Genomic DNA, 228842 nt, shown 5'->3' on the forward strand with positions numbered 1-228842 from the left:
TGGTGGCCAAGCTGACCGCGACGCCTTCGGTCACCGAAGGTGGCGAGATCACCTACACCATCACCCTGACCAACAAAGACGGTCTGCCGATCAACAACCACTCGGCCCTGACCTTCACGCTGAGCGATGGCAAGACCGTCATCACCGTACCGGCCAACGGCACGACTGGTGCGGTCACTGTGACTGCCCCGGACAACGTCTACACCGGCACCAACGACCCTGTGGTCAAATCGATCGCCTCGGTCACTGGCGCTGATGTCGGCAAGTTCGAGCAGCTGACCCTGGACAAGACCCCGGTCAGCACCACCGTCACTGACGAGCCTGGCTCGGGCGTTCCGGGTACAGGCAACCAGGGCGATGTCGCCACGGTCGGCATCACCGGCACCACGTCACTGACCGAAGGCGAAACCGGCCACTACACGCTGACCTTGAGCAATGCGTCCAAGGCCGAGGTCACCATCACCCTCAGCTACAGCGGCACCGCCAAGAATGGCGAGGACTTCACCGGTATCACCACTGTGAAGATCCCGGCCAACAGCAACGGCACCACGTTCGATATCGCGACCATCGACGACAAGCTGGTCGAGGGTATCGAGAACTTCACTGTGAAGATCGAAACCGCCGCCGGTGGCAGCTTCGAGAACCTGAAGGTCGACAGCAACAATGCCAGCGTGACCACAGCCATCCTCGACAACGACCATCTGCCGGTTTCGCCTGGCGGTGCGGTGTTTGGGGTGGAAGACACCGACTACGTGTTTGCCTGGAGTGATTTCAAAGTCACCGATGCCGACGGTAACAGCGGCCTGTTCGTGACCATTACCTCGCTCCCGGCCACCGGCAGTCTGCAGTTCTTCAACGGTACTGCATGGGTGAATGTGGTCGCTGGCCAGGTGGTCAGCCAGGCTGACATCACGGCCCAGAACCTGAAGTTCGTCCCGGCCCTCAACCAGTCGGGTGGGGACAGCTACGGTGGCAACGGCGTGGGTAACCAGCAGGCCGACTACGCGCAGTTCAAGTTCAAGCCGAACGATGGCTCCAACCTGGGCAATGAAGTGACCATGAAGGTCGATATCAGTCCGGTTGCCGACAAGCCGACCCTGAGCTTCGGCAGCACTGAAATCGAGTCCAAAGGTCTGACCAAGGAAGTCTGGAACAGCCTCAAAGGCCTGGGTACTGACGGTGCTGGTATTACCGGTGAAAACCTGAAGACGGTCTTTGCCAACTCCGGCAATGCCAACACCAGTAGCACCACCACCAACGTGCAGTCCGATGGCAGCGTCACCGCTGGCACCGGCTCGAAAACGTCGGGCCTGATCTACCTGGAAGCCGGCAAGACCTACACCTTCAGCGGGATTGCCGACGACAGCTTCGTGGTCACCATTGGTGGCAAGACCGTGGTCACGGCCACCTGGGGTGCTGGTGGTGAGGTTTCGGGTACCTTTATCCCGAACACCAGTGGCTACTACCCGATCGAGGTCTACCACGCCAACCAGTCCGGCCCAGGCAGCTATGACCTGAACATCCAGGTAGGCTCGGGTGCTGTCACCGACCTGAGCAGTTCGAACATCAAGATGTATCAGAACGTGACCGCAATGGCCAACGCCGGCCTGGGCGTGTCCGACTTGCACAATGTAAATGGCCAGAGCTATTACGACGGCTACAAACTCAATGAAGGGCCAGAAGGTGGTACGGTCAAACTGGTCGGTATTTCCACCGCCCTGACCGACACCGACGGTTCCGAAAGCCTGGGCGTGACCCTCAGCGGCATTCCGAAAGGTTCTGTTCTGAGCGATGGTGCAGGCCACACGGTGACGGTCGGCAGCACACCGGTGGATGTGACAGGCTGGAAACTCAGCGGCCTGACGCTGACCCCCCCTGCCTACTACAAAGGCTCGTTCGACATCACTGTCACCTCGACCGCTACCGAAAGCCTGGGTGGTTCCGCCAGCACCGTCGGTAACATCCCGGTGACCGTATACCCCGCGACCTACAAGGCCAGCGTTGGTACCTCGGGCAACGACACGATGACCGGCGGCGAAGGCAACGACATCATCGTCGCCGACGTATCCGGGCTGAACGTGGTTCAGGGCAAGAACTACAACATTGCCTTTATTGTCGATAGCTCGGGCAGTATGAGCGACAAGTCGATTTCGGACGCGAAGACGCAGCTGGCCTCGGTGTTCAATACGCTCAAAGCCAGCCTGGGCTCGGATACCTCGGGCACGGTCAACATCTTCCTGGTCGATTTCGATACCCAGGTCAAGCAGAACGTGGCGGTGAACCTTGCCGACCCGAATGCCTTGAGCAAGCTGCAGTCCGTGTTGAACTCCATGGCGAGTGGTGGCGGGACCAACTACGAAGACGTGTTCAAGGCAGCGGCCAACTTCTTCAAGAGCACCATGGCCACCAGTAACACCAATGCGGAGAACCTGACCTACTTCATCACCGACGGCAAGCCGACCTATTACCAGAGCGGGGAGAATACCAACCCGCGGCTGTGGACCAATGGCAAGTACCTGGATGACGTGGTCAACGTCAACAACTACAAGCTTGGCGACACCTTCAGTACGTGGGCCGACTCGACTCACAAAGTCGAGATCAGCAGCAGTGGCACGGTCAAGGTTCTGACTTACAGCGAGAATAAGAAAGGTGAGTTGGTGCTTCAGTCCACCAGCACCGTCGGCACCCTGCATGCCCAGGGCGATGGCACCTACGAGTTCTCCAGCCTGGACGGTTCGGGCTATGGTGAGTATTGGAACTATCAGGAGTCGGCAGCAGGCACCACTGCAAGCTTCAGCTTGCTCGGTGGCACCAACGGCGTGAGTAAAGTGCAGGCCATTGGCTTGAATAGCGATGTCACGCTGAACGATCTGAAACCGTACGACTCCGCTGGCAAACCACAAGCAGGCATTGATCCGTCGGATCTGGCCAAGGCGATTCTCGGTCATTCCGAGGCGACCTTGCCGGGCGCTGACAGCATCGATGGTGGTAACGGCAACGACATCATCTTCGGTGACCTGATTACCCTCAACGGTGTCGTGAGTGAGGGCTACCAGGCGCTGCAGACGTACGTGGCGCAAAAGAGCGGTGTCGAAGCCAGTTCCATCACCACCAGCAATGTCCACCAGTACATTACCGAGCACTACACCGAGTTCGATATCTCCGGTGCCAACGACGGTAAAGACTTGCTGTCGGGCGGCAATGGCAACGACATCCTCTTCGGTCAAGGTGGCGATGACGTGCTTGATGGTGGCAAGGGTAACGACATCCTGCTGGGCGGTAGCGGCAAGGACACCCTGATCGGTGGCCAGGGCCACGATACCCTGATTGGCGGCAGCGGTTCTGATACCTTCGTGTGGAAGGCTGGCGATACCGGCAATGACGTCATCAAGGACTTCAACGTAGGCGAAAAAGACAAGATCGACTTGAGCGACCTGCTGCAGAACGAGAAGGGCAGCACCATCGATAACTACCTGAAACTCACCACGGTGGACGGTACGACGACGCTGCAGGTCAGCAGCGAAGGCAAGCTCAATGCCGAAGGTGGCCTGGCCAACGCCGACGTGACCATCAAGCTGGAAGGGGTGAACTGGTCCAACACCACGATCAACTCGTTGATCAGCGGTGCTGACCCGACCATCATCATCCACAACAAGGACAGCTGATTGCTGATGCGCTAGCGGGCTGCTCTGCAGCCCGATCGCCGGCAAGCCGGCTCCCACAGGTACTGTGCAGCTCCTGAGCGTTGTGCGGTACCTGTGGGAGCTTGCTTTCCGGCAATTGGCCTCTGAGCGGCCACGGCTCTTTCCTGACATCCTGCGACAGCGCATACTCTGGCGCCGGCCCTGCGTGCCGGGCGATCTTTGCCTATGCTGCTGTCTACTATCAAAGGACTAACGTGACGAGGGACACCGCCATGTTCTACGTGCAACGCGATGCCGCCGGCCAGTTGCGGCGGGTAGAAGCGGCCGCTTTCGACCAGTTCACCGAAATGCTTCCCGCCGACCATGCCGATATCCAGGAATGGTTTGCCGATGACGTCGTGGAAAACAGCCTCAACCAGCTCAAGCAAAGCGACCTGGACATGATCCGCGTGCTCGAGGACCTGATCGACGTGCTGACCGCCAAGGGTGTTTTCAATATCACTGATCTGCCCGCTGGCGCGCAGGCCAAGCTGCTTAACCGCTCCAAGGCGCGCAAGGCGCTCAGCAGCCTGAACAACCTCATCGATGAAGAAGAGCAGGGCGGGCTGATCTGATTGCGCAACGTGCCCTGACAGTAGTGCTATGGTTATTCGTTAACGGTATTTAAAATATAGCTCTTATGACTTTATAGTCACTTCCACTGCGTACCCGTCGACCAATCGATGCGCCGCACGACTTGAACCCACACGGGAAATCCCCGTGCGTTTCTGATCGTTGCGCGCCATTGAAGTCGCGCACTGCGTGGGAGTGAAAAATGTCAGCCGCCTCGAACGCCTTGTCGATCATCGACAGCGCCCAGCCGCAATGCTTCGAAATCCGCCCATTCTCCGGTGCCGTAGGCGCCGAGATCATCGGCCTGGACCTGGCCAGACCAGTCAACGCCGAGGATTTCGCCCGTATCCATCGCGCCCACCTCGACTACCATGTGCTGGTGTTCCGCGCCCAGCGCATCAGCCCCGACCAGCAGATCGCCTTCAGCCGCCGCTTCGGCCCGCTGCAGATCCATGTGCTCAAGCAGTTCCTGCTCGCCGGCCACCCCGAGATCCTGATCGTTTCCAATATCATCGAAAACGGCCAGAACATCGGCCTGGGTGATGCCGGCAAGTTCTGGCACTCGGACCTGTCCTACAAGGAACTGCCCAGCCTTGGCTCGATGCTGCATGCCCAGGAACTGCCCAGCGAGGGCGGCGATACCCTGTTTGCCGACATGCACAAAGCCTGGGACGCCGTACCCGCGGCCCTGCGCAACGTGGTCGAGGGCCGCAGCGCTGCTCACTCCTACACCGCCCGTTACGCCGAGACCAAGTTCGCAGGCAACTGGCGCCCCACCCTGACTGCCGAACAGCTGGCTCAGGTACAGGAAGTCATTCACCCGGTGGTCCGTACCCACCCGGAAAACGGCCGCAAGGCGCTGTTCGTCAGCGAAGGCTTCACCACTCGCATCGTCGGCCTGCCGGACGACGAAAGCCGCGACGTGCTGCAACAGCTGTATGCCCTGAGCGTGCTGGAACAGAACATCTACCGCCACCAGTGGCAGCCCCACGATCTGGTGTTCTGGGACAACCGCTCATTGATACACCTGGCCACCGGCTGCCCAGTGCACCTGCGGCGCAAGCTGTACCGCACCACCATCCAGGGCGATGCCCCGTTCTGACGACTGAGGAAACCCATCATGCGTAAATCCATCAGCCGCCTGGCGGCAAGCATCGGCCTGGGTGCAAGCCTGGTCGTCGGCAGCCTGTCAGCCCCCGCCACGGCGCAAGCAGAAGGCAAGATCCGCATCGCCGAGCAGTTCGGCATCGTCTACCTGCTGCTGAACGTAGTGCGTGACCAGCATCTGATCGAAAAACATGGCAAGGAGCAGGGCATCGACATCGAAGTCGATTGGGCCCAGCTGTCAGGTGGTTCAGCCATCAATGACGCGCTGTTGTCCGGTTCGGTGGACATCGCCGGTGCCGGTGTCGGCCCGTTGCTCACGGTGTGGGACCGCACCAAGGGCCGACAGAACGTCAAGGCCGTGGCTTCGCTGGGCAACTTCCCGTATTACCTGGTCAGTAGCAATCCCAATGTGAAGACCATTGCCGACATCTCCGACAAGGACCGCATCGCCGTACCGGCGGTAGGCGTTTCGGTGCAGTCGCGCTTCCTGCAGTACGCCGCCGCCCAGCAGTGGGGCGACAAGGAATACAACCGCCTCGACAAATACACCCTGGCCGTGCCACATCCGGATGCCACAGCCGCGCTGCTGGCCGGCGGCACCGAACTCAACGGGCACTTCTCCAACCCGCCGTTCCAGGACCAGGTGCTGGCCAACAAGAACGTGCACGTGGTGCTGAACAGCTACGACCTGCTCGGCCCCAACTCGCCGACCTTGCTGTTCGCCACCGAGAAATTCCGCAAGGACAACCCCAAGACTTACAAGGCCTTCGTCGATGCGCTGGCCGAAGCTGCGGACTTCGCCCAGAAGGACAAGGCGGCCGCCGCCGATACATACATCCGCGTGACCAAGGCCAAGATCGACCTCGACACGCTGATCAAGCTGATCGACAACCCGCAGTACGAGTTCACCGTCACGCCCAAGAACACCTACAAGCTGGCCGACTTCCTCTATCGGGTAGGCGCCATCAAGCACAAGCCGGAATCGTGGAAGGACTACTTCTTCCAGGATGAACGCCCGCTGCAGGGGAGCTGACCGATCATGACCGCCCCATTGCCAGGCCACACGGCCAGCAACCTGAGCCGTGTCGCCACGCCGCCCTTGCTCAAGGTGGATAACCTCAGCCTCGAATACCGCACCGCGCAACGCGTGGTGCGGGCCACCCACCAGGTCAGCTTCGAAGTCGACCGTGCCGACCGTTTCGTGCTGCTCGGCCCCTCTGGCTGCGGCAAGTCCACCTTGCTCAAGGCCGTGGCCGGGTTCATCTCGCCCCAGGCAGGGCAGATTCTGCTGCAGGGCCAGCTGGTAAGCGGCCCTGGCCCCGATCGCATCGTGGTGTTCCAGGAGTTCGACCAGCTGCCGCCGTGGAAGACGGTGAAGCAGAACGTCATGTTCCCGCTGCTGGTTTCGGGCCAGCTGAAACGCGCTGAGGCCGAGGAACGGGCGCTGCACTACCTGGAAAAAGTCGGCCTGGCCGCTTTCGCCGATGCCTACCCGCACACCCTCTCGGGCGGTATGAAGGCGCGCGTGGCGATTGCCCGGGCCTTGGCCACGCAGCCGAAGATCCTACTGATGGATGAACCGTTCGCGGCACTCGACGCCCTGACCCGGCGCAAGATGCAGGAAGAATTGCTGCTGCTGTGGGATGAGGTGCGTTTTACCCTGCTGTTCGTTACTCACTCCATCGAAGAAGCACTGGTTGTCGGCAACCGCATCCTGCTGCTGTCGCCCCACCCGGGGCGGGTGCGTGCCGAAGTGCACAGCCACCAGTATGACCTGGGCAGCCTGGGTGGCAGCGACTTCCAGGCCAGTGCCCGACGCATCCATCGTTTGCTGTTCGATGAGGCGGATGCCCCCGAACAGCCCGACGATATTGGTTTCAACGATATCCGCATCGCCTACTGACAGGAGCTTCAGCCATGACCACTACACCTGTACGCCAGGAATACGAGGTGCAACTGGAGCCGCTGTTCAGTGTGCCTGTGGAACGCAACCTGCCGTTGGCTCAGCGCCTGTGGCAGCACGGCTGGCTGCGCAAGGCGGTCATCCTGCTGGTGATCGCCGTGCTGTGGGAGTCCATCGCCCTCTACCAGGGCAACGACCTGCTGCTGCCGACTTTCCTGCAGACGGCCACGGCGCTGTGGGACGGCCTGGTCAGCGGTGAGTTGCCGGCCAAGGTTGGCGTGTCGCTGGTGATCCTGCTCAAGGGTTACATGCTGGGGATCATCCTGGCGTTCGGTCTCACCAGCTTGGCGGTGTCGACCCAGCTTGGGCGCGATCTGCTGGGCACGCTGACCTCGATGTTGAACCCATTGCCGGCGATTGCCCTGTTGCCACTGGCCTTGCTGTGGTTCGGGCTGGGCGACAACAGCCTGATCTTCGTGCTGGTGCACTCGGTGCTGTGGGCGCTGGCGCTGAATACCTATGCCGGCTTCCTCGGGGTGTCCGAGACCCTGCGCATGGCTGGTCGCAACTATGGCCTGAAAGGGCTGCGGCTGGTGTTGCACATCCTGGTACCGGCGGCCCTGCCGTCGATCCTGTCGGGGTTGAAGATTGGCTGGGCGTTCGCCTGGCGCACCCTGATCGCTGCCGAGCTGGTGTTCGGTGCCAGCAGCGGCAAGGGAGGGCTGGGGTGGTACATCTTCCAGAACCGCAACGAGCTGTATACCGACAAGGTGTTTGCCGGGTTGGCGGTGGTGATCCTGATCGGCTTGCTGGTGGAAGGGTTGGTGTTCAATACCCTGGAGCGGCTGACGGTGCGGCGCTGGGGGATGCAGCGCTAGCAGGTAAACCTGTACCGGCCTCTTCGCGGGTAAACCCGCACACAGGATTTTCATCGGCCTTCAGGGTGGTGCAGCACCTTGTGGGAGCGGGTTTACCCGCGAAGAGGCCGGTAAAGGCTATAAATTCAGATACTGCGCCGCCGCATTGCTCAGGATCCTGCCAATCTCTTCCCGTAAGCCGGCAGGCTGCTCCACCACCACCCCATCCCCATGGCTCAACAGCCACCAGCGCAATGGCCAGCCATCACTTACCGTGGCCCGCAACCGATGCCCGTGCTCCAGCGCCGTCAGTTGCATGTCACTGCTCAGCGGCGCAAGCCGCAACTGCCGCGCCAGCGCATCGCTGATCCGCGCCACCAACTCCACCCCCTCACCCCGAGCCGGTTGCAACGCATCGCCGCGCAGGTGCGTCAGCAAGTCGAAATTTCCGCGCAACTCACCCACGGCGCTCGCCGACCAGTGCCAGCCAAACGGGATGCTTTTGTCATTGCGCTCCAGCGGAAATATCAGCGACAGCTCATTGAGGTCGCGCTCGACAGTGCGTTTGCTGACAGTGAAGCCTACGTCACGCAGGCGCCAGACCAGCTCGGCGCTGGTAATGCCTGGGGAACGGCTGGGCAGCTGGCGCAGCAGCGCCCACTGACGGCTGAGGGTGGCGCGAGTGGTGGCGAACGGCAAAAGATAACGTCCTTGTCTAGGCTTGCCGCAATAGGATGGCGGCAGGCGGGGTGGCATGGCAATTGGCCACAGCCTGCTCAGATCAAGGAAGTCGCATTTGGTTGCCTGGTGCCGAATCGTTCGCGACAGGTTTTGACGTGACGTCACGCAGAATCACGCCTCATCACAGCCGAAGGTTGGGGCTGTGCGTCGTTCAATGAGGATGAACATGTTTGCTGCCAGCAATATCCATTCGCTGCTTGCCCGTCTTTTGCCCGAACGGGTCATTGCCCCACCGGCTGCTGTCGGGAGGCGACAGCGACTGTTTGTAGGGATAGGGATGCCCAGCCAGCGTTCGCTACTGGTCAGCCGCCTGGACGAGGCCAGTGACTTGCAGGCGGTGTATGTCGACCTGCGCCAGCAGGCCTTGCAAGGCAACGTGGCGGCGCTCAACGACCTTGGCTGGATCTGGCTCAACGGCAAGTACTGGCGTGCTGACACCGTGTTGGCCGGCCACCTGTTGCGCATGGCGGCCCTGCAGGGCAATGGCGCGGCGTGGTTCAACCTTGGGCAGCAACATTACTTCGGCAAAGGCGTCGAGCCCTCTTACGTGCAGGCGGCGGAGTGCTACCGGCAGGCTTTCGAGCGGGGCATGCTGCATGCCGCTGCCGCGCTGGGTGACCTGTACGAGGAAGAGGTGTGCGATGGCGGCGTGCAGTGGCAGGTCGACCTGGTGCAAGCCTACCAGTGGTTCCTGCGCGGGGCCGAGCGGGGCGAGGCACGCTGCCGTTTCGAGGTGGGTTACCGGTTGATGCACGGGCTGTACGTGGAGGCTGATCTCAAGGCCGCGCTGTACTGGCTGGAGCTGGCAGCAGCGGCGGGGGTGGTGCAGGCGGCCGAAGAGCTGGCTGTGCACTTCAGCAGCGGCGACGAGGTACGGTACCAGGAGTGGCGGGACCGGGCAGTGCAGATGGGCAGCACACTGGCCTTGACCATGAAGCTGGAAGACCAGATTCAGCGCTGAATGCTCTGTTGCCTGTCCGGGCCTCTTCGCGGGTAAACCCGCTCCCACAGGTACCGAGCATGGCTTGAATCCTATGCCGCACCTGTGGGAGCGGGTTTACCCGCGAAGAGGCCGGCACAGGCAGGCCAAAAGCCCCGGCATGAACAACAATTCATCCATCCCCCCGGTTGACGACAGGGGGAGGCACAGGCGTATATTGATAGTTAGCAAACTATGAATATCCTTGGTTCCTGTCATGTCCCTTGATCTCCTGCGCCTGCAAGTCAGCAGTGGCATGGTGGTTGCCGCCCGCCATTGGCGGCGCATCTGCCATAGCGCCCTGACTGGTTACGGCATTTCCGAGGCCTGCGCTACGCCGTTGCTGATGATCGTGCGCCTGGGAGACGGTGTGCATCAGGTGGCAGTGGCTCAGGCCTCCGGCCTGGAAAGCCCGTCGCTGGTGCGCCTGCTTGACCAACTGTGCAAGGCTGGCCTGGTATGCCGCAGCGAGGACCCGCTGGACCGCCGCGCCAAGGCCCTGAGCCTGACCGCCGAAGGCCGCACCCTGGCCGAATCCATCGAAGCCGAACTGGTGCGCCTGCGCCGCGAAGTGCTGCACGGTATTGCTCAGGCCGACCTGGAAGCCGCCTTGCGCGTGCTGCGTGCCTTCGAGGCTGCCGGCCTGGGCAACACAGGCGGGGCGGCATGAACGGTTTCTTCAGCTCTGTACCCCCGGCCCGCGACTGGTTCTATGGCGTGCGTACCTTTGCTGCCTCCATGATTGCCCTGTACATCGCCCTGCTCATGCAGTTGCCGCGCCCCTATTGGGCCATGGCTACGGTGTACATTGTCTCCAGCCCGTTCCTCGGCCCCACCAGCTCCAAGGCCCTGTACCGTGCCGTGGGCACACTGCTCGGCACTGGCGGGGCGGTTTTCCTGGTACCACCGCTGGTGCAGTCGCCGCTGCTGCTGAGCATCGCCATCGCCCTGTGGACCGGCACCCTGCTGTTCCTTTCGCTGAACCTGCGCACCGCCAACAACTACGTGCTGATGCTGGCCGGCTACACCCTGCCGATGATTGCCCTGGCTGTGGTCGACAACCCGCTGACAGTGTTTGACGTGGCGTCTTCCCGCGCCCAGGAAATCTGTCTGGGGATCGTCTGCGCGGCGGTGGTCGGGGCGGTCTTCTGGCCACGCCGGCTGGCGCCGGTTGTAGTCGGGGCCACCGGTAGCTGGTTCACCGAGGCGATCCGCTACAGCGACACCTACCTGACCCGTGATGTCAGCGCCGACAAAGTCGGCGGCATGCGCGGGGCGATGGTTGCCACCTTCAACTCGCTGGAGTTGATGATCGGCCAGCTCAGCCATGAAGGTGCTGGTCCGCACACCCTGAAGAATGCCCGCGAGTTGCGCGGGCGCATGATCCACCTGCTGCCGGTGATCGATGCGCTCGATGACGCACTGGTGGCGTTGGAAGGCCGCGCCCCGGCCCAGTTCGCCCAGCTTCAACCCGTGCTTGAAGCCGCTCGCGAATGGCTCAAGGGCACTGCTGACAGCGCATCGGTAGCACGCTGGACCACGCTGCACGAGCAGATAGAGCGCCTGCAGCCTGGCGCCGCCGCGCTTGATCAGCGCGCCGAACTGCTGCTGTCCAACGCTCTGTATCGCCTGACCGAATGGGCCGACCTGTGGCAGGACTGCTGCAGCCTGCAACACGCCCTGCGCAGCGACGACGCCAAACCCTGGCGCGCGGTGTACCGCCACTGGCGGCTGGGCCGCCTGACGGCGTTCTTCGACCGTGGCCTGATGCTGTATTCGGTGGCCTCCACAGTGCTGGCGATCGTTGTCGCCTGCGGCCTGTGGATCGGCCTTGGCTGGAACGACGGCGCCAGCGCAGTGATCCTCGCCGCCGTGTCCTGCAGCTTCTTCGCCGCCATGGACGACCCGGCGCCGCAGATTTACAGGTTCTTCTTCTGGACGCTGATGTCGGTCATTTTCTCCAGCCTGTACCTGTTCCTGGTGCTGCCCAACCTGCACGACTTCCCGATGCTGGTGCTGGCCTTCGCCGTGCCGTTCATCTGTGTCGGCACCCTGACCGTGCAACCACGCTTCTACCTGGGCACCTTGCTGACCATCGTTAACACTTCGACCTTCATCAGCATCCAGGGCGCCTACGACGCCGACTTCTTCACCTTCCTCAACTCCAATCTGGCCGGGCCCGTGGGGTTGCTGTTCGCGTTCATCTGGACCCTGGTGATGCGCCCGTTTGGCGTGGAGCTAGCGGCCAAGCGCATGACCCGCTTCGCCTGGCGCGACATCGTCGAAATGACCGAGCCGGCCACCCTGGCCGAGCACCGCCAGGTTGGCGTGCAGATGCTCGACCGCCTGATGCAGCACCTGCCGCGCCTGTCACAAACCGGCCAGGATAGCGGCGTGGCACTGCGTGACCTGCGCGTGGGGCTGAACCTGCTCGACCTGCTGGCCTATATGCCGCGTGCCGGCCAGCAGGCGCGCGAGCGCCTGAGCACGGTGATCGCGGAAGTCGGCGCGCACTACGCCGCTTGCCTGCGCGCCGGCGAGCGCCTGCACGCACCGGCCGCGCTGCTGCGTAACATGGAGCGCGCGCGGCTGGCGCTGAACCTGGATGAACTGTACGAGCGCGGCGATGCCCGCACCCACCTGCTGCATGCCCTGAGCGGTCTGCGCCTGGCCCTGCTGCCGGGCGTGGAGGTGATGCTCGAGCCAGCCGAACAACCGCAACTGCCCCCCGGCCTCGACGGAGCGCCTCTGTGATTGGTGAACTGGATATCAGCGGGGTATTCCTGCCCACGCTGCTGGTGATGATGTTTGGCACCTACCTGCTGTTCCTCGGGGTACATGCGGTGCTTGTGCGCCTGCATTTCTACCGCCTGGTCTGGCACCGGTCGTTGTTCAACGTTGCCCTGTATGCCGTGCTGCTTGGCGCGGTGGACCACTTTTGCCGAAACCTGATGCTGCCATGAAAAAACCTTTGCTGACCTTGGGCCGTGTGGTCCTGACCTTGCTGGTAGTGACCTTCGCCGCCGTGCTCGTGTGGCAAATGGTGGTGTACTACATGTTCGCCCCCTGGACCCGCGACGGTCACATCCGCGCCGACGTGATCCAGATTGCCCCGGACGTGTCCGGGCTGATCCAGAAGGTCGAGGTGCATGACAACCAGACCGTCAAGCGCGGCGATGTGCTGTTCACCATCGACCAGGACCGCTTCACCCTGGCCCTGCGCCAGGCCAAGGCGACCCTTGGTGAGCGCCAGGAAACCCTGGCCCAGGCCTCCCGCGAAGCGCAGCGCAACCGCAAGCTGGGCAACCTGGTGGCTGCCGAACAGCTGGAAGAAAGCCAGTCCCGCGAGGCTCGTGCCCGTTCCGCCGTCAGCGAAGCGCAGGTGGCCGTCGATACCGCCCAGCTCAACCTCGACCGCTCGGTGGTGCGCAGCCCGGTGGACGGTTACCTGAACGACCGTGCACCGCGTAATCACGAATTCGTCACCGCAGGCCGCCCGGTGCTGTCGGTGGTCGACAGCGCCTCGTACCACGTTGATGGCTATTTCGAGGAAACCAAGCTGGGCGGTATTCACATTGGCGATGCCGTGGACATTCGCGTCATGGGCGACAACACCCGCCTACGTGGCCATGTGCAAAGCTTTGCCGCCGGCATCGAAGACCGTGACCGCAGCAGCGGCGCCAACTTGCTGCCCAACGTCAACCCTGCGTTCAGCTGGGTGCGCCTGGCCCAGCGTATTCCGGTGCGCATCGCCTTTGACGAAGTGCCGCAAGACTTCCGCATGATCGCCGGGCGAACCGCCACGGTGTCGATCATCGAGGGCCAGCGCCCATGAAGCAGCTGATCCTGGCCGGGCTGTGCCTGTCGTTGGGGGCCTGCATGATGGTTGGCCCCGACTATGAAGTGCCGAAGGACGCGGCGGTGCAACGCGGCGACCTCAACGGCCCGCTGCGCCAGGATGCCGACAGCGTGGTATCGGCACCGGTGCCCGAGGACTGGTGGCAGTTGTACCAGGATCAACGGCTGAACGAGCTGGTGCGCCAGGCCTTGAGTGCCAACACCGAACTGCGCGTGGCTGCCGCCAATATTGCCAAGGCACGCGCCCAGGTCGAAGTGGCTGAGTCGCAGGGTGGCTTCAATGGCGGCGTCAAACTTGGCGCCCAGCGCCTGCAGGAGTCGGGTGAGGCCTTCCTGCTGCCGGAGAAAGTGCCGGTGGCCAATATCGGCGAGGCCATCATCAGTGCCTCGTACCAGTTTGACCTGTGGGGCACCTTCAAGCGTGGCACCGAGGCGGCAAAGGCCAATGCCGATGCAGTGCAGGCTGCCGCCGACACCGCCCGCATCACTTTGGTGGCGGATGTGGTCAAGGCCTACACCCAGGTGTGCTCGGCCAACGAGGAGTACCACATTGCCCGCGAGTCGCTCGACCTGCAGGAGCAGAGCGTGAAGCTTAACCAGCGCCTGCGCGATGCCGGACGCGGTGATGAAACCCAGGTTACCCGCTCGCAGACCCAGTTCAAATCCTTGCGCGCCGAACTGCCGCGCTTCAAGGCCGAGCGCGAGACCGGCATGTATACCCTGGCGGCGCTGTTGGCCAAGCCGGTTGACCAGCTACCTGCAGGCACCGCCGATTGTGCCGAGCTGCCGCACCTGAATCAGCTGGTCCCGGTGGGCGATGGCGCCGCGCTGCTCAAGCGCCGGCCCGACGTGCGCCAGGCCGAACGCCAGCTGGCCGCAGCGACTGCCTCCATTGGCGTAGCTACTGGAGCGCTGTACCCAGACATCAGCATCGGCGCCCAGGTTGGCACCATTGGTATCCTGGAAAACCTGGGTGAGCCGTCGACCAACCGTTGGGGGTTCGGCCCGCAGATAAGCTGGACCATCCCCACCAACGGCACCCGCGCCCGCATTCGCATGGCCGAAGCCTCGGCCCAGGCAGCCCTGGCAAATTTCGACGGTGTGGTGCTGAACGCCATTCGCGAGACCCAGACCCGACTGGCGCAATACAGCGCTCTGCTGGACCGCCGCGATGCGCTGGCCGAGGCGGAGAAGTCGGCCAAGGAAGCGGCAGACCAGACGCACCGGTATTACCAGGCTGGGCGTGAATCGTTCCTGGCGGATTTGCAGGCGACGCGGACCTATACCGACATGCGTGCGCAGTTGGCGGCGGCCAATAGCCAGGTGGCGTTGGGGCAGATTGGGGTATTCCTGGCGTTAGGTGGTGGCTGGAAGACCACGGCTAGGCCCTGATTCCGAGACTCTGGAGAAACTTTCGCTATTGCGCGACCAAAACGATGACTTTGCATACGGAGCGCTCAGCAATAGTGCCGGTAGTTGATGAACCTATCAAAAATGACAGTAGTTCAGCCGGGCGTTATTCTATACGCTGAGGTTGACAGCTCGTTGGGTAAGGACGGTGGACTTGTAATTTTATTAAAGTAATTAATAGCATTTCCCATGAATGTGAAGGGTATGGCAACTATTTCCGCTCGTCCAAACACATTTGCTTACCTTGCGTATGGTTACGGCTCGCCAAGGCTAGACTCACCCATTCTGCTTGGCTTTACTGGCGAACATCCGGATGTTCTCTCTGGGCTCTATCTGCTAGGAAACGGTTACCGGCCATACAGCCCGGTGTTGATGCGGTTCACCTGTCCGGATAGTTGGAGCCCATTTGGATTGGGTGGTTTGCATGCTTATGCCTATTGTGGTTGTGACCCCGTCAATCGGAAGGACCCCAGCGGACATACGTGGGCCGGTGTCAGCTTTCTTTTCAGGTTGTCGAAAGTGCGTAGGTCAAGCGGAGCGCGGACGCCAAGAGAATCGGTTCAACTGGATCAAGCCGATAGAATGTCTCCGGTCGGCTCTCTGGACGGCGCGTTGAACTATATAGGGCGTCACGGCTCAACTAATATCAACGCTGTGGGCTTGCTGCAAGGTTTGAATGCTAAATATCAGAACTCCGCCGGAGGTCTTAGTTCCGGCAAGGGTTTCTATGTTGCACTCACTGATTCTACAGCGAAAGATTTTGCTGGCATGGCTGCGGACTATGCACGCCAAGCCGAACCTGGAGGAAACGTGCAGCCAGAGGTTTACTCTGTGTTCGCTTACAATTTCAACGCGAAGGTACCCGGTAAAGACTACCGTTTCGGCACGATGGGCGAGGGTGGGTTAGTGCCCAGGAAACTCGAAGAAATGGAATTGTTATTGTATGAACCAATGTATGAACAAGTGGTGATACGACGAGGGCAGCCAAATCAGCGGCAAATGCTACCAAGAGCATCGGAAGCGCCGTTCTGAGTGCGCCATGGGTGGGAAGTGCTTAAAACTTGTGGTTCCAGAGCTAGAAGCCGCTGGCCTTAGTCCTTGTTTGAAAGCAAGGTTTTGCAAATAGCCTGTGAGAACCTGAGGCCGCTGTGCAGCCCATCGTCGGCAAGCCAACTCTCACAGGTACTGCGCCACGCTCAGGCCCGGTTGTCATCCCGCTTCCTCTAAATTTGTACCAAGATTTTTCATGAAATCCGCCCAGCGCCCTTGAAGGAAGAAAAGTGGAAGTGAACAATGTTCTCTTTCGCATTTACCTCGAGACTGGCCATGAATACCCGTTCCCGTCTGCTTGCCTGGCTACCGGCTATATTGCTCGGCCCGGTGCTGGCGCTGTGCAGCACCCCGGTGCTGGCCGAAGCCCCTGCCGAGGCGACCAAGGCCCTGCACCTGCTGGACTACATTGGCGCCGACTACCCGCCGACCGTGCAAGACGGCAAGGTGATCGACGATGGTGAATATCGCGAGCAGCAGGAGTTCAGCGCGGTATTGGCCGACCTGGTCAAAGGCCTGCCTGCAAACGCCGAACAAGCCGCTCTGGAGCAAGGTATTCAGGCGCTGCGCCAGGCCATCGACCAGCGTCAGGATGGGGCGAGCTTAGCCAAACAGGCCCGCCAGCTGGGCGCGCGCCTGGCGGTGGCCTACGAGGTCAGTCAGGCTCCGGTGATTACTCCGGACCCGGCCCGTGGTGCTTCGCTGTATGCGCAAAACTGCTCGATCTGCCACGGCGACACCGGTGCCGGAGACGGCCCGGCTGGCGTGGGCCTGGAGCCTGCGCCGGCCAACCTGCGCGATGTTTCGCGTCTCGACCAGTTGAGCCTGTTCGACCTCTACAACACTCTTGCCCTGGGCATTGATGGCACCGAAATGCCGTCCTTCGCCGACCAGCTGGACGACCGTCAGCGTTGGGACGTGGCCGCATACATCGCCAGTTTCACAGCCAACCCGGAAGCCGGCAAAGGTGACAAGACCTGGAATATCGCCGACCTGGCCCGGCAGACCCCGGCCGAAGTTGCCGCTAGCGAAGGTGTCACGGCCGTAGAGGCGTTCCGCGCCCAGCGTGCTCAGCCGCCGCAGGTCAAACGTGGCCCGGCACAATTGCTCGAATACACCGCCAGCACCCTGGACAAGAGCCTGGCGGCCTACCGCGCAGGTGATCACGACCAGGCCTACGACCTGTCGGTGGCGGCCTACCTGGAAGGCTTCGAGCTGGTGGAAAGCTCGCTGGACAACATCGACACCCAGGCGCGCAAGGACACCGAAAAATCGCTGATGGCCTACCGCCAGTCGCTGCAGGACGGCATGCCAGTGGCCCAGGCCGAGCAACGCCTGAGCGAAGCCAAGGCCAAGCTCGAGCAGGCTTCCAAACTGCTCGGCAGCGATGGCCTGAGCTGGTCGCTGAGCTTTGTATCCGGCTTGCTGATCCTGCTGCGTGAAGGCCTGGAGGCGATTCTGGTGCTGGCGGCGATCCTGGCCTTCCTGCGCAATACCGGCCAGCAGTCGGCGGTGCGCAGCGTAAACATCGGCTGGGGTTTGGCGCTGGTGGCCGGTTTTGCAACCTGGGCCTTGGCAGCCTATGTGATCGACGTCGGTGGCGCCCAGCGCGAACTGCTGGAAGGCTGCACGGCGCTTTTCGCCGCGGTGATGGTGCTATGGCTTGGCGTGTGGATGCACGACCGCCGCCATGCCGCTGCTTGGCAGGACTACATCAAGAGCAGCCTGGTCAGTGGCGGCGGACGCTTCGGTTTTGCCGTGCTGGCGTTCTTCTCGGTGTACCGTGAACTGTTCGAAGTGATTCTGTTCTACGAAACCCTGTGGCTGCAGGCAGGCCCAGCCGGGCACCAGGCGGTGCTGGCGGGTGGTGCCACCGCACTGGTGCTGCTGGTGGCGTTGGCCTGGGTGATCCTGCGTGGTTCGGCCAAGCTGCCGCTGTCGCTGTTCTTCAGCATCAACGCCGCGCTGCTATGTGCCTTGTCGGTGGTGTTCGCCGGGCATGGTGTGAAGGCGCTGCAAGAGGCCGGGGTGTTGGGCACACGGCCGGTGGCGTTCTTCGAGTTCGACTGGCTGGGGATTCATGCCGATGCCTACTCGCTGTCGGCGCAGGTAGTGGCCTTGCTGGCCATCGTGTTCCTGTACGGGCGCTCGCGCCTGGTGGAAAAGCGCAGGGCAACGGCTAACTGATCGCCTGACAGGCTGGCGCGGCCCCCTGTGGGAGCGGGTTTACCCGCGAAGCAAGCGGCGCGGTGTATGGCACCGGCTTCGCCGGTGTTCGCGGCTAAAGCCGCTCCCACAGGGACCGCGCGAGTTTCAAAGTTTGAGCAAGACCGCCATTCAGGCCGGTTGTGGTGCCTTGAGAATGTTCTGCAGCAGTTGGACACTTTCGACGGCGTCGTGACCCAGGCTGGTCAGGTAGCCGCCATCAGGCTGATCGGTCAGCCCCTTCTCATACAAGCGCTGCGCGGCGGCAACCAGGGAGGGGGAGGCGTTCTTGTGAATTTTGATGCCTTCCTGGCTGCTGTCGTGCTTGAACAGTGCGAGTACTTCCAGCTCGGCGATCAGATCGGGGGTAAAGGGCATGGCGACTCCTGACTTCCAGACAAGGATGGTGGCACCGATTGCGGTGCCTGATCCTGGAGTGTAGACGGGTTATTCGTCGTCGCCTTGATCCATCTCAGGCGGCAGCTCGGGCAGCGCACGCAGGGCGTTCTCGTACCACTCGCGGTCGAACTCGCGGTCTTCCACCAGCATGTTGTCAATTTCGAAGGCCAGTACATGGGCCATCAGGTTGAGAATGTCTTCGCGCTCGTAACCGACCAGGGTCAGTTTGTTGAACGTGGCTTTCGCCGCCGCCGGGTCGCCGCTTTCGATCTGGTTCTCGATGGCCTGGGTCAGCGTTGCCTCGGCGAAGGCTTCGTCGTCGTTGTCGATGTCGGTGGGCTCGCTCATGGCGTTACTCCTGTGGTGGGATGCACAGTGTGCCACGCCTGTGGCGGCAATGCCCGGGCATTGACGGGGCGCATGACGCTGGTCAGGGGCGCGCGGACGGTCTATAAAAGCCGGGCCAACCCCTTACGGCCTGGAGGCTGTTAACTCATGCTCAAGCTTCATGGATTCTCGGTCAGCAACTACTACAACATGGTCAAGCTGGCCCTGCTGGAAAAAGGCCTGCCCTTCGAGGAAGTCACCTTCTATGGCGGCCAGGCGCCACAGGCGCTGGAAGTGAGCCCGCGAGGCAAGGTGCCGGTGCTGCAGACCGAACACGGCTTCCTCAGCGAAACCAGCGTAATCCTCGACTATATCGAGCAGACCCAGGGCGGCAAGGCACTGCTGCCGGCCGACCCGTTCGGGCAGGCCAAGGTGCGTGAGCTGCTCAAGGAAATCGAGCTATACATCGAGCTGCCGGCGCGCACCTGCTACCCCGAGGCGTTCTTCGGCATGTCGGTGGAGCCACTGATAAAGGAAAAAGCCCGTGCCGACCTGCTGGCCGGTTTTGCAACGCTCAAGCGCAACGGTCGCTTCGCACCTTATGTGGCGGGTGAGCAACTGACCCTGGCAGACCTGATGTTCTGCTTCTCGGTCGATTTGGCCTGTGCCGTGGGCAAGAAGGTGCTGAACATAGACTTCCTGGCGGACTTCCCGCAGGCCAAGGCGTTGTTGCAGCTGATGGGCGACAACCCGCACATGGCGCGGATCGTGGCGGACAAGGAGGCGGCGATGCCGGCCTTCATGGAGATGATTCGTAGCGGAAAACGCTGAGAATAGTGTTGGGGCATTCGTGGGTAAACCCGCCCCCACAGGTACAGCACTGCTTTTGAAGCCTGTGCAATACCTGTGGGAGCGGGCGTGCCCGCGAACGAGGGCGAAGCCCTCGCAATGGGCCTTAACGCGAAGCCAGCAGCGCCTTGCCGCGGGCAACCGCCGCATGCACCTGCGCCGGCGCGGTGCCGCCAATGTGGTTACGGGCATTCACCGAACCTTCCAGGGTCAGCACGGCAAACACGTCCTGCTCGATCTGGTCGCTGAACTGGCGCAGTTCATCCAGGCTCATCTCGGCCAGGTCCTTGCCGGTGTCCACGCCATACTTCACCGCATGGCCCACGATCTCGTGGCAGTCACGGAACGGCAGGCCACGGCGTACCAGGTAGTCGGCCAGGTCGGTGGCGGTGGAGAAACCGCGCAGAGCCGCTTCACGCATGATGGCGTGTTTGGGCTTGATTGCCGGGATCATGTCGGCAAAGGCTCGCAGCGAGTCGCGCAGGGTGTCGGCGGCGTCGAACAGCGGCTCCTTGTCTTCCTGGTTGTCCTTGTTGTAGGCCAGCGGCTGGCCTTTCATCAGGGTCAGCAGGCCGGTCAGGGCGCCGAACACGCGACCGCTCTTGCCACGTACCAGTTCTGGCACGTCCGGGTTCTTTTTCTGCGGCATGATCGAGCTGCCGGTGCAGAATCGGTCTGGCAGGTCAATGAACTGGAATTGCGCGCTGGTCCACAGCACCAGCTCTTCGGAGAAGCGCGACAGGTGCATCATCGCCACGCTGGCGGCAGCGCAGAATTCGATGGCGAAGTCGCGGTCCGATACGCCGTCCAGCGAGTTGCCGGCCACGGCTTCAAAGCCCAGCAGCTTGCAGGTGAGTTCGCGGTCGATCGGGTAGGTGGTGCCGGCCAGCGCGGCACTGCCCAGGGGCATGCGGTTGGCACGCTTGCGGCAGTCGACCAGGCGCTCGTAGTCACGGCTGAGCATTTCGAACCAGGCCAGCAGGTGGTGGCCGAAAGTGACCGGCTGGGCCGTCTGCAGGTGGGTGAAGCCGGGCATGATGGTTTCAGCTTCACGCTCGGCCTGCTCCAGCAAGCCCTGCTGCAGGCGGGTGATTTCGGCCAGGATCAGGTCGATTTCGTCGCGTAGCCACAGGCGGATGTCAGTGGCTACCTGGTCGTTGCGGCTACGGCCGGTGTGCAGCTTCTTGCCGGTGATACCGATACGGTCGGTCAGGCGCGCCTCGATGTTCATGTGCACGTCTTCGAGGTCGACGCGCCAGTCGAAGGTGCCGGCCTCGATTTCGCCCTGGATGGTCTTCAGGCCATCGATGATGGTGTCGCGCTCGGCATCGCTGAGCACGCCGACCTGCGCCAGCATGGTGGCATGGGCGATCGAACCCATGATGTCGTGGCGGTACAGGCGCTTGTCGAAATCGACCGAGGCGGTGAAACGGGCGACGAAGGCGTCGACGGGCTCACTGAAGCGGCCGCCCCAGGACTGATTGGTCTTGTCGGTGCTCATGGATTCACTCATTGCAGGCGTGAACGAAAAAGTGGCGTCGATGATAGCAGGGTTGGGCTGGCCGCCGCAGGGCGCTGGTCGAGAGAAATGCGCGGAAAACGGTAGAGAAGGATTTGCAGGAATGAACGGCAGTGTTCCACGGACCGTCTACAGTTGGACAGAGGACTGGCAGTGAATCTGCCGACCCAGTGAATCTTTGGCCATCGCACCGGTCTAGAGCGTGACCTTAGTGTCGCTTGAACCACACCTGTCTACGCTATACCTGTGCGAGACTCATTCAGGAATCCAGCGCAATTATGAATGTCCTGATCGTTGATGACGAACCCCAAGGCCGTGAACGCCTCAGCCGGCTGCTCGGCGAACTGGAGGGTTACACCGTGCTGGAGCCTAGCGCCACCAACGGCGAGGAGGCCCTGGCGCTGATCGAAAGCCTCAAGCCCGATGTGGTCCTGCTGGATATCGGCATGCCAGGCCTGGACGGCCTGCAGGTTGCTGCTCGCCTGTGCGAGCGCGAGGCGCCGCCGGCGGTAGTGTTTTGCACCGGGGACGATGAATACGGTGCCGAGGCTTTCAAGGACAGTACCCTCAGCCATGTGACCAAGCCTTTCCAGGCCCAGGCCTTGCGCGATGCCTTGCGCAAGGCCGAAAAGCCCAACCGCGCCCAGTTGGCGGCGCTTACCCGACCGGCCAATGAAGGTGGCGGCCCGCGTAGCCATATCAGTGCCCGGACGCGCAAAGGCATCGAGCTGATCCCTTTGCCTCAGGTGATCTACTTCATTGCCGACCACAAGTACGTGACCTTGCGCCATGAGGCCGGGGAGGTGCTGCTCGACGAGCCGCTCAAGGCCCTGGAAGACGAGTTTGGCGAACGCTTCGTGCGTATCCACCGCAACGCGCTGGTCGCCCGTGAGCGAATCGAACGCCTGCAGCGTACTCCGCTGGGGCATTTCCAGCTGTACCTGAAGGGCCTGGATGGTGACGCCCTGACTGTCAGCCGGCGCCATGTGGCCGGTGTGCGCAAGATGATGCAGTCCCTTTGATACGGCGCCCGCATGGCAAGGGCAGCGCCCTTGTTCGCGGGTTTGCCCGCGAAGAGGCCCTCTGCTGATCCACATCTGCTAGCGATACCGGTGATGCTGTTATCATCGACAGCATTTCTCTGGATCGGGGCGTTCCATGTCCACTCGCGAAATCCGCATTGCCACCCGTAAAAGTGCCTTGGCCCTGTGGCAGGCCGAATACGTCAAAGCCCGCCTCGAGCAGGCCCACCCCGGTCTGCTGGTAACCTTGGTGCCCATGGTCAGCCGTGGCGACAAGCTGCTCGATGCGCCACTGGCGAAGATCGGCGGCAAGGGCCTGTTCGTAAAGGAACTGGAAACCGCCCTGCTGGATAATGAAGCCGACATCGCCGTGCATTCGATGAAGGACGTGCCCATGGATTTCCCCGAAGGCCTGGGCCTGTACTGCATCTGCGAGCGTGAAGACCCGCGCGATGCTTTCGTCTCCAATCGCTTCGCCAGCCTCGAAGCGCTGCCGGCCGGCAGCATTGTCGGTACCTCCAGCCTGCGTCGCCAGGCCCAGTTGCTGGCGCGCCGCCCGGATCTGCAAATCCGCTTCCTGCGCGGTAACGTCAACACCCGTCTGGCCAAGCTGGATGCCGGTGAGTACGACGCCATCATCCTCGCCGCTGCCGGCCTGATCCGCCTGGGCTTCAAAGACCGCATCGCTTCCACCATCAGCGTCGATGACAGCCTGCCGGCAGGCGGCCAGGGCGCGGTAGGTATCGAGTGCCGCAGCGCCGACCACGAAATCCATGCACTGCTGGCGCCGCTGCACCACGCCGACACTGCCGACCGGGTGGTGGCCGAACGCGCCTTGAACAAACGCCTGAATGGCGGCTGCCAGGTGCCGATCGCCTGCTATGCGGTGCTTGAAGGTGACCAGTTGTGGCTTCGTGGTTTGGTCGGCCAGCCAAGCGGCGGTACCCTGCTGGTGGCCGACGCCCGCGCACCCCGCACTGCCGCCGAAACCCTTGGCGTACAGGTGGCCGAAAGCCTGCTGGCCCAGGGCGCCGAGGCCATCCTCAAAGAAGTTTACGGCGAGGCCGGCCACCCGTGAGCCAATGGCGTCTGTTGCTGACCCGGCCCGCCGAGGACTGCGCGGCGCTGGCGCAAAGCCTGGCGGCAGCAGGGGTAGGCAGCAGTTGCCTGCCGTTGCTGGAGATCGAACCCGTTACCGGGGAGGCCCGGCATCGACCGTTGCTGGAAGGCCTGCACGGTTTCCAGGCGATCATCGTTGTCAGCAAGCCAGCTGCCCGCTTGCTGCTTGAGCAGCTGGCCGAAGCCAGCCTGCAGCCGCCACGGCAAGGCTGGTTCACCGTAGGCGAGGCAACTGCCGCCGTGCTGCAGGGTGCAGGTCTGCAAGTCAGCTACCCGTCGCGTGGCGACGACAGCGAAGCCTTGCTGGCGCTGCCGGCCTTGCGCGAGGCAGTTGCCGTGCCGACAGCGCATGTGTTGATCGTTCGTGGCGTTGGAGGTCGCGAACTGCTGGCAGAGCGTCTTGCAGAGCAAGGTGCTAGTGTCGATTATCTGGAACTGTACCGTCGCTGCCTGCCGGTTTACCCGGCGGGCACCCTGATGCGCCGCATCGAGGCGGAACGCCTCAATGGCCTGGTGGTCAGCAGTGGGCAGGGTTTTGAACACTTGCAGCAGATGGCAGGCGCCGATTGGCCTCAGCTGGCACGTCTGCCGCTGTTCGTGCCCAGCCCGCGGGTCGCCGAACAGGCCAGGGTCGCCGGGGCCCAACAGGTTGTGGATTGCCGTGGCGCCAGTGCCGCGGCCTTGCTGGCAGCCGTGCAGCGCAGCGCTGCACCTGCCTCTTAAGGCGCTAAGCTGAACGCGATGCGCCCCCATGCAAAGGATGGATACGTGAGCGAGACTGTCTTGTCCAATAACGATCAACCGTCGGCACAGGCGCCGGCGGAACCCGTCACCGCCCCAGCTGCCAAGCGCTCCGGCAGTGGCCTGGCAACGCTGGCCCTGCTGCTGGGCGCGGCAGGGGTGGCGGTAGGTGGCTGGGGTGCCTGGCAGGTGCGTCAACTGCAAGGCAGCGAATTCAACCAGGGCCAGCACATCGAGGCGCTGAACCAGCGCGCCGAGGCCCTGCAGCAGCGTGAACAGCAGATCAGCGCGCAACTGGCCAGCCTGCCGGCCGCCAGCGAGCTGGAAGACCGCCGCCGCCTGGTGGCGCAGCTGCAAGGCGACCAGCAACGCCTCAGCCAGCGTCTGGAAACCGTGCTAGGCGAAAGTCGCAAGGAATGGCGCCTGGCCGAGGCTGAGCACCTGCTGCGTCTGGCCACCCTGCGCCTGTCGGCGTTGCAGGACATCACCAGTGCCAAGGCCCTGGTCGAGGGGGCCGACGAGATCCTGCGCGAGCAGAGCGATCCGGGTGCTTTCGCCGCCCGTGAGCAACTGGCGCGCAGCCTGGCCACGCTCAACAGCACCCAGCAACCGGATCGCACCGGCCTGTTCCTGAAGCTGGCCGCGCAGCGCGAGCTGGTGCAGCAACTCAGTGCCCAGTCGCCGGAGTTCGACAGCAATGCCGATGCCCTCGGTGCCCTGACCGCCGATGGTGATGGCGCCAGTCGCCTGTCGCAGTGGTGGGCCGAGATCTCCAAATACTTCCAGATCGACTTCAACGCCGATGACAACGTGCGACCGCTGCTGGCCGGGCAGCAGCTGAACCAGCTGCGCCTGGCCCTGAGCCTGACCATCGAGCAGGCTCAGTGGGCAGCGCTCAATGGCGATACCAAGGTCTACACCCAGGCGCTGGACGACGCCCGCAGCGTGCTGCTGGCTAACTTCAACGCCGATAACCCGCAAAGCAAAGCCATGCTCGACAGCCTCAATACCCTGGCCGAGCAGCCGGTGTCGGTGGTTACCCCCGACCTCAGCGAAAGCCTGGCCGCAGTGCAGGCCTATATCCAGCGCCGACACCTGCCGGCCGAGGCTGAAGGGGGCAAGCCATGAAGCGTGTCTACCTGCTGGCCGTGTTGGCGATCGTGGTCGCCGCAGCGCTGGGTATTGCGGTCGCCAAGCACAGCGGCTACGTGCTGATCTCCTATGGCAGCTTCCGCTACCAGTCGGGGCTGTGGGCGGCCCTGGCCGGCTTGCTGGCTGTGATTGTGCTGTTGTGGCTGGTGCGCTACCTGGTCGGCCTGGTGCTGACTTCCAGCGGCGTGGTCAACCCGTGGTCGCGGCGTAATCGCAGCCGGCGCGTTCGTCTGGCCATCGAGCAAGGCCAACTGGATCTCGCCGAGGGCCGTTGGGCCAGTGCCCAGCGCCACCTGCATCGTGCCGCCGAGGCCGAGCGCCAGCCGTTGCTGTTCTACCTCGGTGCCGCGCGTGCCGCCAACGAGCAAGGCCGAACCGAGGACAGCGACAACCTGCTGGAACGGGCCCTGGAACGCCAGCCGCAAGCGGAACTGGCTATCGCCCTGACCCATGCGCAGTTGCAGATGGACCGTGGCGAAAGCGATGGCGCCCTGGAAACCCTGTTGGCCATGCAGGAGCGCCACCCGCACAACACCCAGGTACTGCGCCTGCTGCAGCGCCTGTATCTGGAACGTGGTGACTGGTCGGCACTGATCCGTCTGCTGCCTGACCTGCGCAAGGGCAAGGTGCTGCCGGCCGCCGAGCTGGCAGCCCTGGAGCAACGTGCCTGGGGCCAGAACCTGAGCCTGGCCACCACCCGTGGCCAGGACTCGCAAAGTGCCCGCCAGGCCTTGGAACGCGCCTGGCAGCAACTGACCTCGGCCCAGCGCCAGGAGCCACAACTGGTGCTGGCCTACGCGGAGCAATTGCGCCAGGTGGGTGCCCAGAGCGAAGCCGAACAAGTGCTGCGCACCGCACTCAAGCGTGAATACGAAAGCCACCTGGCCCGCCTGTACGGCCTGGTGCGCGGCGATGACCCGGCGCGCCAGCTACAAACTGCCGAAGGTTGGCTCAAGGCCCACCCGCAAGACGCCAGCCTGCTGCTGACATTGGGCCGCCTGAGCCTGCAGAACCGCCTGTGGGGCAAGGCGCGCGACTACCTGGAAAGCAGCCTGCGCATGGAGCGCAACCCCGAAGCCTGCGCCGAACTGGCGCGCCTGCTCGCCGGCCTTGGCGAGACCGAGCGCAGCAACCAGCTGTTCCAGGAAGGCCTCGGCCTGCTAGACGAGCGCCTGCTCGCTTTGCCTTTGCCAGACGGCGTTCGTGCCTGACCTACCCCAGGGCCCGCGCCAAGGTGCGGGCTCCGGGGGCGGGTAATTTGTCTACCGATGCAAGTTAGATCTGCAGTCCATTTCTTCAGATGTTTCCTACCGCGTGCCTGGAAATTTCCTTCGCGATTCAGCGACTTGTCATTGCTGTCGCGCCTTGAAACAAAGCGCGTCTTTCCTCTACCGTTTCAAGCCACTTCATCATCTCGGGACCTCCACTGCCCATGCTGCCGGCCCGTTTGCGCACCTTTTTCCTACCTGCCTGCCTCGCTGCAATGGCGGTACTGGCCGCGTCCTTCCACCTGGAAAGCGCCTTGCGACTGGTGCCGTGCCCGCTGTGTTTCAGCCAGCGGCTGCTGCTTGGCGTCTACGCGCTGCTGTGCCTGGTGGCAGTGCTGCAGGCACCGGGTACGGCGGGTATTCGCTGTTACGCGCGGGCAACGCTGGGCTGTTCGCTGGCCGGGGCGTTGCTGGCAGCACGACATGTCTGGTTACAGGGGGCTGATGGCGCAATCCCTGTCTGTCCGGTACCGATCGGGCGGCTGTTCGAGCAGTCCTGGAGCGAGGCGGCTAGGCAACTGTTGTTCGGCGGCCCGGATTGCAACTCGCTGACCTGGAGCTTTCTAGACCTGACCCTGCCGGAGTGGAGCCTGCTGGCCTTCCTGCTGCTGGCGGTGCTGCCCTTGAGCTGCCTGTTGGCGTATCGTTTCCGCACCCTGGCGAGAACATGACCTGGCGCAAGGTTGGGTCATTGGCACGACCAATGGCCGTGTAACAGGGTATTAAACACTTGTATGAACTTTGTCCGATGCGTACCTTGAAGGGCAGCACGCGCGGGAATACTCTCCCAGCACGCATACCGAAAACACAACTGCTCGATGCCGCCTGCTGATGTCACCTTTGTGCTGCACGGTCGTGGTGCGAGGTGCAGCGGCATCCACCCAGAAGGGAAGAGATCGCCATGCTCGATAGTTGTCAGAACGCTCAGGAACGCTGGGGTGGGGTTCACGATCTGATCGACCGCTGGCTGCAGGAGCGCCAGGAATTGGTGCAGGCTTTCCGCGCCCTGCGCGATGCCAGGCCGGCCTTCGCCGACAAGGACACGAACGGGGACTTCTGCGCACTCCTTGTCGACTACGTTTCGGCGTGGCATTTCGAGGTCTGCGAGCAGTTGGTCAGTGAGGCCAAGGCTTTCGGAGACGAGAAGGCGCTGAAGCTTGCCGAAGAGATCAACCCACGGATCAACGACATTACCCAGATTGCACTGGCCTTCAATGACCATTGCGCAAAGGGCGAGTGCAAGGACACCGAACGCTTCGCCGAGAAGTTGAAGAAGCTGGGCGCCCTGCTGCATGAGCGCTTCGAGCTGGAAGACTGCCTGATCGAAGTGCTGCACAACGCGCACAAGGAAGAGGGCGCAGTCCAGGCGTGAAGGTTGGCGTCAGTCGTCAACCGCCAGCAGTTCGATTTCGAACACCAGGGGGGTGTAGGGTGCGATCAGGTCACCTGCGCCCTCGGCACCATAGGCTTGCGCTGAGGGAATCACCAGGCGCCATTTGGCGCCAGCGTGCATCTTTGGCAAGGCCACCTGCCACCCTTCGATCACCGAATCCAGGCTGAACCACTGGGCAGTCTGGTTCTGGTCGAACACCGAGCCGTCTGGCAGCCTGCCCACATAGCGCACCTGCACCTTGCCACCGGCTTTGGGCTGCGCGCCTGTACCTGCTTGCAGTTCGCTGTAGAGCACGCCCTCCGGTAGTTCGTGCATGCCATAACGACCGCGCTCGTTGGCCATGAAGCGTGTTTCGGCAGCTTGCAGCTTCTGCATTGCGGCATCGCCCTCCTGCGCCTCCTGCTGCTGGAGCAAGGCCTGCATGCGTGCCTTGTCGAGTTTCAGCGGTTGCCCCTGGTAGGACTGACGCAGGCCTTCTACCAGCGCATCCAGCTGCAGGCCCGGCATATCCTGACGCAGCCGCTCACCCAGGCTGGCGCCGAGGCTGTAGGCGAGGTCATGTTCTTTGCTGTCGGCCAGGGCGGTGGGTGCCAGCAGGCATAAACCTAAAACTAGATATCGAGGCATGGTCAGTTCCTGCGCCAATGAGCGTGGAAGTATGCCAGTGTTCAGTTTTGTATTGTGTGCTCGCGGTCCTTGTAGGAGCGGCCTTGTGTCGCGACAGGGCTGCAAAGCAGCCCCGGCAATATCTGCGGTGACGCTGAAATCCTGGGGCTGCTCCGCAGCCCATCGCGACACAAGGCCGCTCCTACAGGGGGCTGTGCAATACAGATAACTGCCAAATATCAGCAATGATTTATTCAGCAACTACACTTGCTCGGAGCTGCAAGATAACAACTTTGCCCAGGCATGCAACGCGGCGTGAATATTACTGTCAACATGCCCTAGCGGCGGTAGCAGCAGAAGCATAGTATGAGCCGCAATCTCGTCAGCCAGGAGGTAAACCATGTCGGCCAAAAAGAAGCCAGTAAGTACGCCGTTACACCTGCTCCAGCAACTTTCGGGCAGCTTGCTCGAACACTTGGAAAATGCCTGCTCGCAAGCGCTGGCTGATGCGGAAAAACTGCTGGCCAAGTTGGAAAAGCAGCGTGGCAAGGCCCAGGAAAAACTGCACAACGGTCGCCTGAAACTGCAAGACGCGGCCAAGGCAGGTAAAGCCAAGGCGCAGAGCAAAGCGCAAAAAGCCATTGGCGAACTTGAAGAACTGCTCGATTCCCTCAAGGAACGTCAAACCCAGACCCGTTCTTATATTCAGCAACTCAAACGCGATGCCCAGGACAGCCTCAAGTTGGCCCAAGGTGTAGGCAAGGTTCGCGAAGCTGCAGCCAAGGCGCTTGATCAGCGTGCCGCCAAGACCACCAAACCGGCAGCCGCCAAACCTGCAACCAGGGCCACTGCTGCAGCCAAGCCAGCTGCCAAAGCCACTGCTGCCGCCAAGCCTGCCGCCAAGCCAACTGCCAAAGCCACTGCTGCTGCCAAGCCTGCAGCCAAGCCAACTGCCAAAGCCACTGCTGCAGCCAAGCCAGCTGCCAAAGCCACTGCTGCAGCCAAGCCAGCTGCCAAAGCCACTGCTGCTGCCAAGCCTGCCGCCAAGCCAGTTGCCAAAGCCACTGCTGCTGCCAAGCCTGCAGCCAAGCCAGCTGCCAAAGCCACTGCTGCCGCCAAGCCTGCAGCCAAGCCAGCTGCCAAAGCCACTGCTGCTGCCAAGCCTGCAGCCAAGCCAGCTGCCAAAGCCACTGCTGCTGCCAAGCCTGCGGCCAAGCCCGCTGCCGCAGCCAAGCCAGTGGCGACCAAAGCGCCGGCCAAAGCCGCTGTTGCCAAACCTGTTGCCAGCAAGCCAGCCGAAGTCAAACCGGCTACGCCTGCCGCCAGCACCCCGGCCGCCCCGGCCGCTTCGGTAGCGCCATCGGCACCAGCCAGCACCTTGGTTCAGGCACCGTCCTCGGCGTCCTGAAACGCTGCCGCCGCGACGCGCAACCGAACCAGCGCGTCGTGGCGGCGGGCCTGGTCCGGCGCCAGCCGGGCCAGCCAGTCGTCCATGGGATCGTGGGTGCCCGCCGGCCACTGTCGAGAACGCTCCTGCAAGCGCTCCAGCAAGGCTTTCTCGGCCTGTAACTCCAACCCCTTCACTTGCTCACGCAACGCCGCCAGTTGCGCATCATTTTGCGCTGCTGCTCGCCACTGTTGGCGCAAGCTACGCAATGGGTTGACCACTTCGCGCTGCCAAGGCTCGGTAACCTCGCGCAATGCCTGTACGCGTTCGTCCTGCACGGGTACGCCACGCGCCTGCAGCCATGTTGCGCACAGCAGCAGACAGACATCGCCACCCTGAGACTGCAGGGCGAGGCAGGCCGCTTCCACGCCGGGCCTGGCATACAGGGCCAGGGCGTGATTCCACAGGTCGGTGTGCATGGTTCCACTCGCGCTATGGGTCGAGGAAGCTGGTAGACTCCGCGACCATCATGATCAGACTATCCAACCTCACTTTACAGCGTGGTCCGCAGCGCTTGCTAGAAGGCGCCGAGATGACCCTGCACACCGGTCACAAGGCCGGCCTGATCGGCGCCAACGGCGCCGGAAAATCCAGCCTGTTCGCCTTGTTGCGCGGTGAGCTGTCGCCCGATGCCGGCGATTGCCAGCTGCCCGGTGACTGGCGCATCGCCCACATGCGCCAGGAGGTCGACACCCTCGACCGCCTGGCCGTGGACTATGTGCTCGACGGCGACGCGCGCCTGCGCAAGGTCCAGGCCGATCTGGCCGCAGCCGAGCAGGCCCACGACGGTACCGCCCTGGCGCGCCTGCACAGTGAACTGGATAGCGCCGACGGCTATACCGCCGACGCCCGCGCACGGAAGTTGCTGGCCGGCCTGGGCTTCACCAACGAGCAGATGGACCGCCGCGTCGGCGACTTCTCCGGTGGCTGGCGTATGCGCCTGAACCTGGCACAGGCTCTGATGTGCCCGTCCGACCTGTTGCTGCTCGACGAGCCCACCAACCACCTGGACCTGGACGCTATCCTGTGGCTGGAGGACTGGCTCAAGGGCTACCCCGGCACGCTGTTGTTGATCTCCCACGACCGTGATTTCCTCGACGCCGTGGTCGACCATGTGCTGCACGTCGAGCAGCGCAAGCTGAACCTGTACAAGGGCGGCTACACTGCCTTCGAGCGCACCCGTGCCGAGCGCCTGGCGCAACAGCAGCAGGCCTACGAGAAGCAGCAGGCGCAGCGTGCGCACATGGAAAAGTACATTGCCCGCTTCAAGGCCCAGGCCACCAAGGCCCGCCAGGCACAGAGCCGGATCAAGGCACTGGAGCGCATGGAGGAGCTGTCGGCGGCGCATGTCGATTCGCCGTTCGACTTCGTCTTCCGCGAGTCGCAGAAAATCTCCAGCCCGTTGCTCAGCCTGTCCGAAGGCCGCCTGGGTTATGCTGACAAGGTCATCCTCGACAAGGTCAAGCTACAGCTCACCCCTGGCGCGCGCATTGGCCTGCTTGGCCCCAACGGCGCCGGCAAGTCGACCCTGATCAAGAACCTTGCGGGCGAGCTCCAGCCGCTGTCGGGCCGCCTGGTGCGTGGCGAGAACCTGGCGGTGGGCTACTTTGCCCAGCACCAGCTGGACTCGCTGGACGACAAGGCCAGCCCATTGCTACACCTGCAGCGCATCGCTCCCACCGAACGTGAGCAGACCCTGCGCGATTTCCTGGGGGGCTTCGACTTCCATGGCGACCGCGTCGACGAGCCGGTGGTGAACTTCTCCGGTGGTGAAAAAGCCCGCCTGGCGCTTGCACTGATCGCCTGGGAGCGGCCGAACCTGCTGTTGCTCGACGAACCGACCAACCACCTCGACCTGGAAATGCGCCTGGCGCTGACCATGGCTTTGCAGGAGTTCGCCGGTGCAGTGGTGGTGGTGTCCCACGACCGTCACCTGCTCAAGAGCACCACCGACGACTTCCTGCTGGTGGCCGACGGCAAGGTCGACACCTTCGATGGTGACCTGGACGACTACAGCCGCTGGCTGGTCGAGTACCGCCAGCGCAGCGCGCCGGCCAGTGCCGCCCCAGTCAACCCGGACAAGACCGACAAGAAAGCCCAACGCCAGGCTGCTGCAGCCTTGCGCCAGCAATTGGCCCCGCACAAGAAGGCCGCCGACAAGCTGGAGACCGAGCTAAACCAGGTGCACGCGCAACTGGCCGAAATCGAGACCGCATTGGGTGATGGCGGCCTCTACGACGCGGCGCGCAAGGACGAGTTGCGTGATCTGCTGGCGCGCCAGACCAAGCTCAAGCAGCGCGAAGGCGAACTGGAAGAGGCCTGGATGGAAGCGTTGGAAACCCTCGAAAGCATGCAGGCCGAGCTCGAGGCACTGTCCTGAAAGGACTGTGCTGCCTGATCTGGCCTCTTCGCGGGTAAACCCGCTCCCACAAGACCTCCACAGCCCTTGGGGGTAGCGCGATACCTGTGGGAGCGGGTTTACCCGCGAAGAGGCCAGCGCAGGCAGTACAAATCCTGCAGAAATTGCTGGTTATTTTTTCACCAACACCTTAGCTTAACGTTTTGCAACATTTGTTCGAGCGAGGTGTGTGATGTCGATGGAAGTGTGGTTGGGCTTCTTTGCCGCCTGTTGGGTGATCAGCCTTTCACCCGGCGCCGGGGCGATTGCCTCGATGTCAAGCGGCCTGCAATACGGCTTCTGGCGTGGTTACTGGAATGCTCTGGGCCTGCAACTGGGCCTGATCGTGCAGATCGCCATCATCGCCGCCGGCGTCGGCGCCGTCCTGGCCGCCTCGGCCACGGCCTTCCAGGTCATCAAATGGTTCGGTGTCGCCTACCTCATCTACCTGGCCTACAAGCAGTGGCGTGCTCTACCCATGGACATGAGCGACGAATCCGCCGTGCGCCCGCTCGGTAAACCGCTGAGCCTGGTGTTCCGTGGCTTCCTGGTCAACGTCAGCAACCCCAAGGCGCTGGTGTTCATGCTGGCGGTGCTGCCGCAGTTCATCAATCCGCATGAACCGCTGTTGCCCCAGTATGTGGCGATCACGGTGACCATGGTCACCGTGGATATGCTGGTGATGGCGGGGTACACCGGGTTGGCTGCGCGGGTGTTGCGCTTGCTGCGTACGCCCAAACAGCAGAAGCGTTTGAACCGGACGTTCGCCGGGTTGTTCATTGGCGCGGCTACCTTCCTGGCGACCCTGCGCCGCGCGCCAGTCTGATCGACCCAGGGGGCTGCTTTGCAGCCCTATCGCGACACAAGGCCGCTCCTACAGGGATCGCGTAGCGGCCTTTGCTATTTCTGCTTGTCCACCAACCCCTTGAGCAAATCCACCGGCAGCGGAAAGACGATGGTCGAACTCTTGTCCCCGGCTATCGTCCCCAGCGTCTGCATGTAGCGCAACTGCATCGCCCCCGGCTCCTTGCTCAGCATCTGCGCGGCCTGCATCAGCTTCTCCGACGCCTGCAACTCACCCTCGGCATGGATCACCTTGGCCCGCCGTTCACGCTCGGCCTCGGCCTGGCGGGCAATGGCGCGCACCATCGATTCGTTGAGGTCGACATGCTTGATCTCCACGTTGGCCACCTTGATGCCCCAGGCATCGGTCTGTGCATCCAGCACCTGGCGAATGTCCGAGTTCAGTTGCTCGCGTTCGGCAAGCAGTTCATCCAGTTCGTGCTTGCCGAGCACCGCACGCAGCGTGGTCTGGGCCAGCTGGCTGGTCGCCACGAGGAAATCCTCGACCTGGATGATCGCCTTCTGCGGGTCGAGTACGCGGAAGTAGAGCACGGCGTTGACCTTGACCGAGACGTTGTCGCGGGTGATCACATCCTGCGGCGGCACATCCAGTACCACGGTGCGCAGGTCGACCCGCACCATTTGCTGGATTACCGGGATCAACAGGATCAGCCCCGGCCCCTTCACCTGCCAGAAGCGCCCCAGCTGGAACACCACGCCGCGCTCGTATTCGCGCAGGATGCGGAACGCCGACAGCAACAGCATCGTCAGCACGATCAGCACCGCGCCGAAGCCCAATTGCATGAACATGGTCATTCTCCTTGCGCCGCGGGCGCGGCGGCGCTCACTTCCAGCATGACGCCATGGCGCGCGGTCACCCGCACGTTCTGGCCCGCTTGCAGTGGCGTTGCACACTGCGCCTGCCATTGCTCGCCCTGGGCCAGCACAAAGCCACAGAACGGGTTGCCCGCCATCACCTGGGTAACGGTGACCAGGCTTCCGACCAGGCCGGCGTCACCGCTGACCAGCGCCCGTCGGCGGGCCTTGAGGGCCATGCCCAGCACACCGCCGATCAGCAGCGCCGAGAGCACTGCCAGCGTGCCGATCAGGGCCAGCGGAATGCCGAAACCGGGTGCATCGGTGTCGATCAGGATCAGCGCGCCTACCACAAAGGCGACGATGCCGCCAAAGCCGACCACGCCGAAACTGGGCAGGAAGGCTTCGGCAATCATGAAGGCGATGCCGAGCAATATCAGCGCCACCCCGGCAAAGCTCACCGGCAACAGCTGGAGGGCATACAGCGCCAGCAGCAGGCAGATGCCGCCGACCACGCCACCTACCGTAGAGCCGGGGTTCATGAACTCGAACAGCAGGCCGTACACGCCGATCATGATCAGAATCAGCGCCACGCTGGGGTTGGTGATTACCGCCAGCACCCGTGTGCGCCAGTCCGGCAGGTGCTCGACCAGGCTGGCACCGGCGGTCTGCAACTGCAGGGGCTGGCCAGCGACAGTTAGTGTTTTGCCATCGAGCTTGCGCAGCAGGTCGGGCAGGTCATCGGCCACCTGGTCGATCACGTTCAGCCGCAAGGCCTCGCTTGCGGACAGGCTGACCGCCTCGCGCACGGCCTTCTCCGCCCAGTCGGCATTGCGCCCGCGTAGCTGCGCCAGGCCACGAATGTAGGCCGCCGCATCGTTGACCTGCTTGCGCGCGAGGGTTTCGTCATCACTGCCTTTGGCTTTATCGTCCTTGGGCGTGCCTGGCGGGGCGCCGATCTGCACGGGTGTGGCGGCGCCCAGATTGGTACCGGGCGCCATGGCCGCGACATGGCTGGCGTAGAGGATATAAGTGCCAGCGCTGGCGGCGCGGGCACCGCTGGGGGCGACGAAGGTGGCGACCGGTACGGGGCTGGCGAGAATCGCCTTGATCATCTGGCGCATGGCGCTGTCCAGCCCCCCCGGGGTGTCCATGCGGATAACCACCAGATGCGCGCCCTGCGCCTGGGCCTGGTCGAGACTGCGCACCAGGTAGTCGGCGCTGGCCGGGCCGATGGCGTCATCGATACGCAACACCCAGACTGCACCGGGCGCTGCCTGACCGCCTGGCGTGATGCCAAGCAGCAACAGCAGCAACAGCCAGCGCCAGCAGCGGGCGATCACCTGTCGTCACCTCGTTTGCCTGTATTGCACAAGTTTAGCCCTGCCCGCCGCTGTCAGGCCTAAAATTGGACATTGGGGGGCGAAACCGGAGGTGCATCATGCGTATGGCAAAGACCCTGCAGGACCGCCTGGACAAGGCCAACTGCGACTACGACATCATTCCCCATCCACATTCGGCCACCAGCCTGGAGTCGGCCCGCACGGCCGGCGTACCCGCCGAGCGGGTCGCCAAGTCGGTGATGCTCGATGACCGTCATGGCAACTACATCATGGCCGTGCTACCGGCCAACCGGCATCTGGACATGACCAAGGTACGCATGTCCGGGGCCTGGCAACTGACCCGTGAAAGCGGCCTGCCGAGCCTGTTCGGTGACTGCGAGCGGGGGGCCGTGCCAGCCCTTGGCGATGCCTACCAGATAAAAATGCTGCTCGACCCGAGCCTGACCCGCCAGGGCGATGTCTACCTGGAAGCGGGTGACCACGATCACCTGATCCACATGAGCATGGAGCAGTACATGAAACTGGTGCCGCACGCCGAAGTGCGCGAGCTGTGCTGATGTTTTCACAACCATGCCAGGCGGGCGTCGTGGACGGCTTGCCTGGCACTCAGGAGGAACCATGGAAGCGCCGATCCATCCCTTTGCCGAGCTGTTCAAACAACTGGGCCTGCCTGATGATGCGGTGAGCATCGATCAGTTCATCGCCAGCCACTCGCCACTGAAGAACGACATCAAACTGGTGGATGCGCCGTTCTGGAATGCTTCCCAGCGCGAGTTTCTCAAGGACAGCATCAACGAAGACGCCGACTGGGCGGAGCCGTTCGATCAACTCAACGAAGCATTGCGCCGCCCTCGAAAATAAAGCGCCGAGTGGCACCTGACGAGTGATTGGCCGTTGCTATGCTCAGGAAAACAATAAGGGGATAGCGCGATGAAAGATCCCTACGCACCAGGTTTCTGGTGTTCCGTGACGATCCTGGGCACCCTGACGGCCAGTTACTTCTATGGCATCAGGCAGACGCAACAGATGAACCAGGCGGTGCATTTCCTGTACGCCGCTGCCGCTGTCACTGCGGCGGTTGCACTGGTGGCGCTGGCCTGGATCGCCTGGCAGCAGTTGCACCTGAACAAACGCGAGGTGGTGCAGGGGCGAACGTTGCTGACCATCTGGAACACCAAGGTCGCGCTGCGCCGCGTCGAAACGGTGTTCGACCGCTATTTCTGGGGTAGCTACTGGCATTCGGGGCGCACCTTCGAAGAGGTCATGGGCGAGCTCAAGGGCACGCCGCTGGAACAGAGCCTGGATGCCCTGAAACGCCAGTGCCGCTTGCTCGACCGCGAAATTCATGACCATCATCACCATTGGCTGGCCAATGCCCGCGACTTGTCCAGCGTGGCCCAGGCCATGGCCCGTGAACGCTACCAGCTGGATCTGGGCGAGCCAACCCGAAGTGGCCATGGCAATACCGCCGTGCTCAACAGGGACCTGGAAGTGCTGGTGTACACCTGGTCGGCGCGCCTGCGCAGCTTCGACCATCAGTTGGACGAGCTGGAGCGCGCCTACCACTGAGGCGCTTCATTCACCGCGGATGTATTGCTCCAGTTGCAGGATCAGGCGGGCCTGTTCGGCGATGGTTTCCTTGACCAGGTCACCGATCGACAGCAGGCCCAGCAGCTCGCCATTATTGACCACCGGCAGGTGGCGCAGGTGGCGGTTGGTCATCAGGTTCATGCAGTACTCGAGGTTCTGTTTCGGTTCCACGGTGACCACCGGAGCACTCATGATCTCGCGTACTGGGGTAGCGGCGGACGAGCGGCCCTTGAGTACCAGTTTGCGCGCGTAGTCCCGTTCACTGACGATACCCACCACCTGGTTGTCCTCGACCACGGGCAGCGCGCCGACGTTTTTCTCCGCCAGCAGCTTCAGGGCGTCGAGTACCGAGTCATCCGGGCCGATGGTGTACACGGTCTGGTGTTGGGACTTGGTCTTGAGGATTTGTTCGACGGTCTTCATACAGGCCTCTGCGGGTGGAAAAAGCGATGTCTCGGAGTAAATAAAGCATCCGGCACGGCGCTCTGCACGGCAATGCAGGAAACGGCATCGAGTCGATTGAAAAACGTCATGAGTGGTGGCCTGTGCCGGCCTCTTCGCGGCTAAAGCCGCTCCCACAGAAATCGCACAGCTTTCAAAGGCGGCGCAGTCCCTGTGGGAGCGGCTTTAGCCGCGAAGAGGCCGGTAGAGTTGGCTCAGAGCTTCGGCATCTGCCCGATCCGCGCCACCATCTCGCTCACAACCTGCAAGTCCAGCATGAACTGTTCCACGGTCTTGAACTCGTTGTCGTTGTGCCCGGTGTACTTCACATCCGGCATGGCCAGGCCGAACTGCACGCCGTTGGGCAGGTCGTGTACCGAGGTCGCACCCGCGGAGGTACCGAACTCGTGCTTCATGCCCAGGTTCTCGGTGGCCACGGCAAGCAGGGCCTTGACCCATTCGCCCTCGGGGTTGCGGTACATCGGCTCGTCCAGGCTATAGTCGAAGGCCACCGATGTGTGGCTTTTCCGGGTCCATTTGCCCAGTTTGTCGGCCAGTTCGTCCTTGATCGTGGCAATTGGCTTGCCTTTCGGAATGCGCAGGTTCACCGCCAGTTTCAGGCCTTTCTCATCCACCCCGACAAAGGTCAGCGAAGCGGTCAGCGGGCCCATGAACGGGTCCTTGAAGGCCACGCCGAGCTTGTTGCCCAGGTAGTCCAGGCCCCAGTTGTCGGCGGCGTAGCGGGCGGCGTCGGTGAAGTGGTTGTGCTTGAGCGGCACCTGCTGGCCAAGGCCGTTGATGAAACCAAGCATGCGCGCCACCGGGTTGACCCCGGACTCCGGCTCTGAAGAGTGGGCGGAAACGCCGGTCACGGTGAGCAATACCTGCTTGTCCTCGGCCTTGGCAGCGATGCTGAAGTCACCGCCATTGCGCTTCACGTAATCGGCGCCGGCTTTTTCCAACTGCTTGGCCAGCTTCGCCGGGTTGTCGGCGAGCAGGGTTGCGACCGAGGTAGTCGGGATCTGGTTGGTGGCCAGGCCGCCGGTCAGGTTGACGATCTCGGCACCCTTGCCACTGGCCGGGCGTTTGCTGAAGCTGGCCATGACCGTGCCGTAGCCTTTCTCGGCGATGATCACCGGGTAGCCGCCATCGAGCGCCAGGTTGTAGTCGGGCGTGGGGTTGCGCTCGAAGTAGTAGGGGATGGCATCGCCGCTGGTTTCTTCAGTGGTGTCGATCAGCAGCTTGAACTGGCGGGCCAGCGGCAGGTTCTCGTCCTTGGCCACTTTCAGCGCGTACATCGCCACGACAATGCCGTTCTTGTCGTCTTCGGTGCCGCGGCCGTACATGCGGTCGCCGACCAGGGTGACTTTGAACGGGTCCAGGCGTGTGCCATCGGCCAGCTTCCAGTTGTCCGGGTTGACCGGTACCACGTCGGCGTGGGCATGGATGCCGACCACTTCCTTGCCGCTGCCCAGCGAAATCTCGTACACCCGGTTGTCGATATTGCGGAAAGCCAGGCCGAAGCTGTCGGCCAGGGCCTTGATCTTGTCGGCGATCCTAAGGAATTCGGGGTTCTCGTGCTGCGGTGTGCCTTCGACGTTGAAGGTGGGGATGGCCACCAGTTCACGCAGGGTTTCGCTGGCAGCCTTGCCGTACTTGATGCGGGTATACAGGCCGAGCAGGCGGTTGATCTCGTTCTGCTGTTCGGCAGGCAATGGCTTGCCAGCCAGGTAGGCATCGAGGGTTGCCGCGAGGTTGTCAGCCGTGGCCAGGTCGCTGCCTTTGAGCTTGCCGAGGAACTGTTTGAAGTCGCTTGGGTCGCTGCCGTCGAAGGCTTTGACGATGGCTGCGGACTGCTGTTGGGTAAGGTTGGCCTGGGCCGGCTGGATGAACAGGCCCATGCTGGCCAGCAGCAGGGTGGTGGCGGTGAGTTTTTTCAGGTACATGGTTGTGCGCATTCCTTCGCCAATCATTGTTGTGGTTTACCCGCCGGGAAACGGGAAGACGCCCACGCTAACACCAATGGTCTGTGGTACGGGAGTACCAGAAACGCGACATGTCGCACAAATGAAAAAGCCCCGGGCGGGTTGCCGGGGCCTTTCCAGTACTTCGAACGGTGATTACAGTCCGTTGGGCAGGAACCTTGTAGCACCGCTGACATCGTCGATTTTCTTGATGCGGAAGGCCTTGATGCAGGTTTCGTTGCGGGTGTTGCTGTCCGGGCAGTATTGCTGGACGAAGTCATTGAAGGCCATGTCCTGGCCGTTCACGCTCAGGACGCGCTTGAAGTACTCGCCCTGGATGCCCTGCGCCTGGCGCGAGGCGGTCATTTCCTGGTCGACGACCAAGCGGCCGTGCAGGTCGACGGTGGGGAACTGTGCTTCTTCCTGCAGGCAGCCGCTCAGCAGCAGGCCAGCTGTGGCCAGCATGATCAGACGTAGCATGATGTTGTCTCTGCAACGGGCGGCCCCGGCCGGCAGGCCGGGACTGCACCAGGATGGTTACTCGCCGAACAGACTGCCGGCGCGTTTCACTTCTGCCTTGCCGGAATCCTCAAGCAGCGACTTGGCGCCTGAGGTGACGTTGCGTGCGGAGTCGGCATTGGACTGGATCACATCGGTGCGTGCGGCACTGTCGCGCAGCTCGGCATCGATGTAGTCGTTGGCGCGGGCGACCTTTGCCTTTTTCGCCTGCAGGGCCAGGCGGCGCTCTTCCAGTTCCAGCGCACGCATCTCGTCCTCGTAGGCTTCTTCGCGGGTCTGCACGCGCTTGCGCTCGGCTGCTTGCGCCTGCTGTTTCTCGGCGGCACGCTGCGCGGAGGCACGCTGGGCCGCTGCGCGCTGCTGGCGGGCAGCGGCTTCGCGAGCTTCGGCGCGCTGCTCGGCGGCGGCGGCCTGGCGCAGGCGCTCGGTTTCCAGTGCGGCTTCGGATTGCCTGGTCTGCTGTTCGATCTGGTAGAGCTGATCGAACTGGCCCGCCGCGGCAGTGGCGGCAGACAGTGCGAGGGCGGTGCCCAGAACAAAGTGCTTCATGTGTTCAGGCCTCAGCTCTTTTTCGGATCTGGGCAGGTCGCATTTGGCTGGATGCGTGTTTCGTTCGAGATGGTCATGACCATCAGGGAAATGCCACCCACTTCGAAATCGCATGGGCGGCCAACCTGGGCGGAGGTGTAGATCTTGCCGTTTTCCGAGTAGCCGATCAGCACGCCAGGCACCAGTGAGGTATCGCTGACCAGGGAGCCGGCCAGGGCACCGGCGCCACCGCCTGCCACGCCGCCGATGATCGCGGTGTCCTTGTTGTGGCCCGCACCCAACGCTGCACCACCCAGCGCGCCCAGCACACCACCAACCACCATTGCGGCCTTCTGGTTCTTCTCGTTGCTGACCTTGATCTTGGTCGGCGAGACCGTGATGATTTTCACGGTCTTGGCTTCCTGCTGGGTGTTTACCTGGCTGGCATCGAACACATCGGATTGGTATTGCTCACCGGTCGCCTGGCAACCCACGAGCGTAGCGGCGATGGTCAAGGCCAGACAGTGTTTCAGCATTTTCATTCCTGATTCCCTGGAGGGTGTAGTTAACCTTGCGACAACTCATCTGAAGGATGAGGCATAATGCCACTATTCTAAGCAGGTGGATCCAACCAGGTAAAGCCATCAGGATTAAAGCTGGCTTTGGTAAGTGCCAAACGAAATAACGCGAGTAGCCCGGCGCTGTCTTGCAGAAACGACAAAGCCCGCGCAAGGCGGGCTTTGTAAGGGATATGGCGCACTCGGCGGGATTCGAACCCACGACCCCTGCCTTCGGAGGGCAGTACTCTATCCAGCTGAGCTACGAGTGCAACGCGCACGCATGATACCCATCTGATCCGGTGGCGTCCATCGCCTTGATCTGTGGCTGTTTTTTCCCTGTTGCCTGTGCCGGCCTCTTCGGCATCCTGGGTTGGACGGCCGTCGGTCCTCCCATCACATGTCCTTCAGCGCGTTCGTCTAACCTGTACTGGCCTCTTCGCGGGTAAACCCGCTCTCACAGGTACTGCGCAGATTCTGGATTCTGTGGAGACCCTGTGGGAGCGGGTTTACCCGCGAAGAGGCCGGTTGCCATTACGCAAATGATGAAATTTCCGCCAGGGTGTTCAACCATTCGTTCTTTTTTTCGAACAGCCTATTGTCCAACACCCCAGCAGCCGCTTAGCATTCGTTTGAGATTTCAAACGCTCAATGCCCTGCCTTGGGCGCTTTTCAACAATCAACAATTCGGGAAGCCGACATGCAGCTCAAAGACGCTCAGTTGTTCCGCCAGCAAGCCTACATCAACGGTGAGTGGCTGGATGCGGACAACGGCCAGACCATCAAGGTCACCAACCCGGCCACTGGTGAAGTCATCGGTACCGTGCCGAAGATGGGCACCGCGGAAACCCGCCGCGCCATCGAAGCCGCCGACAAGGCCCTGCCGGCCTGGCGTGCCCTGACCGCCAAAGAGCGTTCGGCCAAGCTGCGTCGCTGGTTCGAACTGATGATCGAGAACCAGGACGACCTGGCTCGCCTGATGACCACCGAACAAGGCAAGCCGCTGGCCGAAGCCAAGGGCGAAATCGCCTACGCTGCCTCCTTCATCGAATGGTTCGCCGAAGAAGCCAAGCGCGTCTACGGTGACACCATCCCGGGCCACCAGCCAGACAAGCGCCTGATCGTCATCAAGCAGCCAATCGGCGTTACCGCGGCCATCACCCCGTGGAACTTCCCGGCCGCCATGATCACCCGTAAAGCCGGCCCGGCCCTGGCCGCTGGCTGCACCATGGTGCTCAAGCCTGCCTCGCAGACCCCGTACTCCGCCCTGGCCCTGGTCGAACTGGCCCACCGTGCCGGTATCCCGGCTGGCGTGCTGAGCGTGGTTACCGGTAGCGCTGGCGAAGTTGGCGGCGAACTGACCGGCAACTCCCTGGTCCGCAAACTGTCCTTCACCGGCTCGACCGAAATCGGTCGCCAGCTGATGGAAGAATGCGCCAAGGACATCAAGAAGGTTTCCCTGGAGCTGGGTGGCAACGCCCCATTCATCGTGTTCGACGACGCCGACCTGGACAAGGCGGTCGAGGGCGCGATCATCTCCAAGTACCGCAACAACGGCCAGACCTGCGTCTGCGCCAACCGTATCTACGTGCAGGACGGCGTCTACGACGCGTTCGCCCAGAAGCTGGCTGCCGCTGTTGCCAAGCTGAAGATCGGTAACGGCCTGGAAGAAGGCACCACCACTGGCCCGCTGATCGACGGCAAGGCTGTCGCCAAGGTCCAGGAACACATCGAAGACGCCGTTGGCAAAGGCGCCAAGGTACTGTCCGGTGGCAAGATCATCGAAGGCAACTTCTTCGAGCCGACCATTCTGGTGGACGTACCGAAGAACGCTGCCGTCGCCAAAGAAGAAACCTTCGGCCCGCTGGCGCCGCTGTTCCGCTTCAAGGACGAGGCCGAAGTGATCGCGATGTCCAACGACACCGAGTTCGGCCTGGCCTCGTACTTCTACGCTCGCGACATGAGCCGTGTGTTCCGTGTTGCCGAAGCCCTGGAGTACGGCATGGTGGGTATCAATACCGGCCTGATCTCCAACGAAGTGGCACCATTCGGTGGCATCAAGGCTTCGGGCCTGGGCCGCGAAGGTTCCAAGTACGGTATCGAGGACTACCTCGAAATCAAATACCTGTGCATCAGCGTCTGATCGCAAGGTAACTGCTTTACCTCTGCCAGCGGGGCGCGAGAGCGACGTCTCGCTGGCCTTTTTTACATCGCAGTACCTGGTGGCCAGGGCGTTCACGGCAGTCGATCAACGAATACTGTTCGCGGACACTCCCAGCCACCCCCGAATAAAAGCGCCACTCCAAACCGGCGCAATGAGGGCATTATGAGCAAGACCAACGAATCCTTGATGCAACGTCGTGTCGCCGCCGTCCCACGTGGCGTTGGCCAGATCCACCCGATCTTCGTCGATACCGCGAAGAACTCGACCGTGATCGACGTTGAAGGCCGCGAACTGATCGACTTCGCCGGCGGCATCGCAGTACTGAACACCGGCCACCTGCACCCGAAAGTGGTTGCGGCCGTACAAGAGCAGCTGACCAAGGTCAGCCACACCTGCTTCCAGGTGCTGGCCTACGAGCCCTATGTAGAGCTTTGCGAAAAGATCAACAAGCTGGTTCCAGGCAACTTCGACAAGAAGACCCTGCTGGTCACCACCGGCTCCGAAGCCGTTGAAAACGCCGTCAAGATCGCCCGTGCAGCCACTGGCCGCGCTGGTGTCATCGCCTTCACTGGCGGCTACCACGGCCGTACCATGATGACCCTGGGCCTGACCGGCAAGGTCGTGCCGTACTCCGCTGGCATGGGCCTGATGCCTGGTGGCATCTTCCGCGCCCTGTTCCCGAGCGAACTGCACGGCATCAGCGTTGACGACGCCATCGCCTCGGTCGAACGCATCTTCAAGAACGACGCCGAGCCGCGCGACATCGCCGCGATCATCCTCGAGCCGGTGCAAGGCGAAGGCGGCTTCCTGCCAGCGCCGAAAGAGCTCATGCAGCGCCTGCGCGCCCTGTGCGACCAGCACGGCATCCTGCTGATCGCCGACGAAGTACAGACCGGCGCCGGCCGTACTGGCACCTTCTTCGCCATGGAGCAGATGGGTGTTGCGCCTGACCTGACCACCTTCGCCAAATCCATCGCTGGCGGCTTCCCGCTGGCCGGTGTGTGCGGCAAGGCCGAGTACATGGACGCCATCGCTCCGGGCGGCCTGGGCGGCACCTACGCCGGTTCGCCGATCGCTTGCGCTGCGGCCCTGGCCGTGATTGAAGTGTTCGAAGAAGAGAAACTGCTGGACCGCAGCAAAGCTGTGGGTGAGCGCCTGACCACTGGCCTGCGCGAAATCCAGAAAAAGTACCCAATCATCGGCGACGTTCGTGGTCTGGGCTCGATGGTTGCTGTCGAAGTCTTCGAGAAAGGCACTCATACCCCGAACGCTGCTGCTGTTGGCCAGGTTGTTGCCAAGGCTCGCGACAAGGGTCTGATCCTGCTGTCCTGCGGCACCTACGGCAACGTCCTGCGTATCCTGGTTCCGCTGACCGCCGAAGACGCTCTGCTGGACAAAGGCCTGGCTATCATCGAAGAGTGCTTCGCTGAAATCGCCTGATGTGACCCGCTTCAGAAAAAACCCGCTTCGGCGGGTTTTTTTTGTGCCCAGGAAAGCCATGGGGCGCTATCGTTGTCGGAGGATTTGCTCAGGAAGCTGCGACGGACTGTGTGTCAGGGCTATTCAGGAGTTGGCGATGAGCGCTGCAGACCCCACCCCACCAAGCGTACTGATTGTCGAGGGCGACCCTTGGGTACGTGACCTGCTTAGCGAAATGCTGCTCAGCGTGCGCTGTGATGCCCGGCTGCAGGTCTGCGCCGACGGCTCGCAGGCGCTGAGCGCGCTGTCCAGCAAGCCCGACCTGATCATCGCCGCGCGCGAACTGGCAGGTGTCGATGGCCTCGACCTGTTGCGCAAGGTGCGCGCCAAAGGCTCGGGGTTACCGTTCATCCTCATGAGCAATCGCAGTGACAGCGCCAGTGTGCGCGAGGCACTACCCCTGCACCCCACGGCTTACCTGAGCAAGCCACTGAACCTGGACAACCTGCGCAAGCGCCTTGAAGAGCTGCTGCTGGCGGTTGGCGAGGAGATCGCCTGCCCGGCGCCGGCTTTGCAGGCAGGTGCCAGCCTGCCGGCCTACCTTGAGCAGCGTCGCGCTACCGCCGATGGCGGGCCGCTGCTGGCCGATGTGCAGGTGGCGATCAAGCGCGCGCTCAACCCCCAGGGCCTGAACCTGCGAGTGCTCGAAGAGGAAGTGCAGGGCGACCCGCAGATCACTGCCGTCCTGATCGCTGCGGCCAACAGCGCGGCGCTACACCGCGAAGCACCGGTGCAGACGTTGCTGCAGGCCTTGAACAAGCTTGGCAGTACCCAGAGCATGAACCTGATCCTGGGCATGACCCTCAAACGCAGTGCGCGCCTCAGTGACCCGCTGCTGGCGGAGCATGCGGCCCGTTACTGGGAGCTTTCGCTGCACGCTGCCGAGTATGGCCGGACCTTGGCGCGCATGCTCGAGCTGGACGAAGGGCGTTGTTATTGCGCGGGGTTGCTGCATTGCCTGGGTGACCTGGCGGTGTTGCGCTGCCTGCAGGAATGGCGGCTGGCCGGGGGCCAGCTGGATGAGGACCAGGTGCAGTTGTCGCTCAACGAGTTCGGTGCGGCGTTCGGCTCGGCTCTGCGTACGCGTTGGCGGTTGCCGCTGGCATTGCGCGAGTTGATTGCGGCGATCTACCAGCTGGGCGGTGGGGTGTACTCGCGGGAGATCCTGGCCATGAACCTGGCCGGGCAGTTGTCGCGGCTGCCGGCTTGGCAGGGGCTGGAGAAGGTGGCCAGCAGCAAGACGGCGCGCCTGCTCAAGCTTGGCCTGCCGGAACTGAGCCGGTTGCGCAAGGTGGAGGACCCGGAGGTAAAGCCGCAGGAAGAGCCGCCGGTAGCCGAGGCCGAGATTTCCAGCTGAGATTTTGGGGCTAGGTTCGTTGAACCCGACGCAGATCCTGTGGGAGCGGCCTTGTGTCGCGAAAGGGCTGCGAAGCAGCCCCAGCCATTTGTGCATCTGCGCTGAGATCCAGGGGCTGCTTTGCAGCCCTTTCGCGACACAAGGCCGCTCCCACAGGGACCGTACAGGCCAGCAAGTACTGTGTAAGGCAGTCAGCCGCGGACGATCTGGTTCTTGCCCTGCCGTTTGGCCTGGTACATCGCCGCATCGGCCCGGGCATACAGGCTGTCCAGGGTCACATCTTCATCGGTCAGGCCGGTCACTCCCTGGCTCACCGTCACCCCGTAAGTCTGCCCCCCATGGCTGAAGCTCAGCCGCTGGATTTGCCGCTGCAAGCGCTCGGCAATCTGCTCTGCCATCTGAGCGTTGCAGCCCGGAAACACCGCCGCGAACTCCTCGCCACCAATGCGCCCGAAAAGGTCGCCTCTGCGTAGCACGGCCTTGCCGCTATCGGCGATTTGCTGCAATACCTGATCACCTTCCTGGTGGCCATAGCTGTCGTTGATGCACTTGAAGTCGTCGATGTCCAGCAGCAGGAAGGCCATTGGCGTACCGTCTTCGCAGGCACTGTCGAAGGCTTGCTGGGCGCATTCGAAGAAGTGCCTGCGGTTGCTGCTCTGGGTCAGCACGTCGGTGGTGGCCAGGCGCTGCAGCTCACCTTCGAGCTGCTTCTTCTCGGTGATGTCTTCGGCGATACCGACGATGATCACCCGGTCACCATTGCGTTGCTGGTTGATGTAGCACTTGTCGCTCAGCCAGCGGAGCTGGCCTTCGGCATTGAGGATGCGGTACTCGCGGTCTTCCACCGAGCCCTTTAGCAGTACCTGGGCCAGGCTGCGCTCGGCGAACTCCAGATCGTCGGGGTAGATGCTGTCGCGCCACTCGTTGTAGTCGGCCAGCACCAGGCTGGCCGGGCGACCGAAGATGCGCTCGTAGGCGGGGCTGACGTACAGCACCTGGCGGGTTTCCCAGTCGAAAGCCCAAAGCACTGCGTTGACGCTGTCGAGCAGCGAGCTGAACAACTGCTCGCGCTCGCTCAGGCGGGCCACCTCACCCTGGGCGTGGAGCAGCGCAAGCAAGGTCTGGGCGGCCTCGGGAGGGGGTGTGCCGGGCAGTGTCGTTGGAATGTTCTTGGCCATGTGCACGGAGCAGATCTCGGCGTGAAAGCGTGCGGCCAGCATCCGGCCCGCCACGCGGGCGATGTGCCAGATATGAGTGTAAACGAGATAGCGAAGTTCCGGGCAGCACGCCCCGCCAAGGGGCGTGCCGATCAACGGCGCTCAGGCGCCGGTCGGGCGCAGGGAGTAGGTTTTGAGCTGTGCTGCGAAGTCGCGCAGGGCGTGAATACCGCTGGTTTCGGCCTCGTGCACCCAATCTTTCATGGCGGCCAGCATATCGTGGCCGTTGGCGCTGGTGCGCGCCCAGATCTGTTGCAGGGCCAGGCGTTTTTCGTAGATGGTCTTCAGCGCCTGGCTGTGGGCCAGCATCGACTCGATGCGCACATGGTGGCGGTCTTCCAGCAGGCTGGTCTCGCGCGACAACAGGCGCTTGGCGCGGCGGAAATGGTGGCGCAGCGAGGCATCGACGCGGGCCAGTTCCTGCTTGACCAGCGGGCCGATCACCAGCTTGCGGTACTGGGCCATGATCTGAAAGCGGTTGTTGAGGATGGCCATGGCAGTGTCCATGTCCAGGCTGGCCTTGCCGGCCACTCGGTGGGCGATGGGCGCCACGCGCTGCACCTTGGCCAGGCGCAGCAGGCAGAACAGGCGGATCCACGCCCAGCCCATGTCGAACTCCCAGCGCTTGACCGACAGCTTGGCCGAGTTGGGGTAGGTGTGGTGGTTGTTGTGCAGCTCTTCGCCACCGATGATGATGCCCCACGGCACCAGGTTGGTGGCGGCGTCGCGGCACTCGAAGTTGCGGTAGCCGAGGGCGTGGCCGAGACCGTTGACCACACCGGCTGCCCAGAATGGAATCCACATCATCTGCACTGCCCAGATGGTGATGCCGATGGTACCGAACAGCAGCAGGTCGATCACCGCCATCAGCGCGATGCCGCCCAGCCTGTAGCGCGAGTAGAGGTTGCGCTCGATCCAGTCGTCCGGGCAGTTCTTGCCGTAGATGCGCAGGGTTTCGGGGTTACGCGCCTCTTCCCGGTAAAGCTCGGCGCCTTTGCGCAGCACTGTGCCAAGGCCCTTGTACAGCGGGCTGTGCGGGTCGTCGGGGGTTTCACACTTGGCGTGGTGCTTGCGGTGCACGGCGGTCCATTCGCGGGTGTTCTGCGCCGTGGTCAGCCACAGCCAGAAACGGAAGAAGTGCTTGAGCACGCCATTGAGCTCCAGGGCCCGGTGCGCGGAGTAGCGGTGCAGGTAGACCGTGACGCTGACGATGGTCACATGGGTCATCAACAGGGTGATGCCGACCAGTTGCCAGGCCGACCAGTCGAGCAGGCCGTTGTACCACATAGGTGCAAATACCCTCGGAATGCAGGGGGAAGGGGGATTATCCCTTGGTGGGGAAATAAAACCAGTCAACCGTTCAGATAGGAGGTCACGACATGTTTCAGCCTTTATAATGCCCCTCCCTTTCTGATGGGCTATCGCACCCGACATGTCTGTTTCCGTTCGCGACGCCTTGCGCATGGCTGCGCTGTATGTGGTGCTTTCGGTCCTCTGGCTGACGCTGGCCGAGGTGGTGCTGCAGGCTATGACCGATGATCCCCTGGCTCTGACCGTGGGGCGGCAGATCAACGTGGTGGTCTGGGTGTTGTTCAGTGCCTTGCTGATCTATGTGTCGCGGGTGCGCCTGCTTAATTTCATTGGCCGTGGCGCGCGTTTGCGTTGCGAAGACCGCGAACGGCTGCGCATGGCTGCCGCCGTGTTCGACAGCACTCTCGAAGGCGTGCTGGTGACCGACCGCCAGGGCCTGATCGTGCACGTCAACCGTGCCTTCATGCGTATTACCGGTTACCAGCAGGACGAGGTCATCGGCCAACGCCCGAACAAGTTCAAATCGGGCCGCCATGGCCTGGCGTTCTATCAGCAAATCTTCGCCACCCTGGCGGAAAAGGGCGAGTGGAGCGGCGAAATCTGGAACCGGCGCAAGAGCGGTGAAATCTATCCGCAGTGGCAGACCATTTGCGCCATTCGTGACGATGAAGGCGAGCTCAGCCATTACGTGGCAGTGTTCAGCGACATCAGCGCAATCAAGCATTCTGAGCAAGAACTGGCCTACCTGGCCCACCACGACCCGCTGACTGGTCTGCCCAACCGCCTGCTGTTCACCGACCGGGTCGAGCAGGCCCTGGCCGCAGCCCAGGCCAACAAACGCGGCTGTGCCCTGCTGCTGCTGGACCTGGACCATTTCCAGAGCATCAACGACGGCCTTGGCCACACCATCGGCGACCAGTTGCTGAAGCTGGTGGGCGAGCGCCTGTGTGAGGTGCTGGGCAGCGGTGTAACCTTGGCGCGCCTTGGGGGCGACGAATTTGGCGTGCTGGCGGAGAACTGCCAGGAAGTTGGCCAGGCCGGCAAGCTGGCGCAGGGCATCATCGAGCGCATACGCGAGCCGTTCCTGTTCGACGGTCACCGCCTGTTCATCAGTGTCAGCGCAGGCATCAGCCTGTTCCCCAGCGATGCGTTGAGTGCCGAGCAGTTGCTACGCAATGCCGACTCGGCGTTGTACAAGGCCAAGAGCAACGGGCGGACTTGCTATGCCCTGTACACCGAAGAGCTGACTGCCCACGCCCAGCACCGGGTCGAAACCGCCGGCGAGCTGCGTCGGGCCCTGGAGCAGGACGAGCTGCGGGTGTTCTACCAGCCGGTGCACGACCTGGCGACCGGCCGCCAGGTCGGCGTCGAGGCCCTGGTACGCTGGCAGCACCCCCAGCGCGGCCTGGTGCCGCCGGGCGAGTTCATCCCGATTGCCGAGCGCACCGGGCTGATTGCCGAGATCGATGCCTGGGTGCTGCGCCAGGCATGTCGGCAGATGGTGCAATGGCAGGGGCAAGGCCGGCAGTTGGCATTCGTGGCGGTGAACATCTCCAGCCGCCTGTTTGGCCAGCACGAGTTGTACCAGCAGGTGGCCGAGGTGTTGTACGACACCGGCCTGGACCCGGCCATGCTGGAGCTGGAGGTGACCGAGAGCGCGGTGATGGAAGATCCGGACGTGGCGCTGGAGCAGTTGCATCGCCTGCGTGAGCTGGGGGTGACCCTGGCTATCGACGACTTCGGTACCGGATATTCATCGTTGCTGCGGCTCAAGCGCTTGCCGGTGCAGAAGCTGAAGATCGACCAGGGTTTCGTTGCCGGGTTGCCGCTGGATGAGGACGACATCGCGATCGTCCGGGTGATCATCGCCCTGGCCCGCAGCATGGGCATGCAGGTGCATGCCGAGGGCATCGAGCAGGCGGAGCAGGCCAGCTTCCTGTTGCAGGAGCTGTGTCAACTGGGGCAGGGCTACTGGTTCGGGCGGCCGGTGCCTGCTGAGGACCTTCGCTGGGCTTGAAGGCCCCTTCGCGGGCGTGCCCGCGAAGAATTCAACGCTTGTTCAAGCCTTTCGCCAAGCGGTCCCCAGCCAGTTGGATCAATGCCACCAACGCCACCAGCATGGCGATCACGGTCAGCATGATCTGGCTGTCGAAGCGCTGGTAGCCATAGCGGTAGGCGATATCCCCCAGGCCCCCGGCACCGATCGCTCCGGCCATGGCCGAGGAGTTGATCAGGGTCACCAGAGTTATGGTGAAGCCCCCCACGATTCCCGGCAGCGCCTCGGGCAGCAGCACGTGCCAGACGATGTGCCAGCGTCGGCAGCCCATGGCCTGCGCAGCCTCCACCAGACCATGGTCGACTTCGCGCAGGCTGACTTCGGCAATCCGTGCGAAGAATGGGGTGGCGGCGATGGTCAGCGGAACCACTGCCGCCCACACGCCGTAGGTGGTGCCCACCACCAGGCGAGTGAAGGGGATCAGCGCAACCATCAGGATCAGGAACGGGATCGAGCGGAACAGGTTGACGAAGGCGCCCAGTACCCGGTTCAGCAGCGGCGCCTCGAATATCCCGTCCTTGTCGCTGGTGACCAGCAGCACCGCCATCGGCACCCCCACCAGCAGGGCGATCAGCGACGACACGCTGACCATCAGCAGGGTATCGAGCAAACCTTCCAGCAAGCGATCAAGCCACATGCCCCAGTACCTCCACGTCCTCAGCCCAGCGGCGGGCGCGTTCCAGCAATTGATGGGTGTCGTGTGGCGAGTGCTGTACCGACAGGATCAGTTGCCCCAAGGCATGCTCGCCAATGGTTTCCACACCGCCCTGCAGCAGGCGCACGCGGCCGCCGAGGTCGTTGAACAGGGCAGACAGTTCGGGTTCGCCGAGCAGGGTCAGCCTCAGCACGACGGCACTGTCGCGGCTCGCCGGGCTGGCCCGCAGGCTGGCTTGCAGCGCGGCTGGTAACCTGGCCTGCAACGGCGCGAGCAGGGTGCGGGTGACCTCGTGGCGTGGTGAGCCAAACACCCGCCAGACCTCGCCCTGCTCGACCACTTCTCCGCATTCCAGCACCACTACCCGGTGGCAGATATCACGGATTACGGCCATCTCGTGGGTGATCAGCACGATGGTCAGGCCCAGGCGCTGGTTGATGTCGCGGAGCAGTTCGAGAATAGAAGCGGTGGTTTCCGGGTCCAGCGCCGAGGTGGCTTCGTCGCACAGCAGGATCTCGGGGTCATGCACCAGCGCCCGGGCAATGCCCACGCGCTGCTTCTGTCCGCCGGACAGCTGCGCCGGGTAAACGTGGTGCTTTTCCTGCAGGCCGACCAGTTCCAGCAGTTGGCGTACCTTGCGCTGGCGTTCGGCCTTGGCCACGCCGGCCACCTTCAGGGGCAGCTCGACGTTCTGCCATACGGTCTTGGCCGACATCAGGTTGAAGTGCTGGAAGATCATGCCGATGCGCCGGCGCAGGGCCACCAGGTGGTCCTCGTCGAAGGGTGCGATGTCCACCTGGTCGATCAACACCCGGCCCTGGCTGGGTTGTTCCAGGCGGTTGATGGTGCGCAGCAATGATGACTTGCCGGCGCCGCTGCGGCCGATGATGCCGAAGATCTCGCCACGGCGGATGTTCAGGTCGATGCCTTGCAAGGCCGGTTGCGCCTGGCCCGGGTAGGTCTTGCCCAGGCCGATGAAGCGCACGTGGGCTTCATTGACCTCCGGGCGCAGGGCCTGCTCCCTGGCCGTTGACGGCAGTGGTTGTAAGGTGGGCGCCCGGAGCGCGCTGGCCTGGCTCATGTCAGCCCTCCCAACCGGCCTGGTAAAGCTTGCCGTGGGCTTTGTCCAGGGCTGCGCGCACCGCTGGCGAGTGCTGGTAGATGTCGACGAACCTGGTCAGGCGCGGGTCGTCCTTGCTTTGCGGGCGAATGACGAACTGGATCACGTACTCCTTGTTCTCCAGGCCGTCGAACAGTAGTGCCGAGCCTGCGTCGAAGCTGTTGGCCAGGCGGATGTAGGCCGGGTAGCCCTGCACCAGGTCGGCGTCGTCATAGGCGCGTACCAGTTGCACCGCCTCGACCTGAAGGATTTTCAGCTTTTTCGGGTTGGCGACGATATCGTCCTCGGTGGCCTTGTAGCCGACCCCAGGCTTGAGGGTGATCAGCCCGGCCTTGGCCAGCAACTGCAGGCCCCGGCCGCTGTTGATCGGGTCGTTGGCGATGGCCACACTGGCGCCTTCGGGCAGGTCGGCGAAGCTTTTGTACTTTTTCGAGTACAGGCCGACGTTGTTGATGATGCCTGGGGCGTAAGGCACCAGGTTGAAGCCTGCTGCAGCCTTGGCGTTCTCCAGGAACGGGATGTGCTGGAAGTAGTTCACGTCGATGTCGCCGCTGTTGAGGCTGACATTGGGCGCGATCCAGTCGCTGAACTCGATCAGTTTCACTTCCAGGCCTTGCTTGTGCGCTTCTTCCACTGCGGCTTCCAGCGGGATGGCAAATGCGGCGGTGGTGCCGATCTTCAGCGGTTCGGCAGCCAGGGCGCTGGCGGACAGGCCGAGGGTGAGGGCAATGGCCGCGACGGGCCGGAACAGTTTATCAAGCATGGTGCAGGGCTCCAGTCGGGGTAGAGGTATAGCGGTAAGCCGAGCCAGGGTGGTCGGCAGGCAGGTGCGGGTGGTCGGCCTGGAACAGTTTTTCGCGCAGGGTGCCTTCGGCGTAGGCGGTCTTGTAGCGGCCACGCTGTTGCAACTGCGGGATGACCAGGTCGATGAAGTCCTCGAAGCTTTCCGGGGTAACGGTGCGGGTCAGGTTGAAACCGTCCAGGCCGGTTTCATCGATCCAGGCGATCAGCTGCTCGGCCACCTGTTCGGGCGCGCCGACCAGGGTCACGTAGCGGCCACCCAGGGCGTGCTGCTGCAGCAGGCGCCGGCGGGTCCAGGCATTGTCCTGCAACTGGCGCGTGGCGGACTGGATGGCGTTGCCCTGGCTGAAGGCAATCGGCTCGTCCAGCGCGTAGGCGGCGAAGTCGATGCCGGTGGACGCGGCGAAGTGCGCGACCCCGGCTTCGGCGCTGGCATGGCGCAGGTACTCGGCATGCCTGGCCTGGGCCTGCTGCTTGGTGGCGGCGACGATCACAGTGATACCCATGAATACCTTGACCGCCTGCGGGTCGCGGCCAGCGGCCTGGGCGGCGGTGCGCACCTTGTCGACCTGGGCGCGGGTGGCGGCCTTGTCCTGGCCACTGATGAACACACATTCGGCATGGTTGCCGGCGAAGGCGAGGCCACGTTGCGAGCTGCCGGCCTGGAACAGCACCGGGGTACGTTGCGGTGAAGGTTCGCACAGGTGGTAGCCTTCGACCTTGTAGAACTCGCCCTGGTGGCGGACCTTGCGCACCCTGTCGGGCCTGGCGTAGACACGCTGCTGGCGGTCGGCGACCACTGCATCGTCGGCCCAGCTGCCTTCCAGCAGCTTGTACAGCACCTGCAGGTACTCGTCGGCCTGGTCGTAGCGGCGGTCATGCTCCGGTTGCTCCGCCAGGCCCATGGCCCGGGCGGCGCTGTCGAGGTAGCCGGTGACGATGTTCCAGCCCACCCGGCCATTGCTCAGGTGGTCCAGGGTGGAAAGGCGCCGGGCGAACAGGTACGGCGCCTCGTAGGTGAGGTTGGCGGTAAGGCCGAAGCCCAGGTGGCGGGTGACGGCGGCCATGGCCGAGACCAGCAGCAACGGGTCGTTGACCGGCAGCTGGATCGACTCCTTGAGGGTGACGTCCAGCGACTGGCCGTAGATGTCGTAGGTGCCGACGATGTCGGCGATGAACAGCCCGTCGAACAGGCCCCGCTCCAGCAGGCGCGCCAGGTTGGTCCAGTAGTCCAGGGTCTTGTACTGGGTCGAGGTGTCCCGTGGGTGAGTCCACAGGCCGTGGTTGATGTGCCCGATGCAGTTCATGTTGAAGGCATTGAGCAGGATCTGCTTGGCCATCAGATGGTCCCCCGACGTGGTGGGTTGGCATCGTTGAGGTAGTAGTTGCCGATGGCGTGGTACTTCCAGCGTACCGGGTCGTGCAGGGTGTGCACGCGGGCGTTGCGCCAGTGGCGGTCGAGGTTGTGTTCGGCCAAGGTGGCCTGGCTACCGCCCAGTTCGAACAAGGTGGTGCCGGCCGCGAGGGAAATCTCGGTGCTGATGGCGCGGGCCTCGGCCACTGCGATGGAGGCGGCGGCTACGTTGTCGGCAGTGCTTTCGTCGCGGGCCTGGTCCAGGTATTCGCCGGCGCGTTCCAGCAAGGCCTCGGCGGCGTGCAGGCGGATCGCCAGGTGGCCGAAGCTCTTCAGCGTCAGCGGGTCATCGCTGGCCTTGTCCAGGCCGGAGTCGACCCAGGGGCGGCTCCGGGTGCGCACGAAGTGCAGGGCATCGTCAAAGGCGGCGCGGGCGATGCCGGTGTCGATGGCAGCATGAAGGATCTGCGCCAGCGGGCCGACCGGGGTGGGGTGTTCGAAGGCGCTCTGGAACGGCACCACGTCGGCGGCGCTGACGTATACGTTATCGAACACCACCGAGCCGCTGCCGGTGGTGCGCTGGCCGAAGCCGCTCCAGTCGTCGATTACCTGCAGGCCCTGGCTGTCGGCCGGGACGAAGGCCAGGTGCTGTACGCCGTCCTCATCGACCACGGAGGTGGGAATGCGCTGGGCATAGATGGCGCCAGTGGCGTAGAACTTGCGGCCATTGATGCGAAAGCCATCGCCGTCGCGGGTCAGGCGGGTGGTGCGCTCGTTGGCGGTCTTGGTGCCCAGTTCGGCCAGGGCGTTGCCGAAGCGCTTGCCCGCCAGTACTTCGGCGTACAGGCGCTGTTGCTGTTCGGGCGTGCCGTTTACTCGCAGTACTTCCAGGGCGTAGAAATGGTTTTGCGGAATCTGCCCGAGCGAGCCGTCGGCCTGGGCGATGCGTGCGATGACCTTGGCCAGGGTGACGTTGGACACGCCGGCGCCGCCGAAGGCCTTGGGCACGCTGATGGCCCACAGGCCGGAGCGGGTGAACAGCTCCAGTTCGGCATGCGGCAGGCGGCGCTCGCGGTCGCGCAGGGCGCTGTCGCGGCGCAGGTTTTGGGCGACTTCTTCGGCGACGTTCAGGGCTTCGGTGTCGCTGGTGATGATGTTTGTAGTCATGGTGTTCTCCGGGGCCTTGGGGCCGCTTTGCGGCCCATCGCGACACAAGGCCGCTCCTACAGGAGGTACGCAATCCCTTGTAGGAGCGGCCTTGTGTCGCGATGGGCTGCAAAGCAGCCCCAAGGCCCACAAATCAGATCCAGGAATGCCGTGCAGGCAAGGTGCCGTTGAGGTGGTATGCGCCAACCGCGTGGTACTTCCAGCGCACCGGGTCATGCAGGGTGTGCACCCGGGCATTGCGCCAGTGGCGGTCGAGGTTGAACTCGGCGAGGGTGGCGCGGCTGCCGGCCAGCTCGAACAGCTTTTCGCTGGCCTGCAGGGCAATCTCGGTAGTCAGCACCTTGGCCTCGGCCACCGCGATCGAAGCCCGCGCCGCGCTTGCAGCATCGATCGGCGCGGCATTGACCTCGTCGAGGACTCGCGCGGCCTTGCGCAGCAGCGCTTCGGCGGCGTGCAGCTCGAGCTTCAGGCGGCCGATGTCGGCGATTACATAGGGGTCGTCGCTGGCGCGGTCGACCTTGGCCTCGATCCATGGCCGGGATTTTTCCCGCACGAAAGTGATCGCATCTTCAATCGCGGCCTCCGCGATGCCGGCATCGATCGCTGCCTGGATCAACTGCGAGGCAGCGCCCTGGATGTTGGGAATGTCGCGCTGGCGCCAGTTGTCGATCACCAGGTCGGCATCCACCGGTACCTGGTCGAGCAGCACGGTGCCGCTGGCTGTGGTGCGCTGGCCGAACCCGGACCAGTCATCGACGATGCGCAGCCCCGGGCTGCCCCGGCGTACGAACGCCAGGCGCTGGCGGCCTTCGTCGTCCAGTGCCTTGACCGCCACCCAGTGGGCGAACAGGGCGCCGGTGGAATAGAACTTCTGACCGCTTATGCGATAGCTATCACCGACGTGGGTGATCCTGGCCTTGAGAGTCAGGGTGTCCTTGGTGCCGCGCTCGGGGCCGGCATTGCCTATGCGCCAGCCGTCGAGCACGCTGCGGAAGATTACCGCCTGCTGTGCCTCGGTGGCGGTCAAGCGCAGCAGTTGCAGTATGCCGAACTGGTTCTGCGGGATTTGCCCCAGGGCCGGGTCGGCGGCGCTGATCAGGCGGAACACTTCGGCCACGGTCTCGAACGACACATCGGGGCCACCGTAGGCCTTCGGTACGCTGATGCTGCCCAGGCCGCTGCGGGTGAACAGTTCGATTTCGGCCCATGGCAGCTTGCGTTGTTGGTCGCGGCGGGCTGCCTGCTCGCGGGCGACCTCGGCCAGTTCGCGGGCTGCTTGCAGGGCTTCGGCGTCGTTGCGCAGTACCTTGGCCGGCAGCAGCAGGGGCGAGCTGTCGAGATCGCTGTGGAACTGGGTATTGGGTTGGCTGGACATCAGTACCGCTCCTTGGCTGCACTCAATGCCCTGGCGTTACGCACTGGGGTGATTGTGATCCTGACCATTCCTGACCTCACAAATAAGTTACGTCGCTACAGCTGATCGCGACAGATGTGTGCTGGTCCGGTGGTCCGGTTTATATACCCTAATGCTTTATAAAAAGTTTATGAACTAACGCTTTGGAATATGCATAGAAGGAGGGATTTGCTCTGGATGTGCCGGCCTCTTCGCGGGCGTGCCCGCGAAGAGGCCGCAACAGGTTTACTCGGAGGCAGCAGTCCCCAGGAACTTGCGCAAGAACTGCCGGGTACGCTCTTCCTTCGGCGCCGCAAACAGTGCCTTGGCTTCGCCCTGTTCCACGATCACGCCCTTGTCGAAGAAGATCACCCGGTTCGCTACATCCCGGGCAAAGCTCATCTCGTGGGTGACGATGATCATGGTGCGCTTCTCTTCGGCCAAACCGCGGATGGTTGCAAGCACTTCACCCACCAGCTCGGGGTCCAGCGCCGAGGTCGGCTCGTCGAACAGGATCACCTCCGGCTCCATGGCCAGGGCGCGGGCGATGGCCACCCGTTGCTGCTGGCCACCGGACAGGCGCCGCGGGTAGGCGTCTTCCTTGCCTGCCAGGCCGACCTTGGCCAGCAGGCGCCGGCCCAGTTCGACGGCCTGCTCGCGGGGTGTCTTCTTTACGATGACTGGCCCCTCGATCACGTTTTCCAAGGCGGTGCGATGAGGGAACAGGTTGAAGTTCTGGAACACGAACCCGGCCTGCTGGCGCAAGCGGCGAATCGCATTTTGCTGCCCGCCCAACGAGCGGTTGGCGTCGATGCTGATGTCGCCAATCTGGATCTGCCCTGCATCGGGTGTTTCCAGCAGGTTGAGGCAACGCAGGAAGGTGGTCTTGCCCGAGCCGCTGGGGCCGATGATGGCCACCACTTCGCCGGGCTGCACGGTCAGGTCGATACCGTCGAGCACGGTCTGGCCCTTGAACCGCTTGGTCAGGCCTTTGACTTCAATCATGCTCAATGCTCCTGGTCATGCTGGTTGACTCGCGCTTCCATGCGGTTCTGGAAGTGCGCGAGGATGCTGCACAGCACCCAGTAGATGACCGCCACCGCCACGTACATGGTGAACACTTCGAAGGTGCGCGCGGTAATCAGCTGGGCCTGGCGGAACAGCTCGGGCACCTGGATGGTCGCCGCCAGGGCGGTGTCCTTGACCAGCGAGATGAAGCTGTTGCCCAACGGCGGCAGGGCGGTGCGCAAGGCCTGGGGCAGGATCGCCCGGCGCATGGCCTGGACGCGGGTCATGCCGATACTGGCGGCGGCTTCCCACTGGCCACGGTCGATCGAGGAAATCGCCGCGCGCAGGATTTCGCAGATGTAGGCTGCCATGTTCAGCGACAGGCCGATCAGCGAGGCCGGAATCGGGTCGAGCTCTATGCCGATCTGCGGCATGCCGAAGTAGATGACGAACAGTTGCACCAGCAGCGGCGTGCCGCGGAAGAACGACACATAGACCCGCGCCAGCCAGTTCAACGGCAGAATCTTCGACAATCGCATCAGTGCCAGGGCAAAGCCCAGCAGCAGGCCGAAGAACATGCCGCCAACACTGAGCAGCACGGTATAACCCGCGCCCTTCAGTAGGAAGGGCGTGGAGTCGACAACGAGTTGCAGGCTTTCAGCGATCATTTGGTGACATCGGCACCGAAGTATTTCTCGGACAGCTTGGCCAGCGTGCCGTCAGCCTTGAGCTTGTCCAGCGCCTTGTTGATCGCTGCCAGCAGTTCCGGCTCGCCCTTGCGCAGGGCTACGCCGCTTTCCAGGCGCGAGAAGGCGTCGCCGGCCAGTTCGGTGTCCTTGGCTTTTTGTGCGTATTCCAGCGCGGCCAGGCGGTCGATCAGGATGGCGTCGATGCGGCCGTTGCGCAGGTCGGCGAACTTGCTCGGGTCGTCTTCATAGGTGCGCACATCGGCTTGCGGTACGTCCTTCTTGACCCATTGCTCGTAGTTGGTGCCCAGGCCCACGCCGACCTTCTTGCCGGCCAGGTCGGCGGCCTTGTGGATATTCAGCTGCTCGGCCTTCTTCTTCAGGATCAGCGCCTGAATGCCGGAGATGGTGTAAGGCTCGGAGAAGTCGTACTTCTTCTTGCGCTCTTCGGAAATGGTCACCTGGTTGATCACCACGTCCAGGCGCTTGGACTCCAGTGCGGCGAGAATGCCGTCCCACTTGGTCGGCTGAACCTTGGCCTTTACCCCCAGCTCTTTGGCCAGCAGTTCGGACAGCTCCACTTCGAAGCCGGTCAGCTTGCCGTTTTCGTCCTGGAAGCTGAACGGTGGGTAGGTGCCTTCGAGGCCGACGTTGATCACGCCTTTTTCCTGGATGGTCTTCAATTGCTCGCCGGCGAAGGCCTGGCTGAGCAGGCCGGCACCCAGCAGGAGTGCCAGGCTGGCGTTGAGTAGCGGTTTGGCGAATTTCGACATGACAGAGCCCCGCGCTTGTTGTGGAAGTAGTGGGTGGCGAATATAGAGTTGGCTGCTTAGGCCAGGAAATACTAAAAAATTATTTTGTTATTTCCTTTTTGGTTTTTGCCAGTTGCTGGCTGCTTTGAGGGTAGGCGAGGTTGCCTGCTCCGTCATCGCGGCTTATGCCTGACTTAGCGCAGGATGGAATAAAGCGTTGTTTTTTCCAAGAGACGGATTTGCCGTAGAGTGGATTACATGTAAGCAGGTCCGGCCCTTTCGCGGGTGAACCCGCTCCCACAGGGACCCCACAGATCTTGAGCCTTGTGGTGTACCTGTGGGAGCGGGTTTACCCGCGAAAGGGCCTGACCTGCCGATAAAAACAGTTGGCCTCTTCAGGCAGGAGAAAACCGTGAGCGAACAACCTTCATCCGGGCACTGGCAGTTGCAGAGCATCGTCACCGGCCTGCGTGGCGCCCGTGAACAATGGCGCACCCGCAACGGCCGCAGCATTGGCGAGCAGGGCGGGCGTGAGCTGCCTTCGCGCGAGGCGATGCGGCAGATTCTGGAGCAACTGTGCGGCGCGCTGTTCCCCATGCGCCTTGGCCCGGTCGACCTGCGTGAAGAAAGCGAAGACTTCTACGTCGGCCATACCCTGGATGCTGCGCTGACCGCCTTGCTGGCCCAGGCCCGCCTGGAGCTGCGCTACGCCGCGCGGCATAGCAAGGGCGAGCTGGCCGGCGTCGATGCCCATGCGCTCAGCCTGGTGCAGGGCTTCGCCGCCGCACTGCCGGGCTTGCGCGTGCTGCTCGATACCGACGTGCTGGCCGCCTACCACGGCGACCCGGCGGCGCGTAGCGTCGATGAAGTGCTGCTGTGCTACCCGGGTATCCTGGCGATCATCCACCACCGCCTGGCGCACCACCTGTACCAGGCCGGCCTGCCGTTGCTGGCGCGGATCAGCTCGGAGCTGGCGCATTCGGCTACGGGGATCGACATTCACCCCGGGGCGCAGATCGGCCCGAGCTTCTTCATCGACCACGGTACCGGCGTGGTGATTGGCGAAACCGCGATCATCGGCGAGCGCGTGCGTATCTACCAGGCAGTGACTCTGGGCGCCAAGCGCTTCCCCAGCGATGAATCGGGAACCCTGCACAAGGGCCTGCCACGCCACCCGATCGTCGAGGACGATGTGGTGATCTATGCCGGGGCCACGGTGCTGGGGCGGATTACCATCGGCAAAGGCTCGACCATTGGCGGCAATGTGTGGCTGACCCGCAGTGTGCCGCCCGAGAGCAACATCACCCAGGCCAACCTGCAGCTCGATTGCCAGGACAAGAACTGATCTGACATTTCCTTGGCCTGTACCGGCCTCTTCGCGGGTAAACCCGCTCCCACAGGAACCCCACAGATTTTGAATCTTGTGCAGTACCTGTGGGAGCGGGTTTACCCGCGAAAGGGCCGGAACAGGAGGGCACCAATCAGCGCCCCAATTCGCATTGAAATCCGATCCATGTTTAACTTGAACGCTTGTTCAATGAAAAACGCTGGTCCGCTGCCGGTGTTCAACAGGAGGATTCCTTTGCTGAACCCGTTCATTCCGAACCTTACGTCATTCGACGAGGTGCACCCCCAATGAGTGCATCGGCCCCTTCACTTGCCAACGGCAAGATCCGCATGAACCCCCCCGTGTTCTATTTCGCGGCAAGTTTCATCCTCATCTTCGGCCTGGTGGTCATTTCCTATCCACAAGCAGCAGGCGACTGGCTGCTGGCGGCGCAGAACTGGGCGGCCAACACGGTCGGCTGGTACTACATGCTGGCGATGACGCTATACCTGGTCTTCGTGGTGGTCACCGCCTTGTCCGGCTACGGCAAGATCAAGCTCGGTGCCGACCACGACGAGCCCGAGTTCAGTTACCTGTCGTGGGCCGGCATGCTGTTCGCCGCCGGCATCAGCATCACCTTGTTCTTCTTCTGCGTTTCCGAACCCTTGACCCACATGCTGCAGCCGCCCCAGGGCGAAGCGGGCACGGCCGAGGCCGGGCGCCAGGCGATGCAGATCCTGTTCCTGCACTGGGGCCTGCATGGCTGGGGCGTGTTCGCCTTCGTCGGCATGGCGCTGGCCTACTTCGCCTACCGGCACAACCTGCCGCTGGCCTTGCGTTCGGCGTTGTACCCGCTGATCGGCAAGCGCATCAACGGGCCGATCGGTTATGCGGTGGACGGCTTCGGCATCATCGCCACGGTGTTCGGCCTGGGTGCCGACATGGGCTTTGGCGTGCTGCACCTGAACGCCGGCCTCGACTACCTGTTCGGCATCGACCACAGCCAGTGGGTGCAGGTACTGCTCATCACCCTGATGATGGGCGCGGCGGTGGCCGTGGCCGTCGCCGGGGTGGAGAAGGGCGTGCGGGTGATGAGCGACATCAACCTGTTCCTGGCCTGCGCGCTGTTGCTGTTCGTGTTGTTCGCCGGGCCTACCCAGCACCTGTTCAACACGCTGATCCAGAACCTCGGCGACTACCTGGGGGCCTTGCCGCGCAAGAGCTTCGACGTCTATGCCTACGGCGAGAACCGCGACTGGCTGGGCGGCTGGACGGTGTTCTACTGGGCCTGGTGGATTGCCTGGGCGCCGTTCGTGGGCCTGTTCATCGCCCGCATTTCCCGTGGCCGCACCATCCGTGAGTTCGTCTTTGGCGTGCTGTTGATTCCGCTGGGCTTCACCCTGGCGTGGATGTCGATCTTCGGCAACAGCGCCCTGGACCAGGTCATCAACCACGGCATGACCGCGCTGGGCCAGTCGGCGCTGGATAACCCGTCGATGAGCCTGTACCTGCTGCTGGAGACCTACCCCTGGAGCAAGACGGTGATCGCCGTGACGGTGTTCATCAGCTTCGTGTTCTTCGTCACCTCGGCCGACTCGGGCACCGTGGTGCTGTCGACCTTGTCGGCCAAGGGCGGTGATGCCGACGAGGACGGGCCGAACTGGCTGCGCATCTTCTGGGGCGCGATGACGGCGCTGATCACCAGCGCGCTGTTGTTCGCCGGTAGCATCGATTCGCTGAAGTCGGCGGTGGTGCTGACTTCGTTGCCGTTCTCGCTGATCTTGCTGTGCATGATGTGGGGGCTGCACAAGGCGTTCTACCTGGAATCGCAACGGCAGATTGCGCAGATGCATTCGCTGGCCCCATTCGCCCAGTCACGCCGTGGCCGTGGTGGCTGGCGCCAACGCCTGAGCCAGGCGGTGCACTTCCCGTCGCGTGATGAGGTGTACCGCTTCATGGACGACGTGGTGCGCCCGGCGATTGCCGACGTGCGCGAGGTGTTCGAGCAGAAGGGCCTGGTGCTGATTACCCAGGACGACCCGAGCCACGATAACGTCAGCCTGAAAATTGGCCATGGCGAGGAACAGCCGTTCATCTACCAGGTGCAAATGCGTGGTTACTTCACGCCATCGTTCGCCCTGGGTGGGCTGGGTACGCAGGAGTTGAAGAACCGTCGTTATTACCGGGCGGAGGTGCACCTGAGCGAAGGCAGCCAGAACTATGACCTGGTGGGCTACAGCAAGGAGCAGATCATCAACGACATCCTCGACCAGTACGAACGGCACATGCAGTTCCTGCATCTGGTCAGATAGTAACCTGTACCGGCCTCTTCGCGGGTAAACCCGCTCCCACAGGTATAACACTGGCTTCAATACTGGTGCGGTACCTGTGGGAGCGGGTTTACCCGCGAAGAGGCCGGCACTGCTGATGCATCTCTATCAGAAGGGCGCATCCCCGAGGATGGTCGCCCGGTGCATCACCCGTCGGTTCGGCCGGTAGTCATCCACTGCAAAATGCTGGGTCACGCGGTTGTCCCAGAAGGCCACGTCATTCTCCTGCCACCGCCAGCGAATGCTGAACTCCGGCCGCGTTGCATGGGCGAACAGCAGTTTCAGCAGCGCCTCGCTTTCCAGCTCGCTCAGCTCATTGATGCGCGTGGTGAACCCCTCATTGACGAACAACGCCTTGCGCCCGCTCACCGGATGCGTGCGCACCACCGGGTGCGAAAGCGGCGGGTTGTTGCGCCGGGTGGCTTCCCAGCGCGCCAGGTCTTCCGGCGTGGTGCCAAAGCGCTCCAGCGGGAACGACTTGGTGAAGTCATGGGTGGCGGTCAGCCCGTCGAGCATCTCGCGCAGCGGCGCCGACAAGGCTTCGAAGGCAGCGATGCCGCTGGCCCACAGGGTGTCGCCACCATAGGCCGGCAACTGCTTGGCGCTGAGCACCGCGCCCAGGGCCGGGGTCGGCAGGAAGGTCACGTCGGTGTGCCATACGGCGTTGTCGCGCACATCGGTCACTGCCGTGTCGAGGATCAGTACCTGCGGGGTTTCCGGAACGTTGGGGTAGATCGGGTGGATGTGCAGGTCGCCGAAGCGGGCGGCAAAACGCGCCTGCTGCTGCGGGTTTATCGGCTGGTTGCGGAAGAACAGTACCTGGTGCTGCAGCAGCGCCTGTTCGATGGCGTCTCGTTCTTCGGCGCTGATATCGCGGCTGATGTCCACGCCACTGATCTGGGCGCCTAGCGCCGGGCTGAGGGGGGTGATGGTCAGGCTCATGTCGGTCTCTTCAATCAGGCGCCAGGCTGCTGGCGTGGTCAACAGGATTCAGTGGCTCTGCCCGTGCCAAGGCACCAGCTTGCGCTGCAGGGCACGCAGGCTCATTTCCAGGGCGAAGGCGATCAGGGCGATCAGCAGGATGCCCAGCACCACCACATCGGTAACCAGGAACTGCGCCGCCGACTGCACCATGAAGCCCAGGCCGCTGGTGGCGGCAATCAGCTCGGCGGCCACCAGGGTCGACCAGCCGACCCCCAGGCCAATGCGGATGCCGGTGAGGATGTCGGGCAGGGCGCTGGGCAGGATCACGTGGCGGATCAGTTGGGCCTTGGTCGCACCCAGCGACTGCGCGGCACGCAGCCTGGCCGGGTCGACCGTACGCACGCCAGTGGCGGTGGCGATGACGATGGGGGCGAAGATCGCCAGGTAGATCAGCAGTACCTTCGACAGCTCGCCGATGCCACACCAGATGACGATCAGCGGCAGGTAGGCCAGCGGCGGGATCGGCCGGTAGAACTCGATCAGCGGGTCGAGAATGCCGCGGGCCACGCGGTTGTAGCCGATGGCGATACCCACCGGGATGGCGGTGAAGGTGGCGGCCAGCAGGGCTACGCCGATGCGCCCCAGGCTGGCACCCAGGTGCTGCCAGAGGCTGGCATCCATGTAGCCCTGGGTCAGCAGGGTTCCGGCCTTGGCCAGGATGTCGGCGGGCGAGGGCAGGAACAGCGGCTCGATCCAGCCGGCCGCCGTCACCAGCCACCAGGCCAACAGCAGGCTGGCCAGGCTCAAGATACTGATCCAGCGGGTGGGCAGGGGGCGGCGCAGCCTGGCGGTTGGCCGTGGTTGGGCGTTGCGTTTGCCGGCGACCGGCAGGTCCAGGCTGCTCATGCGCGCTCCTGCAGGCTTTGACGTTGAGAGAACACCCGCGACAGTACGTGCTCGCGGGTTTCGATGAAGGCCGGATCGGACTTGATCGCCCGCGCCGATTCACCCGCTGCGTAGCGCTGGCCGAAGTCCAGTTGCAGGCGCTCCACCACGCGCCCCGGGTTTGGCGCCAGCAGCACCAGCTCGCTGGCGAGGAACACTGCTTCTTCGATGTCGTGGGTAATCAGGAACACCGGTTTGGCGGTGCGTTGCCACACCTGTAGCAACAACTCTTGCATCTGCTCGCGGGTGAAGGCATCAAGTGCGCCGAACGGCTCGTCCATCAGCAGCACCCGTGGGTCGGCCGCCAACGCCCGGGCCAGGCCCACACGCTGTTTCTGGCCACCGGACAATTGCCAGATACGCCGCTCGCCAAAGCCGTCGAGGTCGACCAGGGCCAGCATTTCGCGGGCCTTGGCTTCACGCTCGGTGCGTGGTACGCCGGCCAGTTCCAGCCCGAAGGCGACGTTGCCCAGCACGTTCTGCCAGGGCAGCAGCGCATCGTCCTGGAACACGACGCCACGCTCGGCGCCGGGGCCCTGGACGGGCACGCCGTCCAGGGTGATGCGTCCGCCGCTGGGGGCGACGAAGCCGGCGATCAGGTTGAGCAGCGAGGTCTTGCCGCTGCCGGAGGGCCCCAGGGCCACCAGCAGTTGGCGCGGCCCCAGGCTCAGGTTGATGTCGGCCAGTACCGGGGTTTCGGCACCGGGGTACTGTGCGCTGATACGCTCCAGTTCGAGCAAGGCCATGGCAGGCTCCGGTCGGTTTCTACAGGCTTAGTTGGGGAGGTACTGGGCGCTGACGTATGGCGAGTAGTCCGGCAGCACCGAGTCGACCTTGCCTTGTTGCTTGAGGAAGGTGGCCGTGTCGGTCAGCGCCTGGGTGGTCGGCGCGCCCAGTGCATTGGCCTGGTCGGCGGCCAGCGGGTAGACGTTGCCCTGCAGCAGTACCGGGATGTCGGCAGGCTTGGCGCCCGACAGTTTGGCCAGCTTGCTCACGTTGTCGGGGTTGGCCAGCCAGGCTTGCGGGTTCTTGCGGTAGTCGGCGTAGGCATCGAGGGTGACCTTGGCAAAGGCCTTCACCACGTCCGGGTGCTTGGCGGCGAAGTCCTTGCGTACGATCCAGGCGTCGAAGGTCGGTGCGCCTTTCTCGGCCAGCTCGCCGGAGGTGATCAGCACCTTGCCGTTTTCCTTGGCCACGCCCAGGGCGGGGTCCCAGACATAGGTAGCGTCGATGTCGCCGCGCTTCCACGCGGCAATGATCGCCGGTGGCGCCAGGTTGAGGATCTGCACCTTGGACGGGTCGATGTTCCAGCTTTTCAGTGCGGCCAGCAGGCTGTAGTGACCGGTGGAGACGAACGGCACGGCGACTTTCTTGCCGACCAGGTCTTGCGGATTCTTGATGCTGTCGCGGGCGACAAGTGCTTCACCGGCGCCAATCTGCGTGGCGATCAGGAACGTCTCGACCGGCAGCTTGCGGGTTGCGGCAGCGGCCAGCGGGCTGGAGCCTAGATAGCCGATCTGCACATCGCCGCTGGCTACGGCGGTGATCACGTCGGCGCCGTTGTCGAATTTGCGCCAGTCGATACTGGCCTTGCTGGCTTTTTCGTAGTCGCCATCGGCCTGAGCCACCTTGGCTGGGTCGACAGTGGTCTGGTAGGCCACGGTCAGGTCGGCAGCCTGGGCCAACCAGCTGGCGCTGGCGAGGGTCAGGGCGGCGAACAGGCGCAGCGGAGCGTGCGGGATCATGGTGAACCTCTCGTCAGGCAATCGATGTGATGGATGACGAGAAGGCTAAGTGATCTAAGAAAGCTAAAATAAATAACTTTTTGGCATTAGCTTAGGAGCCAATTGCTTTAACCGCTACGCGGTCCCTGTAGGAGCGGCCTTAGCCGGGGAGGGTGGTGATTTGGCTCAATGGCGAAACCCGAGAAGGCTGCTAGGATTTTTCGTCCCGATAGAACAATACGGAATTAGGTTATGAGCAAACGTTTGCAAATAACCTTATGTTATTAAAAGTTTGGCGATGCTAACGAATGGCAGTAACAGTTCCTAACATATTCCTTAAAAATCTTACCAATTCATAAAACAGTCATTTTGGATTTATAGGATTGTCATTATCCTGTAGCGCAGGTGGCGTCTTAGACCAAAGTCGCGAAACGTTTAGAAACGATTGACTTTCCGGTCACGCTTTGGGACTAAATCGCCAATCCACGGTGAGCGGGGCAGCAGATCCCGCCGCCAGAGATACACAAGAATTAGAACGTAGAGGAGCAAAACATGTACAAGTCCAGCCTGGCCCTGGCCGTGGCACTGGGGGTTCTCGCCCAACAAGCAGGCGCTGCCGGTTTCGTCGAAGACAGCAAGCTGTCGCTCAGCTCGCGCACCATGTACTTCAACGATGACAACCGCGAAGGCGGTATCGACCAGAAAGAAAGCGGTCAGGGCTTCAAGCTCGACTACCTGTCTGGCTTCACCGAAGGCACCGTAGGTTTTGGTGTTGACGTTCAAGCGCTTTGGGGCATTCACCTGGATGGTGGCCGTGGTAGCCGTCCAGATGCCAACAACACCTTCTTCCCAAGCGACTCCGATGGTTCGGCAGTCCACGACTGGGCACGCATTGGAGGCAACGCCAAGGCTCGCTTCTCTAAGACCGAGGTTCACTACGGCAGTGCCCTGGCGCCTATGCTGCCGATTCTGGTCTCCAACGATGGTCGTCTGCTGCCGCAGACGTTCGAGGGCGGCACCCTTCAGTCGAAGGAAATCGACAACCTGACCATTAACGCAGGTCAACTGACCCACGCCATGGGTCGTGCTTCGAGCAACCGTACTGGTCTTTCGGTTTCTGGCGCCTTCCGCGACAGCAACAAGTTCCAGTTCGCCGGTGGTGACTACAAGCTCACCCCAGACCTGACCCTGCAGTACTACTACTCGAATCTGGAAGACTTCTACAAGCAGCACTTCCTGGGTGCCACTCACGTCTTCAAGATTGCTGACAACCAGTCGTTCAAGACTGACCTGCGCTACTTCGATAGCCGCAGCGACGGGAAGAATGGCGAGACCGGTTACGCCTTCGACAACAACGGTGGCTATGCGAAGAACGCAGGCGAGGTCGACAACAAGACCTGGAGCGCCATGTTCACCTACACCTTGGGTGGCCACGCGCTGATGGTCGGTCACCAGCAAGTGGGTGACGATGGTGGTTTCGTCTGGCTGAACCAAGGTAGTGTCCGCAAGGACGGCGCCACTTCTTCGCTGGAAGGCAATGGCGGCTCGAGCTTCTACCTGTTCACCGACAGCATGATCAACCAGTTCGCCCGCGCCGGTGAGAACACCACCTTCGGTCAATATTCCTATGACTTCGCGGCACTGGGCGTTCCGGGCCTGAAGGCTTCGGTGGCCTACTTGCGTGGTGACGATATCCGCAACAAGTCGGGCGACGGCAGCTACAACGAATGGGAACGTGACGCACGTGTCGACTACACCCTTCAGCAAGGCGCCCTCAAAGGCCTGGGCTTCAGCCTGCGTCAAGGCGTCTACCGTGGTAGCGGTGAAAGCTCCGCGGACAAAGACCAGACTCGCTTTATCGTGAACTACACTTACAACTTCCTGTAAGCCGTAGCTGAACAAGAAGCCTCGCCTAGAGCGAGGCTTTTTTGTGTCTGCAATTTCGTATGCTTAATAGTTATAAATAAATCAGTATTTATTCTTTTTATTTTTAATCGAAAGCAGGCACATTGAACCCACACGGTACAGAACCCAGCACAGGAGCCGCAGCCCATGAGCCTAAAACTCGGCGATATCGCCCCCGATTTCGAACAGGATTCCAGCGAAGGCAAGATCCGCTTCCACGAGTGGCTGGGTGACAGTTGGGGGGTGTTGTTCTCCCATCCGGCCGACTTTACTCCGGTGTGCACCACCGAACTGGGCCTGACCGCCAAGCTCAAGGACGACTTCGCCAAGCGCGGGGTCAAGGCCATTGCCCTGTCGGTCGACCCGGTCGACTCGCATCACCGCTGGATCGATGACATCAACGAAACCCAGAACACCGTGGTCAACTTCCCGATAATTGCCGACGCCGACCGCAAGGTGTCCGACCTGTACGACCTGATTCACCCGAATGCCAGCGACACTCTGACCGTGCGCTCGCTGTTCGTCATCGACCCGAACAAGAAGGTGCGCCTGACCATCACCTACCCGGCCAGTACCGGACGTAACTTCAACGAAATCTTGCGGGTGATCGACTCGCTGCAACTGACCGACAACCACAAAGTCGCCACACCAGGTAACTGGCAGGACGGTGACGACGTGGTGATCGTGCCTTCGCTGAAGGACGAGGAAGAGATCAGGCAGCGCTTCCCCAAAGGTTACCGGGCGGTCAAACCCTATCTGCGGCTGACCCCGCAACCCAACCGTTAAAGGATTCCTCGTTGCATTGCTCTTAGCCATAGCAGGGATTTTCGGGCCGTTTCGACGGCCCTTTTTTATGCCTGCTGAAACCGTGTTGGCTTCTTCGCGGGTAAACCCGCTCCCACAGGGATAGCGCAAGTCTCAGGCCTTGTGCGGTCCCTGTGGGAGCGGGTTTACCCGCGAAAGGGCCAAAGCAGGATATTGATAAAATGGAATAAATAAATGAAAAAATATGATTTCTAGATATATGCGGCGACTGTTAATGTCACCTCCAGTATCTGAGCGGCCCAACCCGCTTCGCCACCTTACTCGCCCGACAACGAGGCAAGCAGGTGCAACCCGAACCCACTCGCACAGGAGAGCGCCATGCGCACAGTCTTCTTGCGTCGCGGTCTGGTCGCCCTGTTTGCGGCGGCTGTGTCCTTCGGCGCCATCACCCAAGCCCAGGCCGAGAGCCTGCGTATCGGTTACCAGAAATACGGCACCCTGGTGCTGCTCAAGGCCAAGGGGACGCTGGAAAAGCGCCTGGCCGAGCAGGGCGTGCAGGTGCAATGGACCGAGTTCCCTGGCGGCCCGCAGCTGCTTGAAGGGCTGAACGTCGGCTCCATCGATTTTGGCGTCACCGGCGAAACCCCACCGGTATTCGCCCAGGCCGCCGGTGCCGACCTGCTGTACGTCGCCTATGAGCCGCCAGCGCCGCACAGCGAGGCGATCCTGGTGCCGAAGGGCTCGCCGATCCAGTCGGTCAAAGACCTCAAGGGCAAGAAAGTCGCCCTCAACAAAGGCTCCAACGTTCACTACCTGCTGGTTCGCGCCCTGGAAGACGCAGGCCTGAAATACAGCGACATCCAGCCGGTGTACCTGCCCCCGGCCGATGCCCGCGCGGCCTTCGAGCGTGGCAGCGTGGATGCCTGGGTGATCTGGGACCCGTACCAGGCTGCCGCCGAGAAACAGCTGCAGGCTCATACCCTGCGCGACGGCAAGGGCCTGGTCGACAACCATCAGTTCTACCTGGCCACCCGCAACTACGCGACCCAGCACCCGGCGGTGATCAACACCCTGATCGAAGAAGTGCGCGCCGTGGGTGAATGGTCCCGGGCCAACCCGCAGGAAGTAACCGACCAGGTCGCGCCGCTGCTCGGCCTGCCCACCGACATCACCCTGACCTCGGTCAAGCGCCAGGGCTACGGTGCCGCGCCGCTCACCGCCGACGTGGTGGCCGCGCAGCAGAAGATTGCCGACACGTTCCAGGCGCTGAAGCTGATTCCCAAGCCGCTGAGCATCAAGGACGTGATCTGGACACCCCCGGCCAAGGTCGCCAGTGCGCCTTGATTGATTCGCCTGCGCCGGGGCGCCGCCCTGGCTGAGCCCCCCTTGAGGAGACAACTCCAATGAGCCTTAACATTTTCTGGTTCCTCCCTACCCATGGTGACGGCAAGTACCTGGGCACTTCCGAGGGCGCCCGCGCCGTCGACCACGGCTACCTGCAGCAGATCGCCCAGGCAGCCGACCGGCTCGGCTTTGGTGGTGTGCTGATCCCTACCGGGCGTTCCTGCGAGGACTCCTGGCTGGTCGCGGCATCGCTGATCCCGGTGACCCAGCGCCTGAAATTCCTGGTCGCCCTGCGCCCCGGGATCATTTCGCCGACCGTGGCGGCACGCCAGGCAGCAACCCTTGATCGCCTGTCCAACGGCCGCGCGCTGTTCAACCTGGTGACCGGTGGCGACCCGGACGAGCTGGCTGGTGACGGCCTGCACCTGAACCATCGGGAACGTTATGAAGCCTCTGTCGAGTTCACCCGCATCTGGCGCAAGGTGCTGGAAGGCGAGGTGGTCGACTATGACGGCAAGCACATCCAGGTGAAGGGCGCCAAACTGCTTTACCCGCCGATCCAGCAACCACGCCCGCCACTGTATTTCGGTGGTTCCTCCGAAGCCGCGCAGGACCTGGCCGCCGAGCAGGTCGAGCTGTACCTGACCTGGGGCGAGCCACCGGCAGCCGTTGCCGAGAAAATCGCCCAGGTGCGTGAAAAGGCTGCCGCCCAAGGCCGCGAAGTTCGCTTCGGCATCCGCCTGCACGTGATCGTGCGGGAAACCAACGAAGAAGCCTGGGCCGCTGCCGACAAGCTGATCTCGCACCTGGACGACGACACCATCGCTCGCGCCCAGGCCTCGCTGGCACGCTTCGACTCAGTCGGCCAGCAACGCATGGCCGCCTTGCACAACGGCAACCGTGACAATCTGGAAGTCAGCCCCAACCTGTGGGCCGGTGTTGGCCTGGTGCGTGGTGGTGCAGGTACCGCACTGGTGGGGGATGGCCCGACCGTCGCGGCAAGGGTCAAGGAATACGCCGAGCTGGGCATCGATACCTTCATCTTCTCCGGCTACCCGCACTTGGAAGAGTCGTACCGGGTGGCCGAGCTGCTGTTCCCGCACCTGGATGTGCAGCGCCCGGAGCAAGCCAGGACCGGCGGTTATGTGAGCCCGTTTGGCGAAATGGTAGCCAACGACATCCTGCCCAAGTCTGTCGCACAAAGCTGAGGGCCAGGCCATGAGTCGTGCAACTTCCAACAACCTTGGCCAGCGCCTGGCGCCATGGGCGCTGCCGGTACTGCTGCTGGCTGCCTGGCAACTGGCGGTCAGCGCCGGCTGGCTGTCGACGCGCATCCTGCCCGCACCCAGCGCCGTGGTCAGCGCCGGCGTCGAGCTGCTGCGCAGTGGCGAGATCTGGACCCACCTGGCCATCAGTGGCTGGCGTGCCGGGCTGGGCTTCGTGATTGGTGGCAGCATCGGCCTGGTGCTGGGTTTCATCACCGGCCTGTCGAACTGGGGCGAGCGCCTGCTCGACAGCTCGGTACAGATGATTCGCAACGTGCCACACCTGGCGCTGATCCCGCTGGTGATCCTGTGGTTCGGTATCGACGAATCGGCAAAGATCTTCCTGGTCGCGTTGGGTACGTTGTTCCCGATCTACCTGAACACCTACCACGGCATCCGCAATGTCGACCCGGCGCTGGTGGAAATGGCGCGTAGCTATGGCCTGTCCGGCTTCAGCCTGTTCCGCCAGGTGATCCTGCCGGGCGCGTTGCCTTCGATCCTGGTAGGCGTGCGCTTTGCCCTGGGCTTCATGTGGCTGACCCTGATCGTTGCCGAAACCATTTCGGCCAATGCCGGCATCGGTTACCTGGCGATGAATGCCCGTGAGTTCCTGCAGACCGACGTGGTGGTGCTGGCCATTGTCCTGTATGCCGTGCTCGGCAAGCTCGCCGACCTCGCCGCCCGCGGCCTGGAACGTGTGTGGCTGCGCTGGCACCCGGCCTATCAAGTGGCGAAGAAGGAGGGGGCATGACTGTACTCAAGGAACAGCCGCCGCGCCTGCTGCGTGGCATCCCGCTGGCTTCCAGCGGCCTGCGCAAGACCTTTGGCCAGCGCGAAGTGCTGAAGGGCATCGAGCTGCACATTCCGGCCGGCCAGTTCGTCGCCATCGTCGGCCGCAGCGGCTGCGGCAAGAGCACCTTGCTGCGCCTGCTGGCTGGCCTCGACCAGCCCACTGCAGGCCAGTTGCTGGCCGGTGCCGCACCGCTGGAACAAGCCCGCGAAGAGACCCGCCTGATGTTCCAGGACGCGCGCCTGCTGCCCTGGAAGAAGGTGATCGACAACGTTGGCCTGGGCCTGTCTGGCGACTGGCGCCCGCGTGCGCTGGAAGCTTTGGAGTCAGTTGGCCTGGCCGACCGTGCCAATGAATGGCCGGCTGCGCTCTCGGGTGGCCAGAAGCAGCGCGTCGCCCTGGCCCGGGCGCTGATCCACCAGCCGCGCCTGCTGCTGCTGGACGAGCCGCTCGGTGCGCTGGACGCCTTGACCCGTATCGAGATGCAGCAACTGATCGAACGCCTGTGGCGTCAGCACGGCTTCACCGTGTTGCTGGTTACCCACGATGTCAGCGAGGCAGTCGCCGTGGCTGACCGGGTGATCCTGATCGAGGACGGCGAGGTTGGGCTCGACCTTACTGTCGACCTGGCACGGCCTCGGGCGCGTGGTTCGCACCGCCTGGCCGCGCTGGAAAGCGAAGTGCTCAACCGTGTTCTGTCGGCCCCGGGCGCTGCGCCCGAGCCGGATCCTGTAGCCCCTTTGCCCACGCAGTTGCGTTGGGCGCACTGAATGACTCACTCACCAGACTGAAGCCATAGAGAAGGAATCAAATCATGACCATCAAAGCCATCAACGTTCGCAACCAGTTCAAAGGCACCGTGAAGGAAATCCTCGAAGGCCCGGTACTGTCGGAAATCGACGTGCAGACTGTCTCGGGCATCGTCACTTCGGTCATCACCACCCGCTCCGTGCGTGAGCTGGAATTGCAGGTGGGGAGTGAAGTGATTGCTTTCGTGAAATCGACTGAAGTGTCCATTGCCAAGCTGTAAGCATTCACCACCCGGGCTGCTTGGCAGCCCAGGTGGTGATGCAGCATCAACTGGTCGGACGCAGGTTGCCGAATAGCTTGTTGGCTTGCGTCTCGCTCATGCTGCCTCGCCACGCGCCGTCGCCCAGGTCGCGTTCACTTGCCAGTTTCAAGTGGCCGGCTTCCAGGCGTGTGAAGCCTTGCGTCGGTTTCTGCCGAAAATGGAAGTGGGCATACCACAGTGCTTGCTGGGTTCCTGCTTCATTGATGCGATATTCCTCCAGGTATTCGACAGGGTTGCCCTTGCGGTCCACCTTCGGTTTCAAGGTACGCGACCAGACAATCTCCACTGCTTTCTCTTCAAGTAGGTATTCCAGGTAGCCGACGGTAGGCTTGCTGGTCGCTTTGCTCTGGGCGATGCGCAGTTGGCGGCCAAATGTCTGCATTTGCTCTGCGGCGGTTTCCAGCCTCTGCGTCAGTGCGCTTTGCTCAGCGGTCATCGCGCTGCCTGCTTTCTGGCGAATCCTGTCGGCTATGAAGCGCAGTTGCTGTGCGTGCGCTTGGGCGATGTCTTCCAGATCAACGGGCACTGCTTGCGGTGTCTGGTACTGGCGCAGCCTGGCCTGCTGCCTTGGGATATCGTCCAGGCGGGCAGACGCGGTTTCCATCAGGTTCGACATTGTCTGTGTGGGTGCCGCGCGTTCTGGCGCGGCCAATTGCCATTGGCCTTCCTCGTTCCTGATATAGACGGTATGGGAGGTATCGGAGTTGGGCTGGTTGATACGCATGCGTGTCCGCCCTTGCTCGACGAACTCATTGCCGATCAGTGGCCCCTCCACCGTCTCGAACAAACGCGGTCGGCTTGCGCCACGGCCGGGTTGGGGAGCAGGGCGTTGCCGGGCTGCATTGGCCTTGCCCAGGATTTTCTCGATCTCATCGACAAGCTGGCGCAGGAGCTGGCGGAACGCTTGGGTTTCATTGGGCGACAGCAAGTCCTGGAAGTTGTCCTCCCACGCGGTGACATGGCTCAGGAAGCGAGCGTAGTGGCTTTGCGCACTGGTCAGAAAACTGCGCTCCTGGGCCCGGGTAAGGCTGGCATTGGGCATCTGCAGGTGGCTGTAGAGGGTGCTACGCAATGCAACACCTTGTTCATGGAAGTGCACCATGAATGCACCCATCTGTGGATGTTCGACGGCGCTTGCATTGAACAGCGTCGTCGAGAGGACGGATGCCCGAACGAGTTGTGCATTGGCCACGTCAAGCGTCAAACCCGTGCCTTCTACTTTCCTCAGGTAATCGGTCAGTGCCTTGCCCTGCAAGACATTGCGCCTGGCGTGATGACGAATGGCCAAGCGTTCTACCTCGAGCAAGGTAGCGATCATTTCCCTGTTTGCCATCAGCGAGTCTTGTGTCAGGCGCCTTACCAATGCGGTGGGGGCCGTGGTCCCGGGCAGGGCCTGGATTGCATTGACTGCGAGCCTTACCTGATCTGTGGCCATGGCAAAACGGTCGGCCACCAGGTGCATATCGAGAACGCTCATTTCGCTGATGTTCTCCTCACACAGTGAAGTGAACCTGGTGTAATCCGCCCTGCTCAGCGTTGCTCGGTGCTCCCTGAGACGCGCAATGCTGCGCGCGTTGAACTCGATATTCTGGTTGAGTTCATCGCTCAGTTGGTTGCGTGCGTTGACGATTGTTGCCTTTTGCGAATTGGTCAGTTCTACCCCTTCGGCGGCCTGTCGTTTGGCTGTTTGGTAGGCCGCCTGTTTGGTACGCATGCGTGTGACGATGCGTTTCAGTTCGTCGTTTATGTCATGTGCGAGCTCCATGCCGGTCAGCCGTGGGGGCTGTCGACGAAGCACCATGCGCCAGTAGGCAACGCCATGGTTGTAGAGGGTCGTGAGTGCACCACCGCCACCCGCAAGGCCGTTGTCGACCAGAAGACCGCTCAGCCTGCCAGGGGTTTCCCATATCCCCTGATCACTCAGCCGCACTGCTTGACGGTAGGAACGGGTGCCCTGGGGTTCGAGCCTCCAGGTAGCGTGTGTCGGATCCCACTCGACGGCGTGCCATACGTTATTTCGCGCAATGTACTGTTGCCGGGTTTCCACATGTTGGAATACCCCCATGCCTTGCGGGTGCGTTGAGCGCACCATTGGGCCTGCGGGCAACTCCACCTCATAACCGGCGAATGGGTTGGGCGGCATCTTGCGAATCCCGGCCACAGGTCGAAGGGGGTCATGACGTTGGCGTTGCAGGGTCAGCTGGCGTGCTGCCGTCGCAGGCCCAGCGGGGGTGGCGGCCAGCGGCGCTAGCGTGAGGACGGCATCGGTCAATGACTGTAGCAGGCTGGTCAGGTGTTGAAGGCCCTCTTCCACATTGCCTGCCGCAAAGGCTCTGACGGCGGCGTTCGCCACCTGCCAGCCATCGTATAGCGCGATGGCCGTGCCCACGCCAGGCAAGAAGCAAAGTGCCAGTTTCAGCCCCATGAAGAAATGATGATCGAAGGTGTCGGCTGCCGTTAGCGCCAGGTCGGCCTGGCTGCGTGAGGTGGTGCGGTGTTTGCGGATTCGCTCGCCCATGTCCAGGTGAGACTCATGCGCCGACAAGGATTCGGAGCGCGCCGAACCGATACCGATGAAGCCGCTGAAGTTCTTTTGCAGTGCAGTCTTGATGTAGCTCTCATGGTGGTCCGGGTCGCCAGACTGGGCCTGGGCAGCCAGAAAGCGGGCCATCTTGTCGTCCAGCGCCATGTTTTGCAGGGCCTGGCAGGCATCGGCGGGGCTTGTGTACTGGCTGATGACGTTGCCATTGGGCGCATCCGGTATATACAGCAGTACAGGGCCTGTCGAACCCTTTATGACATAGATGGCTGAAAGCCCAACACTGTCGCTTGAGCCGTCTGCTGCCTCGCCAGGCCTGAGCAGTATCGAATGATAGGCGATCGTTCTGGCTGCCGCGGTATCGGCCTGTTCCTGGCAAAATTGCTCCAGCAGTTGTTGGCCATTGGCGTCAAGGCTGGTCGGCCTGGACAGCACCAGCAGTCGCAGACGATCCTGGTAAGGGGTACGGAGGGTTTCCTGGCGCCACTGCACCTGCCAGGGCGACTCCTGCGTAAACCCCTGGTACGCATTGATGATGCGTTTTTCATAGCTGCCCGCGATGTCCAGTTGCTCGATCAGTTTGACAATGTAGGCCGGGGTAACGGTTTTTTGCAGCAAGGGGCTGGCTGCCGGCTCGAATTTGATCGTGGCATTGCCCAACCGCAGGCGCAGTTCGCCATCCAGTGCCCAAAGCATGAATGCCTCCAGGGCAACGTCACTACGCGTTTCGCTGAATACTGCTACCTCTCTTGCTCCGGCCCCGCCCGTTGCCGATTGGCCGGTCACAATTTTTTTCATGGTGACGCTGTCGGCGATGTCGAGGGTAATTTGCGGTATTTTCTGCAGGTTGAATTCGCTGTGCAGGTGTTGATGCAACTTGAACCGCGCGAATTCCTGGCGCGGTGGCAGGCTCAGTTTGAGCAACTCGCCCGAGGCCTGTAGGGAACGTTCCAGGGTGCCTATCTGGATGGCAAGTTCGGTCAGCTGTTCTGTGCCAAGGTGTCGCATTGGTGTCAGTTGCGTCTGGATATGGCTGCTGCGGTTCTGTTCCGCGAAACGTGCCAGAGCACGCGCCCTGGCGCGGTTTTCACTTATGCACAGGCGCTGCCTGGTTTGTTCCCGAGTAGCACTGGCAGGGAGCGCGCTGATGATGGACTGTACGCAGTGCTGCATGAAATGCGTGAGAATTGGCGGGTGCTTGAGCGTTACCACTGGCGAGTTGGCCAGCACCTCGAAAAGCTGTGAGGTGTCGGTTGGCAGGGCACATTCCAGCAGTGCGTCGGGCCATGCGCCATGGAGGGTCGCCAGCAGGCGTCTGGTGAGCTCGGCCTCGTTCCTGAAGGCCATGAGACCGCCACGTTGGCCCGGCCTGTACAGCAGTACCGTGTCATCCTGGGTTACGTCGTCTTCCTTGAGGGTGGCACGGAATGTCATGTAGCCGCACAGCTGCCACGTGTGGTCGGCGGCGACCAGTTCCAGGGTGCAGGCCTGTACATGGCGTTGCAGGCCAGGTACAGGCCTGTCGATGAGCTGTTCGACCCAGTCCAGATGGGTGGCTGACAGGTCGCCTAGCGTATTCTGCAAGCGTGCTTCCTTAAGCAATGCCTGGCACAACCCCTGACTGATCTGTTCTGCCCGGGTTCGTTCACCGCTGTTTGCCTGCAGGTCGGTGTTCCTCACCTGGTCGGGAAGCTTCAGCAGAAAGGTGTCCATTTTATCCTGCAGCAGTTCCAGCGCTGCCTGGCGGTCTCGCAACAGCGTCACCTTGGCCGAAGAGGGTTCTACTTCCCCATCCAGATACTGTTCCAGCAGTGCAGCCTGGTGCTCGATACGCTGATTGCGCCAGCCTATCGGCGTGTGCTGCTCCAGGCAGGCAAAGTGAACCTCTTCGTCCGCCAGTGCGGTGTCGGCTGCTACCACTTCGTCGATGCTGGCTTCGACTGTGGGAGGCAAGGATTCCCGGATGATCGCGTTTCGTGTGGACTCCCAGTTCTCCAAGTCAGTCCAGTCTAGTGGGCCGGTTTCGCTTTGCTTGCTGGCCTGCAGCAGATGGTGGTCGGAAATCTCCTGGAATTGCAGCAGATTTTCCGCGATTAACGCTTTGAAGCCATCCTCATGAATCCTCGTGACGATGACGTTGTCGCGCGTGCCTGTGGTAATCGGCGACCGTGGGTCCGACCAGAACCAGAAGCGATTCAGGAAGATCCATTCGCGCATGCTTTCAAGGCTAGTGAACGCCAGGACAGTGTTCTGGGCGCTCGGCATGTAGACCAACCAGCTTGTATCGTTGGTTTGGGGGCCGATCAATAGTGCTGACGTGCTGGTAAGCCGGTTTCCGGTTGGAAGGCGCCATTCCACCTGGGCATGACGCAGTTCGGTCTGTTTACCTTGCAGCCAGTTTTTGCTGCCCAGCTTGCCGATACCAAATGCAATATCCAGGCTGCTGGAGAAGTGTTGGTATAACAGGTCGCTTGCGTGATTTTGCCGCGAGACCGCAGTCCCCGGCATTCGCCCCTTCCAGTAGTCGCTATAAGCGCGCAGTTTTGCAGCGTTCACAATCGGCGTGAGGTCGGTTGTCCAATCTGCGACTGTCCATTCGGCGTGTGCCGGCGATTGGTCGAAACCCCATGTGGACCAATCGGAAAAGGAGTTGGCGAACACCGGGCTAGCCAGCAGGCGAGCGGCGAAGGTCAGCATGGTTACTTGACTATCGCCATCGAGCAGGCCGCAAGTGTCGGGGTTTACCTGTAGGTGGGTTTGCAACGTGCTGCGCACAGTCTGGCGCAAGGTGGGGGCTTGGCTTAACAGGCTTCGCAGTTGCTCGGTGCTATGCTTTTGCGTTTGCCGAGCGGCCACGAGTAGATTGCTTTTGCCGGCCAATTGGTGGCCGATGATGGCCGAATCGGCGAGAGGCAGTGCCTTGACGATGTCGGAATGGCTGCTTTCTGATGAGGGCATGAACAATGATCTCTTTGAGGATGCGCGTGCGCTGAAGCCTCATTGGAAAGATCGTAGGGTTCTGCCGGGCGGTAGATATTTATCGGCTCAGCTGGAACTGCGCTTAGGCAGGAAAGGCGGCAGGTAGAGCGACATATATGCCTCGAACACGCGCATTCCTTCTTCTGCCATGCGGGGCGTAATCTGTTCGAACAGCTGCATCGAGCGGGCATAGACACGGTCGCTCAGTTCCATGGCCAGGGCAAAGACATCCACATCGCTCGGCATTGTCGGTAGCTGGAAATGCCGATCGAACAGGCTATGCATCAGCCCGCCCAGTTCCATATCGTGCTGGCGGTCGGCCTGCACCACCTCGCTCAACCCATGCTGGGCGAGGATCAACTGACGCGCCGCGGCATCCTCGTTGTAGATATCGAGCATGCGCTGTTCAATCAGCCGCGACAGTTGATGCCAGGTGGTGAATGCACGGCTGTCGATCGGCGCACTCAGGGCCTCGCGAAACGCCCGGTGCACATCGGCCGTCAACGCCTCCAGCAACGCCGGCACGCTGGCGAAGAAGTGGTATACCGAGGACGGTGGAATCTGTGCGCGCTCGGCCACGCTGTAGATCGACAGTGCGGCCACCCCTTGGTCGGTCAGCAGCTCGCGGGCAGCTGCCAGGATCGCCTCGATCCTGGCCTGGCTGCTGGCGCGCGGCTTGCGCGGGGTGGCAGTGCGGTTCATCAGTTGCTGATCGCCAGGATGCTGGCCTGGTAGGCGCCGACGAACAGGTCGAAGTCACCGACTTCCTGCTGTTCCAGGCGCGACTGTTCGGCCAGCGACTCGCGAGCCAGGGTTTCGAAGGCTTGCTGACGTTCGGCGGGCAGTGGTTGCTCGCGGAAGGTTTCGGCGTGTATGCGGCTCTGGCGCAGGGCGAACTTGACGAAGCTTTCATCATGCTCGGTCATGCGCGCCAGCACCTGGGCCGATGGGGTCAGCGAGGCGTCGTCGACTTTGGCCTGCTGAGCATCCAGGGCCTTGTCGTGTTCTGCGCCGCCTTGCGCCTGGTCGAGCAGCTTGGCCAGTGGCCGGATACGCTCGATCAGCTCGCTGGCCCAGTCCTTCAGGCCGATCGGCTGGCCATTGCGGCGCAGTTCCAGGCCCGGGCGACGGCCCTCCTTGACCACGGTCAGGAAGTTGCTGGTGCACTGGCCGCATTCGCCGTTGTCCAGTTGCGGGCTGTCTTCCAGCGCGCAGAACAGCAGGAATGCGTCGAGGAAGCGCGCCTCGGTCAGGTCGATGCCCACCGGCAGGAACGGGTTGATGTCCAGGCAGCGCACTTCCACATACTGCACGCCACGCGAGGTCAGGGCCTGGATCGGCCGCTCGCCGGTGTAGGTGACGCGCTTGGGGCGAATGTTCGAGTAGTACTCGTTCTCGATCTGCAGGATGTTGGTGTTCAGCTGTACCCACTCACCATCCACGTGCGTGCCGACTTCAACGTAGGGCGGGTAGGGCGTGCCCACCGCCTTGCGCAGGCTGTCGGTGTAGCTGGCCAGGTTGTTGTAGCACGGCGTGAGGCCAGCCTGGGCATTGCTCTGGTAGCCCAGGTCGCTCATGCGCAGGCTGGTGGCGTAGGGCAGGTACAGGGTTTCGGCGTCCAGCTCCTCAAGCTGGTGCGGGCGGCCACGGAGGAAGCCTTTGTCCAGGGCCGGCGAAGCGCCGAACAGGTACATCAGCAACCAGCTGTAGCGGCGGAAATTGCGGATCAGCGCGATATAGGCTGACGACTGGTAGTCGCGGTCGCTCTCGCTGCCGCCTTCGGCGGCGCGCAGCAGCGGCCACAGCGCTTCGGGCAGCGAGAAATTGTAATGGATACCGGCGATGCACTGCATGGTGCGGCCGTAGCGCAGGGCCAGGCCCTTGCGGTAGACGTGCTTGAGCTTGCCGATGTTCGAGCTGCCGTACTCGGCGATCGGGATGTCCTCCTCGGCTGGCAGCGTGCAGGGCATCGATGGGCTCCACAGGTATTCGTTGCCCAGCTTGCTGTAGACGAAACGGTGGGTCTCTTCGAGGCTCTCCAGCACCTTGGCCGGGTCGGGCAGGGCTGGGGTGATGAACTCCAGCAGCGACTCGGAATAATCGGTGGTGATCTGCTCGTTGGTCAGCGCCGATCCCAGGGCTTGCGGATGCGGGGTCTGGGCCAGGCGACCTTCGTCGGTCACGCGCAGGCATTCGCGCTCAATACCGTGCAGGCACTGCTTGAGCAGAGGGAGATTGGCGCCGAGCAGGCTCAGGCGGCGGTTGAGGAGGTCGCTCAAGTTGTATTCCTTCACGCGTCAGTCGCCCCAATATGGGGGTAGAGATAACGGTCTACAAGGGTAGGAAGAAAGGAACTGGCGTTGTCGCCTGGTTAACGCGGATCCAGCAGTGCCAGCGCACTGCTGAAAATACCGCAGATACTGCTTGGTGAGCTAGAGAACCGCGAAGGTTCCTTGCGCTTTCGCCACCAGCTTGTCGCCCTGGACTACGTCGGCGTCGACTACCAGGGTGCGCCGCCCTGCGTGAAGCACACGGGCGGTGCACAGCACCTCGCCGTCACTGACGGCGCGCATGTAGTTGATCTTGCATTCGATGGTGACGCTTTGCTGGTCAAAGCCATGGCTGGCCGAGCAGGCCAGGCCCATGGCGATGTCCACCAGGCTGAAGATCGCCCCGCCATGCAGCTTCTGGCCACGGTTGCGCAAGTGTGGCTCGAGCGCCAGGGCTACCTCGGCAACACCTGTTTCCAGGCGTTGCAGGCGGCAGCCGAGGAGCTGGCTGAAGGCGCTTTCGACGTATTCGCGTGGAACCTCCATCACTTCTTTTTCAGTTGCTTGGCGTTGGCGAACAGCGCAGCCATGGCGTTGTTGGCCGGGGCCGCAGTGGCGGTTTCGCGCTGGCGCGGCGCCTGCTGCTGGCGGTTGCCGCTATTGCCACGGTTACCACCGCGGTTGCCATCGACTTTCTCGCCAGGGGTGTCGCTCATGCGCATGGACAGACCGACGCGTTTGCGCGGGATGTCCACTTCCATGACCTTGACCTTGACCACGTCGCCGGCCTTGACCGCTTCACGCGGGTCCTTGACGAATTTCTCCGACAGCGCCGAGATGTGCACCAGGCCATCCTGGTGCACGCCGATGTCGACGAAGGCGCCGAAGTTGGTGACGTTGGTTACCACGCCTTCGAGGATCATGCCCGGTTCCAGGTCCTTGAGGTCTTCGACGCCGTCCTGGAAGGTAGCGGTCTTGAACTCGGGGCGCGGGTCGCGGCCAGGTTTGTCCAGCTCTTGCAGGATGTCGGTGACGGTCGGCAGGCCGAAGGTTTCGTCGGTGAACTTCTTCGGGTCCAGGCGCTTGAGGAAGCTGCTGTCCCCGATCAGCGAGCGAATGTCGCGGTCGGTATCGGCGGCAATACGCTGCACCAGCGGGTAGGCCTCGGGGTGCACTGCGGAGGCGTCCAGCGGGTTGTCACCGTTCATCACGCGCAGGAAGCCGGCGGCCTGTTCGAAGGTTTTCTCACCCAGGCGGCTGACCTTTTTCAGCGCCGCGCGGGTGGCAAACGGGCCGTTGGCATCGCGGTGGGCGACGATGTTCTGCGCCAGAGTGGCGTTGAGCCCGGAGATGCGCGTCAGCAGCGCCACAGAGGCAGTGTTGACGTCCACACCCACGGCGTTCACGCAGTCCTCGACCACGGCGTCCAGGCCTCGCGCCAGTTTCAGCTGGGACACATCGTGTTGGTACTGGCCGACACCGATGGATTTCGGGTCGATCTTCACCAACTCGGCCAGCGGGTCCTGCAGGCGGCGGGCAATCGACACGGCACCACGGATCGACACGTCCAGGTCCGGGAATTCGCGGGCGGCCAGCTCCGATGCGGAATACACCGAAGCGCCGGCCTCGGAGACCATGACTTTGGTGATCTTTAGCGCCGGGTACTTTTTAACCAGTTCTGCCACCAGTTTGTCGCTTTCGCGGCTGGCGGTGCCGTTGCCGATGGCGATCAGCTCCACCGAGTGCTTGGCGCACAGTGCGGCCATGATGGAAATGGTGCGGTCCCAGTCGTTCTTCGGCGCGTGCGGGTAGACTGTGGTGTGGTCCAGCAGCTTGCCGGTGGCGTCGACCACGGCGATCTTGCAGCCGGTGCGCAGGCCCGGGTCGAAGCCCAGTGTGGCGCGTGGGCCGGCCGGGGCGGCCAGCAGCAGGTCGTGCAGGTTGTGGGCGAACACGTTGATCGCCTCGCTTTCAGCGTTATCGCGCAGTTCGCCGAACAGGTCGGTTTCCAGGTGGGTGTACAGCTTGACCTTCCAGGTCCAGCGCACCACCTCGCCCAGCCACTTGTCGGCCGGGCGGCCGCGGTTCTCGATACCGACGTGGTTGCCGATCATCAGCTCGCACGGGTGCAGGGTGCCGGGCAGTTCTTCGCCGACTTTCAGTGAAGCGCTCAGCACGCCTTCGTTACGCCCGCGGAAAATGGCCAGGGCGCGGTGCGACGGGGCGTTGCGCAGCAGTTCGTCGTGGGCGAAGTAGTCGCGGAACTTGGCGCCTTCTTCTTCCTTGCCAGGTACGACGCGGGCGCTCAGCACCGATTCTTGCTTGAGGAAGCTGCGCAGCTTGTCGAGCAGGGCCGCGTCTTCGGCGAAGCGCTCCATGAGGATGTACTTGGCGCCTTCCAGAGCAGCCTTGACGTCGGCCACGCCTTTGTCGGCGTTGACGAAGCGCGCGGCTTCGCTTTCCGGGGCCAGGTCCGGGTCGTTGAACAGGCCGTCGGCCAGCTCGCCGAGGCCGGCTTCCAGGGCGATCTGGCCCTTGGTGCGGCGCTTCTGCTTGTACGGCAGGTACAGGTCTTCGAGGCGGGTCTTGGTGTCGGCCAGCTTGATTTCGCGGGCCAGTTCCGGGGTCAGCTTGCCCTGCTCCTCGATGCTGGCCAGGATGCTGGCACGGCGCTCGTCGAGTTCGCGCAGGTAGCGCAGGCGCTCTTCCAGATGGCGCAGCTGGGTATCGTCCAGGCTACCGGTCACTTCCTTGCGGTAGCGGGCGATGAAGGGCACGGTCGAGCCTTCGTCCAACAGGCCCACGGCCGCCTCGACCTGCTGGGGGCGTACGCCCAGTTCCTCGGCGATACGGCTGTTGATGCTGTCCATGTAAACCACCTGACATTTGTGAATACGGGGGTCGCCTGTGGGCCTGTCGCCCGGCGGCGCTGGATGAAAGCCGCGCATTATACCCATCGCAAACGGCTTGCGGTGATGGCGCCCGGCCAGCCGGAACTGGCGCCGGGGGAAAAATCTGCTAACAATGCTCACGCAACGTGCAGCAATGGCTACGCCATAATGCGCGGCGATATCAGAGGAGTTATTCATGACCGGCACGCCAAACACCGCTGAAGGTGAAAAGATTCTCATCGTCGACGACGACCCGGGGCTGAGCAGCCTGCTGGAACGTTTCTTCACCAGCAAGGGCTACCGTGCCCGCGCGGTGCCCAACACCGAGCAGATGGACCGCCTGCTGCAGCGTGAGGTGTTCAATCTGGTGGTGCTCGACCTGATGCTGCCAGGCGAGGATGGCCTGTCGGCGTGCAAGCGCCTGCGCCAGCAGAACAACCAGATCCCGATCATCATGCTCACTGCCAAGGGCGACGAGCTCAGCCGTATCAAGGGCCTGGAACTGGGCGCCGACGACTACCTGGGCAAGCCGTTCAACCCGGACGAGTTGATGGCTCGGGTAAAGGCCGTGCTGCGCCGCCAGGCACCCAGTGTGCCGGGTGCACCGGGCAGCGAAGACGAGTCGGTCACCTTCGGCGACTACGAGTTGTCGCTGGCCACCCGCGAACTCAAGCGTGGCGACGAAGTGCACATGCTCACTACCGGTGAGTTCGCCGTACTCAAGGCGCTGGTGATGCACGCACGCGAGCCGCTGACTCGCGACAAGCTGATGAACCTGGCCCGTGGCCGCGAATGGGATGCGCTGGAGCGCTCTATCGACGTACAGATCTCGCGCCTGCGCCGCATGATCGAGCCGGACCCGTCCAAGCCGCGTTATATCCAGACCGTCTGGGGCGTGGGTTACGTGTTCGTGCCGGACGGAAACGCCGGTAAATGATGCCGCGCCATCGATGAAAACACCGCTCTGGTTTCCGCAAAGTTTCTTCGCCCGCACCCTGTGGCTGGTGTTGATCGTCGTTCTGTTCTCCAAGGCCTTGACCCTGGTCTATCTGTTGATGAACGAGGACGTGCTGGTCGACCGTCAGTACAGCCACGGTGTGGCGCTGACTCTGCGCGCCTATTGGGCGGCCGACGAAGAAAACCGCGACAAGATCGCCGAAGCGGCAGGCCTTATCCGGGTCACCGGCTCGGGTGTCCCCGAGGGTGAGCGCCACTGGCCCTACAGCGAGATCTACCAACGGCAGATGCAGGCCGAGTTGGGCGAAGACACCGAGGTACGGCTGCGCATTCATGCGCCGCCGGCGTTGTGGGTCAATGCGCCAAGCCTGGGCCCGGGCTGGTTGAAGGTACCGCTGTACCCGCACCCGCTGCGTGGGCAGAAGATCTGGAACGTGCTGGGTTGGTTCCTGGCCATCGGTCTGTTGTCCACCGCCTCGGCCTGGATCTTCGTGCGCCAGCTGAACCAGCCGCTCAAGCGCCTGGTGTTCGCCGCCCGCCAGCTGGGCCAGGGGCGCAGCGTGCGCCTGCCGATCAGTGACACCCCCAGCGAGATGACCGAGGTGTACAAGGCCTTCAACCAGATGGCCGAAGATGTCGAGCAGGCCGGGCGCGAGCGCGAGCTTATGCTGGCCGGGGTTTCCCACGATCTGCGTACACCGCTGACGCGCCTGCGCCTGTCGCTTTCGTTGCTGAACAGCGACAGCGAACTGAGTGAAGACATGGTCCGCGATATCGAGGACATGGACGCGATCCTCGACCAGTTCCTGGCCTTTATCCGCGATGGCCGTGACGAGCCGGTGGAGGAGGTCGACCTGGCCGACCTGGTGCGCGAGGTGGTGGCGCCCTACAACCAGCCGGAAGAACGGGTGCGGCTGTGCCTGGAGCCGATTCCACCGTTCCCGCTGCGCCGGGTTTCGCTCAAGCGCATGCTGGGCAACCTGATCGGTAACGCCCTGCACCACGCTGGCAAGGGGGTCGAGGTGGCCGCCTATGTGTCGGGTGACGAGAGTGCGCCGTATGTGGTGCTGAGCGTGCTGGACCGCGGGACGGGGATCGACGAGTCGGAGCTGGAAACCATCTTCAATCCGTTCATTCGTGGCGATCGCGCACGTGGCGGCAAGGGCACCGGGCTGGGGCTGGCGATCGTCAAGCGGATCGCTGCGCAGCACGGCGGGAATGTGGAGTTGCGCAACCGCTCTGGTGGCGGGATCGAGGCGCGGGTGCGGTTGCCTTTGGGGCTGTTACTGCCGCGTAATGCCGTGTGATTGCCGGGGCCGCTTTGCGGCCCTTTCGCGACACAAGGCCGCTCCTACAAGGAATCGCGTAATCCTGTAGGAGCGGCCTTGTGCCGCGATGGGCTGCGCAGCAGCCCCAAAATCTCAGCCCTTGCCCTTGGTCCGGGTCTGGTTAGGCCCGCCGTTCTTCTCCAGGTGCTCGATGATCATGCCGGCCACGTTCTTGCCGGTAGTCACTTCGATGCCTTCCAGCCCCGGCGACGAGTTCACCTCCATCACCAGTGGCCCATGGTTGGAACGCAGGATATCCACACCCGCCACACTCAAACCCATCACCTTGGCCGCGCGAATGGCGGTCATGCGTTCTTCCGGGGTGATCTTGATCAGGCTGGCCACCCCGCCGCGGTGCAAATTGGAGCGGAATTCTCCTGGCTTGGCCTGGCGCTTCATCGATGCGATGACCTTGTCGCCGACCACGAAGCAGCGTATGTCCGCGCCGCCCGCTTCCTTGATGTACTCCTGCACCATGATGTTCTGCTTCAGCCCCATGAATGCCTCGATCACCGATTCGGCGGCCTTGGTGGTTTCGCACAGCACCACGCCGATGCCCTGTGTACCTTCCAGCACCTTGATCACCAGCGGGGCGCCGTTGACCATCTGGATCAGGTCGGGGATGTCGTCCGGCGAGTGGGCGAAGCCGGTAATCGGCAAGCCGATGCCGCGCCGCGACAGCAGTTGCAGCGAACGTAGCTTGTCGCGGGAGCGGGCAATCGCTACCGACTCGTTGAGTGGATACACACCCATCATCTCGAACTGGCGCAGCACCGCGCATCCGTAGAAGGTCACCGAGGCGCCAATGCGCGGGATCACCGCGTCGAAGCCTTCCAGCGGCTTGCCACGATAGTGGATCTGCGGTTTGTGGCTGGCAATGTTCATGTAGGCCCGCAGGGTATCGATCACCACCATTTCGTGGCCCCGCTGGGTACCGGCTTCGACCAGGCGACGGGTGGAATACAGACGCGGATTGCGCGACAGCACAGCGATCTTCATGCAGCACCTGTGACAGGGGAAAGGGTGGCCGGGAAGGCCGGTTTGTCTTGGACGTATTTCAGGCCAGGGTTAACCACCAGCTGGCCATGGATCAGGGCCTTGGAGCCGAGCAACAGGCGGTAACGCATGTTCTTGCGGCAGGCCAGTGTGAATTCCACCTCCCACACACCATCGCCCAGGGCCAGTGACGTACGGATGACATAGCGGGTCTGGGCCTGGCCGTTGGAGCTCTTGATGGTTTTCATGGTCACCAGCGGTGCCTCGCAGCGGCGGTGGCGCAATTGCACCACCGAGCCCAGGTGTGCGGTGAAGCGGACCCAGGGCTGGCCGTCGCGCTCGAACGGTTCCACCTCGGTGGCGTGCAGGCTGGAGGTGCTGGCGCCGGTGTCGATCTTGGCGCGCAGCCCGGCCACGCCGAGGTCGGGCAGGGCGACCCACTCGCGCAGGCCGATCACAGTCAAATGGTCAAATGTCTTCACGAAACGGACCCTGCGGATGAGGTGGTGAACTGTAAGCACGGCGGGGATTTTTTGCATCCGATCGTTACGGTAGTACAGTTCGATGAAACACAGCGTTCGAGGTAACGGGATGGCACACAAAGCCGAAGACGACGACAAGGTCCGCCTGGACAAATGGCTGTGGGCGGCACGCTTCTACAAGACCCGTGCGCTGGCCAAGGCGGCAATCGAGAGCGGCAAGGTGCATTGCCGGGGCGAGCGTTGCAAGCCGGGCAAGGAGCCGCGGCTGGGTGACGAGTTCGTGCTGCGCACCGGGTTCGACGAGCGCACCGTGGTGGTGAAGGCGCTGTCGGTGGTGCGCCGTGGGGCGCCAGAGGCGCAGATGTTGTACGAAGAGACCGAGGACAGCGTGCGTCGGCGTGAGCAGGCGGCTGAACTGCGCAAGGCCGGGGCGATGGGTGTGACCACCGATGGGCGGCCGACCAAGAAGCAGCGGCGGCAGATTCACCAGTTGCATGGCAGCTTCGAATAGCCGGGGCCGCTTTGCGGCCCTTTCGCGACACAAGGCCGCTCCCACAAGCAGGGCGTTGCCTGAATGCCTTGTGCGGTGCCTGTAGGAGCGGCCTTGTGTCGCGATGGGCTGCGCAGCAGCCCCGTGGTCCTAACGGGTGACGGCCATCCGTCCGACCAGTGGTAATTTGCCCAGCAGGTTGAACAACGGCGCTGTCCAGTGCATCAGCACCGCACTACCCTTGGCCGCCAGCGGTGTGTAGCAGCTCCAGCCCAATGCCAGCACCGCCATCAGCAGCCCGCCGATGTAGTCATCCTGCCCCCAGTGGGCACCGGCCACCAGGCGCGGCAACATGAACAACACCGCTAGCCCCCAGACCACCAGGAACTGCATCAGGCGGCGGCTGAACACGCTCATGAACAGCGCCCAGATCAGCAACACCGAGGCATGGTCCCCCGGGAAACTCTTGCTGGAACGGTCCTTGAGTTCCCAGGCCGCCTCCAGGTTCGGGTAGTAGTCGCTGAGGTGCACCACCTCGTCGAACATCATCGACGGGCTCTTGTGCTGCCAGCCGGCTGCGTCCACCCACTTGGAAAACAGCGCGCGAATCACCACTAAGAGGATTAGCGTGACCAGGAAGCCGAAAAAGGCCTGGCGAACCTGGGTTGCCTTGAACACCCAGTCGCCACGGATAAGCACTGCCAGAAGGATCAGGCCGACGACGATGTCGAACGGGCGCAGGCTGCCGACGGTCCAGATGTAGCGCCAGGTGGTGTTGTCGGCTAGCGGCGCATTCAGGCTGTGGAACAGCCACTCGTCGAAAGTCAGGCACAAGACCTGGCCAATGGGCCATAACCAGAAACACAGTAGAGCGATGGGAAGCAGCGTACAGGCTGCCAATGGCCTCCAGGACCACCTTGCTTGGAACAGTGGTCGATTGTCCATAAAATACCTCTATTGCAAACAGGAATCGGAGCGCGTTGTGAGCGCTCTGTCACGGGGTTCTCGCGCATTTCGACAACCCTTGTAATCATTTTGTCATCATTTCCAGATAGCCAAAACCTATGAGCGACTTGCCTGATACCGATTTCACCCAACGTTTCATCTTCGACGAGCGCGATGTGCGCGGCGAGTGGGTGTCTCTCGATGACAGCTACGCCGCGGTGCTGGCGCGTCATCAGTACCCGCAGCCGGTGCAGGTGCTGCTCGGCGAGCTGATGGCTGCCACCGCCTTGCTGGTGGGGGCGCTGAAGTTCGACGGCCTGCTGATTCTGCAGGCGCGTTCGGAAGGGCCGATCCCGCTGCTGATGGTGGAGTGTTCCGGTGACCGCGACATTCGCGGCATGGCCCGCTACGAAGCGGACCAGATCCCGGCTGATGCCACATTGTCGCAGTTGATGCCTGACGGCCACCTGACCTTGACCATCGACCCGGTCAAGGGCCAGCGTTACCAGGGTACCGTCGACCTCGACGGCGCCGACCTGGCCGAATGCTTCACCAACTACTTTGTCCAGTCGCAGCAGCTGAACACGCGCTTCTGGCTCAACGCCGAAGGCGGCAAGGCCCGTGGCCTGCTGCTGCAGCAACTGCCGCGCGATCGCCAGCCGGACGACGAAGAGCGTGAGGACAGCTGGCAGCACGTGGTGGCCCTGGCCAAGACCCTCAAGCCTGAGGAGTGGGCCGAAGGCAACGAAACCCTGCTGCACCGCCTGTACCATGAAGATGCCGTGCGCCTGTTCGACATCCAGCCGTTGCGCTTCAACTGCAGCTGCTCGCGCGAACGTTCCGGCAATGCGCTGGTCAGTTTGGGCGAGCACGACGCCAAGGCGCTGGTGGAAGAATGCGGCGGGCAGGTGGAGATCGATTGCCAGTTCTGCAACGAGCGCTATTTCTTCGACGCCAGCGATGTGGCGCAACTGTTTGCCGGTGGCGGCACTGACGTAGCCTCAGAAACTCGTCACTGAAACGTTTAACTACAGGACAATCTCCTGTCTAATTGCGCAAAAGCGCAGTTCTGACAGGAGGGGCCTACTTTTTTTGGGCGTTTCTGGCATAATCCGGCCACTTTTTTCGCTGTAGTAGTTTTTTCAAGACAACTACAAAACGTTTGGAGCACTCGGCCTCGGGCCGGATGGGGTATCTCATGACGCAAGCCAACAACACCGTGTACACCGACCTGAGCGTCGATGAGCTGGTAAAAGAAGCGCTGCAACGCGGTGAAGGCGTACTAGCCGATACTGGTGCACTGGTCGTGGAGACTGGTCACCGTACTGGCCGTTCGCCGGCTGACCGTTTCATCGTCGAAGAACCTTCCACTCAGGACGCCATTGCCTGGGGCCCGATCAACCGCAAGTTCCCGGCCGACAAGTTCGATGCCCTGTGGGACCGCGTCGAGGCGTTCAACAACGCCCAGGATCACTTCGTCTCCTACGTCCACGTAGGGGCGGCCGCCGAGCACTACCTGCCGGTGAAGATGACCACCCAGACTGCCTGGCAGAACCTGTTCGGCCGTTGCCTGTTCATCAACCCGGAGCAGTACAACCCGGCTGGCCGTGGCGAGTGGCAGGTCCTCAACGTTGCCAACTTCGTGTGCGAGCCTGAGCGTGACGGCACCAACTCCGATGGTTGCGTGATCATCAACTTCGCCCAGAAGAAAGTGCTGATCGCTGGCATGCGCTACGCCGGCGAAATGAAGAAAGCCATGTTCTCGGTGCAGAACTTCCTGCTGCCGGCTGCCGACGTACTGCCGATGCACTGCGCCGCCAACATCGGCGAAGCAGGCGATGTGACCCTGTTCTTCGGCCTGTCCGGCACCGGCAAGACCACCCTGTCGGCCGACGAAAGCCGTTACCTGATCGGTGACGACGAGCACGGCTGGGGCGAGGGTGTGGTCTTCAACATCGAAGGCGGTTGCTACGCCAAGTGCATCGACTTGTCCGAGAAGAACGAGCCGGTCATCTGGAAAGCCATCAAGCATGGCGCCGTGCTGGAAAACGTCGTTCTCGACGCCAACAAGCACGCCGACTACAGCGATGTCAGCCTGACCCAGAACAGCCGTGCGGCCTACCCGCTGGAGCATGTTGCCAAGCGTTCCGCAGCGAACCTGGGCGGCGAGCCGAACGCAGTCATCTTCCTGACCTGCGACCTGACTGGTGTTCTGCCTCCGGTTTCGATCCTGAACAACGAGCAGGCGGCCTACCACTTCCTGTCTGGCTACACCGCGCTGGTCGGTTCCACCGAAATGGGTTCGGGCAGCGGCATCAAGTCGACCTTCTCCACCTGCTTCGGCGCCCCGTTCTTCCCGCGCCCGGCTGGCGAATACGCCGAGCTGCTGATCAAGCGTATCAAGGGCTTCAACTCGAAGGTCTATCTGGTCAACACCGGCTGGACCGGCGGTGGCTACGGCGTTGGCAAGCGCTTCAGCATCCCGACCACCCGTGCCGTGATCGCGGCGATCCAGAGCGGCGCGCTGGTCGGTGCCGAAACCGAGCACCTGGACATCATCAACCTGGACGTGCCGAAGGCCGTTCCAGGCGTTGAAACCGAGCTGCTCAACCCACGCACCAACTGGGCTGACAAGGCTGCCTACGACGAGGCCGCCAAAGGCCTGGCCAAGCTGTTCATCGAAAACTTCAAGAAGTTCGAAGTTTCCGACGCCATCAAGGCCGCTGGTCCGCAGCTGTAAGCTGAGCCCGCCTGCAACGAGAAAGCCGCCCCTTTGGGCGGCTTTTTTGTTCCTGTGAATTAGCGCGGTCATTGTGGGAGCGGGCAGCGGAAATCCGGTTTTTCTGTTTCACTGTCAGCATCCATTGCGAAGACAAGAGCCAGCCAGATGACCGAATCCCCTCAGCGCACTGCCTTCTCCCACTTCCACCCCATCCTCACCCGCCCTCAGGACAACGACCTGAACGGCCATATCGCCGGGGCCACCGTGCACGGTTTCTTCGAAACCGCCATCCAGGCGTTTCTCGTCGAACAGGCCGAACTGGACCTGCGTGACGGTGAGCTGGCAGCCTTCGTGGTCAGTTCGGCGGCGGATTTCTACGCGCTGCCGGGCTTCCCGGACGTGCTGGAAGTGGGGCTGGGGGTGGCGCGCCTGGCGGGCAGCACGGTGGAATATCGACTGGCCCTGTTCCGCCCGGGGGAGCCGGAGGCGTGTGCGGCAGGCAGGGTGGTGCAGGTGTTCATCGAACGCGCCAGTGGCCGGCCTGTGGCGTTGCCGGCGGCGTTGCAGGTGATCCTGTCTGGCATCCTGCTGGAACAGCAGGCATAAAAAAGCCCCGCGGGCAGGGGCGGGGCTTTTGTTGCCGGGGCAGGGCCCTCAGGCGTTAGTGGCGCCAGTGGCGCTTGTGCTTGCGATGGCCATAATGGTGGCCACGGTCCCAGTGGCGACGGTCGTCGTCATAGCCACGACGGTAGCGGCGGCCATCGTGGTAATCGTCTCTGTCGGCTTCTTTACCCATGTAGTTACCCAGTGCGCCACCGGCGCCACCGCCGGCTGCCGCGCCAATGTAGCTACCGGTAGTGCCGCCCATGGAGCGGCCGACCACGTTGCCGCCCGCGGCGCCCAATGCGCCACCGATGGCTGCCTCACCACGCTGGTGCTTGTTGGCACCGACTGCACTGCCAGCTGCGCCGCCCAGGCCAGCGCCGATCGCGCCGCCTGTGCTACCACCAATGGACTGGCCCACGACAGAGCCCAGTACCCCACCCAATGCGCCGCCAATGCCGGCCTCGGTGGTGCCGCCCGCCATGGCAACGCCGCTGAGCAAGCTGAAAGACAACAACAGTATCGAGGAGTACTTCTTCATCAAGAGAGCCTCATAGGGATGACGAGGCGAATTTGAGCCTAACAAACGCCTCTGGCAACGGAAATCCGACGAGTAACACGACTTGTACACAATTCTCTAACTTACTGTATTTACTATGAAACTTTATCTTTTTTCCGCTGTCTGAGCTTTTTATGACGAAGCCCTGAACCGCTATGGAACAGGGCTTTTTTGATTTTTGCGGGGGGCTTCTGGCCTCTTCGCGGCTAAAGCCGCTCCCACAGGGAGACCACTGCTCTCAGGCCTTGTGGTATCCCTGTGGGAGCGGCTTTAGCCGCGAAGAGGCCGGCGCATTTCTAGAGGATACGCCCGTCGTCCTGCGCACGCTCCAGCTTGATGGCAATGAACTTCGACGTCGGCGTATGGCTGCCATCGCCAATGCTTTCCAGCGGCACCAGCGGATTCACCTCCGGGTAGTAAGCCGCCGCCTGCCCGGCCGGGATATCGAAGGCCAGCAGGGTAAAGCCGTGCACACGGCGCACATGCTCATCTCCCCACAACGACACGATGTCGACCTGCTGCCCCGGCTGGAAGCCCAGGCGGATGATGTCGGCTTCGTTGGCGAACAGCACCTCGCGCTGGCCGCGCACGCCGCGGTAGCGGTCGTCCAGGCCGTAGATGGTAGTGTTGTACTGATCGTGCGAGCGCATCGACTGCATGATCAGGTCCGGCAGCTGGCCGCTGGCACGTACGCGCTCGTCTAGCAGCGTATCGGGCAGCAGGTTGGCCTTGAAGTTGGCGCGGCCAGTGCTGGTCTTCCATTCGCGGCTGGCGGCGCTGTTGCCCAGGTAGAAACCGCCCGGCTCGCGCAGGCGCTGGTTGAAGCCGCTGAAGCCGGCGATGGTGTCGCCGATCAGCTCGCGAATACGATCGTAGTCAGCAACCAGCCAGTGCCAGTCCACGGGCTTCTTGCCCAAGGTGGCGGCGGCGATACCGGCGATGACCGCCGGCTCCGAGCGCATCTGCGTCGACAGTGGCTTCAGCTGGCCATTGGAGGCGTGGACCATGCTGAACGAGTCCTCAACCGTTACCGCCTGTGGCCCGTTGGCCTGCAGGTCGATGTCGGTACGGCCCAGGCACGGCAGGATCAGTGCCTGCCTGCCGTGCACCAGGTGGCTGCGGTTGAGCTTGGTGCTGATGTGCACGGTCAGCTCGCAGTTGCGCAGTGCCTGGGCAGTACGCTCGGTGTCCGGCGTGGCCTGGGCGAAGTTGCCGCCCAGGCCGATGAACACCTTGGCTCGGCCGTCGAGCATGGCGTGGATCGCCTCGACGGTGTTGTGGCCGTTGTGCCGGGGCACGGGGAAACCGAAACGCTGCTCGATGGCGTCCAGCAGGGCCGTCGGCGGGCGCTCGTTGATGCCCATGGTGCGGTCACCCTGCACGTTGCTGTGGCCGCGCACCGGGCACAGGCCGGCGCCTGGCACGCCGATGTTGCCGCGCAGCATCTGCAGGTTGACGATTTCCTGGATGGTCGGCACCGAATGGCGGTGCTGGGTAATGCCCATCGCCCAGCACATGATCACCCGCTTGCCGCGGCAGTACATGCGCGCGGCCAGTTCGATGTCGGCCAGCGCCAGGCCGGACTGGGCCTGGATGTGTTCCCATGAGGTGGCATCCACTACCGTCAGGTAGTCGTCGATGCCATGGCCATGTTCGGCGATGAAGGCGTGATCGAAGATGGCCGGTTCGCCCTTGGCCTGGGCTTCGCGTTCCCATTGCAGGACGAACTTGGCCATGCCGCGCAGCATCGCCATGTCACCGCCCAGGGCCGGGCGGAAGAATGCGGTGTTGGTCGGCCGGTCGCTGTTGGTCAGCATTTCCAGCGGGTTCTGCGGGTGCTGGAAGCGCTCCAGGCCACGCTCTTTGAGCGGGTTGATGCACACTACCTGGGCACCGCGTTTTACCGCATCGCGCAGTGGGTCGAGCATGCGCGGGTGGTTGGTGCCGGGGTTCTGGCCCCAGACGAAAATGGCGTCGGCATGCTCGAAGTCGTCGAAGGTGACGGTGCCCTTGCCGACCCCGACACTTTGCCCCAGGGCCACGCCACTGGCCTCATGGCACATGTTCGAACAGTCGGGGAAGTTGTTGGTGCCGTAGGCTCGCACGAACAACTGGTACAGGTATGCCGCTTCGTTGCTGGCGCGCCCGGAAGTGTAGAACTCGGCCTGGTCAGGGTCGGCCAGCTTGTTCAGCTCGCGGGCGATCAGGGCGAAGGCTGCGTCCCAGCTGATCGGCTGGTAGCGATCGGTGGGTGGGTCGTAGACCATCGGCTCGGTCAGGCGGCCCTGGTACTCCAGCCAGTAGTCGCTCTGCTGCAGTAGCGAAGTGACGCTGTAGCGGGCGAAAAACGCAGCATCGACACGACGCTTGGTCGCCTCCCAGTTCACCGCCTTGGCACCGTTCTCACAAAACTTGACCATGCCGTTTTCCGGCGAGTCGCCCCAGGCGCAGCCGGGGCAATCGAAACCGCCGTTCTGGTTGGTCTTGAGCAAGGCGCGAATGTTTTTCAGCGCGTTGTCGCTGCCAACCCAGGCCTTGGCCACGCTGCGCAGCGCGCCCCAGCCACCGGCGGGACCGTGGTAGGGCTTGTAGCGAGGGGAGGAGGCTGGGGGGGTGTCCGGGAGGTGCTGGTACGAGGTCACGACTGTTACGACTCCGCCGCTGGGCTGTAGACCCGCGGTGCGCTGTGCTTGGGCAGATGGATAAGGTTGAGGTTGTGCTTGCGCGCCCATTGCAGGGCAAGGCCGGTGGGTGCTGACAGGCTGACAAGGGTCTGGATGCCGGCCCGCAACACTTTCTGGATCAGCTCCAGACTGCAGCGGCTGGTGACGATGGCCAGGCCGCCCTGGCTGTCGATGCCTTGGCGCAGCAGGGCGCCGATCAGCTTGTCGAGGGCGTTGTGCCGGCCGATATCTTCGCGGCCGAGCAGCAGTTCGCCGTGGCGGTCCATGAACAGCGCTGCATGCACCGCGCCGCAGTGCTGGCCAAGGGGCTGAAAGGCATCGATGCGTTCACGCAGGCCGACCAGCCATTGTGCCGGTGGCAAGGGTGCGCCAGGCAGTTCGGCCAGCTCTGGCAGTGCCTGCTCCAGCGCTTCGACCCCGCACAGGCCGCAACCACTGGTGCCGGCCAATTGGCGGCGCTGGTTTTTCAGGTTCCAGAACGCACGGCTGGAAATCTCCAGGTCGGCATACATCGCCGAGCCGCTGCCGGAGAGCTTCAGGTCGTAGATTTCCGTGGTGCCTTCGACGATGCCGCTGCCGACACTGAAGCCGACGGCGAAGTCTTCCAGGTCGGTGGGGCTGACCAGCATCACCGCCTGGTTGAGGCCGTTGTAGGCAATGGCCAGGGCCACTTCTTCGGCCAAGGGCGTGCTGTCGCGTCTGGCGTCGCTGAGCTGGATGTAATCGTAGGTGTTGCTGGCGGCGGGCATGGACAAGGGCGATGAGGCCGCGCAGACCGGAGGTTTGCTGTTCATCGGGGGCTATCGGCAGCTTTCTGATAGCACAAGCCTAGGCGGGCGGGCCGGCGGCGTCTAATCGCTAAGGTCTATGCCTTGATAGACCGCGTCGATTGGTCGCATGGGGCGGTAGGAGAAAAGCTGGCCTAGACTGCTGTGTCCGAGGTTTCGTCAACAAGGAGAGCGCTATGAGCTTGTTCAGTTTCGTCAAGGAAGCGGGCGAGAAGTTGATCGACCTGCTGACCCCCGGCAACGCCAATGCCGAAGAGCAGTTGAAGAAACACGTGGAGAGTGTCGGTCTGGGCAATCCGAATATCACGGCCACTGTAGAGGGAGACACGATCACCCTCAAGGGCGAGGTGGCCAGCCAGGAGGAGAAAGAGAAGATCATCCTGGCGGCGGGCAACATCGCTGGCGTGGCCACTGTCGATGACCAGATTACCGTGACCGGGCCGGTGGCCCAGGCGGCGCGGTTCGTGACGGTAGCGAAGGGTGATACGTTGAGTGCCATTTCGAAGCAGGTGTATGGCGACCCCAACAAGTACCAGAAGATCTTCGAGGCCAACAAACCGATGCTCAAGCACCCGGACAAGATCTATCCGGGGCAGGTGTTGCGTATTCCTGAATGATATCTGCAGCCTGTACCGGCCTCTTCGCGGGTAAACCCGCTCCCACAGGGATCGCACACAGTTCAGGCCTGTGGTGATCCTGTGGGAGCGGGTTTACCCGCGAAGAGGCCCGTGCAGGCCTACCAATAATTCCCGGTAGTCCTCGACCGCCGCAAACTCCTCGGTATCCCGCGGCCCTGCCTGGCTATCCGGCTGGCGCACCGCCAGCAGATGCCCCACGCCAAACCGTCGCGCACTGCGCAGAATCGCCAAGGTGTCATCGATGAACAGGCTGCGCCCCGGTTCAAAGCCTATGTCTGCCTGCAAGGCATCCCAGAACTGCGGGCTTTCCTTCGGGTAGCCATAGTCATGCGAGCTGATCAGCCGCTCGAAATACGGCGCCAGCTCCACCCGCTCCAGTTTCAGCGACAGCGAATCCCGGTGCGCATTGGTGATCATCACCACGCGCTTGCCCGCGTCGCGGATCGCTGCCAGGAAGGTGTCGGCATCCGGGCGCAGGGCGATCAGGTCGGCGATTTCCTGTTTCAGTTCGCGGATCGGCAGCCGCAGCTCGCGGCTCCAGAAGTCCAGGCAATACCAGTTCAGCGTACCGGCATTACGCTCGAACAGCGGCTGCAGCTCCATTTCCGCCATGGCCCGGCTTACCCCGTGCAGCTCGGCATAGCGCTGGGGCAGGTGGTCCAGCCAGAAGCGGTTGTCGTAATGCAGGTCGAGCAGGGTGCCGTCCATGTCCAGCAGGACGGTATCGATGGCAGACCAGGGAAGAACAGGCATGGGAAACTCTCGATCAGTCGGCAAGCCACGGTATAGTAACCCGTTCACGCCAAGGAGCCGCCCCATGCGCCAGAAACCCACCGTCCTCAGCCGCGAAATAGTCGCCAGCAGCCGCCTGTTCCGCGTCGAAGCCGTGCAATTGCGCTTTAGCAATGGCAACGAGCGCACCTACGAGCGTCTGGTGGGCCGGGGTAATGGCTATGGCGCGGTGATGATCGTGGCCATGCTCGATGCCGAGCACGCGGTACTGGTGGAGGAATACTGCGGCGGCACCGACGAATACGAGCTGTCGTTGCCCAAGGGCCTGATCGAGCCGGGTGAGGACGTGCTGGCGGCAGCCGACCGGGAGCTCAAGGAAGAAGCCGGTTTTGGCGCGCGCCAGCTGGAGCACCTGACCGAGCTTTCGTTGTCGCCGGGCTACATGAGCCAGAAGATCCAGGTGGTGCTGGCCAGCGACCTGTACGAGGAGCGCCTGGAAGGCGACGAGCCGGAGCCGATGCGGGTCGACAAGGTCAACCTGCGCGAACTCTCGGCCCTGGCCATGCACCCGCAGTTTACCGAGGGGCGTGCCCTGGCGGCGCTGTACCTGGCGCGTGACCTGCTGATTCAGCGGGGGCTGCTGGAAGCATGAACGACCTGCAATTGATGCACGAAGTGGTCAAGCTGGCCCTGTTGGCGGGCCAGGCGATCCTGCCGTTCTGGCGCGCCGATGTGGCCGTGACCAACAAGGCCGACGATTCGCCGGTCACCGCCGCCGACCTGGCGGCGCACCGGGTGATTGCCGATGGCCTGCTGGCGCTGGCGCCGCAAATCCCGGTGCTGTCCGAAGAGGACTGCAACATTCCGTTGGCCGAGCGCCAGGGCTGGAGCCGCTGGTGGCTGGTGGACCCGCTGGACGGCACCAAGGAATTCATCGCCGGCAGCGAGGAGTTCACGGTCAACATCGCCCTGGTCGAAAACGGCGAGGTGGTGTTTGGCGTGGTGTCCATGCCGAGCAACGGGCGCTGCTACTTCGGTGGTCGCGGCTTGGGCGCCTGGCGTGCGGAGGCGGGTGAGGCCGCCCAGGCGATCCAGGTACGCAACGCGCCGCCGGTGGGTGAGCGTTTCACCGTGGTCGCCAGCCGTCGCCATACCAGCCCGGAACAGGAAGCGCTGCTGGCTGGGCTGGGGGCAGCGGTGGGTGAGCTGGAGCTGGCCAATATCGGCAGTTCGTTGAAGTTCTGCCTGTTGGCTGAGGGAAGCGCCGATTGCTATCCGCGCCTGGCACCGACCTCGCAGTGGGATACCGCGGCGGCGCAGGGTGTAGTGGAAGGGGCCGGGGGCGAGGTGATCGGGCTGGATGGCTTGCCGTTCCGGTACCCGCCGCGGGAGTCGTTGCTTAACCCGTATTTCCTGGCGTTGCCGGCCAATGCTGTGTGGCGTCAAGCCTTCCTGAGCCTGATCTGACGATCCCACAAGGATCGCGACAGCCTTCCAGTTTCAGCGGTGCAGGACGTACTGGCCGCTGAATTTCACCGCAGGCTCGTCGCTTCCGGCATTGCTCACCGTGGTCTCCAGCGTCAACCGCGCCCGGCCGCGGCGCTGGTACAGGGTCACGAAACGCTCCCAGGTCTTCTCATCCGGCGCCGCACACCGCGCCACCGCCGCCCCGGTAACCGGCAGCGGATAGCTGATCTGCCCTTCCTGGATGACGATATGCCCGTCATCGATCCCCGACTCGCGCAGGCGCAGGTGCAGCCAGCCCCAACCCACCAGCACCGCGGCGCAGTACAGGCTGCCGCCGAACATGGTGCTCTTGTGGTTGACGTTGGCCGCCAGCGGCAATTGCAGGCGCAGGGTGTGCTGCTGCCAATCGAGCACTTCCAGCCCCATTTCGCGGGTCAGGGGGATGTCGCCATGCAGGACGGACTGCAGGTACTGGCTATCGCTGTTCATTAACGGTTGTCCTCTTGATCGTCATGCCCGCCGCTACCGCCGTCGAAGCTCAAGCCGTGCTTGCGCAGCTTGTCGTGCAGGGTCTTGCGGGGGATGCCCAGCGCCTCGGCCAGGCTGCGCATGGAGCTGTGTGGCTGGGCCAGTTCGGCAGCGATCAGTGAGCGTTCGAACTGCTCGACCTGTTCGCTGAGGTTGCCGCTCGGTATCGGTGCCGAAGGCATTGCCGCAGGTGGCGCCTGGCCGTCCAGGGCCAGTTCCAGGCCAAGGGCGAAACGCTCGGCGGCGTTCTGCAGCTCGCGCACGTTACCGGGCCAGTCGTGACGCAGCAGCATGGCGCGCTGGGCCGGCTGCAGGGCATGCGGCGGCAGGCCATGGCGCTGGCTGGCGGCGTCGGCGAAGTACTGGAACAGCACCAGGATGTCATCGCCGCGTTCGCGCAGCGGTGGGATACGTAGCGGCGCCACGTTCAGGCGGTAATACAGGTCGGCGCGGAAGCGCCCCTGGTCGGCAGACTGGCGCAGGTCTTCCTTGGTCGCGGCGATGATGCGGATGTCCAGCGGGATCAGCTGGTTGCCGCCCAGGCGCTCGACCACCCGTTCCTGCAGCATGCGCAGCAGTTTTACTTGTACATCCAGGCTCATGCTCTCGATTTCGTCGAGAAACAGCGTGCCACCGTTGGCAAACTCGAATTTGCCGATGCGGCGTTTCTGCGCGCCAGTGAACGCACCGGGCTCATGGCCGAACAGCTCGCTTTCGACCACCGACTCGGCCAGTGCGCCGGCGTTGATCGCCACGAACGGTCCGTCGCGGCGGCTGGACAGGTCATGCAGGGCACGGGCCACCACCTCTTTGCCTGCCCCGGTTTCACCCAGGATCAGCACATCGGCGCGGGTGCCGGCCAGGGCGCCGATCTGCTCACGCAAGCGCTGCATGGACGGCGACTGGCCTACCAGGCGGGTGGCCAGTTGCTGGCGGTCGCTCAGGGCCAGGCGCAAGCTACGGTTGTCCAGCACCAGGCGGCGCAGGGCCAGGGCGCGGCGCACGCTGTCGAGCAGGGCGTCGCTGGCAAAGGGTTTTTCCAAGAAGTCATAGGCGCCGGCGCGCATCGCCTGCACCGCCAGCGGCACATCGCCGTGGCCGGTGATCAGCAGCACCGGCAGCTCGTTGTCACGGCCGTGCAGTTGTTCCAGCAGCTGCAGGCCATCGATGCCCGGCATGCGGATGTCGCTGACCACCACGCCGGGCCAGTCGGCCTCGATGCGTTCGGCCAGGCCTTGGGCATCGGCCAGGGCGACGACCTTGAGCCCGGCCAGGTCCAGGGTCTGGCTCAGGGCCTGGCGCAGGTGCGGATCATCATCGACCAGGATGACCTGGGCTCGGCTGTCGATCAGTGTCTCGGTGGTCATGCCGAGGGGTCCTCCGAATTGGGCAAAGTAGCGCCAGGCGCGGCCACACGCAGCTGCAGTGTCAGCAGTGCGCCACCTTCCGGGTGGTTGGCCAGCAGCAGTTCACCGCCCAGGGCGCGCATCAGGCTTTCGCAGATGGCCAGGCCCAGGCCCAGGCCCTGGGTGCGGGTCTTGGTGGTGAAGAATGGCTCCTTGGCGTGCTCCAGGGCCTGGCGGCTGAAGCCGGGGCCGTTGTCGCGAATGTACAGGTAGACGCAGTCATCGCGCTGCTCGGCACTTAGCCACAGGCGGCGCGGATTGGCCTTTTCGGTCAGGGCGTCGAGGGCGTTGGCCAGCAGGTTGCCGAGCACCTGCCGCAGGCGGGTCTCGCCGGCCTGTACCCATAAGGTGGCTTCCGGCAGGTCGCGGATAAGCTCGACGGCCATTGCCCGGCGGCGCTTGGCCAATAGCGCCAGGGCATCGTCCAGGGCCGGCTGCAGGGCCACGCTCTCCGGGGCATGGCGGTCACGGCGGGCGAAGGCGCGCAGGTGGGCGATGATCGACGCCATGCGCCCGGTCAGCTCGCCAATCAGCTTGAGGTTGCCGCGGGCGTCCTCGATACGCTGGTGGTCGAGCAGGATCTCGGCGTTTTCGGCGTAGCTGCGGATGGCGGCCAGTGGCTGGTTGAGCTCGTGGCTGATACTGGCCGACATGGTGCCGAGTACCGACAGCTTGCCGGCCTGCACCAGTTCGTCCTGGGCGCGCACGGCCTCCTGTTGGGCGTTCTCGCGTTCCAGTACGGCGCTCTTGAGCCGGGTGTTCAGGCCTTCGAGGTCGGCGGTGCGCTCGGCCACGCGTTTTTCCAGTTCCTGGCGGCCACGGGCCTCGAAGTCGATGCGGTCGATGTAGTGGCGGCGTCGCTGCATCACCAGGCCGGCGAGCAACATCAGCACCAGCAGGGTACCAGCACCGATGGCCATCACTGTTTGTACCGAACGGTCGACCAGCATGCGCGGGGCAAGGATGCTGACCTGCCAGCCGGTTTCCTTGATATCGCGGGTCTGGCTGATCCAGGCGTCCGGGTTGAGCACCAGCGGTTGTGGGGCTTGGGTCGGGTAGGGCTGGATGGCGATGATGGCCTGGCGCTCGGCCTCGGTCAGCGCGCGGGTCGCGCGGAAGCGCCAGTCGGGCCGCGAGGTCAGGATGACCACGCCATTGTGGTCGGTCAGCAACAGCTGCTCGGGGGTGCGCCCCCACAGGGTTTCGGTGTGGTCGAGGTCGACTTTGACCACCAGTACGCCAACGATGCGTTCACGGTCACGCACGGCAGCGGCAAAGAAGTAGCCGCGCTTGGCCGACGTGGTGCCTTGGCCGAAGAAGCGCCCCAGGCGGCCGGCCATGGCTTCGTTGAAGTAGGGGCGGAAGGCGAAGTTGCGGCCGACGAAGCTGTCGCGCTTGTCCCAGTTGGAGGCGGCCAGAGTGTTGCCGCTGACGTCCATCAGGTACATCACCTCGGCGCCGGTCTGCTGGACGATGTCCTTGAGCAGGCGGTTGGCGTTGGTCACCGCTTCCAGGCGCAACGGGTCGGCCAGTACCCCGCGCAGCGCCGGCAGGTCGCCGAGTATCTGCGGCAAGGTTTCGTAGCGATGCAGGGTACCGAGCAGGTTGGCGACATACAGGTCGAGGGTCTGGCGGTTCTGCGAGGCCAGTTCTTCCTGGTAGTAACGTTCGGCCAGGTGATGCAGGGGCCACAGTAATGGGGCCAGGCACAGGGCCAACAGGGCCAGGCTGCGCCAACGGGGACGGCGTGGGGGCGTGGGTTTTGCAATCATCACGTAAAGGCGTCAGAAAAGTCTGACGCAATTATGCGCTAGTTAAGGCAGCAGTTCCGCCTTTGCCAGCGGCAGGCCGAGCTTGTCCTTGTCTGACAGCACCGGTGGCTGCTGCAGCCGCCAGTCGATGGCCAGCGTCGGGTCATCCCAGCGGATGCAACGATCGGCGCCCGGGTTGTAGTAGTCGGTGGTCTTGTAGAGGAATTCGGCCGACTCGCTCATCACCGCAAAACCATGGGCGAAACCGGGTGGAATCCACAACTGGCGATGGTTGTCGGCCGACAGTTGCACCGCGACCCATTGGCCGAAGGTCGGCGAGCTTTTGCGCACGTCCACGGCAACATCACGGATTTCCCCCTGCACCACCCGCACCAGCTTGCCTTGGGTATTTTCTACCTGGTAGTGCAGCCCGCGCAGTACACCTTTGATGGAGCGTGAGTGGTTATCCTGGACGAACTCGACATTCACGCCGGTTTGCCGGGCGAACTCACGGGCATTGAATGCCTCGAAGAAAAAGCCACGGCTGTCACCGAAAACCTTCGGCTCGATGATCAGTACTTCAGGGATTGCGGTAGGGATTATGTTCATAGCGGTTCGCTGGCCCGTTTTACCCACGTATTGACCCTAGCCGGTCTCGCCGGTTTTTTCCGCATTGCGCTGTAACGGGCTTCACAAGGTCTGGCTATGGTAGATGTCATGCCGTCTCGCTCCTTGGGCACGGTTGTAATTGTGTCGATTGTTATCGGTTTATTGATGCTACCTGTTCGCGTATTTCGCGATTTTCGGGCTTCAAATATCGATATATATCGGTTATAAATTAGCAAACGCCCCAGCACAGTCCGGCTCAGGGCCATCACAGAGGTCAACCATGAAAACCCTCAACTCCACTCCCCGTGCCGATGGTTTCCACATGCCCGCCGAGTGGGCCCCGCAAACCCAGGTGTGGATGGTCTGGCCGGAGCGCCCGGACAACTGGCGCCTGGGCGGCAAGCCGGCGCAGGCTGCCCATGTGACTCTGGCCAAGGCCATTGCCCGCTTCGAGCCGGTAACCGTCGCGGTTTCCGCTGGCCAGTACGAAAATGCCCGTCGCCAGCTCGACCAGCCGAACATCCGCGTGGTCGAGATCAGCAACGACGACGCCTGGGTGCGCGATACTGGCCCGACCTTCGTCATCAACGACCAGGGTGAAGTGCGCGGGGTGGACTGGGGCTTCAATGCATGGGGCGGCTTCGACGGTGGCCTGTACGCACCGTGGAACCGCGACGAGGAACTGGCGGCCAAGGTGCTGGAAATGGAACGCTGCCAGCGTTACCACACCGAAGGCTTCGTGCTCGAGGGCGGCTCGATCCACGTGGACGGCGAAGGCACCGTGATTACCACCGAAGAATGCCTGCTTAACCGCAACCGCAACCCACACCTGAACCGCGAGCAGATCGAAGCGGTGCTGCGCGACCATCTGGCGGTGGACACCGTGGTCTGGCTGCCGGATGGCCTGTACAACGACGAGACTGATGGCCACGTCGACAATTTCTGCTGTTACGTGCGCCCGGGCGAAGTGTTACTGGCCTGGACCGATGATTCCAACGACCCCAACTATGCACGCTGTCACGCCGCCATGGAGGTGTTGAAGAACACCCGCGACGCCAAGGGCCGTGAGTTCATCGTGCACAAGATGCCGATCCCGGGCCCGCTGTTCGCCACTGCCGAAGAGTGTGCCGGTGTCGATCAGGTGGCCGGCAGCCAGGAGCGTGACCCATCAGTGCGCCTGGCCGGCTCGTACGTGAATTTCCTGATCGTCAACGGCGGCATCATCGCGCCAAGCTTCGACGACCCGGCGGATGCTGAGGCCAAAGCGATCCTGGCGAAGATTTTCCCCGACCACGAGGTGGTGATGATTCCTGGTCGCGAACTGTTGTTGGGCGGTGGCAACATCCACTGCCTGACCCAGCAGCAACCGGCGCCGGTCAAGCGTTGAGCGCACTGTGAATGAAGAGGCCCGTCATATGACGGGCCTTTTTTTTCGAAGGAGGCACCCGGAGGCCAGTGGTGGCATATTTTTTGTATTGTTTTCAGTTAGATAGCTCGGCCATGCCGCGCTCTCGGATCTGTAACAATACTTACCTAAATTAGCTGCTCACGGGCTAGGGAGTACGTGTAGAAATGAACGCAGCAAGTGAGTCGGCTTTGCGCCCATCGGCAGTGAATCACCAATCGCTCAAGCTTGTGGCGAAGTGGTTGAAACACCATGGAAGCATCAGGGTCAGGACGACCGACACACGACGTCTGCTTGCCGGACGATATCCTCAAGGGCTGATCAGCGAAGCAGAAATGCAGGCGCTGATGGCGGTGTGGCACTGATCGAATCGGTATCACCTGTAAAGGCCTCTTCGCGGGCGTGCCCGCGAAGAGGCCGGTACAGGCAACAAAGATCAGAAGCTGTAACTGCCGGTCACCACCAGGCTGCGCGGGTCACCTACCTGGATCTGCGCTGCACTGGTCGCCGAACTGTAGTAGGTCTTGTCGGCAATGTTGCTCAGCGCCGCCCGCACATCCCAGTCATGGGTGCGGTACCCCGCCAATGCATCCCAACGGCCATACCCCGGCAACACCGTGGTGTTCTGGTTGTCCGCATAACGCTCACCCACTAGCGTCAGGCCGGTTTCGGCGTACCAGCCCAGCTCCGGTTTCCAGGTCACGAACAGGCTGCCGTTGCGCTTGGCCACGTCATTGATGCGGTTGCCTTCCTGCCCGTTGTTGTCCTTGACGATGGTCGCATCCTGCAGGCCGATACCACCGCGTACATACCAGTTGCCAACGATATTGCCGGTGGCGGTCAACTCGATACCGCGCGAACGCTGCAAGCCGCTGAGCAGGATGTTTGCCGGGTTATGCGGGTCGCGGGTGCGGCGGTTGTACAGTTCCAGCTCGTAGATGGCCAGGGTGGTGGTCAGCCGCTGGTCGAGCCAGTCGCTCTTCACCCCGATTTCCTTCTGCCGGGTTTCTTCCGGCTTGGCGTCGTTACCGTTGCCCTTTGCGCCTGGGGTGATGCCGATCAGACCACCACCTACCGGCGAGAAGGTCTTGCTCCACGAAGCGTAGAGCGAATGGTCGCGCCACGGTGTGTAGACCACGCCCAGGCGTGGGCTGGTGCTATTGCTGTCCTGTGGTTCGCGGCGGCCATCCTTGTCGGTGGTCTGCACTTCGAACTGGTCAAAGCGTACGCCGGCAAGAACCTGCCACTGATCGTTCAGGCGGATCTGGTCCTGTAGGTAAAGGCCGCGGCTATCGACCACGGTGTGGTTGTCACTCCACAGTGCCAGGTTGCCATTGAGTTGCTGGTTGCGGCCGGGTTTGCCCAGGCCCTGCAGTTCTTGGTCAACCGCCTTATACAGCACCGGATCACGCTTCTGGTTGCCGAACTCCAGGCCCAGCAACAGCTTGTGCTCCAGGCCCAGGGTGTCGAAGTCGCCCTCGGCCTCCAGGTTGTTGAACAGGTTGCGGGTGTTAAGGTCCTGCTGCCAGCGCTGGCGGGTCAAGACATCGGTGCTGGCGTTGTAGCCCGTGACGTAAGTGTTGTCGAACTCGCTGTCGAGCTTGAACAAGCCCAGGGTATGGCGCAACTGCCAGGTTTCGTTCAGCTGGTAGTTCAGGCGCGAGCGCAGCGACTGGGCGCGGTCGTCGATGTAGTCGCGCTGGGTATCGCCATAGGTGGTGCTGCGGCTGACATCGGCCGGGCGGCCGTTGACCCCGGGGATGCCACGGTCCGGGGTGCGGTTGTAGCGGCTGTATTCATATTGCACCAGCCAGTTCAGGTCGGGGGTGACCTGCCAGCTGATCGACGGGGCGAACAGCTGGCGGCTGCCGTCGATGCCGTCGCGGAAGCTGTTGTTGTCCTGGTTGCCCATGTTCAGGCGCAGGCTGACGGTGTCGCTGGGGTCGGCGCTGAGGTCGGCGTACAGGCTGCGCAGGTCTTCGCTGCCGGCCTGTGCCTCGATGGTCGAGCGGCGGCCATGCTCCGGTGCCTTGCTGACCCGGTTGACGATACCGCCCTGGCTGCCACGGCCATACAGCACCGCTGCCGGCCCCTTGAGCACTTCGACCCGCTCGATGTTATGCAGGTCGCGAATGTACTGGCTGTCGTCGCGAATGCCGTCCAGGTAGAAGTCGTTGCTGGCCTCGAAGCCGCGGATGCGCACGCTGTCGAAGCGGGTGTCGGCACCGCTGCTGACGTTGGGAATGCCTTCCAGCGCCTTGCCCAGGGTATTGCTGCCGTAATCCAGCACATTGGCGGTCTTCACCGTGTCGATGGCCTGCGGCACATAACGTACCGGCGTCGAGGTGCGGGTCGCGGTGCTTACCTCCTTGACCCGGGGGGTGTCTTTCTCGCGTTCGCTGTCGGCGGTGACCGACAGTTCCGGCAGGGTGGTGGTGGTGGCACTGGCCAGGCCAGCGTTGAACAGCAGCGACAGGCCAAGCGTCAGGGGGGAAAGGCGGCAAGGTACAAGCATGGGCGCATCCGGAGCTAGCAGGTGAAAATAAGCGCGAATGGTAATGCTTGCTATTTACTATTGCATGTGGATTTGTAAAGGCTTGTATTTACATATGTGTCCCTTTGTAACAACCTCTGCCGCCCCGCGCGCCCCGGTAGGAGCAACCTTGCGCTGCGAAAGCGTCTGAACAGGAAAACTGTCCGTTCGATCAAAAGGACTTTTCGCACGAGAGATAAATTGCCCACTGATAGCGCCACCCGGTATGGAAATGCGCTGGGACCGTCGGTGATTTTGGTTATATCAACCTGCATTTCACGACTTTTTGACATTTGTAATCGCACGCGGCTAGGATTCGGCCAACGCCTGCTGGCCATGATCTTGGCCATGCTGCTGCCAGAGGCCGCCGTGTGATTACCGGCAGGCCTTCCAGTCTGGATCCGCATAGCGTCGAACCTACGAAGGGGCGTTGGTTCCTGGCGTCATATTGCAGAGCGTTTTTGATTAAGAAATAAGGAAAACAACATGTTGAAAACCAGGATCAGCCTGGTCGCCCTGGCGATGATCGCCGCGACCCAGGCACAGGCCAATGATCAGGCCGACAGCAAAGGCTTCATCGAGGACAGCCACGCCAACGTCCTGCTGCGCAACGCCTACATCAACCGCGACAAGAAACACGGCACCGACGACCAGATCGAATGGGGCCAGGGCGTCATCGCGAACTTCTCTTCCGGCTTCACCCAGGGCACCGTCGGTGTCGGCGTAGATGCATTCGGCCTGTATGCCGTGCGTCTGGACGGCGGCAAGGGCCACAACGGTGGCGCCGGTGTCGACTTCTTCAAGCCTTCGGACTTCAAGGACGAGAATGGCAACGCCAACTCGCCGCACAACCTGGCCCGTGGTGGCGCTGCAGTGAAGTTCCGCATCTCCAACACCGTGCTCAAGTACGGTGACCAGATGCCGGCACTGCCAGTGCTGCAGTACGACGACGCCCGTCTGTTGCCAGAAAGCTTCACCGGTACCCTGATTACCTCCAAAGAGATCCAGGGCCTGGAACTGAACGCCGGCCGCTTCACCCAGGAAGCGCGCAAGAGCGCCGAGCGCCGTGACGGTGGTGGCCTGAAGTCGATCAACGTCCTCGGTGGTAGCTACAAGTTCACCGACAACTTCACCGCTTCGCTGTACACCGCCGACAACGAAGACGTGATGAAGAAGCACTACCTCGGCCTGAACTATGTCTTCCCGATTGCCAACGACCAGTCCCTGACCCTGGACTTCAATGGCTACAAGTCGGACATCGACGACAAGTTCGTGAAATCCGCTGGCCTGAACGGCGACTCCAACACCATCTGGAGCCTGGCAGCCACCTACGCGTACGGTGCGCACTCGTTCACCATCGCCCACCAGCGCAGCACTGGCAGCACCGGCTACAACTACGGCTGGTACCAGAACGAGGGTGGCGTGGGTGACGGTGGTTCGACCATCTACCTGGCCAACTCGTACTGGTCCGACTTCAACGCCGAAGACGAGCGTTCCTGGCAGCTGGGCTACGGCCTGGACTTCGGTGCCTACGGCATCCCGGGCCTGACCTACAAGCTGGCCTACGTGGTGGGTGACAACATCAACACCCGCAACGTCGCCAACCCGCAGGGCTTCGGTGAAGGTAAAGAACGCGAGATCTTCAACCAGATCCGTTACGTGGTGCAGGACGGCCCGGCCAAGGACCTGTCGATCAAGCTGCGTAGCTCGTTCGTGCGTACCAACAACGCCGTGCAGCAGAACGGTTACAACGACGACGGCAACGAAGTCCGCGTATTCGTCGAGTACCCGATCAGCATCTTCTGATCCTGATCTGATGGCCTAGCGGCTGCTTTGCAGCCCATCGCGACACAAGGCCGCTCCTACATGAGATTACGTACTCCTGTAGGAGCGGCCTTGTGTCGCGAAAGGGCCGCAAAGCGGCCCCCGGCTTTCACGCCGGCTCCACTTCCCTGCGCCGTACCCCGGCAACCTTCACCTCTCCCTCCCCAGTCTCCGGCGCAAAGCTGTCACTACGCGCCATCCGCCACATCCGCGCATAAAACTCGCTTTCAATCGAGCTACTGAGCAATTCGCCCGGCTTGAGGAATGTGTGCAGATCCGAGAACAGCCCGATTTCGCTGGGGCTGATACGCCGCGCCAGGTGTTTTGGCTTGAGCTCCGAAGGGTGTTCCAGGCCCGCGGCAGCCAACATTTCGGCCAGCGCATGCAGTGTGTTGCGGTGGAAACTGGCCACCCGCTCGGCCTTGTCCGGCACCACCAGGGCGCGCTGGCGCAGCGGGTCTTGAGTGGCCACGCCGGTCGGGCATTTGTTGGTATGGCAGCTCTGCGACTGGATGCAGCCGATGGCGAACATGAAGCCGCGCGCGGAGTTGACCCAGTCCGCCCCGATGGCCAGCACGCTGGCGATGTCGAAGGCGCTGACGATCTTGCCCGCCGCGCCAATGCGGATACTGGCGCGCAGGTTCAGGCCGACCAGGGTGTTGTGCACGAACATCAGGCCTTCGCGCATCGGCACGCCCATGTTGTCGCTGAACTCGCGTGGCGCCGCACCGGTACCGCCTTCCTTGCCATCGACGACGATGAAGTCCGGGGTGATACCAGTGGCCAGCATGGCCTTGGCAATGCCCATGAATTCCCAAGGGTGGCCCAGGCAGAATTTGAACCCCACCGGCTTGCCGCCCGACAGCTCGCGCAGGCTGGCAACGAAGTGCAGCAACTCGACGGGTGTGCGGAAGGCACTGTGCGCCGCCGGCGAGATGCAATCCTCACCCACGCGCACGCCACGGGTTGCGGCAATTTCGGGGCTGACCTTGTGCCCCGGCAGGATGCCGCCGTGGCCCGGCTTGGCGCCCTGGCTGAGCTTGATCTCGATCATCTTCACCTGCGGCGAGCGCGCCTGCTCGGCAAAGCGCTGCGGGTCGAAGCGGCCGTCCTCGGTGCGGCAGCCGAAGTAGCCACTGCCAATTTCCCAGATCAGGTCACCGCCGTGTTCGCGGTGGTACGGGCTGATGCTGCCTTCGCCGGTGTCATGGGCAAAACGGCCCATGCGCGCACCGCGGTTGAGGGCAGCGATAGCGTTGGCACTGAGGGCGCCGAAGCTCATGGCCGAGATATTGAAGATCGACGCCGAATAGGGAAGGCGGCATTGCGGCCCGCCAATGGCGATGCGGAACGATGCCGGGTCTGGCGTGGCCACTGGCAGCATGGAATGGCTGATGAACTCGAAGCCGGGCTTGTAGGCATCGTTGAGGGTGCCGAAGGCCTTCTCGGCGCTTTCGTTCTTGGCCCGGGCGTAGACCAGCGAACGCTGCGAGCGGGAGAACGGCAGCTTGTCGTCGTCGCCTTCGATCAGGTACTGGCGGATTTCCGGGCGGATGGTTTCGATCAGGTAACGGATGTTGCCCAGGATCGGGTAGTTGCGGCGCACGGCGTGGTGGCTTTGGCGCAGGTCGTTCAGGCCGACCAGGCTGAGCAGCGCGGTGATCAGTGTCAACGGCCACAGCCAGGCATGCTGGGGTAGCAGCGGCAGGCTGGCGAAGGTGAATAGCAGGCAGAGGGCGAGGCAGGCGTAGCGGCTGGGTAGAGAGTGTTTCATGGGTCCATCGCAGGCAGGATGACCGGGCATAGGATAGGCAAAGGCGGGGAGGGGAAAACCTGGGTAATCGGTAAAAGACTGTTACCTGAATGTAGGGCTCTGTACATGGTTCAAGGCAGATGCGGTCCATGTGGGCTTTAGCCGCGAAGAATCCAACGCGGTGCATGGCACCGGCTGCGCCGGTGTTCGCGGCTAAAGCCGCTCCCACAGGGCCCTGCTAATTCAATGAGCTATGTGCAGTTCTATGAGAGCTCGGCTTGCCGGCTATGGGCCGCACAGCGGCTCCATTTCACCTGGGCCCAGTCCCTTGCTCGCGATCAATCGGCTTCTCCAGCCGGTCCTCGAAACTGTCCCAGTCCTCGCCAAACAGTTCCACCGGGTGCATGGTCCGACTCGCCCCATTGCCACAGGCTAATGACTTGGCCGGGCAATACAGGTCGCAGCCCCAGCAGATACGCTCCGGGTGGCTGGGGTTTGTGGGGAATTTCTTGGCCATGGTTTCCGTCCCTCAAGGGCTGACTGATCTCAGGCTATGCTGCGTGCTGGCGTCAGGCTTGATTGAGATCAATCTTGGGGAGGAGTACAGCCACTACAAGCAACTGACCCAACATTATCGGATCAGTGTTGAGGTGGACGCGTTGCCAACTGGGCATAGCCATTCGGCAGATGATGGGCATCTACGAAGTGCCGGGTTTGCAGGTCTAGTACCAGGCTCATCAGGCTGGATACGGGCTCAGCCACGCCCCAGGTAGCAGCAACCTTGTCGTAACGGTTTACCGCTTGCGCCTTTTCTACCTGTTTGCCATTCAGATCTTGAGCCAGGTCCTTCCAGCGGGTGACCAGCTTCTTCATCTGCTCGGCTTGTTCCGGCTTCATGCATGGGAAACGGCGAAGCCGGTCAACCAGATACATCAGGCGCCGCTTCCTTACGGGGGCGAGCCTTGGCATGTTCAAGCGATTTTCCAGTGCTTCGCGCATATCCTCGTTTCTGTACCAGAAGAGGAGAGCGAAAGTCTCGGCAACGGCCTTGTCGAGCTTGTCCAGCGAGGTTTTTGTAGCTTGAACGACCAGGTGCTCAAGTGCCTGACGGGCATGTTGATCAGAGGGGGGCATGTCAGAGGACACAAGCGCCCAGAGTTTTTCTAGCGAGTAATCGAGCGAGGAGGTGTCGCAATGCCGGGCCCCATGCGCCGTATTCGAGGGCACAGTCATCGCCTCGCTGGTATTACGCCTCAGCAGGAAAATCTAAAATTTACGATAAATCGTGGCGGGGTCGGGTGGGCGAGTCAAAGCGTTTATGTTGGAAGACGTGTCTGGTCTCAGCCTGCGCTCTTCTTTGGGATCGTTGGGGGCCGCTGCGCAGCCCATCGCAGGCAAGCCAGCTCCTACACCGACCGCATCGACCTCAAGGCCAAGGCTGATGTGGTTGGGCGACTCTGAAAACAAAAAAGGCCCACCTTTCGGTGAGCCTTTTTTGATACTTCGTATGGTGCCGGCACCAGGAATCGAACCCGGGACCTACTGATTACAAGTCAGTTGCTCTACCATCTGAGCTATACCGGCAATGGGGCGTCATTATAACGATCGGTTGGCGCCTGTAAACCACTTCGTTGCGAATGTTCGCAAATGACCTAAGTCACCGACCTGAAAGAAGAATTTTCCTACCAGCCGCGATGGATGGTGGTGACGCTTGGCTCGGTTTTGCCCGGGTTGAAGAACAGCTTGTCGTTGTCGCAGCCGCGCTTGCGGCAGGGGCTTTCGGTGCGCAGGGGCAGGCCGTTGTCGCCGCCCAGCTGCATGCCAGGGTGGTTCCAGCCCAGGCTGCTGGTGGGGTGGGGAGCGGTGCCGCTGGCGCAGCCGGTCAGGGCCAGGGTGAGGGTCAGCAGGGCGAGGGGCTTGGTCTGGGTCACGATGGTCGGGTCCGTTAGTCCATGTCGGTTCTGGCGCAACGCCAGAAGGTCGCGGGGCTGGCGGGCAGCGCGCGACGTCACTTTTTAATGATTTGGGGGGCGGATGATACACCGTTGGGCGGGATCAGCGGTGGGGCTTTAGCTTTTTGTTGCCTGTACTGGCCTCTTCGCGGGTGAACCCGCTCCCACAGGGATATCACTGTTCTCAAGCCTTGTGTGATTCCCAGTGGGAGCGGGTTTACCCGCGAAAGGGCCATCAGCTGTACGAAAATTCTGAACTAGGGGGCTAATGCCTTCAGGGTTTGGATGCTTCGGAACTATCCTACGCGCGCCGCCGAAGTATCGCTGTTGTCGGGGAAATGGCTCACGGATACCGTTTTCGGGTCGCTCTGGCGACCGGGTGTGAGAACCCTGATCGAATAAGCGTTACCCATTTATGGTGGCCGTACGCGGGCAGACTTCGGTCTGGCCGGGCTTCCTTATTCGACCGGTTTCTCACCCCGCGTACGGCTGCCACCCAAATCCGTGAGAAAGATTTCTGGCAGTCCCCTCCCCGAGTAAGGATTTATGCCATGAAGAAAACCATCATCAAACCCATCACCACCGCAGGCGTGGAAACCTTCCTCGCAGCCGGCAACCCATCCCTCAATCTGCTACGCGTCGAGCCCGGTGTCCCAGTCGATGCTGCCTACGAACATGTCTCGATCCTGATGGGCTACATCAAGCACCTGGTGCGCGAGGGGGATATGGAGGATGACCATAAATTCCTGGGTGCCGCCGATTATCTGTGCGACATGGCCAAGGCGCTGATGAACGATATCGAGATTGCCAAGAACAAGGCGCATTGAAAGGCTCCCACAAGGCACCGCGCAAATCAGGCCATTCTGAGTAAGGCTTTAGACGCAGTCGCCAACCACAAGAAATGTTTATGCACAAGTGGCATCGGCGACTTGCGCGAAAGGCATGCCGGAGCGCTACACCGCCTGTCTTTGCGCAAACGCCTGTTTTTACTGGCCTTGACGGGCAAGCCGGAATAAGCCAAACGCTTGAAATAGCGCTTGGATCCAACAGGTAATCACAAGCTTGTTCACAGAGTTATCCACAGGTTGTGCTGCGGCTAACGGTCGCGTTCGGCGAGGATAAGCAGGTTGCGCGGGGTGAGTGGGTAGTCGCAGAACAGGCCAAGGCGCACGTTGTAGCCTTGTTCTTCGAGGAACAGGGCGCGATCGAGTACCAACCACAGCTCCAGCGGCCGGCGGAACAGGTTGCGCACACGCTCCAGGTTGCGGACCTCGGCCAGGCGCTGCCAGCCGGCGGCTTCCAGGGCTGCCCAGTCCGGGTTGCCAGTCAGCTGCAATTGCTTGAGTTCGGCCAGGTCGCGGCAGTATTGCTCGAAAGGCTTCTCCAGCCAGGCCACAGGTAGTGAAGGTGTCGGCAGGTACTCGTCAGTCTGGCGCTGCTGGCGTTGCAGCAGGTCGAAGCCCAGGCGCCGGGCCATCGAGGTGTCGCGCTGGCGACGCACGCGGGCGCCGGCGGTAACGGTTTCGCTCAAGGGTAGGCCCAGGTCGTCCAGTGACAGCCGCAGGCTGGAGGCTTGGGCGGCTGTGGATAACGCCTGGTATTGCTGCGCCGCTATGCGGTTGTAGCAGCAGGGCGCCACGGCCAGTTGCCGGCAACCTTGCTGGCTGGCCAGTTGCATCAGGCGTACATGCAGGTCGCCACAGGCATGCAGGGCGACCACGCTTTTGTCGCCAGCCAGGTGGCGGGCGCTGTCGTCGGCCATCACATCCTGGTGCACATGCTGCGCCGGCAAATGGTGGTGCGCGCTCAGGGCCTGGCCGGCGGCGACCAGCTCGGTGTCGTACTCCAGGCAGGTCAGCTGCTGGCCGGGTTGCAGCAGGCGGCGGCCCAGGTGGCCTTTGCCGGAGCACCAGTCCAGCCAGTGGCGGGGCTGTTCACGGAAGGCCAGGTGGCTGGCGAAGGCTTCGATCTGCTGCCATTTGCGGCCGGGGACGGCGACGTCGAGGCGGTGCGCGGCGGTAGGCAGATCGGTTTTCGGGAGGTTACCGAGGGCCGAAAGCTGTCGGGCTTGCTGGGCCAGTTGCGGGAACGGGGCGGGCAACGTGGCCGCGGTGGTGTCGGTTTCGGCGTCTGCCAGGGAGCATTGGCGCAGGTGGGCGGCAAGCTCGGGGTGGGCGGTTTCCCAGGCCAGGTGCAGGGTGGTGAAGGGGCGGGGTTTCCACAGCTGCTGGTGCTCGATCAGGAACTGGTCGAGGGCCTGGAAGCGGGTGCTCAGGTGGGGGCTGTGGAGGTGGTTGGGCATGGGGAGGAAGTGTGTTGGGTTTTAGGGCCTCTTCGCGGGTGAACCCGCTCCCACAGGTATAGTGCACAGCTTGAAGGCCGTGGGGTCTCTGTGGGAGCGGGTTTACCCGCGAAGAAGGCTAGGTGGTCTAGCGGCCTTGGCACGCATCCACGCGCAACCAGCGCTCCAGCAGCTTGAAGCCTTGCACCAGTACGAACGAGATCACCAGGTAGAACACCCCGGCGGCAAAGAAGATCTCTACCGGCAGGTAAGTGCGGGCGATGATGGTACGGGCCATGCCGGTCAGTTCCAGCAGGGTCACGGTACTGGCCAGGGCACTGGCCTTGAGCATCAGGATCACTTCGTTGCTGTACGCCGGCAGGCCGATGCGCGCGGCGCGTGGCAGCATGATGTAGAACAGTGTCTTGCCCCGCGACATGCCCAGCGCCCGCGCCGCCTCGATCTCGCCCTTGGGGATCGACTGCAGCGCGCCGCGCAGGATCTCGGCGATGTAGGCAGCAGTGTGCAGGGTCATGGTCAGCACGGTGCACCAGAACGGGTCGCGCAGGTACGGCCACAGCGAACTCGAACGTACCGCGTCGAACTGCGCCAGGCCGTAGTAGACCAGGAACAGCTGCACCAGCAGCGGCGTGCCACGGAAGAAGAAGATGTAGCTGAACGGTACCGCGCGCACGTACCAGTGGCGCGAGGAGCGGGCGATGCCCAGCGGGATGGCCAGGATCAACCCGGCAACTACCGCGATGGCCACCAGCTCCAGGGTCAGGGTCGCGCCCTGGGCCAGGCGTGGCAGCCATTTGATGATGACTTCCCAATTCATTGTTCGGCCCTCGCAAAGCCGCGAGCGGCGCGTTTTTCCATGAAGTGCATGCCGATCATGGCAATGATGGTCAGGCTCAGGTAGATGCAGGCCGCGACCATGTAGAAGGTGAACGGCTCTTTGGTCACCGTCACGCCGATTTGTGCATGGCGCATGATTTCTTCCAGGCCGATCACCGACACCAGGGCGGTGTCTTTCATCAGGATCATGAACAGGTTGCCAAGGCCGGGCAGGGCAATGCGCCACATCTGCGGCAGGATGATCCGCGACAGGATGCGGCCCTTGGACAGGCCCAGCGCCAGGCCGGCCTCACGGTGGCCCTTGGGGATCGCCAGGATGGCGCCACGGAACACTTCGGTGGCATAGGCGCCGAAGCACAGGCCCAGGGCTATCACGCCCGCAGCGAAGGCGCTGAGCTCCAGGCCCGGCAGGTTCAGGGCTTCACCGAGGGTATTCATCAACCCGACGGTGCCGAAATAGATAAGCAGTACCCAGAGCAGTTCGGGCACGCCGCGAACCAGGGTCGAGTAGAAGCCGCCAAGCCATTGCAGCGGCTTGATCGAGGAAGTCTTGGCCAGGGCGCCGAGCAGGCCCAGCACCAGGCCCAGCAACAAGGCGCAAAGCGCCAGTTTTACGGTCATCAGGGTGCCGGCCATCATGGCCGGACCGAATCCGTGCAGGTCGATATTCATGGGCAGGTCATTCTAGGGACTGGCGCGCCGCAAGGGCGCGCCGGTCGGGGCGGATCATTCGATGCTGAACGGGAAGTACTTGTCGTTGATCTTCTTGTACGTGCCGTCGGCCTTGATTTCTGCCAGGGCCTTGTTCAGGTCGTCGCGCAGCTTGGTGTCACCCTTGCGCACGGCAATGCCGATCTTGTCGCTGTCCATCACCGGCTCGCCCTTGAACTCGAAGTTCGAGCCGTCTTTGCTCTTCAGCCACTCGTACTGCACGTACTTGTCGGCCAGGATGCCGTCGATACGGCCGGAAACCAGGTCGAGGTAGGCGTTTTCCTGGGTGTCGTACAGCTTGATCTCTACGTCGTCACCGTAGTTGTCTTCCAGCCAGGTGCCAGCCAGGGTGGCGCGCTGGGTGCCGATCACCTTGCCCTTGAGCGAGGCCTTGTCGGTCTTGAAGTCGGCGTTTTTCGGCGCGATGAACTGCAGCTTGTTGGAGTAGTACGGCTCGGTGAAGTCCACCGCCTGCTTGCGCTCGTCGGTGATCGACAGCGACGACACCAGGAAGTCGAACTTCTTGGCGTTCAGGGCCGGGATGATACCGTCCCAGTCGGAGGTGACGACCGAGCACTCGACTTTCATCTTGGCGCACAGGGCGTCGCCGATGTCTTTGTCGAAGCCGACCACGTTACCGCTGGCATCCTTGTTGTTGAACGGTGGGTAGGCGGCTTCGATACCCATGCGCAGTTTTTCTGCGGCCAGGGCGTTGGCCGACATTACCAGCGTGGCAGCAGCTGCCAGGAGGAACTTCTTGTAAGTGTGCATGTATTGCTCCGTTAGCGGTGGCTGGACATGAATTGCTTGCAACGCGCCGAGGTCGGGTTTTCGAAGACCTGCTGCGGCGATCCCTGCTCTTCGACCAGGCCCTGGTGCAGGAAGACGACTTCACTGGACACATGGCGGGCAAAGCTCATCTCGTGCGTCACCAGCAGCATGGTACGGCCTTCTTCGGCCAATGCGCGGATAACGTTTAGCACTTCCTGGACCATTTCCGGGTCGAGCGCCGAAGTTGGCTCGTCGAACAGGATGACCTTGGGCTTCATGGCCAGGGTACGGGCAATGGCGGCGCGCTGTTGCTGGCCACCGGAAAGCTGGGCGGGGTAGCTGTGGCGCTTGTCGTAGATGCCGACCTTGTTCAGCAGCGCTTCGGCGGCCTCGATAGCCTCGGCCTTGCTCTGGCCGAGCACGCGGCGTGGCGCCTCGATGATGTTGTCGAGGATCGACATGTGCGGCCACAGGTTGAAGTTCTGGAAGACGAAGCCGATCTCGCTGCGCAGGCGGTTGATCTGGCGGTTGTCGGCGGCGACCAGGTCGCCGTTCTTGGCGGCCTTGAGCTTGAGGGCTTCACCGGCGACCAGGATTTCGCCCTGGTGTGGGTTCTCGAGCAGGTTGATGCAGCGCAGCAGGGTGGACTTGCCGGAGCCGGACGACCCCAGGATGGAGATCACGTCACCGTCGCGTGCGGTCAGCGAAATGCCCTTGAGAATTTCCTGCTCGCCGTAGCGTTTGTGCAGATTGCGGATTTCCAGCGCGGGCGTGGCCTGAGCCATGTGCGGTCCTCATGTGTACGGGTGCGTTCCCAGCTGTTGGCGGCCTTCCTGGCGTGCGCCACGCTAGCATAGCGGCATTATCACGGCCAACAGGGTCGCTGGGGACTCGGGGCGCTGGTGGGGCAGTTTGTCGCATCGTTGCAGTGCAACGTCGCGCGGATGTCCGCGAAAGCGTCGCCCAGCACCAGAGCCTTGATGAAAAAAGGCGCGATGGTGCCAGCTTTGGCCCGCTCATGGAAGCGGTTTTGACCCATTCGCGGGTAAACCTGTTCCTACAGACTAGACGATCTCCGTAAGAGCGGGTTAACCCCTGAAGGCCTCAAGGAGGTTTTAGGTTGTACCTGCGGGTTGCACTTTTTTGCATTGCAGCGGTGCACGGGTGTTACCGGGGAGCACCTTTGGTGCGTTTGTAAGTGGGTATTTCAGTAATCCGATGATTTGGCGGCCTTTCGGTCAGCCGCTGGCCGAAAGCCCTCCAAACCGCGTTATAAAAGGCTCGCCGACTTTTCTGACGAATGTATTCAGCACATGGCGCGCTTATTGCCAGCAGGAAACCGCCGATTGCAGCGACGCCTAGGTCAACCCGGGCGCGCTCTGTACCCGCAGTCGGAGTGGTCCACTCCTTACAAAGGTAGTTTTAATGAGCGGTAACAATTCCAATGACCTCGCTCAGGGGCTCAAACAACGGCATGTAACCATGCTGTCCATCGCTGGCGTCATCGGTGCCGGCCTGTTCGTTGGCTCCGGCCACGCCATCGCTGCTGCCGGCCCTGCCGTGCTGCTGGCTTACGCTGCCGCCGGTACGCTGGTTGTGCTGGTCATGCGCATGTTGGGTGAAATGGCAGTCGCCTCGCCTGACACCGGTTCGTTCTCTACATATGCCGACCGCGCCATCGGGCGCTGGGCCGGTTTCACCATTGGCTGGTTGTACTGGTGGTTCTGGGTGCTGGTAATTCCGCTGGAGGCCAACGCCGCCGCGGCCATCCTGCATGCCTGGTTCCCTGCGGTCGACCTGTGGGCGTTCTCCCTGGTCATCACCCTGGTGCTGACCCTGACCAACCTGTGCAGCGTGAAGAACTACGGTGAATTCGAGTTCTGGTTCGCCCTGCTCAAGGTGCTGGCAATCATCGGCTTCATCGCTGTGGGTTGTGCTGCCTTGTTCGGCTTTGTGCCGAGCAGCCAGGTGAGCGGTGCCAGCCACCTGTTCGACACCCAGGGCTTCATGCCCAACGGCCTGGGCGCGGTACTGGCAGCCATGCTGACCACCATGTTCTCGTTCATGGGTACCGAAATCGTTACCATCGCCGCTGCCGAGTCGAAGGACCCGGGCAAGCAGATCAGCCGTGCCACCAACTCGGTCATCTGGCGTATCTGCCTGTTCTATCTGGTATCGATCTTCCTGGTGGTGGCCCTGGTACCGTGGAACGACCCGGCCCTGGCCGAGACCGGTTCCTACCAGACCGTACTGAGCCGCATCGGCGTTCCGAATGCCAAACTGATCGTCGACATCGTCGTGCTGATCGCCGTGACCAGCTGCCTGAACTCGGCGCTGTACACCTCGTCGCGCATGCTGTTCTCGCTGAGCAAGCGTGGTGACGCCCCGGCCATTGCCCAGCGCACCACCAAGTCGGCTACCCCGCACGTGGCGGTTCTGCTGTCCACCGCAGCGGCGTTCCTCTGCGTGTTCGCCAACTTCGTGGCCCCAGCCCAGGTATTCGAGTTCCTGCTGGCCAGCTCTGGTGCCATTGCGCTGCTGGTGTACCTGGTTATTGCCATATCGCAGCTGCGCATGCGCGCCCAGCGTGAGGCCCGTGGCGAGAAGATCACCTTCAAGATGTGGCTGTTCCCGGGCCTGACCTGGGCGACCATTGCCTTCATCATTGCCATTCTGGTGGTAATGGCGCTGCGTGAGGACCACCGCGCCGAAATCATCGCGACCGCACTGCTGAGCATTGGTGTGGTGGCGGCTGGCTTGCTGGTGCACCGCAAGCGTGAAGCTGCCGGGCGGGTGGCGCTGGATAACTGATCCGCGCTGGCTGCAATGAAAAGGCCGCGCCCTGTGTAGGGCGCGGCCTTTTTTGTTGCCTGTACCGGCCTCTTCGCGTGTAAACCCGCTCCCACAGGTACACCACATATCTCAATTTCTGTGATATCCCTGTGGGAGCGGGTTTACCCGCGAATGGGCCGGGGCAGGTCACATGGCACTGTCAACCAAACTGCTTCTGCTGCTGTTGCTGCTTGGCAACCAGCTCAGAAGCCGCCACATAAGCTGCCTGGAACTCATCGCTCTCCAGCCAGGCCATGGTGGCCTCTTCATCGGCCCCGTCCAGCCATTTGCGGTAGGCATTGAACACCAGCACGATGTAGTCGGTGGCGTGTTCTTCCTTGTGCCCCTTGAGCACCAGGGCCAGCAGCGGGTCTACCAGGAACACCGAAATCATCGGCACCAGGCCGCCTTCCTGGGCTTCCTTCATTTTCTTGAACAGTGGGTCGTAGCTGCCCGATTCCATGGCCTTGTTATACACCTGCTCGATGCTGGCGCTGTCGCCGGCGCTGGCCTTGACTGCCTGGCCGCTGCGTACCATGCGGTTCTGCTTGGCCTTGCTGGCGGCGCGCTTGGCGCGTTTCTGTTGCTTGGTAGGGGTGGCCATGGGGCAATCCTTGGGTGTGTCTGAAAGTGCGCGTATTGAAGCGCAATTGCCCGAGAAACCCAAGCCGTGTGCCCAGGTCACGTAGGCTGGGGCCTTCTGCCATGGACATGCCTCCTGATTATGCCTGCCATCCGGCCTGCGTAACGTCTCTCCCGCTGTAACTCATGTTCGGGTGACAGCTCGACATTGCGCCAAATCGGCGTTTTCAAATGCGCACAGCTGCGCTGAAGGAGAGAGCGATGAAGCACTACTACCTTGTGACCCTGTACGGCTATGACGAGGAGGGTGACCTTTTCTATTCGACGGGGTTCGCAAAATGCATCCGGCAGTCAATCACCAAGGCTGACCTTGAGGCGATTGTTCAAAAAGGCAAAGAGGACAGTGAGTTCGAACTCCAACTGCACGGAGTTTCCTATCTGGGCGAAATGACCGAGGATGCCTTCGAGCATCTTCGTTCCATGCAGGACGAATAAGATTCGCCCGCAGCCCGTCTTCGGGCTGCGGTGTCTGTCGAGGCAGGTCGAGTTTTCAGGCTGCTGGCTGGGGTGCCTCGTCTTCCTCGAACCCGCGTGAAGCCCGGCCTACTAGCAGAGGGTCGGGTGCATGTGCCACCTGAGGGTCCTTGCCCGGATAGTCCAGCGCGTGCAGGAAATGCCGGATGCAATTGATCCGCGCCCGCTTCTTGTCATCGGACTTGATCACTGTCCATGGCGCATCGGCCGTGTCGGTATGGAAGAACATCGCCTCCTTGGCAGCGGTGTAGTCGTCCCACTTGTCCAGCGACTTGATGTCGATGGGCGACAGCTTCCAGTGCTTGAGCGGGTCGTCCCGGCGCGATATGAAGCGGCGCAGTTGCTCTTCCCGGTTCACCGAGAACCAGTACTTGAACAGCAGGATGCCGCTGTTGCACAGCATCCGCTCCAGGTCCGGGGCCTGGCGCATGAATTCCAGGTACTGCAGCGGCGTGCAGAAGTCCATCACCTTCTCGACCCCGGCGCGGTTGTACCAGGAGCGGTCGAAGAACACCATTTCACCTGCCGTGGGCAGGTGCTGGATGTAGCGCTGGAAGTACCACTGGCCTTTTTCCTGCTCGGAAGGCTTTTCCAGGGCAACGATGCGCGCACCACGCGGGTTGAGGTGCTCCATGAACCGCTTGATGGTGCCGCCCTTGCCTGCGGCGTCGCGTCCTTCGAACAGGATCACCACGCGCTGGCCGGTCTCCTTCACCCAGCTCTGTACTTTCAGCAACTCGATCTGCAGCGCGTGCTTGGCCTTTTCGTAGTCCTGGCGACGCATGCGGGTGCGGTAGGGGTAGCTGGCCGGCAGCTGGGCCGAAGTGCTGTCTTCGTTGCTGCCCTTGGGGGCCGTGGCGACTTCCATGGCAGCAGGTTGCTGGCTGATGCTGGTGATCGTCGGCTCCGGCTTGCGCTGGCGTGGGCGGCGCGTGCGGGCTGTGATGATGGCGGGCTCGCTGGGGGCGGGGAGCAGGAGGGGGGATTCTTCGCTCATGGAGGTCCTTGCGGGTCGAGTCGGATTTCCGTCGTCGATTGTGAAGGTGAGCGAGTGATGGCTATTTGATACTGGTCAATGAGGCAGGCGGGTTATTAAAAAATAACAGACAACAAAAAACCCGCACTAGGCGGGTTTCTTGTTGTCGCTTCGGGTAACTTTGCAACCACCAGAAGCTTGAAGGTGGTGCCCAGAGACGGAGTCGAACCGCCGACACGAGGATTTTCAATCCTCTGCTCTACCGACTGAGCTATCTGGGCGACGAGGTGAATTAAATAGACTTTCAGACCGCTCGTCAACGACTTTTTGAAAAAATTTTAAATTAATTCCGTCGCTTACGTTCCGTGGGGTCATTCCGAGGGTGGAACGTAGCCTTCCGCCTGGGCGTACTCTTCGCCGGCGAAAAACTTGTCCATCTCGCCCTGGAGGAATTTGCGGTCCTCGGCGTTCATCATGTTCAGGCGCTTTTCGTTGATCAGCATGGTCTGGTGCTTCTGCCAGTCGGCCCAGGCTTTCTGCGAGATGTGTTCGAAGATGTCCTGGCCCTTGGCGCCGGGGTAGGGCGGGCGTTCCAGGCCTGGCAGTTCTTCTTTGTACTTGCGGCACATCACGGTGCGGGTCATCGGGCGTCTCCTGCAATCAGTTCGTCGGCCGCGCGTTTGAGCAGCTTTTTCACCGGGGCGGCGAGGCCCAGGCGCGGCGGGGTGGCGAGGTTATACCAGAGCCAGTCGGCCTCGGCCACGTGCTGGCCGACCGGGTCGACGCGCACCAGCCAGGGCTCGATCGCCAGCTGGAAGTGGCTGAAGGTATGGGTCAGGCCGTCCATGGCGCGGCTGTCAGCCAGGCGCAGGCCGTGCTGGTAGGCCAGGTCTTCGAGCTGGGCGATGTCGTCCAGCTCCGGAAGGCTCCACAAACCACCCCACAGGCCGCTGGACGGGCGGCGGTAAAGCAGGATGGCACCTTCGTGGTTGGCCAGCAGCGGCATCAGTGTGCGCCGTTGCGGCAGGGCCTTGCGCGGTTTGGGCTCGGGGTAGCGGGTTTCTTCACCGTGCAGGTGCGCTTCGCAGCCGTGCTGCAGCGGGCAGATCAGGCAACTGGGCTTGCTGCGGGTGCACAGCGTAGCGCCCATGTCCATCATCGCCTGGGTGTAGTGGTTGGCGCGCTGCTGTGGAGTAAAGCGTTCCGCCGTGGCCCACAGCTGGTTGGCTACCTTGGGCTCGCCGGGGTAGCCGGTCTGGGCGGTGTAGCGGGCCAGCACGCGCTTGACGTTGCCGTCGAGGATCGGTGCGCGGATGCCCATGCTGATGCTGGCGATGGCACCGGCGGTGGAGCGGCCGATGCCGGGCAGCTCGGTGAGCTGCTCGACACTGCGCGGGAATTCGCCGCCATGCTGTTCGACCACGATCTTCGCGGCCTTTTGCAGGTTGCGCGCCCGGGTGTAGTAGCCCAGGCCCGTCCACAGGTGCAGCACTTCGTCCTCCGGCGCCTCGGCCAGGGCCTGCACGGTCGGCAGAGCCTGCATGAAGCGATCGAAGTAGTTGAGCACGGTGCTGACCTGGGTCTGCTGCAACATGATTTCCGACACCCACACCCGGTACGGGGTAATGCCCTGTTGCCAGGGCAGGTCGTGACGGCCGTGTTCGTCATACCAATCCAGCACAGCGCTGGAGAACTGCTCGGGGCTCATCGCTTGAACAGCCCCTTGAGCGCGTCTTTCACTTCCGGGCTCACTTTGTCTCCGAGTTTTTCATCGATCTTGTCTTGCAGGCGGTTGCCGGCCAGCTTGGCAGCAACCTTGCCCAGGCCGTTCTGGTCCAGGCGGCAGGCTTTGGCGCCCAGCTCCAGCGGGCCGCGGCAGCGCAGCGGTATTTCGACCCCGACATAGCGTTCGTTCACCTGGCAGGCCGGGTCCGGCATGGCGCGCTGGTCGCCTTCGACGACCACGCCAACGTTGTAGTCCATGCCCAGCACGCGCAAATCGAGGTCACCATGGCTGTTGACGGTCAGGCCCGGAATGCGCGCCTTGAGGTCCGGGTTGTTGGCGACGCCATTGCGCACCACCAGGCTGCCACGCAGTTCCTGGAACGGGGTGTCCTTGCCACGTGGTTCGCCGCTGAGCGATTTTCGGTTCAGCGTGGCGATGGCCTGGCACAGCTGCTGCTCCAGGTTGGCATTGACCAGCACGCCGTCGTTGATGATGAAGTTGGCGTTGCCGTTGAGGGTATCGACCAGCGCCTTCTGGCTGTTGCCGGTCGCGGTCAGGTCGCTGGTCAGGGTCAGCAGGCCTTTGACTGGCGGCGCCTGTTCCTTGCCCTCGGTCTTGATGAAGTGTTCCACCGGCACCCGCTGGATGCTGGTGTTGACGCCCAGTTGCGGCACGGCAGGGCGCACATCGACAGTGCCCTTGGCCTCGAAGGTGCCGTTGTACAGCTCACCGCGCAGGGTTTGCAGGGTCAGCAGGCCACCCTGGCCGATGGCCTTGAGCTGGGCGTCTTCGATCGGCAGTTTGTCCAGGGTCAGCGAGCCGAAGGCCAGGTCGGCCTGCAGGTCGAGGGCGCGCAGGCGGTCGACCGGCAGCAGCTTGTCGTCGCTCCAGGCCACCTGGGTCGGGGCGTTGGGCAGCGGTGTGGTGCCGGCACCGGCGACCGCGCTGGCCTCTTGTTGCTTGACTTCGGCCTGGCGTGCGGCGGTAGCGCCCTTGGCTTGTTCGCTCTTGGCCGGCAGGTAGCGGTCGGCGTCAAAGGTGTCGCCTTTGAGCTGCAGGCGCAGGGCCTGTTTGGCGAAATCTTCGACGGCCACGCGGCCACTGAAGGTGCTGTCGTCCAGCTTCACCGCCAGGTCGTTCAGGGCCAGGCTGTTCGGCGTGCCCTGCAGGCGGGTGACCAGCTCCAGCTTGGCGAAGGCCGCCGGGTCGTTGGTGGCTGGCAGCGGGCGGCCGATGCTGTCGAGGAAGGTGCGCAGGTCGAACTGGGCGATGGACAGGCCGCCGCTCAGCTGTGGCGCCTTGTCCAGGTCACGCAGGTTCAGCTCGCCCAGGGCGCGCAGCTGGTTGGCCGAGACTTTCAGGCCGTTCCACGAGGCTACATTGGCGGCCAGGTCGAGCAGCAACTGGCCTTGGGCGGCGAAGGTCACGGTCTTGCCGCCGGTGGGCTCGCCCGAGGTTTCGCCCGACAGGCGCATGTCTTCGAAGTTGTAGCGCCTGAGCTTGCGGTCGAAGCGCAGCTCGCCGGCCAGTTCGGTGCGGGCTTTGATGTTCGGCTGGCTGGCACTGAGGAAGGCGCTGGCCTTGAGCGGAATGTTCGCCCCTTCATGGACCGGGCCGGTGCTCAGCTGGATGCTTTCGGCGCTGTAGCTCTGGCCGGTCTTGGCATCGGTGTACTGCACGCGGGCGTTATTCACGGTCAGGCTGTCGATGTCCAGCTTGACGGCGCGTTCGTTGCTGGCGACCGGTGCTGACGCCTGTTCGGTCGGTGCCTGGGCCGGAGCACTGGCCTGCGCATCGGCGCTGGCACCGTTCTGCGCGGGCAGCGGCTTGCCGATGTCTTCCCAGTTGCCATGGCCGTGTTCATCACGGACCAGGGTCAGGTTCAGGCCCTCGACGCGCACGTCGCTCATCTGCACTTCGCGGCGCAACAGTGGCAGTACCCGTACCGACAGGCCGAGCATCTGCAGGTCGGCGAATGGCTCCTTGGGTTTGTTCAAGGTTGCGATGCTCGCTTCGTGCAGCTCCAGGCCCAGCCACGGGAACAGGCTCCAGCCAATGTCACCGTTGAGGGTCAGTTCGACGTGAGCCTTGTCACGTGCCAGCTGGCGAATCTCGTCTTTGTAGTCGTTGGGATCGAAGAGGTGGGTCAGGGCGAAGCCCAGCGCCACGATGATCAGCAGCAACCCGAGAAGCCCAAGTCCCAGGATTTTGCCGAACGCTTTCATGGGCGAGTCCTTGTAGTCCGTTATTGAAATTCAAGCGCCAGAGTATAGCGCCGCAGCAGTTGCCCCTGCGTATTCGACTAGAGATACAGGGTATTTCCTACGCATACAGCAGATGGTACGGCTTTCGACAGTATTTTTGCTGTACGCGATCAGCTGTGGGAGCGCAGGACTTCAGAAAGAGGACCGTTTCAGCCGAGCAAAAATTAACGATATCAGATTGCTTTCATGCTACTTGGTGCTGCTACCCTTGCGCCGCTTTGCCTGCACCCTCCCTAATAAGAAGGACCTAATCCTATGAGCAGTACCGTCGCGGCGGGGACCCTGGCCAGTGCGCCAGGCTTCCTGTCGAAGGAGCGCATCATCGCCCGCCCGGGCTTCAACCGCTGGCTGGTCCCGCCCGCCGCCCTGGCCATTCACCTGTGCATCGGCATGGCCTATGGCTTCTCGGTGTTCTGGCTACCACTGTCGCAAGCCCTCGGCATCACCGCCCCGGTCGCCTGCGCGGCGGATATGGGCTTCATGGCCCGTATGTTCAGCGCCGAATGCGATTGGCCGATTTCCATGCTGAGCTGGATCTATACCCTGTTCTTCGTCTTCCTTGGTTGCTCGGCGGCCGTGCTGGGTGGTTGGCTGGAGCACGCCGGCCCGCGCAAGGCCGGCCTGGTGTCGGCGCTGTGCTGGTGCGGCGGCATGTTGATCTCGGCCATTGGCGTGAAAACCCACCAGCTGTGGCTGATGTGGCTGGGCTCCGGCGTAATCGGCGGTATCGGCCTGGGCCTGGGCTACATCTCGCCGGTGTCGACCCTGATCAAGTGGTTCCCGGACAAGCGCGGCATGGCCACCGGCATGGCGATCATGGGCTTCGGTGGCGGGGCCATGGTCGGTGCTCCGCTGGCCACCGCACTGATGGGGCACTTCGGCAACGCGCAGGAAGTCGGCGTGTGGCAGAGCTTCGTCGCCATGGCGGCGATCTACTTCGTGTTCATGACCGCAGGCGCCTTGGCGTATCGCGTGCCGCCGACTGGCTGGAAGCCTGAAGGCTGGAGCGCCCCGGCGAAAAAAGCTGGTAACACCATGGTCACCGACCGCCACGTGCATGTCAGCGTGGCCTGGAAGACTCCGCAGTTCGCCCTGATCTGGCTGGTCCTGTGCCTGAACGTGTCGGCGGGTATCGGCATCCTCGGCATGGCTTCGCCGTTGTTGCAGGAAGTGTTCGCCGGCAAGTTGCTGGGTAACGAGTTGAGCTTCAGCGAGCTGAACAGTGCCCAGTTGGCGCAGATTGCCGCGATCGCCGCCGGTTTCACCGGCTTGCTGAGCCTGTTCAACATCGGCGGGCGATTCTTCTGGGCGTCATTCTCGGACTACATTGGCCGCAAGAACACCTATTTCGCCTTCTTCGCCCTGGGCGTGGGTTTGTACAGCCTGGTGCCGAACATGGGGCACCTGGGCAACGTGGCGCTGTTCGTGGCGGCGTTCTGTATCATCCTGTCGATGTACGGTGGTGGTTTTGCCACGGTACCGGCCTACCTGGCCGACCTGTTTGGCACGCAGATGGTCGGCGCCATTCATGGCCGCCTGCTGACCGCCTGGGCGGCGGCGGGGGTGCTGGGGCCGGTGCTGATCACTTACCTGCGCGAGTACCAGTTGGCGGCGGGGGTGGAGCGTGCAGCTGCTTATGACATGACCCTGTACATCCTCGCCGGCCTGCTGGTGCTGGGCTTTGTCTGCAACATGCTGGTGCGACCGGTGGCCGACAAGCATTTCATGAGCGATGCCGAACTGGCTGCCGAGCGGGCGTTGAGCCATGACAAAGGTGCCGACGGGGCGCGCTCGCTGGAGTGGAAGGCGGCGCCGGGTAGCCTGCCGCTGGTGCTGCTGGCCTGGGCGGTGGTGGTCGTGCCGTTGGCCTGGGGGGTGTGGATTACCCTGCAGAAGACGGCTGTGCTGTTCCATTGATGTAATCCTGGAATGGCCAATGGGGGCGCGTTGCGCCCCTCTCGCGGCGCAAGGCCGCTCCCACAGGTGGGCGCATGCCACAATTACCCGGTTGTATAGACCTGTAGCGGCATTCGGCCCCCGTAATTGCTTGCTTTGCCATATGTCATCCGCGTTTCAAGCCGGCGCGTTCTAGGCCTATAATGAAGCCCTTTTCGCCTAATGATTTTGCGGAGCTGGTGATGGTCGAACGTAAGGCTTCCGTCGAGCGCAACACCCTGGAAACCCAGGTCAAGTGCTCGATCAACCTCGATGGCAGTGGCAAGGCCCGATTCGATATCGGTGTGCCTTTCCTTGAACACATGCTGGACCAGATTGCCCGCCATGGGCTGATCGATCTGGATATCGAGTGCAAGGGTGACCTGCATATCGACGATCACCATACCGTCGAAGACGTCGGCATCACCCTGGGCATGGCATTCGCCCAGGCCATCGGTGACAAGAAGGGCATCTTCCGCTACGGCCACGCCTACGTGCCGCTGGATGAAGCCCTGTCGCGCGTGGTCATCGACTTCTCCGGTCGCCCGGGCCTGCAGATGCACGTGCCGTACACCCGCGCCACGGTCGGTGGCTTCGATGTCGACCTGTTCCAGGAGTTCTTCCAGGGCTTCGTCAACCACGCCCTGGTGACCCTGCACATCGACAACCTGCGTGGCCACAACACCCACCACCAGATCGAGACCGTGTTCAAGGCTTTCGGCCGCGCCCTGCGCATGGCCATCACCCTCGACGAGCGCATGGCCGGGCAGATGCCTTCCACCAAAGGGTGCCTGTAAATGCAGACGGTAGCCGTAATCGACTATGGCATGGGCAACTTGCACTCGGTAGCCAAGGCGCTCGAGCACGTAGGTGCCGGTAAAGTGCTGGTCACCAGCGATGCCTCGGTGATCCGCGAAGCCGATCGTGTGGTGTTTCCGGGGGTGGGCGCGATTCGCGACTGCATGGCCGAAATCCGCCGCCTGGGCTTCGACAGCCTGGTGCGCGAAGTCAGCCAGGACCGCCCGTTCCTCGGCATCTGCGTAGGTATGCAGGCACTGCTCGACCACAGTGAAGAAAACGACGGTGTCGACTGCATCGGCCTGTTCCCCGGCCAGGTGCGTTTCTTCGGCAAGGACCTGCAGGAAGACGGCGAGCACCTGAAGGTGCCACACATGGGCTGGAACGAAGTCGGCCAGACCAACGACCACCCGCTGTGGCACGACATCCCCGACCGTGCGCGGTTCTACTTCGTGCACAGCTACTACATCGATGCCGGCAAGCCGGCCCAGGTGGTCGGCCGCGGGCATTACGGTGTCGATTTCGCCGCTGCGCTGGCCGATGGCTCGCGCTTTGCCGTGCAGTTCCACCCGGAGAAGAGCCATACCCATGGCCTGCAGCTGCTGCAGAACTTCGTCGCCTGGGACGGGCGCTGGTAAATGAGCAGGTCGAAGACCAAGGCCCCGGTCATCACCCTGGCCCCCGAGCAAGAGCGTGAAGCACTGCACACGCTCAAGCGCTTCCTCGAAGACCGTTTCGAGCTGGAGCTGGGGTCGTTCGAAGTGGCCGAGGTCCTCGAGCTGTTCAGCAAAGAAATTGCACCCCATTACTACAACAGGGCGATTGCCGATGTTCAGCTGCACCTCAAGGAGCGGTTCGAGAGCATCGAAAGCGATCTGTGGGCGCTCGAGAAGCCCTGAAACCCCAAGAACAGACAGGTTCCCAAGATGCTGATTATCCCCGCTATCGATCTGAAGGACGGTGCCTGCGTGCGCCTGCGCCAGGGCCGCATGGAAGACTCCACGGTATTTTCCGACGACCCGGTGAGTATGGCCGCCAAGTGGGTCGAGGGTGGCTGCCGCCGCCTGCACCTGGTCGACCTCAACGGCGCCTTCGAAGGCCAGCCGGTCAACGGTGAAGTGGTCACTGCCATCGCCAAGCGCTACCCGACCCTGCCGATCCAGATCGGCGGTGGCATCCGCTCGCTGGAAACCATCGAGCACTACGTCAAGGCTGGCGTCAGCTACGTGATCATTGGCACCAAGGCGGTCAAGCAGCCGGAGTTCGTCGCCGAAGCCTGCAAGGCCTTCCCGGGCAAGGTCATCGTTGGCCTGGACGCCAAGGACGGCTTCGTCGCCACCGACGGCTGGGCTGAAGTGAGCTCGGTGCAGGTCATCGACCTGGCCAAGCGTTTCGAGGCTGATGGCGTCTCGGCGATCGTCTACACCGACATCGCCAAGGACGGCATGATGCAGGGCTGCAACGTGCCGTTCACCAAGGCGCTGGCAGAAGCCACCTCGATTCCGGTGATCGCCTCGGGCGGCATCCACAACCTGGGCGACATCAAGGCCCTGCTGGACGCCAAGGCGCCGGGCATCATCGGCGCCATCACTGGCCGTGCCATCTACGAAGGCACCCTCGATGTCGCCGAGGCCCAGGCCTTCTGCGACAACTACCAAGGCTGAGGACTGAACCATGGCACTGGCCAAGCGCATCATCCCTTGCCTGGACGTGGACAACGGCCGGGTGGTCAAGGGCGTAAAGTTCGAGAATATCCGTGATGCCGGCGACCCGGTCGAAATCGCCCGTCGCTACGATGAGCAAGGTGCCGACGAAATCACCTTCCTCGACATCACCGCCAGCGTCGATGGCCGTGACACCACCCTGCATACCGTCGAGCGCATGGCCAGCCAGGTGTTCATCCCGCTGACCGTGGGCGGTGGCGTACGCACTGTGCAGGACATCCGCAACCTGCTCAATGCCGGTGCCGACAAGGTCTCGATCAATACGGCCGCGGTGTTCAACCCGGAGTTTGTCGGCGAGGCAGCGGACCGTTTCGGTTCGCAGTGCATCGTTGTTGCCATCGACGCCAAGAAGGTGTCCGGGCCGGGCGAAGCGCCACGCTGGGAAATCTTCACCCACGGCGGGCGCAAGCCGACCGGGCTGGATGCCGTTGAATGGGCGAAGAAGATGGAAGGCCTGGGGGCTGGCGAGATCTTGCTGACCAGCATGGACCAGGACGGCATGAAGAACGGTTTCGACCTGGGTGTTACCCGTGCGATCAGTGATGCGCTGGGTATTCCGGTGATTGCCTCGGGCGGGGTGGGTAACCTGCAGCACCTGGCTGACGGCATCCTGGAAGGGCATGCCAGTGCAGTGCTGGCGGCCAGTATCTTCCACTTTGGCGAGTACACGGTGCCGGAGGCCAAGGCCTACATGGCTTCGCGCGGGATCGTCGTTCGCTGACAGAATGCCGGGAGGGCTTTGCCCTCCATTCGCAGCACAAGGCTGCTCCTACAAGGTTACGTGGTCCTTTGTAGGAGCAGCCTTGTGCTGCGAAAGGGCCGCAAAGCGGCCCAATTCCCTCAACCGTGGTTCTTGCCGAGCAAGGCGTGATAAAGCTCGGTATCCCCAAGAATGCCCACCACCTTGTCGTTATCCTGCAACACCAGCTTGTTGCCGGTCTGATAACGAATCTGTAGCGCCTCGCGCATTCCGATATCGGCATTCACCAACGTTGGGCGGCGGCCCAGCAGCTCCACATCCTGCCCCGGTGCCCAGTTCTGCAGGTCAAGCCCGTTCTGCCCTTGGCGTGCGCGCTTGATCGAGCCACCTTCGCCAAGGTCCAGCCACGAGTCGATGCCAGGATCGATGCACACCGAGCCATTCACCCGCTTGCAGTTGTCCAGGCTGCGCATCAGGCTGCGTCCGCACAGCACGTTCAGCGGGTTGGTATGGGCAACGAAGGTACGCACATACTCGTCGGCCGGGTTGAGCACGATCTCTTCCGGCTTGCTGTACTGGATGATCCGCCCGTCCTTCATGATCGCGATGCGGCTACCCAGCTTCAGCGCCTCGTCCAGGTCGTGGCTGACGAAAACGATGGTCTTGCTCAGCTTGGCCTGCAGGCCAAGCAGCTCGTCCTGCAGGCCTTGGCGGATCAGCGGGTCAAGTGCCGAGAACGGTTCGTCCATCAGCAGGATGTCGGCATCCATCGCCAGTGCCCGGGCCAGGCCCACGCGTTGCTGCATGCCGCCAGACAGCTCGTCCGGCTTCTTGTTGCGCCACTGGGTCAGGCCCACCAGCTCAAGCTTTTCGTCGACCAGCTTGCGGCGTTCCTTTTCCGGGCGGCCCTGCATTTCCAGGCCAAAGCTGATGTTCTCGCGCACCGTCAACCACGGCATAAGGGCGAACTTCTGGAATACCATGGCAATGCGCTTGGTGCGCATCATCTTCAGCTCGGCCGGGGTGCAGTGGGCAATGTCGATGTGCTTGCCTTCATGCTCGACGAACAGCTTGCCGCGGCTGACGGTGTTGAGGCCGTTGATGCAGCGCAGCAAACTCGACTTGCCCGAACCGGACAGGCCCATCAGCACACAGATCTCGCCCTTCTGGATATCCAGGTTGGCCTTCTCGACACCCACCACCAGGCCGGTCTGCTTGAGGATCTGCTCGCGGGTCTGGCCCTGGTCGAGCAGGGCCAGCGCTTCGCGTGGCTTGTTGGAGAAGATGACGTCGACGTCTTCGAAACGAATGATGCTCATGCTTCACCCCTTACCGGCAGGTCCGGTTGCTTGCAGATACGGTCGAGCATGATCGCCAGCAGCACGATCGCCAGGCCCGCTTCGAAGCCCAGGGAAATATCGGCGGTGTTCAGTGCGTTGACCACAGGTTTGCCCAGGCCGTCAGCGCCGACCAAGGCGGCGATCACCACCATAGACAGCGACAGCATGATGCACTGGGTAACGCCGGCGGCGATGCTCGGCATCGCGTGAGGCAGTTCGATACGGGTGAGCAGCTGGCGCCGCGAGCAGCCAAAGGCCTTGCCAGCGTCCATCAGCTCCTGCGGGACGTCGCAGATGCCCAGGTAGGTGAGACGGATCGGCGCGGCGATGGCGAACACCACCGTCGAGATCAGCCCCGGCACCACGCCCAGGCCGAACAGGGTCAGGGTGGGAATCAGGTAGACGAAGGTGGGTACCGTCTGCATCAGGTCGAGTACCGGGCGCATGGCGGTATAGAACATTGGTTTGTGCGCGGCGACGATGCCCAGCGGCACGCCGATGGCCACGCATACCACGGTGGCGAAGGTGACCTGGGCCAGGGTTTCCATGGTTTCCTGCCAGTAACCCAGGTTGAGGATCAGCAGGAACGACAGCGCAACGAATACGGTCAGCGCCCACTTGCGCTGGATCAGGTGCGCCAGGGCGGCGAACAGGGCGATTAGGACGAACGGGTTGAACCAGGTCAGGGCACTGGTGACGCCATGGATCATGAATTCCAGGCCTTGCGCGATGGCATCGAAGTAATTCGCGCCGTTCTGGGTCAGCCACTCGACGAACGACGCGATGTACTGCCCCAGGGGTATTTTCTGATCGATAAGCATGATAGCGAGCTTCCACCTGCATAGATTGAACTCAACCCGGGGCAGACACGGTCCTGCCCCGAGGTAGCGCTATTGCGTATTTCGTTATTGCGTCAGCTTGGCCTTGGCCGCCTCAAGGCCTGGTTTGCCATCAACGGTAGTAACGCCGGCCAGCCAGGCATCCAGCTTGCCAGGGTTCTCCTTGAGCCACTTTTTCGCAGCCGCCTCGGGCTTCATCTTGTCGTCCAGGACATAGCCCATCATGGTGCTTTCATCCTTGAGCTCGAACGACAGGTTCTTCAACAGCTGGCCAACGTTGCTGCATTCCTGCGCATAGCCCTTGCGGGTGTTGGTCAATACGGTCGCCTTGCCGAATTCGGGGCCGAAGAAGTCGTCCCCGCCAGTCAGGTATTGCATCTTGAAGCGGGTGTTCATCGGGTGCGGTTCCCAGCCGAGGAACACGATGGCCTCGCCGCGTTTCTGCGCGCGGTCGACCTGAGACAGCATGCCGGCCTCGCTGGACTGGACGATCTTGAAACCGGCGTCCTTCAGGCCGAAGGCGTTCTTGTCGATCATGCTCTGGATGGTGCGGTTGCCATCATTGCCGGGCTCGATGCCGTAGATCTTGCCGTCCAGTTCCTGCTTGAACTTGGGAATGTCGCTGAAGTCCTTCAGGCCCTTGTCATAGAGTGCCTGGGGTACGGCCAGGGTGTACTTGGCGTTTTCCAGGTTGGCGCGCACGGTTTCTACGGTGCCGGCGTCGCGATACTGCTTGATGTCGTTCTCCATGGTCGGCATCCAGTTGCCGAGAAACACGTCCAGGTCCTTGCCGGTGGCCAGCGACTTGTAGGTTACCGGTACCGAGATCATGGTGGTGTGGGTCTTGTAACCCAGTGCTTCGAGCACAACGCTGGTGGTCGCGGTGGTGACTGTAATGTCGGTCCAGCCGACATCCGAGAACCTGACCGTCTTGCACTGCTCGGGCTCGGCGGCCTGGGCCAGCACGGGGGCGGTCAGCATCGCAACCAGCAACAGCGAGAGTGAACCTTTCATGGATGGACTCCTGTGGATTTTGTCTTCGGGTTCGCGTGGTCGCCGGGCTTTCTGGGTGTCCGGTCGACAAGGCCTGCAGAGGGCAGGATGCGTGGCCGTGCTTTACGAGTCGCTTTCGATAATCCTCCAGCGCCGGGCAATCGCCTACTGGTGGGGTCGTAACCAGTACGGAACGGGTCGTATCCAGTATGGGCAATGTCGCTTATGGATTCTTCCACCCCCTCGGCCGCATCTTTGCGTCACCAGACCGCCGTAAAACGGCGTGATGAGGGCCGGATTCGTGCGGCGCTGCTGGACAAAAGTACGTCGGTTGCAGACGGCGAGGGGTGCGGTAAAAGCCCGATGATGCGTGCATTCAAGGCAGCCCGCTGCTTCAGCCTAGCAGCTGCCCCGCCCTGCGCATGGCGCGCAGAGACAAGCCCAGCAAGAGGTGATTCGATAATGGCCATCAGCGTGTTCGACCTGTTCAAGATCGGTGTCGGGCCCTCCAGCTCCCACACCGTCGGCCCCATGCGTGCTGGCGCCCTGTTCGTTCAGGGCCTGCGTGAACGCGGCGAGCTGGAACGTGTGAAGCGGATCGAAGTGCGCCTGTACGGCTCGCTGTCGGCCACCGGTGTCGGCCACGGCACCGACAACGCCACTATCATGGGTTTGATGGGCGAGTGGCCTGACGCCATCGACCCGACCCAGATCATGCCGCGTATTGCCGACCTGCGCGAAACCAACACCCTGCAGCTGGACAACCGCCTGCCCATCGAATTCGTCTGGGCCCGCGACATGCTGCTGCTGGACGAGAACCTGCCGTACCACCCCAATGCCATGACCCTGATAGCCGAAGGCGAGCAGGGCGAGCTGCATCGCGACACCTACTACTCGGTGGGTGGTGGCTTCGTGGTCGATGCCGCCCAGGCCGCCAGCGGCGTGCTGGATGCCGACCAGACGGTGCTGCCATACGACTTCAACAGCGCCGCCGAACTGCTGCGTCTGTGCAAACAAAACGACCTCAGCGTGTCGCAATTGATGATGGCCAACGAGAAGGTCTGGCGCAGCGAGGAAGAGATTCGCGCCGGCCTGCACAAGCTGTGGGATGCCATGCAGGAGTGCGTCAACAATGGCCTCAAGTACGAAGGCACGCTGCCCGGCGGGTTGAACGTGCGCCGCCGAGCCGCCAAGCTGCACCGCAGCCTGCAGGAAATCGGCAAGCCCAACGTGATCGGCTCGACCATGAGCGCCATGGAGTGGGTCAACCTGTTCGCCCTTGCGGTCAACGAAGAAAATGCCGCCGGCGGGCGTATGGTCACCGCACCCACCAATGGTGCGGCCGGCATCATCCCGGCGGTGCTGCACTACTACATGCGCTTCAGCGATGCGGTGAACGAGTCCAGCGTGGTCGATTTCTTCCTCGGTGCGGCCGCGGTGGGCATCCTGTGCAAGAAGAACGCGTCAATCTCTGGTGCCGAAGTGGGTTGCCAGGGTGAAGTCGGCTCGGCTTGCGCCATGGCCGCGGCGGGCCTTGCCGAAGTGCTGGGTGCTACCCCGCCACAGGTGGAGAACGCTGCCGAGATCGCCTTGGAACACAACCTGGGGCTGACCTGCGACCCGGTCGGCGGTTTGGTGCAGGTGCCATGCATCGAGCGCAATGCGATTGCCGCGGTAAAGGCCATCAACGCAGTGCAGATGGCCCTGCGTGGTGACGGCGAGCACTTTATTTCCCTCGACCAGGTGATCCGCACCATGCGCGATACCGGGGCTGACATGCACGACAAGTACAAAGAGACCTCGCGCGGTGGTTTGGCGGTCAGCGCCATCGAGTGCTGATAGCTTGATCTGACCTCAAGGGCCTCTTCGCGGGTGAACCCGCTCCCACAGGTACTGCGTTGCTCTCACTCGCGGTGCTGTACTTGTGGAAGCGGGTTTACCCGCGAAGACGCCCTTGAGTTTGAGGCAGGTGCAGCACCGCCCCCCAATGCCCCCTAATGGTGCAAGTGCGGCGCATACCGATCGTCGGGTGTCGTTATCAGTGTGGGCATTGTCGGTGACACTCAAGAGTGTCGTTTCTGGGCATCCTGGGCCATGCGTGTCACCAAATTGCTCAGCCGTTACACGCACAACGCCTAGCACGCCTGTTTTGCGAAGATTGGCCAATTCGGTCAAAGCACCTGATTTGCCTGATAAAGGCGTCGTTTTCAGGTTTTTTTGGATAGCCGTTCAATTTCAGGCACGGCGTTTGCGTTGAGATTGGCACCAAAGCCCCTGCACATGAAACCGGGGCCATACATAACAAGAAATCAGTGCCCGCCTGAGGCACACCCTGCATTTGTGTGAGGAGAAATCGCGATGACGTCGTACACCTCCGGGAACCCAACCCAGAACCGCACAGCACCCCAGTCCATCGGGTTTCTCCTATTGGACAATTTCACCCTGATTTCCCTGGCATCGGCCGTCGAGCCGCTGCGCATGGCCAACCAGCTGTCCGGCCGCGAGCTGTACCGCTGGCACACACTGACCGCCGATGGTGGGCAGGTATGGGCCAGCGATGGCTTGCAGATAACTCCTGACGCCGCCATGCACAGCGCGCCTCCCATCGATACCGTGATTGTTTGCGGCGGCGTGGGCATCCAGCGCAGCGTTACCCGCGAGCATGTCACCTGGCTGCAAACCCAGGCCCGTCAGTCGCGCCGCCTGGGCGCGGTATGCACTGGCAGTTGGGCCTTGGCGTGTGCCGGGCTGCTGGATGGTTTCGATTGCAGTGTGCACTGGGAATGCCTGGCTGCGATGCAGGAGGCTTTCCCGCGCGTCAATATGAGTACTCGCCTGTTCACCCTTGACCGTAACCGCTTCACCAGCTCCGGCGGCACTGCGCCCCTGGACATGATGCTGCACCTGATCAGCCGCGACCACGGCCGTGAACTGTCGGCCGCGATCTCCGAAATGTTCGTCTACGAGCGCATCCGCAACGAGCAGGATCACCAGCGCGTGCCGCTCAAGCACATGCTTGGCACCAACCAGCCGAAGCTGCAGGAAATCGTCGCGCTGATGGAGGCCAACCTCGAAGAGCCGATCGATCTGGACGAATTGGCGGTATACGTGTCGGTATCGCGCCGACAGCTCGAGCGCCTGTTCCAGAAGTACCTGCACTGTTCGCCGTCGCGTTACTACCTGAAGCTGCGCCTGATCCGCGCGCGGCAACTGTTGAAGCAGACGCCGATGTCGATCATCGAAGTGGCGTCGGTGTGCGGCTTCGTGTCTACCCCGCACTTCTCCAAGTGCTACCGCGAGTACTTCGGCATTCCGCCGCGTGATGAGCGCGTGGGCTCCAATACCGCCCAGCAGGTGGCGATGATGCCGATCCCGCAGGCCATGACCCTGTCGCCGCACAGTGGGCCGATGGCGGCCCTGAGCCAGGCGCGCAATGAGTCGACCTTTGCCAGTGTAAGGCTCTGAAACGACGCCGGCCTCTTCGCGGGTTTACCCGCGAAGAGGCCGGTGCAGGAAAACTCAGTCAGCCGCGCTTGTTGAACTGCGCCAACGCCGGCAACAGTTGTTTGTCGATGGCCTGGCGTACCGCCGGCAGGATCGTCGCGCTACCGGTATACATCTGCTCCACCATTCCCTTCAGCGCCCGTGCATTGGGCTCGGTCAGCCCACGCACCACCGCTTCACAGGCCTGCTCGGCGCTGGCCCCGGCCGGAATCTCGAACCCGCGCGCGCGCAGGTGGCCTGCCAGATCGTCCTGGTCAATCAAATCCGCATGCATCATGGCTGTTGTCCCTTTTATCGCTAAGAGAGTGCTGCTGTGATTTACGACCGATTCTGTGACGCTGGCGACATACCCGCAACAACAGAATGGCGCCATGGCTGCTTTGGCTAAGAACAGGTCGTTTCCGGCTAAATCCACCGTTCGGGAAGTGCGCACACTCAAGCCATCTACCGCAACGAAGGGTTTGGTCACCCACGTTAGTGCATGGATGTTGCTCGCTCTTGGCCCCGGATGCTCACGGCTTTCCGGGGTTATTTTTTGCCCGAAGCAACACCGCCGCCGCTGTTGGCACACTGTCATACTCAATACTTGAAGGCTTGCATGCCCTCTGTGGGAGCGGGTTCACCCGCGAATGCGTCGGTAGCTTCGTCATCGCATTCGCGGGTGAACCCGCTCCCACAGGGTACGCAGTTTTGTTCAGGACCGGGTGTTCAAACCCATCATGCGTCCGAGGAACTCGGCCGGTGGCAGATCCTGTTGTTCATCCACCAACCCCTGCAGCAATCCGGCACTACGCTCACTGAACGGTGCCGACTTCGGCCCCGCCAGGTCCACATGCAGCAGCATCTGCTCGCTGGCTGCCAGTGCCTCGTCGAGCCCCGCTCGGTGCAGGCTGTGGTAGACATGCAGGCGCTTGCGATCGAAGCCGATGATCTGCGTCTGCACCCACACCTCGGTACCCAGCTTGACTTCGTGCAGGTAGTTGATGTGCGCCTCCAGGGTGAACAGCGAATTACCGCTCTGCCCACGGCTGTCGGCATCCAGGCCGATGCGCTCCATCAGCGCATCGGTGGCGTAGCTGAAGATCAGCAGGTAGTAGGCATCACGCAGGTGCCCGTTGTAGTCGACCCAGTCCTCCTGGACTGGGGTGCGGTAGGTGATCAGTGCGGGCATCGCGGTCTCCTCAGTCGCCGAAAGCCATACCGTGCCGGGCCTTGCTGGTCTTTACCGCTTCCAGTACTGCCAGCAGAGTGTCATCACGATAGCGCTCCAGCGCGGCAATGCTGCGTTCGCCCAGTTGTTCCGTGGTGCCTTCGACCACGTCGTCGATCAGCTTGTCGGTCAATTCCGGCGCCGGCAGGTAGGTCCATGGCAGCTTCAGCGCCGGACCGAACTGGGCCATGAAGTGACGCATGCCAGCGTCACCACCGGCCAGGGTGTAGGTGAGGAATGTGCCCATGAACGACCAGCGCAGGCCGGCGCCGAAGCGGATGGCATCGTCGATCTCGCCGGTGCTGGCCACGCCGTCGTTGACCAGGTGCAGGGCCTCGCGCCACAGGGCTTCGAGCAGGCGGTCAGCGATGAACCCGGGCACTTCCTTGCGCACATGCAGCGGGCGCATGCCCAAGGCAGTGTAGATGGTCCTGGCAGCTTCGATGGCCTCGGCAGCGGTGCGATTGCCGCCGACGATTTCCACCAGCGGCAGCAGGTACACCGGGTTGAACGGGTGGCCCACCACACAGCGCTCGGGGCGGGTAGCCGACTCATAGAACTCGCTGGGCAGCAGGCCCGAAGTGCTGGAACCGATGATCGCGTCGGGTTTGGCCGAAGCGCTGATCTTTGCGTGCAGGTCGAGCTTCAGGTCCAGGCGCTCAGGTGCGCTTTCCTGGATGAAGTCGGCGTCGCGGACGCATTCCTCGATGGTGGTGACGAACTTCAGGCGGTCTTGTGATGCACCTGGGGCCAAGCCTTGTTTTTCCAGTGCCGGCCAGGCGTTGGCGATGCGTTTGCGCAAGGCCTGCTCGGCACCAGGCGCCGGGTCCCAGGCGACCACGTCCAGGCCGTGGGCAAGGGCGCGGGCGACCCAGCCGCTACCGATCACGCCACTACCCAGGGCGGCGAAGGTCTTGATCTCGGTGATGAAGGTCATATTGGTCTCCTGAAAGGATCAGCGGCGTTTGAGGTTCATCTTTTCCCGGCCTTCGGCCGGGGTCAGCACACGGGCGCCAAGGCGCGAAATGATCTCCACCGCGCGCTCGACCAACTGGCCGTTGCTGGCCAGCACGCCACGGTCCAGGTACAGGTTGTCCTCCAGGCCCACCCGCACGTTGCCGCCCAGCAACACCGCCTGTGCGGCCATCGGCATCTGCATGCGGCCGATGCCGAACCCGGCCCAGGTGACGTTGGCCGGCAGGTTGTCGACCATCGCCTTCATGGTGGTGGTATCAGCCGGTGCGCCCCACGGAATGCCCAGGCACAGCTGGAACAGCGGGTCGTCGAGCAGGCCTTCCTTCATCATCTGCTTGGCGAACCACAGGTGGCCGGTGTCGAATATTTCCAGCTCGGCTTTCACCCCCAGTTCGGTAATGCGCTTGGCGCCGGCGCGCAGTTGCGCCGGGGTGGAGACGTAGATCGAGTTGCCGTCGCCGAAGTTGAGCGTGCCGCAATCGAGGGTGCAGATTTCCGGCAGCAACGCTTCGACGTGTGCCAGGCGCTCCAGCGGGCCGATCAGGTCGGTGCCCGGGCCGAATTCCAGCGGTGTTTCGCCCGGGCCGATTTCCAGGTCGCCCCCCATGCCGGCGGTAAGGTTGACGATGATGTCCACGTCGGCTTCGCGGATGCGCTCCATGACTTCGCGATACAGCGCCACGTCGCGGCTGAAGCGGCCGGTTTGCGGGTCGCGGACGTGACAGTGAACCACGGTGGCGCCGGCCTTTGCGGCCTCTACGGCAGACTCGGCGATCTGCTTGGGGGTGACTGGTACAAGGTGGCTTTTCGAAGCGGTGTCGCCGGCGCCGGTGAGGGCGCAGGTGATGATGACGTCGTGGTTCATGGCGGGGTTCCTTGTGGTGTCTGGTGGCCTTTTCGCGGGTAAACCCGCTCCCACAGGGGACGATGTTGCCCCTGGCATGTGCATGACTTGTGGGAGCGGGTTTACCCGCGAATGGGTCGGATCAGTTGGCGCTGAGGTTGAGGTTGTCGGCAGCCGGCTTGCCATCGAAGGTGGTCACACCCTCCAGCCAGCGGGCCTTGTCCTCGGGGTGGTCCTTGAGCCACTGGCGGGCCGATTCCAGCGCATCCTTGTGGTCGAGCAGCGGCTGCATCATGCGGCTCTCGTCCTCTGCGCTGAAGTTCAGGTTGGCCAGCAGGCGGTGGGCGTTGGGGCAGCGTTCGGCGTAGTCCGGCGCGGTCACCGTCCACACTGTCGCGCGGCCTTCGTCAGGGCCCAGGGCATCCTGGCTGTCGCCCAGGTAGACCATGTCGATGTTCACGTTCATCGGGTGCGGCGCCCAGCCGAAGAACACCACGGCCTCCTTGCGCCGCACCGCGCGATCGACGGCGGCGAGCATGCCGGCCTCGCTGGACTCGACCAGCTGGAACTTGCCCAGGCCGAACTGGTTCTTGGCGATCATCGCCTTGATCTGGGTATTGGCGCCGGAGCCCGGTTCGATGCCGTAGATTTTCCCGCCCAGTTCCTTCTCGAACTTGTGGATGTCGGCAAAGGTCTTCAGGCCCTTGTCGGCCAGGTACTTGGGCACTGCCAAGGTGGCGCGGGCGTCTTCCAGGCTGGGCTTGTCGAGCACCTTGACTTGCTTGGCGTCGACGAACGGGGTGATGGTCTGGGTCATGATCGGGTTCCAGTAACCCAGGAACATGTCCAGGCGTTTGTCGCGGATGCCGGCGAAGATGATTTGCTGCGAAGCACTGGTCTGTTTGGTCTGGTAGCCAAGGCCATCGAGCAGCACCTGGGCCATGGCGCTGGTGGCAATGACGTCGGTCCAGTTGACCACGCCCAGACGGACGTTCTTGCAGGCCGCGGGTTCGGCGGCATAAAGCGGGGAAGCGACGATAGTGCTCAGGGCTACGGACAACAGGCTGCGGCGGATCAAGCGTTGCATGGTGGCTCTCCATCGGCAGGGCGTTTTTTTATAGGGGCCGGCCTCTCTGGGCCGTGTGAACACGCTACGCTGCTGCCAGGGTGGAAAATCGCACCCTGGCGACCAACAATTGCACGGAGGCGACCACCTATGTCGTGGAGCATGCAATGCCGCAAATCATCCATTTCCTGCTGTTGCCCGGTTTCTCGGCGATTGGCTTCATCAGCGCCCTGGAGCCACTACGGGTGGCAAACCGTTTCAAAGGCCCGTCATACAGCTGGCAGGTGCTGAGCCTGGATGGCGGTGCGGTGCAGGCCAGCAATGGCATGTCGGTGAACGCCGATGCGGCGCTGGCAGCGGCTGCGCCTGGCGGCGTGCTGCTGATAGTGGCCGGTTTCGATCCTCTGGCCTGCTACGGGCCAACCTTGCAACAAGCCTTACGCCGCCTCGACCGCGACGGGGTGATACTGGGCGGCATCGACACCGGAGCGGTGGTGCTGGCCGAGGCTGGCCTGCTGGATGGCCACCGCGCCACAGTGCATTGGGAGGCGCTCGAAGCGTTCAAGGAGAACTACCCGAACCTGCAGGCGACCCAGGAGCTGTTCGAGATCGACCGGCGGCGTATCACCTGCGCCGGAGGTACGGCTTCGATTGACCTGATGCTCGACCTGATTGCACAAGCCCACGGCAGTGAACTCGCGGTGCAGGTATCGGAGCAGTTCGTACTCGGGCGTATCCGTCAGCGACAGGACCACCAACGCATGCAGATCGCCAGCCGCTATGGCATCAGCAACAAGAAGCTGGTGAAGGTGATTGGCGAAATGGAGCGCAACACCGAGCAGCCGCTCAATACCCAGGTGCTGGCTGAAGCGGTGCAGGTGACCCGGCGTCAGTTGGAGCGGCTGTTCCGCGTGCACCTGGACGACACACCCAGTGGGTTCTATTTGCGACTGCGCCTGGACAAGGCTCGGCAGCTGTTGCGCCAGACCGATATGAGTGTGCTGGAGGTGGGGGTGGCGTGCGGGTTCGAGTCGGCTTCGTACTTTACCCGGTGCTATCGGGCGCGGTACCAGCGTTGCCCGCGGGAGGACCGGTTGGCCCGGGTGGTTTGATTTCCTCCTGTTCTGGCCTCTTCGCGGGTAAACCCGCTCCCACCTGCGAGGCCCTGTGGGGCGTGCCCGCGAAGAGGCGGCTACAGGCTTACTGCTGGCCGATGGACTGCAGGTACTCCGAGCGGTCATCACTGCGCTGCGCCACGCAGGTATCCCACGCCGCCTCGAACGCCTTGCTGCCGGGCTTCTCGGCATAGGTCTCGACCTTGCAGTCGGCATCGCGCAGCTGCGCCCACAGCTTCTCGGCCGCGTCCATGCGCCCGACCAGCGCGGTGGCCTGGTCGCTTTCGTCGGCATACTGGTCGCGGATGCGCTGGATCAACTCGTCATACGCCGCTTTCAGCTCGCGTTCGGCGGTCTGCTTGTTGAACGCAGCGCAAGCGTAGGTCTGCTGGTCGGTCTCGACGTTGTCGCACGGGGTGCTTTCCTCCTCGCCGGCCTGGGCGCCCGATACGACAGCCAGCAATACCAGCCATGCCATTGATTTCATCCGTTTTCTCCTCATCAGGCTGACGAATCGCTGGGATTCTCGCTCAGCCGCAGGCAAGGCGGTAGCTCCCTGACGAAATGTTCATAAAGCCGCCGGAAACGTCGTTATCGAGACTGTCTCTCATCGCCAGACACCGCGCCAGAAGGCCTGTTGTCGCGCATTGACGCTTTCGGCAAACCCCCTGTCGTTTTTGCATCGGGGCGCCGTTGGGCACAGGCATATGCTGGCCCCAAAGCGCCGGCAATAAGGTTTGGCGCAAACCCATTCAATAAAAGGGGACAGCCTGATGAGCCCAGCCGAACTTCACGCCGACAGCATCGTCATCGACGGCCTGATCATTGCCAAATGGAACCGCGAGCTGTTCGAGGACATGCGCAAAGGCGGGCTGACTGCGGCCAATTGCACGGTGTCGGTCTGGGAAGGCTTCAAGGCAACCGTCGACAACATCGCCGCCAGCCAGAAGCTGATCCGCGAAAACAGCGACCTGGTGATGCCGGTGCGCACCACCGCCGACATCCGCAAGGCCAAGGAACTGGGCAAGACCGGCATCCTCTTTGGCTTCCAGAACGCCCACGCCTTCGAAGACCAGATCGGCTATGTCGACGTGTTCAAGCAGCTGGGCGTGGGTATCGTGCAGATGTGCTACAACACCCAGAACCTGGTGGGCACCGGCTGCTACGAGCGTGACGGTGGCCTGTCGGGCTTCGGCCGCGAAATCGTGGCCGAAATGAACCGCGTCGGCATCATGTGCGACCTGTCCCACGTTGGCTCCAAGACCTCCGAGGAAGTCATCCTCGAGTCGAAAAAGCCGGTCTGCTACTCGCACTGCCTGCCATCGGGCCTGAAAGAGCACCCGCGCAACAAGTCGGACGAAGAGCTGAAGTTCATCGCCGACCACGGCGGCTTCGTTGGCGTGACCATGTTCGCGCCGTTCCTGGCCAAGGGCATCGACTCGACCATCGACGACTACGCCGAGGCCATCGAGTACACCATGAACATCGTTGGTGAAGATGCCATCGGTATCGGTACCGACTTCACCCAAGGCCACGGCCAGGACTTCTTCGAGTACCTGACCCACGACAAGGGTTATGCCCGTCGCCTGACCAACTTCGGCAAGATCATCAACCCGCTGGGCATCCGCACCGTGGGTGAATTCCCCAACCTCACCGAAACCTTGCTCAAGCGCGGCCACTCCGAGCGCGTGGTGCGCAAGATCATGGGCGAGAACTGGGTCAACGTCCTCAAGGACGTGTGGGGCGAGTAAGCCGCTCTCCAAGCCTGAAAGCCCCTGCCAGCAACGCCGGGGCATCCCGAAAAAATTTTTATGGAGTTGAGTTTCCATGGCCAAGATCGCCCCGCAATTGCCAATCGAAGTCGACAGCGAGACCGGTGTCTGGACCAGCGATGCCCTACCGATGCTGTATGTGCCACGCCATTTCTTCGTCAACAACCACATGGGCATCGAAGAAGTCCTGGGTGCTGAAAAGTACGCCGAGATTCTCTACAAGGCCGGCTACAAGTCCGCCTGGCACTGGTGTGAAAAAGAAGCCGAGTGCCATGGCCTTGAAGGCGTGGCGGTGTTCGAGCACTACATGAAGCGTCTGAGCCAGCGTGGTTGGGGCCTGTTCGAGATCCAGGACATCGACCTCGACAAGGGTACCTGCAGCGTCAAGCTCAAGCACTCCGCGTTCGTGTACGTATATGGCAAGTGCGGTCGCAAGGTCGACTACATGTTCACCGGCTGGTTCGCCGGCGCCATGGACCAGATTCTCGCTGCCCGCGGCAGCTCGATCCGCACTGTGGCCGAACAGGTCTATGGCGGGTCGGAAGAAGGCCACGAAGATGGCCTGTTCGTCGTCAAGCCGTTGTAAGCCGGAGATAGCGTCATGGCATTCGAAGCAATGTTCCAGCCGATCCAGATCGGCAAACTGACCATCCGCAACCGTGTGCTCAGCACCGCGCACGCCGAGGTCTACGCCACTGACGGCGGCATGACGACCGACCGCTACGTGAAGTACTACGAAGAAAAGGCCAAGGGCGGTATCGGCCTGGCGATCTGCGGCGGCTCGTCGGTGGTGGCCATCGACAGCCCGCAGGAATGGTGGTCGTCGGTCAACCTGTCGACCGACCGCATCATCCCGCACTTCCAGAACCTGGCCGACGCCATGCACAAGCATGGCGCCAAGATCATGATCCAGATTACCCACATGGGCCGTCGCTCGCGTTGGGACGGCTTCAACTGGCCGACCCTTATGTCGCCGTCGGGTATCCGTGAACCCGTGCACCGCGCCACCTGCAAGACCATCGAGGTGGAAGAGATCTGGCGCGTGATCGGCAACTACGCGCAAGCTGCCCGCCGCGCCAAAGAAGGCGGCCTGGACGGTGTGGAGCTGTCGGCCGTGCACCAGCACATGATCGACCAGTTCTGGAGCCCGCGCGTAAACAAACGTACCGATGAATGGGGCGGTACCTTCGAAGGCCGCATGAAGTTCGGCCTGGAAGTATTGAAAGCCGTGCGTGCCGAAGTCGGTGACGACTTCTGCGTGGGCATGCGTATCTGTGGTGACGAGTTCCACCCCGATGGCCTCAGCCACGAGGACATGAAGCAGATCGCCGCCTACTACGACGCCACCGGCATGATCGATTTCATCGGCGTGGTCGGCTCGGGCTGCGACACCCACAACACCCTGGCCAACGTCATCCCCAACATGAGCTACCCGCCGGAGCCGTTCCTGCACCTGGCCGCCGGCATCAAGGAAGTGGTCAAGGTCCCGGTGCTGCACGCGCAGAACATCAAGGACCCGAACCAGGCCACGCGCATCCTGGAAGGTGGCTATGTCGACATGGTCGGCATGACCCGCGCGCACATCGCCGACCCGCACCTGATCGCCAAGATCAAGATGGGCCAGGTTGACCAGATCAAACAGTGCGTCGGTGCCAACTACTGCATCGACCGCCAGTACCAGGGCCTGGATGTGCTGTGCATCCAGAACGCCGCGACCTCCCGCGAATACATGGGAGTGCCGCACATCATCGAGAAGACCACCGGGCCCAAGCGCAAGGTCGTCATCGTTGGCGCCGGCCCTGCCGGTATGGAAGCGGCCCGCGTGGCTGCCGAGCGCGGCCACGACGTGACCGTGTTCGAGAAGAAGGACCAGATCGGCGGGCAGATCACCATCGCCGCCAAGGCGCCGCAGCGTGACCAGATCGCCGGTATCACCCGCTGGTACCAGCTGGAGTTCGCCCGCCTGAAGATTGACTTGCGCCTGGGCACCGCCGCTGACGTGGCGACCATCCAGGACCTGCGCCCGGACATCATCGTGCTGGCGGTGGGTGGGCATTCCTTCCTGGAGCAGAACGAGCATTGGGGTGCCGCCGAAGGGCTGGTGGTCAGCAGCTGGGACGTGCTCGACGGCAAGGTTGCGCCGGGCAAGAACGTGCTGGTGTACGACACCATCTGCGAGTTCACCGGCATGTCGGTGGCTGACTTCATCGCCGACAAGGGCAGCCAGGTCGAGATCGTCACCGACGACATCAAGCCGGGCGTGGCCATGGGCGGTACTACCTTCCCGACCTACTACCGCAGCATGTACCCGAAAGAAGTGATCATGACCGGCGACATGATGCTGGAAAAGGTCTACCGCGAAGGCGACAAGCTGGTTGCAGTGCTGGAGAACGAATACACCGGCGCCAAGGAAGAGCGCGTAGTCGACCAGGTGGTGGTAGAGAACGGCGTGCGTCCTGACGAACAGCTGTACTACGCGCTGAAGGAAGGTTCGCGCAACAAAGGCCAGATCGACGTGGAGGCGCTGTTCGCCATCAAGCCACAGCCGATCCTCAGCCAGCCGGGCGAAGGCTACCTGCTGTACCGCATCGGCGACTGCGTGGCCCAGCGCAACGTGCATGCGGCGATCTACGACGCCTTGCGCCTGTGCAAGGACTTCTGATCGCACTGGCATGAACACCGCCCCCGAGGGCGGGATTGGCCCCCTGTGGGAGCGGGTTTACCCGCGAATGCGTCAGCACTGACAACACCGTTGCCTGACCGGACGCATTCGCGGGTGAACCCGCTCCCACAGGGTCCGCGCCGCGCTTGAGAGTGGCGCAAGAATCCAGCTGTTGTGGGAGCCTCCCATGTTGAACACCCTTCTACCCATCCTGCTGTTCGCTGCCCTTGGCCTGGCGGTGCTCGGCGCCCTGCGCCGGGTGCGCATGTGGCGGCGTGGCCGGCCGTCCAAAGTCAACCTGATCGGCGGCCTGCTGGCCATGCCGCGCCGCTACCTGGTGGACCTGCACCATGTGGTCGAGCGCGACAAGTACATGTCCAAGACCCACGTGGCCACCGCAGGCGGCTTCGTGCTGTCGGCCGTGCTGGCAATCCTGGTGCACGGCTTCGGCCTGCAGAGCAAGATCCTTGGCTACGCCTTGCTGGTGGCCACGGTGATCATGTTCAGCGGCGCCATCTTCGTCTTCAAACGCCGCCTCAACCCGCCTTCGCGCCTGTCCAAGGGCCCGTGGATGCGCCTGCCGAAGAGCTTGCTGGCGTTTGCCGCGAGCTTCTTCATCGCCACCTTGCCGGTCGCCGGCATCCTGCCGGCCAATACCGGTGGCTGGGTGATGGTCGGCATTCTCGGCCTGGGCGTGCTGTGGGGCGTGTCGGAGCTGTTCTTCGGCATGACCTGGGGCGGCCCGATGAAACATGCCTTCGCCGGTGCCCTGCACCTGGCCTGGCACCGTCGCGCCGAACGCTTCGGCGGTGGCCGCTCCACTGGCCTCAAACCGCTGGACCTGGAAGACCCGAATGCGCCGCTGGGCGTGGAAAAGCCGGTGGACTTCACCTGGAACCAGCTGCTGGGCTTCGATGCCTGCGTGCAGTGCGGTAAATGTGAAGCCATGTGCCCGGCCTTTGCCGCCGGCCAGCCGCTGAATCCGAAAAAGCTCATCCAGGACATGGTCATCGGCCTGGCCGGCGGCACCGACGCGCAGTTCGCCGGCAGCCCGTACCCGGGCAAACCGATTGGCGAACACGGTGGCCACCCGCACCAGCCGATCGTCAATGGCCTGGTCGATGCCGAAACGCTGTGGTCGTGCACCACCTGCCGTGCCTGTGTCGAGGAATGCCCGATGATGATCGAGCACGTCGATGCCATCGTCGACATGCGCCGTCACCTCACCCTGGAAAAAGGCGCTACCCCGAACAAGGGCGCCGAAGTGCTGGACAACCTGATCGCCACCGACAACCCGGGCGGTTTCGCCCCTGGTGGTCGCATGAACTGGGCCGCCGACCTCAACCTGCAACTGCTGTCGGAGGTGAAAACCACCGAGGTGCTGTTCTGGGTCGGTGACGGTGCCTTCGACATGCGCAACCAGCGCACCCTGCGCTCGTTCGTCAAAGTGCTCAAGGCTTCGGGCGTGGACTTTGCCGTACTCGGCCTTGAAGAACGCGACAGCGGCGACGTGGCACGTCGCCTGGGCGACGAAGCGACCTTCCAGCAATTGGCCAAACGCAATATTCAGACCCTGGCCAAGTACAAGTTCCAGCGCATCGTCACCTGCGACCCGCACAGCTTCCATGTGCTGAAGAACGAGTACGGCGCCCTGGGCGGTGACTACCAGGTGCAGCACCACAGCACCTACATCGCCGAACTGATCGCGGCCGGCAAACTCAACCTCGGCCAGCACAAGGGCGGCAGCGTCACCTACCACGACCCGTGCTACCTGGGCCGTTACAACGGTGAATACGAAGCCCCGCGTGCCGTGCTCAAGGCACTGGGTATCGAAGTGCGCGAGATGCAGCGCTCGGGCTTCCGCTCCCGCTGCTGCGGCGGTGGCGGCGGTGCGCCGATCACCGACATCCCGGGCAAGCAGCGTATCCCCGATATGCGCATGGACGACATCCGCGAGACCGAGGCCGAGCTGGTGGCCGTGGGGTGCCCGCAGTGCACCGCGATGCTCGAAGGTGTCGTCGAACCGCGCCCACAGATCAAGGACCTGGCCGAGCTGGTGGCCGACGTGCTGATCGAAGAGGACGCGCCCTCTGCCCCAAAGCCGCAAACGGCCAAACGTGAACCCGCGGAGGTGCACTGATGAGCGACATTATCCGCCGCGACCCACGCGCCGAGTGGATCGCCCGTAACCGTCTGCACCCGCTGCATGCAGCGATGCAGACGCAGCAGACCAGCTGGATGGGGCCCAACGGCCTCATCCGCAAGAACCCCCATGCGATCGCCGCAGGTTTCATCGGCCCGGCTGGCATCAAGCGCATCGACCGCAGCGGCGCCCAGCAGGGTACCGCCGTGGGCGGGCGGCGCACGGCGGCGGCCGAGGTCAAGCTGCCGCTGCACCAGGTGCCGGCGCCGGCGTTCTACATTGCCGTGGTGCCGGACATGGTCGGCGGCCGCCTGAGCAGCCACGATCGCGACCTGCTCGGCCTGGCCCATAGCTTGGCCGGCAGCGACGGTGCAGTGCTGGCGGTGGTGTTTGGCGAACACAAGGAAAGCAACTTTTCCACAGCCGGGGTCGACCGCCTGTTGGTCATCGAGGGCGAGGCTTTCGAAGGTTATGCACCGGAGCAACTGGTACAAGGCCTGCGGGCTGTGGATAACCAGTTCACCCCGCGCCACTGGCTGCTGCCCGACAGCCGCACCGGTGGCGGCGAACTGGGCCGGCGCCTGGGCGCAGCCCTGGGCGAGCGCCCGGCGACACGGGTGTGGCAGGTCAAGGATGGCCAGTGCATCGGCCGTGCCGGTGCCGGCCAGCAAGACCTGCAGCGTGCCGTGCCACGCCTGATCCTGGCGGCGGCCGAGTGCGCCGAGCCGGTCAGCGAAACCCGTCACGAAGCCTTGCCGGTGGAGTTGTCCACAAGCGTGGCGCGCAGCCTGTCGCGCATCGAAGACCTCGGCTCGGTGGCCGTGGACCCGGCCACCATTGCCATGGCCGAGGCCGAGTTCATCGTCTCGGGCGGCAACGGCGTCAAGGACTGGGACCTGTACCACAAGGCCACCGCGGCCCTCGGCGCCACCGAAGGCGCCTCGCGGGTGGCGGTGGACGACGGCTTCATGCCGCGCAACCGCCAGGTGGGTGCCACCGGTACCTGGGTCACCGCGCGGGTCTACGTGGCTGTGGGTATCTCGGGCGCGATCCAGCACCTGCAGGGCATTGGCGCCTGCGACAAGGTGGTGGCTATCAACATGGACCCGGGCTGCGACATGATCAAACGGGCTGACCTGTCGGTAATTGGCGACAGTTCGGCGATTCTCCAGGCACTGATCGAGGCTGTGGATAACTACCGCAGCAGCGGCCAGCGCGACGCGGCATAAGGGCACGAGCATGAGTACGAAAGTGATCAGCCTGGTTTCCATCGGTGCCCACCCTAGTTCTGGTCGCGCCCGCCGCGCCGAGCAGGACGCCCGCGCCGTCGAGCTGGGTTTGCAGCTGGCTGGGGATAACTTGCAGGTGGTGCATGCCGGCGACCCCCGGGAAGAAGCGCTGCGCGCTTACCTGGGCATGGGGCTGGACCACCTGGATGTGCTGGAGCAGCCGGCTGGTGCCGATGTGCTGGGCGTGCTCGGGGATTACCTGCGCGACGCCGGGGCACAACTGGTGCTGACCGGCAGCCAGGCCGAGACGGGTGAAGGGTCAGGCATGTTGCCGTTCCTGCTGGCCGAAAAGCTCGGCTGGCCGCTGATTGTAGGGTTGGCCGAAGTGGAGTCGATCGAGAACGGCACCGCCCAGGTGTTGCAGGCTTTGCCGCGTGGTCAGCGGCGTCGGCTGAAGGTGCGCCTGCCGTTGCTGGCGACTGTGGATAACGCTGCGCCCAAACCGCGCCAGAGTGCCTTCGGGCCGGCTCGCCGTGGTGTGCTGGCGGCGCGCAACGTGGCCATTGTCGAGGACGAACTGTTGGCCGATGCCGAGCTGCAACCGGCCCGTCCGCGGCCCAAGCGTCTGAAAGTGATCAAGGCCAAGAGCGGCGCCGACCGGATGAAGGCTGCAACCGCCAAGGCCAGTGGTGGCGGTGGCAAGGTGCTGAAGGACGTTTCGCCACAGGAAGGCGCCGAGGCCATCCTCAAGCTGCTGGTGGAAGAGGGCGTGTTGCGCTGAAGCCAGAGGCTTGGAGGTCTCTTTGTGGGAGCGGCCTTGTGTCGCGAAAGGGCCGCGTAACGGCTCCAGCCATTTCTGCAGTGATGCAAAAACCTGGGGCTGCTGCGCAACCCTTTCGCGACACAAGGCCGCTCCCACATTCCATACACAGCATCGACCGAATGCTTTTGCCCACCAAATCTGTTCGCCAAGGTGTGGATAAAGTGTTGGCGCATGGCTGTAGCCCTTGTATGACGGGGCCTTCAAGGTTTTGATCAAAAAACGATCACCCTTGCTCCCTGCCTTCGCATGCACGCGCGTCAGCATCCTCGAGATCTTGCCCACAATCGCTGTTAGCCGGTCTGTGGATAATCTGTTTGGCATCTCCTGTAAGCCGCGTAGTCAAAGGGCTTGAAAAATTTGTTCAAAAAATGATCAATTCCGTCTGGATCCTGCTCGATCCTTGAAAATCAGGGCTTTGAGTCGCTTATCCACAACCCGATTGCAGAAAAATCATCGGTTGCCCACAAACTCTGTTGGTGTCTCTGTGGACAAGATGTACGAAGTCCGCTGTAGCCCAATGAACATGCGGTCTTGGCGATTATGAGCAAATAATGATCAGCGGCCCACCTGACATTTTTGCCAGTACGCAAGTTTCCAACCAGCCGTTACCTTGTCCAAAGGTCTTCGTATGCGTGGATAAGTCATGGCGACACTCCTGTTGAAAGCAGATCGGCAACACTCTGTACTGGGCGGAGCCTCCTCCAACACGCGTGCTTATTCACCTTATGGCATCACCAACACTGTCTTCGCCCCAGGGCTGGCTTTTTGTGGGCAATATCTGGATCCATCGACTGGAAATTACCCGCTGGGAAATGGTCACCGCTTCTATAGCCCAACTTTGATGCGATTCATTACGCCTGACACGCTAAGCCCGTTTTCCAAGGGCGGCATCAATGTGTACGTTTATTGTGGCGCTGACCCGGTAAATCGACATGATCCAAGCGGCGCTTTCTGGTTGGGTATTTTGCTCAGAGTCGTTGGCCTGGCTTCCAGTGGCGCTACCTTGTTTGGTGCAACAGTGCGTACGATGAGGAATGTCGTGGGGAGGAAGTCCAGCACAGCGAACGCCACTCCCTCTTCTCACCAGGAATTGTCCCATCTGAGCAGGGTTTCAAATCAGCAGTTCGCCATGACGGGAGCTTTCGGTGTCGCCGGCCAAATAACTGCTGCGGTATACGGAGTGAGCCCAAACCTGCAAACACTTACGGATGTGTTTGCAGTCGGCAATACGGTGTCCAACCTGAGCGGTGGTTCGATAGGGAATTTTGCAGCAGCGCGCGAGGTGCTCGGATACTTGCAAGCTAATCCACATGAAGTTGTGCCAGTGGTCTGGGAAACACTTGTGGATCTGACGATGGTGGACGAGATGTTGTCCGCAGTAGGCAGGGGGTTCGAGGGCGCAGCAAGGCGGATAAGGTCGACCCGCCCTGCTGCACCCTACGATGTTCAAGTATAGGCTGCGGTACTGCTTACTGCGCCTGCACTTCCTTCAGGTAGGCCGCAGGTTCAGCGCCCAGATTGTTCAGCAGCCGCTGGCTGTACCAGTCAATGAAGTTGACCACGCCAAACTCGTAGGTCTTCGAGTAAGGCCCAGGCTGGTACGCAGTGGAATTGATCCCGCGCTGGTTCTCTTCGGCCAGGCGACGGTCCTGGTCGTTGGTGGCGTCCCACACCTTGCGCATGTTCTCCGGGTTGTAGTCCACGCCCTCCACGGCATCCTTGTGTACCAGCCACTTGGTGGTGACCATGGTTTCCTGGGCACTGATTGGCCACACGGTGAACACGATCATGTGGTCGCCCATGCAGTGGTTCCACGAGTGCGGCAGGTGCAGGATGCGCATCGAGCCCAGGTCCGGGTTCTTGATACGGCCCATCAGCTTCTGGCAGGCCTGCTTGCCGTCCATGGTCATCGACACGGTGCCCTTGAGCAGCGGCATGCGCACGATGCGGTTACGCAGGCCGTGGCTCTTGTGCAGGTAAGGGATTTTCTCGGCTTCCCAGGCGGCGGCGGAGGCGGCCACGTGGTCCTTGAATTCCTGGCTGGCGCGAGGGTCGTTGGTGTCGTCCCATTCCAGCAGGGTTTGCAGCAGCTCCGGATGCGAACCGTTGCAGTGGTAGCACTCGCGGTTGTTTTCCAGCACCAGCTTCCAGTTGGCCTTTTCCATCAAGGTGGTTTGCACCGCCACCTTGGTGTTTTCCATGTCGTACGGTTCCATGTAGTGCTCGAGGGTAGCCAGGAACTCGTCGATGGCCGGCGGGTTTTCCGCCAGGCTGATGAAGATGTAGCCGCCGGCGACCTTCACGTTCACCGGCTTCAGGCCATACTGGTTCATGTCGAAGTCGGCGCCCATTTCGGTGCCAGCGAACAGCAGGCGGCCGTCCAGCTCGTAGGTCCACTGGTGGTACGGGCAGACCAGCTTGGCCACCTTGCCTTTGTCGCTGACGCACAGGCGCGAGCCGCGGTGGCGGCAGACGTTGTGGAAAGCGTGCACTTTACCTTCGGCGCCACGCACCACGATGATCGGGTTCTTGCCGATCTGCAGGGTGATGTAGTTACCCTTGGCCGGGATCTCGCAGGTCATGCCGGCGATCAGCCACTCCTTGTGGAAGATCTCCTGCATGTCGATCTGGAACAGACGCTCGTCGTTGTAGAAAGGCTGGGGCAGCGAGAAGGTGCGCTCGCGGGTCTGCAGCATTTCGGCTGTTGCCTTGCGTGCAGGTTCCAGTGGATCGCCCAGGCTCAGGGTTGCGGTGACGTCCATCGTGTATTCCTCGGGGCCGTGTGCGGCCGGCAAAAGGTGGCTAATCGTTGTTGTGGTGCCGCAAGGCTGCTCATCAAGAAACAGCATGTTGTTTGCCGTGGAGTGTGCGTCCGAAGGCGCCAAGAACCGTATCCATGGGCGACATGGCCGATTTGAATTACGACGCGCCAGCCCTTGTGGCGCGGGGCTGGTCGCGATAAGCACGCCGATGTCGCTGGCAGGAATGTACGTCGTCTTCAGCTTGCGCATTATCCAAGCCATAAAAAGGCCGATAGTCGGCTGCTGGAGATGAACATGTCCGATACCTTCCTCAATCCGGTCACCACCCAGACCTGGGCCAACGGCCGCCACATCGTGCGCTGTGTCAAGGTCATCCAGGAGACCTGGGACGTGCGCACCTTCTGCTTCATGGCCGACCAGCCGATCATGTTCTTCTTCAAGCCAGGGCAGTTCGTCACCCTTGAGCTGGAAATCGAAGGCAAGCCGGTGATGCGCTCCTACACCATCTCCAGTTCGCCATCGGTGCCCTATAGTTTTTCGATTACCGTCAAACGTGTGCCGGGTGGCCTGGTGTCCAACTTCCTTCACGACACCATGCACGAAGGTGCCGAGCTGCCGGTGCACGGCCCGGTGGGGCTGTTCAACGCCATCGACTTCCCGGCGCAGAAGGTGCTGTACCTCTCGGGCGGTGTCGGTATCACCCCGGTCATGTCGATGGCGCGCTGGTTCTACGACACCAACGGCAATGTCGACATGGTGTTCGTGCACAGCGCCCGTTCGCCGAAGGACATCATCTACCACCGCGAGCTGGAGCAGATGGCTTCGCGCATCCCCAACTTCAGCCTGCATATCATTTGCGAGAAGCATGGCCTGGGCGAGCCTTGGGCGGGTTACCGTGGCTACCTGAACCAGCGCCTGATGGAGCTGATCGCGCCGGACTACATGGACCGCGTTGTGTTCTGCTGCGGCCCGACGCCATACATGACTGCGGTCAAGCGCATGCTCGAGGCGGTCGGCTTCGACATGAAGAACTACCACGAGGAGTCGTTCGGTGCGACACCAGCGGAAGCCAAGGCCGATGCGGTCGAGCATGCCGAACAGGCTGCCGACGCACCGGAACTGGATGTGGCCGACCTCAACCTGGTGGAGTTCATCGGCAGCGAGAAAAGCATCCGCATCGCCCCGGGCGAGACGGTGCACGCGGCGGCGGCCAAGGTTGGCCTGATGATCCCGAAAGCCTGCGGCATGGGTATTTGCGGTACTTGCAAGGTGCTCAAGCTGGGCGGCGAAGTGGAGATGGAGCACAACGGTGGCATTACCGAAGAGGACGAAGCCGAGGGCTACATCCTGTCGTGCTGCAGTGTGCCGAAAGGGGATGTGCGGATCGATTACTGACCCGGGAATGCAGGGGGCTGCTTTGCAGCCCTTTCGCGACACAAGGCCGCTCCCACAAAGGTCCCGGTTACGCCGGTCTATGTGGGAGCGGCCTTGTGTCGCGATGGGCCGCAAAGCGGCCCCGGCTATATGAAGTCAGGTGCGGAAGCGCGCTACCAAGCCATTCAGATCGACAGCCAACCGCGACAGCTCCGCACTCGCCGCGCTGGTCTGATGCGCCCCGGTAGCACTCTGCACCGACAAGTCATTGATGTTCACCAGGTTGCGGTCCACTTCCCGCGCCACCTGCGCCTGCTCTTCCGCCGCGCTGGCAATCACCAGGTTGCGCTCGTTGATCTGCGCCACCGCCCCGGCAATGGTGTCCAGCGCCAAGCCTGCGCCACGGGCGATATTCAGCGTCGATTCGGCACGTTCGGTGCTGGTGCGCATCGAGTCCACGGCCTCTTCCGTACCGCCCTGAATGCTGCCGATCATCCGCTCGATCTCGCTGGTCGACTGCTGGGTACGGTGGGCCAGCGCCCGCACTTCATCGGCAACCACGGCGAAACCACGGCCTGCCTCGCCGGCACGTGCCGCCTCGATCGCCGCGTTGAGTGCCAGCAGGTTGGTCTGGTCTGCCAGGCCGCGGATCACATCGAGCACCTTGCCGATATCACGCGACTGTTCGGCCAGGTGGGTAATCAGCTTGGCGGTGGCCTGTACGTCACCACTCATGCGCTCGATGGCACCCACGGTTTCCATGACCAGGTCGCGGCCATCGCCAGCCGAACGGCTGGCTTCGCTGGAGGCCTCCGAGGTGCTGACTGCATTGCGCGCCACCTCTTCCACGGCGCTGGTCATCTCGGTCACCGCAGTGGCGGCCTGTTCGATTTCGTTGTTCTGCTGCTGCAGGCCACGGGCGCTTTCGTCGGTGACGGCGTTCAGCTCCTCGGCAGCCGAGGCCAGTTGAGTCGCAGAGCCTGCAATCAGCAGCAAGGTGTCGCGCAGCTTGTCCTGCATGCGGGCCATGGCGCGCAGCAGGCGGGCAGCTTCGTCGGTACCCTCGGTATGGATGACGTGGGTCAGGTCGCCGTCGGCAATTTGTTCGGCGCACCTGAGCGCCTCGTCAATCGGCTTGACGATGCTGCGGGTCAACAGCAGGGCGCAGGCAAAAGTCAGCACGGTGGCGGCGACCAACAGGGCGATCACCAGGGAGAACGCCACGTCGTACTGGCTGGCGGCTTTCGCGTTGGTGTCACGGGTCTGCTCGGTATTGATGCGCACCAGGGTCTCCATGATCTTGTTGATCTGTTCGGAGGTGGTCAGCACGTCACGGTTGAGAACCTCCCTCAGTTCGTCGAGGCGGCCGGCCTGGCTCAGGCTGCGCATGTGCGATTCCAGCTGGCGGTACTGGTTTAGCAACTGTACGTATTGGTCGTACGCGGCCTGTTCGTCGGCGGCACTGATCAGCGGCAGGTAGACCTGGCGCGCGCGGTCGATCTCCTGGTTGCGCTGATCCATCAGGTTGAGGGTGTCCAGCTGGTTTTGCGGCTCGCGATTCACCAGCAGGCGGTAGGCGAGGCTACGCATGCGCAGGTTCAGCGCGTTGAGCTCATCGAGGGTTTTGATGGCGGGCACGCTGACCTGTTCGATGACCAGGCCGGCCTGGCGGATGTTGCCCATCTGTACCAGGGAGAAGATACCAAGGCCGAGCATCAGCAGGCCGATAAGCGCAAAGCCAAGCAGTGCGCGCGGGGCAATATTCATGTTGCGTAATGACATGGTACGGGCAGATCCAGGCAAGTGAGGGAGACGCAACCTGTGCGACAGGATGTGACTCCTTGAGTATCGGTCGTGACCGGTCAGTCTTGAGTGTGCACCTGGCAAAATTGCGCGGCGGCTCCGGTGTTCCTGACCGGCGGTTGACCCAGGTCGGAACAAGGCGCCGGTTACCCTGTCAATCTGCGGGTTAGACACCTCGTGAATCCGATATTTAATAGCGATGGGCCGCACTTTTCTTTATCGTGTGCGCCCCTCGCAACAACCAGAGATAGACCCATGCTGGAAGCCTCCCTGAATCAAATCGAGCAACTGGTCAACGACCTGATGCAGAAGAACGCTCAACTCACCGAGCAGAACACCGCCCTCGGCCAGGAACTGGCCCAGGCCAAGGAAGAGAACGAAACCCTGCAGCTGTCGCTGATGGAGCAGGAAGAGAAGAACGGCAGCACCGCCGCACGCCTGCAGGCCCTGGTCGAGCGCGCCAACGCCGGCGTTGTAGGCGCATGACATTGCGAGCGCAGCCGATCAATGTTGTGTCGATCCTCGGCAGCGACTATTCGATCAAGGCGCCTGAGGGTCAGGAAGCAACCCTGGCCCAGGCGGTGCAGATGCTCAACACGGCCCTGGCCCAGACCAAGCGGCAGTACCCGACCCTGATCGGCGACAAGCTGCTGGTGCTGGCCGCGCTGAACCTGTGTTCGCGGCAGATCGAACTGCAGGATGAGCACCGCAAGACGCTGGAGCGTACCCAGGCGCAGATCGACGCCACGGTGGATGCGATCGTGCGGACCATTGCCGAACAATAAGGCCTTGCAGCGGCCCCTGTAGGAGCGGGTTTACCCGCAAATACGTCAGTGGCTTCACCATCGCATTCGCGGGTGAACCCGCTCCCACAGGGGCGGCGGATTGCTTCAGAGTACTGGATTAACTGGATACGCAAGTGTATACACTTTCCGCAAAACAATAATGTGCGGGGGGTAGGGGCATGCGTATCTGGCGTAAAAGCATCCAGTGGCAGTTGATCACCAGCATGGGCGCAGCCTTGCTGGCGAGCATCCTGGTGGTGGTCATCATCTTCACGGTGGCGCTCAACCGCCTCACCGAACGCTACCTGGTCGAAACCGCGCTGCCCGCCAGTATCGAGGCCATCCGCAACGACATCGAGCGCATGCTAGGCCAGCCTCTGGTGGCGGCGGCGGACATTGCCGGCAACACCCTGTTGCGCGACTGGCTTGCCGCCGGTGAAGACCCTGCCCAGGCCCCCTCATTCATCGAGTACCTGGCCGCCGCCAAGCAGCGCAACCAGGCCTTCACCACCCTGTTCGTTTCGACCGAAACCGGTCATTACTACAGTGAGAATGGCCTGGACCGTACTCTCAGCCGCAGCAACCCCAAGGACAAGTGGTTCTACGGCTACATCGACAGCGGCGCCGAGCGCCTGATCAATATCGATATCGACGGTGCCACGGGCGAGCTGGCGCTGTTCATCGACTATCGCGTGGAAAAGAATGGCCAACTGGTCGGCGTGGCCGGCATGGGCCTGCGCATGACCGAGCTGTCGAAGCTGATCCATGACTTCAACTTTGGCGAGCATGGCAAGGTCTTCCTGGTGCGTAACGATGGCCTGATCCAGGTTCACCCGGACGCTGCCTTCAGCGGCAAACGCCAGCTTGCCGAACAGCTCGGCGCGGATGCCGCCAAGGCGCTGATGACCGGCGACGAAGGCCTGCGCAGCAGCCGCTTCAGCCGAGACGGCGAAAGCTACCTAGCGCTCGGCATGCCCCTGCGCGATCTGAACTGGACCCTGGTGGCCGAGGTGCCGGAGGAGGAAATCTACGCGCAAATGCATCAGGCGGTATGGCTGACCAGCCTGATCGGTGGTGCCGTGGCGCTGGTGTCGCTGTTGCTGGTGGTGGTGCTGGCGCGTGGCCTTGTGCAGCCGATCCGACGCGTCACTGCGGCGTTGGTACAGATTGGTAGTGGTGCAGGCGACCTCAGTCACCGGCTGGACGATTCACGCCAGGACGAACTGGGCGACCTGGCGCGTGGTTTCAACCGCTTCCTCGACAGCCAGCGCCGGCTGATCGGCGAGGTGCTGCACACCTCCGAGCGGCTGCATCAGGCGGTCGAACAGGTGACGCAGGTGGTGGACAATACCGCCGAGCGTTCCGGGCGCCAGCGGGAAATGACCGAAATGGTTGCCACTGCCGTGCACGAAATGGGTTTGACCGTGCAGGACATTGCTCGCAACGCCGGCGATGCGGCCCAGGCCTCGCAGTTAGCGCGAGATGAAGCCTTGCAGGCGCGTGAGGTGGTGCAACGCTCGATCCGTGGTATCGAGGGTATGTCGGGTGATATCGGCAGGGCAGCCGATGCGGTCAGCCAGTTGGCCGACGAAGTGGCCTCGATCGATGAAGTTCTAGCGGTAATCCGCAGTATTTCCGAACAGACCAACCTGTTGGCGCTGAATGCCGCCATCGAAGCGGCCAGGGCAGGGGAGATGGGGCGTGGGTTTGCCGTGGTGGCCGATGAGGTGCGTACGTTGGCCCGGCGCACGCAGCTGTCCACCGACGAAGTGCAGCAGATGATCCAGCGCTTGAAGCAGGGCGCGGGTTCGGCGGTGAGTTCGATGCAGGCAGGGCAGCAGGCGACGGGTAGTGGGGTGGAGTCGAGCCAGCGTACTGGGGTGTCGTTGGGTGCGATTACCGATCAGGTCGAGCACATCAGCGATATGAACCATCAGGTGGCCACGGCGACCGAAGAGCAGTCGGCGGTGACCGAGGAGATCAACCGGACCGTGCAGGGGATTTCCGACTTGGCGCGGGAGACGGCGGCAGAGGTGCATGGGTGCCGCGAGGAATGCCAGGCGTTGCGTGGGTTGGCTGATGACCTGGCGCGGCAGATGGGTGGGTTCAGGCTTTAGATCAGTGTTGGCTTCTTCGCGGGTAAACCCCCACAGGTTCATCACAGGCCTTGAAACCTGCGCGATCCCTGTGGGAGCGGGTTTACCCGCGAATGCGGCCTGTCAGGCGCCGATGATGCTGCGGATATCCGCCGCCAGCTCGCGCACCCGCTCTTCCTCGGTATCCCACGAACACATGAACCGCGCCCCGCCGCTACCAATGAAGGTATAGAACCGCCACCCCCTGCCGCGCAGTGCTTCAATGGCGTGCTCCGGCATCTGCAGGAACACCCCGTTGGCCTCCACCGGGAACATCAGTTCCACCCCCGGCAAGTCACTCACCAGCGAGGCGAGCAACTGCGCGCAATGGTTGGCGTGATTGCCATGGCGCAACCAGGCGCCATCTTCCAGCAGGCCCACCCAAGGTGCCGACAAGAAGCGCATCTTCGACGCCAGCTGCCCGGCCTGCTTGCAGCGGTAGTCGAAGTCCTCGGCCAGCTGACGGTTGAAGAACAGGATCGCCTCACCCACCGCCATGCCATTCTTGGTGCCGCCAAAGCACAGCACATCGACGCCGGCCTTCCAGGTCAGCTCGGCCGGGCTGCAACCCAGGAAGGAGCAGGCATTGCTAAAGCGTGCGCCGTCCATGTGCAGGTTCAGCCCCAGCTCCTTGCAGGTAGCGCTGATCGCCTTCAGCTCGTCGGGGCGATAGACGGTGCCCACCTCGGTGGCTTGGGTAATGGTCACCACCCGTGGCTTGGGGTAGTGGATGTCCTGGCGCTTCAGCGCCACTTCGCGGATCGACTGCGGCGTCAGCTTGCCGTTGACGCTGGGTGCGGTCAGCAGCTTGGAGCCGTTGGAGAAGAACTCCGGCGCGCCACACTCGTCGGTTTCGACGTGGGCGGTCTCGGAGCAGATCACGCTGTGGTAGCTCTGGCACAGCGAGGCCAGGGCCAGGGAGTTGGCGGCGGTGCCGTTGAAGGCGAAGAACACCTCGCAGTCAGTTTCGAACAGCTTGCGGAAGTACTCCGCGGCGCGTCCGGTCCACTGGTCGTCGCCGTAGGCGCGGTCGTGGCCATGATTGGCCTTCTCCATCGCCGCCCAGGCTTCGGGGCAGATACCGGAATAGTTGTCGCTGGCGAATTGTTGGCTCTTATCTGTCATGACACTGTCCTGTGAACGACGCAGAGCAGCACTCTAAACCATCGATTCAGCAGTTGCCTATACAAGCGGTGCAGCGTTTGATTTCGGCATTGCCTGTACTGGCCTCTTCGCGGCTAAAGCCGCTCCCACAGAGACATTGCAAGCATTGAAGCACCGCCGTACCTGTGGGAGCGGGTTCACCCGCGAAAGAGCCGGCACGGGCGACACAAAAGCGAATGTCGTAAACGCGCCATTGCAAGGCGTGCGCAGGCATCTGACCTGCCCCGGCCAGTCATAACATCGCCACAAAGGGCCGCAGTGCCCCACGACAAAAAACGATCGCTGCCGGGAGATACACGATGTTCAGCAAGCAAGACCAGATCCAGGGTTACGACGATGCACTGCTGGCGGCGATGAATGCCGAAGAACAGCGCCAGGAAGACCACATCGAGCTGATCGCCTCGGAAAACTACACCTCCAAGCGCGTGATGCAGGCCCAAGGCAGCGGCCTGACCAACAAGTACGCTGAAGGCTACCCGGGCAAGCGCTACTACGGTGGCTGTGAGCACGTGGACAAGGTCGAGGCACTGGCCATCGAGCGCGCCAAGCAGCTGTTCGGTGCCGATTATGCCAACGTCCAGCCGCACTCCGGCTCCTCGGCCAACGCAGCTGTCTATCTGGCCTTGCTGCAGGCCGGTGACACCATCCTCGGCATGAGCCTGGCCCACGGCGGCCACCTGACCCACGGCGCCAAGGTGTCGTCCTCGGGCAAGCTCTATAACGCTGTGCAATACGGCATCGACACCAGCACCGGCCTGATCGATTACGACGAAGTCGAGCGCCTGGCAGTCGAGCACAAGCCGAAAATGATCGTCGCCGGCTTCTCGGCCTACTCCAAGACCCTCGACTTCCCACGCTTCCGCGCCATCGCCGACAAGGTCGGTGCGCTGCTGTTCGTCGACATGGCCCACGTTGCCGGCCTGGTTGCCGCTGGCCTGTACCCGAACCCGATCCCGTTCGCCGATGTGGTCACCACCACCACCCACAAGACCCTGCGCGGCCCACGTGGTGGCCTGATCCTGGCCAAGGCCAACGAAGAGATCGAGAAGAAGCTGAATGCTGCGGTATTCCCTGGCGCCCAGGGCGGCCCACTGATGCACGTGATCGCTGCCAAGGCCGTGTGCTTCAAGGAAGCGCTGGAACCTGAGTTCAAGGCTTACCAGAAACAAGTGATCGAGAACGCCCAGGCCATGGCCCAGGTATTCATCGACCGCGGCTACGACGTGGTCTCCGGTGGCACCGACAACCACCTGTTCCTGGTCAGCCTGATCCGCCAGGGCCTGACCGGCAAAGATGCCGACGCCGCCCTGGGCCGCGCGCACATCACCGTCAACAAGAACGCCGTGCCGAACGACCCACAGTCGCCGTTCGTCACCTCGGGCCTGCGCATCGGCACCCCGGCCGTCACCACCCGCGGCTTCAAGGTCGCCCAGTGCGTGGCCCTGGCCGGCTGGATCTGCGACATCCTCGACAACCTCGGTGACGCAGACGTCGAAGCCGATGTGGCGAAGAACGTCGCGGCCCTGTGCGCAGATTTCCCTGTTTACCGCTGAGTGGAGTCACACACCATGCAACGTTACTCGGGCTTCGGCCTTTTCAAGCACTCCCTCAGCCACCACGAGAACTGGCAGCGCATGTGGCGCACGCCAACCCCTAAAAAGGTCTACGACGTGGTTATCGTCGGCGGTGGCGGCCATGGCCTGGCCACGGCCTACTACCTGGCCAAAGAACACGGCATCACCAACGTTGCCGTGATCGAGAAGGGCTACCTGGGCGGCGGCAACACCGCCCGTAACACCACCATCGTGCGTTCCAACTACCTGTGGGACGAGTCGGCACATCTGTACGAGCACGCCATGAAGCTGTGGGAGGGCCTGTCCCAGGACCTCAACTACAACGTGATGTTCTCCCAGCGCGGCGTGTACAACCTGTGCCACACCCTGCAGGACATGCGTGACTCCGAGCGTCGCGTCAGCGCCAACCGCCTGAACGGCGTGGATGGCGAGCTGCTCAACACCGCTCAGGTCGCGGCCGAGATCCCGTACCTGGACTGCTCGAAGAACACCCGCTACCCGATCCTCGGGGCCACCGTGCAGCGCCGTGGCGGCGTGGCCCGTCACGACGCCGTGGCCTGGGGCTTTGCCCGTGCCGCCGACGCCCTGGGCGTGGACCTGATCCAGCAGACCGAAGTGATCGGCTTCCGCAAGGAAAACGGCGCGGTCATCGGCGTGGAAACCAACAAAGGCTTCATCGGCGCCAAGCGCGTCGGCGTGGTCACCGCCGGTAACTCCGGGCACATGGCCAGGCTGGCCGGCTTCCGCCTGCCGCTGGAATCGCACCCGCTGCAAGCGCTGGTATCCGAGCCGATCAAACCGATCATCGACAGCGTGATCATGTCCAACGCCGTACACGGCTACATCAGCCAGTCCGACAAGGGCGACCTGGTGATCGGTGCCGGTATCGACGGTTGGGTCGGCTACGGCCAGCGCGGTTCGTACCCGGTGATCGAGCACACCCTGCAGGCCATCGTCGAGATGTTCCCCAACCTCTCGCGCGTGCGCATGAACCGCCAGTGGGGCGGCATCGTCGATACCTCGCCGGACGCCTGCCCGATCATCACCAAGACCCCGGTCAAGAACATGTTCTTCAACTGCGGTTGGGGTACTGGCGGCTTCAAGGCGACCCCGGGTTCGGGCAACGTCTTCGCCGCGAGCCTGGCCAAGGGCGAAATGCACCCACTGGCCGCGCCGTTCTCCATGGACCGTTTCTACAGCGGCGCACTGATCGACGAACACGGCGCTGCCGCCGTCGCCCACTAACCGGAGACACCGTCATGTTGCATATTTTCTGTCCCCACTGCGGCGAGCTGCGCTCCGAAGAAGAGTTCCACGCCTCTGGCCAGGCGCACATCGCCCGCCCGCTGGACCCTAACGCCTGCTCCGACGAAGAGTGGGGTACCTACATGTTCTACCGTGACAACCCGCGCGGTATTCACCACGAACTGTGGGACCACGTTGCCGGCTGCCGCCAGTACTTCAATGTCACCCGTGACACCGTGACCTACGAAATTCTGGAAACCTACAAGATTGGCGAGAAGCCGCAAGTGACCGCCAGCGGCAAGCAAAGCAGCGCCGCGTCGACCGTCAAAGGCCAAGGGGAAAAAGTATGAGCCAGACCTATCGCCTCGCCAGCGGCGGCCGTATCGACCGCAGCAAGGTCCTGAACTTCACTTTCAACGGCAAGACCTACCAGGGTTATGCCGGTGACAGCCTGGCCGCCGCGTTGCTGGCCAATGGCGTCGACATCGTCGGCCGCAGCTTCAAGTACTCGCGTCCGCGCGGCATCATCGCCGCCGGTACCGAAGAGCCGAACGCCATCCTGCAGATCGGCTCCAGCGAAGCCACCCAGATCCCCAACGTGCGTGCCACCCAGCAGGCGCTGTACGCAGGTCTTGTAGCCACCAGCACCAACGGCTGGCCGAACGTCAACAACGACGTCATGGGCATCCTTGGCAAGGTCGGCGGCAGCATGATGCCGCCGGGCTTCTACTACAAAACCTTCATGTACCCGAAATCGTTCTGGATGACTTACGAGAAGTACATCCGCAAAGCCGCCGGTCTTGGCCGCGCGCCGCTGCAGAACGACCCGGACAGCTACGACTACATGAACCAGCACTGCGACGTGCTGATCGTCGGCGCTGGCCCTGCTGGCCTGGCCGCCGCACTGGCCGCTGCCCGCAGCGGTGCCCGCGTGATCCTGGCTGACGAGCAGGAAGAGTTCGGCGGCAGCCTGCTCGACACCCGCGAAACCCTCGACGGCAAGCCTGCTACCGATTGGGTCAACGCCGTGGTCAAGGAGCTGGAAAGCCTGCCGGAAGTGACCCTGCTGCCACGTGCCACGGTCAACGGCTACCACGACCATAACTTCCTGACCATCCACGAGCGCCTCACCGACCACCTCGGCGACCGCGCCCCGATCGGCCAGGTTCGCCACCGCGTGCACCGCGTGCGTGCCAAGCGCGTAGTGCTGGCTGCCGGCGCTCACGAGCGCCCGCTGGTGTACGGCAACAACGACGTGCCGGGCAACATGCTGGCCGGCGCGGTTTCCACCTACGTACGCCGTTACGGCGTGGCCCCGGGCCGCAAGCTGGTGCTGTCGACCAACAACGACCACGCCTACCGCGCGGCGCTGGACTGGCACGACGCCGGCCTGCAAGTGGTCGCCATCGCCGACGCCCGTCACAACCCGCGTGGCTCGCTGGTTGAAGAAGCGCGTGCCAAAGGCATCCGCATCCTCACCTCCAGCGCCGTGATCGAGGCCAAGGGCAGCAAGCATGTTACCGGCGCCCGTGTGGCCGCCATCGACGTGCAGGCACACAAGGTCACCAGCCCTGGCGAAACCCTCGAGTGCGACCTGATCGCTACCTCCGGCGGCTACAGCCCGATCGTGCACCTGGCTTCGCACCTGGGCGGTCGCCCGGTATGGCGTGAAGACATCCTCGGCTTCGTACCGGGCGATGCTCCGCAGAAGCGCGAATGCGTGGGTGGCATCAACGGCGTCTACGCCCTGGGCGATGTGATCGCCGATGGCTTCGAAGGCGGCGTTCGCGCAGCCACCGAAGCGGGCTTCAAAGCCACCGTTGGCAGCCTGCCGAAAACCGTTGCGCGCAAGGAAGAGCCCACCGTGGCGCTGTTCCAGGTGCCGCACGACAAGGGCACTGCCCGCGCACCCAAGCAGTTTGTCGATCAGCAGAACGACGTCACCGCTGCCGCCATCGAACTGGCCACCCGTGAAGGCTTCGAGTCGGTCGAGCACGTGAAACGCTACACCGCGCTGGGCTTCGGTACCGACCAGGGCAAACTGGGCAACATCAACGGCCTGGCCATCGCCGCCCGTTCGATCGGTATTACCATCCCGGAAATGGGCACCACCATGTTCCGCCCCAACTACACGCCGGTGACCTTCGGCGCGGTAGCGGGCCGTCACTGTGGTCACCTGTTCGAACCGGTACGCTTCACTGCCCTGCATGCCTGGCACGTGAAGAACGGCGCCGAGTTCGAAGACGTCGGCCAGTGGAAGCGCCCGTGGTATTTCCCGAAAGCCGGTGAAGACATCCATGCTGCCGTGGCCCGCGAATGCAAGGCCGTGCGTGACAGCGTGGGCCTGCTGGACGCCTCGACCCTGGGCAAGATCGACATCCAGGGTCCGGATGCCCGTGAGTTCCTCAACCGCATCTACACCAACGCCTGGACCAAGCTCGACGTGGGCAAGGCCCGCTACGGCCTGATGTGCAAGGAAGACGGCATGGTCTTCGATGACGGCGTGACCGCCTGCGTCGGCGACAACCACTTCATCATGACCACCACCACCGGCGGCGCTGCCCGCGTGCTGCAGTGGATGGAGCTGTATCACCAGACCGAATGGCCGGAACTGAAGGTGTACTTCACCTCGGTCACCGACCACTGGGCCACCATGACCCTGTCCGGCCCCAACAGCCGCAAGCTGCTCAGCGAGCTGACCGACATCGACATGGACAAGGAAGCCTTCCCGTTCATGACCTGGAAGGAAGGCAACGTCGGCGGCGTACCGGCCCGGGTGTTCCGTATCTCGTTCACCGGCGAGCTGTCGTACGAAGTGAACGTGCAGGCCAACTACGCCATGGGCGTGCTGGAACAGATCATCGAGGCAGGCAAGAAGTACAACCTGACCCCCTACGGCACCGAGACCATGCACGTACTGCGTGCCGAGAAGGGCTTCATCATCGTTGGCCAGGATACCGACGGTTCCATGACCCCGGACGACCTGAACATGAGCTGGTGCGTGGGCCGCAACAAGCCGTACTCGTGGATCGGCCTGCGTGGCATGAACCGCGAGGACTGCGTGCGCGAGAACCGCAAGCAGCTGGTAGGTCTGAAGCCGATCGACCCGACCAAGTGGCTGCCCGAAGGCGCCCAGCTGGTGTTCGATCCGAAGCAGCCTATCCCGATGGACATGGTTGGCCACGTTACCTCCAGCTACGCGTCCAACTCCCTGGGCTACTCGTTCGCCATGGGTGTGGTCAAAGGCGGCCTCAAGCGCATGGGCGAGCGCGTGTACTCGCCACAGGCGGATGGCAGCGTGATCGAGGCGGAGATCGTGTCTTCGGTGTTCTTCGATCCGAAGGGTGAGCGGCAGAACGTTTGAGGCTTCACCGGTAGCTCTGATTGGAATGCGACCTCTGTGGGAGCGGGTTCACCCGCGAATGCGATGGTGAATTCACCGCCCTCTTCGCGGGTAAACCCGCTCCCACACTGGGTCTCCTCAGTCTGTGACTACAGGTTCTACCTCAGGTCTTCGCGATCAACAGAATTCAAGGCAGGTAAGAAATGAGCGCTATCAACGTCTTCCAGCAAAACCCCGGCGCCGAGGCCAAGGCCCAGTCGCCACTGCACCACGCCGACCTGGCCAGCCTGGTTGGCAAAGGCCGCAAGAACGCAGGCGTGACCCTGCGTGAACGCAAGTTCCTCGGCCACCTGACCCTCCGTGGCGACGGCCACGACCCGGAATTCGCCGCCGGCGTGCACAAGGCCCTGGGCCTGGAGCTGCCAGTGGCCCTGACCGTGGTCGCCAACAACGAAATGTCGCTGCAATGGATGGGGCCGGACGAGTGGCTGCTGATCGTCCCGGGGGGCCAGGAATTTGCCGTCGAACAGAAGCTGCGCGCGGCCCTCGAAGGCCAGCACATCCAGGTGGTCAACGTCAGCGGCGGGCAGAGCCTGCTGGAGCTGCGCGGCCCGAACGTGCGCGAAGTGCTGATGAAATCCACCAGCTATGATGTTCACCCGAACAACTTCCCGGTGGGCAAGGCTGTCGGCACCGTGTTCGCCAAGTCGCAACTGGTGATCCGCCGCACCGCCGAGGACACCTGGGAGCTGGTGATTCGTCGCAGCTTTGCCGACTACTGGTGGCTGTGGCTGCAGGACGCCTCGGCCGAGTACGGCCTGAGCATCGAGGCATAAGGAGAACAGAACATGAGTCGGGCACCGGATACCTGGATTCTCACCGCCGACTGCCCGAGCATGCTCGGCACCGTCGACGTGGTGACGCGTTACCTCTTCGAGCAGCGCTGCTACGTGACGGAGCACCACTCCTTCGATGACCGGCTGTCGGGGCGCTTCTTCATTCGCGTGGAGTTCCGTCAGCCGGACGATTTCGACGAGGCAGGCTTCCGTGCCGGCCTCGCCGAGCGCAGCGATGCGTTCGGCATGGCGTTCGAACTGACCGCACCGAATCACCGCCCCAAGGTGGTGATCATGGTGTCCAAGGCCGACCACTGCCTTAACGACCTGCTGTATCGCCAGCGCATTGGTCAGCTGGCCATGGACGTAGTCGCGGTGGTTTCCAACCACCCCGATCTCGAACCCTTGGCGCAGTGGCACAAGATCCCTTACTACCACTTCCCTCTCGACCCCAAGGACAAGCCAGGGCAAGAGCGCAAGGTAATGCAGGTGATCGAGGAAACCGGTGCCGAGCTGGTGATTCTTGCGCGTTACATGCAGGTGCTTTCGCCGGAGCTGTGCCGGCGCCTGGATGGTTGGGCGATCAACATTCACCACTCGTTGCTGCCGGGGTTCAAGGGCGCCAAGCCTTATCACCAGGCGTACAACAAGGGGGTGAAGATGGTCGGCGCTACGGCGCACTACATCAACAACGACCTGGACGAAGGGCCGATCATCGCCCAGGGCGTCGAGGTGGTGGACCACAGCCATTACCCGGAAGATCTGATTGCCAAAGGGCGTGATATCGAGTGCCTGACCCTGGCGCGGGCAGTGGGGTATCACATCGAGCGGCGCGTGTTCCTCAACGCCAACCGGACTGTGGTGCTATAAACCGCATTGGCGATCAGGAGGCGATGTCGTTCAGGTAGCCCTGGATCGCCTCCTTCAGCGCGTTCAGGTATTTGCTACGAAACGGCTCATCGACTCTCCTCTTGCCGGCCCAGTCATCCGCCCAGCCACTCCACTCTACTTCCCAAAGCTCATCGCCATCCCAATCGAATTCATATTCATAGCCCCCCTCAACGCTCGCCTCAACAGTCTGGAACAGCCAGTCTGTTGCCATGAAGACATTCTCGCTCCGTTGCAGTGCATATGTGGTTCCAAGATCGATGTCCCGGCTGGCGGCGGCTTTTTTCCAGTGGTCATTTATATTCATGCAATGTTTCTCCGTGTGGTTCGCTGTGATGACGCTGTGGCATAAAACCAAGTGTCAACTGGAACCCTGCGGTACATATCTATCGAGCGCTTCTGCCAGCAGGCATAGGCGGGCCCGGTGCTGCCGCGAAACGGCAACTGCCTGTCGTTTTCAGTCAGTGCACTCAGGGTTTGAGGGTCCACAATTCCGTGCATTCCAGTAACTCAAGCCGCCCGGGACGGCGGCGCGTTCCACCACCGCTGCATAAATATAAATCAAGCGAGGTAAGAGCATGTCTGGCAATCGTGGAGTGGTGTATCTCGGCGCGGGCAAGGTCGAGGTACAGAAGATCGACTACCCGAAAATGCAAGACCCACGCGGCAAGAAGATCGAGCACGGCGTGATCCTCAAGGTGGTTTCCACCAACATCTGCGGCTCCGACCAGCACATGGTCCGCGGCCGCACCACTGCCCAGGTCGGCCTGGTCCTGGGCCACGAAATCACCGGTGAGATCGTCGAGAAGGGCCGTGACGTCGAACGCATGCAGATCGGCGACCTCGTCTCGGTGCCATTCAACGTCGCCTGTGGCCGCTGCCGCTCCTGCAAAGAGATGCACACCGGTGTCTGCCTCACCGTCAACCCTGCCCGCGCCGGCGGCGCCTACGGTTACGTCGACATGGGCGACTGGACCGGCGGCCAGGCCGAGTACGTGCTGGTGCCGTATGCTGACTTCAACCTGCTGAAACTGCCTGAGCGCGACAAGGCCATGGAGAAAATTCGTGACCTGACCTGCCTGTCCGACATCCTGCCGACCGGCTACCACGGTGCCGTGACTGCCGGCGTTGGCCCAGGCAGCACCGTCTATGTCGCCGGTGCCGGCCCCGTCGGCCTGGCTGCCGCTGCCTCGGCACGCCTGCTGGGCGCTGCCTGCGTCATCGTCGGCGACCTCAACCCGGCCCGCCTGGCTCATGCCAAGTCCCAGGGCTTCGAAGTGGTCGACTTGTCCAAGGACACCCCGCTGCACGAGCAGATCGTCGATATCCTCGGCGAGCCGGAAGTGGACTGCGCCATCGACGCCGTTGGCTTCGAGGCCCGCGGGCATGGCCACGAAGGTGCCAAGCATGAAGCCCCGGCCACCGTGCTGAACTCGTTGATGCAGGTTACCCGCGTTGCCGGCAACATCGGTATCCCGGGCCTGTACGTGACCGAAGACCCGGGTGCGGTGGATGCTGCCGCCAAGATCGGTGCCTTGAGCATTCGCTTCGGCCTGGGCTGGGCCAAGTCGCACAGCTTCCACACCGGCCAGACACCGACCATGAAGTACAACCGCCAGTTGATGCAGGCGATCATGTGGGACCGCATCAACATTGCCGAAGTGGTTGGCGTGCAGGTGATCAACCTGGATCAGGCGCCGGAAGGGTATGGCGAGTTTGATGCAGGTGTGCCGAAGAAGTTCGTGATTGATCCGCACAAGATGTGGGGGGCGGCGTAATTAGCGTCGAATAAGAAGAGCCCCTCGCATCGAGGGGCTTTTTCTTGGCACTTCCGGCCCAATCGCCGCCCGGCAAGCCCCACAGGATAAATGCAAGCCTCAAGCTTGGTGCCGTACCTGTGGAAGCTGGCTGGCCGGCGATGAGGCAAGTACAGGCAGTAAAGACGGTTGCCCTCCAGATATGCATCAATTTTGAAGATAGCGCCGGCCCTGTGGGAGCGGGTTCACCCGCGAAGAAGCCAGAACAGACAACACATCACTTAAGCCTTAACGCAGCACCCGCCACTCAGCCGGCATCTGTACCTGCTGGGGTATCGGCCTGTCAAAACCGATCGCTGATTGGCAGCGGCTGCCCGAGATAGGATGCGACCCAGAGAACTGCAATGGCTGGAGGGGGGGAGTAGGCTTGGGAAATGGACTACAAGGAAGAGGTAAAATCTCGTTAAGTTCGAGAAAGGTTTAGAGCATCCAAAGCCGCTTGTAGCAAGCGGCTTTGGAGCCTGTGGCTCAGTTTTAATCAGCAGCGACGATGAGGTCCTCAAGACTACCGCGTCGCACTCTGCGGGCATTCAAACGAGCTACCTGTCGACTATGTTCGATTAACCGCAAGAAATTTACATAGCCTCCAAGGGGCTGTATGCGGTCAATATCGTCTAAGTAGGTTGTGCGTGGTAGGCCAATCGTTTGGCTGAAGGTGCTCGGCACACCACGGAGCTTGCCTTTGCTAGCCGCTCGGGTATTACCAGGATGATTGAAAATCTTGCTTATGTAATTATTGATTGTGGGGCGTGCAAACTCATAAACTGTTCTCGAACTATTGGAAAAGGCAATGACGTCTTTGAATGAGAGGTGATCTATGATTTGTTTAAATACATCAGGCTCCGTGATTTTCATAAAATAATTCGCGGGTTCAGGTGTGGTAGCGTCTCGACGGGCTGTGGTTTTCAATGCACTAGCATGTGAAGTGGTACGTTTTAGCGTCGAGGGCTTGAATTTATGAGGGAGCGCCACAGCAGAGTTTTTGCCTACCCTCATTGTCTGGCCATTTTTTAAATGTACGAGTGTATGACCTGTTGGATCCGTATAGTTGACAGGGTCTCCGTTACAGTATGTGTAACAGTTTATTCCACCCTCTTCAAAGGGGGCGAGGCTATCGGGTGATTGGAAGCGCATTAGGTCGGGAGAGTAGGTTCTATACCCCAATCCAAGTTGATAGGCTCCTAATGGTCTATCAATGAATTCACCATTGAATCCTTGCAACGTCCGTTTGGATGGTAGGTTTGTCGAATGCCCAAAAGCGGTGTATGCATGCTCTTCTTTTTCTGCGCTGTCCTGGACATACATTATTGAGTTTTTCATATCTGTCGCTAATAGTTCACGCTTTCGGGCACTATCAGTGAAAGACTCAGCGAGAATTTGCTTGGTGGACCGGAAAATCGAGTGGTGATAACCGTCTGCTTTTAAAGTGATGAGATTGCCGCTTTGGTAGAAGAGGTGTGCCATGATAGTTCTCCAACACATTCAGCTAGTCCCGTGGTACCCGGCAGTACGATGGCGGAATTGCGAGAATTTAAATTACACTAACTTCACTTGAGTCGTTCATGCTACTAGCAGAATTAGCAGTTGCTTTTCTTGGACGATATGGATCTCCGGCCTTTCTCCGAGGCAATCTCCGAGTACGTCGGGATTAGGCTTTGACCTGACATTTTTGCTAGTAGACGGCATCCCCTGAATTGGGCGAGTGTATGGGCTGAGGTGATCGTGCTACTGGAGGTGATATTTATGTCATTTGCATCTGTGCTCGAACAAGGGATCTCTGGGAAACGTGATACCAGGTTGACGGTCGCTTTCGCCTTACATTTTTATCTGGGCAATAATCTGCATGCCCAAATCCAAGGCTCGAAACAGCAGTCAATTTTTAGAGCCGAGCATGGTTTGCTTGCTCAACGCCAAGCCCATGAAGGTCTCTATGATGTAGGACTGATTTGTCACGATGCAAAACTGTCTGTTTTGTGTGTGTCGAAACATGATGGGAAATCAGATGTCGCTTATGCGCCCTACGGTTTTACATCTTCCGAGCGCTTAAAGGGTACTTTGCTTGGGTTTAATGGAGAGATGTTTGGTCAAATCGCTGGTTGTTACCTGCTAGGGAATGGCTATCGAGTGTATAGCCCCAGCCTGATGCGATTTGGCAGTCCGGATAGCTTGAGTCCTTTTGGTAAGGGATGGCTGAGTTCGTACATGTACTGCGCGGGTGACCCAGTAAACTTTGCCGATCCGACAGGGAATTTTCGAGTCGGATCCATATTGAATTCCTTAAGTAAATTATTCCAGTCTTCTCGGAAGTCTGGCAAAAACCAAGCAGCTCAACTAACCTTTGTTGGCTATCACGGAACAAGTGGCGCTGCGGCAAAGAAAATTTTGAAGAATGGCGTTGAAAGTACGACGGGTACATTTTTTGTGACCGATACGTTCGAGAATGCGAGCCGCTATGCAGCCCTGAAGAAAGAAGGCACTGTATTGGCTGTAAGTGCAATTGATTTTGCCAAGGTTAAAGATAATTCTGCGCGAGGGTTGGTGCGGAGTAAAGGTATAAACGAGTTGAGGATTGACAGGCCTGCGCACCATTCACTCAGGTTTACGCGAGTTTCAACTGCAGGTCAGGCTTCGGATTTCAACAGGTTTATAACTCTGGAAGATCAAATGGCACGCGACATCCAAAGGTTTAACGCAACGTTGAGGGGGGAGAGCTGACTGTGCGCTGTCATTTCTTTCTTCAAATCCCAATGCTTACGACGGGGTTTCGACGATTGAGTATCGATAGCCGGTTCGGAACGAACGCCAGAACCACGAGTCAAACCCCTCGTTTCCCAGGCCATCCCGGCCGACGAGGTCTCTCCCGATGAAAGCATTCACCCTGGCAACCCTGATGACCCTGGCCTCAAGCCCGGTCTTCGCCTTCAACCTCAGCGACGCCGCCAACGCCGTGTCGGCCATGCAGAACCCGCAACAGCAAGGCCAGGTGCAGGCGCCCGAGGCGCAGGCCAATCTGCTCAATACCTTGGGCAGCCAATTGAATATCACCCCCGAACAGGCCGTGGGCGGGGCAGGGGCGATGTTGGGACTGGCGCGCAATAACCTGAGCAGCGAGGACTATGGCCAGCTGACCAAGGCGGTGCCGGGGTTGGACCTGCTTGCCGGGGCCAGCGCACTGGGTGGCTTGAGTGGGTTGAGTGAGTTGCTGGGCAAGAATAGCGAGAGCCAGTCGGCATTGAGCAATGCACTGGGCAACAACGTGGAAAGCCGCAGCGACCTGGACAATGCATTCAAGGCACTGGGGATGGATACCGGGATGATCGGGCAGTTTGCGCCGTTGCTGCTGCAATATCTGGGGCAGCAGGGGATTGCCGGGTCATTGCTGCAGAACCTGGGTAGCTTGTGGATCACGCCCGCACCTGGCGCCACGCCGTCGGTATGAATTTAGAGGGCGCTGAAGCAGCATTTAGAGGCAATATTCAGGCGGGCGATCAGTGCCCCTGCTTTTGGGCGGCATTGATCAGTAGATTGTCATGAGCGGGTTTTACGAATGGCCTGTTCAAGAAGGTCAAATCGTCGTCGTACTTCACCAAGTGTCTCAAGTCTTTTTTCGTATGCTGTATTCACGGTGAACCTGTTGAATATGGCTACTGTGCTCTCTTTGTTGAGGTAGGCATATTCATTTAACAACCCTTCGCTGACTGAATACTCACTTTCAAAATACTTCATAAGCGCCACGCGCTCTCTAAAATTGTCTTGCTTTGAAATGGGCGGTTCATTCAAGTATTTCGTACGCAAGGGTAAATTGCTGAAATTTACAGATTTTTTAGATTCTGTTCCAGATGAGATTTTCAAAATTCCAGATGGCGTTTCATGTTGCGCCACAGGGGAACTGGGAGTTTGGGTGTGAACTGCACGTGTCTTGACCGATTCTTTTATTTGCCGCCAAATTATTTTCAATCTCGCATGCCCCGTGGGGTCTTGATAATTGATTGGATCACCTGAGCAGAATACATAGGCGTTAATACCACCCTGCTTGAACGGGCTGAGATTATCGGGTGCCTGATAGCGCATTAAGACCAAGCTGTAGCTGCGGTATCCCAAACCTAACGCATAGGTATGGCAAAGCGGGTCATACCGCTCACCGTTGAAGCCAAGCATGGGGGCCTGGCTTGCTTCGTTATTATGTTGCCCATAAGGGCCATAGGCGCGCAGAACTGACATGGGGCACGACCTCGCAAGGCTGTATGCGTGCAGTCTTGGGCTTTGCGAGGCTTTGCACAACTGGTAGAACTATCAGGCTTTGTGAGCGGCTCGCTGGCCAGGGACTGACAGGACAGGGGGACGAACACGACGATGAATACGATCTGTGCCCCGACAATCAGGTTGCTGGTTTTGGCCACAGAGTGAATGCCTACCACGTTGAGCACCGTGGCCAGGGCAATCGAGGCCAGCGCGATCTACCACGCCGGGATAGCCAAAAAGCGATGTTGAGGAACAGGCCGATCAGCAGGTAGTTGATCATCGGCAGGAACAGGCAATCCAGTTCAGGCAGTAAAGATATCAGCCCATCTCTGCCCGCAACTGCTCGATCCGCTGGTCCTTCTCCACCCACAACTGGTTCACCCAGGCCTGCACGGTCTGCCGGAACTCGGGATCATTCTCGTAATCCCCCGCCCACAGCACTGGGTTCAGCTCCCGCACGCGAATGTCGATAATCACCCGGCTGATGCTGCCATTGAGCAAGTCCCAGAACCCCGGCGCCTTGTTGCCGGGGTACACGATGGTCACGTCCAGCAAGGCATCCAGCTGCTCGCCCAATGCAGCCAGCACGAAGGCCACGCCACCAGCCTTGGGCTTGAGCAGGTAGCGATACGGTGATTGCTGCTGCTGACGCTTGGCTTCGGTAAACCGTGTGCCTTCCAGGTAGTTCACCACGGTCACCGGCTGGCGCTTGAACAGTTCGCAAGCAGCCTTGGTGATTTCCAGGTCCTTGCCCTTCAGCTCTGGGTGCTTCTCCAGGAAGGCCTTGCTGTAGCGCTTCATGAACGGGTAATCCAGCCCCCACCAGGCCAGGCCCAGCAGTGGTACCCAGATCAGCTCCTTCTTGAGGAAGAACTTGAAGAATGGTGTACGGCGATTGAGGCTCTCGATCAGCGCCGGGATATCGACCCAGGTCTGGTGGTTGCTGACGGCCAGGTACGAAGTGTCCTTGCGCAGGTTCTCGACACCGCGGATATCCCACTTGGTTGGAATGCACAGGGCAAAGATGGCCTTGTCGATTTCCGACCAGGTTTCTGCCACCCACATCACCATCCACGAGGCATAGTCACGGCCACGCCCAGGTAGCACCAGTTTGAGCAGGGCGAAGACCAGCAGCGGGCCGATCAACATCAGGGTGTTGAGCAGCAGCAGGGCGGTGGTAAGAATGCCGGTCAGCAGGCGACGCATAAAGAGACTCTTGTTGTGGGAGATAAACGGTTGGCAATGATAAGCAGGGCCGTGGCCTACGCCAAATTTCCAATGCTCAGCGGCGGGGACAAATGTTTCACATTATGTTGGTTAGGCTTGTGACAGCGAACCTATCCTGCCAGTGCAGTCTAAGCACTGACCCTTCTCAAGGAAGCCTGCCTGTGAAACCTCTGCTTGCCCTGTTGTCGTTGCTGGCGCTGCCGGTCATGGCCGCCGAACCTACCCTTTATGGCCGTTACGAGAACATAGCCCTGCCCGAACTGGGCGAAACCCTGAAAGCCAAGATGGACACCGGAGCCTTCACTGCGTCGCTGTCGGCCAAGGACATCGAGCTGTTCACCCGCGATGGCGACGAGTGGGTGCGCTTCCGCCTGGCCACCAAGGACTCGGACGGCAAGGTGTACGAGCACAAGGTCTCGCGCATCAGCAAGATCAAGGGCCGTGCCGATGAAGAGGAGGAAGGCGATGCGCCGGAAATATCCAAGCGCCCGGTGGTCGACCTGGAGCTGTGCCTGGGTGACGTGAAGCGCACCGTGGAGGTCAACCTGGTGGACCGCAGCAGCTTCAACTATCCGTTGCTGGTGGGCTCCAAGGCGTTGCGCGAGTTCAAGGCGGCGGTCAACCCGGCGAAGAAATTCACCGCCGGCAAGCCGAGTTGCTGACCTGAAGGTTGGCCGGGTACTTGTAGGAGCGGCCTTGTGCCGCGAAAGGGCCGCGAAGCGGCCCCAGCAAAATCGGCATCGTCGCTGAAATCCTGGGGCTGCTTCGCAGCCCTTTCGCGACACAAGGCCGCTCCTACAAGAGATTGCGGCGTCTGTCAGGCCACCGGCGCTGTGGCGACCATCGACGGCCGCTTGACCACCTCGGCATACCACGCCGCCAACCCAGGCTGGCGCTCACGCCAGCCGAACTCCGGCTGGCGCAAATCCAGATACCCCAGCGCACAGGCCACGCCAATCGCCGCCAGGTCGAACCCGGACATCAACTCGGGCAAATGCTCCTGCTCCAGATTGGCCAGGCTACGGCGAATCTTGTCGGCCTGTGCTTGCAACCAGCCGTCCCAGCGTTTGTCTTCAGGCCGCAGGAAGCTCTCGTAGCGGCTCGACACCGCCGCGTCCATGATCGCATCGGCCTGCGACACCAGCGTCATGCGCCGCCAGCGCGCGGAGCCTTCGCGCGGCAGCAGTGGCAGGCCGACGTGCTGCAGGTCGAGGTACTCGCAGATCACCCGGCTGTCGTGCAGTATGGTGCCGTCCGCCAGGCGCAGGGCCGGTATCTTGCCGATCGGGTTGTCCTGGTTAAGCTGCGGGTCGCCGTTCACCGGGCTGATGTTCACCGGCTGCAATTGCACGCGCTCAAGCTGGCCGGTCTCGTGCAACACCACCATGACCTTGCGCACGAAAGGCGACAATGGCGAGTGGAAAAGGGTCATCGTGCTCATGCTTCAGTTACCCTGCAGGCTCGGTGGCAGGCACACGCCGGTACCGCCGATACCACAGTAGCCATCCGGGTTCTTGGCCAGGTACTGCTGGTGATACGCCTCGGCGAAGTACACGGTTGGTGCCTGGTCGATTTCGGTGGTGATCTCGCCGAAGCCGGCCTTGGTCAGTTCAGCCTGGAATGCATCGCGGCTGGCCTTGGCCTGTTCCAGCTGTTCAGGGCTGGTGCAGTAGATGGCCGAGCGGTACTGGGTGCCGATGTCGTTGCCCTGGCGCATGCCCTGGGTCGGGTTGTGCAGTTCCCAGAACATCGCCAGCAGCTCGCGGTAGCTGACCTTGTCCTTGTCGAACACCACCAGCACCACTTCGGTGTGGCCGGTCAGGCCCGAGCAGACTTCTTCATAGGTAGGGTTGGGGGTGAAGCCACCGGCATAGCCAACCACCGTGCTGACCACGCCTTCACGCTGCCAGAAGCGGCGCTCGGCGCCCCAGAAGCAACCCAGGCCGAAGATGGCGAAGTCGATGGCGCCTTCGAAGAACGGGCCGAGCAGTGGCGTGTCTTTGAAGACATAATGGAACTCGGGCAGGCTCATTGGCGTTTCGCGGCCAGGCAGGGCCTGTTCCGCGGTAGGCATGACGTTTTTGTTCACCAGGATTTCCGAACGCAGGACCATGGCCATTCCTCTGTAGATCTTTGAGATGGGGGCTGGGGCATTCGCGGGTAAACCCGCTCCCACAGGTCCTGCACAGATTTCGAATAATGTGGTGTACCTGTGGGAGCGGGTTTACCCGCGAAGGGGCCCGTATGAGCGCTATAGTGCCCGAGGTTTATGCGGCTGTCAGGCCACAGGACCACGCGGGTAGCGCTTCAGTCGTTCGGCCAGCTCCCGCCCCGGGATCGGGCGGTCGAACAGGTAGCCCTGGCCCACGTCGCAGCGGTGCCGACGCAGGAACGCCAGCTGCTCCGGCGTCTCGATACCTTCGGCCACCACCTTCAGCTTGAGGTTATGGGCCATGGCCACCACCGCCGAGGTGATTTCCATGTCGTCCTGGTTATCCGGAATTTCATTGATGAAGCTGCGGTCGATCTTGAGGATGTCGATCGGAAACTTCTTCAGGTAGCTCAGCGAGGAATAACCGGTGCCGAAGTCGTCCATGGCCAGGGTCAGGCCCAGGGCCTTCAGCTCATCCAGCTGGCGGTGGGTGTCTTCGGTGGCTTCCAGCAGCAGGCCTTCGGTCAGCTCCAGCTCCAGCAGGTGCGGGGGTAGGGCTTCTTCCTTGAGGATGGTGCTGATCGACGCTACCAGGTCCGGGTCGGAGAACTGCTTGGGCGACAGGTTGATGGCCACATGCAGGTTGCCCATGCCGGCGGCGCGCAGTTGCTGGCTCATGCGGCACGACTGGCGCACCACCCATTTGCCGATGGGTATGATCAGGCCGGTTTCTTCCGCCACGCTGATGAACTGGTCCGGGCGGATCATGCCGCGCTCGGGGTGGTTCCAGCGCAACAGTGCTTCCAGCCCCAGCAGGCGGCCGCTGCGCAGGCACAGCTTGGGCTGGTAGAACACCTCCAGCTCGTTCTGGGTCAGGGCGCGACGCAGGTTGTTCTCGACGAACAGCTTGTAGCTGGCTTCGGCATTGAGCACTTCGGTAAACACCTGCACCTGGTGCTTGCCGTTGGCCTTGGCCTTGTGCAACGCGAGTCCGGCGTTCTTCATCAGGCTGGCCGGATCGGCACCGTGCAGTGGCGCGCAGGCCAGGCCCACCGAGGCGGTGACGTTGATCAGTTGATTGTCGACGAACATCGGCTTGTCGAGGGTGCGCAGCAATTGCAAGGCGACGCCCTGGCCATCTTCCAGGCTCGTGTCGTCGAGCAGCACGGCGAACTCGTTACTGGCAAAGCGCGCCAGGATACCGCCGGTGTGCAGGCTGTTGCGCAGGCGCCGGGCCAGGCTGATCAGCAGCTTGTCGCCGGTCTGGTGGCCGAGGCTGTCGTTGATGCGCTTGAAGTTGTCGATGTCCACCAGCAGCAGGCACATCGAGTTCTCGCCATCGTGGGCAAAGCGCTCGTCCAGGCTGCGGATGAACGCCGGGCGGTTGCCGAGGTTGGTCAGGTTGTCGGTGTAGGCCAGGCGCTCGATGCGCTGTTGGGCCAGCTTGGTCTGAGTGACGTCTTCGTAGATACCGATGTAGTGGGTCAGCTCGCGATTGTCGCCATAGACCTTGGAAATCGACAACTGGCCCCAGTAAGGCTCGAGGTTCTTGCGCCGGCTCTTGAACTCGCCTTGCCAGCTGTTGCCCATGGCCAGGCTCGACGGCGAGTCGAATAGCAGCTCGCTCAGGTTCTCCAGCGCCGGTAGCTCGCCAAGATGGCGGCCTTGCACTTCCTCGGTACTGTACTGGGTGATGGCGGTAAAGCTGGGGTTGACGTACTCCACCACACCGTCGCGGTTGACCAGCAGGAAAGCGCTGGCGCTCTGCTCGACCGCACGCTGGAACAGGTGCAGGGCGCTGGCGGCGGTACGCCGGTTGTGGTTGGTGATGACTTGGGCGAACTGGTCAGCCAGCTCGCCGGCAAAGGCGATTTCGTCCGACTGCCAGGCCCGTGTCTGGCCGGTCTGCTCCAGGCACAGCACGCCGACTACCTGACCATCGACGCGAATACTGGCATCGAGCATCGCCTTGTTTTCCGGGTACAGGCTTTGTGCCAGGGCGCGGGTGCGCGGGTCGTGGCCGGCATTGTGGGCGTCGATGGCGCGGCTGGCGTGCAGTGCGTCGAGGTAATCGGGAAAGCGGCTGGCATCTATGGCTTCTGGCTGGCGGTGCTCCTGCGCGTCCCGGTACCAGGCGGTGATCGGCTCCAGGCGCTGGTCTTCCAGGTGCCAGATGCTGGCGATGTCGACCTTGTAGATCTCGCAGGCGCTTTGGGTAATCAGCTGGGCGGCTTCCCGCAGCGAGTTACCGGCGCTGTAGCGCTGACGGGCCAGGCGCAAGATCAGGTCCTGCTGGCCGCGTACCCGTTCCAGGTGCTCGAATTGTTCCTGCTGCGCGCGTTGGTTCAGTTGCAGGGCCAGCTGCAGGCGGTTATTGCGCGACTCCAGGTCGCTGGCATCGGTCTCGCCGCCCTCTTCGGCCTGGTCGTCGAGCACGCTCAGGTAGCCGCGCAACAGCTGGCGGTTGTGCTGCTTGTAGGCCTCACCAGCCTCCAGCAGGCGCAGCGATGCAGTTGGCGTGTGCAAGGTGTAGCGCACGCGGTAGTAGCCGCGCTGGGCCAGTTGCAACTGGATCTCGTCGTGCAGCCGATAACGGGCCTCGGGTTCCATCAGGCTGGCATAGGGCGCGTCCACCAGGGCGCACAGGTCGCCGGCGTGCAGGCCGAACTGGCGCTCGCAGGTCGGGTCGAGGTAGAGCATGGACCAGGAGGCTTCGTTGAGCCTTTCGAAACGCAGCATGCCGAGCCGCGAGGGCACGGGTAACTGCGTGACGACCTCGGCCGCCACACGGCTGGCGGCATCGGGTTGGCTTTTCATCGAAGACTCGCTTGAAGAGGGAACGCGGCTTTGGGGTTACGGCGGATCTGGCAAGGTTGCATCATGTCCTGGGGGCTGGCAAGCAGCCATGCATGATGCTGTGGACGGGTTATCGGCTTGAGGGCTGGAATCCTTAGGTTGCCTGTCGATTTGTGGGGCTGGCATTTGTACACCATGACATTTCTGGCGCCTGTGAGGTCCAGCGCCGCCCGCGCGGCGCTTCGCGGGGCAAGCCCGCTCCCACATTTGTTGCAACGTGCCGAACCTGTCAGGCCATGGTTGCCTGCCTTGGTGCTCGTCTTGAGGTAGGTGGGGCGGCTTCAATGCCCACCTCGAAATCCAGCCATGCCAACAACGCTGACAACCATGGCCTCACAGGCATGGGCACGTTGCAACAAATGTGGGAGCGGGCTTGCCCCGCGAAGCGCCGCGCGGGCGGCGCTCGATCTCACAGGCGCCAAAACCGTATCGGCAGGCAAAAAAAAGCCCCGCCAATCGACGGGGTTGAGGTACGAGCGTGGCAGCTCGAAAAGGGTGCTGCCCCTCGCGAGGAGGGGCAGAGTGCTGCCTTACAGCAGCATGGTGCGGATATCGCCCAGCACGTCGCCCAGGCGCTTGGTGAAGCGCGCGGCGGCAGCGCCGTTGATCACACGGTGATCGTAGGACAGCGACAGCGGCAGCATCAGCTTCGGCTGGAAGGCCTTGCCATCCCAGACAGGCTGCATGGTCGCCTTGGAAACGCCCAGGATAGCCACTTCCGGCGCATTGACGATCGGCGTGAAACCGGTGCCGCCAATGTGGCCGAGGCTGGAGATGGTGAAGCAGGCGCCTTGCATTTCGTCGGCCGACAGCTTCTTGGTGCGGGCTTTTTCGGCCAGCGCAGCCGCTTCGGCAGCCAGTTGCAGCAGGCTCTTCTGGTCGACGTTCTTGATCACGGGGACCAGCAGGCCGTCCGGGGTGTCCACCGCGAAACCGATGTGCACGTACTTCTTGCGGATGATGGCCTTGCCGCTTGGCGCCAGCGAGCTGTTGAAATCCGGCAGTTCCTTGAGCAGGAAGGCGCAGGCCTTGAGCAGCAGTGGCAGCACGGTCAGCTTCACGCCAGCCTTCTCGGCCACGGCCTTCTGCGCAACGCGGAAGGCTTCCAGCTCGGTGATGTCGGCGGAGTCGAACTGGGTGACGTGCGGCACGTTCAGCCAGCTGCGGTGCAGGTTGGCAGCACCGACCTGCATCAGGCGGGTCAGGGCCACTTCTTCCACTTCACCAAACTTGCTGAAGTCCACGGCAGGGATCGGCGGGATGCCAGCGCCACCGGTTGCACCGGCGGCTGCCGGGGCCTCCTTGGCCTTCTGCATCATCGCCTTGACGTAGACCTGCACGTCTTCTTTCAGGATGCGGCCGTGCGGACCGGTCGCGGCAACCGCGCCCAGGTCGACACCGAATTCACGAGCCAGTTGGCGAACCGCCGGGCCAGCGTGAACCTTGGCGTTGCTGCCGGCAGCCGGTGCGGTGGCAACCGGTGCAGGAGCAGTAGCCGGGGCGGCAGCGGCCGGAGCAGCGGCCGGAGCAGCCTCAGCCTTGGCCGGGGCAGCAGCAGCGGCAGGTGCCGGAGCAGCAGCCGGGGCAGCGCCTGCGACTTTCAGCTTGAAGATCAGGTCGCCAGTGCCGACTTCGTCTTCCAGCTTGCACAGGACTTCTTCGACCACGCCGGCAGCTGGCGACGGGATTTCCATGGAGGCCTTGTCGGACTCCAGGGTAATCAGCGACTGGTCGGCTTCGACGGTGTCGCCGACCTTGACCAGTACTTCGATGATCTTGGCCTTGCCCGACGAGCCGATGTCTGGCACATGGATGTCCTGCACGCTGGCGGCAGCCGGGGCTGCTGCCGGAGCAGGGGCAGGCGCTGCCTCGGCGGCCGGCGCCGGCGCAGCAGCCTGGGCCGGAGCGGCGGCCGGAGCCTCAGGGGCCGCAGCAGCGGCGCCCTCGGCTTCCAGGACCAGCAGTTCGTCGCCTTCTTTCAGGCGGTCGCCCAGCTTGACTTTCAGTTCTTTGATGACACCGGCTTTCGGGGCCGGGATCTCCATGGAGGCCTTGTCGGACTCCAGGGTCAGCAGGCTCTGGTCAGCCTCGATACGATCACCGACCTTGACGAACAGCTCGATGATTTCACCTTCACCGCTGCCGATGTCAGGTACGCGAATGAGTTCGCTCACTTAAAAATACTCCTCAGCAGTCCAGTGGGTTGCGCTTGTCCGGGTCGATGCCGAACTTGACGATAGCGTCTGCAACAACCTTTGGTTCGATCTCGCCACGGTCAGCCAGGGCTTCCAGGGCAGCCAGCACCACGAAGTGGCGGTCGACTTCGAAGAAGTGACGCAGCTTCTTGCGGCTGTCGCTGCGGCCGTAACCGTCGGTACCCAGGACCTTGAACTCTTTGCTCGGTACCCACTGGCGAATCTGCTCGGCGAACAGCTTCATGTAGTCGGTAGAGGCGATGACCGGGCCCTTGCGACCGTTCAGGCACTGCTCGACGTAGGTCTGCTGTGGCTTCTGGCCAGGCTTCAGGCGGTTGGCACGTTCCACGGCCAGGCCGTCGCGACGCAGTTCGTTGAAGCTAGTGACGCTCCACACGTCGGCACCGACGTTGAACTCTTCACGCAGGATCTTCGCCGCTTCGCGGACTTCGCGCAGGATGGTGCCGGAGCCCATCAGCTGTACGTGGTGCGCGGCTTCGCGGGTGTCTTCTTCCAGCAGGTACATGCCTTTGATGATGCCTTCCTCGACACCGGCCGGCATGGCTGGCTGCTGGTAGGATTCGTTCATCACGGTGATGTAGTAGAAGATGTCCTGTTGCTCTTCGGTCATCTTCTTCATGCCGTCCTGGATGATCACCGCCAGCTCGTAGCCATAGGTCGGATCATAGGTGCGGCAGTTCGGGATGGTGCCCGCCATCATGTGGCTGTGACCGTCTTCGTGCTGCAGGCCTTCACCGTTGAGGGTGGTACGGCCGGCGGTACCGCCGATCAGGAAGCCACGGGTGCGGCTGTCGCCAGCGGCCCAGGCCAGGTCGCCAATGCGCTGGAAGCCGAACATCGAGTAGAAGATGTAGAACGGCAGCATCGGCTGGTTGTGGCAGCTGTACGAGGTACCGGCAGCAATGAACGACGACATGGCGCCGGCTTCGTTGATGCCTTCCTCGAGGATCTGGCCCTTCTTGTCTTCGCGGTAGAACATCACCTGGTCTTTATCGACTGGCTCGTAGAGCTGGCCGACCGACGAGTAGATGCCCAGCTGGCGGAACATGCCTTCCATACCGAAGGTACGGGCTTCGTCCGGGATGATCGGGACGATGCGCTGGCCGATTTCTTTGTCCTTGACCAGTTGCGCCAGAATGCGCACGAAGGCCATGGTGGTGGAGATTTCGCGGTCGCCCGAGCCGTCCAGGATCGCTTTCAGCGTTTCCAGTGGCGGGGTCGGTACGCTGAAGCTCTTGGCGCGGCGCTGTGGCACGAAACCGCCCAGGGCAGCACGGCGCTCGGCCAGGTACTTGGCTTCGGCAGAACCTTCTTCCGGCTTGAAGAACGGCAGGCTCTCCAGGTCGGCATCCTTGACCGGGATGTCGAAGCGGTCACGGAACTGACGCAGGCTGTCGACGTCGACCTTCTTGGTGTTGTGCGCGGTGTTCTTGGCTTCGCCTGCACCGGTACCGTAACCCTTGATGGTCTTGGCCAGGATGACGGTAGGCTGGTCCTTGTGGTTGACCGCCTGGTGGTAGGCCGCGTAGACCTTGTACGGGTCGTGGCCGCCACGGTTGAGCTTCCAGATCTCTTCGTCGGACAGGTCTTCGACCATGGCCTTGAGTTCTGGGGTGTTGAAGAAGTTCTCACGAACGTACGCGCCGTCTTTGGCTTTGTAGTTCTGGTACTCGCCGTCGATGACTTCGTCCATGCGGCGCTGCAGTGCACCGTTGGTGTCCTTGGCGAACAGTGGGTCCCAGAAACGGCCCCAGACGACCTTGTTGACGTTCCAGCCACCGCCACGGAACACGCCTTCGAGTTCCTGGATGATCTTGCCGTTGCCGCGAACCGGGCCGTCAAGGCGCTGCAGGTTGCAGTTGATGACGAAGATCAGGTTGTCCAGCTTCTCGCGACCGGCCAGGGCGATTGCGCCCAGGGATTCCGGTTCGTCGCACTCGCCGTCGCCCATGAAGCACCAGACCTTCTGCTTGCCGGCCGGGATGAAGCCGCGGGCTTCCAGGTACTTCATGAAGCGTGCCTGGTAGATGGCCTGGATCGGGCCCAGACCCATCGAAACGGTCGGGAACTGCCAGAAGTCAGGCATCAGCCATGGGTGCGGGTACGAAGACAGGCCGTTGCCGTCCACTTCCTGACGGAAGTTGTTCATCTGGTCTTCGCTGATGCGGCCTTCCATGAAGGCGCGGGCGTACACGCCTGGCGAAGCGTGGCCCTGGAAGAAGATCAGGTCGCCGCCGTGTTCTTCGGTCGGGGCCTGGAAGAAGTAGTTGAAGCCGATGTCGTACAGGGTGGCGCTGGAGGCGAAGCTGGAGATGTGTCCGCCCAGGTCCGAGTCTTTCAGGTTGGTACGCATGACCATGGCCAGGGCGTTCCAACGCACCATCGAGCGAATGCGGCGTTCCATGAACAGGTCGCCAGGCATGCGTGCTTCGTGGGTGACAGGGATGGTATTGCGGTATGGCGTGGTGATCGCATATGGCAGCTGGGAGCCACTACGGGTGGCCAGCTCGCCCATACGGGTCATCAGGTAATGAGCGCGGTCTTCGCCTTCTTTGTCGAGGACCGACTCCAGGGCATCCAGCCATTCCTGGGTTTCGATTGGATCGAGGTCTTGCATGGCTTGCTCCAGGGCGGAAAGGCAACCAGAATCGATTGCCTGAGATTGCGACTGGCCTTATGGGCAGACGTCGTGAATTCTTGGATTACCGGGGTGTCTTCCGGCGCCGTGTAGTTTTACTACATTTGCTTTCGCATTTCATGCTTTTACACGACGCGAGTAGTAGTAAAACTACATTTGTGCGACGTTTCGTCGCATGCTGGCTTGTGAGGAAAAACGTTCATGTTGGTTGGAATTGTGTCGCGAACGGGTAAATCTTGATGCTTGTTGCCAATTTTCCGTTGCTTTCAGCTATTTCCAACTTTTGTACGACAGTCCAACCGTGGTCCGGCTTCCCCTTGGCCGCTTCTTCCCCTCTATTTCACGCCGATCAAGGATAGACCATGCGCCTACCTTTGCCGTCCGATCTGCCCGCTACCCTGCAACCACTGGTCGCGCGCAACCAGCAATTCATCAGCGATGCCGTGGCTGCCCACCCGGAACTCGACCTGCAGGCCTGGAGCCCGCTGCACCGGCAACAGTTCGACCAGGTTGCCGCCGCCAGCGACTTCGTGCTCGGCCTGGCCCGGCGCGAGCCGGCCATGTTGTTCGGTCTGCTGGCCAGTGGCGAGCTGGATCGGCGTTACGCTGCCGGTGAACTGCGCGGTCACATCGCTGCAGCCGCCCAGGCTGCGCAGAGCGAGGACGAACTGGCACGCAACCTGCGCCGCGAGCGCAACCGCCAGCAGCTGCGCATCATCTGGCGCGACATCACCCGCCAGGCCGCGCTGGGCGAAACCTGTCGCGACCTGTCCGACCTGGCCGATGCCGCCATCGACGAAGCCTACCAATGGCTGTACCCGCGCCACTGCCAGCAGTTCGGCACGCCAGTCGGCAACCGCAGCGGCCAGCCGCAGCACATGGTTGTGCTGGGCATGGGCAAGCTGGGCGCGGTGGAGCTGAACCTGTCGTCGGACATCGACCTGATCTTCGCCTTCCCCGAAGGCGGCGAAACCGAAGGGGTGAAGCGCTCGCTGGACAATCAGGAGTTCTTCACCCGCCTGGGCCAGCGCCTGATCAAAGCGCTCGACCAGGTTACCGTCGACGGTTTCGTGTTCCGTGTCGACATGCGCCTGCGTCCGTACGGTTCGGCCGGCGCGCTGGTGCTCAGCTTCAATGCCCTGGAGCAGTACTACCAGGACCAGGGCCGTGACTGGGAACGCTACGCGATGATCAAGGCGCGGGTGGTGGCCGGCGACCAGGCAGCCGGTGCGCAGCTGCAGGAGATGTTGCGGCCGTTCGTGTACCGCCGTTACCTGGACTTTTCCGCGATCGAAGCGCTGCGCACCATGAAGCAGCTGATCCAGCAGGAAGTGCGGCGCAAGGGCATGGCCGACAACATCAAACTGGGTGCCGGGGGCATTCGCGAGGTGGAATTCATCGCCCAGGCCTTCCAGCTTATCCACGGTGGGCGTGACCTCAGCCTGCAACAGCGGCCGCTACTGAAGGTGCTGGCCACCCTTGAAGGCCAGGGCTACCTGCCCCCGGCGGTGGTTGGCGAGTTGCGCGAGGGCTATGAGTTCCTGCGTTATACCGAACACGCCATCCAGGCCATCGCCGACCGCCAGACGCAGATGCTGCCGGACAGCGAGATCGATCAGGCGCGGGTGGCCTATATGCTCGGTTTTGCCGACTGGCAAAGCTTCCATGACCAGCTGACGCACTGGCGTGCCCGCATTGACTGGCACTTCCGCCAGGTGATCGCCGACCCGGATGATGAAGACGGCGAAGGCGAGCTGGTGGTGGGTGGCGAATGGTCGCCGCTGTGGGAGCAGGCGCAGGATGAAGAAGCCGCTGGCCGCCAGCTGCAAGAGGCCGGCTTCCAGCAGCCCGCCGAGGCCCTGCGGCGTCTGGCTGTGCTGCGCTCTAGCCCGCAGCTGCGTTCCATGCAGCGGATTGGCCGTGAGCGCCTGGACGCCTTTATCCCGCGGTTGCTGGCCCAGGCGGTTGAGCATGATGACCCCGACCTGGTGCTTGAGCGCGTGCTGCCACTGGTCGAGGCTGTGGCACGTCGTTCTGCTTACCTGGTGTTGCTCACCGAAAACCCCGGCGCCTTGCGCCGCCTGCTGACCCTGTGCGCCGCCAGCCCATGGATTGCCGAGCAGATTGCCCGCTACCCGCTGTTGCTCGACGAACTGCTTAACGAAGGCCGCCTGTTCAGCCCGCCACTGGCGCCGGAGCTGGCCAGTGAGCTGCGCGAGCGCCTGACGCGCATCCCCGAGGACGACCTGGAACAGCAAATGGAAGCGCTGCGCCACTTCAAGCTGGCCCACAGCCTGCGTGTGGCCGCCTCGGAAATCAGCGGCAACCTGCCGCTGATGAAGGTCAGCGACTACCTGACCTGGCTGGCCGAAGCCATTCTCGACCAGGTGCTGGCCCTGGCCTGGCACCAGACCGTGGCCCGCCATGGCCAGCCCAAGCGCAGCGACGGCAGCCTGTGCGACCCGGGATTCATCATCATCGGCTACGGCAAGGTTGGTGGCCTGGAGCTGGGCCACGGCTCGGACCTGGATCTGGTATTCATCCACGACGGCGACCCGCAGGCGGAAACCGACGGCGCCAAGCCGATCGACAGCGCGCAGTTCTTCACCCGGCTGGGCCAGCGCATCATTCACCTGCTGGCCACCCAGACCAACTCGGGCCAGCTGTATGACGTAGACATGCGCCTGCGGCCATCGGGGGCCTCGGGCCTGCTGGTGAGCTCGCTGGGCGCGTTCGAGCGCTACCAGCAGAACGAAGCCTGGACCTGGGAGCACCAGGCCCTGGTGCGGGCCCGGGTGCTAGTGGGCTGCAAGCAGGTGGGCGCGGCGTTCGAAGGCGTGCGCGCCAAGGTGCTGGGCCAGGCCCGCGACCTGGAAAAACTGCGCAGCGAAGTGAGCGAAATGCGCGCCAAGATGCGCGACAACCTCGGCACCAAGGCTACCGCTGCCGGTACTGCGGCCAATGCCTTCGAGGCCGGTGTGCCGTTCGATATCAAGCAGGATGCCGGCGGTATCGTCGATATCGAATTTATGGTGCAATACGCCGCTTTGGCCTGGTCCCACGACCACCCGGCCATACTCCGATGGACCGATAACATCCGCATTCTGGAAGAGCTGGAGCAGGCAGGGTTGATGCCGGCCAGTGACGCGGTGCTGTTGCGTGAAGTGTACAAGGCGTTTCGCTCGGCTTCGCACCGCCAGGCCTTGCAGAAGCAGGCCGGGGTGATCGATGCGGCGCAGTTTGCCGATGAACGCCGCGAAGTGCGGCGGATCTGGGGTGAATTGGGTTTGACTTGAGATTGCTGGGGCCGCTTTGCGGCCCATCGCGACACAAGGCCGCTCCTACAGGAGATCGCATTCCCTTGTAGGAGCGGCCTTGTGTCGCGATGGGCTGCAAAGCAGCCCCAAAGGCTCATGCCTCACCACCGGTGGTACACTGTCCGCCACATAGCCTGAATATAAAGAGGGGAGGCCAGGCTGTACCGCAGCCTGTAGCCTCCCCGAGCGTTTCTGGACTAAGCATGAGAATACTGATCATTGGCCCCAGCTGGGTCGGCGACATGGTGATGGCGCAGACCCTGTTCCAGTGCCTGAAACAGCAGCACCCCGACTGCGTGATCGATGTGCTGGCCCCCGAGTGGAGCCGGCCGATCCTCGAACGCATGCCTGAGGTCCGTCAGGCCCTGAGCTTCCCGCTCGGCCACGGCGCGTTGGAACTGGCCACGCGGCGGCGCATCGGCAAGTCCCTGGCCGGCCAGTACGACCAGGCCATCCTGCTGCCCAACTCGCTGAAGTCGGCGCTGGTGCCGTTCTTTGCCGGTATCCCCAAGCGCACCGGCTGGCGCGGTGAAATGCGCTTCGGCCTGCTCAATGATGTGCGCAAGCTGGACAAGGCCCGCTACCCGCTGATGATCGAGCGCTTCATGGCCCTGGCCTACGCGCCCGGCGCCGAGCTGCCGCAGCCGTACCCGCGCCCCAGCCTGCAGATCGAAGCGCAGAGCCGCGACGCTGCCCTGGCCAAGTTCGGCCTGGAGCTGGACCGCCCGGTGCTGGCGCTGTGCCCCGGTGCCGAGTTCGGCGAGGCCAAGCGCTGGCCGGCCGAGCACTACGCCACAGTGGCCGATGCGATGATCCGCCAGGGCTGGCAGGTGTGGCTGTTCGGCTCAAAGAACGATCACCCGGTCGGTGAGCAGATCCGCGATAGGCTGATCCCGGGCTTGCGTGAAGAATCGTCCAACCTGGCCGGCGAAACCTCGCTGGCCGAGGCCATCGACCTGATGTCCTGCGCCCATGCCGTGGTGTCCAACGACTCCGGCCTGATGCACGTGGCCGCTGCGCTGAACCGCCCGCTGGTGGCGGTGTACGGCTCGACCTCGCCAGGCTTCACCCCGCCGCTGGCCGAGCACGTGGAAGTGGTGCGCACTGGCATCGAGTGCAGCCCGTGCTTCGACCGCACCTGCCGCTTCGGCCACTACAACTGCCTGCGCCTGCTGGAACCGGGCAAAGTCATTGCCGCCCTGCACAGCCTTGGCGGGCCGGACCTGATCGATACCGTGGCCGAGGTCGACTAAGTGCGGGTACTGATCATCAAGACTTCGTCGCTGGGTGATGTGATCCACACCCTGCCGGCGCTTACCGATGCCGCCCACGCTATCCCGGGCATCCGCTTCGACTGGGTGGTGGAAGAAGGCTTCGCCGAAATTCCCGGCTGGCACCCGGCGGTCGATCAGGTGATTCCGGTGGCCATCCGCCGCTGGCGCAAGAATCTCTGGCAAACCATCAAAAGTGGCGAGTGGAAGGCGTTCAAGCAACGTCTACGCGAGCGCAAGTACGACCTGGTGATCGACGCCCAAGGCCTGGTCAAGTCGGCCTGGCTGACCCGCTACGTGAAGGCGCCGGTGGCTGGCCTGGACCGCTACTCGGCCCGCGAAGGCTGGGCCAGCCGCTTCTATGACCGGCGTCTGTCGGTTGCCACCGGCCAGCATGCGGTAGAGCGGGTGCGCCAGCTGTTCGCCATGGCCCTGGCCTACGACCTGCCGGAAGGCATCGGCAACTACGGCCTCGACCTTGAGCGCCTGCAACTGCCGCCGGCCGCCCCCTATGTGGTCTTCCTGCATGGCACCACCTGGGCGACCAAGCACTGGCCCGAAGCCTACTGGCGCGAACTGGCCGAACGCATGGGCCGGCGCAAGCTGGAGGTGCGCCTGCCGTGGGGCAACCCGGCCGAGAAGGCGCGGGCCGAGCGCATCGCCCAGGGCTTGAACAACTGCCAGGTGCTCCCCAAATTGAACCTTGCCGGCGTCGCTCGCGTGTTGGCGGCGGCAAAAGCCTGTGTTGCGGTCGATACCGGCCTCGGCCACCTGGCGGCGGCACTCGACGTGCCCACCATTTCGCTGTTCGGCCCGACCAACCCAGGCCTGACCGGCGCCTACGGACGGACCCAGATTCACCAGGCCAGTGACTGGCCCTGCGCGCCCTGCCTGCAGAAGAAGTGCACCTACAAACCGAGCGCCGACGACCTGCGCCGGTTCGACCTGAAACGCGAGTGGCCGCTGTGCTTCACTCGCCTGAATCCCGAGCATGTGGCGAGCCGCTTGAGCGCGTTGCTGCTGGCTGAGGATGTCCGTTGATGCAACTGGCTTTCGTGCTTTACAAGTATTTCCCCTTCGGCGGGCTGCAGCGCGATTTCATGCGCATTGCCCTGGAATGCCAGAAGCGGGGCCACCAGATCCGTGTGTACACGCTGATTTGGGAGGGTGACATTCCGCCGGGCTTCGAAGTGCTGGTGGCGCCGGTGAAGGCGATCTTCAACCACCGCCGCAACGAGAAGCTCAGCGCCTGGATGGCCGCCGACCTGGCCAAGCGCCCGGTCGACCGCCTGATCGGCTTCAACAAGATGCCAGGGCTGGACGTGTACTACGCCGCCGACGGCTGCTTCGAGGACAAGGCGCAGACCCTGCGCGGTGGCCTGTACCGTCGCTGGGGCCGCTACCGGCACTTTGCCGAGTACGAACGTGCGGTGTTCGCCAAGGACGCTCACACCGAAGTGCTGATGATTTCCGAAGTGCAGCAGCCGCTGTTCATCAAGCACTACGGCACGCCTGTGGAGCGTTTCCACCTGCTGCCTCCGGGTATTTCCCAGGACCGCCGCGCGCCGGCCAATGCCGGCGAAATCCGCGCCGAGTTCCGCAAGGAATTCAACCTGGGCGATGACGACCTGCTGCTGGTGCAGATTGGCTCGGGCTTCAAGACCAAGGGCGTGGACCGCAGCCTCAAGGCCTTGGCCGCACTGCCGTCGGCCCTGCGCAAGCGCACCAGGCTGATGGTGATCGGCCAGGATGATCCCAAGGTGTTCCAGCTGCAAAGTGCTACCTTGGGCCTGGGCGAGCAGGTGCAGTTCCTCAAGGGCCGCAGCGATATCCCGCGCTTCCTGCTGGGCGCCGACCTGCTGATCCACCCGGCGTACAACGAGAACACCGGCACGGTGCTGCTCGAAGCGCTGGTGGCCGGCCTGCCGGTACTGGTCTCCAAGGTGTGTGGCTACGCCCACTACATTGCCGAGGCCGACAGCGGCCTGGTGCTGGACGAGCCGTTCGAGCAGGAACAGCTCAATGGCTACCTGCAACGCATGCTCGAAGACCAGCAGGCCCGCGTCAACTGGTCGCGCAACGGCCTGGCGTTTGCTGAAACCGCGGATCTGTACAGCATGCCGCAGCATGCCGCCGACGTGATCCTGGGGCAGGAGTCCGCATGAAGCTGATACTGGCCGAACCTTTCAAGCGCCTGTGGGCCGGGCGTGATGCCTTCGACGCCGTGGAGGCGCTACAAGGCGAGGTCTATCGCGAGCTGGAAGGGCGCCGCACGCTGCGCACCGAAGTCGCTGGCGAGGGCTTCTTCGTCAAGATCCACCGTGGCATCGGCTGGGGCGAGATCTTCAAGAACCTGCTTACCGCCAAGCTTCCGGTGCTCGGCGCCGGCCAGGAGTGGCAGGCCATCCAGCGCTTGCACCAGGTTGGCGTGCCGACCATGACTGCCGTCGCCTATGGCGAGCGTGGCAGCAACCCGGCCGCGCAGCATTCGTTCATCATCACCGAAGAACTGGCGCCAACCATTAGCCTGGAAGATTTCAGCATCGACTGGGTCAGGCAGCCGCCCGAGCCGCGCCTGAAGCGCGCGCTGATCGCCGAAGTGGCGAAGATGACCGGCGGCATGCACCGCGCCGGGGTCAACCACCGCGACTGCTACATCTGCCACTTCCTGCTACATACCGACCGCCCGGTGACGGCGGAAGACTTCAAACTGTCGGTAATCGACCTGCACCGCGCGCAGACCCGAGCGAAAATCAGCCGCCGCTGGCGCAACAAGGACCTGGCCGCGCTGTACTTCTCGGCGCTGGACATCGGCCTGACCCAACGCGACAAGCTGCGCTTCCTGCGCGGCTACTTCCAGCGCCCGCTGCGGCAGATCCTGAAGGATGAAGCCGCGCTACTTGCCTGGCTGGAGCGCAAGGCGCAGAAACTCTACGATCGCAAGCAACGCTATGGGGATGCACTCTGATGGCGGGGTGGACACTGGCGCCGGGCTACGAACACCTGGCGGCGGACTTCGGCAGCCTTGATGCGGTATTTGCCCTGCAAGGCGAGCGCCTGACCCGCGACCCGCTCAGCGAGGTGGTGCGTATCACGCGTGACGGGGTCAATTACTACGTCAAGCGCTATACCGGGGCCGGCAAGCACATGCGCCGCTACCTGGGGCGGCCGCGAATCAAGGCCGAATGGCAGAATCTCAAGCAGTTCGACAAGTGGGGCATCCCCACTGCCGAGGTGGTTGCCTGGGGCCTGGAGCGCAATGGCCTGGCCTTTGGCCGAGGCGCGATGATCACCCGCGAATTGCCGCGCACCGAAGACCTGTCGGCGCTGGCCGAGCGTAACGATGCACGCCTGGCCGACCGTGCCTGGGTCGGGCATGTCAGCAGCCAGCTGGCGCGCCACACCCGGGTCATGCACCAGCACCACTTCGCCCATAACGACTTGAAGTGGCGCAACCTGCTGGTCGACGACCAGGGCACGCTATTTTTCATCGACTGCCCCACCGGCGATTTCTGGCGCGGTTTCATGTGGCGTCACCGGATGATCAAGGACTTGGCGTGCCTGGACAAAGTGGCCAAATACCATCTGTCGGCAACCCAGCGCCTGCGTTTCTACCTGCAATACCGTGGCCGCGACCGGCTGAATGTGCGTGACAAGAAGCGCATTCGCCAGGTGGTGGGCTTTTTCGAGGGAAGGGAATGACCGATTACCTGGCCAGCGCGGACCTCGCGCTGCTCAAACGCCATGGCCTGGACGACTTCGAGGCGCTTTGGGCACTGCAACTGGATGCCGTGGACGAACCGAACACCGGCCGCGGTGGCTGGAGCAGCGTGTTCCGCCTGGAGCTCGAAGGCAAGGGCTACTACCTCAAGCGCCAGAGCGACTATCTGACCCGTACCCTGCACCGGCCGTTCGGCGAGCCTACCTTCGCCCGCGAATTCCGCAACATCAGCCGTTACCAGAAGCTGCACATTCCAGCCTTGCAGGCGGTGTTCTATGGCGAACGCAAGCAAGGCGGCACGCATCGGGCAATCCTGATGACCCGTGCCCTGGACGAATGGGCCGACCTCGACAGCCTGCTGGCACGGTGGCCACAACTGAGCGATGCTGAACGCAATGGCGTCCTGCAGGCCTGCGGCCAACTGGCGCGCACCCTGCACAGCGCCGGCCAGGTGCATGGCTGCTTCTACCCCAAGCACATCTTTTTGCGCCAGCGCCGCGAAGGCTGGGACGCGCAACTGATCGACCTGGAGAAGACCCGCCCCCTGCTGTTCGGCATGCGTGACCGACTCAAGGACCTGGAGCCGCTGCTGCGTCGCGCCCCGGTCTGGAGCGAGCGTGATGTACGTACCTTGCTGGCCAGCTACCTGGCGCAGCCTGCCGATGGCACGCTGGTCGATACCTGGCTGCAACGCCTGACGCAACGCCGTCGTGAAAAAGAGGCCCGCTGATGCGTTTGTCTGAATTGAAAGAGGCCGGGCGCAGCCCCTCGTTGCCCCTGAGCATCACCCTGGCCGATGCCGCTGGCACGGCTGACCTGCAATTGCTCAGCCTGCTGCGGGTGCTGCCGGGCCAGCGCTATGTGGGCGCCGGTGTGTGGCGTGGTACCCCAGTACTCGCCAAGCTGCTGGTCGGTGGTAACGCCGCCCGGCATTTCCAGCGCGAACTGCAAGGCGTGAAGCTGCTGGCCGAGCAGGGCCTGACCACGCCGAAGTTGCTGGCCGATGGCCTCAAGGAAGGCGAGGGCGGCTGGCTATTGTTCGAGTTTCTCGACGGCGCCGAAAGCCTGGCCGATGCCTGGGCGGCAGTGGAAAGCCTGCCAGTGCTGGCCGACGAGCAGCACCTGGTGCTGGGCGAGGCGCTCACTGCTGTGGCGCACATGCATGCTCAGGGCCTGTGGCAGGAAGACCTGCACCTGGACAACCTGCTGCGCCACGGCGGCAAGCTGTACCTGATCGACGGTGCCGGCATCAAGGCCGAAACGCCCGGCCAGCAGTTGTCGCGCCCGCGTGTGCTGGAAAACCTGGGGGTGTTCTTCGCCCAGCTACCCAAGCGCCTGGAGCCTTTCATCGAAGAGTTGCTGGTGCATTACTTGTTGGCCAACGCCGAACATGCGCTGCCGCTGGAAGCCTTGCAGAAGCAGGTGGACAAGGTGCGCAGCTGGCGCCAGAAGGACTACCTGGAAAAGGCCGGTCGCGAGTGCAGCCTGTTCAGCGTCGAGCGTGGCCTTTCGGGCTTGCGGGCTATCCGCCGCAACGAGGTCGAAGCCATGCTGCCGGTGCTGGAGCAGGCCGACGCGTTGATCGACCAGGGCCACCTGTACAAGACTGGTGGCGCCGCCAGCGTGGCGCGCATCGAGGTTGGCGGCCGTACGCTGGTGCTCAAACGCTACAACATCAAGAACACCGCGCACTGGTTCAAGCGCTTCTGGCGCCCGAGCCGGGCCTGGCATTCCTGGATCGAAGGCCACCGCCTGGAATTCCTCGACATCGCCACGCCGCGCCCACTCGCGGTGCTGGAGCAACGAGTGATGGGGCTGCGAAGCCGTGCCTACCTGGTCACCGAGTATATCGATGGCCCGGACCTGGCCGAATGCTTCGCGCCCTACGTGGATAACGGCGATGCGCCCGAGGAGCAGGTGGATGCCCTGGTGCATGTGATGCAGCAGCTGATTCGCGAGCGTATCAGCCACGGCGACTTCAAGGGCCACAACCTGTTTTGGCACAACGGCCAGTGGTCGCTGATCGACCTCGACGCCATGTGCCAGCACGCCACCCAGCTCAGCTTTGCCCCGGCCTACGCCCGTGATCGGGCTCGGCTGCTGCGCAATTGGCCGAGTGGCAGTGCCTTGCATCAACGGTTGGACCGGCTGTTGCCCAAGCTGGCCGAGTAAACCGCCGGCAGTGCCAGCCAGTCGCTGCTGCGGCCTGGCTGGCGCACACGAATGCGCCATTGGCCACCCTGTTGACGCAGTACTGCCCAGGCGTGGACTGCGCCCAGTGCCTTCTCGGGCAGCTGCAAATGGTAGTGCCCGGCAAGCAGGTGCCGACGAACCGGCAACTGATGGTTCCCCAACTGCAGATAGAGTTGCCCCCCGGCGTCGCGCAGGTCGGCTTCCCCTGCCACCGGTTCGCCTTCTAATGGTGGTTGCAGGCGTACCTCTTCCAACAGCTGGGCTACGTCAGGCAACCCGTCATGCCATAGCACGATGGAATCGACCACCCAATTGCCATTACGCAGCCGTTTGATCGGCAACTGTACGTAGGCATCCGGCTGCCTGGGGTCGAGCACGCGCCAGCGATGGCCGTCGAAATGGACGTTGTACAATCGCCCATGGCTGTCTTTCACGAAGTATCGGTCCGGGCCTGGCGTGGTATTGACCTGTTCGTAGACTTCCTCGCCATGAACCCCATCGATCCGGTAGCGTAGTTTGCTCACGTCCACGGCCGCTTCGTGGGTTGTCGGCAGGGGCCGCGGAGGTTGAGGTGGCAGGCCGCGCATCGCCCTGCGCATGAGGGGCGAGCTAGCGAAACTGGTCAGCCCATCGGTAGCATGGCTGAAGGCAGCTATGGCGTGATGAAGCATCGCCTCGTGGTCTTGCTTGTTCATCGCCTCGAAACCGTCCCAGACCGAGATCGACATTCGCCCGAAGGCCAAGGACGAGAGCGCCGGAGCTGGCAGCACCAGGCTGACCATGTCGAGGGTCAGGTGCAGCGTTGCCAGCCCGATCTCGCCAAGCAGTTCGCGGTGGCTGCGACTGTTGGCATCGGCTTCGGCGATCATGGCCTGGACTTGCGCCCGGTAAAGGGCTTCGAACAGGTTCCCTTCGATCTTTGGCCATTGCACGTGCGGCCCCAGGCGCCCCTTGCGTATCAACCGGTCAAGCCGCATGCCATCGGCCAATGGTGCCCGCTGGACCAGGTAACGGCGCAGAGCGGGCGTGCGGCGTAACATTTTCAGCAGGGCGCGGGTGTTCGGGTATTCACGCCAGGCGCGCCGGTCGGGAGCGTCTGGTGTGTACAACACAAGAGGTTGAATAGCCTCATTCTGGGCTTTGATCAGCAGTACCCCTTGCAGCGTATGCCCGTCCGCGTTCAATTGATGAACCATGACGCGTTGCTCGTCGATGGCGGGTCGCCAGCGGTTGTCGGGGTGGTTGATAACTGCCTTGATCCATCGATAACCACGTTCTTGGGTACCCTCGAGTAAATGCCTGGCGTAACGGGCCTTGGCCGCTTCAGCGTGCATGCGTGTGCGGGTGATGTTGCCGTGGGCCTGCATGCGCCAACGCGCAGCGGAGGATTCAAGCAGGTGAGTGCGCAGAAAGCTGATGTAGCCACTGCCGGCGTCGAGTTTGCGTACAAGGCGCTTCGCCCCCTCTGGGGATAGCGAGTCGAGTGGGCTGCCATCCTCGTGGTGGACTCGAGCAGTCAGCCAGTAGTCGAGGTCGAACCAGGCGATATTGAGCAACGCCAGTTCGTCGAGGCGGTAGGTGATGGGGACCATTTCGACGGTATCACCCACATGTCGACGATTGACAACCGCAACATACCCGGACGGTGCCAGTGGGTTGACCAGCGGGCCTTTGCGGCGTGCCAGGGTGACGGATACGCAGATCTTCTCGGCGGGCAACTCGATGGCGAACTCACGGCGTAGCGCTTCGCCCAGGCGTTCACGTACCCATGCCAGCAGGTGGTGGCGAGTACCGAATTGCTCCAGGGTGAGCAAGCCGGGTGCAGCTGCCTGGGCGACGGCCCCAGCCAGTTCCTGGATCGTTTGCATGATATGGGTCAGGCTTTGCGTGGAACTCTGGCGCAGCCAGGCCGGCAGGTGTTTTTCCAGCAGGAGCGCATAACGGGTGGACAACGCATGTTTGCTGCCCATGAGTTCGATCAATGACTGCTCCTTGGCCAGCGAAGCGTTAAGCGCATGCAGATCGGGGGCCTGGCCCAGCGCCCAGGCGGCGTGCCAGGCGATTGTGAGCCGTTGATGCTGTGCGTCGATCACGTCAGTGACCTGCTGTTCTACCAGGTCGCCGGTAAACCACTCATAGCGCAGCCGGTCGGCACACCTCACCAACTGCTGATCCTGGATACGGGGTAGCAACTGCAGCAGTGGCCGGCTTTGCAGAGGGTCGTCCAGGCGCTCGCACAGTTCGGTATGCAGTTCTGTCAGATTGGCGAACCCTTCGACTCCATGAGAAACACTGCACAGCAGTGCTATGCCGGTAGCTGTTTCGGGCTCGGCATCTGCTCCTTGCGGCCCGTCGGCCAACAGCACCAGCGTGCCGGGTAACGCCAGCCGGCCGTGAGGACTCAGCCTGCTGAAGACTGGCCGGTAGATCTGGGCGCGGTGGGTGTCGGGCAGATGGTGGCGCTGCCAGGGTAGTGGCAGCTCCAGGGACGTGCGCAGCAGGCTGATGTGGCCGTAGTCCAGAGTCTGGTCGGCAAGCCGCAGTTCCAGTTCGGCCAGAAGTTGTTCGTGACGCAGCTCGCGCAGTTGTCGCAGGCGGCTGTGGCCTGCTTCGACGGGGTTGTGCCAGAACGCTGCCAGGTCGCCAAAAAAACGCTGACGAACTGCGGCAGGCTGCGCTCCGTCGGCCAGTTCGGGTTTGCTTTGCTGCAGGGTGATGATTTGTTCATCGAGGGCTTCCAGACGCTGCAAAGGGGTCATGGTGTGGCTCCTTGGGAAATGGCAGCCAACCATGTAACGGCCACCCCGCGCGCGGGTGCTAACCCGCTACTGCCGCGGGCGTCGGTAGAGCCCTTGCAGGCCAAGCACAGCGGATAACCCGAGGCCGAGCCAGGCGAGGCTGTCCCACATCCCGTCCCCCAGCAGTGCAGCGAATAACCCTGTGGAAGTGAGCAGGGCGATAATCAGCGGCCAGGCGAAGATACGCCGGGCCGGCTGCGACCTGTGGCTCATAGCCGGGGCTCCCGCTTTGTGCGTTGTTTGCCTAACCACAGGTACAAGCCGCTGCCGAGCACGATGATGGTCATCACATCGAGTATCGCCCACAGGATCTGCATCGGCCGGCCGCCGTAGTCACCGAAGTGCAGCGGTTGTGACAGGCCCATGGCGTCCATGTACCAGGGGCGTTCGCCGACGGCGGTCACCGTCAGCGTTCGCGCATCGATCAGCACGGGCGTTAACAGGTGCGAGGTCAGGTGCGTGGCGCCCTTCATGAACACCGCATAGTGATGCTCGCTGGAAAAGCGTGTACCGGGGAAGGCGATGAAATCCGGGCGCATGCCGGGGGCGGCCTGTTCGGCAATGGTCAGCAGGCGGGTGGCCGGGGCACGCTCGGTGAGCGGTGGGGCGTCACGGTATGGGGCAACCATGGCGGCCAGGCTGTCGTTGCGCCAGGCCGCGATGACCAGGTCGGACAGCGCGCTGATGACGCCGGTCACCCCCACCGTCAATGCCCAGGCCAAGGTGACCACGCTGATCAGGTTGTGCAGGTCGAGCCAGCGCAGGCGACGAGATTTGTCGTGGCGAACCGTGCCGAAGTCCAGGCGGCGCATGAATGGCGCATAGAGCACGGTGCCGGAGACGATCGCGACGATGAACAGAACGCCCATGAATGCGAGCAGCAGCTTGCCGGGCAGGCCGGCGAACATGTCCACGTGCAGGCGCAGCATGAGCATCATGAAACCGCCATTGGCTGCAGGCATCGCCACGGCTTCGCCGGTGCGGGCGTCGAGCATGAATGTATGCGACGAGTTGGGCTCGGTACCGGCGGTGGCAGCGGTAATGGCCACGACACCGTCGGGTTCGTCCTCGTCGTAGCCGAAGTACTGCATGACCTCCCCGGTGCGGTGCTGTTCGGCCTTGATCACCAACTGCTGCAGGTCCAGGTGTGGGGTATCGGTCGGCATTTCGCGCAGTTCGGGTGCGTCCCCGAGCAGGTGTTCGAGTTCGTGCTGGAAGATCAGAGGCAGGCCGGTGAGTGCCAGCAACAGCATGAACAGGGTGCAGGCAAGGCTGCTCCAGGTGTGGATTACCGACCAGCGGCGGATGGTTGGGCTTTTCATCACGTTACCGATTTTTGCCTGATGCGTGCTGGGGCCGCAAAGCGGCCCCGGCTCACTCAGAACCTGTAGGTGGCACTGGCCACGACGCTGCGCTCGTCGCCGTAATAGCAGTAGTACGAGTCACAGGTGGAGAGGTAGTCCTTGTCAAGCAGGTTGGTGGCATTGACCGCCAGCGAGGCGCCCTTGAGGCTGTCGTTCAGGCGGCCCAGATCGTAGTGCACCGCCGCATCGAACACCGTGTAGGCATTGGCCTTGCCCAGGTAGGTATTGGCCTGGTCACCGTAGGTATTGCCGGTATAGCGCGCGCCCAGGCCTATGCCGAAACCGTCGAGTACACCCGTGTGCCAGGTGTAGTCGCCCCATACAGACGCTTGCTGGTTCGGCATCAGTTGCAGGCGGTTGCCTTTGAACTGGCCATCCTGCACTTCGGACTTGGCCAGGGTGTAGGCGGCGATCACCTTCAGGTTTTCGGTCACGTCGGATACTGCTTCAAGCTCCAGGCCACGGACCTTCACTTCGCCGGTCTGGCTGGTGACGCTGGTGTTTCCATCGTTGCTGGTGACCAGTACGTTCTTCTGAGTCAGGTCATACACCGCAGCGGAAAGCAAAGTGTTGGAACCTGGTGGTTGGTACTTGATACCCAGTTCCCACTGCTTGCCTTCGGTTGGCTTGAACGAGTTCGTCGGATCTGCATCGGCCTTGCTGGCTGGCTGGAACGACTCGGCGTAGGACAGATAGGGCACAAGGCCCGAATCGAAGACGTAACTGACTGCCGCGTTGCCGCTAAAGTTGCTGTCTCGCTGGGTGTTGGTGGCGTCGCCCTTGTTGAAGAACCTGGTACCGGTATGCACCCAGTCCTCACGACCGCCCAAGGTCAGGCGCCAGTTGCCGAGTGCCATCTGATCCTGAACGTAGAGGCCGGTCTGGCTGGTTTTCTGATCATAGTCGTAGTAGGCAGTGGAGCGGTCCGGTCGGGTGATCGGCAAACCATGGGCCGGGTTGTTCACGTTGATGTCCGGAGCAATGCCGTAGATCGTCAGGAAGTTGTTGTTCGTGCGTTGGTGATCCAGGCCAATCAGTACGGTGTGGCTGATGGCGCCGGTGCTGAAGTCGGCCTGGAAGTTGTTGTCGACGGCGAACTGGCTGATGTCTTCATCCACGTTCGTCGTGCTACGCCCGGTGTTGCCTTCATCGTCCACCACATAACCAAAGTCTGCGTATTCCGGGATGTAGCTGTTCACCGTAATCGTCTGGAACGAGAGCTCCGATTTGGTATAGCGCAGGTTCTGACGGAACTGCCAGACATCGTTGATACGGTGTTCGAATGCATAGCCCAGCGCGTAGTAGGTGCGGTCGTAGAACTCGTAGTCCGGGTCGCCCAGGTTCTTGTGGTGCGAGATCTTGCCGAACGGCATGTCGATCTTGGTGCCCTGAATCGGCCGGAACTGGCTGGTTACGCCGGTATCGTCCCGGGTGAACTGGGTGAGGAAGGTTAGCGAGGTGTCTTCGTCAATGTTCCAGGTCAGGCTCGGGGCGATGTTGTAGCGCTTGTTGTCGATATGGTCGATCTGCGTGCCGCTGTCGCGGATCACACCGCTGACGCCATACAGAAAGCGGCCTTCGTCGTCGATCTTGCCGGTACTGGCAAAATTGATCTGGCGATGGTTGTCGCTGCCATATTGCAGCTCGATTTCATGGGTGCTTTCGGCCTGCGGTCGGCGGCTGACCATGTCCAGCAGGCCGCCGGGTGGGGTCTGGCCATAGATCGAGGAGGCCGGGCCGCGCAGTAGGGCGAGGCGGTCGAGGTTCCAGGTTTCGGCTTTCGGGTTGGCGTATACGCCGCGTGGCAGCGGCAGGCCATCGAGGAACTGGGTCGGCTCGAAGCCACGCACGCGCATCCAGTCATACCGCGTGTCGCTGCCAAAGCTTGCGGACACGATGCCCGGCATGTAGCGCACGGCATCATCGAGGCTGTGCACGCTGCGGTCTTTCATCTGCTCGCGGGTGGCGACGGAAATGGAGCGTGGCACTTCGACCAGTGCGGTATCGGTCTTGGTGCCAGCGGCAGTGCGCTTGGCGACGTAGCCTTCGACCGAGCCCCAGGCGCTTTCGCTGACGCTGGCTGCATCCACGGTGGTTTCCGGCAACGCCAGTGTCCCTTCCGGTGCTGCCACCAGGCTGTAGCTGCCCACGCTGCTGTGCTGCAGTTGCAGGCCGGTGCCGCGCAATGCTGTCTGCAGGGCACCGAGGCCGTCGTACTGCCCGCTTACCGGAGCCGAGGTGCGGCCGCTGACCAGCGCCGGGTCGATGGCCAGGGTAATGCCGGCCTGGCTGGCGATCTGGTTGAGGGTGTTGGCCAGCGGTGCGCTGGGCAGGTCGTAGGCACGCTGAGCGGATTGCTCGGTGGCGAACAGGGCAGGGCTGGCCAATGGCGCGGCCACGGCGATGGCCAGGGCCATCAGCCTGGGGCGCAGGATACGATCAACAGCACGGGACATGCAGCGGCTCCTCGACGGATAAGTGCTTACTGCTTCCTTGCCGAGCGAGATTTCAAAAGTGACAGGGTGAATCTGAAAAAAATTGAGAATTATTTGAAGTTGGCTTTTGCCTGTACCGGCCCTTTCGCGGGTAAACCCGCTCCCACAGGGATCGCGGGGGCTTTGAGGCTGGTGCAATCCTGTGGGAGCGGGTTTACCCGCGAAGAGGCCGGTGCAGAACTACTTGGGAACGACGGTCACCCACCACGGCGTATGCCGCTCGATCTTCACCGGCAGTGCCGGCACCAGCGACGCCAGCGCCAGGTCGGTGTCGGTCAGCGAGAAGCTGCCGGTCACACGCAGGTCGGCGACTTTGTCGTCTACCCCGAGATAACCGCTACGGTACTGACCAAGCGCGGCCAGCAGGTCAGCCAGGCGCACGTTGTCCACCACCAGCATGCCGCGGGTCCAGGCATCTGCACCGGCTGGCACCGCGCCGACCTGGCCAAGGCCGTTGGCGTTCATCAGCACCTGCTGGCCTTCGCGCAGCACCTGTTCGTCGTCGCTGTTCAGCGGCATGGCGGCGACCGAGGCTTGCAGCACTTCCAGACGTGTACCGTCGTCCTCACGGCGTACCAGGAAGCGCGTACCCAATGGGCGCAGATGGCCATCTCGGGTGCGCACCAGCAGCGGGCGCGGGTCCAGGTGGCCGGTTTCGACCGAGATCTCACCCTGGTGCAGCACGATCACTCGTTGCTCGCCTGCATAGTCGATATCCACCGCAGTGTGGCTGTTCAGGCTCATCAGTGTGCCGTCTTCCAGGCGCAGGGTGCGCAGCTCGCCGGTGGCGGTGCGCTGGTCGGCCAGCCAGTAACTGGGGGCCATCGATGGCGCGCCGACCCAGGCCAGCAGCGAGGCCAGCAGAAACATGCCGGCCAGCCCGCCGCCGACCTTGCCGATTCGTTGGCGCAGGCCGACGCGCGACTGCAACAGGGCCTGGCGTGCCGGGCCTGCAGCGGCGCTGACGCGCTGGTCCATGGCGCCAAGTTGGCGCCAGGCACGGGCGTGCTCCTCGCTGGCGGCATGCCAGCGCATGAATTCGCTGCGTTCATCAGGTGTGCCGCTGCCATTGTCGAGGCTGAGTTTCCAGGCAATGGCGGCCTCCAGCACCCGGGACGAAACCGGTGCACTGCTCACGTCGGCTCCCCGTACAAGGCCACGTAGCACTGGCGCATGCCTTGGGCGATGTACTGGCGCACCCGCGACACCGAAACCCCCAGCCGCTCGGCGATTTCGGCATGGCCCATGCCGTCCAGGCGATTGTGCAGGAACGCTGCGCGGGCCTTGCTCGACAGCTTGCCGAGCAGGCGGTCGATGGCCTTGAGGTCTTCGAGGATCAGGTGCTGCACTTGCGGGGAAGGTTGTTCGGCTTCCGGCATCAGTGCCAGTTCCGCCAGGTAGGCCTGTTCCAGCGCGGCGCGGCGCAAGTGATCGAACATCAGGCCCTTGGCCACGGCGGCGAGGAAGGCGCGAGGTTCGCGGGGCGTGTCCAGTCGCTCACGGCCGAGCAGGCGCACGAAGGTGTCCTGGCTCAGGTCTTCGGCACGTTGGCGGCACGTCATGCTGCGTTGCAGCCAGGCGAGCAGCCAGCCGCGATGGTCGCGGTACAGCGCACCGACCAGATCGGCGTGTGGGCTCTGTGCAGAAGACAAGCAGCGTTCCCCCGAAACATATGCATTAATTAACGATAATTATTCGCGATTGTTGCAGAGGGAAGGGGGTGGGTGCAATGGACGCTTATCGGATGGTCAGTATGGTTGGGGCTGGCTGGTGCAGGACGTGGTTGAGGTAGCGCCTGTGAAATCGCGCGCCGCCCGCGCGGCGCTTCGCGGGACAAGCCCGCTCCCACATTTGTTGCAACGTGGCCATGTCTGTCAGGCCATGGTTGTCAGCCTTGTTGGTTTGACTCAATTTCTTGGCTGGCGCTACCGCCGCCTCACCAGTCTCAAGACATGCACCAAGGCAGGCAACCATGGCCTGACAGGTTCGGCACGTTGCAACAAATGTGGGAGCGGGCTTGTCCCGCGAAGCGCCGCGCGGGCGGCGCTCGATCCTACAGGCGCCACAATACTCAAGACCTACAAACCGTGATTGTGCAGCTTGCGCCGCCGCCACCCGCGCAAGCGCTGCTCCAGCTGCAGCGGGCTGTCCAGCTGCTGGCGCCGGGCCTGGCTGAACAGGATCAGCGCCAGCTCGGCGGTCACCAGCGCATCGGCGCTGGCATGATGGCGCTCCTCCACCTGCAGGCCAAACCGTGCCACCCAGTCATCCAGCCCGGCCTCGCGCAGCACCGTGTCGGGGTTGAGCATCGGCGCCAGCTCGGCAACATCGAGGAAGGGCGACTGCAAGCGATAGTCCAGGCTTTCCTTCAGCGCCCGGGCTAGCATGCGCTGGTCGAACGGTGCATGGAATGCCAGCACCGGGCTATTGCCAATGAAGTCGAGCAAATCGAGCAACGCCTCGGCCGGGTCGCAACCGGCAGCCAGGGCACTCGGGCCCAAACCGTGGATCAGCACGCTGGCATTGGTCTTCTGCAAAGGCCGGTGCAGGGTGCGTTCGAACTGCTGGGCAAAGTCGATGGCGCCGTCTTCGATAGCCACGGCACCGATCGACAACACCTGGTCACGGCTAGGGTTCAGGCCACTGGTCTCCAGGTCCAGCACCACCCAGCGTTGCTCGCGCAGGGTACACACCCCCAGCGGCGCGGCCTTGGGCAGGCGGGCCAGGCGCTGGCGCGTGGCATGGTCCAGTTCGGGCGCGTTGGGGCGCAGCCAGGCGAACAGGCTCATAGCTGGTACCGCAAGGCCAGGCTGCTTTGCAGGCGCTGAGCCTGGCGCAGGGACTCGCGCAGGATGCGCCTGTCCAGGTGGTTGAGGCTGTCCGGGTCCAGGCGGTTGGAATAGGGCAGGTTGTCGCGGGTCTGGCGCTGGTGCTGCTGCATGCGGGTTTGCTGGATGAAGTGGTAGGCCTCTTCATACGCTGCGCCGTCCAGTGCCTCGATCACGCCCTTGGCCACCAGCTGGCGCAGGCGTTCCAGGGTATTGCAGGCACCGATGCCATTGGCCAGTGCAAGCAGCCGGGCGCCATCGACGAAGGGCGTCAGGCCCTGGACCTTGAGGTCGAGGGTGGCGGCCTTGTCGTTGCCCTGGCGGGTCAGCACGAACTCGCGCAGGCGACCCACCGGCGGGCGCTGGCGCAGGGCGTTGTCAGCCATCATGCGCTGGAAGATGCGGTTATCGGCCACCTGGTCGAGCAGGCCTTGGCGCAGCTGCTCGCAGCCTTGCTCGTCGCCCCACACCACGCGCAGATCGAAATAGATGCTCGAGCCCAGCAGGTTCTCCGGGCTGGCTTCGCGGACAAAACCGGCAAAACGCCGCGCCCACTCACTGCGCGACAGGCATAGCTCGGGGTTGCCGGCCATGACGTTGCCCTTGCACAAGGTGAAGCCGCACTGGGCCAGACACTGGTTGATGTATTGCGCCAGCGGCAGCAGGCGGGCGCGGATGGCGTCGGCTTCGGCGCTGTCGGCGGCTTCGAAGAGGATGCCGTTGTCCTGGTCGGTATGCAGGGTTTGTTCCCGTCGCCCTTCGCTGCCAAAGCACAGCCAGCTGAACGGCACGCCCGGGTCACCGCGCTCGGTTAGCGCCAGTTCGATCACCCGGCACACGGTGTGGTCGTTGAGCAGGGTAATGATCTGGGTGATCTGCGTGGAGGACGCGCCATGGGCGAGCATGCGTTCGACCAGCTGGCTGATTTCGCCGCGCAGGGATACCAGGGTGTCCAGGCGTGGTGCATGGCGGATGGTACGCGCCAGGTGCACCAGGTCGACCCGCTGCAGGGAGAACAGGTCGCGCTCTGAAACCACCCCACACAGGCGCCGGTTCTCCACCAGGCATACATGGGCGATATGCCGTTCGGTCATGGCCATTGCCGCGTCGAAGGCGCTGGCCTGGGGGCTGAGGTAGAACGGCTGGGCTGTCATGTGCCGCGCGATGGGTGCGCTCAGGTCGGCATCGGCTGCGGCCACCACCTGGCGCAGGTCGCGCAGGGTGAAGATACCAGTGGGGTAGCGCTGCGGGTCGACCACCACGATGCTGCCAACCTGCTGCTCGTGCATCAGCCGCACGGCATCGCGCAGGGGCGTGTCTGCGCTGCACACCACCGGGTGGCGCATGGCCAGCTCGCCCAATGGTGTGTTTAGCGAATACTGGGTGCCGAGGGTTTCCACTGCGCGCTGGCGTACCTGCTGGTTGACCTGGTCAAGCAGGCTGCTGACCCCGCGCAGGGCAAAATCCCGAAACACTTCAGACATCGAAAACACGCGGATGAACGCGGCCTTGTTCAATTGCAGGCAGAAGGTGTCTTCACCTGCCAAGTGCTCGGTGCGGGTCGCCCGCTCGCCGAGCAGGGCAGCCAGCGGGAAGCATTCGCCGCTGGTGATTTCGAAGGTGGTTTCCACTCCAGGCTTGACCAGGTGCTGGCGCTCGCCGACCACGCGGCCCTGCTTGACGATGTAGAAGTGCTCGACTGGCCCGTCGGCAGGTTTGACGATGCTCTCTCCGCTGGCATAGAAGCGCAGCTGGCACTGTTCGACCAGGTAGGCCAGATGGCTGTGTTCCATTTGGTTGAACGGTGGAAAACGCTGCAGAAACTGCAGGGTGCCCTGGATGTTCTGCAGCACTGCCGTCCTGCCCGCCTGGCTGTAGGCGTCCTTTTTGCTCATGAAACTGACCGTATCGCTATGCCGGGCTATATATCTATATATAGGTGCCGGCCATGTTGTTATCTGCCTCCATGGTCGGCTTGCGGCGGGATGGTGCCCATTGGACGTAAGTCTATGAGCGGCTCTGTCAAAGACCCGACGAAAGGCCAATCGGGTTACGCAAGTTCTGCGGTCCTAATGCTGAAGCGGAATTTTTTTGACGAGATGAGCATGCCTGAGCCACGCGACATCCTGAGCGACGCCGAACGCGCGGCATTGGCCGTGGTGAGTGCGCCTGTGGCAGCCAAGCCGTTGGTGCTCGTGGTAGATGACAATGCAGCGAACCGTGGAGCGTTGATCCTGTACTTGAAAAGCCGGGGGATCGACTGCGTAGGGGCGGATGGGGCCGAGGAGGCCAGGCTGTACCTTCATTATCAACCACGCATCGGATTGATGATTACGGATTTGCGTATGCAGCCGGAGGATGGCCTGGGCCTGATCCGCAAGGTGCGCGAATCGGAGCGGGCGGAGCTGTCGATCATCGTGGTGTCGGGAGACACCGATGTGAAAGAGGCGGTGGACGTGATGCGCCTGGGTGTGGTGGATTTCCTGCTCAAGCCGGTGGACCTGGGCAGGCTGCTGGAGCTGGTGAAGAAAGAACTGAAGATCGAGTAGTGCAGGAGTGGGGCTACTTTGCAGCCCTTTCGCGACACAAGGCCGCTCCCACACGTACCGCGCTAAACCTCAACCTTGCGCGGTACCTGTGGGAGCGGCCTTGTGTCGCGAAAGGGCCGCAAAGCGGCCCCCTGTCGCAGATGTCGCTTACAACCCGTTACGCGCTTTGAACTCGCGGCGACGGCGGTGCAGTACCGGTTCGGTATAGCCGTTCGGCTGCTTGCCACCTTCCACCACCAGCTCCACTGCCGCCTGGAACGCGACGTTGTCGTCGAAGTTCGGTGCCATCGGGCGGTACAGAGGGTCGCCGGCGTTCTGCTGGTCGACCACCACGGCCATGCGCTTGAGGCTTTCCAGCACCTGCTCCTGGCTGACCACGCCGTGGCGCAGCCAGTTGGCCAGCAGCTGGGCCGAAATACGCAGGGTGGCGCGGTCTTCCATCAGGCCGACGTTGTTGATGTCCGGCACCTTCGAGCAACCCACGCCTTGGTCGATCCAGCGCACCACGTAGCCGAGGATGCCCTGGGCGTTGTTGTCCAGTTCGTTGCGGATCTCTTCGGCCGACCAGTTGGTGTCGGCGGCCAGCGGGATGGTCAGGATGTCGTCCACCGACGCCGGGGTACGCGAAGCCAGTTCACGCTGACGCGCCTGTACGTCCACCTTGTGGTAGTGCAGGGCATGCAGGGTGGCGGCGGTCGGCGACGGCACCCAGGCGGTGTTGGCACCGGCCAGCGGGTGGGCAATCTTCTGTTCGAGCATGGCCGCCATCAGGTCGGGCATGGCCCACATGCCTTTGCCGATCTGCGCACGGCCTTGCAGGCCGGTGGCCAGGCCGACGTCGACGTTGTTGTTCTCGTAGGCACCGATCCATTTCTCGTTCTTCATGGCGCCCTTGCGCACCACGGCGCCGGCTTCCATCGAGGTGTGGATTTCATCGCCGGTGCGGTCGAGGAAGCCGGTGTTGATGAACACCACGCGCTCTGCTGCGGCCTTGATGCACGACTTGAGGTTGACCGTGGTGCGGCGTTCCTCGTCCATGATGCCGACCTTGACGGTGTTGCGCTTCATGCCCAGCAGGTCTTCGACCTGGCTGAAGATCTCGGCAGCGAACGCTACTTCCTCCGGGCCGTGCATCTTCGGCTTGACGATGTACACGCTGCCGCTGCGGGTGTTCTTGCGGCTGGTGTTGCCGTTGAGGTTGTGCAGGGCGATCAGGTTGGTGAACAGGCCGTCCTGGATGCCTTCAGGGATTTCGTTGCCCTGAGCGTCGAGGATAGCCGGGTTGGTCATCAGGTGGCCAACGTTGCGCACGAACAGCAGCGAACGGCCGTGCAGGGTCACGCTGCCGCCGTTGGGCGCGGCGTACTCGCGGTCCGGGTTCATGGTGCGGGTGAAGGTCTTGCCACCCTTGGTCACGCTTTCGGCCAGGTCACCTTTCATCAGGCCCAGCCAGTTGCGGTAGACAACAACCTTGTCGTCGGCGTCGACGGCTGCAACCGAGTCTTCGCAGTCCATGATGGTGGTCAGCGCCGACTCCATCAGGATGTCTTTCACGCCGGCGGCGTCGGTGCTGCCGACCGGGGTGCTGGCATCGACCTGGATTTCGAAATGCAGGCCGTTGTGCTTGAGCAGCACCGCAGTCGGCGCGGCGGCATCGCCATGGAAGCCGATCAGCTGGGCGTCGTCACGCAGGCCGCTGTTGCTGCCGCCTTTCAGGGCAACTACCAGCTTGCCGCCTTCGATGCGGTAGCCGGTGGAGTCGACATGCGAGCCGGCCGCCAGTGGCGCGGCTTCGTCGAGGAAGGCGCGAGCGAAGGCGATGACCTTGTCGCCACGCACCTTGTTGTAGCCTTGGCCTTTCTCGGCGCCGCCTTCATCGCTGATGGCATCGGTGCCATACAGCGCGTCGTACAGCGAACCCCAACGGGCGTTGGCGGCGTTAAGGGCGAAGCGGGCGTTCATCACCGGTACGACCAGTTGCGGGCCGGCCATGTGGGCGATTTCTTCGTCCACGTTCTGGGTGGTGGCCTGGAAATCGTCGGCTTGTGGCAGCAGGTAGCCGATTTCCTGGAGGAATGCTTTGTAGGCTACGGCGTCGTGGGCCTGGCCTTTGCGTGCCTGGTGCCAGGCGTCGATCTTGGCTTGCAGCTCGTCGCGCTTGGCGAGCAGGGCTTTGTTCTTTGGAGCGAGGTCATTGATGATCTTCTCTGCACCCGCCCAGAACTGCTCGGCGACGATGCCGGTCCCGGGGATGGCTTCGTTGTTCACGAAGTCGTACAGGACCTTGGCGACCTGAAGGCCACCGACTTGAACGTATCCAGTCATTGCTTGCCTCACTCTGCTCAGCTATTTCGCTCTTCTGTATTAAGCCTGTAGCGCTTCTCTAAACACGGCACCAGTGCATGCCCCCGAGTAAAGCCTCGAGCGCGGCTGGGTGCGGCCTGCCAGACTGTCTGGCAGACAATGTGCGTATTTTCACAGGCGCCTTGGCAGACATCCAAACGACGTTTTGTAGTCCGCGCCACGGGATACTACATGAAGCAGTAGGCGGGGCAAAATCAGACTAAAAGCGCCGTTATACGACCCGTTGGTCGCGTATGGTCACGCTGGGAGCGAGTATGTTCGCAAAAAACAGGTAGATTGTTCCAGATAAATCTTGAAACAGTACACGATTCGTTGTGCGAATTGCCCTGCGGCAGGTTGCCGCGCCTTGCCTATACTGAATCGATCCCCCGATTTTCTGCCGCACGGCGCGGTCCGACACGAGGAAGGGCTTGTGGATCATCTTGTACTGACTGTGATTGCCCCTGACAAGGCCGGCCAGGTCGAGCGCATTGCCCAGTGCATCGCCGACCACAGTGGCAACTGGCTGGAAAGCCGCATGTCGCGCATGGCCGGGCAGTTTGCCGGCATCCTGCGGGTGGCGGTGCCGGCGGAAAACTACGACGAGCTGGTGGCCTCGCTGCAGGGGTTGGTGCGATATGACATTCGCGTGCTGATCGCCGAGAGCGGCATCGAACCGTCGTGTACCTGGAAGCCGATTGCCATGGAATTGGTAGGGAATGATCGGCCGGGGATCGTGCGTGATATCACCCGCCTGCTGGCGGACTTGGGGGTAAACCTTGAGCGGTTTACCACCGAGGTGCGGCCGGCGCCCATGAGCAGCGAGCCGCTATTCCATGCTGATGCCTTGCTGGCATTGCCGTTGACCCTGTCACTGGACGACCTGCAGCAGAAGCTGGAGAGCCTGGCAGACGACTTGATGGTGGAGTTGAAGCTGCGGCCAGAGGAATGATGCGGGATCGCCGGGGGGGGGCCGTCTTGCGGATTATTCGCAGCACAAGGCTGCTCCTACAGGGGAATGCATATCCATGTAGGAGCAGCCTTGTGCTGCGAATGGGCTGCAAAGCAGCCCCCTCCGGTTATCCCGATATCACGGGGAAGGCCCTGTGGATAACCTGGGGGTTCCCCTCTCTAGCCCAGACCGCGTGCGCCTTACACGGCTTTGATCAAAAAAAACCCAAAAATCAGCAGCTTGTGCACAAAGCACGGGGACGAGGGTGTGGATAACCTTTGGAGATGTCTCTGCAGGCCACGAATTACAAGGTCTGCAGAGTCGTGATCATTTTTTGATCAGCTACGCTTGCGCAAACTGACCCACGCATCGACGCTATAAATCGCCAAACCGGCCCAGATGAACATGAACGCCACCAAGTTGCTCGACGACAAGTGCTCATCGAACAGCAGCACCGCCTGCAGCAGCACCAGGGTTGGCGCCAGGTACTGCAGGAAGCCCAGCGTGGTGTACGGCAAGTGCCGCGCGGCAGCGTTGAAGCACACCAGCGGCACCAGTGTCACCGGCCCCGCAGCCATCAGCCACAACGCTTCGCTGCTGGTGTAGAACGCGCCCTGGGCACTTATCGCTGTCGGGTGCAGCAACAGCCAGCCGAGGGCCAGCGGTACCAGCATCCAGGTTTCCACCACCAGGCCCGGCAATGCCGCCACCGGTGCCTGTTTGCGAATCAGCCCATAGAAGCCGAAGCTCAGCGCCAGCACCAGCGACACCCACGGCAGGCTGCCCACCTGCCACACCTGCTGGGCCACACCCACGGCGGCCATGGCCACGGCCAGCCACTGCAGGCGGCGCAGGCGCTCACCAAGAATCAGCATGCCCAGCAGCACATTGATCAGCGGGTTGATGTAGTAGCCCAGGCTGGCCTCGAGCATGCGCCCATTGTTCACCGACCATACGTAGGTCAGCCAGTTGCCGGCGATCAGCGCCCCGCTCAGGGCGAGGATGCCCAGCCGTCGCGGGTTGTCGCGCAGTTCACGCCACCAGCCGGGGTGTTTCCACACCAGTAGCAGCAGCGAGCCGAACAGTGCCGACCACAGCACCCGGTGGACAATGATCTCCACCGCCGGGACGCTCTGGATTGCCTTGAAGTACAGGGGGAACAGCCCCCAGATGATGTAGGCGCTGAGGCCCAGTAGGTACCCGCGACGCGGGTTTGCGGCGTGCATGCAGAATCCTTGCTTAGGTAGCTAAATAAAGCGACGCCTATTGTAGACAGAGGCGGGCGTGCTTCTAGAACAATTTCAGCGGCGCTTCATCCAGTGCTGCCATTTGCTCGCGCAGGGCGAGGATCTGGTCTCCCCAGTAGCGTGGCTGGCCGAACCAGGGGAAGCTGGGCGGGAATGCCGGGTCGTCCCAGCGCCGCGCCAGCCAGGCGCTGTAGTGCAGCTGGCGCAAGGCGCGCAGGGGCTCGATCAGCGCCAACTCGCGCGGGTCGAAGTCGTGGAACTCGTTATAGCCGTCGATCAGTTCGGCCAGTTGCCCCAGGCGCTCCTCGCGGCTGCCGGCCAGCATCATCCACAGGTCCTGCACCGCCGGGCCCATGCGGCAGTCGTCGAGGTCGACCACGTGGTACACCTCGTCCCGGTGCATCAGGTTGCCGGGGTGCAGGTCGCCATGCAGGCGGATGAGCTGGTGCGGTGTGCGGGCATAGATGTCCTCCACCCGCTTGAGCAGGTCGCGGGCCACCGATTCGAAAGCCGGCAGCAGTTCGCGGGGGACGAAGTCGCCTTCCAGCAGGGTATTCAGCGAGGCGTGGCCGAAGTTGTCCACCGCCAGCGCCTCGCGGTGCTTGAACGGTTTGCTGGCGCCCACTGCGTGCAGGCGGCCGAGCAACTGGCCGAGGCGGTAGAGCTGGTCGAGGTTGCCCGGCTCTGGCGCGTGGCCGCCGCGGCGGGGGAACAGGGTGAAGCGGAAGCCCTGATGTTCGAACAGGGTGCGGCCGTCGTGCTGCAGCGGGGCGACCACCGGCACTTCGCAGTCGGCCAGTTCGGCGGTGAAGCTGTGCTCCTCGAGGATGGCCGCGTCGCTCCAGCGGCCTGGGCGATAGAACTTGGCGATCAGCGGCTGCGCGCCCTCGATGCCCACCTGGTAGACGCGGTTCTCGTAGCTGTTCAGTGCCAGCACCCGGGCATCGCTAAGAAAGCCCAGGCTTTCCACGGCGTCCAGGACCAGGTCGGGGGTGAGGGTGTCGAAGGGGTGGGACATGGGGGCTCCGGGGGTAGGCGGCGTGGGGACCATGGTAACGCGTTATGCCTGTACCGGCCTCTTCGCGGGTAAACCCGCTCCCACATGGACAGCGCAGCCGCCAGGGAAACGACGCACCGGTGGGAGCGGGTTTACCCGCGAACCGCGCGAAGCGCGGCCAGGCTATGCAGGAATTCCGATCAATACATAGGACGGATGAAATTGAACCCGCACTGAACTGCCAGCTGCCACCTGCCGCCCAGCCAACCAATCCACCTCGGCAAATGCACACAACGTCTGCCCATTCCCCAATGCCAACCTGACCTCACTAGGCCCATCAGCCTCCGCCAGCACCTCCTCTACCGTCGCCCGCAGGCAATTACTCCCTGCTTCGGCCTCTTCCCCTTCGGCCAGTAACCGCACCCACCCGGCCTTGAGCAATGCGACTACCATCGTGCCCAGCGTCAGCTCCAGCCGTGCAGTGCTGTCGCGGGTGATCAACGCCTCGATCTCCAGCCCACCGCCCAGCGCCAGGCTGACGCGATCATGCCGTCCCTCACGGCGCAGGCCACTGACCTGGCCCTGCAACTGGTTGCGCGCGCTGGTGCGCAGCATCAGCCGGCCGAGCAGGTCGAGGTCACTGGACTCTTCGGCCGCTTCGAATATTTGCGCCTGCAGGGCCTGCAGCCTCTGATACAGGCGCAGCACCCGCTCGCCTTCTGCTGACAAGCGCGCACCACCGCCACCATGCCCGCCGGTGCTGCGCTCGACCAGGGGCTGGCTGGCCAGGTTGTTGAGTTCGTCGATGGCGTCCCAGGCGGCCTTGTAGCTGATGCCCGCGGCCTTGGCGGCGCGAGTGATCGAACCTTGCTCGGCAATGTGCTGCAGCAGCGCGATGCGCTGGGGGCGGCGGGCGATGTGCTGGGTGAGGAGGGGGGGCAGGGACATGGGCATTCGGTCGTTGTAAGCGGCAGCGAAGTGTAGCTTGTGTGGGAGCGGCCTTGTGTCGCGAAAGGGCGCTCCCACAAGTCATACATACCCCGGCTTGGGCGTACGCGCCAGGCAATACACATCCACCCGCTGCGCGCCGGCCTTGTGCAGCACTTCGGCAACTGCCTGCGCGGTAGCACCGGTGGTCAACACGTCATCGACAATGGCGACGTGCTTGCCCGTCAGTTTGCCGGTGACCGCAAACGCCTGGCGCAAATTGCGTCGCCTGGCCTTGGCATCCAGGTGTTGCTGCGCTGGCGTCTCCCGCGTGCGCAGCAGCAACCGCTCGTCGCAACGTACCCCCACGTGCGACGACAGCCAGCGCCCGAGCATCCCCGCCTGGTTGAACCCCCGCTCCCGTAGTCGATGTTTGGCCAAGGGCACAGGCAACAACAGGTCGGGGCGCGGTAGCCCTTCGGCAAAGCGGTGCAGCAGCCCATGCCCGAGCAATGCGGCCATCAGGCGCCCCAAAGGCCACTGGCGATTGTGCTTGAAGCGGCTGATCAGCGTGTCTACCGGAAAGCCGAAATGCCACAGTGCAATCACCTGCTCGAAGACCGGTGCACGGCGGCAGCATTGGGCGCAAGTCAGGCCGGCCATGGGCAAGGGCAGGGCGCAGCGCAGGCAGTGATCATCCAGCCAGGGCAGTTCCTGCTCGCAAGCGACGCACAGTGGGTAGGCTTGCTCGGCAGGCTCATCGCACAGTAAACACAATTGATTAATAAATGAGCACTTGTAAACTAGTCTTTTCCAGTGTGGTTGACAGTTCATAGGCCTTCCATGACTATGCGAGCTATCCGTGATGCGCTGGCGGGCTTTCCTGTCCCGGCGCCAGCTACAGCCTAAACAAGGAAACGCCGATGAGCGCCAGCACAACTGCAACAACACGTCACGACTGGTCCCTGGCCGAGGTCAAGGCGCTGTTCCAGCAACCGTTCAATGACTTGCTGTTCCAGGCGCAGACCGTGCACCGCGCGCATTTCGACCCGAACCGTGTGCAGGTTTCGACCCTGCTGTCGATCAAGACCGGCGCCTGCCCGGAAGATTGCAAATATTGTCCACAGTCCGGCCACTACAACACCGGTCTGGAAAAACAGAAACTGATGGAAGTGCAGAAGGTGCTGGAAGAAGCCGCCCGTGCCAAAGCCATCGGTTCTACCCGCTTCTGCATGGGTGCGGCGTGGAAGCACCCGTCGGCCAAAGACATGCCCTACGTGCTGGAGATGGTCAAAGGCGTGAAAGCCATGGGCCTGGAAACCTGCATGACCCTTGGCAAGCTCGACCAGGAGCAGACCAAGGCCCTGGCCCAGGCCGGCCTGGACTACTACAACCACAACCTCGACACCTCGCCGGAGTTCTACGGCAGCATCATCACTACCCGCACCTACAGCGAGCGCCTGCAGACCCTGGCCTACGTGCGCGACGCCGGGATGAAGATCTGCTCCGGCGGTATCCTCGGCATGGGCGAGTCGCTGGACGACCGCGCCGGCCTGCTGATCCAGCTGGCCAACCTGCCCGAGCACCCGGAATCGGTACCGATCAACATGCTGGTCAAGGTGGCCGGTACGCCGTTGGCCGAGGAAGAAGACGTCGACCCGTTCGACTTCATCCGCATGCTGGCCGTGGCCCGTATCCTCATGCCTAAGTCGCATGTGCGCCTGTCCGCTGGCCGCGAGCAGATGAACGAGCAGATGCAGGCCCTGGCGTTCATGGCTGGTGCCAACTCGATCTTCTACGGCGAGAAACTGCTGACCACTGCCAACCCGCAGGCCGACAAGGACATGCAACTGTTCGCACGTCTGGGTATCAAGCCCGAAGCGCGTGAAGAGCACGCCGACGAAGTGCACCAGGCGGCCATCGAGCAGGCGCTGGTCGAACAGCGCAGCAGCGAGATGTTCTACAACGCCGCGACTGCCTGACATGGCCTTCGACCTGGCGGCGCGCCTGGCCGAACGACGCGCCGCAGACCTGTATCGGCAGCGGCCACTGCTGCAGAGCCCGCAGGGGCCGGAAGTAGTGGTCGACGGCCAGCGCCTGCTGGCCTTCTGCAGCAATGACTACCTGGGCCTGGCCAACCACCCCGAAGTGGTTGCTGCCTGGCAGGCCGGCGCCGAGCGCTGGGGTGTCGGTGGCGGTGCCTCGCACCTGGTGATCGGCCACAGCACGCCGCACCACCAGGTGGAAGAGGCCTTGGCCGAGCTCACCGGACGCCCGCGTGCGCTGCTGTTCTCCACCGGCTACATGGCCAACCTGGGCGCCATCACCGCGCTGGTGGGGCAGGGAGATACAGTGCTTCAGGACCGTTTGAACCACGCTTCGCTGCTGGACGGCGGGTTGCTCAGCGGCGCCCGTTTCAACCGCTACCTGCACAACGACCCGGCCAGCCTGGCCAGCCGCCTGGACAAGGCCGTCGGCAATACCCTGGTAGTGACCGATGGCGTGTTCAGCATGGACGGCGACCTGGCCGACCTGCCGGCGCTGGCCGATGTCGCCCGCGCTCGCGGTGCCTGGCTGATGGTTGACGATGCCCATGGCCTGGGCACCCTCGGTACCCAAGGTGGCGGTATCGTCGAGCACTTCGGCCTGGGCGTTGAAGATGTGCCGGTGTTGATCGGTACGCTGGGCAAGGCCTGTGGTACTGCCGGCGCCTTTGTGGCTGGCAGCGAGGAACTGATCGAGGCGCTGGTGCAGTTCGCCCGCCCGTATATCTACACCACCAGCCAGCCACCGGCGCTGGCCTGCGCCACCCTCAAGAGCCTGGAACTGCTGCGCCGCGAGACCTGGCGCCGCGAGCACCTGGCCGCGCTGATCCGTCAGTTCCGTGAAGGTGCGCAGCAGATCGGCCTGGAGTTGATGGACAGCCCGACGCCGATCCAGCCGATCGTCATCGGTGACAGCGCGCAGGCCTTGCGCCTGTCACGCATGCTGCGCGAGCGCGGCTTGCTGGTAACGGCCATCCGCCCACCCACCGTACCGGCGGGCAGTGCGCGCCTGCGGGTGACATTGAGCGCCGCGCACAGCGAGGCGCAGGTGCAGCTATTGTTGAATGCATTGGCCGAGTGTTATCCACAGTTGGAGAGCGCCGATGCGTAATCGACTTGTTCTGTTGCCTGGCTGGGGCCTGGGCACTGCCTCCCTGGAGCCGCTGGCCGCCAGCCTACGTGCCCAGGACGCCCGCCTGCAGGTTGAACTGGTGCCACTGCCGGAACTGGCCGACAGCGATGTGCAGGCGTGGGTCGACCATCTCGACCGCAAGCTGCCGCGCGATGTCTGGCTGGGTGGCTGGTCGTTCGGCGGTATGCTGGCCAGCGCGCTGGCGCACAAGCGCGGCGACCACTGCTGCGGCCTGCTGACCTTGGCCAGCAACCCCAGTTTCGTGGTTCGCCCGGACTGGCCCCACGGCATGGCCGAAGACACCTTCGGCACCTTCCTCGACGGCTGCCGCAGCCATACCCAGGTCACCCTCAAGCGCTTCCGCACTTTGTGCAGCGATGGCGCCCAGCAACCGCGTACCCTACTGCGCCAGCTGGGTGTTGGTGTGCCGGATACCGACCCGCTGTACCTGGCCACCGGCCTCGAAGTGCTGGCCAGGCTGGATACTCGTGAAGCCCTGCAGGCCTACACCGGCCCGCAACTGCACCTGTTTGCCGGCAGCGATGCGCTGGTGCCTGCAGAGGCGGCAAGAGCGCTGAGCGAGCTGCTGCCCGATGTGGAAGTGGGCCTAGTCGAAGACAGTTCCCATGCGTTCCTGCTGGAGTACCCGCAGGAGCTGGCGTCGGGCATCAAGAGTTTCCTGCATGAGAGTGGCGATGACTGACCTTTCCCGTTCGACCCTGCCCGGCGCGCTGCCCGACAAGCGCCAGGTGGCAGCCTCGTTCTCCCGCGCCGCGGCCAGCTACGACAGCGTGGCAGCCTTGCAGCGTGCGGTGGGTTCGAGCTTGCTGGAACAGTTGCCGGAAGGCCTGCAGCCCTCACGCTGGCTGGACCTGGGCAGCGGCACCGGCCATTTCAGCCGGGCGCTGGCCGAGCGGTTCACTCAGGCCAGCGGTATAGCGGTGGATATCGCCGAGGGCATGCTGCGCCATGCCCGCTACGAACAGGGCGGGGCGCACTATCACGTGGCCGGTGACGCCGAGCGATTGCCGCTGCGTGATGCCAGCGTCGACCTGGTGTTCACCAGCCTCGCCGTGCAGTGGTGCGACCAGTTCGCCAGCGTACTGGCAGAAGCGCTGCGGGTGCTGCGCCCGGGCGGCGTGCTGGCCTTCAGCAGCCTGTGTGTGGGTACCCTCGATGAACTGCGCGCCAGTTGGCAGGCGGTGGATGGCCTGGTGCATGTGAACCGCTTCCGCCGTTTCGAGGACTATCAGCGTCTGTGCGCAGCCAGCGGCTTCGAACAGCTTGGGCTGCAGCGCTGCCCGCATGTGCTGCATTACCCGGATGTGCGCAGCCTGACCCATGAACTCAAGGCTCTCGGTGCCCACAACCTGAACCCCGGCCGGCCTTCCGGGCTTACCGGCCGGGCCCGCATGCAGGGCCTGCTGCAGGCTTATGAGGCATTTCGCCAGCCCGAGGGGCTGCCAGCCACCTACCAGGTGGTCTATGGTGTGTTGCGCAAGCCACAGGCGTAAGGGGAGCGAGATGAGCCAGGCCTATTTCATTGCCGGTACCGATACCGATGTTGGCAAGACCACCATCGCTGCCGGGCTGTTGCATGCGGCACGGTTGCAGGGGATGAGCACCTTGGGCGCCAAGCCGGTGGCCTCCGGTTGCATGATGACGCCGAAAGGGTTGCGCAACAGCGATGCCCAGGCGTTGATCGATGAAAGCTCGATCAAGCTGCCCTACGAGCAGGTCAACCCGTTTGCCTTCGAGCCGGCTATCGCACCGCACGTGGCGGCGCGCGAGGCGGGGGTAACGCTTGCCGTGCCGGAGCTGTTGGCGGCGATGCGCAAGGTGCTGCAACAAAATGCCGACTTCACCTTGATTGAGGGGGCTGGCGGCTGGCGCGTGCCGTTGTCGGGGCAAGCCAACCTGTCCGACCTGGCCATTGCCCTCAAGCTGCCAGTGATCCTGGTGGTGGGGGTGCGGCTGGGGTGCATCAGCCACGCCTTGCTAAGCGCCGAGGCGATTGCCCGTGACGGGCTCCAGTTGGCGGGATGGGTGGCGAACATCATCGAACCGCGTACTTCGCGCCTGGAAGAGAACCTGGCCAGCCTGGCCGAGCGTTTGCCGGCGCCTTGCCTGGGGCGGGTGCCCAAGTTGAAGCAGGCCAGTGCCGACATGGTGGCTGAACACCTGCAGCTGGATCTGCTGGATTAGCCGTTTCCAGGCCTGGCCCTTTCGCGGGTAAACCCGCTCCATAGGTACTGTACAAGTCTGAAAACATGGAGATCCTGTGGGAGCGGGTTTACCCGCGAAGAGGCCGGTGCAGGAATACCCAAGGCCTATCAAATGGCACCGGGCCATTAGGGATTTAAACGGGCCTTTTCGCCCCGGGCCTGCTTTAATTGGCCCTGTTCGTCATCCAGCGTCAATGGAGTCCTGACATGGAAATCACCGGTAGCTCCGCCTATTACGCGGGCCTGAGCGCAATCCAGACCGGCCAGAACCGCGTCGATCAGGCTGCCAGCCAGATCGCCAACACCACCGCCGAACGTACCGCCACCAGCCAGTCCAGCGATTTTCAGGCCGAACGCTTGCGCGCGGTCGACCGCAGCCAGCAGATGGACCTGGCCACCAGTACCGTGCAGATGGCCCTGGGCAAACTTGAAGTCGAGCTGGGCGCAAAGGTCGCCAAGGCATCCGACGAAATGCTCGGCCGGATCATCGACACCTACGCCTGATACGGCGGCTCTCCCGAACCTGTCGCTATCCCTGTGGGAGCGGGTTTACCCGCGAATGCGTCCGCCCGGACACTTCTGTTTTCCGGGCTGGTCCATTCGCGGGTAAACCCGCCCCCACAGGGATATGTGTCATGGCTTGTCAGTTTTGCCATTTTTCGTGGCGTAAATGGCACCATAGTCCATCCTTGACATAAAGCGGAGCTAAACGTAAGTTTCAAACAACTGTTTGATCGACTGCCGCCAAGTGCGGGTCACCTCCACAGAACTCACCTAGAGGTTCATCGCAATGCCTGATTACAAAGCCCCCTTGCGTGATATCCGCTTCGTTCGCGACGAGCTGCTCGGCTATGAGGCGCACTATCAGAGCCTGCCGGGTTGCCAGGACGCCACGCCCGACATGGTCGACGCGATCCTCGAAGAAGGCGCGAAGTTCTGTGAGCAGGTGCTGTCGCCGCTGAACCGCGTGGGTGACCAGGAAGGCTGCACCTGGAGCGAATCGGGCGTGAAAACCCCGACCGGCTTCAAAGAGGCCTACCAGCAGTTCGTCGAAGGTGGCTGGCCGAGCCTGGCGCATGACGTCGAACACGGCGGCCAGGGTCTGCCGGAGTCGCTGGGCCTGGCCCTGAGCGAAATGGTCGGCGGTTCGAACTGGTCGTGGGGCATGTACCCGGGCCTGTCCCACGGCGCGATGAACACCATCTCTGCGCACGGCACCGCCGAGCAGCAGCACACCTACCTGACCAAGCTGGTATCCGGCGAGTGGACTGGCACCATGTGCCTGACCGAGCCACACTGCGGTACCGACCTGGGCATGCTGCGCACCAAGGCCGAGCCACAGGCCGATGGCAGTTACAAGGTGTCGGGCACCAAGATCTTCATTTCGGCCGGTGAGCACGACATGGCCGACAACATCGTCCATATCGTCCTGGCCCGCCTGCCGGACGCACCCGCTGGCACCAAGGGCATCTCGCTGTTCATCGTGCCGAAGTTCCTGCCCAACGCCGAAGGCGGTGTGGGTGAGCGCAACGGCGTGAGCTGCGGCTCGATCGAACACAAGATGGGTATCCACGGCAACGCCACCTGCGTGATGAACTTCGACGGCGCTACCGGCTACCTGATCGGCCCGGCCAACAAAGGCTTGAACTGCATGTTCACCTTCATGAACACCGCTCGTCTGGGTACCGCGCTGCAAGGCCTGGCCCACGCCGAGGTGGCGTTCCAGGGGGGCCTGAAGTACGCCCGCGAGCGCCTGCAGATGCGTTCCCTGACTGGCCCGAAAGCACCGGACAAGGCCGCTGACCCGATCATCGTCCACCCGGACGTGCGTCGCATGCTGCTGACCATGAAGGCCTTCGCCGAAGGCAACCGCGCAATGGTGTATTTCACTGCCAAGCAGGTGGACATCGTCAAGTACAGCCAGGATGAAGAGGAGCGCAAGAAGGCCGATGCCCTGCTGGCGTTCCTGACCCCGATCGCCAAGGCGTTCATGACTGAGGTCGGCTTCGAAGCCGCCAACCATGGCGTGCAGATCTACGGCGGCCACGGCTTCATCGCCGAGTGGGGCATGGAGCAGAACGTGCGCGATAGCCGTATTTCCATGCTGTACGAAGGCACCACCGGCATCCAGGCCCTGGACTTGCTCGGCCGCAAGGTGCTGATGACCCAGGGCGAAGCGCTGAAGGGCTTCACCAAGATCGTGCACAAGTTCTGCCAGTCGCAGGAAGGCAACGAAGCGGTCAAAGAGTTCGTCGAACCGCTGGCGGCGCTGAACAAGGAGTGGGGCGAGCTGACCATGAAAGTGGGCATGGCCGCCATGAAGGACCGTGAAGAAGTGGGGGCGGCCTCGGTCGATTACCTGATGTATTCCGGTTACGCCTGCCTGGCCTACTTCTGGGCCGACATCGCCCGCCTGGCGGCCGAGAAACTGGCAGCCGGCACCAGCGAAGAGGCGTTCTACACCGCCAAGCTGCAGACGGCGCGCTTCTACTTCCAGCGCATCCTTCCGCGTACCCGTACCCATGTGGCGGCCATGCTGTCGGGTGCCAACAACCTGATGGCGATGGACGAAGAACACTTCGGCCTGTCGTACTGATCCTACCGCTGTACACGAAACCCGCCTGCCTTCACCGGCAGGCGGGTTTTTTGCATTCTGGGGTGGGCACAATTCCCGTGTTTTACACGATCATTGTGGGAGCGGGTTTACCCGCGAAGAATGCGACACGGTATATGGCACCGGCTTTGCCGGTGTTCGCGGGTAAACCCGCTCCCACACTGATCGCGTGCAACCCGGAATTTCGTGTTCACTCCATCCGCATATTCAACTGTTCATGTGCACTGCCGATGAAGTAAGGGCACAATGCCATTATTGATCTGCCGGGTTGGAGATTACCCTTGTTTCGTTTTAACGCTGTACGCGCAAGCCACTTCCTGCCGTCGCTGTTCTTGTTGCTGGCAGGGCTCGCCGCAGCCTATGTAAGAGACCTCAGTGTCTTTTTCACATCGCTGTTCAATGTCCTGCCTACCTTGGTTCTGCTGCTGGGTGGCGCCTACTGTGCGGTGTACCGTCGCCAGCGCGAGCTGTTCCTGATGCTCACGGTGTACATCGCCTATTACCTGCTCGACACCCAGACCGACTTCTACCGTGACCATGGCCGCGTACGCGAGGATGCGGCGGTGATCTTCCACCTGGTGTGCCTGCTGCTGCCCGCCCTGTTCGGGCTGTATGGTGCCTGGCAGGAGCGCACCCACCTGCTGCAGGACCTGGTCGCCCGTGGCGCCGTGCTGTTTGCCGTGGGCAGCGTGGCAGTGGCCCTGGAGCAAAGCTACCCCGAAGCGCTGCTGACCTGGTTGGCGGAAATTCGCTGGCCAACCTTGCATGGCCAGTGGATGAGCCTGATCCAGATGGTCTACCCGCTGTTCCTCGGCGTATTCATCCTGCTGGTGGTGCAATACCTGCGTGCGCCACGGCCACTGCACGCTGCGCAGGTGATGGGCCTGCTGGGCATCTTCTGGATGCTGCCGCAAACCTTCATCCTGCCGTTCACCCTGAACATCATGTGCAGCCAGGTAATGCTGATGATCGCCGCAGCGGTGGCGCATGAGGCCTACCAGATGGCCTTCCGCGACGAGCTGACCGGCCTGCCGGGGCGCCGTGCGCTGAACGAACGCATGCAGCGCCTGGGGCGCAACTATGTGATCGCCATGACCGATGTCGACCACTTCAAGAAATTCAACGACACCCACGGCCACGACGTCGGCGACCAGGTGCTGCGCCTGGTCGCCAGCCGCCTGTCCAAGGTCACCGGGGGTGGCCGCGCCTACCGCTATGGCGGCGAGGAATTCGCCCTGGTGTTTGCCGGCAAGACCGCCGAGGAATGCGTACCGCATGTGGAAGCCGTGCGCGAAATGATCGCCAACTACGTGATGCACCTGCGCGACCAGCACAACCGCCCGCAGGACGATACCGCCGGGCGCCAGCGGCGGGCGGGCAGCAGCGGAGGTACGGTGTCGGTCACCATCAGCATCGGCGTGGCCGAGCGCCAGGCCGATCATCGTGACCCCGAAGCGGTGCTGAAATCTGCCGACCAGGCGCTGTACAGCGCCAAGGGCGCAGGGCGCAACTGTGTCATGGTGCATGGGCAACAAGCGCAGCGAGGGGCAGTGCGGACGGCGTGACCGAAATTGACTATACAGTCTTTTGATGACCCTATGTCTCGTAAAAGTTGTTCGGTTACACTGCCTGTAACCCAGTGTCGCGGTTCCCCGAGACCGCCCCGACCCGACTAGCGAGAGGTTGTCATGGCTGAATATAAAGCGCCCCTGCGCGACATGCGCTTCGTACTGAATGAAGTGTTCAACGTGGCCGAGCAGTGGGCGCAGTTGCCCGGGTTGGCCGAGGTTGTCGATGCCGACACGGCCATGGCGGTGCTGGAAGAAGCCGGCAAGGTTACTGCCAGATCCATTGCGCCGCTCAGCCGCGCCGCGGATGAAGAGGGCTGCCACTGGGACAACGGCGCGGTGCGCACACCGGCCGGTTTCACCGAGGCCTACAACACCTATGCCGAAGGCGGCTGGGTGGGCGTGGGCGGTGATCCGCTGTTCGGCGGCATGGGCATGCCCAAGGTCATTTCGGCCCAGGTCGAGGAAATGGTCAACGCCTCCAGCCTGTCCTTCGGCCTGTACCCGATGCTGACTGCCGGCGCCTGCCTGTCGATCAATGCCCACGCCAGTGAAGCGTTGAAGGAAAAGTACCTGCCGAACATGTACGCCGGCGTGTGGGCCGGTTCCATGTGCCTGACCGAGCCGCACGCCGGTACCGACCTGGGCATCATCCGCACCAAGGCCGAGCCCCAGGCCGACGGCAGCTACAAGGTCAGCGGCACCAAGATCTTCATCACCGGCGGTGAGCACGACCTGACCGAGAACATCATCCACCTGGTGCTGGCCAAGCTGCCGGACGCACCGGCGGGGCCGAAAGGCATTTCGCTGTTCCTGGTGCCGAAGTTCCTGGTCAATGAAGACGGCAGCCTGGGCGCGCGCAACCCGGCCACTTGTGGCTCGATCGAGCACAAAATGGGTATCCAGGCCTCGGCCACTTGCGTGATGAACTTCGATGAAGCGGTCGGCTACATCGTCGGTGAGCCGAACAAGGGCCTGGCGGCCATGTTCACCATGATGAACTACGAGCGCCTGGGTGTTGGTATCCAGGGCCTGGCCTCGGCCGAGCGCTCCTACCAGAACGCCGTGGAGTACGCGCGCGATCGCCTGCAGAGCCGCGCCCCGACCGGGCCGCAAGCCAAGGACAAGGTCGCTGACCCGATCATCGTCCACCCGGACGTGCGGCGCATGCTGCTGACCATGAAGGCACTGATCGAGGGTGGCCGTGCCTTCTCCAGCTACGTGGCCATGCAGCTGGACAGCGCCAAGTACAGCGAAGACGCCAGTGTGCGCAAGCGCAGCGAAGAGCTGGTGGCACTGCTGACACCGGTGGCCAAGGCCTTCCTCACCGACCTGGGCCTGGAGTGCGCGGTGCACGGCCAGCAAGTGTTCGGCGGGCATGGCTACATTCGCGAGTGGGGGCAGGAGCAACTGGTGCGTGATGTGCGTATTACGCAGATCTATGAAGGCACCAACGGCATCCAGGCCCTCGACCTGATGGGGCGCAAGGTGGTGGCCAGTGGTGGGGCGTACTACCGACTGTTCTCCGACGAGATTCGCCAGTTCATTGCCAGTGCGGGTAGCGAACTGGATGAGTTCGCCAAGCCTTTGGGGGCTTATCTCGATCAACTCGACGGGCTGACCGAGTGGGTGCTGGAGCAAGCCAAGGGCAACCCGAACGAAATTGGCGCGGCTTCGGTCGAGTACCTGCATGCCTTTGGTTATGTTGCCTATGGCTACATGTGGGCACTGATGGCACAGGCGGCCAAGGCGGGTGAGGGGGACGAGGCGTTCTACTCGGGCAAGCTGGGTACGGCGAGGTTCTACTTTGCGCGGTTGCTGCCGCGGGTAGATTCGCTGGTGGCCTCGGTGAAGGCGGGGAGCGAGTCGCTGTACTTGCTGGATGCGGAGCAATTCTGACGGATTTTGGGGCTGCTACGCAGCCCCAATTCCAGGCACATCTGGGAGTGAATTCTCCTGTGTAAGCTTTTTCCTACACAACGTGGTGACTTTTCACCACTGTTCTCAGATTGGATCCACGGTTATCTTTATCACATGGACGTT

General features: G+C 62.6%; 197 protein-coding genes, 3 tRNA genes and 2 pseudogenes. 105 read left to right on the plus strand and 97 right to left on the minus strand.

Annotated features, from left to right (window positions below):
* Positions 1-2 precede the first annotated feature (2 nt).
* The 6 genes and pseudogenes from CAY82_RS14605 to CAY82_RS14630 all read left to right on the plus strand — a co-directional run.
* Positions 3-3665 (plus strand): annotated as a pseudogene (locus CAY82_RS14605) (immunoglobulin-like domain-containing protein); the annotation flags it as partial.
* 251 nt (positions 3666-3916) lie between these two features.
* Positions 3917-4258 carry a tryptophan synthase subunit beta gene (locus CAY82_RS14610; protein ID WP_087501851.1) on the plus strand — a complete coding sequence of 114 codons (342 nt, stop codon included), beginning with the start codon at positions 3917-3919 and terminating at the stop codon, positions 4256-4258.
* Between the two features lie 200 nt (positions 4259-4458).
* A complete protein-coding gene (locus CAY82_RS14615; protein ID WP_087501852.1) occupies positions 4459-5358 on the plus strand; it encodes a TauD/TfdA family dioxygenase in 900 nt (299 codons plus the stop codon).
* Positions 5359-5376: 18 nt separating this feature from the next.
* Positions 5377-6396 carry an ABC transporter substrate-binding protein gene (locus CAY82_RS14620; protein ID WP_087501853.1) on the plus strand — a complete coding sequence of 340 codons (1020 nt, stop codon included), beginning with the start codon at positions 5377-5379 and terminating at the stop codon, positions 6394-6396.
* A 6-nt stretch (positions 6397-6402) separates the two neighbouring features.
* Entirely contained in the window at positions 6403-7266 is an 864-nt protein-coding gene (locus CAY82_RS14625; RefSeq protein WP_087501854.1) for an ABC transporter ATP-binding protein, read from the plus strand.
* Positions 7267-7280: 14 nt separating this feature from the next.
* On the plus strand, positions 7281-8144 hold the full coding sequence (locus CAY82_RS14630; protein WP_087501855.1) for an ABC transporter permease: 864 nt from the start codon (positions 7281-7283) through the stop codon (positions 8142-8144).
* A gap of 117 nt (positions 8145-8261) precedes the next feature.
* Here the strand turns inward: CAY82_RS14630 and CAY82_RS14635 are convergent, their stop codons facing one another.
* On the minus strand, positions 8262-8822 hold the full coding sequence (locus CAY82_RS14635; protein ID WP_087501856.1) for a WYL domain-containing protein: 561 nt from the start codon (positions 8820-8822) through the stop codon (positions 8262-8264).
* 208 nt (positions 8823-9030) lie between these two features.
* On the opposite strand from CAY82_RS14635, the gene CAY82_RS14640 reads away from it, so the two are divergent.
* The 8 genes from CAY82_RS14640 (at position 9031) to CAY82_RS14675 (ending at position 18348) form a co-directional block, all read left to right on the plus strand.
* A complete protein-coding gene (locus CAY82_RS14640; RefSeq protein ID WP_087501857.1) occupies positions 9031-9825 on the plus strand; it encodes a tetratricopeptide repeat protein in 795 nt (264 codons plus the stop codon).
* A 235-nt stretch (positions 9826-10060) separates the two neighbouring features.
* On the plus strand, positions 10061-10513 hold the full coding sequence (locus CAY82_RS14645) for a MarR family winged helix-turn-helix transcriptional regulator (RefSeq protein WP_087501858.1): 453 nt from the start codon (positions 10061-10063) through the stop codon (positions 10511-10513).
* Positions 10510-12597 carry an FUSC family protein gene (locus tag CAY82_RS14650; RefSeq protein ID WP_087501859.1) on the plus strand — a complete coding sequence of 696 codons (2088 nt, stop codon included), beginning with the start codon at positions 10510-10512 and terminating at the stop codon, positions 12595-12597. The genes CAY82_RS14645 and CAY82_RS14650 overlap by 4 nt, the downstream gene beginning before the upstream one ends.
* Complete coding sequence (locus tag CAY82_RS14655) at positions 12594-12806, plus strand: DUF1656 domain-containing protein (RefSeq protein ID WP_087501860.1); 213 nt, start codon at positions 12594-12596, stop codon at positions 12804-12806. The genes CAY82_RS14650 and CAY82_RS14655 overlap by 4 nt, the downstream gene beginning before the upstream one ends.
* Positions 12803-13678, plus strand: coding sequence for an HlyD family secretion protein (locus CAY82_RS14660; RefSeq protein WP_087501861.1), 876 nt, complete (start codon positions 12803-12805; stop codon positions 13676-13678). The genes CAY82_RS14655 and CAY82_RS14660 overlap by 4 nt, the downstream gene beginning before the upstream one ends.
* Positions 13675-15093 carry an efflux transporter outer membrane subunit gene (locus CAY82_RS14665; RefSeq protein ID WP_087501862.1) on the plus strand — a complete coding sequence of 473 codons (1419 nt, stop codon included), beginning with the start codon at positions 13675-13677 and terminating at the stop codon, positions 15091-15093. The genes CAY82_RS14660 and CAY82_RS14665 overlap by 4 nt, the downstream gene beginning before the upstream one ends.
* A 222-nt stretch (positions 15094-15315) precedes the next feature.
* Positions 15316-16143 carry an RHS repeat-associated core domain-containing protein gene (locus CAY82_RS14670; RefSeq protein ID WP_256576283.1) on the plus strand — a complete coding sequence of 276 codons (828 nt, stop codon included), beginning with the start codon at positions 15316-15318 and terminating at the stop codon, positions 16141-16143.
* 261 nt (positions 16144-16404) lie between these two features.
* Positions 16405-18348: an FTR1 family protein gene (locus tag CAY82_RS14675; RefSeq protein ID WP_087501864.1), complete on the plus strand. Its 1944-nt coding sequence runs from the start codon at positions 16405-16407 to the stop codon at positions 18346-18348.
* 150 nt (positions 18349-18498) lie between these two features.
* Here the strand turns inward: CAY82_RS14675 and CAY82_RS14680 are convergent, their stop codons facing one another.
* Together CAY82_RS14680 and CAY82_RS14685 are read right to left on the minus strand one after the other, a co-directional pair.
* Positions 18499-18744 (minus strand): TIGR02647 family protein, encoded by a 246-nt coding sequence (locus CAY82_RS14680; RefSeq protein WP_087501865.1) that lies wholly within the window; start codon positions 18742-18744, stop codon positions 18499-18501.
* A gap of 69 nt (positions 18745-18813) precedes the next feature.
* Positions 18814-19113 carry a hypothetical protein gene (locus CAY82_RS14685; protein WP_087501866.1) on the minus strand — a complete coding sequence of 100 codons (300 nt, stop codon included), beginning with the start codon at positions 19111-19113 and terminating at the stop codon, positions 18814-18816.
* A gap of 147 nt (positions 19114-19260) precedes the next feature.
* Between CAY82_RS14685 and CAY82_RS14690 the strand changes: the two genes are divergently transcribed.
* Positions 19261-19923 carry a glutathione S-transferase gene (locus CAY82_RS14690; RefSeq protein ID WP_087501867.1) on the plus strand — a complete coding sequence of 221 codons (663 nt, stop codon included), beginning with the start codon at positions 19261-19263 and terminating at the stop codon, positions 19921-19923.
* 124 nt (positions 19924-20047) lie between these two features.
* On the opposite strand, the gene argH is transcribed toward CAY82_RS14690, so the two are convergent.
* Positions 20048-21442, minus strand: a complete 1395-nt coding sequence (argH, locus tag CAY82_RS14695; RefSeq protein WP_085599882.1) for an argininosuccinate lyase — start codon at positions 21440-21442, stop codon at positions 20048-20050.
* A gap of 296 nt (positions 21443-21738) precedes the next feature.
* Here argH and CAY82_RS14700 point away from each other — a divergent pair, with 296 nt between their 5' ends.
* The 7 genes from CAY82_RS14700 to rsd all read left to right on the plus strand — a co-directional run bounded on the left by CAY82_RS14700 (position 21739) and on the right by rsd (position 28134).
* The gene (locus tag CAY82_RS14700) at positions 21739-22482 is read left to right on the plus strand and encodes a LytTR family DNA-binding domain-containing protein (protein ID WP_087501868.1); all 744 of its coding nucleotides are present in this window, start codon (positions 21739-21741) and stop codon (positions 22480-22482) included.
* A 136-nt stretch (positions 22483-22618) separates the two neighbouring features.
* Positions 22619-23560, plus strand: coding sequence for a hydroxymethylbilane synthase (gene hemC, locus CAY82_RS14705; protein WP_087501869.1), 942 nt, complete (start codon positions 22619-22621; stop codon positions 23558-23560).
* Positions 23557-24324 carry a uroporphyrinogen-III synthase gene (locus tag CAY82_RS14710; protein ID WP_087501870.1) on the plus strand — a complete coding sequence of 256 codons (768 nt, stop codon included), beginning with the start codon at positions 23557-23559 and terminating at the stop codon, positions 24322-24324. The genes hemC and CAY82_RS14710 overlap by 4 nt, the downstream gene beginning before the upstream one ends.
* A 45-nt stretch (positions 24325-24369) precedes the next feature.
* Entirely contained in the window at positions 24370-25470 is a 1101-nt protein-coding gene (locus tag CAY82_RS14715; protein ID WP_087501871.1) for a uroporphyrinogen-III C-methyltransferase, read from the plus strand.
* Entirely contained in the window at positions 25467-26705 is a 1239-nt protein-coding gene (locus tag CAY82_RS14720; protein WP_087501872.1) for a heme biosynthesis protein HemY, read from the plus strand. Before CAY82_RS14715 ends, CAY82_RS14720 begins: the two co-directional genes overlap by 4 nt.
* 221 nt (positions 26706-26926) lie before the next feature.
* The gene (locus tag CAY82_RS14725; protein ID WP_087501873.1) at positions 26927-27433 is read left to right on the plus strand and encodes a disulfide bond formation protein B; all 507 of its coding nucleotides are present in this window, start codon (positions 26927-26929) and stop codon (positions 27431-27433) included.
* Positions 27434-27663: 230 nt separating this feature from the next.
* Complete coding sequence (gene rsd / locus CAY82_RS14730) at positions 27664-28134, plus strand: sigma D regulator (RefSeq protein ID WP_087501874.1); 471 nt, start codon at positions 27664-27666, stop codon at positions 28132-28134.
* Between the two features lie 9 nt (positions 28135-28143).
* Here rsd and CAY82_RS14735 read toward each other — a convergent pair whose 3' ends face one another.
* Entirely contained in the window at positions 28144-28782 is a 639-nt protein-coding gene (locus tag CAY82_RS14735) for an FKBP-type peptidyl-prolyl cis-trans isomerase (RefSeq protein WP_087501875.1), read from the minus strand.
* 379 nt (positions 28783-29161) lie between these two features.
* Between CAY82_RS14735 and CAY82_RS14740 the strand changes: the two genes are divergently transcribed.
* Complete coding sequence (locus CAY82_RS14740) at positions 29162-30169, plus strand: AlgP family protein (protein WP_087501876.1); 1008 nt, start codon at positions 29162-29164, stop codon at positions 30167-30169.
* On the opposite strand, the gene CAY82_RS14745 is transcribed toward CAY82_RS14740, so the two are convergent.
* Complete coding sequence (locus CAY82_RS14745; RefSeq protein ID WP_087501877.1) at positions 30145-30627, minus strand: TIGR02444 family protein; 483 nt, start codon at positions 30625-30627, stop codon at positions 30145-30147. The genes CAY82_RS14740 and CAY82_RS14745 overlap by 25 nt on opposite strands.
* Before the next feature lie 50 nt (positions 30628-30677).
* Here CAY82_RS14745 and CAY82_RS14750 point away from each other — a divergent pair, with 50 nt between their 5' ends.
* Positions 30678-32588, plus strand: coding sequence for an ATP-binding cassette domain-containing protein (locus tag CAY82_RS14750; RefSeq protein WP_087501878.1), 1911 nt, complete (start codon positions 30678-30680; stop codon positions 32586-32588).
* 211 nt (positions 32589-32799) lie between these two features.
* Entirely contained in the window at positions 32800-33432 is a 633-nt protein-coding gene (locus CAY82_RS14755) for a LysE family transporter (RefSeq protein WP_087501879.1), read from the plus strand.
* A gap of 74 nt (positions 33433-33506) precedes the next feature.
* On the opposite strand, the gene CAY82_RS14760 is transcribed toward CAY82_RS14755, so the two are convergent.
* Positions 33507-34259: a slipin family protein gene (locus tag CAY82_RS14760; protein WP_087501880.1), complete on the minus strand. Its 753-nt coding sequence runs from the start codon at positions 34257-34259 to the stop codon at positions 33507-33509.
* Between the two features lie 2 nt (positions 34260-34261).
* Positions 34262-35608: a nodulation protein NfeD gene (locus tag CAY82_RS14765; RefSeq protein ID WP_087501881.1), complete on the minus strand. Its 1347-nt coding sequence runs from the start codon at positions 35606-35608 to the stop codon at positions 34262-34264.
* A gap of 98 nt (positions 35609-35706) precedes the next feature.
* On the opposite strand from CAY82_RS14765, the gene CAY82_RS14770 reads away from it, so the two are divergent.
* The 3 genes from CAY82_RS14770 to CAY82_RS14780 all read left to right on the plus strand — a co-directional run bounded on the left by CAY82_RS14770 (position 35707) and on the right by CAY82_RS14780 (position 37177).
* Positions 35707-36165, plus strand: a complete 459-nt coding sequence (locus CAY82_RS14770) for an aminoacyl-tRNA deacylase (RefSeq protein WP_087501882.1) — start codon at positions 35707-35709, stop codon at positions 36163-36165.
* A 61-nt stretch (positions 36166-36226) separates the two neighbouring features.
* Entirely contained in the window at positions 36227-36469 is a 243-nt protein-coding gene (locus CAY82_RS14775) for a DUF2789 domain-containing protein (RefSeq protein ID WP_063914405.1), read from the plus strand.
* Between the two features lie 69 nt (positions 36470-36538).
* Positions 36539-37177, plus strand: a complete 639-nt coding sequence (locus CAY82_RS14780; RefSeq protein WP_087501883.1) for an NADH:ubiquinone oxidoreductase subunit N — start codon at positions 36539-36541, stop codon at positions 37175-37177.
* A 6-nt stretch (positions 37178-37183) separates the two neighbouring features.
* Here CAY82_RS14780 and CAY82_RS14785 read toward each other — a convergent pair whose 3' ends face one another.
* The 6 genes from CAY82_RS14785 to CAY82_RS14810 form a co-directional block, all read right to left on the minus strand.
* Entirely contained in the window at positions 37184-37621 is a 438-nt protein-coding gene (locus tag CAY82_RS14785) for a CBS domain-containing protein (RefSeq protein ID WP_087501884.1), read from the minus strand.
* 233 nt (positions 37622-37854) lie between these two features.
* Positions 37855-39585, minus strand: a complete 1731-nt coding sequence (locus tag CAY82_RS14790; protein ID WP_087501885.1) for a dipeptidase — start codon at positions 39583-39585, stop codon at positions 37855-37857.
* 174 nt (positions 39586-39759) lie between these two features.
* The gene (locus CAY82_RS14795) at positions 39760-40083 is read right to left on the minus strand and encodes a hypothetical protein (RefSeq protein ID WP_087501886.1); all 324 of its coding nucleotides are present in this window, start codon (positions 40081-40083) and stop codon (positions 39760-39762) included.
* Positions 40084-40140: 57 nt separating this feature from the next.
* Positions 40141-40671, minus strand: a complete 531-nt coding sequence (locus CAY82_RS14800; RefSeq protein WP_087501887.1) for a DUF5384 family protein — start codon at positions 40669-40671, stop codon at positions 40141-40143.
* Positions 40672-40682: 11 nt separating this feature from the next.
* A complete protein-coding gene (locus CAY82_RS14805) occupies positions 40683-41186 on the minus strand; it encodes a hypothetical protein (protein WP_087501888.1) in 504 nt (167 codons plus the stop codon).
* Between the two features lie 216 nt (positions 41187-41402).
* Positions 41403-41479 (minus strand) — tRNA-Arg (locus CAY82_RS14810).
* Positions 41480-41907: 428 nt separating this feature from the next.
* On the opposite strand from CAY82_RS14810, the gene gabD reads away from it, so the two are divergent.
* From gabD to CAY82_RS14825, 3 genes are all read left to right on the plus strand, one after another.
* Positions 41908-43350: an NADP-dependent succinate-semialdehyde dehydrogenase gene (gene gabD, locus CAY82_RS14815; protein ID WP_087501889.1), complete on the plus strand. Its 1443-nt coding sequence runs from the start codon at positions 41908-41910 to the stop codon at positions 43348-43350.
* A gap of 183 nt (positions 43351-43533) precedes the next feature.
* Complete coding sequence (gene gabT, locus CAY82_RS14820; protein ID WP_087501890.1) at positions 43534-44811, plus strand: 4-aminobutyrate--2-oxoglutarate transaminase; 1278 nt, start codon at positions 43534-43536, stop codon at positions 44809-44811.
* 136 nt (positions 44812-44947) lie between these two features.
* Positions 44948-46207, plus strand: a complete 1260-nt coding sequence (locus CAY82_RS14825; protein WP_087501891.1) for a response regulator — start codon at positions 44948-44950, stop codon at positions 46205-46207.
* Between the two features lie 191 nt (positions 46208-46398).
* Here the strand turns inward: CAY82_RS14825 and CAY82_RS14830 are convergent, their stop codons facing one another.
* Together CAY82_RS14830 and desA are read right to left on the minus strand one after the other, a co-directional pair.
* Complete coding sequence (locus CAY82_RS14830) at positions 46399-47427, minus strand: sensor domain-containing diguanylate cyclase (protein ID WP_087501892.1); 1029 nt, start codon at positions 47425-47427, stop codon at positions 46399-46401.
* A gap of 99 nt (positions 47428-47526) precedes the next feature.
* Positions 47527-48711, minus strand: a complete 1185-nt coding sequence (gene desA, locus CAY82_RS14835; protein ID WP_087501893.1) for a delta-9 fatty acid desaturase DesA — start codon at positions 48709-48711, stop codon at positions 47527-47529.
* 145 nt (positions 48712-48856) lie between these two features.
* On the opposite strand from desA, the gene dibA reads away from it, so the two are divergent.
* Positions 48857-50752, plus strand: a complete 1896-nt coding sequence (gene dibA / locus CAY82_RS14840; protein ID WP_087501894.1) for a phosphodiesterase DibA — start codon at positions 48857-48859, stop codon at positions 50750-50752.
* Between the two features lie 31 nt (positions 50753-50783).
* Here the strand turns inward: dibA and CAY82_RS14845 are convergent, their stop codons facing one another.
* The 9 genes from CAY82_RS14845 to tcyJ all read right to left on the minus strand — a co-directional run bounded on the left by CAY82_RS14845 (position 50784) and on the right by tcyJ (position 59748).
* On the minus strand, positions 50784-51428 hold the full coding sequence (locus CAY82_RS14845) for a methionine ABC transporter permease (RefSeq protein WP_087501895.1): 645 nt from the start codon (positions 51426-51428) through the stop codon (positions 50784-50786).
* Positions 51418-52527 (minus strand): methionine ABC transporter ATP-binding protein, encoded by a 1110-nt coding sequence (locus CAY82_RS14850; RefSeq protein ID WP_087501896.1) that lies wholly within the window; start codon positions 52525-52527, stop codon positions 51418-51420. Before CAY82_RS14850 ends, CAY82_RS14845 begins: the two co-directional genes overlap by 11 nt.
* Before the next feature lies 1 nt (position 52528).
* Positions 52529-53329, minus strand: coding sequence for a MetQ/NlpA family ABC transporter substrate-binding protein (locus CAY82_RS14855; protein WP_087501897.1), 801 nt, complete (start codon positions 53327-53329; stop codon positions 52529-52531).
* On the minus strand, positions 53322-54707 hold the full coding sequence (locus CAY82_RS14860) for an LLM class flavin-dependent oxidoreductase (protein WP_087501898.1): 1386 nt from the start codon (positions 54705-54707) through the stop codon (positions 53322-53324). The genes CAY82_RS14855 and CAY82_RS14860 overlap by 8 nt, the downstream gene beginning before the upstream one ends.
* Positions 54707-55888, minus strand: a complete 1182-nt coding sequence (locus CAY82_RS14865; RefSeq protein WP_087501899.1) for an SfnB family sulfur acquisition oxidoreductase — start codon at positions 55886-55888, stop codon at positions 54707-54709. The genes CAY82_RS14860 and CAY82_RS14865 overlap by 1 nt, the downstream gene beginning before the upstream one ends.
* Positions 55889-56021: 133 nt before the next feature.
* Entirely contained in the window at positions 56022-57263 is a 1242-nt protein-coding gene (locus tag CAY82_RS14870) for an SfnB family sulfur acquisition oxidoreductase (protein ID WP_087501900.1), read from the minus strand.
* A 264-nt stretch (positions 57264-57527) separates the two neighbouring features.
* A complete protein-coding gene (tcyN, locus tag CAY82_RS14875) occupies positions 57528-58286 on the minus strand; it encodes an L-cystine ABC transporter ATP-binding protein TcyN (RefSeq protein WP_087501901.1) in 759 nt (252 codons plus the stop codon).
* A gap of 2 nt (positions 58287-58288) precedes the next feature.
* Positions 58289-58957, minus strand: a complete 669-nt coding sequence (tcyL, locus tag CAY82_RS14880) for a cystine ABC transporter permease (protein ID WP_063914445.1) — start codon at positions 58955-58957, stop codon at positions 58289-58291.
* Positions 58954-59748 carry a cystine ABC transporter substrate-binding protein gene (tcyJ, locus tag CAY82_RS14885; RefSeq protein WP_015268587.1) on the minus strand — a complete coding sequence of 265 codons (795 nt, stop codon included), beginning with the start codon at positions 59746-59748 and terminating at the stop codon, positions 58954-58956. Before tcyJ ends, tcyL begins: the two co-directional genes overlap by 4 nt.
* 391 nt (positions 59749-60139) lie before the next feature.
* On the opposite strand from tcyJ, the gene epsC reads away from it, so the two are divergent.
* Positions 60140-61072: a serine O-acetyltransferase EpsC gene (epsC, locus tag CAY82_RS14890; RefSeq protein ID WP_087501902.1), complete on the plus strand. Its 933-nt coding sequence runs from the start codon at positions 60140-60142 to the stop codon at positions 61070-61072.
* A gap of 332 nt (positions 61073-61404) precedes the next feature.
* Positions 61405-63366, plus strand: coding sequence for a choline transporter BetT (gene betT, locus CAY82_RS14895; RefSeq protein WP_170931082.1), 1962 nt, complete (start codon positions 61405-61407; stop codon positions 63364-63366).
* Between the two features lie 126 nt (positions 63367-63492).
* Here the strand turns inward: betT and tauD are convergent, their stop codons facing one another.
* From tauD to tauA, 4 genes are read right to left on the minus strand one after another with little or no spacing between them, the layout of a single operon-like run.
* Positions 63493-64326 carry a taurine dioxygenase gene (gene tauD, locus CAY82_RS14900; RefSeq protein ID WP_087501904.1) on the minus strand — a complete coding sequence of 278 codons (834 nt, stop codon included), beginning with the start codon at positions 64324-64326 and terminating at the stop codon, positions 63493-63495.
* Between the two features lie 48 nt (positions 64327-64374).
* The gene (gene tauC / locus CAY82_RS14905; RefSeq protein WP_087501905.1) at positions 64375-65214 is read right to left on the minus strand and encodes a taurine ABC transporter permease TauC; all 840 of its coding nucleotides are present in this window, start codon (positions 65212-65214) and stop codon (positions 64375-64377) included.
* The gene (gene tauB, locus CAY82_RS14910) at positions 65211-65999 is read right to left on the minus strand and encodes a taurine ABC transporter ATP-binding subunit (RefSeq protein WP_087501906.1); all 789 of its coding nucleotides are present in this window, start codon (positions 65997-65999) and stop codon (positions 65211-65213) included. Before tauB ends, tauC begins: the two co-directional genes overlap by 4 nt.
* 27 nt (positions 66000-66026) lie before the next feature.
* Positions 66027-66998 (minus strand): taurine ABC transporter substrate-binding protein, encoded by a 972-nt coding sequence (tauA, locus tag CAY82_RS14915; protein ID WP_087501907.1) that lies wholly within the window; start codon positions 66996-66998, stop codon positions 66027-66029.
* Between the two features lie 531 nt (positions 66999-67529).
* Here tauA and CAY82_RS14920 point away from each other — a divergent pair.
* The 7 genes from CAY82_RS14920 to CAY82_RS14950 all read left to right on the plus strand — a co-directional run bounded on the left by CAY82_RS14920 (position 67530) and on the right by CAY82_RS14950 (position 74076).
* Positions 67530-68864, plus strand: a complete 1335-nt coding sequence (locus tag CAY82_RS14920) for an OprD family porin (RefSeq protein ID WP_087501908.1) — start codon at positions 67530-67532, stop codon at positions 68862-68864.
* A gap of 165 nt (positions 68865-69029) precedes the next feature.
* Positions 69030-69668: a peroxiredoxin gene (locus CAY82_RS14925; protein ID WP_087501909.1), complete on the plus strand. Its 639-nt coding sequence runs from the start codon at positions 69030-69032 to the stop codon at positions 69666-69668.
* A gap of 357 nt (positions 69669-70025) precedes the next feature.
* Positions 70026-70991 (plus strand): sulfonate ABC transporter substrate-binding protein, encoded by a 966-nt coding sequence (locus CAY82_RS14930; RefSeq protein ID WP_087501910.1) that lies wholly within the window; start codon positions 70026-70028, stop codon positions 70989-70991.
* A 59-nt stretch (positions 70992-71050) separates the two neighbouring features.
* Positions 71051-72199, plus strand: a complete 1149-nt coding sequence (gene ssuD / locus CAY82_RS14935) for an FMNH2-dependent alkanesulfonate monooxygenase (protein WP_087501911.1) — start codon at positions 71051-71053, stop codon at positions 72197-72199.
* 10 nt (positions 72200-72209) lie between these two features.
* Positions 72210-73007 (plus strand): aliphatic sulfonate ABC transporter permease SsuC, encoded by a 798-nt coding sequence (gene ssuC / locus CAY82_RS14940; protein WP_087501912.1) that lies wholly within the window; start codon positions 72210-72212, stop codon positions 73005-73007.
* Positions 73004-73816: an aliphatic sulfonates ABC transporter ATP-binding protein gene (gene ssuB, locus CAY82_RS14945; RefSeq protein WP_013970450.1), complete on the plus strand. Its 813-nt coding sequence runs from the start codon at positions 73004-73006 to the stop codon at positions 73814-73816. The genes ssuC and ssuB overlap by 4 nt, the downstream gene beginning before the upstream one ends.
* A 44-nt stretch (positions 73817-73860) precedes the next feature.
* Positions 73861-74076 (plus strand): molybdopterin-binding protein, encoded by a 216-nt coding sequence (locus tag CAY82_RS14950; RefSeq protein WP_087501913.1) that lies wholly within the window; start codon positions 73861-73863, stop codon positions 74074-74076.
* 46 nt (positions 74077-74122) lie between these two features.
* Here the strand turns inward: CAY82_RS14950 and CAY82_RS14955 are convergent, their stop codons facing one another.
* The 5 genes from CAY82_RS14955 to CAY82_RS14975 form a co-directional block, all read right to left on the minus strand.
* The gene (locus CAY82_RS14955) at positions 74123-79615 is read right to left on the minus strand and encodes a DUF6543 domain-containing protein (RefSeq protein WP_087501914.1); all 5493 of its coding nucleotides are present in this window, start codon (positions 79613-79615) and stop codon (positions 74123-74125) included.
* Positions 79616-79702: 87 nt separating this feature from the next.
* The gene (locus CAY82_RS14960) at positions 79703-80338 is read right to left on the minus strand and encodes a TetR/AcrR family transcriptional regulator (protein ID WP_087501915.1); all 636 of its coding nucleotides are present in this window, start codon (positions 80336-80338) and stop codon (positions 79703-79705) included.
* Positions 80338-81915 carry a glutamate--cysteine ligase gene (gene gshA, locus CAY82_RS14965; protein ID WP_170931080.1) on the minus strand — a complete coding sequence of 526 codons (1578 nt, stop codon included), beginning with the start codon at positions 81913-81915 and terminating at the stop codon, positions 80338-80340. Before gshA ends, CAY82_RS14960 begins: the two co-directional genes overlap by 1 nt.
* A gap of 153 nt (positions 81916-82068) precedes the next feature.
* Positions 82069-82452 carry a PaaI family thioesterase gene (locus CAY82_RS14970; RefSeq protein WP_087501917.1) on the minus strand — a complete coding sequence of 128 codons (384 nt, stop codon included), beginning with the start codon at positions 82450-82452 and terminating at the stop codon, positions 82069-82071.
* On the minus strand, positions 82452-84776 hold the full coding sequence (locus CAY82_RS14975) for a Tex family protein (RefSeq protein WP_087501918.1): 2325 nt from the start codon (positions 84774-84776) through the stop codon (positions 82452-82454). Before CAY82_RS14975 ends, CAY82_RS14970 begins: the two co-directional genes overlap by 1 nt.
* Before the next feature lie 217 nt (positions 84777-84993).
* Between CAY82_RS14975 and ompR the strand changes: the two genes are divergently transcribed.
* Both ompR and CAY82_RS14985 read left to right on the plus strand, forming a co-directional pair.
* The gene (gene ompR / locus CAY82_RS14980; protein ID WP_087501919.1) at positions 84994-85734 is read left to right on the plus strand and encodes a two-component system response regulator OmpR; all 741 of its coding nucleotides are present in this window, start codon (positions 84994-84996) and stop codon (positions 85732-85734) included.
* Between the two features lie 13 nt (positions 85735-85747).
* A complete protein-coding gene (locus CAY82_RS14985) occupies positions 85748-87061 on the plus strand; it encodes an ATP-binding protein (protein ID WP_087501920.1) in 1314 nt (437 codons plus the stop codon).
* A 114-nt stretch (positions 87062-87175) separates the two neighbouring features.
* Here CAY82_RS14985 and rimK read toward each other — a convergent pair whose 3' ends face one another.
* Both rimK and CAY82_RS14995 read right to left on the minus strand, forming a co-directional pair.
* Positions 87176-88081 (minus strand): 30S ribosomal protein S6--L-glutamate ligase, encoded by a 906-nt coding sequence (gene rimK / locus CAY82_RS14990; protein ID WP_015268602.1) that lies wholly within the window; start codon positions 88079-88081, stop codon positions 87176-87178.
* Positions 88078-88527 (minus strand): ATP-dependent zinc protease, encoded by a 450-nt coding sequence (locus CAY82_RS14995; protein ID WP_170931083.1) that lies wholly within the window; start codon positions 88525-88527, stop codon positions 88078-88080. The genes rimK and CAY82_RS14995 overlap by 4 nt, the downstream gene beginning before the upstream one ends.
* 142 nt (positions 88528-88669) lie before the next feature.
* Here CAY82_RS14995 and CAY82_RS15000 point away from each other — a divergent pair, with 142 nt between their 5' ends.
* Positions 88670-89071: an RNA-binding S4 domain-containing protein gene (locus CAY82_RS15000; RefSeq protein ID WP_087501921.1), complete on the plus strand. Its 402-nt coding sequence runs from the start codon at positions 88670-88672 to the stop codon at positions 89069-89071.
* Between the two features lie 129 nt (positions 89072-89200).
* Here CAY82_RS15000 and CAY82_RS15005 read toward each other — a convergent pair whose 3' ends face one another.
* Positions 89201-89995: a phosphatase PAP2 family protein gene (locus CAY82_RS15005; RefSeq protein WP_087501922.1), complete on the minus strand. Its 795-nt coding sequence runs from the start codon at positions 89993-89995 to the stop codon at positions 89201-89203.
* 119 nt (positions 89996-90114) lie between these two features.
* Here CAY82_RS15005 and hslO point away from each other — a divergent pair, with 119 nt between their 5' ends.
* From hslO to CAY82_RS15020, 3 genes are all read left to right on the plus strand, one after another.
* On the plus strand, positions 90115-91014 hold the full coding sequence (gene hslO, locus CAY82_RS15010; protein WP_087501923.1) for an Hsp33 family molecular chaperone HslO: 900 nt from the start codon (positions 90115-90117) through the stop codon (positions 91012-91014).
* A gap of 179 nt (positions 91015-91193) precedes the next feature.
* Positions 91194-92735, plus strand: a complete 1542-nt coding sequence (locus CAY82_RS15015) for a phosphoenolpyruvate carboxykinase (protein WP_087501924.1) — start codon at positions 91194-91196, stop codon at positions 92733-92735.
* A 147-nt stretch (positions 92736-92882) separates the two neighbouring features.
* Positions 92883-93323 (plus strand): thioesterase family protein, encoded by a 441-nt coding sequence (locus CAY82_RS15020; protein ID WP_087501925.1) that lies wholly within the window; start codon positions 92883-92885, stop codon positions 93321-93323.
* 55 nt (positions 93324-93378) lie between these two features.
* Here the strand turns inward: CAY82_RS15020 and CAY82_RS15025 are convergent, their stop codons facing one another.
* From CAY82_RS15025 to fdhD, 3 genes are all read right to left on the minus strand, one after another.
* Positions 93379-93861: a glycine zipper domain-containing protein gene (locus CAY82_RS15025; protein WP_087501926.1), complete on the minus strand. Its 483-nt coding sequence runs from the start codon at positions 93859-93861 to the stop codon at positions 93379-93381.
* A gap of 314 nt (positions 93862-94175) precedes the next feature.
* Positions 94176-96521, minus strand: a complete 2346-nt coding sequence (locus CAY82_RS15030; RefSeq protein ID WP_087501927.1) for an FdhF/YdeP family oxidoreductase — start codon at positions 96519-96521, stop codon at positions 94176-94178.
* Between the two features lie 5 nt (positions 96522-96526).
* Positions 96527-97357 carry a formate dehydrogenase accessory sulfurtransferase FdhD gene (gene fdhD / locus CAY82_RS15035; RefSeq protein WP_087501928.1) on the minus strand — a complete coding sequence of 277 codons (831 nt, stop codon included), beginning with the start codon at positions 97355-97357 and terminating at the stop codon, positions 96527-96529.
* A 170-nt stretch (positions 97358-97527) separates the two neighbouring features.
* On the opposite strand from fdhD, the gene lysM reads away from it, so the two are divergent.
* The gene (gene lysM / locus CAY82_RS15040) at positions 97528-97968 is read left to right on the plus strand and encodes a peptidoglycan-binding protein LysM (protein ID WP_087501929.1); all 441 of its coding nucleotides are present in this window, start codon (positions 97528-97530) and stop codon (positions 97966-97968) included.
* Positions 97969-98061: 93 nt separating this feature from the next.
* Here the strand turns inward: lysM and yrfG are convergent, their stop codons facing one another.
* Positions 98062-98742, minus strand: a complete 681-nt coding sequence (gene yrfG, locus CAY82_RS15045) for a GMP/IMP nucleotidase (RefSeq protein WP_087501930.1) — start codon at positions 98740-98742, stop codon at positions 98062-98064.
* Positions 98743-98806: 64 nt separating this feature from the next.
* Here yrfG and nudE point away from each other — a divergent pair, with 64 nt between their 5' ends.
* Together nudE and cysQ are read left to right on the plus strand one after the other, a co-directional pair.
* Positions 98807-99373, plus strand: a complete 567-nt coding sequence (gene nudE, locus CAY82_RS15050; RefSeq protein WP_015268611.1) for an ADP compounds hydrolase NudE — start codon at positions 98807-98809, stop codon at positions 99371-99373.
* Positions 99370-100188, plus strand: coding sequence for a 3'(2'),5'-bisphosphate nucleotidase CysQ (cysQ, locus tag CAY82_RS15055; RefSeq protein WP_087501931.1), 819 nt, complete (start codon positions 99370-99372; stop codon positions 100186-100188). Before nudE ends, cysQ begins: the two co-directional genes overlap by 4 nt.
* Positions 100189-100221: 33 nt before the next feature.
* Here the strand turns inward: cysQ and CAY82_RS15060 are convergent, their stop codons facing one another.
* From CAY82_RS15060 to rfbC, 4 genes are read right to left on the minus strand one after another with little or no spacing between them, the layout of a single operon-like run.
* On the minus strand, positions 100222-100677 hold the full coding sequence (locus CAY82_RS15060) for a YiiD C-terminal domain-containing protein (protein WP_087501932.1): 456 nt from the start codon (positions 100675-100677) through the stop codon (positions 100222-100224).
* A complete protein-coding gene (locus tag CAY82_RS15065) occupies positions 100677-102083 on the minus strand; it encodes a sigma-54 dependent transcriptional regulator (RefSeq protein WP_087501933.1) in 1407 nt (468 codons plus the stop codon). The genes CAY82_RS15060 and CAY82_RS15065 overlap by 1 nt, the downstream gene beginning before the upstream one ends.
* Entirely contained in the window at positions 102080-103894 is a 1815-nt protein-coding gene (locus CAY82_RS15070) for an ATP-binding protein (protein ID WP_087501934.1), read from the minus strand. Before CAY82_RS15070 ends, CAY82_RS15065 begins: the two co-directional genes overlap by 4 nt.
* Before the next feature lie 42 nt (positions 103895-103936).
* Positions 103937-104482, minus strand: a complete 546-nt coding sequence (rfbC, locus tag CAY82_RS15075; protein ID WP_087501935.1) for a dTDP-4-dehydrorhamnose 3,5-epimerase — start codon at positions 104480-104482, stop codon at positions 103937-103939.
* Between the two features lie 280 nt (positions 104483-104762).
* Here rfbC and aguA point away from each other — a divergent pair, with 280 nt between their 5' ends.
* Both aguA and CAY82_RS15085 read left to right on the plus strand, forming a co-directional pair.
* Positions 104763-105869: an agmatine deiminase gene (gene aguA, locus CAY82_RS15080; protein WP_087501936.1), complete on the plus strand. Its 1107-nt coding sequence runs from the start codon at positions 104763-104765 to the stop codon at positions 105867-105869.
* Between the two features lie 185 nt (positions 105870-106054).
* Positions 106055-106252 carry a hypothetical protein gene (locus CAY82_RS15085; RefSeq protein ID WP_087501937.1) on the plus strand — a complete coding sequence of 66 codons (198 nt, stop codon included), beginning with the start codon at positions 106055-106057 and terminating at the stop codon, positions 106250-106252.
* Between the two features lie 71 nt (positions 106253-106323).
* Here CAY82_RS15085 and CAY82_RS15090 read toward each other — a convergent pair whose 3' ends face one another.
* Positions 106324-108402, minus strand: coding sequence for a TonB-dependent siderophore receptor (locus CAY82_RS15090; protein WP_087501938.1), 2079 nt, complete (start codon positions 108400-108402; stop codon positions 106324-106326).
* 504 nt (positions 108403-108906) lie between these two features.
* Between CAY82_RS15090 and CAY82_RS15095 the strand changes: the two genes are divergently transcribed.
* Positions 108907-110226 (plus strand): OprD family porin, encoded by a 1320-nt coding sequence (locus CAY82_RS15095; RefSeq protein WP_087501939.1) that lies wholly within the window; start codon positions 108907-108909, stop codon positions 110224-110226.
* Positions 110227-110353: 127 nt separating this feature from the next.
* Here CAY82_RS15095 and CAY82_RS15100 read toward each other — a convergent pair whose 3' ends face one another.
* From CAY82_RS15100 to CAY82_RS15120, 5 genes are all read right to left on the minus strand, one after another.
* The gene (locus CAY82_RS15100; protein ID WP_087501940.1) at positions 110354-112018 is read right to left on the minus strand and encodes an FMN-binding glutamate synthase family protein; all 1665 of its coding nucleotides are present in this window, start codon (positions 112016-112018) and stop codon (positions 110354-110356) included.
* 289 nt (positions 112019-112307) lie between these two features.
* Entirely contained in the window at positions 112308-112514 is a 207-nt protein-coding gene (locus tag CAY82_RS15105) for a DUF3079 domain-containing protein (protein WP_063914479.1), read from the minus strand.
* A gap of 122 nt (positions 112515-112636) precedes the next feature.
* The gene (locus tag CAY82_RS15110; protein ID WP_087501941.1) at positions 112637-113131 is read right to left on the minus strand and encodes a hypothetical protein; all 495 of its coding nucleotides are present in this window, start codon (positions 113129-113131) and stop codon (positions 112637-112639) included.
* A gap of 374 nt (positions 113132-113505) precedes the next feature.
* Positions 113506-113581: transfer RNA gene (locus tag CAY82_RS15115), tRNA-Thr, on the minus strand.
* A gap of 98 nt (positions 113582-113679) precedes the next feature.
* Positions 113680-113928: a hypothetical protein gene (locus tag CAY82_RS15120; protein WP_046614507.1), complete on the minus strand. Its 249-nt coding sequence runs from the start codon at positions 113926-113928 to the stop codon at positions 113680-113682.
* A gap of 572 nt (positions 113929-114500) precedes the next feature.
* Between CAY82_RS15120 and CAY82_RS15125 the strand changes: the two genes are divergently transcribed.
* A complete protein-coding gene (locus CAY82_RS15125; RefSeq protein WP_087501942.1) occupies positions 114501-114776 on the plus strand; it encodes a DUF3077 domain-containing protein in 276 nt (91 codons plus the stop codon).
* 269 nt (positions 114777-115045) lie between these two features.
* Here CAY82_RS15125 and CAY82_RS15130 read toward each other — a convergent pair whose 3' ends face one another.
* The 5 genes from CAY82_RS15130 to CAY82_RS15150 all read right to left on the minus strand — a co-directional run bounded on the left by CAY82_RS15130 (position 115046) and on the right by CAY82_RS15150 (position 119355).
* The gene (locus CAY82_RS15130; protein ID WP_087501943.1) at positions 115046-116251 is read right to left on the minus strand and encodes a methyltransferase; all 1206 of its coding nucleotides are present in this window, start codon (positions 116249-116251) and stop codon (positions 115046-115048) included.
* A 127-nt stretch (positions 116252-116378) separates the two neighbouring features.
* On the minus strand, positions 116379-117068 hold the full coding sequence (locus CAY82_RS15135; RefSeq protein WP_015268628.1) for an ABC transporter permease: 690 nt from the start codon (positions 117066-117068) through the stop codon (positions 116379-116381).
* A complete protein-coding gene (locus tag CAY82_RS15140) occupies positions 117065-117760 on the minus strand; it encodes an ABC transporter permease (protein WP_087501944.1) in 696 nt (231 codons plus the stop codon). Before CAY82_RS15140 ends, CAY82_RS15135 begins: the two co-directional genes overlap by 4 nt.
* A 54-nt stretch (positions 117761-117814) precedes the next feature.
* Positions 117815-118570 (minus strand): ABC transporter substrate-binding protein, encoded by a 756-nt coding sequence (locus CAY82_RS15145; protein ID WP_087501945.1) that lies wholly within the window; start codon positions 118568-118570, stop codon positions 117815-117817.
* A gap of 11 nt (positions 118571-118581) precedes the next feature.
* Positions 118582-119355, minus strand: coding sequence for an ABC transporter ATP-binding protein (locus CAY82_RS15150; RefSeq protein ID WP_003257472.1), 774 nt, complete (start codon positions 119353-119355; stop codon positions 118582-118584).
* A gap of 640 nt (positions 119356-119995) precedes the next feature.
* Between CAY82_RS15150 and gabP the strand changes: the two genes are divergently transcribed.
* Entirely contained in the window at positions 119996-121381 is a 1386-nt protein-coding gene (gabP, locus tag CAY82_RS15160; protein ID WP_087501946.1) for a GABA permease, read from the plus strand.
* A 181-nt stretch (positions 121382-121562) separates the two neighbouring features.
* Here gabP and CAY82_RS15165 read toward each other — a convergent pair whose 3' ends face one another.
* Positions 121563-122006, minus strand: a complete 444-nt coding sequence (locus CAY82_RS15165; protein ID WP_013970488.1) for a hypothetical protein — start codon at positions 122004-122006, stop codon at positions 121563-121565.
* Positions 122007-122245: 239 nt separating this feature from the next.
* Here CAY82_RS15165 and CAY82_RS15170 point away from each other — a divergent pair, with 239 nt between their 5' ends.
* Positions 122246-122479: a hypothetical protein gene (locus CAY82_RS15170; RefSeq protein ID WP_087501947.1), complete on the plus strand. Its 234-nt coding sequence runs from the start codon at positions 122246-122248 to the stop codon at positions 122477-122479.
* 55 nt (positions 122480-122534) lie between these two features.
* Here the strand turns inward: CAY82_RS15170 and ppk2 are convergent, their stop codons facing one another.
* From ppk2 to CAY82_RS15195, 5 genes are all read right to left on the minus strand, one after another.
* Positions 122535-123386: a polyphosphate kinase 2 gene (gene ppk2, locus CAY82_RS15175; RefSeq protein ID WP_170931084.1), complete on the minus strand. Its 852-nt coding sequence runs from the start codon at positions 123384-123386 to the stop codon at positions 122535-122537.
* A gap of 313 nt (positions 123387-123699) precedes the next feature.
* Positions 123700-123775, minus strand: a tRNA-Phe gene (locus CAY82_RS15180).
* Between the two features lie 90 nt (positions 123776-123865).
* Positions 123866-124138: an oxidative damage protection protein gene (locus CAY82_RS15185; RefSeq protein WP_003257478.1), complete on the minus strand. Its 273-nt coding sequence runs from the start codon at positions 124136-124138 to the stop codon at positions 123866-123868.
* Positions 124135-125202 (minus strand): A/G-specific adenine glycosylase, encoded by a 1068-nt coding sequence (gene mutY, locus CAY82_RS15190; RefSeq protein WP_087501949.1) that lies wholly within the window; start codon positions 125200-125202, stop codon positions 124135-124137. Before mutY ends, CAY82_RS15185 begins: the two co-directional genes overlap by 4 nt.
* On the minus strand, positions 125199-127445 hold the full coding sequence (locus tag CAY82_RS15195; RefSeq protein WP_087501950.1) for an AsmA family protein: 2247 nt from the start codon (positions 127443-127445) through the stop codon (positions 125199-125201). The genes mutY and CAY82_RS15195 overlap by 4 nt, the downstream gene beginning before the upstream one ends.
* 294 nt (positions 127446-127739) lie before the next feature.
* Between CAY82_RS15195 and CAY82_RS15200 the strand changes: the two genes are divergently transcribed.
* From CAY82_RS15200 to hisF, 6 genes are all read left to right on the plus strand, one after another.
* On the plus strand, positions 127740-129401 hold the full coding sequence (locus tag CAY82_RS15200; protein WP_087501951.1) for an OFA family MFS transporter: 1662 nt from the start codon (positions 127740-127742) through the stop codon (positions 129399-129401).
* A gap of 221 nt (positions 129402-129622) precedes the next feature.
* Positions 129623-130216: an imidazoleglycerol-phosphate dehydratase HisB gene (gene hisB, locus CAY82_RS15205; protein ID WP_087501952.1), complete on the plus strand. Its 594-nt coding sequence runs from the start codon at positions 129623-129625 to the stop codon at positions 130214-130216.
* On the plus strand, positions 130217-130855 hold the full coding sequence (gene hisH / locus CAY82_RS15210; protein WP_087501953.1) for an imidazole glycerol phosphate synthase subunit HisH: 639 nt from the start codon (positions 130217-130219) through the stop codon (positions 130853-130855).
* Positions 130856-131116 (plus strand): DUF2164 domain-containing protein, encoded by a 261-nt coding sequence (locus CAY82_RS15215; protein ID WP_046614499.1) that lies wholly within the window; start codon positions 130856-130858, stop codon positions 131114-131116.
* A gap of 27 nt (positions 131117-131143) precedes the next feature.
* Entirely contained in the window at positions 131144-131881 is a 738-nt protein-coding gene (hisA, locus tag CAY82_RS15220) for a 1-(5-phosphoribosyl)-5-[(5-phosphoribosylamino)methylideneamino]imidazole-4-carboxamide isomerase (protein WP_003257484.1), read from the plus strand.
* Positions 131882-131891: 10 nt separating this feature from the next.
* The gene (hisF, locus tag CAY82_RS15225; RefSeq protein ID WP_003255729.1) at positions 131892-132662 is read left to right on the plus strand and encodes an imidazole glycerol phosphate synthase subunit HisF; all 771 of its coding nucleotides are present in this window, start codon (positions 131892-131894) and stop codon (positions 132660-132662) included.
* 119 nt (positions 132663-132781) lie between these two features.
* On the opposite strand, the gene choV is transcribed toward hisF, so the two are convergent.
* The 3 genes from choV to CAY82_RS15240 all read right to left on the minus strand — a co-directional run bounded on the left by choV (position 132782) and on the right by CAY82_RS15240 (position 135834).
* Positions 132782-133960 (minus strand): choline ABC transporter ATP-binding protein, encoded by a 1179-nt coding sequence (choV, locus tag CAY82_RS15230; protein WP_087501954.1) that lies wholly within the window; start codon positions 133958-133960, stop codon positions 132782-132784.
* Positions 133957-134805 carry a choline ABC transporter permease subunit gene (gene choW / locus CAY82_RS15235; RefSeq protein WP_170931085.1) on the minus strand — a complete coding sequence of 283 codons (849 nt, stop codon included), beginning with the start codon at positions 134803-134805 and terminating at the stop codon, positions 133957-133959. The genes choV and choW overlap by 4 nt, the downstream gene beginning before the upstream one ends.
* Positions 134806-134886: 81 nt before the next feature.
* Positions 134887-135834 carry a choline ABC transporter substrate-binding protein gene (locus CAY82_RS15240; RefSeq protein ID WP_087501956.1) on the minus strand — a complete coding sequence of 316 codons (948 nt, stop codon included), beginning with the start codon at positions 135832-135834 and terminating at the stop codon, positions 134887-134889.
* A gap of 441 nt (positions 135835-136275) precedes the next feature.
* Between CAY82_RS15240 and CAY82_RS15245 the strand changes: the two genes are divergently transcribed.
* Together CAY82_RS15245 and CAY82_RS15250 are read left to right on the plus strand one after the other, a co-directional pair.
* Positions 136276-137652 (plus strand): L-serine ammonia-lyase, encoded by a 1377-nt coding sequence (locus tag CAY82_RS15245; RefSeq protein WP_087501957.1) that lies wholly within the window; start codon positions 136276-136278, stop codon positions 137650-137652.
* A gap of 519 nt (positions 137653-138171) precedes the next feature.
* A complete protein-coding gene (locus CAY82_RS15250; RefSeq protein ID WP_015268639.1) occupies positions 138172-139278 on the plus strand; it encodes a GlxA family transcriptional regulator in 1107 nt (368 codons plus the stop codon).
* A gap of 58 nt (positions 139279-139336) precedes the next feature.
* Here the strand turns inward: CAY82_RS15250 and CAY82_RS15255 are convergent, their stop codons facing one another.
* From CAY82_RS15255 to choX, 5 genes are all read right to left on the minus strand, one after another.
* A complete protein-coding gene (locus CAY82_RS15255) occupies positions 139337-139594 on the minus strand; it encodes a hypothetical protein (protein ID WP_087501958.1) in 258 nt (85 codons plus the stop codon).
* Positions 139595-140011: 417 nt separating this feature from the next.
* On the minus strand, positions 140012-140488 hold the full coding sequence (locus CAY82_RS15260) for a thioesterase family protein (protein WP_087501959.1): 477 nt from the start codon (positions 140486-140488) through the stop codon (positions 140012-140014).
* A 10-nt stretch (positions 140489-140498) separates the two neighbouring features.
* Entirely contained in the window at positions 140499-141464 is a 966-nt protein-coding gene (locus CAY82_RS15265; RefSeq protein ID WP_087501960.1) for an L-carnitine dehydrogenase, read from the minus strand.
* Positions 141465-141482: 18 nt separating this feature from the next.
* Positions 141483-142367 (minus strand): 3-keto-5-aminohexanoate cleavage protein, encoded by an 885-nt coding sequence (locus CAY82_RS15270; RefSeq protein ID WP_046614490.1) that lies wholly within the window; start codon positions 142365-142367, stop codon positions 141483-141485.
* Between the two features lie 121 nt (positions 142368-142488).
* Positions 142489-143433 carry a choline ABC transporter substrate-binding protein gene (gene choX / locus CAY82_RS15275; protein WP_087501961.1) on the minus strand — a complete coding sequence of 315 codons (945 nt, stop codon included), beginning with the start codon at positions 143431-143433 and terminating at the stop codon, positions 142489-142491.
* Positions 143434-143579: 146 nt separating this feature from the next.
* Here choX and CAY82_RS15280 point away from each other — a divergent pair, with 146 nt between their 5' ends.
* Entirely contained in the window at positions 143580-144524 is a 945-nt protein-coding gene (locus CAY82_RS15280; RefSeq protein WP_087501962.1) for a GlxA family transcriptional regulator, read from the plus strand.
* 88 nt (positions 144525-144612) lie between these two features.
* On the opposite strand, the gene CAY82_RS15285 is transcribed toward CAY82_RS15280, so the two are convergent.
* Positions 144613-145014: a lysozyme inhibitor LprI family protein gene (locus CAY82_RS15285; protein WP_087501963.1), complete on the minus strand. Its 402-nt coding sequence runs from the start codon at positions 145012-145014 to the stop codon at positions 144613-144615.
* A gap of 286 nt (positions 145015-145300) precedes the next feature.
* Between CAY82_RS15285 and CAY82_RS15290 the strand changes: the two genes are divergently transcribed.
* The 7 genes from CAY82_RS15290 to CAY82_RS15320 all read left to right on the plus strand — a co-directional run bounded on the left by CAY82_RS15290 (position 145301) and on the right by CAY82_RS15320 (position 154612).
* A complete protein-coding gene (locus CAY82_RS15290) occupies positions 145301-146278 on the plus strand; it encodes a dipeptidase (protein WP_087501964.1) in 978 nt (325 codons plus the stop codon).
* Positions 146279-146354: 76 nt separating this feature from the next.
* Positions 146355-146885 (plus strand): DUF5943 domain-containing protein, encoded by a 531-nt coding sequence (locus CAY82_RS15295; protein WP_087501965.1) that lies wholly within the window; start codon positions 146355-146357, stop codon positions 146883-146885.
* A gap of 15 nt (positions 146886-146900) precedes the next feature.
* Positions 146901-148961 (plus strand): dimethylglycine demethylation protein DgcA, encoded by a 2061-nt coding sequence (gene dgcA, locus CAY82_RS15300; RefSeq protein ID WP_046614485.1) that lies wholly within the window; start codon positions 146901-146903, stop codon positions 148959-148961.
* A gap of 187 nt (positions 148962-149148) precedes the next feature.
* Positions 149149-151101, plus strand: a complete 1953-nt coding sequence (dgcB, locus tag CAY82_RS15305; RefSeq protein WP_087501966.1) for a dimethylglycine demethylation protein DgcB — start codon at positions 149149-149151, stop codon at positions 151099-151101.
* Positions 151101-152333, plus strand: coding sequence for an electron transfer flavoprotein subunit alpha/FixB family protein (locus tag CAY82_RS15310; protein WP_087501967.1), 1233 nt, complete (start codon positions 151101-151103; stop codon positions 152331-152333). Before dgcB ends, CAY82_RS15310 begins: the two co-directional genes overlap by 1 nt.
* Positions 152334-152343: 10 nt before the next feature.
* Complete coding sequence (locus tag CAY82_RS15315; protein WP_087501968.1) at positions 152344-153114, plus strand: electron transfer flavoprotein subunit beta; 771 nt, start codon at positions 152344-152346, stop codon at positions 153112-153114.
* A 685-nt stretch (positions 153115-153799) separates the two neighbouring features.
* On the plus strand, positions 153800-154612 hold the full coding sequence (locus tag CAY82_RS15320) for an RHS repeat-associated core domain-containing protein (protein ID WP_087501969.1): 813 nt from the start codon (positions 153800-153802) through the stop codon (positions 154610-154612).
* Between the two features lie 13 nt (positions 154613-154625).
* Here the strand turns inward: CAY82_RS15320 and gbcA are convergent, their stop codons facing one another.
* Positions 154626-155918, minus strand: coding sequence for a glycine-betaine demethylase subunit GbcA (gene gbcA / locus CAY82_RS15325; protein ID WP_087501970.1), 1293 nt, complete (start codon positions 155916-155918; stop codon positions 154626-154628).
* Positions 155919-156212: 294 nt separating this feature from the next.
* Between gbcA and gbcB the strand changes: the two genes are divergently transcribed.
* Positions 156213-157313, plus strand: a complete 1101-nt coding sequence (gbcB, locus tag CAY82_RS15330) for a glycine-betaine demethylase subunit GbcB (RefSeq protein WP_087501971.1) — start codon at positions 156213-156215, stop codon at positions 157311-157313.
* Positions 157314-157448: 135 nt separating this feature from the next.
* Here gbcB and CAY82_RS15335 read toward each other — a convergent pair whose 3' ends face one another.
* Positions 157449-159074, minus strand: coding sequence for a methyl-accepting chemotaxis protein (locus CAY82_RS15335; protein ID WP_087501972.1), 1626 nt, complete (start codon positions 159072-159074; stop codon positions 157449-157451).
* 276 nt (positions 159075-159350) lie between these two features.
* Between CAY82_RS15335 and CAY82_RS15340 the strand changes: the two genes are divergently transcribed.
* The 3 genes from CAY82_RS15340 to mcpH all read left to right on the plus strand — a co-directional run bounded on the left by CAY82_RS15340 (position 159351) and on the right by mcpH (position 161997).
* Positions 159351-159581 (plus strand): hypothetical protein, encoded by a 231-nt coding sequence (locus CAY82_RS15340; RefSeq protein WP_087501973.1) that lies wholly within the window; start codon positions 159351-159353, stop codon positions 159579-159581.
* Positions 159578-159880, plus strand: coding sequence for a cell division protein ZapA (locus CAY82_RS15345; RefSeq protein WP_087501974.1), 303 nt, complete (start codon positions 159578-159580; stop codon positions 159878-159880). The genes CAY82_RS15340 and CAY82_RS15345 overlap by 4 nt, the downstream gene beginning before the upstream one ends.
* Before the next feature lie 179 nt (positions 159881-160059).
* Entirely contained in the window at positions 160060-161997 is a 1938-nt protein-coding gene (gene mcpH / locus CAY82_RS15350) for a methyl-accepting chemotaxis protein McpH (RefSeq protein WP_087501975.1), read from the plus strand.
* 102 nt (positions 161998-162099) lie between these two features.
* Here the strand turns inward: mcpH and CAY82_RS15355 are convergent, their stop codons facing one another.
* On the minus strand, positions 162100-163140 hold the full coding sequence (locus CAY82_RS15355; RefSeq protein ID WP_087501976.1) for a low specificity L-threonine aldolase: 1041 nt from the start codon (positions 163138-163140) through the stop codon (positions 162100-162102).
* 338 nt (positions 163141-163478) lie between these two features.
* Here CAY82_RS15355 and CAY82_RS15360 point away from each other — a divergent pair, with 338 nt between their 5' ends.
* From CAY82_RS15360 to purU, 6 genes are all read left to right on the plus strand, one after another.
* On the plus strand, positions 163479-164732 hold the full coding sequence (locus tag CAY82_RS15360; protein WP_087501977.1) for a serine hydroxymethyltransferase: 1254 nt from the start codon (positions 163479-163481) through the stop codon (positions 164730-164732).
* Between the two features lie 15 nt (positions 164733-164747).
* A complete protein-coding gene (locus tag CAY82_RS15365; RefSeq protein WP_063914518.1) occupies positions 164748-165998 on the plus strand; it encodes a sarcosine oxidase subunit beta family protein in 1251 nt (416 codons plus the stop codon).
* Positions 165999-166012: 14 nt separating this feature from the next.
* Positions 166013-166348, plus strand: coding sequence for a sarcosine oxidase subunit delta (locus CAY82_RS15370; RefSeq protein WP_039613194.1), 336 nt, complete (start codon positions 166013-166015; stop codon positions 166346-166348).
* A complete protein-coding gene (locus CAY82_RS15375) occupies positions 166345-169362 on the plus strand; it encodes a sarcosine oxidase subunit alpha (protein ID WP_087501978.1) in 3018 nt (1005 codons plus the stop codon). Before CAY82_RS15370 ends, CAY82_RS15375 begins: the two co-directional genes overlap by 4 nt.
* A 182-nt stretch (positions 169363-169544) precedes the next feature.
* The gene (locus CAY82_RS15380; RefSeq protein ID WP_015268660.1) at positions 169545-170177 is read left to right on the plus strand and encodes a sarcosine oxidase subunit gamma; all 633 of its coding nucleotides are present in this window, start codon (positions 169545-169547) and stop codon (positions 170175-170177) included.
* A 12-nt stretch (positions 170178-170189) separates the two neighbouring features.
* On the plus strand, positions 170190-171047 hold the full coding sequence (purU, locus tag CAY82_RS15385; protein ID WP_087501979.1) for a formyltetrahydrofolate deformylase: 858 nt from the start codon (positions 170190-170192) through the stop codon (positions 171045-171047).
* A 13-nt stretch (positions 171048-171060) separates the two neighbouring features.
* On the opposite strand, the gene CAY82_RS15390 is transcribed toward purU, so the two are convergent.
* Positions 171061-171372, minus strand: a complete 312-nt coding sequence (locus tag CAY82_RS15390) for a hypothetical protein (protein WP_087501980.1) — start codon at positions 171370-171372, stop codon at positions 171061-171063.
* Positions 171373-171643: 271 nt separating this feature from the next.
* On the opposite strand from CAY82_RS15390, the gene fdhA reads away from it, so the two are divergent.
* Positions 171644-172843, plus strand: coding sequence for a formaldehyde dehydrogenase, glutathione-independent (gene fdhA / locus CAY82_RS15395; protein ID WP_015268662.1), 1200 nt, complete (start codon positions 171644-171646; stop codon positions 172841-172843).
* Between the two features lie 513 nt (positions 172844-173356).
* Here fdhA and CAY82_RS15400 read toward each other — a convergent pair.
* A complete protein-coding gene (locus CAY82_RS15400; protein ID WP_256576286.1) occupies positions 173357-174346 on the minus strand; it encodes an RHS repeat-associated core domain-containing protein in 990 nt (329 codons plus the stop codon).
* Positions 174347-174625: 279 nt separating this feature from the next.
* Between CAY82_RS15400 and CAY82_RS15405 the strand changes: the two genes are divergently transcribed.
* On the plus strand, positions 174626-175597 hold the full coding sequence (locus tag CAY82_RS15405) for an RHS repeat-associated core domain-containing protein (protein WP_087501982.1): 972 nt from the start codon (positions 174626-174628) through the stop codon (positions 175595-175597).
* Between the two features lie 148 nt (positions 175598-175745).
* Complete coding sequence (locus CAY82_RS15410; protein WP_087501983.1) at positions 175746-176321, plus strand: DUF2780 domain-containing protein; 576 nt, start codon at positions 175746-175748, stop codon at positions 176319-176321.
* An 89-nt stretch (positions 176322-176410) separates the two neighbouring features.
* Here the strand turns inward: CAY82_RS15410 and CAY82_RS15415 are convergent, their stop codons facing one another.
* The 3 genes and pseudogenes from CAY82_RS15415 to CAY82_RS15425 form a co-directional block, all read right to left on the minus strand.
* Positions 176411-177103 (minus strand): RHS repeat-associated core domain-containing protein, encoded by a 693-nt coding sequence (locus CAY82_RS15415; protein ID WP_087501984.1) that lies wholly within the window; start codon positions 177101-177103, stop codon positions 176411-176413.
* A gap of 83 nt (positions 177104-177186) precedes the next feature.
* Positions 177187-177440: pseudogene (locus CAY82_RS27080) on the minus strand (Putrescine importer PuuP); the annotation flags it as partial.
* 2 nt (positions 177441-177442) lie between these two features.
* Entirely contained in the window at positions 177443-178330 is an 888-nt protein-coding gene (locus CAY82_RS15425; protein ID WP_087501985.1) for an acyltransferase, read from the minus strand.
* Positions 178331-178512: 182 nt separating this feature from the next.
* Between CAY82_RS15425 and CAY82_RS15430 the strand changes: the two genes are divergently transcribed.
* Complete coding sequence (locus CAY82_RS15430; protein ID WP_087501986.1) at positions 178513-179013, plus strand: ATP-dependent zinc protease; 501 nt, start codon at positions 178513-178515, stop codon at positions 179011-179013.
* A gap of 155 nt (positions 179014-179168) precedes the next feature.
* Here CAY82_RS15430 and CAY82_RS15435 read toward each other — a convergent pair whose 3' ends face one another.
* From CAY82_RS15435 to aceE, 5 genes are all read right to left on the minus strand, one after another.
* Positions 179169-179792, minus strand: coding sequence for a glutathione S-transferase (locus tag CAY82_RS15435; RefSeq protein ID WP_087501987.1), 624 nt, complete (start codon positions 179790-179792; stop codon positions 179169-179171).
* 3 nt (positions 179793-179795) lie between these two features.
* Complete coding sequence (msrA, locus tag CAY82_RS15440) at positions 179796-180464, minus strand: peptide-methionine (S)-S-oxide reductase MsrA (RefSeq protein WP_087502070.1); 669 nt, start codon at positions 180462-180464, stop codon at positions 179796-179798.
* Positions 180465-180629: 165 nt separating this feature from the next.
* Complete coding sequence (locus CAY82_RS15445; protein ID WP_087501988.1) at positions 180630-183320, minus strand: bifunctional diguanylate cyclase/phosphodiesterase; 2691 nt, start codon at positions 183318-183320, stop codon at positions 180630-180632.
* Positions 183321-183889: 569 nt separating this feature from the next.
* On the minus strand, positions 183890-185533 hold the full coding sequence (aceF, locus tag CAY82_RS15450; protein WP_087501989.1) for a dihydrolipoyllysine-residue acetyltransferase: 1644 nt from the start codon (positions 185531-185533) through the stop codon (positions 183890-183892).
* A 13-nt stretch (positions 185534-185546) separates the two neighbouring features.
* A complete protein-coding gene (gene aceE / locus CAY82_RS15455) occupies positions 185547-188192 on the minus strand; it encodes a pyruvate dehydrogenase (acetyl-transferring), homodimeric type (protein WP_087501990.1) in 2646 nt (881 codons plus the stop codon).
* Positions 188193-188575: 383 nt separating this feature from the next.
* On the opposite strand from aceE, the gene glnE reads away from it, so the two are divergent.
* The 8 genes from glnE to CAY82_RS15495 all read left to right on the plus strand — a co-directional run bounded on the left by glnE (position 188576) and on the right by CAY82_RS15495 (position 198694).
* Entirely contained in the window at positions 188576-191509 is a 2934-nt protein-coding gene (glnE, locus tag CAY82_RS15460; RefSeq protein ID WP_087501991.1) for a bifunctional [glutamate--ammonia ligase]-adenylyl-L-tyrosine phosphorylase/[glutamate--ammonia-ligase] adenylyltransferase, read from the plus strand.
* Positions 191510-191733: 224 nt separating this feature from the next.
* Positions 191734-192783 (plus strand): lipopolysaccharide heptosyltransferase II, encoded by a 1050-nt coding sequence (gene waaF, locus CAY82_RS15465; RefSeq protein ID WP_087501992.1) that lies wholly within the window; start codon positions 191734-191736, stop codon positions 192781-192783.
* On the plus strand, positions 192784-193842 hold the full coding sequence (gene waaC / locus CAY82_RS15470; RefSeq protein ID WP_087501993.1) for a lipopolysaccharide heptosyltransferase I: 1059 nt from the start codon (positions 192784-192786) through the stop codon (positions 193840-193842).
* Positions 193842-194966, plus strand: a complete 1125-nt coding sequence (locus CAY82_RS15475; protein ID WP_087501994.1) for a glycosyltransferase family 4 protein — start codon at positions 193842-193844, stop codon at positions 194964-194966. The genes waaC and CAY82_RS15475 overlap by 1 nt, the downstream gene beginning before the upstream one ends.
* The gene (gene rfaP, locus CAY82_RS15480) at positions 194963-195769 is read left to right on the plus strand and encodes a lipopolysaccharide core heptose(I) kinase RfaP (protein WP_087501995.1); all 807 of its coding nucleotides are present in this window, start codon (positions 194963-194965) and stop codon (positions 195767-195769) included. Before CAY82_RS15475 ends, rfaP begins: the two co-directional genes overlap by 4 nt.
* Entirely contained in the window at positions 195769-196503 is a 735-nt protein-coding gene (locus tag CAY82_RS15485) for a lipopolysaccharide kinase InaA family protein (RefSeq protein ID WP_087501996.1), read from the plus strand. Before rfaP ends, CAY82_RS15485 begins: the two co-directional genes overlap by 1 nt.
* Positions 196500-197252 carry a lipopolysaccharide kinase InaA family protein gene (locus CAY82_RS15490; RefSeq protein ID WP_087501997.1) on the plus strand — a complete coding sequence of 251 codons (753 nt, stop codon included), beginning with the start codon at positions 196500-196502 and terminating at the stop codon, positions 197250-197252. Before CAY82_RS15485 ends, CAY82_RS15490 begins: the two co-directional genes overlap by 4 nt.
* Positions 197252-198694 (plus strand): lipopolysaccharide kinase InaA family protein, encoded by a 1443-nt coding sequence (locus CAY82_RS15495; protein ID WP_087501998.1) that lies wholly within the window; start codon positions 197252-197254, stop codon positions 198692-198694. The genes CAY82_RS15490 and CAY82_RS15495 overlap by 1 nt, the downstream gene beginning before the upstream one ends.
* Here the strand turns inward: CAY82_RS15495 and CAY82_RS15500 are convergent.
* From CAY82_RS15500 to CAY82_RS15535, 8 genes are all read right to left on the minus strand, one after another.
* Positions 198655-201474 carry a DUF6543 domain-containing protein gene (locus tag CAY82_RS15500; RefSeq protein WP_087501999.1) on the minus strand — a complete coding sequence of 940 codons (2820 nt, stop codon included), beginning with the start codon at positions 201472-201474 and terminating at the stop codon, positions 198655-198657. The genes CAY82_RS15495 and CAY82_RS15500 overlap by 40 nt on opposite strands.
* 66 nt (positions 201475-201540) lie before the next feature.
* Positions 201541-201726: a hypothetical protein gene (locus CAY82_RS15505; RefSeq protein ID WP_087502000.1), complete on the minus strand. Its 186-nt coding sequence runs from the start codon at positions 201724-201726 to the stop codon at positions 201541-201543.
* The gene (locus CAY82_RS15510; protein ID WP_087502001.1) at positions 201723-202835 is read right to left on the minus strand and encodes a PepSY domain-containing protein; all 1113 of its coding nucleotides are present in this window, start codon (positions 202833-202835) and stop codon (positions 201723-201725) included. The genes CAY82_RS15505 and CAY82_RS15510 overlap by 4 nt, the downstream gene beginning before the upstream one ends.
* Positions 202836-202891: 56 nt before the next feature.
* Positions 202892-205333 (minus strand): TonB-dependent siderophore receptor, encoded by a 2442-nt coding sequence (locus tag CAY82_RS15515; protein WP_087502002.1) that lies wholly within the window; start codon positions 205331-205333, stop codon positions 202892-202894.
* Positions 205334-205552: 219 nt separating this feature from the next.
* Positions 205553-206509, minus strand: coding sequence for a FecR domain-containing protein (locus CAY82_RS15520; RefSeq protein WP_087502003.1), 957 nt, complete (start codon positions 206507-206509; stop codon positions 205553-205555).
* Positions 206506-207024 (minus strand): RNA polymerase sigma factor, encoded by a 519-nt coding sequence (locus CAY82_RS15525; RefSeq protein ID WP_087502004.1) that lies wholly within the window; start codon positions 207022-207024, stop codon positions 206506-206508. The genes CAY82_RS15520 and CAY82_RS15525 overlap by 4 nt, the downstream gene beginning before the upstream one ends.
* Positions 207025-207450: 426 nt before the next feature.
* Positions 207451-208161, minus strand: a complete 711-nt coding sequence (locus CAY82_RS15530; protein ID WP_087502005.1) for a PolC-type DNA polymerase III — start codon at positions 208159-208161, stop codon at positions 207451-207453.
* Entirely contained in the window at positions 208158-210095 is a 1938-nt protein-coding gene (locus CAY82_RS15535; RefSeq protein ID WP_087502006.1) for a DUF294 nucleotidyltransferase-like domain-containing protein, read from the minus strand. Before CAY82_RS15535 ends, CAY82_RS15530 begins: the two co-directional genes overlap by 4 nt.
* A 114-nt stretch (positions 210096-210209) precedes the next feature.
* Here CAY82_RS15535 and CAY82_RS15540 point away from each other — a divergent pair, with 114 nt between their 5' ends.
* A complete protein-coding gene (locus CAY82_RS15540; RefSeq protein WP_087502007.1) occupies positions 210210-210749 on the plus strand; it encodes a response regulator in 540 nt (179 codons plus the stop codon).
* A 147-nt stretch (positions 210750-210896) separates the two neighbouring features.
* On the opposite strand, the gene CAY82_RS15545 is transcribed toward CAY82_RS15540, so the two are convergent.
* Positions 210897-213074, minus strand: a complete 2178-nt coding sequence (locus CAY82_RS15545; RefSeq protein WP_087502008.1) for a malate synthase G — start codon at positions 213072-213074, stop codon at positions 210897-210899.
* A gap of 451 nt (positions 213075-213525) precedes the next feature.
* On the opposite strand from CAY82_RS15545, the gene CAY82_RS15550 reads away from it, so the two are divergent.
* Positions 213526-214044, plus strand: coding sequence for a glycine cleavage system protein R (locus CAY82_RS15550; RefSeq protein WP_087502009.1), 519 nt, complete (start codon positions 213526-213528; stop codon positions 214042-214044).
* A 338-nt stretch (positions 214045-214382) separates the two neighbouring features.
* Here CAY82_RS15550 and rarD read toward each other — a convergent pair whose 3' ends face one another.
* The 4 genes from rarD to CAY82_RS15570 form a co-directional block, all read right to left on the minus strand.
* Complete coding sequence (gene rarD, locus CAY82_RS15555) at positions 214383-215270, minus strand: EamA family transporter RarD (protein WP_087502010.1); 888 nt, start codon at positions 215268-215270, stop codon at positions 214383-214385.
* 64 nt (positions 215271-215334) lie between these two features.
* The gene (locus CAY82_RS15560; protein ID WP_087502011.1) at positions 215335-216309 is read right to left on the minus strand and encodes a serine/threonine protein kinase; all 975 of its coding nucleotides are present in this window, start codon (positions 216307-216309) and stop codon (positions 215335-215337) included.
* 162 nt (positions 216310-216471) lie between these two features.
* Complete coding sequence (locus CAY82_RS15565; protein ID WP_087502012.1) at positions 216472-217236, minus strand: TOBE domain-containing protein; 765 nt, start codon at positions 217234-217236, stop codon at positions 216472-216474.
* Positions 217237-217317: 81 nt separating this feature from the next.
* Complete coding sequence (locus tag CAY82_RS15570; RefSeq protein ID WP_087502013.1) at positions 217318-218049, minus strand: ComF family protein; 732 nt, start codon at positions 218047-218049, stop codon at positions 217318-217320.
* Between the two features lie 89 nt (positions 218050-218138).
* On the opposite strand from CAY82_RS15570, the gene bioB reads away from it, so the two are divergent.
* From bioB to CAY82_RS15615, 9 genes are all read left to right on the plus strand, one after another.
* Positions 218139-219197 carry a biotin synthase BioB gene (bioB, locus tag CAY82_RS15575; protein ID WP_013970556.1) on the plus strand — a complete coding sequence of 353 codons (1059 nt, stop codon included), beginning with the start codon at positions 218139-218141 and terminating at the stop codon, positions 219195-219197.
* 1 nt (position 219198) lies between these two features.
* Complete coding sequence (gene bioF / locus CAY82_RS15580; RefSeq protein WP_087502014.1) at positions 219199-220371, plus strand: 8-amino-7-oxononanoate synthase; 1173 nt, start codon at positions 219199-219201, stop codon at positions 220369-220371.
* On the plus strand, positions 220364-221095 hold the full coding sequence (locus CAY82_RS15585) for an alpha/beta fold hydrolase (protein ID WP_087502015.1): 732 nt from the start codon (positions 220364-220366) through the stop codon (positions 221093-221095). Before bioF ends, CAY82_RS15585 begins: the two co-directional genes overlap by 8 nt.
* The gene (gene bioC, locus CAY82_RS15590) at positions 221088-221906 is read left to right on the plus strand and encodes a malonyl-ACP O-methyltransferase BioC (RefSeq protein WP_087502016.1); all 819 of its coding nucleotides are present in this window, start codon (positions 221088-221090) and stop codon (positions 221904-221906) included. The genes CAY82_RS15585 and bioC overlap by 8 nt, the downstream gene beginning before the upstream one ends.
* Before the next feature lie 10 nt (positions 221907-221916).
* Positions 221917-222597 carry a dethiobiotin synthase gene (bioD, locus tag CAY82_RS15595; protein ID WP_087502017.1) on the plus strand — a complete coding sequence of 227 codons (681 nt, stop codon included), beginning with the start codon at positions 221917-221919 and terminating at the stop codon, positions 222595-222597.
* Between the two features lie 227 nt (positions 222598-222824).
* Positions 222825-223121, plus strand: coding sequence for a pyrroloquinoline quinone biosynthesis protein PqqE (locus CAY82_RS15600; RefSeq protein WP_087502018.1), 297 nt, complete (start codon positions 222825-222827; stop codon positions 223119-223121).
* Between the two features lie 286 nt (positions 223122-223407).
* Positions 223408-225213, plus strand: a complete 1806-nt coding sequence (locus CAY82_RS15605) for a phenylacyl-CoA dehydrogenase (RefSeq protein ID WP_087502019.1) — start codon at positions 223408-223410, stop codon at positions 225211-225213.
* 299 nt (positions 225214-225512) lie between these two features.
* Positions 225513-226796: a diguanylate cyclase gene (locus CAY82_RS15610; protein ID WP_087502020.1), complete on the plus strand. Its 1284-nt coding sequence runs from the start codon at positions 225513-225515 to the stop codon at positions 226794-226796.
* 123 nt (positions 226797-226919) lie between these two features.
* Complete coding sequence (locus CAY82_RS15615) at positions 226920-228698, plus strand: acyl-CoA dehydrogenase C-terminal domain-containing protein (protein WP_087502021.1); 1779 nt, start codon at positions 226920-226922, stop codon at positions 228696-228698.
* The last annotated feature ends 144 nt before the right edge of the window (positions 228699-228842 follow it).

Source organism: Pseudomonas sp. SID14000 (assembly GCF_002165135.1).
Taxonomy (GTDB): Bacteria; Pseudomonadota; Gammaproteobacteria; order Pseudomonadales; family Pseudomonadaceae; genus Aquipseudomonas.

Excerpts from the sequence above, each read along its gene's own strand:
- CAY82_RS14610 (WP_087501851.1), top strand. The coding sequence starts at position 3,917 with ATGTTCTACGTGCAACGCGATGCCGCCGGCCAGTTGCGGCGGGTAGAA.
- CAY82_RS14615 (WP_087501852.1), top strand. The coding sequence starts at position 4,459 with ATGTCAGCCGCCTCGAACGCCTTGTCGATCATCGACAGCGCCCAGCCG.
- CAY82_RS14620 (WP_087501853.1), top strand. The coding sequence starts at position 5,377 with ATGCGTAAATCCATCAGCCGCCTGGCGGCAAGCATCGGCCTGGGTGCA.
- CAY82_RS14625 (WP_087501854.1), top strand. The coding sequence starts at position 6,403 with ATGACCGCCCCATTGCCAGGCCACACGGCCAGCAACCTGAGCCGTGTC.
- CAY82_RS14630 (WP_087501855.1), top strand. The coding sequence starts at position 7,281 with ATGACCACTACACCTGTACGCCAGGAATACGAGGTGCAACTGGAGCCG.
- CAY82_RS14640 (WP_087501857.1), top strand. The coding sequence starts at position 9,031 with ATGTTTGCTGCCAGCAATATCCATTCGCTGCTTGCCCGTCTTTTGCCC.
- CAY82_RS14645 (WP_087501858.1), top strand. The coding sequence starts at position 10,061 with ATGTCCCTTGATCTCCTGCGCCTGCAAGTCAGCAGTGGCATGGTGGTT.
- CAY82_RS14650 (WP_087501859.1), top strand. The coding sequence starts at position 10,510 with ATGAACGGTTTCTTCAGCTCTGTACCCCCGGCCCGCGACTGGTTCTAT.
- CAY82_RS14660 (WP_087501861.1), top strand. The coding sequence starts at position 12,803 with ATGAAAAAACCTTTGCTGACCTTGGGCCGTGTGGTCCTGACCTTGCTG.
- CAY82_RS14665 (WP_087501862.1), top strand. The coding sequence starts at position 13,675 with ATGAAGCAGCTGATCCTGGCCGGGCTGTGCCTGTCGTTGGGGGCCTGC.
- CAY82_RS14670 (WP_256576283.1), top strand. The coding sequence starts at position 15,316 with ATGGCAACTATTTCCGCTCGTCCAAACACATTTGCTTACCTTGCGTAT.
- CAY82_RS14675 (WP_087501864.1), top strand. The coding sequence starts at position 16,405 with ATGTTCTCTTTCGCATTTACCTCGAGACTGGCCATGAATACCCGTTCC.
- CAY82_RS14680 (WP_087501865.1), bottom strand. The coding sequence starts at position 18,744 with ATGCCCTTTACCCCCGATCTGATCGCCGAGCTGGAAGTACTCGCACTG.
- CAY82_RS14685 (WP_087501866.1), bottom strand. The coding sequence starts at position 19,113 with ATGAGCGAGCCCACCGACATCGACAACGACGACGAAGCCTTCGCCGAG.
- CAY82_RS14690 (WP_087501867.1), top strand. The coding sequence starts at position 19,261 with ATGCTCAAGCTTCATGGATTCTCGGTCAGCAACTACTACAACATGGTC.
- argH (WP_085599882.1), bottom strand. The coding sequence starts at position 21,442 with ATGAGCACCGACAAGACCAATCAGTCCTGGGGCGGCCGCTTCAGTGAG.
- CAY82_RS14700 (WP_087501868.1), top strand. The coding sequence starts at position 21,739 with ATGAATGTCCTGATCGTTGATGACGAACCCCAAGGCCGTGAACGCCTC.
- hemC (WP_087501869.1), top strand. The coding sequence starts at position 22,619 with ATGTCCACTCGCGAAATCCGCATTGCCACCCGTAAAAGTGCCTTGGCC.
- CAY82_RS14720 (WP_087501872.1), top strand. The coding sequence starts at position 25,467 with ATGAAGCGTGTCTACCTGCTGGCCGTGTTGGCGATCGTGGTCGCCGCA.
- CAY82_RS14725 (WP_087501873.1), top strand. The coding sequence starts at position 26,927 with ATGCTGCCGGCCCGTTTGCGCACCTTTTTCCTACCTGCCTGCCTCGCT.
- rsd (WP_087501874.1), top strand. The coding sequence starts at position 27,664 with ATGCTCGATAGTTGTCAGAACGCTCAGGAACGCTGGGGTGGGGTTCAC.
- CAY82_RS14735 (WP_087501875.1), bottom strand. The coding sequence starts at position 28,782 with ATGCCTCGATATCTAGTTTTAGGTTTATGCCTGCTGGCACCCACCGCC.
- CAY82_RS14740 (WP_087501876.1), top strand. The coding sequence starts at position 29,162 with ATGTCGGCCAAAAAGAAGCCAGTAAGTACGCCGTTACACCTGCTCCAG.
- CAY82_RS14745 (WP_087501877.1), bottom strand. The coding sequence starts at position 30,627 with ATGCACACCGACCTGTGGAATCACGCCCTGGCCCTGTATGCCAGGCCC.
- CAY82_RS14750 (WP_087501878.1), top strand. The coding sequence starts at position 30,678 with ATGATCAGACTATCCAACCTCACTTTACAGCGTGGTCCGCAGCGCTTG.
- CAY82_RS14755 (WP_087501879.1), top strand. The coding sequence starts at position 32,800 with ATGTCGATGGAAGTGTGGTTGGGCTTCTTTGCCGCCTGTTGGGTGATC.
- CAY82_RS14760 (WP_087501880.1), bottom strand. The coding sequence starts at position 34,259 with ATGTTCATGCAATTGGGCTTCGGCGCGGTGCTGATCGTGCTGACGATG.
- CAY82_RS14770 (WP_087501882.1), top strand. The coding sequence starts at position 35,707 with ATGCGTATGGCAAAGACCCTGCAGGACCGCCTGGACAAGGCCAACTGC.
- CAY82_RS14775 (WP_063914405.1), top strand. The coding sequence starts at position 36,227 with ATGGAAGCGCCGATCCATCCCTTTGCCGAGCTGTTCAAACAACTGGGC.
- CAY82_RS14780 (WP_087501883.1), top strand. The coding sequence starts at position 36,539 with ATGAAAGATCCCTACGCACCAGGTTTCTGGTGTTCCGTGACGATCCTG.
- CAY82_RS14785 (WP_087501884.1), bottom strand. The coding sequence starts at position 37,621 with ATGAAGACCGTCGAACAAATCCTCAAGACCAAGTCCCAACACCAGACC.
- CAY82_RS14790 (WP_087501885.1), bottom strand. The coding sequence starts at position 39,585 with ATGTACCTGAAAAAACTCACCGCCACCACCCTGCTGCTGGCCAGCATG.
- CAY82_RS14795 (WP_087501886.1), bottom strand. The coding sequence starts at position 40,083 with ATGCTACGTCTGATCATGCTGGCCACAGCTGGCCTGCTGCTGAGCGGC.
- CAY82_RS14800 (WP_087501887.1), bottom strand. The coding sequence starts at position 40,671 with ATGAAGCACTTTGTTCTGGGCACCGCCCTCGCACTGTCTGCCGCCACT.
- CAY82_RS14805 (WP_087501888.1), bottom strand. The coding sequence starts at position 41,186 with ATGCTGAAACACTGTCTGGCCTTGACCATCGCCGCTACGCTCGTGGGT.
- gabD (WP_087501889.1), top strand. The coding sequence starts at position 41,908 with ATGCAGCTCAAAGACGCTCAGTTGTTCCGCCAGCAAGCCTACATCAAC.
- gabT (WP_087501890.1), top strand. The coding sequence starts at position 43,534 with ATGAGCAAGACCAACGAATCCTTGATGCAACGTCGTGTCGCCGCCGTC.
- CAY82_RS14825 (WP_087501891.1), top strand. The coding sequence starts at position 44,948 with ATGAGCGCTGCAGACCCCACCCCACCAAGCGTACTGATTGTCGAGGGC.
- CAY82_RS14830 (WP_087501892.1), bottom strand. The coding sequence starts at position 47,427 with ATGCTGGCCGCACGCTTTCACGCCGAGATCTGCTCCGTGCACATGGCC.
- desA (WP_087501893.1), bottom strand. The coding sequence starts at position 48,711 with ATGTGGTACAACGGCCTGCTCGACTGGTCGGCCTGGCAACTGGTCGGC.
- dibA (WP_087501894.1), top strand. The coding sequence starts at position 48,857 with ATGTCTGTTTCCGTTCGCGACGCCTTGCGCATGGCTGCGCTGTATGTG.
- CAY82_RS14845 (WP_087501895.1), bottom strand. The coding sequence starts at position 51,428 with ATGTGGCTTGATCGCTTGCTGGAAGGTTTGCTCGATACCCTGCTGATG.
- CAY82_RS14850 (WP_087501896.1), bottom strand. The coding sequence starts at position 52,527 with ATGAGCCAGGCCAGCGCGCTCCGGGCGCCCACCTTACAACCACTGCCG.
- CAY82_RS14855 (WP_087501897.1), bottom strand. The coding sequence starts at position 53,329 with ATGCTTGATAAACTGTTCCGGCCCGTCGCGGCCATTGCCCTCACCCTC.
- CAY82_RS14860 (WP_087501898.1), bottom strand. The coding sequence starts at position 54,707 with ATGGCCAAGCAGATCCTGCTCAATGCCTTCAACATGAACTGCATCGGG.
- CAY82_RS14865 (WP_087501899.1), bottom strand. The coding sequence starts at position 55,888 with ATGACTACAAACATCATCACCAGCGACACCGAAGCCCTGAACGTCGCC.
- CAY82_RS14870 (WP_087501900.1), bottom strand. The coding sequence starts at position 57,263 with ATGTCCAGCCAACCCAATACCCAGTTCCACAGCGATCTCGACAGCTCG.
- tcyN (WP_087501901.1), bottom strand. The coding sequence starts at position 58,286 with ATGATTGAAGTCAAAGGCCTGACCAAGCGGTTCAAGGGCCAGACCGTG.
- tcyL (WP_063914445.1), bottom strand. The coding sequence starts at position 58,957 with ATGATCGCTGAAAGCCTGCAACTCGTTGTCGACTCCACGCCCTTCCTA.
- tcyJ (WP_015268587.1), bottom strand. The coding sequence starts at position 59,748 with ATGTCGAAATTCGCCAAACCGCTACTCAACGCCAGCCTGGCACTCCTG.
- betT (WP_170931082.1), top strand. The coding sequence starts at position 61,405 with ATGAACCCCCCCGTGTTCTATTTCGCGGCAAGTTTCATCCTCATCTTC.
- tauD (WP_087501904.1), bottom strand. The coding sequence starts at position 64,326 with ATGAGCCTGACCATCACCCCCCTCAGCCCGGCGCTAGGCGCCCAGATC.
- tauC (WP_087501905.1), bottom strand. The coding sequence starts at position 65,214 with ATGAGCAGCCTGGACCTGCCGGTCGCCGGCAAACGCAACGCCCAACCA.
- tauB (WP_087501906.1), bottom strand. The coding sequence starts at position 65,999 with ATGGCCTTGCTCGAACTGGAGCGTATCAGCGCACAGTACCCCGGTGCC.
- tauA (WP_087501907.1), bottom strand. The coding sequence starts at position 66,998 with ATGATCCCGCACGCTCCGCTGCGCCTGTTCGCCGCCCTGACCCTCGCC.
- CAY82_RS14920 (WP_087501908.1), top strand. The coding sequence starts at position 67,530 with ATGTACAAGTCCAGCCTGGCCCTGGCCGTGGCACTGGGGGTTCTCGCC.
- CAY82_RS14925 (WP_087501909.1), top strand. The coding sequence starts at position 69,030 with ATGAGCCTAAAACTCGGCGATATCGCCCCCGATTTCGAACAGGATTCC.
- CAY82_RS14930 (WP_087501910.1), top strand. The coding sequence starts at position 70,026 with ATGCGCACAGTCTTCTTGCGTCGCGGTCTGGTCGCCCTGTTTGCGGCG.
- ssuD (WP_087501911.1), top strand. The coding sequence starts at position 71,051 with ATGAGCCTTAACATTTTCTGGTTCCTCCCTACCCATGGTGACGGCAAG.
- ssuC (WP_087501912.1), top strand. The coding sequence starts at position 72,210 with ATGAGTCGTGCAACTTCCAACAACCTTGGCCAGCGCCTGGCGCCATGG.
- ssuB (WP_013970450.1), top strand. The coding sequence starts at position 73,004 with ATGACTGTACTCAAGGAACAGCCGCCGCGCCTGCTGCGTGGCATCCCG.
- CAY82_RS14950 (WP_087501913.1), top strand. The coding sequence starts at position 73,861 with ATGACCATCAAAGCCATCAACGTTCGCAACCAGTTCAAAGGCACCGTG.
- CAY82_RS14955 (WP_087501914.1), bottom strand. The coding sequence starts at position 79,615 with ATGCCCTCATCAGAAAGCAGCCATTCCGACATCGTCAAGGCACTGCCT.
- CAY82_RS14960 (WP_087501915.1), bottom strand. The coding sequence starts at position 80,338 with ATGAACCGCACTGCCACCCCGCGCAAGCCGCGCGCCAGCAGCCAGGCC.
- CAY82_RS14970 (WP_087501917.1), bottom strand. The coding sequence starts at position 82,452 with ATGGAGGTTCCACGCGAATACGTCGAAAGCGCCTTCAGCCAGCTCCTC.
- CAY82_RS14975 (WP_087501918.1), bottom strand. The coding sequence starts at position 84,776 with ATGGACAGCATCAACAGCCGTATCGCCGAGGAACTGGGCGTACGCCCC.
- ompR (WP_087501919.1), top strand. The coding sequence starts at position 84,994 with ATGACCGGCACGCCAAACACCGCTGAAGGTGAAAAGATTCTCATCGTC.
- CAY82_RS14985 (WP_087501920.1), top strand. The coding sequence starts at position 85,748 with ATGAAAACACCGCTCTGGTTTCCGCAAAGTTTCTTCGCCCGCACCCTG.
- rimK (WP_015268602.1), bottom strand. The coding sequence starts at position 88,081 with ATGAAGATCGCTGTGCTGTCGCGCAATCCGCGTCTGTATTCCACCCGT.
- CAY82_RS15000 (WP_087501921.1), top strand. The coding sequence starts at position 88,670 with ATGGCACACAAAGCCGAAGACGACGACAAGGTCCGCCTGGACAAATGG.
- CAY82_RS15005 (WP_087501922.1), bottom strand. The coding sequence starts at position 89,995 with ATGGACAATCGACCACTGTTCCAAGCAAGGTGGTCCTGGAGGCCATTG.
- hslO (WP_087501923.1), top strand. The coding sequence starts at position 90,115 with ATGAGCGACTTGCCTGATACCGATTTCACCCAACGTTTCATCTTCGAC.
- CAY82_RS15015 (WP_087501924.1), top strand. The coding sequence starts at position 91,194 with ATGACGCAAGCCAACAACACCGTGTACACCGACCTGAGCGTCGATGAG.
- CAY82_RS15020 (WP_087501925.1), top strand. The coding sequence starts at position 92,883 with ATGACCGAATCCCCTCAGCGCACTGCCTTCTCCCACTTCCACCCCATC.
- CAY82_RS15025 (WP_087501926.1), bottom strand. The coding sequence starts at position 93,861 with ATGAAGAAGTACTCCTCGATACTGTTGTTGTCTTTCAGCTTGCTCAGC.
- fdhD (WP_087501928.1), bottom strand. The coding sequence starts at position 97,357 with ATGAACAGCAAACCTCCGGTCTGCGCGGCCTCATCGCCCTTGTCCATG.
- lysM (WP_087501929.1), top strand. The coding sequence starts at position 97,528 with ATGAGCTTGTTCAGTTTCGTCAAGGAAGCGGGCGAGAAGTTGATCGAC.
- yrfG (WP_087501930.1), bottom strand. The coding sequence starts at position 98,742 with ATGCCTGTTCTTCCCTGGTCTGCCATCGATACCGTCCTGCTGGACATG.
- nudE (WP_015268611.1), top strand. The coding sequence starts at position 98,807 with ATGCGCCAGAAACCCACCGTCCTCAGCCGCGAAATAGTCGCCAGCAGC.
- cysQ (WP_087501931.1), top strand. The coding sequence starts at position 99,370 with ATGAACGACCTGCAATTGATGCACGAAGTGGTCAAGCTGGCCCTGTTG.
- CAY82_RS15060 (WP_087501932.1), bottom strand. The coding sequence starts at position 100,677 with ATGAACAGCGATAGCCAGTACCTGCAGTCCGTCCTGCATGGCGACATC.
- CAY82_RS15065 (WP_087501933.1), bottom strand. The coding sequence starts at position 102,083 with ATGACCACCGAGACACTGATCGACAGCCGAGCCCAGGTCATCCTGGTC.
- CAY82_RS15070 (WP_087501934.1), bottom strand. The coding sequence starts at position 103,894 with ATGATTGCAAAACCCACGCCCCCACGCCGTCCCCGTTGGCGCAGCCTG.
- rfbC (WP_087501935.1), bottom strand. The coding sequence starts at position 104,482 with ATGAACATAATCCCTACCGCAATCCCTGAAGTACTGATCATCGAGCCG.
- aguA (WP_087501936.1), top strand. The coding sequence starts at position 104,763 with ATGAAAACCCTCAACTCCACTCCCCGTGCCGATGGTTTCCACATGCCC.
- CAY82_RS15085 (WP_087501937.1), top strand. The coding sequence starts at position 106,055 with ATGAACGCAGCAAGTGAGTCGGCTTTGCGCCCATCGGCAGTGAATCAC.
- CAY82_RS15090 (WP_087501938.1), bottom strand. The coding sequence starts at position 108,402 with ATGCTTGTACCTTGCCGCCTTTCCCCCCTGACGCTTGGCCTGTCGCTG.
- CAY82_RS15095 (WP_087501939.1), top strand. The coding sequence starts at position 108,907 with ATGTTGAAAACCAGGATCAGCCTGGTCGCCCTGGCGATGATCGCCGCG.
- CAY82_RS15100 (WP_087501940.1), bottom strand. The coding sequence starts at position 112,018 with ATGAAACACTCTCTACCCAGCCGCTACGCCTGCCTCGCCCTCTGCCTG.
- CAY82_RS15105 (WP_063914479.1), bottom strand. The coding sequence starts at position 112,514 with ATGGCCAAGAAATTCCCCACAAACCCCAGCCACCCGGAGCGTATCTGC.
- CAY82_RS15110 (WP_087501941.1), bottom strand. The coding sequence starts at position 113,131 with ATGCCCCCCTCTGATCAACATGCCCGTCAGGCACTTGAGCACCTGGTC.
- CAY82_RS15125 (WP_087501942.1), top strand. The coding sequence starts at position 114,501 with ATGAAGAAAACCATCATCAAACCCATCACCACCGCAGGCGTGGAAACC.
- CAY82_RS15130 (WP_087501943.1), bottom strand. The coding sequence starts at position 116,251 with ATGCCCAACCACCTCCACAGCCCCCACCTGAGCACCCGCTTCCAGGCC.
- CAY82_RS15135 (WP_015268628.1), bottom strand. The coding sequence starts at position 117,068 with ATGAATTGGGAAGTCATCATCAAATGGCTGCCACGCCTGGCCCAGGGC.
- CAY82_RS15140 (WP_087501944.1), bottom strand. The coding sequence starts at position 117,760 with ATGAATATCGACCTGCACGGATTCGGTCCGGCCATGATGGCCGGCACC.
- CAY82_RS15145 (WP_087501945.1), bottom strand. The coding sequence starts at position 118,570 with ATGCACACTTACAAGAAGTTCCTCCTGGCAGCTGCTGCCACGCTGGTA.
- CAY82_RS15150 (WP_003257472.1), bottom strand. The coding sequence starts at position 119,355 with ATGGCTCAGGCCACGCCCGCGCTGGAAATCCGCAATCTGCACAAACGC.
- gabP (WP_087501946.1), top strand. The coding sequence starts at position 119,996 with ATGAGCGGTAACAATTCCAATGACCTCGCTCAGGGGCTCAAACAACGG.
- CAY82_RS15165 (WP_013970488.1), bottom strand. The coding sequence starts at position 122,006 with ATGGCCACCCCTACCAAGCAACAGAAACGCGCCAAGCGCGCCGCCAGC.
- CAY82_RS15170 (WP_087501947.1), top strand. The coding sequence starts at position 122,246 with ATGAAGCACTACTACCTTGTGACCCTGTACGGCTATGACGAGGAGGGT.
- ppk2 (WP_170931084.1), bottom strand. The coding sequence starts at position 123,386 with ATGGAAGTCGCCACGGCCCCCAAGGGCAGCAACGAAGACAGCACTTCG.
- CAY82_RS15185 (WP_003257478.1), bottom strand. The coding sequence starts at position 124,138 with ATGACCCGCACCGTGATGTGCCGCAAGTACAAAGAAGAACTGCCAGGC.
- mutY (WP_087501949.1), bottom strand. The coding sequence starts at position 125,202 with ATGAGCCCCGAGCAGTTCTCCAGCGCTGTGCTGGATTGGTATGACGAA.
- CAY82_RS15195 (WP_087501950.1), bottom strand. The coding sequence starts at position 127,445 with ATGAAAGCGTTCGGCAAAATCCTGGGACTTGGGCTTCTCGGGTTGCTG.
- CAY82_RS15200 (WP_087501951.1), top strand. The coding sequence starts at position 127,740 with ATGAGCAGTACCGTCGCGGCGGGGACCCTGGCCAGTGCGCCAGGCTTC.
- hisB (WP_087501952.1), top strand. The coding sequence starts at position 129,623 with ATGGTCGAACGTAAGGCTTCCGTCGAGCGCAACACCCTGGAAACCCAG.
- hisH (WP_087501953.1), top strand. The coding sequence starts at position 130,217 with ATGCAGACGGTAGCCGTAATCGACTATGGCATGGGCAACTTGCACTCG.
- CAY82_RS15215 (WP_046614499.1), top strand. The coding sequence starts at position 130,856 with ATGAGCAGGTCGAAGACCAAGGCCCCGGTCATCACCCTGGCCCCCGAG.
- hisA (WP_003257484.1), top strand. The coding sequence starts at position 131,144 with ATGCTGATTATCCCCGCTATCGATCTGAAGGACGGTGCCTGCGTGCGC.
- hisF (WP_003255729.1), top strand. The coding sequence starts at position 131,892 with ATGGCACTGGCCAAGCGCATCATCCCTTGCCTGGACGTGGACAACGGC.
- choV (WP_087501954.1), bottom strand. The coding sequence starts at position 133,960 with ATGAGCATCATTCGTTTCGAAGACGTCGACGTCATCTTCTCCAACAAG.
- CAY82_RS15240 (WP_087501956.1), bottom strand. The coding sequence starts at position 135,834 with ATGAAAGGTTCACTCTCGCTGTTGCTGGTTGCGATGCTGACCGCCCCC.
- CAY82_RS15245 (WP_087501957.1), top strand. The coding sequence starts at position 136,276 with ATGGCCATCAGCGTGTTCGACCTGTTCAAGATCGGTGTCGGGCCCTCC.
- CAY82_RS15250 (WP_015268639.1), top strand. The coding sequence starts at position 138,172 with ATGACGTCGTACACCTCCGGGAACCCAACCCAGAACCGCACAGCACCC.
- CAY82_RS15255 (WP_087501958.1), bottom strand. The coding sequence starts at position 139,594 with ATGATGCATGCGGATTTGATTGACCAGGACGATCTGGCAGGCCACCTG.
- CAY82_RS15260 (WP_087501959.1), bottom strand. The coding sequence starts at position 140,488 with ATGCCCGCACTGATCACCTACCGCACCCCAGTCCAGGAGGACTGGGTC.
- CAY82_RS15265 (WP_087501960.1), bottom strand. The coding sequence starts at position 141,464 with ATGACCTTCATCACCGAGATCAAGACCTTCGCCGCCCTGGGTAGTGGC.
- CAY82_RS15270 (WP_046614490.1), bottom strand. The coding sequence starts at position 142,367 with ATGAACCACGACGTCATCATCACCTGCGCCCTCACCGGCGCCGGCGAC.
- choX (WP_087501961.1), bottom strand. The coding sequence starts at position 143,433 with ATGCAACGCTTGATCCGCCGCAGCCTGTTGTCCGTAGCCCTGAGCACT.
- CAY82_RS15280 (WP_087501962.1), top strand. The coding sequence starts at position 143,580 with ATGCCGCAAATCATCCATTTCCTGCTGTTGCCCGGTTTCTCGGCGATT.
- CAY82_RS15285 (WP_087501963.1), bottom strand. The coding sequence starts at position 145,014 with ATGAAATCAATGGCATGGCTGGTATTGCTGGCTGTCGTATCGGGCGCC.
- CAY82_RS15290 (WP_087501964.1), top strand. The coding sequence starts at position 145,301 with ATGAGCCCAGCCGAACTTCACGCCGACAGCATCGTCATCGACGGCCTG.
- CAY82_RS15295 (WP_087501965.1), top strand. The coding sequence starts at position 146,355 with ATGGCCAAGATCGCCCCGCAATTGCCAATCGAAGTCGACAGCGAGACC.
- dgcA (WP_046614485.1), top strand. The coding sequence starts at position 146,901 with ATGGCATTCGAAGCAATGTTCCAGCCGATCCAGATCGGCAAACTGACC.
- dgcB (WP_087501966.1), top strand. The coding sequence starts at position 149,149 with ATGTTGAACACCCTTCTACCCATCCTGCTGTTCGCTGCCCTTGGCCTG.
- CAY82_RS15310 (WP_087501967.1), top strand. The coding sequence starts at position 151,101 with ATGAGCGACATTATCCGCCGCGACCCACGCGCCGAGTGGATCGCCCGT.
- CAY82_RS15315 (WP_087501968.1), top strand. The coding sequence starts at position 152,344 with ATGAGTACGAAAGTGATCAGCCTGGTTTCCATCGGTGCCCACCCTAGT.
- CAY82_RS15320 (WP_087501969.1), top strand. The coding sequence starts at position 153,800 with ATGGCGACACTCCTGTTGAAAGCAGATCGGCAACACTCTGTACTGGGC.
- gbcA (WP_087501970.1), bottom strand. The coding sequence starts at position 155,918 with ATGGACGTCACCGCAACCCTGAGCCTGGGCGATCCACTGGAACCTGCA.
- gbcB (WP_087501971.1), top strand. The coding sequence starts at position 156,213 with ATGTCCGATACCTTCCTCAATCCGGTCACCACCCAGACCTGGGCCAAC.
- CAY82_RS15335 (WP_087501972.1), bottom strand. The coding sequence starts at position 159,074 with ATGTCATTACGCAACATGAATATTGCCCCGCGCGCACTGCTTGGCTTT.
- CAY82_RS15340 (WP_087501973.1), top strand. The coding sequence starts at position 159,351 with ATGCTGGAAGCCTCCCTGAATCAAATCGAGCAACTGGTCAACGACCTG.
- CAY82_RS15345 (WP_087501974.1), top strand. The coding sequence starts at position 159,578 with ATGACATTGCGAGCGCAGCCGATCAATGTTGTGTCGATCCTCGGCAGC.
- mcpH (WP_087501975.1), top strand. The coding sequence starts at position 160,060 with ATGCGTATCTGGCGTAAAAGCATCCAGTGGCAGTTGATCACCAGCATG.
- CAY82_RS15355 (WP_087501976.1), bottom strand. The coding sequence starts at position 163,140 with ATGACAGATAAGAGCCAACAATTCGCCAGCGACAACTATTCCGGTATC.
- CAY82_RS15360 (WP_087501977.1), top strand. The coding sequence starts at position 163,479 with ATGTTCAGCAAGCAAGACCAGATCCAGGGTTACGACGATGCACTGCTG.
- CAY82_RS15365 (WP_063914518.1), top strand. The coding sequence starts at position 164,748 with ATGCAACGTTACTCGGGCTTCGGCCTTTTCAAGCACTCCCTCAGCCAC.
- CAY82_RS15370 (WP_039613194.1), top strand. The coding sequence starts at position 166,013 with ATGTTGCATATTTTCTGTCCCCACTGCGGCGAGCTGCGCTCCGAAGAA.
- CAY82_RS15375 (WP_087501978.1), top strand. The coding sequence starts at position 166,345 with ATGAGCCAGACCTATCGCCTCGCCAGCGGCGGCCGTATCGACCGCAGC.
- CAY82_RS15380 (WP_015268660.1), top strand. The coding sequence starts at position 169,545 with ATGAGCGCTATCAACGTCTTCCAGCAAAACCCCGGCGCCGAGGCCAAG.
- purU (WP_087501979.1), top strand. The coding sequence starts at position 170,190 with ATGAGTCGGGCACCGGATACCTGGATTCTCACCGCCGACTGCCCGAGC.
- CAY82_RS15390 (WP_087501980.1), bottom strand. The coding sequence starts at position 171,372 with ATGAATATAAATGACCACTGGAAAAAAGCCGCCGCCAGCCGGGACATC.
- fdhA (WP_015268662.1), top strand. The coding sequence starts at position 171,644 with ATGTCTGGCAATCGTGGAGTGGTGTATCTCGGCGCGGGCAAGGTCGAG.
- CAY82_RS15400 (WP_256576286.1), bottom strand. The coding sequence starts at position 174,346 with ATGGCACACCTCTTCTACCAAAGCGGCAATCTCATCACTTTAAAAGCA.
- CAY82_RS15405 (WP_087501982.1), top strand. The coding sequence starts at position 174,626 with ATGTCATTTGCATCTGTGCTCGAACAAGGGATCTCTGGGAAACGTGAT.
- CAY82_RS15410 (WP_087501983.1), top strand. The coding sequence starts at position 175,746 with ATGAAAGCATTCACCCTGGCAACCCTGATGACCCTGGCCTCAAGCCCG.
- CAY82_RS15415 (WP_087501984.1), bottom strand. The coding sequence starts at position 177,103 with ATGTCAGTTCTGCGCGCCTATGGCCCTTATGGGCAACATAATAACGAA.
- CAY82_RS15425 (WP_087501985.1), bottom strand. The coding sequence starts at position 178,330 with ATGCGTCGCCTGCTGACCGGCATTCTTACCACCGCCCTGCTGCTGCTC.
- CAY82_RS15435 (WP_087501987.1), bottom strand. The coding sequence starts at position 179,792 with ATGAGCACGATGACCCTTTTCCACTCGCCATTGTCGCCTTTCGTGCGC.
- msrA (WP_087502070.1), bottom strand. The coding sequence starts at position 180,464 with ATGGTCCTGCGTTCGGAAATCCTGGTGAACAAAAACGTCATGCCTACC.
- CAY82_RS15445 (WP_087501988.1), bottom strand. The coding sequence starts at position 183,320 with ATGAAAAGCCAACCCGATGCCGCCAGCCGTGTGGCGGCCGAGGTCGTC.
- aceE (WP_087501990.1), bottom strand. The coding sequence starts at position 188,192 with ATGCAAGACCTCGATCCAATCGAAACCCAGGAATGGCTGGATGCCCTG.
- glnE (WP_087501991.1), top strand. The coding sequence starts at position 188,576 with ATGCGCCTACCTTTGCCGTCCGATCTGCCCGCTACCCTGCAACCACTG.
- waaF (WP_087501992.1), top strand. The coding sequence starts at position 191,734 with ATGAGAATACTGATCATTGGCCCCAGCTGGGTCGGCGACATGGTGATG.
- CAY82_RS15475 (WP_087501994.1), top strand. The coding sequence starts at position 193,842 with ATGCAACTGGCTTTCGTGCTTTACAAGTATTTCCCCTTCGGCGGGCTG.
- rfaP (WP_087501995.1), top strand. The coding sequence starts at position 194,963 with ATGAAGCTGATACTGGCCGAACCTTTCAAGCGCCTGTGGGCCGGGCGT.
- CAY82_RS15485 (WP_087501996.1), top strand. The coding sequence starts at position 195,769 with ATGGCGGGGTGGACACTGGCGCCGGGCTACGAACACCTGGCGGCGGAC.
- CAY82_RS15490 (WP_087501997.1), top strand. The coding sequence starts at position 196,500 with ATGACCGATTACCTGGCCAGCGCGGACCTCGCGCTGCTCAAACGCCAT.
- CAY82_RS15495 (WP_087501998.1), top strand. The coding sequence starts at position 197,252 with ATGCGTTTGTCTGAATTGAAAGAGGCCGGGCGCAGCCCCTCGTTGCCC.
- CAY82_RS15500 (WP_087501999.1), bottom strand. The coding sequence starts at position 201,474 with ATGACCCCTTTGCAGCGTCTGGAAGCCCTCGATGAACAAATCATCACC.
- CAY82_RS15505 (WP_087502000.1), bottom strand. The coding sequence starts at position 201,726 with ATGAGCCACAGGTCGCAGCCGGCCCGGCGTATCTTCGCCTGGCCGCTG.
- CAY82_RS15510 (WP_087502001.1), bottom strand. The coding sequence starts at position 202,835 with ATGAAAAGCCCAACCATCCGCCGCTGGTCGGTAATCCACACCTGGAGC.
- CAY82_RS15515 (WP_087502002.1), bottom strand. The coding sequence starts at position 205,333 with ATGTCCCGTGCTGTTGATCGTATCCTGCGCCCCAGGCTGATGGCCCTG.
- CAY82_RS15530 (WP_087502005.1), bottom strand. The coding sequence starts at position 208,161 with ATGAGCCTGTTCGCCTGGCTGCGCCCCAACGCGCCCGAACTGGACCAT.
- CAY82_RS15535 (WP_087502006.1), bottom strand. The coding sequence starts at position 210,095 with ATGAGCAAAAAGGACGCCTACAGCCAGGCGGGCAGGACGGCAGTGCTG.
- CAY82_RS15540 (WP_087502007.1), top strand. The coding sequence starts at position 210,210 with ATGAGCGGCTCTGTCAAAGACCCGACGAAAGGCCAATCGGGTTACGCA.
- CAY82_RS15545 (WP_087502008.1), bottom strand. The coding sequence starts at position 213,074 with ATGACTGGATACGTTCAAGTCGGTGGCCTTCAGGTCGCCAAGGTCCTG.
- rarD (WP_087502010.1), bottom strand. The coding sequence starts at position 215,270 with ATGCACGCCGCAAACCCGCGTCGCGGGTACCTACTGGGCCTCAGCGCC.
- CAY82_RS15560 (WP_087502011.1), bottom strand. The coding sequence starts at position 216,309 with ATGTCCCACCCCTTCGACACCCTCACCCCCGACCTGGTCCTGGACGCC.
- CAY82_RS15565 (WP_087502012.1), bottom strand. The coding sequence starts at position 217,236 with ATGTCCCTGCCCCCCCTCCTCACCCAGCACATCGCCCGCCGCCCCCAG.
- CAY82_RS15570 (WP_087502013.1), bottom strand. The coding sequence starts at position 218,049 with ATGAACTGTCAACCACACTGGAAAAGACTAGTTTACAAGTGCTCATTT.
- bioB (WP_013970556.1), top strand. The coding sequence starts at position 218,139 with ATGAGCGCCAGCACAACTGCAACAACACGTCACGACTGGTCCCTGGCC.
- bioF (WP_087502014.1), top strand. The coding sequence starts at position 219,199 with ATGGCCTTCGACCTGGCGGCGCGCCTGGCCGAACGACGCGCCGCAGAC.
- CAY82_RS15585 (WP_087502015.1), top strand. The coding sequence starts at position 220,364 with ATGCGTAATCGACTTGTTCTGTTGCCTGGCTGGGGCCTGGGCACTGCC.
- bioC (WP_087502016.1), top strand. The coding sequence starts at position 221,088 with ATGACTGACCTTTCCCGTTCGACCCTGCCCGGCGCGCTGCCCGACAAG.
- bioD (WP_087502017.1), top strand. The coding sequence starts at position 221,917 with ATGAGCCAGGCCTATTTCATTGCCGGTACCGATACCGATGTTGGCAAG.
- CAY82_RS15600 (WP_087502018.1), top strand. The coding sequence starts at position 222,825 with ATGGAAATCACCGGTAGCTCCGCCTATTACGCGGGCCTGAGCGCAATC.
- CAY82_RS15605 (WP_087502019.1), top strand. The coding sequence starts at position 223,408 with ATGCCTGATTACAAAGCCCCCTTGCGTGATATCCGCTTCGTTCGCGAC.
- CAY82_RS15615 (WP_087502021.1), top strand. The coding sequence starts at position 226,920 with ATGGCTGAATATAAAGCGCCCCTGCGCGACATGCGCTTCGTACTGAAT.